This window comes from Leclercia sp. W17, assembly GCF_003336325.1.
Taxonomy (GTDB): Bacteria; Pseudomonadota; Gammaproteobacteria; order Enterobacterales; family Enterobacteriaceae; genus Enterobacter.
Window position 1 is genome coordinate 57,672 of record NZ_CP031101.1, and the last position, 230,686, is coordinate 288,357.

Genomic DNA, 230,686 nt, shown 5'->3' on the forward strand with positions numbered 1-230,686 from the left:
CTTTTGCGCGCGGCATTGAGCTTACCACTGGTGACCAACAGCCACTTGCGGTCCGGGAAGATCTCCGGCGCCAGAGCGGCAGGCGGAATGGGCAGGATGGTGATCCGATGGCCCTGGCCGGTGCGCGCCAGAGCTTCAAGCCAGATTTCACAGGGGTCGTTCAGGTGCCAGCCGCTGAGCAGAAGGTTGTCGCCCGGCGCTTTCTTGTCGCCCTCAAGGCAAAACGAGGTATAGGCGATGATAATGCCATCGAGGATCTCGCGCAGGGTCATGGCGGCGGGAACGTTCGCCGAGACCTGGCTGCGCAGGGGGCGTAACACCTTCGCGACCAGCTCTGGCCGAGGATACTCGCGGTCGGCATCGTAAATCATCTGGCGCAGGGATTCGATTTTGCCCGCCTGCAGACGGTCCAGCATGTTCTGTTGCAGCGTTTGCCAATTGTTGGTACGGCTCGCTGCAGGGCGCTCCAGGAGCGGCTTCACCTGGCCAATCGGAACGCCTTTTTTTACCCAGTCGAGGATTTTCAGCGCCTGTTGGACATCCTCTTCGCTGTACAGGCGATGGCCACCCTCCGTGCGCTGCGGCTTGAGTAAACCGTAGCGGCGCTGCCACGCCCGCAGGGTGGTGGCGGTGATCCCGCTGAGTCTGGCGAATTCGCCGATGGAGTAAGCCATGTCTGCGTCCGAAGGAAAGGATTAATCTCAATATACTACGAATATTTGCCTGCGGGATGAAGCACCAGAGCGGTGCACTACACTTTACATCCAGACGCGCAAATGAAAGGAGTTCTCATGAAACTATGGCCTGTTGTGACCGGTGTCGCCATTGCGCTGACCCTGGTTGCCTGTAAATCCCCTACGCCGCCGAAAGGTGTGCAGCCCATCACCAACTTTGACGCCAGCCGCTATCTCGGCAAGTGGTACGAAGTCGCCCGCCTGGAAAACCGCTTCGAACGCGGTCTGGAGCAGGTTACCGCCACCTACGGCAAGCGCAGCGACGGGCAGATCAGCGTTATCAACCGCGGATACGATCCGGTAAAACGCAAGTGGAACGAGAGCGAGGGCAGAGCCTCTTTCACCGGCGCGCCGACCACCGCCGCGCTGAAGGTCTCGTTCTTCGGTCCGTTCTACGGCGGGTATAACGTCATCAAGCTGGACGATAACTACCAGTACGCGCTGGTCAGCGGCCCGAACCGCGACTACCTGTGGCTCCTGTCGCGCACCCCGACCATTCCGGATGCTGTGAAAGAAGATTACCTCAATACCGCGCGCAGCCTGGGCTTCCGGGTCGATCAGCTGGTATGGGTGAAACAGTAAATATCGTGCTTTCTTCCTGGGGCGACGTGCGGGCAGACGAATAGACTTCCTTCATGGGCTCACGGGAGATGAACATATGCACTGGCAACCCTTTCGCGGCGCCGCGCCGTCCACCATGACCATTCACAGCGCGTCGTTTCCTGATGTCAGTGATAACTGGCCGATGAAAGACGAAGTGACACGCGAACTGAACGCGGTCGATCGGGCGTTAAAAGCGGACCCGCAGCTGATGCCGCCCATCGTTGAAAAGGATGCCAGCGGGGAGAAGAGCCTTAGATGCCAGCACCCCTGGTCAGAAAAGGCCTTCACCAACCGCCCCGCGGTCGTCGCCTGGCGTACCCGGCTGGTGCCCACGGCGCTGGCCCTGTACGCCATCCAGAATCCGCTGGACGAACATCTCCCCGACGGCACCCGAATGGACAGCAACAGCCGCCAGTGGTTTATCCATGCCAACGACGCCATCGGCATCCGCTCCCGGGCGAAGGTGATGGCGGTGCTGGCGGAACAGTACCTGCGTAACGACATCGACAATGTCTGGGTCAGCCTCGCCAGCGGTGCGTCCGTCCCGGTGCTGGAGGCGCTGCGCGGCGCGAACCTCGACGGGCAAAAAGTGCATTTAACGCTGGTGGATGTCGATCCCGTCTCCCTGAAATGGGCAGAGAAAATGACCGCAGCCGAAGGGCTGAGAGTCGGGGAGCAGGTGACGATATTGCAGCGCGATCTGAAAGCGTGCCTGATCCATAGCGACAAACTGGTGCAGGAGCTGGGAGAAGGCCGCGTCGAGCTGGTGGATGCGCTGGGGATCTTTGAATATTTCAACGACGCTGAAGCGGCGACCTTCCTGCAACACATCCTGCGGCTGGTGAAACCGGGCGGGGCGATCATCGTCTCGAACATGCTGACCAGCAGCCCGCAGATCGATTTCGCCCTGCGCTGTATCGGCTGGACGCCGATATTTCCCCGCACCCTGCAACAGCTTCAGGATATTCACCTGGCGGCGGGTATTCCGGCGGAAAACGTAACGGTCATTGTGCCGAAAGATGGGGTGTATGCGGTGATGGAAATCAGGAAGTAAGATTGCCATATTTATCGGGATACGACAGAGGGATGAAATTGCAGTTTTTATATCCACTTGATATTGTTTACGGCGCAGCGGGATATATCTGGATCAGAAAATTAATTTTTAATTTATCTAGTGAATAATATAAGGAAATATTAATGGACGATTTGAAGGACCTGATACACGCTCTGAAAAACAGTATCCCGGAATTAGATCCCGATCCACTTTATGCCTCAGTTCCCACCACCCTTGAGCCTGAAACTGTTCTGGATTGGTTATATGACAACCTCAGCGCGCAACATCTGATGGTATATGAAGAATGGACGGAATATACCGGTTATCTTCCGGCGTTAAAACCACTGGGTAGTGTTTCTCTTCCCGTTGATCCCTCTGAGTATCTTTTTACGCTCATTGAGGAAATTAACTGGTCAGAGGCGGAAATTGAGCCCTGGGATCTTCCCTATATGATGCCTTGGCTCGAACATATCAACCACTACCTGAGCCCACAAGGTATAAGGCTTGTTGATATTTTACCTTTTGAAAATGCCTATATTATCTGTTTGAAGAATGATGACGCATTAATCCAAAATCTCCACGCATGTTTGCAAAAGCTGGGAATGGGCATCAATATGCGATCGCCAACGAATCAACAACAGGTTGTCACGTACATTGAATCCACTCTTTCAGGAAACGTTCAATAATATAGCGAATTGATTGTCATATATCTTTCCGGGGCAGGCTGCGATGGATACATGTATAAGGAAAATTACAGCGTCTGCAAAAGTATTTAATGGCAGCAAAAAATAATGTCATATGGTCGTGCAGAAAGACGGGGTGGATACGGTGATGGGAGTATCTGTTTAAGCGCGGTCGATTCCCTCTCCTGTTAGGAGAGGGACAAAACTGGAATTTCCTAAATATGAAACGCCACGCGCTTCCCGGTCGGGAGTTCAACATCCAGGCTCAGTTTACCGCCCATTGCCTCAGCGACATGCTTTTGGGCAGCTTCAGCTCTTCTCGCATCATTTGCATACCCGTTTCCAGGATCATTTCGTCGGCCATTTCTTTGATGCGTTTTTGGCTTTCAGGGGAACGCGAAGCGATCGCTTCATTCAGGGTTCTCAATCTTTCGTCTCCATCACATGATGTCATCCTTGATAAGTTATTAATCGTATAAGCTACAGCTTATAAATACACCTGCTCAGGCTTGATGTAGATTCGTTTCCCGGCCATGATCGCGTTATGAAAATTGAACCCGCAGTTCCCTCAAAATTTGAACGACTTGTCGCGATCTGGGAGTCGTCCGTTCGCGCTACGCACCACTTTTTGCAGGAGAGCGATATTGCGGCATTGCGTCCGCTGTTGCTCAACGCCTATTTACCGAACTTAAAGGTTGTGATCGCCCGGGATGAAAGCGGCGTTATTCATGGCTTTTTGGGCGCGGATGAGAACCGCATTGAAATGCTGTTTGTGGATGATGCGAGCCGGGGGAAGGGCGTCGGCACGCTGCTGCTGAGACACGCTATTGACCATTTTGGTGCTAACGAGGTGGACGTCAACGAGCAAAACCCGCAGGGGGTTGGGTTTTATCAGCATATGGGGTTTGTGCAGGTTGGGCGATCGGAGCGGGACGGGCAGGGTAATCCGTTTCCGTTGTTGCATATGCGGTACAAGGGTTAATTGCCGCACATATTGGCCCCCAGGCCCTTGGGGGAGAGGGAGAAACAACCCTCCCTCTTCCCATTAGTTACTCGTAATCTGCCCGATAATTACGCCTCGTACTTTATCGCTATTGAAGTAATAAGAGAGGGTATTGCTTTGAGTGAATTCGCCCTGAGCAGGTGTCTCGTAATACAAAAGGAAGGCCTCCTTTTGTATTAACTCATGAGAACCGAGCGACTGAGCGATATCCTGACGAGTAGTATCAAGCAATGATATTTTTGCTATGGAAACGCGAATTGATTCTGGCGATGCCACGCACTCTTTATGATTGCCATCTTTAGCCATCGCGATAGCAGTGAGTAATCCCCTCCCCATTTCATTGCCGGAAATAAACCAATAATTTATGCCTTCTTGTGAATGCAGGCAGATCCAGCTAGCGGAGTCGTCTTTGTGAACAGCGGTATTTGCAATATCCGTCAGGTAAGACGTTTCCATAGAGATTGCTTTGTTGCCGATAGTGACAACAGGGAAAAGCGGAAGCGCTGATTCAACTTGCGGTAAGGAGGTATCCTCTTGATAATACTGCGTTGCAAAGCCAGTCATTTGCTCTGCGTAAACGTAGTGGCTGGTCGAAAGCATGGCAAGGAATAGAGTCGATAAGCGTTTCATTTGACTATTAGCTCCCTATCGTCGCTTTTCCAGATGCTCCTTCTGGCACTTAAGGGTGCAATAATACATCCTTCAGATGAGTCTTCCGGATGCTGACTACTTTTCCCATGAATTTTAAACGCATCTCTGCCACACATATCATTTGTTGAGTAAGGCGTCAGACTGAGCGTGTATTTTCCTGTATGGGCGGAATTATAAGGGGCACCAATAGTATACTTCCCTCGTGGCAGAGGTCCGCTGTTCTTAACGCACTCCTGGGTTGGATCGTTCTTATAGCCACTTGCCCCTGCGTAATCAGCATCAAACTGGTATGACCTGCTCCCCGTTGATTAGTACACCCCGATGTTAGTAATGTCTTCATAAGCCACATGAGGACATCCCCATGAAGAAGCGTTTTTCCGACGAACAGATCATCAGTATTCTCCGCGAAGCCGAAGCTGGGGTACCCGCCCGTGAACTCTGCCGCAAGCATGCCATTTCCGATGCCACGTTTTACACCTGGCGTAAGAAGTATGGCGGTATGGAGGTGCCTGAAGTTAAGCGCCTGAAGTCGCTTGAGGAAGAGAACGCCAGACTCAAGAAGCTGCTTGCCGAAGCCATGCTGGATAAAGAGGCGCTTCAGGTGGCTCTTGGGCGAAAGTACTGACGACAGACCAGAAGCGGGAAGCCGTGATGTTGATGTGTGATGCGACCGGTCTGTCGCAACGTCGTGCCTGCAGGCTTACAGGTTTATCCCTGTCGACCTGCCGCTATGAGGCTCACCGTCCGGCTGCTGATGCGCATTTATCAGGGCGCATCACTGAGCTGGCACTGGAGCGCAGGCGTTTTGGCTACCGTCGTATTTGGCAGTTGCTGCGCCGTGAAGGGCTTCATGTTAATCATAAGCGCGTGTACCGGCTTTATCACCTCAGTGGCCTGGGCGTAAAACGCAGAAGACGTCGTAAAGGGCTGGCAACAGAACGTCTGCCGCTGCTCCGTCCGGCGGCGCCCAATCTGACCTGGTCGATGGATTTCGTCATGGACGCACTTTCCACCGGTCGCAGGATCAAGTGTCTTACCTGCGTCGATGATTTCACAAAGGAATGCCTGACGGTCACTGTTGCCTTTGGGATTTCAGGCGTTCAGGTCACGCGTATTCTGGACAGCATTGCACTGTTTCGAGGCTATCCGGCGACGATAAGAACTGACCAGGGGCCGGAGTTCACTTGCCGTGCACTGGATCAATGGGCCTTTGAGCATGGTGTTGAGTTGCGCTTAATCCAGCCGGGCAAGCCAACGCAGAACGGATTTATTGAGAGCTTTAACGGACGATTTCGCGATGAATGTTTGAATGAGCACTGGTTCAGCGATATCGTTCATGCCAGGAAAATTATTAATGACTGGCGGCAGGATTATAACGAATGCCGCCCGCACTCCACGCTGAATTATCAGACACCGTCTGAATTTGCAGCGGGCTGGAGAAAGGGTCATTCTGAGAATGAAGATTCCGACGTTACTAACTGAGTGTTGTATCTAATCGTGGGGGCAGGTCAGGTAAACTCCATCGAGATAGAACTTGTGTTCTTTCACATCATACTCCCACGACATATCTCCTCCTTAGCCTCTTTCTTTCCATGTGTCCGAGTGAATGATGTTTCCATCAAGGTAATGCCACGTAATTTTTTCATATGTCAGGTCGATATATTCCTGGTGTGTATTAAGCGCATTTTGAGGATGTTTGATATCAAACATAATAGGCTCGATTTGAACGACCTTCGCGTTCTCTAAAGTTGTTTTGAAGTACGCTTCCTCAAGCCCGTTATAATTTATTCTGTAAAATATAAATTCTGCTTTTTTTAACGTTTGACCCGTGCTGAGAGCCTTGTATAACCAAGGGGATGATGAATCAATCTCTTTCATGAATGCATAAGAACTATATATGCGCTTGGATGTTATTTTTCCAGAAAATTTATCTATGGGTTGTTCGACTGAATGCATTAATTCAATAACTTCAATTGAACCCTCGCGATTTTTTATGTCAACTGAGCCTTTAATAGATCGGCCAGAATCATCTTCAAGCCACAAGTAAACGGGTATGGCCATTTTCACCTCCTTATGTAGATTCAAAATAAAATACATCTAGTTAAACGATTAGAATGTGATATGTACCTGAAAAGGGACGTTTAAATATTTTGATTTATAGAGGTGATAAAGAAATTTTATTATTTATATTTATGGGGATTATCTTTCGGATGTCAGGCAGGATTATTAAATAACGCCGGCTGGAGGCTTCGCCTTACCCGGCCTACAAAACCAAAACGGTAGGCCCGGTAAGCGTAGCGCTACCGGGCATCAGGCCGCTCCGCGTATTCATTCTGATTTCTGTCGTCCTGAGTATACCGGGGCGCTAAAGGGCGGCTTGCCAGCCTTTGTTTAGAGAGCTCCCATTTTTTGCTCGGGGTGGAGTTTTGAGGGATTTACAGGAGTAGGCAGTTGCTCGGTTTTATCGAACAACTGAATATCTGCCGAACCTGTAAGCCATGCTTACAGGTTGCGGAATAACTACTTGAAACTAACTGCTTAGGATACAGCTAGCGCGCTTTCAATGCCTTTCAGCTTATGCTGCGCCTGCTTTAATTCGTCCAGCAGCTTTTTCTCATGCGGGTTGTGCGCCATCACCACGATGCAGCCATCCATGACTTTCACTGTGACTTTATCCCCGGTATCAAACCCCGCCGCACGCAGCCATTTGCCAGAAAGGATGAGATTTGGCGTACTGCGATCAAGACCTTGCGGGCGATATCCCACAATTAATGTACGCTCAGTTCCGGTTGCGGCGGTGTCTGAGGTAGAATGCGAATCAGCCATAATCAACTCCTTGATAGTTGGTGAGGTTAGACGCCCTTTAGTGCTCGAACACTACCGGGCGTTGCTTGAAACCTGAATCCATGTGGTAGGTACCACGTGGTGATAAACTAACCGAAATGGTACCTACCATGCAAGAGAAAAAGAAGCCAAATTTTGACCGCAAGAAAAGCACGATGAAGAACATCCGGTTCGAGGACGAGCTTTTGGAACAGATTGAGAAAGCTGCGGGGAAAGGGAATTTTAGTACTTGGGTGAAAGAGGCGTGTAGAATAAGATTAAATAGCAACTATAAGAATGGCTAAGTTATTTAATAAATAAAATCTAAAAAAAATTATACTTTTATAAAAATTAGGCTGATCAGAGACTTTATCAGCCTAATAAGAATATTAATTAAGCCACCCGTCCTTTATTTTATCAATAAAGGCTATTATAGTAGTAAGCGCTGTTGCTATTTTAGCTGTATTTTCAACAGTGGTTGTACCTGATTCAATTGCCGATTGTGTTTTCTTCAAGAAACCATCAGTTTGGGTAACCGCTCTTTTAGCATCAAGTGTTGTATTAGCTTGCATTGCATCTTCAATTGACTTTACAAGTTCACTTATTTCTGCAGACTTATCATCAAGTAATAAAGAAAGTTCATTAAGTTGTTTCTTGATCTGTTCAAGGTCTTTTTCTGTTGCCATTGACTCAGATCTTGCAGAGTAAGAATCACATTCACAGACATTTTTCTTACAGACAGGGCACCCATCTAGGTAATAGTCTTTAAACGCATCACCTAAACTTCTTTTTTGACATTTAATTCCCCAAGCGGAGAAAATCCAAGCTGCAACATCTGCAATTTCTTCGGCCAAATTAGATACGTTCCCACTATTTTTTATAACTGCTGAGTATGCCTCTTGCGTTTCTCCCAACTCTTCAAAAATTCTTGAGAAATGGTAAAAGCTGCCAAATATTTTCCAGACTGCTCCATTTGAAGGATATATGTCATTAATATTTATGACTGCTTTATCTATAGCTCTTCTGCTTAATGTATTGTTATTTTGAAGAGAAAGGAATTTCTCATTTAACTCATGCCTTGCTGCGTATGCTGCTAAATTACCAGCTGGTTGTTTATGTGTTTGAACACATTCGCATGGGGATTTAAGGCAGTAAGGACAGGAGTCAGGAAATTTTTTGTAAAAAGCTTCATTTAAGTTTATGTCAAATTTTGAAGCTAATGTGAATAACCATGATAAACTTTGGATGAAACTTTTTTCATACTCTCCTTCTCTAAGGATGGCTCGAGAAAGGAAAGAAACTTTTCTTACAAGAAACGAGTAAATATAATCTGGGTTTTTATTTATATTAGATTCACCATACATTTCTTCTAAAAAATCTGATAATCGTTTATTGTGTGCAGCTTAGTAATTTCCATTTATTTTGCTCTTTAATAGAAAAAAGAAAGAATTTTTATACTACACATACTATTCTAATATTGCCTATATAATTTATGTTTTTATGAACATGATCTTGTTTACACAAGATAATTTTGAAAATTTTAAAAGATAAAGGCTAAAATAATGAAAGAAAAACAAATTTTGGCGGAAGATCACAGGAGTCGAACCTGCCCAGGACCGCTGGCGGCCCCAACTGGATTTGAAGTCCAGCCACCTCACCGGAGATGACGATCTTCCGCGCCTCGATTGCTACATGGAGGCGGGGCGCATTATAGCTACTTTCAATCATTTACCCCATCTTTTCCCTCACTTATTTCACCCCTTTTTTGACCTGCGTTATGCCCCCAGCGTAAACCCTAAGAAAATCCTCAGCTTACATTTTCCGCCTCTGCACTTTTACCGCGATCACAAAAAACAAGAAACGTAAAAAAGTAACCAGAAAACGCAATACCTGCCCGTGGGTGAATGGTTTACAAAAAATGTAACCGGTCTCAGCGCCCTACGCGTGAAGGAAAAACTATGAAAAGCGAAGTCTTATCCGTCAAAGAGAAAATTGGTTACGGCATGGGTGACGCCGCAAGTCACATCATCTTCGATAACGTCATGCTCTACATGATGTTTTTTTATACCGATATCTTCGGCATCCCCGCCGGGTTCGTCGGCACCATGTTCTTGCTGGCACGTGCGCTGGATGCTGTCTCCGACCCCTGCATGGGGCTGATAGCCGACCGCACCCGCAGCCGTTGGGGTAAGTTCCGCCCGTGGATACTGTTCGGGGCGATCCCGTTTGGTCTGGTCTGCGTGCTGGCCTACACCACGCCGGACCTCAGCCTGAACGGTAAAATGATCTACGCCGCTGTCACTTACACCCTGCTGACCGTGCTCTATACCGTGGTCAACATCCCGTACTGCGCCCTGGGCGGGGTGATCACCAACGACCCGACGCAGCGTATCTCCCTCCAGTCCTGGCGCTTTGTGCTGGCGACGGCGGGCGGCATGCTCTCCACGGTGCTGATGATGCCGCTGGTGAATATGATTGGTGGCGAGAATAAAGCGCTCGGCTTCCAGGGCGGTATCGCGGTGCTGTCGGTGGTAGCGTTCCTGATGCTGGCGTTCTGCTTCTTCACCACCAAAGAGCGCATCCAGGTACCCCCGAGCACTACCTCCATGCGCGAAGATCTGCGCGACATCTGGAAGAACGACCAGTGGCGCATCGTCGGGCTGCTTACCATCCTCAACATTCTGGCGGTCTGCGTGCGCGGCGGGGCGATGATGTATTACGTCACCTGGATCATGGGCTCGCCGGAGCTGTTCGTCGCCTTCCTTACCACCTACTGCGTCGGTAACCTGATTGGCTCCGCGCTGGCGAAACCGCTCACCGACTGGAAGTGCAAGGTCAGCGTCTTCTGGTGGACCAACGCCCTGCTGGCGGTGGCGAGCGTGGCGATGTTCTTCGTGCCGATGCAGGCCAGCATCACCATGTTCGGCTTTATCTTCGTGATTGGCGTGCTGCACCAGCTGGTGACGCCGATCCAGTGGGTAATGATGTCCGACACCGTCGATTACGGCGAGTGGACCAACGGCAAACGCCTCACCGGCATCAGCTTTGCGGGCACGCTGTTCGTGCTCAAGCTGGGCCTGGCGCTGGGCGGGGCGTTAATCGGCTGGATGCTGGCCGGCGGCGGCTACGATGCCGCAGCCAAAACCCAGAACAGCGCCACTATCAGCATTATCATCGCCCTGTTTACCCTGGTACCCGCCGCTTGCTACCTGCTGAGCGCGGTGATCGCCAAACGCTACTACAGCCTGAAGACGCCATTCCTGGTCAAAATCATGAACGATCTGGCGCAGGGCGCGCGACGTAACGAGCAGGAATTTAACATCCTGCCGGTCAGCAAAGAATTGCAGAACTAAGAGGACGAAAGCATGCAAATCAGTGATGGAAACTGGCTAATTCAACCGGGTCTGAACGTTACCTATCCGGTTCAGGTATTCGATGTGGAACAGCAGGGCAATGACCTGGTGGTCTATGTCGCCCCGCGCGACGTGCGCGAGCGCACCTGGCAGCTGGATACCCTGATGTTCACCGTGCGCCTGTTTGCGCCGCAGGAGGGGATTGTCGGGGTGCGTATCGAACACTTCCAGGGGGCGCTGAATAACGGCCCACACTATCCGCTCAACGTGCTGAAAGACGTTAACGTGCAGATTGAAAACAACGCGGAGTTTGCCGAGCTGAAAAGCGGCAATATCAGCGTACGCGTCACCAAAGGCGAGTTCTGGTCGCTGGATTTCTTCCGCGACGGGCAACGCATCACCGGCAGCCAGCTGAAAAATAACGGTTACGTGCAGGACGGCAATACCGATCGCAACTACATGTTTGAGCGTCTGGATCTGGGCGTGGGTGAAACCGTCTACGGCCTGGGCGAGCGCTTTACCGCCCTGGTGCGCAACGGCCAGACGGTCGAAACCTGGAACCGCGACGGCGGCACCAGCACCGAGCAGTCGTACAAAAATATCCCGTTCTACCTCACCAACCGCGGCTACGGCGTGCTGGTAAACCACCCGGAAAACGTCTCCTTTGAAATAGGCTCCGAGAAGGTGTCGAAGGTGCAGTTTAGCGTCGAGGGTGAATATCTGGAGTACTTCGTCATCGACGGCCCGACGCCGAAAGAGGTGCTCAACCGCTATACGCAATTCACCGGGCGTCCGGCGCTGCCGCCTGCGTGGTCGTTCGGGCTGTGGCTCACCACTTCATTCACCACCAACTACGACGAAGCGACGGTGAACAGCTTTATCGACGGCATGGCGGAGCGCGACCTGCCCCTGCACGTCTTCCACTTCGACTGCTTCTGGATGAAGGCCTTCCAGTGGTGCGACTTCGAGTGGGACCCGGTCACCTTCCCGGACCCGGAAGGGATGATCCGTCGCCTGAAGGAGAAAGGGCTCAAGGTCTGCGTATGGATCAACCCGTACATCGGGCAGAAATCACCCGTATTCAATGAGCTGAAAGAGAAGGGCTATCTGCTGAAACGTCCGGATGGCTCCCTGTGGCAGTGGGATAAATGGCAGCCGGGGCTGGCGATCTACGACTTCACCAATCCGGAGGCTTGTGCCTGGTACGCCGACAAGCTGAAAGGCCTGGTGGATATTGGCGTCGACTGCTTTAAAACCGACTTTGGCGAGCGCATCCCGACCGACGTTCAGTGGTTCGACGGTTCCGATCCGCAAAAAATGCACAACCATTATGCCTACATCTACAACGAACTGGTGTGGAACGTGCTGAAAGAGACGGTGGGCGAGGAAGAGGCGGTGCTGTTCGCTCGCTCGGCCTCCGTGGGGGCGCAACAGTTCCCGGTTCACTGGGGCGGCGACTGCTACGCCAACTACGAATCGATGGCCGAAAGCCTGCGCGGCGGGCTGTCGATTGGGCTCTCCGGATTCGGGTTCTGGAGCCACGATATCGGCGGATTCGAAAACACCGCCCCGGCGCATGTCTACAAACGCTGGTGCGCGTTCGGGCTGCTCTCCAGCCATAGCCGCCTGCACGGCAGCAAATCCTACCGGGTACCGTGGGCGTATGATGATGAGTCCTGCGATGTGGTGCGTCACTTCACCCAGCTGAAATGCCGGATGATGCCGTACCTCTATCGCCAGGCGGCGCTGGCCCGCGAGTTCGGCACGCCGATGCTGCGCGCGATGATGCTCGAGTTCCCGGACGATCCGGCCTGCGACTATCTCGATCGTCAGTATATGCTGGGTGATGCGGTGATGGTGGCGCCGGTATTCAGCGAGGCGGGCGACGTGCAGTTTTACCTGCCGGAAGGGCGTTGGACGCATCTGTGGCATAACGATGAGTTGCAGGGCAGCCGCTGGCACAAACAGCAACACGATTTCCAGAGCCTGCCGGTCTACGTGCGCGACAACACCCTGCTGGCGCTGGGTAACAACGACCAGAAACCGGACTACGCCTGGAACGAAGGTACCGCCTTCCAGCTGTTTAACCTGGCCGATGGCGCCACGGCGGTAAGCGAAGTCCCTGCGGCGAACGGTGCCGTGGCCTTTACCCTGACCGCGATGCGCAGCGGTGATACCATAACGTTAAAAGGGAGCGGCGAAGCGCGGAACTGGACGGTCTGCCTGCGCAATGTGCAGCGGATTAGCAGCGTGAAAGGCGCATCCAACATCGGCAGCGAGTGGGGCGTGGTGTTGAAAGCCGAAGGGGATGAGGTGGTAGTTCACCTCTGAGTCGTCTGGAAAAGCCCGGCGGCGCGTTGCTTGCCGGGCCTACGGATTGTGCATGCTGTGGGTTTTGTAGGCCGGGTAAGGCGAAGCCGCCACCCGGCAATCCAGCGCGCTCTGATGCCCGGCGGCGCTGCGCTTGCCGGGCCTACGGGTCGTGCATGCTGTGGGTTTTGTAGGCCGGGTAAGGCGAAGCCGCCACCCGGCAATGCAGTGCCCTCTGATGCCCGGCGGCGCTGCGCTTGCCGGGCCTACGGGTCGTGCATGCTGTGGGTTTTGTAGGCCGGGTAAGGCGAAGCCGCCACCCGGCAATGCCGTGCGGTCTGATGCCCGGCGGCGCTGCGCTTGCCGGGCCCACATTATGGTGCGGGTGGTGGTGCCACCGTATTCACCGCCCCGCCCGTCATCGTCTGGGTCACCTGTTGCTTATCCATATTTACCGCATTCAGCCTGCCGTTAACCGTCGGTTTTAACGGGGAATCTTTCTGCACGTTGCCGCTGGCGGTGAGCTGAAGATTGCCGTCGCCGGACACCGGCAGCGCTGGCCAGCCCCACTGCTGGATGATGTTCAACGGCACGCCGCGCCCGGTCAGATTAACGGTAGTCTGGCGCACCGGGGTCTGCGACACGCTGGCCTTCGCTTCCAGGATCCCTTTCTCGGTAAAGGCGCTCAGTTCATTGATGGCAATCGTCGAGGCGTTGGCGGTAAGCGACAGCGACGGACGACGCACGTCCACGCGATTAAAGGTGGCGGCCGCACCGTTCAGGGTGGCAGTGCCTGACCAGACCCCCCACTCGCGATCTTTCGCCAGTTGCAGGTTGGTGCCATAACCATCGAGCGCGGTGATCTGCCACGGGAAGGCGGCGTCGACATCGATCACCAGGTTCCGGCTCAGGCCAAATTTGCGCAGCGTGACGCTGTGCAGCCATTCCGGCAGGGTCGTGATCCACTGCGTTTTCCAGTTCTCCGGCAGAGTGTATTCCAGCCCGGCGACGGCGACATCATCCAGCACCAGCGCTTTACCACTGCGCAACCAGTTGCCGGAGGTGCGCACCATCCCACCTTCCCAGCGCGAAGTGAACTGGCGCAGGGCGATCCCCTGCGGGGAGAATTCGGCGTTCAGGATCGGATCGAATAGATGCAGTGAACCGTAGATAAATTCACTGGCGTTCATCGACAGGCGGCCATCCTCACTCTGCCAGTCGCCCTGGCTCAGGGTCAGGTTGCGCAAGTTTAAATCGAGATCGGTGACCGCCCAGTCCGGCCCCTGCAGGCGGGCGTCGGTCACGTCGAGGCGGCCAATCTGCAACGATGGCAGGGTAGTAATCGGGGCAAAAAAGTCGGACAGCGATTTATCGCTCTGCAGGCGGATCTCATTCAGGCGCATGTTGTCCACCTTCCAGCCGCCGTTGGCGTCGCGACGCGCGGTGCCGGTGAGCGAGCCCCGGGCCATGTCTGCGCCGATGGTGGTCAGCACCACCTCTTTACCGTTCAGTTCACCTTCAATCAGCACGTTGCTGGCCGGTACGCCGTTCAGCGTCAGCGACCCGGCGCTGATCTGAATCTGCGCTTTTTTACCGAGCACGTTGCCCGCTTCAGGGTCCCAGGGGCGCACGCCGCCGGTTACCTTCTGGGCGCTCAGATCCCATTCAGTGTTCGGGCTGTTAAACGCCATGTTGTTCAGCAGCAGGCGATCGGCCTGGAAGGGGAGCGGGGCAGTCTGGGGCGAGAGGTTCAGCGTGCCGTCAAACAGGGTGATGGTATCCATGTGCAGCGGATCGGTGAGCTGGCGGGTGCTCACGCCGATATCCACCATCTTCGCGACCAGCGTCGCGGGTTGGCCATCGCGCCCGAAGGTGACGTTTTTCAGCACCAGGTGCGTGGGCGACGAGAAACGGTGATCCATCAGGTCGAAATTGAGTTCGTAATCGGTGTTTACCGTGATCCAGCTGCTGACCTGCGCCGCTCCCCAGCGGGTTTGTACAAGGATATAGAGCGCGAGGCTCGCAATAAGCAGAACGGCCAGAATACCGACGAGAAGCTTTCCAATAAATTTCATGGTCTTCCATCACGTAAAACGAACATAAAGGAGTTATGCACGATTTATACGCAATGCTCAAGGCGGGAATAGTGTAATTACGTGTCACGGCAGCAGTTGCCTGCTGCCGTGAAAGGCGATCAGTTCTTTTCTGGTGGGAAAATCAGGTTCAGGACGATAGCGGTGATCCCACCGGCGGCGATGCCGGAAGAGAGCAGGTTCTTCACCCAGTCCGGGGCAAACTGCAGGATCAGCGGCTGCTGAGAGACACCCAGACCCACCGCCAGCGACAGGGCGATGATCATGATAGCGCGGCGGTTCAGCGGCTCGCGGGAGACGATACGCACCCCCGATGCCGCGATGGTGCCAAACATCACCAGCGTTGCGCCGCCGAGGACCGGCTCAGGAATGTGCTGCACAAAGCCGCTCACCGCCGGGAACAGGCCCAGTAAAACCAGCATCAGCGCCACGACAAAGCCCACGTAGCGGCTGGCAACGCCGGTCAACTGGATCACGCCGTTGTTCTGGCCGAAGCAAGAGTTCGGGAAGGTGTTGAACACGGCGGAGACAAACGAGTTCAGACCGTTGGCCAGGACGCCGCCTTTCAGGCGCTTCATGTACAGCGGGCCAGAGACCGGCTGTTCAGAGACGTCAGAGGTCGCGGTAATGTCGCCGATGGTTTCCAGCGAGGTGATCATAAACACCAGCATCAGCGGCAGCAGCAGGCTCCAGTCAATGCCCAGGCCATAGTAGAGCGGCGTCGGCACCATGATCAGCGGGCTGTCGGTCGGCGCAACAGACTGCGGCAGCATGCCCATCGCCCAGGCGGCCAGGTAGCCTGCCGCCATGGCGATCACCAGCGAGGCGACGCGCAGGTACGGGTTACGCTGACGGTTAAGCAGAATAATGATTGCCAGCACAATGCCCGCCAGCAGCAGGTTTTTCGGGGCGCCGAAGGTGTGGTCGTTCATCGCCGCGTAGCCGCCGCCGATGGAGGTCAGACCCACCTGAATCAGCGACAGGCCGATAATCATCACCACTACGCCGGAGACCAGCGGGGTAATAATGCGGCGCGCCAGATGCAGAACGCGGGAGATCACCATTTCAGTGCAACTTGCCAGCATCAGGGTGCCGAACAGCGCCGCCATCATGGTAGGCACATCCGCGCCGCCGGTTTTCAGCGCCGTACCGCCCATGATCAGCGGGGCAACAAAGTTAAAGCTGGTGCCCTGAATCGACAGCAGACCGGAGCCCACCGGCCCCCAGGCTTTAATCTGAATAATGGAGGCCACGCCCGAAGCAAACAGTGACATGCTGATAATGTGCTGGGTGTCCTGCGCCGGTAAACCGAGGGCCTGACAGATCAGCAGGGCTGGGGTAATAACGGCCACAAACATCGCCAGCAGATGCTGACAGGCGGCAAACAAGGTCTGCGCCAGCGGCGGACGGTCTTCAAGACGGTAAATCAGTTCACTGTTTTGCGGCTGCGCAATCGGTTGCGCATCCTGCTGTTCAATGGCGTTAACGGACATCTGCTGCGAACCCCTGGAGGAAAAGCGGGCATTTTAGCCGAGTGGATGAGAAAAGCAAACGATTGCCAACAAAAAACGTTGATAAATTCACCCGTCCAGGACGGCTTTTTCTGTCCTGATGCGGCAAAGTTCATTACACTCCTGCTCCCGATTGCGCTAATAACACGCAAACGTTACAGGAAAACGCGCATGTTGATGGAGCACGTGCCTTAAAAGGAGCCCACTATGATTCATCTCGATACGTTGTCGACCCTCGTTGCGGCAACTCTCGTTTTACTGCTTGGCCGTAAACTGGTTCACAGCGTTCCCTTCCTCAGAAAATACACCATCCCGGAGCCCGTTGCGGGCGGATTGCTGGCTGCCATCGCGCTGCTGGTGCTGAAAAAAAGCATGGGCTGGGAAATCAACTTTGATATGACCTTAAAAGACCCGCTGATGCTGGCCTTTTTCGCCACGATCGGCCTGAACGCCAACCTCTCCAGCCTGCGGGCGGGAGGCAAAGTGCTGGGCGTGTTCTTGATTGTGGTGGTCGGTCTGCTGGTGATGCAGAACGCCATCGGCATCGGCATGGCGTCGCTGCTGGGGCTGGACCCACTGATGGGCCTGCTGGCCGGTTCGATTACCCTGTCGGGCGGTCACGGTACCGGCGCGGCCTGGAGCAAACTGTTTGTTGAACGCTATGGCTTCCAGAATGCCACCGAAGTGGCAATGGCCTGCGCCACCTTTGGGCTGGTGTTAGGTGGCCTGATCGGCGGGCCGGTCGCGCGCTATCTGGTGAAGCGCTCCACCAACCCCAACGGCTGCCCGGACGATGAGTTGACGCCGTCGGCATTTGAGAAGCCGGACGTCGGACGTATGATCACCTCCCTGGTGATGATTGAAACCATCGCCCTGATCGCCATCTGCCTGACGGTGGGTAAAGTGATTGCGCAATTGCTGGCAGGCACCGCGCTGGAGTTGCCGGTCTTTGTCTGCGTGTTGTTTGTGGGGGTGATCCTCAGTAACGGCCTGGCCCTGATGGGCTTTTATCGCGTCTTTGAGCGGGCTGTGTCGGTGTTGGGCAACGTCTGCCTGTCGCTGTTCCTGGCGATGGCGCTGATGAGCCTCAAGCTGTGGGAGCTGGCCTCGCTGGCGCTGCCAATGCTGGCGATCCTCATCGTACAGGCCCTGTTTATGGCGCTGTATGCGATGTTCGTTACCTGGCGGATGATGGGTAAAAACTACGATGCGGCGGTGCTGGCGGCCGGCCATTGCGGCTTTGGTCTGGGGGCAACGCCGACGGCGATCGCCAACATGCAGGCCATTACCGAGCGTTTCGGTCCGTCGCATATGGCGTTTCTGGTGGTGCCGATGGTGGGGGCGTTCTTTATTGATATCGTCAATGCGATCGTGATTAAGCTCTATCTGATGCTGCCCATCTTCGGCTGATCAGGCGTTCGAGTAACGCCCGGTCTCTGGCATCCAGCGGTCGATTAACGCTGCCGCCTGTTCGGGGTAGCGTTCATGAATATGGCGTGCCAGACGCTGAACTTCGGGGATCATGCCCTGATCGCGCATCAAATCTGCTACTTTAAACTCGGCGTTACCGGTCTGACGGGTGCCGAGCAACTCTCCCGGCCCACGGATCTCCAGATCCTGTTGCGCAATCACAAAGCCGTCATTGCTGTCGCGTAACACCTGCAAACGTTTTTGCGCCGTTTTCGACAGCGGGGCTTTATAGAGCAATACGCAGTGCGAGGCCACCGCGCCACGTCCGACGCGGCCACGCAGCTGGTGCAGCTGCGCCAGACCCAGACGTTCCGGGTTTTCGATGATCATCAGGCTGGCGTTAGGCACATCCACCCCCACTTCAATCACCGTGGTGGCAATCAGCAGATGTAGTTCGCCCTGCTTGAAGGCCTGCATGACCGCCTGTTTTTCCGCAGGCTTCATGCGGCCATGTACCAGCCCGACGTTCAGCTCCGGCAGGGCCAGCTTTAACTCTTCCCAGGTGGCTTCTGCCGCCTGCGCTTCCAGCAGATCCGACTCTTCAATCAGGGTACAGACCCAGTAGGCCTGACGCCCTTCCTGCAGGCAGGCGTTGCGCACGCGATCGATGATGTCGCTGCGGCGTGTATCCGGGATGGCAACGGTGGTCACCGGTGTACGGCCCGGGGGCAGCTCGTCGATAACGGAGGTGTCGAGATCGGCATAGGCGGTCATCGCCAGGGTGCGAGGGATGGGCGTGGCGGTCATGATCAGCTGGTGCGGATGATAACCCTGCTGGAGACCTTTCTCCCACAGCGCCAGACGCTGATGCACGCCGAAGCGGTGCTGCTCATCAATGATCACCAGCGCCAGACCGTGGAACTGCACCTGCTCCTGGAAGATGGCATGGGTGCCGACAATCATCTGCACCTGACCGCTGGCAATCGCCTCCTGCTGCGCCTGTCGCGCTTTACCTTTTTGTTTACCGGCAAGCCAGCCCACCTCCACGCCCAGCGGCGCAAACCAGGCGCGGAAATTGTTGGCGTGCTGCTCGGCCAGCAGTTCGGTAGGCGCCATCAGGGCGACCTGTCTGCCGTGAGCAATGGCGCGCAGGGCAGCCAGAGCGGCCACCAGCGTTTTACCGGAGCCGACATCGCCCTGCACCAGACGCATCATCGGCACGTCCAGCGCCATATCATGCTCGATCTCGGCGGTAACGCGGGCCTGCGCCCCGGTAGGTTTAAACGGCAGCGAGGCCAGAAGCCTCTCTTTTAATTCATTACGGGCCGGGAGCGGCAGGGCGTGAAAACGCTGTGCTCCGGCGCGCAGCGCCAGCATGCTCAGGTTATGCGCCAGCAGCTCTTCGAGAATAAGACGTCGCTGCGCCGGGTGTTGCCCGCTCTCTAAATCGCTCAACAGCAGTGAGGGCGGCGGGCGATGGAGAGTACGCAACGCATCCGGCAGGCTCATCATCCCCTGCGCCAGCTCCGGCGGCAGAAGTTCGGCAATGGCGCAGGTGTCCAGCAGCTCCAGCGCCTGCTCGGTCAGCTTGCGCAGCGTCGCCTGCTTAACGCCTTCGGTGGTCGGGTAGACCGGCGTCAGCGTCTCCTGCATCTCCGGCGTGCTGAGATCGCCCTGCACGCGGTACTCCGGGTGGATCATCTCCGCGCCATATTTCCCGCGTTTGGCTTCGCCATAGGCCAGCACCCGTCGTCCGGTGGCGAGGCTGTTTTTCATTGCCGCATTGAAGTTAAAAAAGCGCATCGTCAGGATGCCGGAGCCGTCGCTAATCTGGCAGGTCATCATCCGGCGGCCGCCGAAGGTGATGTTGCAGTTCAGGACTTCGCCTTCAACGGTGGCGTAAATGCCAGGCAGGAGTTCACCAATCTGGTAAAGCTGAGTGCGGTCTTCGTAACGCAGGGGGAGGTGCACAAGGAGATCCTGCACAGTATGCAGGCCGATTTTCGCCAGTTTACTGCTCTGGGCCGCGCCAACGCCCGTCAGGGAATTGAGCGGCACAGCATCCAGCAGACGGCCTTGCATGATTTACTTCGCCGCCTGCATCGTCGCCCACCACGTCGCATCGGCTTCAATCTCGCCCTGCAGATTCACGTGGGGGTACGGTAATTTTTTCTGCTTCGCCACTCTGGCCAGCACCGGATAACCGCCTTCAAACAGCAGGCGCTGCTGCTCGTCGTCCGGCAGCATGCTGTTCTCGCGTTTGTACATCCCGGCATTTTGCCGCTGACGCTGCGCTTCATACAGAATGAGGGCGGAAGCTACGGAGACGTTCAGCGACTGTACCATGCCAATCATCGGAATGATAATGTCCTGATCCGCCAGATCTAAGGCTTCCTGGGTGATCCCCGTCTTCTCCTGACCCATCAGAATGCAGGTCGGGCGGGTGTAATCAATTTCACGGAAATCGACGGCTTTGTCGGAAAGGTGGGTCGCCAGAATCTGCATGCCGCGCCCTTTCAGATGCGAAATGGCTTCGCCAATAGTGTTGTGGGCTTTGACCTGAACCCAGCTGTTGCTGCCTGCGGCAGCCGAGGCCATAGGACGCATCCGCGTCCCCTTCCAGACGGCGTGCACTTCATGCACGCCGACGGCATCAGCGGTACGAACGATAGCAGCAACGTTATGAGGTTTATGCACCTGCTCCATGCACACCGTCAGATCGGGCTGACGCCTGGCGAGCATTTCGCAGATCCGGGCATAACGCGTTGAGTTCATAAAACTAGTTTCGGTTACGGGTGACTTTAATGACGTCAGCCATCACGCGGATTTTACGCATGATATTCGCCAGATGCACACGGTCCCGCGCGGTCAGACGAATAAAGGCGCTGTAGACACGGCCATCCTTCTCTTCGGTATTCAGGCTATGAATATTCGAAGAGGCGGTATTGATCGCCGCGGTCAGGTTCGCCAGCGCGCCCTGGTGGTTGAACATATCTACCTTGATCTCGGTGATAAATTCCTGCTCGGTCTCTTTATCCCACTCGACCGCCATAAACTTCTCTGGCTCTTTCTGATAGCCGCGGATGTTACGACAGGATTCGTGATGGATAACCAGGCCTTTACCCGGGCTGACGTGAGCGATAATCGGATCGCCAGGGATAGGGCGGCAGCACTTGGCAAAGGTGATCAGTACGCCGTCGGCGCCCTTGATCGGCAGGTGCCCGTGGCTGGTTGATGACGGCTGCGGCACAGAGGTTTCACCCTGCTGCAGGTTCTTCGCCACCACCACGCTCATCGCGTTACCCAGACCGATCTCTGCCAGCAGGTCATCAAGCGAGGCGAGCTTCATACGCTCCAGCTCGTGCTGAATGCTCTCTTTCGGGATCTCAGCCAGCTTGCGGCTACCCCCCAACGCATGGTTGAGCAGACGACGACCCAGGCTGACGGAGTCATCGCGTTTGAGGTTCTTCAGCAGCTGACGGATCTTGGCGCGCGCTTTCGAGCTCACGACAAAGTTGAGCCACGCCGCGTTCGGACGCGCGCCTGGGGCAGTAATGATTTCCACCGTCTGGCCACTGGTCAACGGCTGTGACAGCGGATACGGCTGCCTGTCAACACGTGCCCCCACGCAGGCAGGACCGATATCGGTATGCACGGCGTGGGCGAAGTCGACCGGTGTGGCACCAGCAGGCAGCTCGACAATGCGCCCTTCTGGTGTGAAAACGTAAATCTCATCCGGGAAGAGATCGGATTTAACGCTCTCGATAAATTCAAACGAGCTACCGGCGCTCTGCTGCAGCTCCAGCAGGCTCTGCATCCAGCGCTGGGCGCGAATTTGCGCGGTAGTGCTGGTTTCGCCGTGCTCTTTGTAGGCCCAGTGCGCGGCAACACCCATCTCCGCCATCTGATCCATATCTTCGGTACGAATTTGCACCTCAACCGGCACGCCGTGCGGGCCAATCATCGAGGTGTGCAGAGACTGATATCCGTTCGCTTTTGGAATGGCGATATAGTCTTTCATTCGGCCCGGACGCGGCTTGTACAGGCTGTGCATCTGACCGAGCACGCGATAACAGGTGTCGGCGTCATGAACGATCACGCGGAAGGCGTAGATATCCATGATCGAGTGAAAACGCTGCTCTTTGAGCACCATTTTACAGTAGATGGAGTACAAATGCTTTTCGCGACCGCTGACGCGGCAGGGGATTCCGGCTTCCTGCAAACGCCCTTCGATTTCCGAGAGGATCTTCTGAATCATCTCTTTACGGTTGCCACGCGCGGCTTTCACCACCTCTTTAATCACGCGGAAGCGGTTCGGGTACAACGCTTCAAAACCCAGCTCTTCCAGCTCGGTTTTAATGTGATGAATACCTAAACGGTGCGCCAGCGGGCTGTAGATTTCGAGGGTTTCACGGGCAATACGGCGACGTTTGTCCGGGCGAAGCGAGCCCAGCGTGCGCATATTGTGGGTACGGTCGGCGAGTTTGATCAGAATGACGCGGATATCCTGCACCATCGCCATGATCATCTTGCGAAAGTTTTCGGCCTGCGCCTCTTTCTTGTCGCGGAAATTCAGCTTATCAAGCTTAGAGACCCCTTCCACCAGTTCGGCAACGCTTTTGCCAAACAGCTGTTCCATATCCTGGTAGGTGGCAGGGGTATCTTCAATCACGTCATGCAGCAGGGCGGCCATCAGCGTTTCATAGTCGAGTTTCATCTCGGCCAGGATACAGGCCACCGCTACCGGGTGCGTGATATAGGGTTCACCGCTTGAACGTGTCTGACCCTCGTGAGCGTCACGTGCAACGAGATACGCCTGCTGGAGACGTTTAATCTGATCTACCGGCAGGTAGGTTTGAATCAGTTGATTCAGGCTTTCAAACAGATACAAGGGCGACCCGCAGGTTTAATTAACGACGACCTTCAGCAATGGCGGTAACGGCCTGCAGTTCTGCGGCTTCCTGCTCTTGCTGCTCCTGGCGCTCACGAACATCGAGGATCTGGCTGTTGATCAGACCTTCTTCGATTTCGCGCAGTGCGATAACGGTAGTTTTATCGTTTTCTTCCGGTACCAGTGGATCTTTACCGCCTGACTGCATCTGACGAGCGCGACGCGCGGCGACCAGCACCAGGTCAAAACGGTTACCAATTTTCTCTACAGCGTCCTGAACAGTTACGCGTGCCATACTTAAAATGCTCCACAGATGAAGAAATGACTGGGCATGATACTGAATGTGGGTTCAGTCTGCCAACAGTTTGGTGATTAATGCGTCATGTCGCTGCTTCTGGCGGCTCATACGCAGACGTTCGGCGCGAAGGATAGTTTTGAGATCGCTCAGGGCGGCGTCAAAATCATCATTCACAATCAGGTAATCATATTCGGCGTAATGGCTCATTTCCGCAACTGCCTGGGCCATACGTTTTGCGATAACCTCTTCGCTATCCTGACCGCGGCCACGGAGACGGCGATCCAGCTCATCTTTCGACGGCGGCAAAATAAAAATGCTGCGTGAATCAGGCATTTTCTGGCGAATCTGCTGCGCGCCCTGCCAGTCGATATCCAGGAATACGTTTACGCCGGTCGACAGCACTTGCTCGATGGTTTCACGCGAGGTGCCGTAATAGTTACCGAAGACCTCAGCGTGTTCAAGAAACGCATCTCTGCCAATCATCGTTCTGAATTCGTCGTGATCGACAAAGAAATAGTGTTCACCGTGTACTTCACCCGGACGCGGCGCGCGCGTGGTGTGAGAAACAGAAACCTGCGTATCGTACAACGGTTGGGTTTTTAACAGCGCCTGAATCAGGCTGGATTTACCCGCGCCACTTGGGGCAGAAACAATATAAAGCGTGCCTTGAGCCATGAGAGTCTTTGTATGTTGATAGCGTTGAAGTCCTACATACGGGCTTATTATACACGTCGCCGCTTCGTGACGTAGCCTTTGTCACACTTTTTCCGTATTCCGGTTGATTTTTGCGTACCTTTTTCCGGTTTTATGGGGTGTTTGCTGCAACAAAAATTCAATTCTGAGGTTGCCTCGTAAAGTCGTTTTTTGCTCCTCGCCTGCGGCTGCGCTTCGCGTTATACCCCCTGCAAAACAGGGAGGAGTGACGATGTGGCGATATTTTAGCGTGCTGTTAGCAATCTGGAGCAGTGCCGGTCAGGCGATATGCCCGGTCTGGTCGCCTACCCAGGCAGAGCAGGAGATAGCCAGGCTCAGCACGCAAATAGCACGCTGGGATAAGGCGTACTGGCAACAGGGCACCAGCGATGTCAACGACGAAGTCTATGACCAGCTGGCGGCAAGGCTAAAACAGTGGCGGCACTGCTTTGGCGATGAACAGGCGGCGGACGTACCGGTGGCTGCGGGTGGTTCGGTGAGGCACCCGGTCGGCCACACTGGGGTCGCGAAGATAGCCGATAAAACAGCGCTCCGGCAGTGGATGCAGTCGCGTCGCGATCTGTGGATCCAGCCAAAAGTGGATGGCGTGGCGGTCACGCTGGTCTACCGTCAGGGTCAACTGGTGCAGGCCACCAGCCGCGGGGACGGGCTGAAAGGCGAAGACTGGACGGAGAAAGTCAAACGCATCGCCTCGGTTCCCGGGCAGGTAAAAGGCCCGCTTGCCAATAGCGTGTTGCAGGGGGAGCTCTTTTTACTGCGCGATAACCATATCCAGAAGCAGATGGGTGGGATGAATGCGCGGGCAAAAGTCGCCGGGACGATGATGCGACACGATTCCGGCGCAGGGCTGGATAACATCGGTATTTTCATCTGGGCATGGCCTGACGGCCCCGCCTCGATGCCTGAACGGCTACAGGCCTTAACCCAGGCAGGCTTCACCCTGACCGGGTCATGGACGCATAAAGTCAGTTCGCTGGAGGCGGTAGAAAAAATACGCGAACGCTGGTTTACATCGCCCCTGCCGTTTGTGACCGATGGGGTCATCATCCGCTCGGCGCAGGAGCCTCCGGGTCACCGCTGGCTTCCCGGCGAGGGCAGTTGGGTCGTGGCGTGGAAATATGCGCCGGTCGCCCGGGTTGCCGAAGTTCGGGCCATCAATTTCACCGTGGGGCGTACCGGCAGGATCGCGGTGGTCGCCCTCCTGGTGCCCGTACAGCTTGATGATAAGCAGGTGCAGCGCGTAAACCTCGGGTCAGTGGGACGCTGGCAGGCGCTGGATATTGCGCCGGGGGATCAGATCCAAATTAGCCTGGCCGGGCAGGGGATCCCGCGCGTGGATAACGTTGTCTGGCGGGGGAGCGATCGCCGCAAACCTGTGCCGCCAGAAACGCGTTTCACCCCGCTCACCTGTTTTTATGCCACGCCGGAGTGCCACGGGCAGTTTATGGCCCGGCTGAAGTGGCTGAGTTCGTCGTCGGTGTTAAATATCGCCGGGCTGGGTGAGGCTGGCTGGCAGACGTTGCATCAGGCGCACCACTTTGAACATCTCTTTTCCTGGCTGGCGCTCAGTCAGGAGCAGTTGCAACACACACCCGGCATAACGTCAGAGCGGGGCCTGCGGCTCTGGCATCAATTCAATCTGGTTCGCCGTCAGCCTTTTACCCGCTGGCTGGATGCGCTTGGCGTTCCGTTGCCACGAAGGGCCCTGCGCGCGCTTAGCGATCGGCAATGGCAGCAGTTACTGGAGAGAGATGCGTTACGCTGGCATCAGGTGCCGGGCATCGGCCCGGAAAAGGCGCGCAGGCTGGTGGATTTTGTTCATCATCCCACCGTTAACGCCCTGGCTTCCTGGCTGGGTGAGCAGGGCGTACAGGGTTTTTAGTGGCTATCGTGGGTGTAATAAAAAACGGGTAATCCCAGTTTCAGACGCAGCGCCAGCATGCGGGCAGTAAAGCCAAATAAGAGCGTGGAGATGATCACCACATCCTGATTGCTCACGTAATGCTGCAGTGCGACATAGAGCACGGCGGACGCGAAAGAGACGCCAGCGTAGAGTTCTTTCTGAAAGACCAGCGGGATGCGTTTGCAGAACATATCGCGCAGCACGCCGCCAAAGACGCCAGTGATCACCGCCGCGATAGTGGCGATCACCGGGCCCTGGCCCATATCCAGCGCGACCTGGGCGCCAATAATGGAGAATACGATCAGGCCGAGGGCATCCAGCACCAGAAACAGACGGCGCAGATGGGGCATAACCGGGGCGGCAATGGTGGTCAACACGGCGGCGACGGCCACGATAATCACATATTCAGGATGTTCGACCCAGCCGAGCGGATAGTGGCCCAGCAGGATATCCCGGACGGAGCCGCCACCCAGCGCCGTGGCAGTGGCAATAATAATGACGCCGAAGGTGTCCATACGACGACGTCCGGCGGCGAGGGCGCCGGTCATGGCTTCAGCGGTGATACCGATCAGATACAGGATATGCAGCAGCATGTTACCCCCAGAAATAAGAGCGTCAGGGTAACGTTATGTGCTCTGGCTCACGATTTAGATTTTCTTGTGCGAGCGAATATGCCTTAGATTATCTAATGGCACTTTAGCTTAAAGAGGGCGATGTACTGTTTTTAGCATAGATATCGCATTAGATTAATTTGGCTTTTAACGCTGCTGAGAGCTAAAAATCTGCCGGAACATCGGCACCAGCATCTTATTCCCGGTTTCGCTGAGGTGGTTATCGTCGAAATACCACGGTTGTAAATTTTTACTGCCCATGCAGCGGCCCGTGGTACAGAGCCAGGCGGTGGGATCGAGCACCTGAACGCCACACTGTTTTGCCGCCCGCGCCTGCGCCTGCAAAATAACGGCGTTTTGTTTGGCGTAAGTCGCGACGGGTATGGATAAGTCGTGCGTGGTTTTGCCGGTCATCAGGCGATGAGATAACGTGCGGGGAACATTTTGCGCCATCTCGGGGATCGGATTCACCAGATAAACAGGACGCGTACTGTTGAGCGAGCATGCCATATCAACGATGGCATCAGAATACTGACGCAGGTAGTCCTGCTTGTTTTGCTGTCCGGCCCCGAAGGTGACAAGCTGCTTTTCGGCATAGTGCGTCAGACGGTTCACGATCACCACCGGTACGTCCGGCGCGTAATCCTTCAGCCTTGAAGGGAGAGAGCGGTTAAATTCCCCACATCGATTTCGCGCCCCCAGCTCGCCCCTCGCCAGCGTCGGACAGCCAGAGTAGGTGATCCCGACAACAGAGCCCTTACCTTGCGCTGCTTCTGCCAGCGCGGTTGCGGTGGCTTCCGCATGGCTGTCGCCAATGATGATGGCTGCAGGCTTACCTGTGCCATAAGCGCTCAGGTGCGTTTTAGGATTGGCTGCGTAGTTTTTGTTGGTGGCTTCCAGCGCGATTTTGTTGACGAGCGGGTCGGGCTGACTGACCACGATCTGGTTTTTCACCAGATAGCTGAACAGCCAGGCGACACCTACGCAGGCAAAGAGGATCAACCAGAAAGCGCGGGTTGAACGCTGGCTAAGGTAATTTTTGCCGGGTTGCTCAATCAGCACCCACGACAGCCAGCCGACGGCGAAAGAGAGCGCAATCGCGCTCATGACCCACAGCCCGTTATGCTGCTTTCCGCAGTAGAGCAGAACCACCGCCACAGGCCAGTGCCATAAGTAGACGGAGTACGAGCTCAGCCCCGCCCAGCGGAAATTACGGTCGAACAGGCTCACCAGCGGCTGGTAGTCGCTATAAATCACCAGCATCGCGCCCACGACGGGCAGTAAGGTCAGCGGTCCTGGCCAGGCATGCTCAGCGGTAATGAAAAAGAGAGAAAGCAGGATCAGCGCGTAACCCGCAATTGCCGCAACCGGGCGAAGCATCAACGGCATGACAAAGCGCTGCGAGGCATACCACACCAGCCCACCGCATAACATCTCCCAGGCGCGATAAGGCATCAGGTAGAAGCTGGTGGCCGCAGCGTTGGGCGTGTGGGTGACACTCACGATAAACGATGCAACGGTGAGTATGGCCAGGCATAAGCCAGTGTTCAGTTTTTTCCTGAGGGGATAGAGCCCCATCATAATGAAGGGTAATACCAGGTAAAATTGCCATTCGACGGACAATGACCAGGTATGTAAAAACCAGTTTTCATGGGAATCGGGAGCAAAATAGTCCCCGGACTCTTTGTTAAGTTTCAGATTGGAAATAAATAAGGCGGCATAGCCAATATAGTTTCCAAGTTTTTGATATTCATTTGTTGGCAACCAGAAAAAGGTCGTCGCGGCGACGATCAGACACATTGCCAGCAGCGCGGGAATTATTCTTTTACAGCGCGCGGCATAAAACTGAATAAGGTTGAAGCTATTTCGCTCAAGGCCTGTGGCGATGATTTTGGTCATCAAGAAGCCGGAGATAACGAAAAACACATCCACGCCAGCGAAACCGCCGGGCAGCAAAGTGGCGGTAAAGTGATAAAACACTACAGAAAGAATGGCTATTCCGCGCAGCAGGTTAATGTCCTGCCGGAAATCGCGGTCAACTGAGAGGCTGGAGGCTTCCTCTAAGGATAAGTTGATGTTTGCCATTATGTTTCCTGAGAGGAAAGATAAGAATATTGAGTGCGGCGTGCATTCTAACAAAAATAGGAAAGGAGTTCTTATATTCTGATGCGCAGGTGGGATTCAGGACATACTTAAAGCCGTTAATTGACAATGGTCCCTTAGCGGGACCATTAATAGCGAAAAACGCGCGCTAATGTTTATTCGATATTCTGAATCTGTTCGCGCATCTGCTCAATAAGCACCTTCAGTTCAATCGCAGAGTTAGTGACTTCGGCGTTGATAGACTTGGATGCCAGCGTGTTCGACTCGCGGTTGAATTCCTGCATCATAAAGTCGAGACGACGGCCCACGGCCTCTTTCTTCTTCAGGATGTTGTAGGTCTCTTTGACGTGCGCTTCCAGACGATCCAGCTCTTCCGCCACATCGATACGCTGCGCCATCAGCACCAGTTCCTGTTCGAGACGGTTGTTTTCCAGCTGAACTTCGGCATCTTCCAGTTTGGCGACCAGACGCTCACGCTGCCACTGTAGGATCTCTGGCATATGGGCGCGGACTTTCGCCACTTCGCCGCTTACGCCTTCCAGGCGTTGCTCTATCAGCGCTTTCAACGCCTGACCTTCGGTTTCACGGGCTAAAATGAAGTCGTCCAGCGTGCTGTCCAGCGCGGTAAGGAGCTCAGCGGTAATGGCGTCCAGATCCTGTTCGCCTGCCGCCATCACGCCAGGCCAGCGCAGAATATCCACCGGATTAATTTCGCCTTCGTCGCTCTGCATTTTGACCCAGTTAGCGGCGTTCACCAGCTGTTTAGCCAGTTTCTCGTTCAGGATCAGCTCACCTTGCGCGCTCGCATCGGGCTCAAAACGCAGGTTGCATTCAATCTTTCCGCGGGTCAGGCGAGCGCGGATACGCTCACGCACGACAGGCTCAAGGCTGCGGAACTGTTCTGGCATACGGAAATAGGTTTCAAGATAGCGTTGGTTTACCGAGCGCATTTCCCAGGTAGCGCTGCCCCAGCTACCCTTGATTTCACGGCGGGCGTAGGCGGTCATACTGCGGATCATAGACTTTTCCGTTTTCAGAGGAGAGATGGGGGGATTATAGCTTTCGGGGCTTTCTCAGGATAGGAATAAGCGCGTTTAATCCGTATAATGCGCAGCCACATTCGTTTCAAGCCGGAGATATCATCATGCGTCCATCAGGTCGTAGCGCCAACCAGGTGCGCCCCGTCACCCTGACCCGTAACTATACAAAACACGCTGAAGGTTCCGTGCTTGTTGAATTTGGTGACACCAAAGTCCTGTGCACCGCCTCTATCGAAGAGGGCGTGCCGCGCTTTCTGAAAGGCCAGGGACAGGGCTGGATCACTGCCGAATATGGCATGCTGCCACGCTCCACCCACACCCGTAACGCCCGCGAAGCGGCGAAGGGCAAGCAGGGCGGTCGCACCATGGAGATCCAGCGTCTGATCGCCCGTGCGCTGCGCGCCGCTGTTGATCTGAAAACCCTGGGCGAGTTCACCATCACCCTGGACTGCGACGTGATCCAGGCGGACGGCGGCACCCGTACTGCCTCTATTACCGGAGCCTGTGTGGCGCTGGCCGATGCCCTGAACAAACTGGTTGCGGCCGGTAAACTGAAAGCGAACCCGCTGAAAGGCATGGTGGCAGCGGTATCAGTAGGTATCGTCAATGGCGAAGCGCTGTGCGATCTGGAGTACGTTGAAGACTCCGCGGCAGAGACCGACATGAACGTGGTGATGACCGAAGATGGTCGCATCATCGAGGTACAGGGCACGGCAGAAGGCGAGCCGTTTACCCACGAAGAGTTGCTCTCTCTGCTGGCGTTGGCCCGAGAGGGGATCGAATCTATCGTAACGACGCAGAAGGCGGCGTTAGAAAATTGATTTTAAAGGCGACTGATGAGTCGCCTTTTTTTTGCCTGTAAGACAGAAAAGAGAAAGGAGCGAATCCATGAAACCGTATCAGCGCCAGTTTATTGAGTTTGCGCTTAGCAAGCAGGTACTTAAGTTTGGCGAATTTACGCTGAAATCCGGGCGCAAGAGCCCCTATTTCTTTAACGCCGGGCTGTTTAATACCGGGCGCGATCTGGCACTGTTAGGCCGCTTCTATGCCGAAGCGCTGGTGGACTCCGGGATCGAATTCGACCTGCTGTTTGGCCCGGCGTACAAAGGTATTCCGATTGCCACCACCACCGCCGTGGCGCTGGCGGAGCATCACGATCGCGACGTGCCGTACTGCTTTAACCGCAAAGAGGCCAAAACCCACGGCGAAGGCGGTAATCTGGTTGGTAGCGCGTTGCAGGGCCGGGTGATGCTGGTGGACGATGTGATCACCGCAGGCACCGCCATCCGTGAATCGATGGAGATTATCCAGGCGAATAATGCCACGCTTGCGGGCGTGCTGATCTCGCTGGACCGCCAGGAGCGTGGACGTGGCGATATCTCGGCCATTCAGGAAGTGGAGCGTGACTACAACTGCAAAGTGACCTCAATCATCACCCTGAAAGATCTGATTGCCTATCTGGAAGAGAAGCCGGAGATGGCAGAGAGCCTGGCGGCGGTGCGCGCCTATCGCGAAGCGTACGGCGTTTAATGTAAAAGCCCGGTGGCGCTTTGCTTACCGGGCCTACGTAAACCGTAGGCCGGATAAGGCGGCAACAGGGTTACTGCAACTGCGCGGCCACGAGCGGCCAGCGGGCATCAAAATCGTCCGTCGGACGATATTTGAATTCACTGCGCACAAAGCGGGAGAGCATCCCTTCACAGAAAGCCAGAACTTGCCCGGCAAGCAGCGATTCATCCATGGTGAAGCCTTCGCCTTCACGCATTTTCTTTTCGCGTAATACCTGGCGCAGCTGCGCCTCAATACGCTCGAAAAGCTGGTTAATACGCCCCTGCAATCTGTCCTGTTCAAACATCAGCGCGTGGCCGGTCAGGATACGGGTTAACCCCGGATTGCGCTCGCCGAAACCGAGGATCAGCAGAACAATCAGACGCAGCCGTGCGGTGGTGTCTTTTTCATCCTTAAGAATCAGGTTGATACGCGTGATCAGGCTATCTTCGATAAACTCGATCAGGCTGTCGAACATCCGCGTTTTGCTGGGAAAATGACGGTACAGCGCCGCTTCCGACACGCCCACAGAGGCGGCCAGTTTTGCGGTGGTGATGCGTTGACTGCCATCGCTGGATTCAAGCATCAGAGCCAGAGATTGAAGTATTTCTTCGCGACGATTCCTTTTCGCTGTTTGTTTTTCTGCCATGTTACAAAATACCCCTGAAAATAATCACTTGTCAGGCTGACGTCCACACAACGACCGCAAACGGCTGTTTGCGGTTTGTTATTACGTTATGCGTTGTGGGATGCGTATAGCCGGGTTTATTTGCGCCCGGAATGGCCGAAGCCGCCTTCGCCGCGATCGGTCGCGTCGAAATCTTCTACCAGATTAAATTCAGCCTGTACCACCGGGACGAACACCATCTGGGCGACACGCTCGCCGGGTTGAATGGTGAAGCTCTCCTGGCCACGGTTCCAGACAGAAACCATCAGTTGACCCTGATAGTCAGAATCGATAAGACCCACCAGATTGCCCAGCACGATACCATGCTTATGACCCAGGCCGGAACGCGGCAGGATCACCGCCGCCAGAGAGGCGTCGGCAATGTGGATCGCAAGGCCGGTCGGCAGCAGCGTGGTAGCGCCGGGTGCCAGTTCTACGGCGTCGTCGAGGCAGGCACGCAGGTCAAGACCGGCAGAGCCGGAAGTGGCATAGGTCGGCAGTGGAAATTGCTGACCAACACGCGGGTCCAGAATCTTAACGTCGATTTTTTTCATCATAACGGGTAACGATCTCGTCCAGTAATTGTTGGCCCAGGAGTTCCTTGCGCTCAAGCGGTAAGACTTTATCTCCATCCTGCCAGAAAAGGTGCAATGCGTTGCTGTCGCTGTTGAATCCTTGTGAGGCCAGCGATACGTCGTTCGCGCAAATCAAATCGAGGTTTTTGCGGGTACGTTTTTGCCGGGCATATTCTTCCACATTATTCGTTTCAGCGGCAAACCCAACGACATAAGGGCGGCGATCTTTTAATGCCGCGACCCCGGCTACGATATCGGGGTTTTTCACCATTTTTATCGTGATTTCATCGCCTTGCTTTTTGATTTTCTCATCGGCTATGGCGGCAGCACGGTAGTCCGCCACGGCAGCACAGCCGATAAAAATCTGCTGCTGCTGCGCATGGGTCTGAACCGCGGCGTCCATTTCCAGCGCGGTAGTGACGTCGATGCGCTGCACCCCAGGAGGCGTTGGCAGCGAAACCGGGCCGCTCACCAGCGTCACCTTTGCCCCCCGCGACGCGGCGGCGGCGGCAATCGCAAAGCCCATCTTGCCGGAGCTTTGGTTGGTGATATAGCGCACCGGATCCAGCGGTTCACGCGTCGGACCCGCGGTAATCATGATGTTGAGATGTTGCAGATCGTTGACAGGTGAAAAATGGCTCGCGGCCAGATCCACAATCGCCAGCGGATCCAGCATACGGCCCGGACCCACATCGCCACAGGCCTGGCTGCCGCTGTCCGGCCCCCAAATTAGCAGCCCGCGAGAGGCGAGAGTCGTCAGGTTATGCTGCGTTGCCGCGTTGCGGTACATCTGCTGGTTCATGGCCGGGACCACGGCGACGGGCGCTGGCGTGGCAAGGCAGATAGTGGTAACCAGGTCGTTAGCCATGCCGGCGGCCACGCGGGCGATGAGATCGGCGGTGGCGGGGGCGAGGATGACTAAATCGGCCCATTTACCCAGCTCGATATGGCCCATTGCGGCTTCTGCCGCCGGATCGAGCAGGCTGTCCGACACCGGGTAGCCTGAAACGGCCTGCAGGCTCAGCGGCGTAATGAACGCTTTGCCCCCTTCGGTTATTGCCACCCGCACGTCCGCTCCGCGATCGCGTAAACGGCGCACCAGTTCCGGCGTTTTATAGGCTGCAATGCCGCCGCTCACGCCAAGAACGATTTTTTTACCGGCCAGGCTCATCATGATTCTTTCCTGTTGGGTTCAGCTGAGAGGCGGGCATTTTATCACAATCCGAAAAGCATCGTGCTGTTGTCCATGCGCCACTTTGCGAGGCGTTACGCAATACGAAAAACAGAGCCTCGTGAGGCGTCAGGCGCTGTGGTAGCATAGCGTGGTGATGGAGAAGGAGAGGGTATGGAGACACTATCCCCGCTGCTGCCGCGGGAGAAAATGCTACGGGATGGCGCGACGTTACTGACGGACGAAGAGCTGCTGGCGCTGTTCCTGCGTACCGGGACGCGGAGTAAAAACGTGTTCGTGCTTGCCAGAGATCTGTTGCAGCATTTCGGCTCGCTGCATGGTTTGTTATCCGCAGAGATGAAGGATTTCAGGCTGGTCGAGGGAATTGGCCTGGCGACATTCGCCCAGCTGAAAGGGATTGCTGAGCTCGCCCGCCGCTACTACTGCTCGGGGATTCAGGGCATCAACCCGCTGAAAGATCCGCAGATGACCCAGGAGTTTGTGCGTAGCCAACTGGCGGAAGAGGAGCGCGAGATCTTTATGGTCATCTTCCTCGATAACCAAAACCGGGTGCTGAGCCACAGCCGGTTATTTTCGGGAACCCTGCGCCATGTTGAGGTGCATCCCCGGGAAATTGTGCGCGAAGCGATAAAAGTGAATGCCGCGGGCGTGATCCTCGCGCATAATCACCCCTCAGGGCGCGCCGAACCGAGCAAAGCCGACAGAGACGTGACCGCACGCATCATGAAATGCTGTCAATTCATGGACATTTGTGTTCTTGATCATCTGGTGATAGGCCGCGGAGAGTACGTTTCGTTTGCCGAACGTGGGTGGATTTAAGCCATTTCTCGCGATCCATCGGGATCTTTGTCTGTTCGGGACTTGAGCACATCCGCGAGTCAGCGTATACTACGCCACCTTTGAGAATCTCGGGTTTGGCATTTGGGCCTGGCAATCGATGGTTCACTTAGAATCGCGATGACCGGGCTGTAAAGCCTGACGAGGCGCCGATACCCCATACGAAGCTCGAGCTAATTTGATTTTTGGAGAATAGACATGTCCCGAGTCTGCCAAGTTACTGGCAAGCGTCCGGTGACCGGTAACAACCGTTCCCACGCACTGAACGCGACTAAACGCCGTTTCCTGCCGAACCTGCACTCTCACCGTTTCTGGGTTGAGAGCGAGAAGCGTTTTGTCACCCTGCGCGTATCTGCTAAAGGTATGCGTGTAATTGATAAGAAAGGCATCGATACAGTTCTGTCCGAACTGCGTGCCCGTGGCGAAAAGTACTAAGTACTTAAAGAGGAAATAAATCATGGCTAAAGGTATTCGCGAGAAAATCAAGCTGGTTTCTTCTGCTGGTACAGGTCACTTCTACACCACCACGAAGAACAAACGTACTAAGCCGGAAAAACTGGAACTGAAAAAGTTCGATCCAGTTGTACGCCAGCACGTAATGTACAAAGAAGCTAAAATCAAATAATTTTAGTTTTCTGGTACTGAAAAACCCCGCAACCGCGGGGTTTTTTGCATTCTGCATCTCAACGGAGGAACCATGCCTGAATTACCTGAGGTAGAGACCAGCCGCCGTGGCATTGAGCCCCATCTGGTCGGTGCGACCATTCTTCACGCTGTTGTCCGTAACGGTCGTCTTCGCTGGCCGGTCTCTGATGAGATCCATGCGCTGAGCGATAAACCGGTTCTCAGCGTACAGCGCCGCGCAAAGTACCTGCTGCTTGAGTTGCCTGACGGCTGGATCATCATTCACCTGGGGATGTCCGGGAGCCTGCGCATCCTTAGCGAAGAGCTACCCCCAGAAAAACACGACCACGTTGACCTGGTGATGAGCAACGGCAAAGTGCTGCGCTATACCGATCCGCGTCGTTTTGGCGCCTGGCTGTGGACCAAAGAGCTGGAAGGGCATAACGTGCTGGCGCACCTGGGGCCGGAGCCGCTCTCAGACGCGTTTAATGCGGCGTACCTGAAGGCGAAGTGCGCGAAGAAGAAAACCGCCATTAAACCCTGGCTGATGGATAACAAGCTGGTGGTCGGCGTGGGCAATATCTACGCCAGCGAATCGCTGTTTGCCGCCGGGATCCATCCCGATCGGTTAGCCTCATCGCTGTCGGCGCAGGAGTGTGAGCTGCTGGTGCGGGTGATCAAAGCCGTATTGCTGCGTTCGATTGAGCAGGGCGGAACCACCCTGAAAGACTTCCTGCAAAGCGACGGCAAGCCCGGCTACTTTGCTCAGGAGCTACAGGTCTATGGCCGTAAAGACGAGCCGTGTCGGGTCTGTGGCACACCGATTGTGGCAACGAAGCATGCCCAGCGGGCAACGTTCTATTGCCGTCAGTGCCAGAAATGATGTGGAGGCCCGGTAAGCGCAGCGCCACCGGGCAAAACACTTATTTCAGCTTGTCCATCAGCGCCTGATGCACGCTGGCGGGTAAGAAATGGGTGACGTCACCTGCATGGCGCGCCACCTCTTTCACCAGAGTAGAAGAGATAAACGACCACTCTTTGGATGGCATCAGAAAGACGCTCTCCAGCTCGGGCATCAGATGGCGGTTCATGTGCGCCAGCTGCATCTCATATTCAAAATCGGCCACCGCGCGCAGCCCACGAATTAAGATATTGGCCTGCTGAGCGCGGGCAAAATTCGCCATCAGATCGCTAAAGCCCACCACGTCAACATTGGGCAGATGCGCCGTTGCGGCTTTCGCCAGCGCAACCCGCTCATCAAGATCGAACAGGGGCTTTTTGCTGGGGCTGGCGGCAATCGCCAAAATCACCGTGTCAAACATGCTTGCGGCACGCGTGACGATATCGATATGGCCGTTGGTGACAGGATCAAAGGTACCCGGATAAATCGCTTTTGTGCTCATGGCTCACGCTTTCTCAGAGTAGCCGCGGCTCAGCGCCCACAGCTCGGTGTATTTATTAAATGTATACTGGGCGTTAACCACCGCCAGTAACCAGCCCTGCTTACCGTCCAGCACGCCACCACGTAGCACCAGCGTCTTCAGAAACGCGCCGACGGTGTGGCTGAAAATTCCTGCCAGCGAGGTTTTCTTGCCGCGCTGATGACGCTCCTGGGCCCATGCCGTGGCGTAATTAAGCTGTTTACGCTGAAAGCTGGCGAAATCACGGCAGGTCAGATGCAGGAGGTCACCGTCGAGGGCAGTTACCGGCGCACCGTCGCAGGCCAGCGCCTCATGAACCAGGTTATCGTTGTACTGATAGCGCGTCCGCGGATAAAGACGCATAACGCGATCGGGATACCAGCCGCTGTGACGCATAAAGCGGCCAAGGAAATAGTTTCGCCGGGCGATGCTGTAGACAACATCAGGCTGAGGGGCCGCCAGTACGCGCTGGATGGCCTGTTTAAGTTCTGGGGTCACACGCTCGTCGGTGTCGATCATCAGGATATAATCGCCGGTGGCGTACTGCTGCGCCCGCTGGCGCTGAATGCCATAACCCTGCCAGTCGGTATCGATATGGACCAGCACACCGGCGGCGCGGGCGATATTAACCGTGTCGTCGGTACTGCCGGAGTCGAGCAGGATCAGCTCATCAGCCCACGCCACAGAGGCGAGGCAATCCGGCAGCAGGTCGGCGGCGTTTTTGGCGATCATCACGACCGACAGACGCGCAGACATCAGTGGCTCCGCACGGGCAGGTAAGGTTGCAGCAGTTGCAGCAGACGGGTCAGTGCGCCCTGGTTCTGATGCAGCACTTCGACAGCGTGACGGCCATACCACAGACGATAATCTTCGTCGGTCAGCAGGTTTGAAACCTCTTTTTCGATGGCGTTCGCATCGGTGACGGTAATCAGCCCGTCCGCCTGCTGCAGTTTGGCGCAGATATCTTTGAAGTTAAAGGTATGTGGCCCCATCAGCACTGGGATGGCGTGCGCTGCGGGCTCCAGCGGGTTATGCCCGCCGCGCTCCACGAGGCTGCCGCCGACAAAGGCCAGGTCGGCAATACCGTACAGCAACATCAGCTCACCCATGGTATCGCCAATTACCACCTGGGTGCCGGAGGAGGGAATTTCACCGCTGCTGCGCATCGTGAAGCTGAATCCGCCCTTTTGCACCATCTCGCGGGCGTCTTTAAACCGCTCAGGATGACGTGGTACGAGGATCAGCAGCAGATCAGGGAAGCGTTCAAGCAGCTGGCGGTGCGCCTGCAGGATAATCTCTTCTTCACCGTCGTGGGTACTGGTAGCGATCCACACTTTGCGGCGCGGCGCCCACTGGCGACGCAGGGTGACCGCTCTCGCAGCCAGTTCAGGCGTGACAGAAATATCAAACTTCAAACTGCCGGTGACTGCCAGCTGATTGCGCTTCAGGCCCAGCGACAGGAATCGCGCGCCATCTTCTTCATTCTGGGCCGCAATCAAGGTGATCTTACTCAGCAGGCGGCGCATAAAGTTGCCCAGCTTGCCGTAGCCCTTCGCGGAGCGTTCTGACAGGCGGGCATTAGCCACCACCAGGGGAATTTTGCGGGCGTGCAGGGCAGAAATCATGTTCGGCCACAGTTCGGTTTCCATTACGATCACCAGCTTAGGGCGCACGGTGTTAAGGAAACGGTTCATGGCACAGGGTAAATCATACGGCAGATAGACATGATGCACATCTTTGCCAAAAGCGGACATGGCGCGTTCGGAACCGGTAGGCGTCATGGTGGTGACGGTGATCGGCAACGACGGATAGCGGTGGCGCAGAGCGCGGACCAGCGGAATAGCGGCCAGCGTTTCACCCACCGAAACGGAATGGAGCAGGATACCGTCCGGCGCAACTTTGTTGCGGCAATAACCATAGCGTTCAGCCCAGCGTTGACGGTAGGCAGGCGCTTTACGGCTACGCAGCAGCAGTCGTAGCCACACCAGTGGCTGAATAATATAGAGCAGAGCGGTATACAACAATTCCAAACGATTATCCGTTTTTTCAGTTTCGGCGGGCAAATTCTAAGCATTTAGGCCGTTTAAAGCTATCCCTTTGGCGCGTTTGCTCAGCCATTTGCCTGCGTTACGTGCGTTCACAGATAAAAAAACGGGCATCAGATGCCCGTTTAATGATTTCTGCTTAACGTTCCGCTTCTGGCAACGCGTTCAGGTGATAGGTGACGCGCTCCGACAGTCCCCGAATATCACCCCCGGTAATGAAGTAGCTGTCGTCTTTCTGGTTCGGGTTACTGACCGCGTATCCCAGCATCTTGTTGATCAGCGTCGCCACCTGGTAATGGTTGAGTGGCATCTGCGGGCTGATGGTGCTCATCGCATACGCCGGATCGTTACTGAAGTAGAGGAACGGCACCTGGGCAATCGGCATCTCGACAATCGAGTGGCCGAACAGACCGCCATCACCCACGCGTTCGCCGTGATCCGAGGTGATAAAGACCAGGACCGGCAGCTTTGATTTCGCCATGGCGGTACGGATCGCCGAAGCCAGCTCTCTGTCGTACAGGCGAACGGCATCATCGTACTCGTTTTTCTTCTGCGCCACGTCGTCATCGAGGCGTGGGGTAGAGAATTTGGCGAAGCCCTGCGGGATGTTGCGCTCGTAAGGGATGTGCGGCGCACGGCTGTTCAGCACCATCAGGAAAGGCTTGTTCCAGTCCAGCTTCGCCTGCTCAACGGAAGGGGTCAGTACCACGTCGGCACCCACGTCCGGGGCCGGGCGGATCTGGGTATCTTCCCACAGGTCGATGTCGTGGATGCCAATCCAGTTGCTCAGCCCTTCCAGGCCCTGGGCGGAGATAAACGCCGTCTGGTAGCCCTGTTTTTTGGCATTGGTGAAGATATTGGTCGACTTCGACTTATAGGCGCCGTAGTTGTCCGGCTCACGCAGGTTGTTCACCAGCATCGGGATCGCCACGCGGGTTGAAACCGCATTCGAAACGATCAAACGCCCGGTTCCCTGATATTGCTGCATCAGCGCTTTCAGTTCCGGGGTGGTGTCGCGTTCATAGCCCAGGGCGCTGACGTGGTGCGGGTTCAGGCTCTCACCAATCGCCAGGATGATGGAGTATTTCCCGGCCTGACTATCCTCAACCGGCGTGACCTTATAGGGCGCATAATGCGTGAGGCTCTGGTTTTCGCCGGAAATGGCTTCCGGGATCAGGCGAATGGCGCTGAAACTCATGGCCGACAGACCGTTACGCAGCAGAGAGTGGCGCAGATCCGGGTTGAATTTATACATCTGTCCGTCGATGGCTTTATAGAACTGGCCGACAAACATCACCACGATAGCCAGCAGGCACGGCATTGCCACCCACTTATGCCACTGCGGCGCCAGGCGGCGGGTAAAGACCAGCGCAAAGATCACCGCGACGGCCATGATGGCAAAGTAGATCCCAAGCGATCCGAGGCTGTCCGTAATACCGCTGGCGATATCTTTGGTTTCGACAAAGGCCAGCCACACTTCGCTCGGGCCGTAAAACTGACCATAGAACTGGTAATAGACCGCTTCCGATATCTGGACGATAAAGGTAACGGCCAGCAGTAGCCGGGTCAGGAAGAAGCGGGCGCTGATGGCCGCCAGCAGGGAGATAATCAGATACAGCGACATGTCGCTGGATTTCGGCTGATATACATGGTCTTTCAGCAGGATGATGATTTCACAGAGTGAAAACAGCACCAGGAAAACAAGGGTTAACACCACGGTGCGCAGGATATTGCGGCGCGGCGTGAGAGGCGATAGTAAGGATGCTTTAAACATGAACGGACTCAACGTAACTCAAAACTTTTTAGTCAGCGGGCGAATGGCTTTACCAAAACCAAAACGCAGGGCGCGGATCAGAGTAGGGCGTTTATGCAGTCCTTTACGCCAGATATCCTCAAACAGGCTGAACCAGCGTGCAGCGACCGCTTCGCGGGAGTAAACCTGCAGACGTTTGTCGCCCTGCTCACGCATCTGACGATAGAGTTCAGGGGTATTTTTCAGCCGCATAATGGCCTCGAAGGCTTCATCAGGCGTTTTGGCGATCAGATAATCAAGCTCGCTTTCGCGGATAGCACGGTACGAAGGTTCGTCATCGCAGATCATTACCGTTTTGCCGAGCCAGTTGTTAATCAGCTTGCTGGCAGGTTTACGCGTCAGCTTATGGTCATGTGATTTACGGAAGCTGATACAGACGTCGACATCCTGGTAGTTGGTCCAGTTATCGAAGGAGATACGCAGGTCGATGCCCTGTTCAGCAAGGCGCTGCTTAAATTCGTCGCTACGGAAGGCCTCCGGAAAGCTGTCAACGCGGCCAAAAAAGGCCACGGTTTTGACAGTTTCATCGGTACGTTCGCGCGGTTTCACGCCGGGTTGCGGCCAGTAGGGTACAAAGACGCCATTGCTGCGGTTGCCCGCTTCCGGGTTCTGATCCACCACCACGTCGGCGCCAATCACCGGTGGGCGATCGGCACGGGCGACGACGGTGACGCCACGCCAGGGTTTAACGCGCGATCCAAAATCATCGTTATGCATCAGGTTGATGGCATCCGGGCGACACTCTGAGCCAAAAGAACACTCAATATCGTCGCCGTAATAGTGCTTCAGCGCCAGGGTGGTCTGGAACGTCCAGCCGCCGCGCCCGCCGCAGTAAAAGCGCTCCGGGATGGTGTCCGGGTTCACGCGGTTATCCAGCAGCGTCTGGAAATCTGCGTAGTTTTTAGCGATGAAATCAGCGCGGGAGACTGCGTGTAATTTAAGTTTGCTCATAATATCCGTTAGCCGATGATTTTCTTAAGGCGGAAGTAACGACGTCCCAGACGCCAGCGCTGACGTAAGCCGCGCGCGTTTTGCCAGATCATCGACCAGATGCCGCGATCAAACAGTTCCTGGGTGATTTCGCGTTTCTTCGCGCTGTCTTCGATGTTGTTAATGCTGTGCAAAATACCCAAACCCTCTTTGGCGATTTGCCACTGACAGGCCGGGACACGCTTTACCTGCTCCGGGTAGCGCTTATTGATGGCGTCCAGCATTTCGAGGATCTTCATATAGTGACGTGATGAACGCATGCGTGTGTCGTCGGTGCCTGGCGTATGGGAGACCGATGCGGAGTGGATCAGATAGTCGTAATAGACTTCGTCAATGTACTGCACGCGTTTCGCGGTCAGCAGTACTTCCGTGGTCCAGGGGATATCCTGATGGCGCAGGCCATGTTCGAAGGTAAAACCCTGTGCCTTGATAAAGGCGTGGCGATAAATATTCAGCCAGGTGACATGCAGGAATTTGCGCGAGGCCAGCGCCATCTGCAACCATTCGGGGCCATCCAGTACGCCAGTGGAGGCCAGCTTGTCGGACGGGAAAATCTTTTTCGACGGACGGCCGTCGTCATAAATATAAGTGCCGTTGCAGGTCGCGACGTCCAGCTGGCCCGCAATGGCGATCTCCAGCAGGCGCGGGTACATGCCAGGGTAAATAACGTCATCAATATCCGGGAATGCAACGTATTCGCCGGTCGCCGCGGCCAGACCTGTGTTGCGCGCGGCTGATACGCCGCCATTAGCCTGGTCGATAACCTTAAAATGGGTAAATTCGTTGGCGTAGCGGGAAATAATTTCAGCTGAGCGATCCGTCGATCCGTCATTAACAATAATCAATTCCAGACTGGATAAATTCTGCTGTTTAATGCTGTCAAAAAAAGCGCTCAGGAATTTTTCGCCATTATAGACGGCAACGATGAGGCTTAATTGAGGCGTTTCAGACATGCTTTCTCCGTAAAAATACGCAGCAATAAAAGGGTATAACCATCACATGCAACGGCATTTCGACAGCCGGCAGGCTAAAGCGTTCCACGCCAGGGTGTTAAACACCGCTGGCGTGGCGCCTTCATCAGGATGTTAACTTCTCGGTCGGTGCAGGTCGTAGGGCGCACATACCAACCAGCAGGCCGGTCAGTAGCATATACTGCTCAAGATAGTGATCTTTAAGGTTGTGATCGACCATGGTTCGGCAGAAGAAGCCGACGGTATAAAGAAGCAGGAACATCCCCACCATCACGTTGCCGCGACGAAACTCCCGCCAGCCGATATACCAGCAGCCTACCAGCAGGATCAGCCAGCCGGCGATACCTATCACACCATTCTGAATACCAAACTCGATCAGGCCGTAGTGGCTATGGGGAATAGTGATGCGGTTATCCTGGGTATCCCGGCGTAGCACATAACGGAACGCCTCTTTTCTGGCTCCGATGCCAGCCGGATGTTCGGCAATCAGTTTCCAGCCCTGATGGAAGAAGCTGGCCCGACAACCGTTGGAATGGTTCATGGGTGCGCCCAATCCGTTGATCGGTATTGCACCATCATTTTGATTGTAACAATAGCTGGTAAACGGGGCATTCCACCCTGCAATGGCGTCACTTTCCAGGCTTTGCCAGCGTGGGTCAGATTTCCATGAAGCGTAACCCAGCAAGACTGAGGCGGTGACAATGCCGACTAAAATACCGCCAGTGACGACCACCCGGCTACGGCGCATGTTGTGCAGGCTCAGCAGGAAAAAGGTCGAAAACAGGCTACCGACCAAGCCGATAGTACCCCAGCGGGAATCGACCAGTGCGGTACACAGCAAATTACTTATCAGGATGGCTATCAGGAAAGGCGTTTTCAGGCGCAGGAAGCGTTGATGTAGCAGACCGCGCGCCAGTAATTCGGCCATCAGGAAGCCCGTGATCATGTTGACCTGGAAGCTCATGCGGGTGCGGTTATAAACAATCCGTGTTTCACCCCAGTAAATATAACCGGTGCGCCAGTATAACCAGGCAATATCAAGCAAGTGTATGAGAACCACGCCCCAGAAGAAGAGGATGACTAGCGTAAAGAAGCGGGCGGCGGTCATGGAAGGATAGGTTCGTTGGATCGCTGGTAATAATACCAGGCCAGCACAGAACAGTAATACCGGGCGTAGCCACTGGCCGCTCCAGGTAGAAACCATCTCTTTTATGTCTGGTGCGACAAAAAAACCATTAATCACAATAAAGAAAGTTAACGCCCATACCACAATAAGAACGAACTTAATTTTGCTTAAATCCAGCCGTTGTCTGGTTGCGCTATTGCTAAAAAAGAGACCAAGAGCGACCGCGACAATGGGATAAATCAAACCATTACGGTGAAACGGCAGCTGATCGTTAGGAATAGGCCAGACAAAACATAAAGCCAGTACAGCAAGGACTAACAGGCCTGTCAGAATGTTACGAGTATTTGTCATATTTTTTGGGCTGGTTAAGGATTTTTCGGTTCTTGACCGGCTGGTTAACAAGGCAGTGAGTGATTTCCACGGTTTTTTAGTGGGAAATAAAAAGTCAGAGAAAATTATCACAAATACCTGACCTACAGAAGGACAATGTTTGTAAGCAAGAATAATCCATAACGTGTTTTCCGGCGCCAGGCTTTATGTATTACCCGGACCGTAACGTATATAATTTGTTGTTATGCCAGCTAATGCACAATAACCAGGAAAAGTATGCATATTGTTCACACTGAAGCAGACGGGGGTAAGGGCGGCCAGCCATTACGCATTATTAATGAATCCCTTGGGATGATTCAGCGTGGTCATCAGGTGACCATACTTTGCCCGGAGAGTGCGCCGCTGCACGGCCTGGCGCGCGATGCCGGGTTAACGGTGGTCACCATGCCGCTTCGGCGCAAGAATCTTCAGAACCTGCAGCAGCTGCGTGGCTGGCTGAAAGAGAACCGTTCATCCATTGATGTCATAAATAGTCATAATTCCGCCGATACCTGGCTGGTGGCGCTGGCCAATCTTACCCTCTCAAACCCGGTGCCGCTGGTGCGTACCCGCCATGCCTCCGGCATGCCGCGTAACAACTGGACCACCCGCTGGCTGTTTCGTAAAGCCTGTTCGCATATCGTGACTACCGGCGAAGCGCTGCGCCAGCAGATGGCCGACATCGGCGTACCGATGGCCCAGAGCACCTCTGTGCCGAGCGGCGTGGATACGCAGCGTTTTCATCCGGCGGATAAACAACAGGCTCGCGCATACTGCGGCCTGTCGCAGACCGATTTCTGGCTGGGGATGGTGTCACATCTGCGGCCTAACAAAGGCCATAGCGTGTTGCTGCGCGCGTTAGCCGCTATTGATAACCCGCAGATCAAACTGGCGATAGTGGGTGAAGGGCCGCATAAAGCGACGCTGGAGCAGGAGATTATCGACCTGGGATTACAGGCGCGCGTAGTGATGGCGGGGCACCGGAGCGATCCTGAGCGCTGGTTCCCGGCCTTTGATGTTGCGCTCAGCCCGTCGCACGATATGGAAGGGGTTCCGCAGGGGGTACTGCAGTCGCTGGCCTCGCGTATTGCGACTATTGCTACCGACGCGGGCGGCACGGCTGATGCCGTGATCGACGGCAAGACCGGTATTTTGATCGCGCAGCGCGATGAAACGGCGCTGCGCGAGGCGATTGTGAAACTGTATGAGAATGCTTTACTGCGCGAAACGCTGGCGCAGCAGGGCTATGATTACTTGTGCAGCCATTTCACTCGTGAATGCATGCTCGAGTCGATGGAAAAGGTCTTTTCCAACGCGGCTCAACGCAGCAGTTCGCGATAGAGCGCCTGTAGCTCTTTCGCCATCCGTTCCAGGGTATAAGGCTCAGCAGTGGCGCGTGCCGCTGCTGAGTAATCCACGCCCCGTTCACGGCCATTCAGCCATTCGCCGATCGCCTGCTGATAGCCAGCGTCGTCGAGCGCGTCGCGCACCCAGCCGTTCACCCCTTCTTCAATCCACTCCGCCGCGCCGCAGCCATGGCTGGTGAGCAGCGGAAGGCCGCAGGCCAGCGCTTCGACACAGACATTCGGGAAGGGATCGTAAAGCGTCGGCAGGATAAGTGCGTCAGCGGTGCCGTAGACCTGGCGCACATCGGCGACCGGCCCCAGAAAACGCACCCGGGAAGCGACGCCGAGCGTCTGCGCCAGCTTTTCGAATTTGCGGGCGTGCTTGTCCCGCCCGGCAACCAGCAGCCAGACATCAGGATGAGGCACAATGGCGCGCAGCGCCGTCGCCACCCCTTTACGGCTGAAGCCGGAGCCGACATAGGCCAGAACCGGCGCATGCTGCGGGATACCCAGCGCATCCCTCTGGGAGAGCGAGCGCACATCAGGACTGAAGTGCGCGGTATCCACGCCGTTGTAGATCACCGTCAGCTTGTCCTCTGCCAGGCCAAAACGGCGGGCGATATCGTCCCGCACCATTTTCGAGTTGCAGATCACTTTGCGCAGCGCAGGATGGGTAAACATCTGCGCTTCCGCCCGCAAAATATAGCGATGGTAGCGGCTCAGGGACTGCGCCCAGCGCGCCAGCGGCGACTGGATGCGGTTGTACTGCTCAAGCCAGGTGGCGTGTACTCCATCACCGGCGCGGAAGATGGTCGCCCCGGGAATACGTTCGTGGCTTTGCACGATATCGAACTGCGTAAACTGCGCCGCCGCAGCGTCGGCAAAACCCGACTCGCGATCGAGACGGTTACGGAATGATGGATTAACCGTCAGCGTTTTCCAGCCGGCGGCATCTTCCCACTGGCGGGCAATCAGCGTCACATCCAGGGCCGTATCCTGCGCCAGCACCTTCAGCGCGCGGGAGACGAAGCGCTCCGCGCCGCCGTTGGGGTTATAGGTCTGTCGGACAATCGCGAGCTTCATGCCGGGTTTTCCAGCAGCAGGGTATCAATAGCGCTCAGCACCATTTGCGGGGTGATCGCCGTAATGCAGTCGGAGACGCCGCTGTCGCCGCAGCCCGCTTTACCGCACGGCTGGCAGGTAAAGCCAGCAACAATCACGCGGTAGTTTACCCCCCATGGCGCCCACTTAATCGCCCCGGTCGGGCCGAAGATGGCGACAGTCGGCGTGCCCACCGCGCTGGCGAGGTGCATCGGCATGGAGTCGACGCCAAAGTAGATCCGCGCGTGCTTCATCAGCGCGCCCAGCTCTTTCAGGTTTAGCTGGCCGCTTAAATCAAACACCGGCTGGGTGAGCGCCGCCCGCAGCGCATCCATATAGTCGGTCTCTTCTTTTGACGGCGCGGCAGAGAGGATAACCGGCAGGCCGCGGGCCGCCAGGTTATCAATGGTCGCCGCCAGCTTTTGGATATCCCAGGCCTTAAACATCCAGCGCGACGTGGGGTGGACCAGAATGTAAGAGCCGCTGCTCAGCCCAAAGCCGGCCAGTTTTTCGGCAATCGACGCTTCCGCCGCATCGCCCGGTACAAACAGGGTGTGCTTGTCTGCATCGGTCTGGGGATGGATGCCGATCCGCCGGAGTGCATCGAGATTCACCTCCACCATATGGCGGCTGTTATCCTGGATCGCCGGGTAGAGGGTAGTGAAGGATTTCACCCAGCGGCGACGCGCCAGTCCGCCGCGTTTATCGGGCTTAAAGCCGACGGAGACGCGCGGCTTCAGACGACGCGCCAGACGCGCGCCATGCCAGTGTTCGGTGAGGTTGATCAGCACGTCATACTGACGCGCTTTCAGGGTGTTCAGCAACGCACGATACAGACGGAACTGCGCGAACCAGCCCTTTTTACGCCAGTTACGCCCGATGGTATGCACCTGGTCGATAAACGGATGGCTGGTGAGCATCGCCTGGGTGTCGTCATACACCAGGGCATCCACTTCCACATCGGGATAGTTCGTTTTCAGTACCGTAAAGACCGGCGAGGTCAGCAGAACGTCGCCGTGGTGACGTAGCTTAACAATCAGCACGCGCTTCGGTGGGCGCTCCGCTGAGAAAAAATCAGACATAGGCTCTCTCTGCTGCCAGCAACGGCTCTAATTGCGCAAATACCGCAGCGGCGCTGAGGTCGCTCAGCTGCGATGAATGTTCCGGGCGGCAGATATATTGATTTTTGCCATAGCCGCCAATCAGACCCGGGTCCGTCGGGCCGTAAAGCGTAATATTAGGACGATCCAGCGCCGCCGTCAGGTGGCTGAGACCGGTATCCACCGACACCACCGCCGTCGCGCCCGCCAGCTGCTGCGCCACACCATCCAGCTTCATCCGGGGCAGCACGTCCACGTAATCAAAGCCTCCCGCCAGACGCTTCGCCCGCGCCTCTTCGTGCGGGGCGCCCCACGGCAGCCTGATGCGCAGGCCCGCATGGCTCAGCAGGCCGATAAGCTCGCGCCAGTGGGCTTCCGGCCAGTGTTTGTCATCCCGGGTGGTAGCGTGCAGGAAGATGAGATAAGGCGCGTGTGGCTTTGCATCGTGCAGGAAATGCTGCGAAATGGCGTAATCTCCCTGCAGTTGCGGTTTCGCATAGCCAAGGCTCTTTGCGAACAGCTCCCGGGTGCGCTCCACGGCATGCTGCTGCTTCGCGATCGCGTGGCGACGATTGTAGAACAGGCTCGCCAACGGCTCGCGGGCGCTTTGCCAGTCCATACCGTGCTTTACGCCATGGGCCAACCGGGTGACCAGAGCCGCGCTTTTTACCAGCCCCTGGGCGTCGATGATCGCATCGTAATGCCGGGCCTGCAGCGCGTCGCGAAAGGCCTTACGTTCGGCCTTAATCGGTGCGGAAAACCATGCTTTGCGCCAGCGGCGGATCGCCACTGGAATAACGCACTCTACGGCAGCATGCCAGGTGGGGATCTGGGCGAAGCCCTCTTCCACCACCCAGTCGAAACGGATACCCGGAATAGCCTGCATGGCATCAGTGAGCGAGGGCAGGGTATGCAGCACATCGCCCATTGAGGAGGTTTTAACGATCAATACCCGCATCCGTTATCCTTCTTCGCTCAACAGCAGTTCGTTAAGTTCGTCGAGGACACGCTGCGGAGTGATGTCGATCAGGCTCTGGTGATAGCCTTCAGCGGCGTCACCTTTACGGACTTTATGGTAGCCGGTGATCAGGCGGATCACGCGCGCTTTATGCGACAGCGGCGGGGTGAAGTCCGGGCTGCTCGGGCCGTACAGCGCCACCAGCGGGCGGTTCAGCGCTGCGGCAACGTGCATCAGGCCGGAGTCGTTCGTGACCACTGCCTTACAGGCTGCCAGCAGAACAACCGCCTGCTCCAGCTGGGTCTCCCCGGCCAGATTGCGGCACCAGGCCTGCTGCTCGACGCTCAGTGCGGCGAGGATTTCATTGCCCGCCTCGTGATCTTTCGCCGAGCCGAACAGCACAATCTGATAGCCTTCGTCGATCAGCTGCTTCGCCAGCTCAGCGTAGTGATAGTGCGGCCAGCGCTTCGCCGGGCCGAACTCCGCGCCGGGGCAGAAGCCGATGATCGGGCGTTCGGCCAACAGACCAAAGGTATTGCAGATCTGGGATTTCTCACCCTCGTTCACCTGAAGCTGCGGCCACAGCAGCGGCTGCGGCAGGTCCTTCGCGCTGCGCATCACCCCTTTGTCGTAGGCCAGCGCTACGTAGCGCTCTACCATCAGCGGCCACGCCTCTTTATCCAGCACCCGCGCGTCATTCAGCAGGCCGTAGCGCATCTCGCCGCGCCAGCCGGTGCGGTGCGGAACGCCCGCAAAGAAGGGAACCAGGGCAGATTTAAAGGAATTCGGCAGAACATAAGCGCGATCGTAGCGCTTGTCGCGCAGGCTATGGCCGAGCTTGCGGCGCTCGCCAATTTCCAGCGCCCCGTGGCCGAGCGGCATCGGGATCGCTTCATTCACTTCCGGCATCCGCGATAACAGCGGACGGCACCACGCGGGTGCCATCACGTCAATTATCGCCTGGGGATAGCGCGCCTTGAGCGTGCGATAGAGACTTTGCGACATCATCATGTCGCCCACCCATGACGGGCCTACCACCAAAATTTTCATACTTACGCGTCGCGGTTCAGCCAGGCCATATATTCCGTTACCCCTTCGGCAACGGTCTTGAACGGCTTGTCATAGCCAGCGGCACGCAGGTTGGTCAGATCCGCCTGGGTGAATGCCTGATAGCGGCCTTTCAGCTTGTCCGGGAACGGGATGTACTCAATGGTGCCTTTCTGGTGATACGCCAGCGCTGCGTCCGCCACCGCCTGGAAGGATTCCGCCCGGCCGGTGCCCAGGTTGAAGATGCCGGAGACGCCGTTTTCCCAGAACCACAGGTTCACCGCCGCCACATCGCCCACGTAAACGAAGTCACGCTTAAAGCCATCGCTGCCTTCAAACAGTTTCGGACTTTCGCCATTATTCAGCTGCGTGTTGAGGTGGAAGGCCACGCTCGCCATGCTGCCTTTGTGACCTTCGCGCGGTCCGTAGACGTTGAAGTAGCGGAAGCCGACAATCTGGGAGTTCGCTTCTGGCAGTACCTGGCGTACATATTCGTCAAACAGGAACTTGGAGTAGCCGTAGACGTTCAGCGGCTGCTCATACTCGCGGGACTCGATAAAGTCGGAGGTACGCCCGCCATAGGTCGCCGCGGAAGAGGCGTACAGGAACGGAATTTCGCGCTCCAGGCAGTAGTGCAGGATCTCTTTGGAGTACTGATAGTTGTTGTCCATCATGTACTTGCCGTCCCACTCGGTGGTGGAGGAGCAAGCACCTTCATGGAAGATTGCGTCGATATCGCCGAACTCTTCGCCCGCCATAATCTGGATCAGAAAATCTTCTTTATCCATGTAGTCGGCAATGTTCAGATCCACCAGGTTTACAAACTTGGTGCCGTCTTTCAGGTTATCCACCACCAAAATGTCGGTGATGCCTTTGTCATTGAGAGCTTTAACAATATTGCTGCCGATAAAGCCCGCGCCGCCGGTAACGATGATCATAACTGTAACCTTTGAAGTGTGGAGCCCGGGGACAATCCCGGGCACTGATATTCATATCATATCATTAGTATGACCACCCTTCAGCCATTCACCGACTTAGCGCAGGGGTACACGTGATTTATGCTGCAAAAACGATAACTGTTAAAGCGTCATCTCGTATAGAGGTATAGCTTTGGGTAATATGTGCCGAAATTTGCCGAGTCTGGAGAATTGCAATGCGTGGTGATTTTTACAAACAGTTAAACAGTGACCTGGAAACCGCGCGGGCGGAAGGGTTGTTCAAAGAAGAGCGAATCATTACCTCCGCTCAGCAGGCAGATATCACCGTTGCCGACGGCAGCCAGGTGATTAACTTCTGCGCCAACAACTACCTGGGTCTTGCGAATCACCCTGAGCTGATTGCCGCGGCGAAGGCGGGCATGGACACCCACGGTTTTGGCATGGCCTCCGTGCGTTTCATCTGCGGTACCCAGGACAGCCATAAGGCGCTGGAAAGCAAGCTGGCCGCCTTCCTCGGAATGGAAGATGCCATTCTGTACTCCTCCTGCTTCGATGCCAACGGCGGTCTGTTTGAGACCCTGCTCGGCGCGGAAGATGCCATTATCTCCGACGCCCTGAACCACGCTTCCATCATCGACGGCGTGCGTCTGTGCAAAGCGAAGCGTTTCCGCTACGCCAACAACGACATGGTTGAGCTGGAAGCCCGTCTGAAAGAGGCCCGCGAGGCTGGCGCGCGTCATGTGCTGATCGCTACCGACGGCGTCTTCTCGATGGACGGCGTGATCGCCAACCTGAAAGGCGTCTGCGACCTGGCGGACAAATACGATGCGCTGGTGATGGTAGATGACTCCCACGCCGTCGGTTTTGTCGGCGAAAACGGTCGCGGCTCCCACGAATACTGCGACGTGATGGGCCGCGTGGACATCATCACCGGTACGCTGGGTAAAGCGCTGGGTGGTGCCTCCGGCGGCTACACCGCCGCGCGTAAAGAGGTGGTGGAGTGGCTGCGTCAGCGTTCCCGTCCGTACCTGTTCTCCAACTCCCTGGCGCCGGCCATCGTTTCCGCCTCCATTAAAGTGCTGGAGATGGTGGAGTCCGGCGCCGATCTGCGCGACAAACTGTGGGCCAACGCCCGTCTGTTCCGCGAAAAAATGACCGCCGCAGGCTTTACCCTGGCCGGTGCCGATCACGCCATTATCCCGGTGATGTTGGGCGATGCCGTCGTGGCGCAGAACTTTGCCCGTGAGCTGCAGAAAGAGGGGATTTACGTCACCGGTTTCTTCTTCCCGGTGGTGCCAAAAGGTCAGGCGCGTATCCGCACCCAGATGTCTGCGGCGCATTCCCCTGAACAAATTGAGCGTGCGGTGGAAGCCTTTACCCGCATCGGCAAACAACTGGGCGTGTTTGCCTGAGGACGCATAATGAAAGCATTATCCAAACTGAAAGCGGAAGAAGGCATCTGGATGACCGACGTTCCAGAGCCGGAAGTCGGACATAACGATCTGCTGATTAAAATCCGTAAAACCGCTATCTGCGGTACCGACGTGCACATCTACAACTGGGACCAGTGGTCGCAGAAGACCATCCCGGTGCCGATGGTTGTAGGCCACGAATATGTTGGCGAAGTGGTAGGCATCGGTCAGGAAGTAAAAGGCTTCAAAATTGGCGATCGCGTCTCTGGCGAAGGCCATATCACCTGCGGCCACTGCCGTAACTGCCGCGGTGGCCGTACCCACCTGTGCCGCAACACCGTGGGCGTGGGCGTCAACCGTCCGGGCTGCTTCGCAGAATACCTGGTGATCCCGGCGTTCAACGCCTTCAAAATCCCGGACAATATCTCTGACGATCTCGCCTCCATCTTCGACCCGTTCGGTAATGCGGTACATACTGCGCTCTCCTTCGACCTGGTAGGCGAAGACGTGCTGGTGTCTGGTGCAGGCCCAATCGGCATCATGGCAGCAGCCGTGGCGAAGCACGTCGGTGCGCGTAACGTGGTGATCACCGACGTGAACGAATACCGTCTGTCGCTGGCGCGTAAAATGGGCGTTACCCGTGCGGTGGATGTCTCTAAAGAGAGCCTGAACGACGTGATGGAAGAGCTGGGTATGACCGAAGGCTTTGACGTCGGTCTGGAGATGTCCGGTGCGCCACCGGCGTTCCGCACCATGCTCGATACCATGAACCACGGTGGCCGTATCGCGATGCTGGGTATTCCGCCGTCGGATATGTCCATCGACTGGAACAAAGTGATCTTCAAGGGGCTGTTCATCAAGGGCATTTATGGCCGTGAGATGTTCGAAACTTGGTACAAGATGGCAGCGCTGATCCAGTCGGGTCTGGATCTCTCTCCGATTATTACCCATCGTTTCTCCATCGATGAGTTCCAGCAGGGCTTTGACGCGATGCGTTCAGGTCAGTCCGGGAAAGTTATCCTGAGCTGGGATTAAGTAAAAAAGCGCCTACGGGCGCTTTTTTTCGCTGGTCTCACGTTTTTACGTCCACAAACGGATTGATACTAACTTTTCTTCGCTTTTTTCGCCCTGCGCTTATAGAGTTGGCTAAGGTTTACTTAACTTTACAGCGCATATGTTCAAGCTCACCGTTTGTTTGTTGACCTGTAATTCCGCCCGGTTGCTGCGTGAAGTGCTGCCTCCGTTGATCGTCGTCTCCGATGAAATCATTGTTCTCGACTCAGGCAGTCACGACGCTACATTAGCGATTTGCCAGGAGTATGGCATCACCCCTCATCACCACCCCTATGCCATGCATGGCGTACAGATGAATCACGCCATCGATCTGGCGAGCAATGACTGGGTGTTATGCATGGATAGCGATGAAATTCTGGATGCGGAGACCGTGGATTTTATCCTGCGTCTGAAAGCAGGTGATGAACCCCACCCACAGCTGGCATGGCGTATCGCCCGCTACTGGCATGTGCTGGGGGAAGAGGTGCGCACCATTTACCCCGTCTCCTCGCCTGATTTCCCGGTGCGGCTGTTTAACCGGACTCAGGCGCGTTTTAATCAGCGTCCGGTGGATGACAAAGTGGAAGGGGTGATCCAGTCGGCGAAAATACCGGGCCGCGTTCGGCATGACACCTTCTATTCCCTGCATGAGGTGTTCAACAAGCTCAACAGCTACACCAGCCGGCTGGTGAAGTACCAGCCCGTAAGGCCGTCGATTGCCCGTGGCGTCATCAGTGCCATCGGCGCGTTCTTTAAGTGGTATCTGTTTAGCGGCGCGTGGCGTCAGGGGAGAGTGGGGGTGGTGACCGGTCTCTACGCCACCTTTTATAGCTTCCTGAAATATTTCAAAGCCTGGTACCAACACCAGGAGCAAAAAGCGTCCGCGGACAAAAAAAAACCTGCGGACTCTCGTGTCATTGAGTAGGCCATCCCGCCTGAGGCGGGATTAGCTTTTCTTACCCCAGCCCTGCCACTGCAGCTGAACATATTTCACCAGCGTACTCTGGCTGATGCTTTCGCCAATTACCGAGAAGTAGCGGGTGACGTAAACCGGCTCTGGCGGCTGCTTAGGCGCACAAAGCGTCACGCCACGGAAAGGGTTACGCGGTTTTGTGCCAGGCGCAGCGCCAGCGTGCGGCGTGCTGACCGGTCGGGAGGTATCTACCTGCGGCTCATTGAGCAGGCTGCTCGCCGGTACCAGGGTTATATCCGCAGGCAGGTTGGGCAGCATCTGCTGCAACACGCGAACGGTGGACGGGTGAGGGTGTCCGATGGCGATAGCTGAACCCGATCGGCGGGCCACCTGTACGGCACGGTTAAACTGGACGCGGATATCGGCTTCGTTTTGCGTGTCATCGAGAAACACTTTGCGCTTAATCACCTTCACGCCGGTGCCCTGCGCGGCGCGCATCGCCTGGCTGTTGCCAATGGTCATGCTGTCCAGAAAGTAGAGGTTATAGCGCGCCAGCGACTGCATCACTTTCTGCATGCCAAACAGGCTGGAGGTCATGGCGCTGCCCATATGGTTATTCAGCCCTACGGCGTAGGGGACTTTGCCATAGGCTTCGCGGATGATGCGCTCGATCTCGTCGCTGGTCATCTCCGGGCGCAGCGTATCTTTTTCCAAAGGCTGTTTACTGAGCGGCGCCATCGGCAGGTGGATCAGCACTTCATGCCCGCTGTTATGGGCTTTGGTGGCCATTTCATGCGCGTGAGGCGCGTTCGGCAGGACGGCGACAGAGATGGCGGAGGGCATCGCCAGGACCTGATTTTCTGTGTGTGGACGATAACCGAAGTCATCGATAACGATAGCGAGTTTACCTGCGTAAACCGGCATCGCCAGCGCCAGTGCGCTGACGAGGGGAAAAACCATACGACGAAATTGAAGCAAAACTTATCTTCCCAACCACGGCTGTGGATTGACCGCCTGACCCTGGCGACGAATCTCGAAATAGAGTGACGGGCGGCCCTGACCGCCACTGCTGCCCACAAGGGCGATAGCCTGACCGGCCCGCACCTGGGTACCAACGCTGACCAGCGCGCTCTGGTTGTAGCCGTAAAGACTCATGTCGCCTTTACCGTGCTCTACCACCACCACCAGGCCGTAGCCCTGTAGCCAGTCGGCGAGGATCACCCGGCCATCGGCGATAGCTTTGACTTCGCTGCCTTCCGATGCACCGATCACAATCCCCTTCCAACGTAGCTCACCCTGCAGCTGTTCGCCATAGCGATGCAGAATAGAACCGCGTACCGGCCAGTAGGCCTGGCCACGCGGTGAGCCTAAGCCGCCGGTGCGGGACATCAGCGAACGTTCGTTTTCGGTCGGTTTATAGGTGGTGCCTTTGCGGGAGGCTTCCTGTTGTTTGTCACGCACGGCCTGCGCTTCGCGGGCCTCTCTTTCGGCGCGCGCTTTCGCTGCCGCCTCTGCACGGGCGATGCTGTTGCGTAATTTCGATTCGTTAGCACGCATTTCGCTCAGCTGGCTCTGACCTTCCTGAATGGAGGATTCGAGACCGGCAAGGGTTTTCTTACGTTCGTTGCGCGCCTGCTCCAGCTTGGCTTGCTGCGCCTGCTGATCGTAGAGCAGGGTCTGCTGCTGGCTCTGTTTCTCTTCCAGCTCCGCTTTTTGCGTGGTGACCTCTTCGCGCGTCTGCTTCAGCTGGGCGATGGTCTCCTGGCGGGACTGGTTGAGGTAACCGAAATAGGCCTGCAGGCGCTGCCCGCGCTGGCTCTCTTCGCCGCTGAGGATCAGCTGAACGCCGGTGTGTTCACCCTGGCGAAAAGCTGCGTCTAACTGCGCCGCAAGGTTGCGCTCCTGAGCCGCGCGCTGGCGCTCAAGTTTGGCGATAGACGCATTCATCTCGTCTATTTGTTTATTGAGCTGGGCGAGGGTGTTCTGGGTTTCACGTAGCTGACGTGCGGCCGCGGAGATGGCCTCTTCCTGCTTTTTGAGTTGCGCAAGCAGCGACGAGCGTTGCTGCTGCTGTTGGCGTACCGCCCGCTCTTTAGCGGCGATATCCGCCTGAATGGTTTTGAGCTGATCGCGCTCGTCCGCCTGGGCGGATGCCGCGCACAACAATACGCCAGCGCTGAGTGCGCTGGCGTACAGTAAAGGCCTGACTGATAACCGTAACGGCTTCACGACCCATGTGAATGAAACAATCGCCTTTCCCCTCATGGGGAGGGATTATTCCACGATGAACAGCGGCTTGCCAGTCATCTCTTGCGGGATTTCCATGCCCATCAGGGTCAGCATGGTTGGGGCGATGTCCGAAAGCTTACCGCCATCAACGGATTTCACGTTTTTATCACCGACATAAATCAGTGGTACCGGCAGGTTAGTATGCGCGGTATGCGCCTGACCGGTGGCCGGATCGCGCATCTGCTCGGCGTTACCGTGGTCAGCGGTGATCAGCATCTGGCCGCCTGCGGCTTCCACCGCTTTGGTAACCTGTTCAATGCACAGATCCAGCGCTTCAATGGCTTTAATTGCCGCTTCCATTACGCCGGTATGGCCCACCATGTCGCCGTTCGGGTAGTTACAGATGATGGCGTCGTATTTGCCGCTTTCGATAGCAGCAACCAGCTTCTCGGTCAGCTCGGCGGAGCTCATCTCTGGCTGCAGGTCGTAGGTCGCCACTTTCGGGGAGTTGATCAGAATGCGGTCCTCGCCTTTGAAGGACTCTTCCACGCCGCCGTTAAAGAAGAAGGTAACGTGGGCATATTTTTCGGTTTCGGAGATGCGCAGCTGGGTCTTGTCGTGCTTCGCCATCCACTCGCCGAAGGTGTTCGCCAGAGATGACGGCGGATAGGCACATGGCGCTTTAATGTCGGCGGCATATTCGGTCAGCATCACGAAATCGCCGAGCTTAACCTCTTTTTTACGGGCGAAGCCGTCGAAATCGGCGTTGACGAAAGCACGGGTGATTTCGCGGGCACGGTCAGCACGGAAGTTCATGAAAATCAGCGCATCGCCATCTTCCATTGCGGCATCGGCCTGGCCTTCAGCACGGATCACGGTCGCTTTTACGAACTCGTCGTTTTCATCGCGGGCATATGCGGCTGCCAGCGCGGCAACAGCGGTATCTGCCTGGAACTCGCCTTTGGCTTCAACCAGCAGATTGTAGGCCTGCTCTACGCGATCCCAACGGTTGTCGCGGTCCATGGCGTAGTAGCGGCCAATGATAGAGGCTACGCGGCCTTTGCCCAGCGCGGCAAACTTCTCTTCAAAGGCTTTCAGGGAGGATTCAGCGCTGCGTGGTGGGGTATCGCGGCCATCCAGGAAAGCGTGCAGATAGATTTTGTCTGCTCCTTTCTCTGCTGCCAGCTCCACCATCGCCATGATGTGATCTTCATGGCTGTGAACACCGCCCGCGGAGAGCAGACCCATAATATGCACCGCTTTGCCTGCGGCGGCAGCTTTCTCAACCGCGCCGGTCAGCACCGGGTTTGCAAAGAAGGTACGTTCTTTAATTTCAACATCCAGACGGGTCAGGTCCTGATAAACAATGCGGCCTGCGCCCAGGTTGACGTGTCCAACTTCGGAGTTGCCCATCTGGCGATCGGGCAGACCCACTTCCAGGCCGGACGCATCAATCAGGGTGTGTGGACGTTTTGCCCACAGCGCATCCATGACCGGGGTTTTAGCGTTGAAAATGGCGTTATCCTGCTGATCTTCGCGATAGCCATAGCCGTCAAGAATCACCAGTACCATAGGTTTTTTAGAAACCGACATTGCGACAACCTCTTTGCTCAAAAGACAAAAAATTTGCGTAATTTTACTACAGCTGAATCGATCAAATAGCCGCAGAAGATCAAAGAAACCGCAGGGGTAGGGCTAAGGTTAGGCCATTTTTGGTCTTTTTTTTCGTGGCAGTACGCAGAAAATGGATTAGCTTATTGTCGCTGGCTGTATTTGCCACAACGCACAGGTATACTCCTGTCCTGGTTTTTTATTCACTCAGTCGGGAGTCGTTACCCCCCATGCAAGAAATTATGCAATTTGTCAGCCGCCACCCCATACTTTGTATCGCGTGGATTGGTCTACTGGCGGCAGTACTTTTCACCACGTTCAAAGGCCTCACCTCGAAAGTGAAGGTGATCAACCGCGGCGAAGCAACGCGTCTTATCAACAAAGAAGATGCAGTGGTTGTCGATCTGCGTCAGCGCGATGATTTCCGCAAAGGCCATATTGCAGGGGCGATTAACCTGCTGCCGACCGACATCAAAGCTAATAACCTTGGCGAACTGGAAAAGCATAAAGATAAACCGATTATCGTCGTTGACGGCACCGGTATGCAGGCTCAGGAGCCCGCAAACACGCTCGTCAAAGCTGGCTTTGAGAAAGTCACTGTCCTGAAGGACGGTATCTCTGGCTGGAGCGGCGAGAATCTGCCTCTGGTTCGCGGTAAGTAAACAGGAGTCTGAACATGGCCAATATCGAGATCTACACCAAAGCGACCTGTCCGTTCTGCCATCGTGCAAAAGCGCTGCTGGACAGCAAAGGCGTTACCTTCCAGGAACTGCCGATTGATGGCGACGCTGCAAAGCGTGAAGAGATGATTAAACGTAGTGGCCGTACGACGGTTCCGCAGATTTTTATCGATGCGCAGCACATTGGTGGCTGTGATGACTTGTATGCGCTTGACGCGCGTGGTGGACTCGATCCGCTGCTGCGCTAAGGCGTTTTAGGACAATTAAAAAGGGCTTTTCCATGTCAGAACAAAATAATACCGAGATGACTTTCCAGATCCAGCGCATCTACACCAAAGATGTCTCCTACGAAGCACCTAATGCGCCGCACGTTTTCCAGAAAGACTGGCAGCCAGAGGTTAAACTTGATCTGGATACCGCTTCCACCCAGCTGGCGGAAGATGTGTATGAAGTCGTGCTGCGTGTTACCGTAACCGCCTCTCTGGGCGAAGAGACTGCATTCCTGTGCGAAGTACAGCAGGGTGGCATCTTTTCCATCGGCGGCATCGAAGGTAATCAGATGGCGCATTGCCTGGGTGCATACTGCCCGAACATCCTGTTCCCGTATGCCCGTGAATGCATCACCAGCCTGGTTTCCCGTGGTACGTTCCCGCAACTGAACCTTGCGCCGGTGAACTTCGATGCGCTGTTCATGAACTATCTGCAGCAGCAAGCTGGCGAAGGTACTGAACAACATCAGGATGCCTGATGAGTACTGTCAATGCGTCAATGACTGTGATCGGTGCCGGCTCTTACGGCACCGCTCTTGCTATTACTCTGGCAAGAAATGGACACGAAGTGGTCCTCTGGGGCCACGATCCCAAACATATCGCGACGTTACAAGCCGATCGCTGCAACGTTGCGTTCCTCCCCGATGTGCCTTTCCCTGACTCACTGCATCTTGAAAGCGATCTGGCGACGGCGCTTGCCGCCAGCCGTAATATTCTGATCGTGGTGCCGAGCCACGTGTTTGGCCAGGTGCTGCGACAGATTAAACCGCTGATGCGTGACGATGCGCGCGTGGTCTGGGCGACTAAAGGGCTGGAAGCCGAAACCGGACGCCTGTTACAGGATGTCGCCCGCGAAGCGCTGGGCGATGCCATTCCGCTGGCGGTGATCTCCGGCCCGACCTTTGCGAAAGAGCTGGCGGCAGGGCTGCCGACGGCCATCTCGCTGGCCTCGACCGATGAGACCTTCGCTGACGATCTGCAGCAGCTGCTGCACTGCGGTAAGAGCTTCCGCGTTTACAGCAACCCCGATTTTATCGGCGTACAGCTGGGCGGCGCGGTGAAGAACGTTATCGCTATCGGTGCGGGCATGTCCGACGGCATCGGCTTTGGCGCCAACGCACGTACCGCTCTGATCACCCGTGGTTTAACTGAAATGTCCCGTCTTGGCGCGGCGCTCGGTGCCGATCCGGCCACCTTTATGGGGATGGCAGGGTTAGGCGATCTGGTGCTGACCTGTACCGACAACCAGTCCCGTAACCGGCGTTTTGGCATGATGCTCGGCCAGGGCATGGATGTGATCGGCGCGCAGGAGAAGATCGGCCAGGTGGTGGAAGGCTACCGCAATACCAAAGAAGTCCGCGAGCTGGCACACCGCTTTGGTGTCGAAATGCCAATAACCGAGGAAATTTATCAGGTATTGTATTGCGGAAAAAATGCGCGCGAGGCAGCATTGACCTTATTAGGTCGCGCACGCAAGGACGAGCGTAGCAGCCGTTAACCGCAGGAAAGCGTTATCACCTGAATGACCCGGCCAGCAAAGAACTGGCCGGTCATTATTATTACGTCTGGAGTAAGCAATGCCGTGTGAAGAACTGGATATCGTCTGGAACAATATTAAAGCCGAAGCCCGGGCTCTGGCTGACTGTGAGCCCATGCTGGCCAGTTTCTACCACGCGACGCTACTCAAGCACGAAAATCTCGGCAGCGCCCTGAGCTATATGCTCGCCAACAAACTGGCTTCACCGATCATGCCGGCTATCGCCATCCGTGAAGTGGTGGAAGAGGCCTATGCGGCCGACCCGGAGATGATCGCCTCCGCCGCCTGCGATATTCAGGCGGTACGCAACCGCGACCCGGCGGTGGATAAATACTCCACGCCATTGCTCTATCTGAAAGGTTTCCACGCCCTGCAGTCCTACCGTATCGGCCACTGGCTGTGGAACGAAGGTCGCCGCGCGCTGGCCATCTTCCTGCAAAATCAGGTCTCGGTGAGTTTCCAGGTGGATATTCACCCGGCGGCGAAGATTGGTCGTGGCATCATGCTCGACCACGCGACGGGTATTGTAGTGGGTGAAACGGCGGTGATTGAAAACGACGTCTCGATCCTGCAGTCCGTGACCCTGGGCGGTACCGGGAAAACCAGCGGCGACCGTCACCCGAAAATCCGTGAAGGGGTGATGATTGGCGCAGGCGCGAAGATCCTCGGCAATATCGAAGTCGGGCGCGGCGCGAAAATTGGCGCCGGTTCCGTAGTGCTGCAACCTGTGCCTCCGCATACCACCGCGGCTGGCGTTCCGGCGCGTATCGTCGGCAAGCCAGACAGCGACAAGCCAGCAATGGATATGGATCAGTTCTTCAACGGCATCCACCATACCTTTGAGTATGGCGACGGGATTTAACCTGTTGGCCCGGTAGCGCTGCGCTTACCGGGCATTACCGGATGGCGACGCAAGCCTCTTATCCGTCCTGGCGTAATATCGCGCCAGGGTATCCCAGCTGGCGCCAGGCCTCATACACCACGACCGACACCGCGTTCGACAGGTTCATGCTGCGGCTGTCCGGCATCATCGGAATACGAATTTTTTGTTCAGCAGGCAGGGCATCAAGAATGGTGGCCGGCAGGCCGCGCGTTTCCGGGCCAAACAGCAGATAATCCCCTTTCTGATAGCTCACGGCGCTGTGGGCAGGCGTGCCTTTCGTCGTCAGGGCAAAGATCCGCTCCGGCTTTTCCGCGTCCATAAATGCGGTCAGATCCTTATGGCGCACCACGGCGGTGAATTCGTGGTAATCCAGCCCGGCGCGGCGCAGGCGCTTGTCGTCCCACGTAAAGCCCATCGGCTCAATGATGTGCAGACGAAAACCGGTGTTAGCGCAAAGGCGGATGATGTTGCCGGTGTTGGGTGGAATTTCTGGTTCGAATAAAACGATGTTAAGCATGCTGCCCCCTTGAATAGCGGGGGCAGGATACCATCCCCTCTCCCCTTTGGGGAGAGGATGAGGGGTTAAGCCGCGTTCCCCTGCGCCAGCGGCGCCAGCCCGGCAGGGAGCTTACTCAACTCCTGCACCAGCATCTCCTTGCTGATTTCCGGGATGGTTTTCGCGCCGGTCAGCGTCATTGCCACCTTCATCTCTTTCTCGATCAGGTTGAGCAGATTGGCGACGCCTGCCTGGCCGTGGGTCGCCAGCGCGTACAGATAGGCGCGACCCAGCAGGACCGTATCGGCGCCGAGGGCAATCATACGCACCACGTCCAGACCGTTGCGGATCCCGGAGTCCGCCAGAATTGCGATATCGCCTTTTACCGCATCGGCAATGGCGGGCAGGGCGCGGGCCGAGGAGAGCACGCCGTCGAGCTGGCGGCCGCCGTGGTTCGACACTACGATACCGTCAGCACCAAAACGCACCGCATCCCGGGCATCTTCCGGATCAAGGATCCCTTTGATCACCATCGGGCCATCCCAGAACTCGCGGATCCACTCCAGGTCTTTCCACGAGATGGACGGATCGAAGTTATTCGCCAGCCAGCCTATATAATCTTCCAGCCCCGTCGGTTTACCCAGATAGGTAGAGATGTTCCCCAGATCGTGCGGGCGACCGTTGAGCCCCACATCCCACGCCCATTGCGGATGCGTTACCGCCTGCCAGTAGCGGCGCATCGCCGCATTGGCACCGCTCATCCCGGAATGGGCATCGCGATAGCGTGCGCCGGGGGTCGGCATGTCTACGGTAAAGACCAGGGTGGAACAGCCTGCCGCCTTCGCCCGCTCCAGCGCATTGCGCATAAAGCCGCGGTCGCGCAGGACGTACAGCTGGAACCACATCGGGCGCTTGATAGTCGGAGCCACCTCTTCAATCGGGCAGACCGAGACGGTTGAAAGCGTAAACGGAATACCTTTCGCATCCGCGGCGGCGGCGGCCTGCACTTCACCCCGGCGGGCGTACATGCCACACAGCCCGACCGGGGCGAGGGCGACCGGCATGGAGAGCGTTTCATTGAACAGCTTCGTCTCAAGGCTCAGGTCGGACATATTCTTCAGCACGCGCTGGCGCAGGGCCACTTCCGACAGGTCTTCCACGTTGCGACGCAGGGTGTACTCGGAATAGGCCCCTCCATCGATATAGTGAAACAGGAACGGTGGCAGGATGCGCTGGGCGGCGGCGCGATAGTCACTGGCTGCGGAAATGATCATCAGTTCTTCTCCCTGGAAATAACGGTATCGCCCGGCAGACGGGTGATACGCGCCTGCCGGGCCTGATCTTCATCAAATTGTTTAATGGTGGTATGGACGAAGCCCAGATGCGCCATCATCGCGGCGCGTGCGGCTTCGGCATCACCTGCCAGAATGGCGTTGAGGACCGCTTCGTGCTGCTCGGTCAGTCGGGCAAAAACCGGCGGCACCAGATACATGCGCTGGCGACTCTGCTTTACGGACGATTGCAGCAGGTCGAAGAAGCCGCGCATGGTCTGGAGCAACACGACGTTGTGTGAGGCCTCGGCAATGGCCAGATGAAACCGGACGTCCGCCTGCGAAGCGATATCCGGATCGCTGCTTTGCGTGGCCTCGAAGCAGGCTTTGAGCTTCTCTTTATCCGCTTCGGTTGCCCGCATAGCCGCATGCCAGGCGGTGCTGGTTTCTATGGCGTGGCGGGCTTCGAGGATGTCAAAGCTGTAGTCCGGGTCGTTCTCCATCAGAGTTTTCAATGGCTGAACAATGTTCTGCCCGGACCAGTCATCGTCCTGCCAGCGCACAAAGGTGCCGCCACCGCGACGGCTCACCAGCACTCCTTCGCTGACCAGGGTCGCCAGGGCTTCGCGCAGCGAGTTACGCGATACGCCAAGCCGGGCAGCAAGCTGGCGTTCGGCGGGCAACTTCATGCCCGCTTCCAACTGCATCTCTTCAATCAGCGCCCGCACGCGAGTAGCAATCTCGTCGGACAGGCGTCTGGGCATTACTATCATGGGATCATCCAGGTTAAGACATAGGCCTGCAGGGTGGTGATGACCCCGACCATGCAGGTAAATATCAGGCTGTGTTTAACGGTAAAGCGGAACAGGTCGGACTCTTTCCCCACCAGGCCTACCGCCGCACAGGCAATGGCGATGGACTGCGGAGAGATCATCTTGCCGGTGACGCCACCGGTGGTGTTGGCCGCCACCAGCAGAACATCCGACACGCCAATCTGCTGCGCGGCGGTCGCCTGCAGGGCCGCGAACAGGGCGTTCGATGAGGTATCTGACCCGGTCAGGAACACTCCCAGCCAGCCGAGGAACGGCGAGAAGAAGGTGAAGGCTGAACCGGTATGGGCCAGCGCCAGGGCCAGCGTGGACGACAGGCCGGAGTAGTTCGAGATAAAGGCGAATGCCAGCACCATGCCGATGGAGTAGATCGGCAGCATCAGCTCTTTAATGGTTGCGGCAAAAGTCTGCACCGCGGCGGCAGGCTTCATGCGCAGCCACACCACGGAAAGGAGGGCGGCAAACAGAATGGCGGTACCGGTGGCCGAGAACCAGTCGAACTTGAACACCGCCGCGTACGGCGTGGCGTCATGTACCACCGGCGGCATACGGGCAACCATCTTGTCGAGGAACGGCACGGAGATATTGACCACCATGTCATACAGCGCGCCGTTCGGAGCGAACAGGGCTTTAAAAGGTGGGATACTCCACAGCGTCACGGTCGCGGTCAGGAACAGGAATGGAGACCAGGCGCGGACGATTTGTCCTGCGGTATAGCCCGTGCGCGCCAGGGTCTGATCCACGTGCGAGGCGCCCATGTCGGCAAAGCGGAAGATTCGCACCGGCTGCCAGCGTTTCAGGAACAGCGTCAGGCAGACCAGCGAGACCAGGGAAGAGATAATGTCCGGCAGTTCCGGGCCAAGGAAGTTAGAGCTCAGGTACTGGGCGATGGCGAACGAGCCACCCGCGACCATTACCGCAGGCCAGGTCTCTTTAATGCCGCGCCAGCCATCCATAATCGCCATGATCCAGAACAGCACGATAATGGTCAGGAACGGCAGCTGGCGACCCACCATCTGGCCGATCTCGAAGCTGTCCAGCCCGGTTACCTGCCCGGCCACCAGAATTGGAATACCCATCGCACCAAAGGCCACCGGCGCGGTGTTGACGATCAGACACAGGCCAGCGGCATAGAGTGGATTAAAGCCCAGCCCGACCAGCAGGGCGGCGGTGATCGCCACCGGCGCACCGAATCCGGCTGCCCCTTCCAGGAACGCCCCAAAAGAGAAGCCGACGATCAGCATCTGCAGGCGCTGGTCCGGGGTGATGGAGAGAATCGACGAGCGGATAATGTCGAACTGCCCGGTTTTCACCGAGATTTTATAGACAAAGACCGCGGCAATGATGATCCAGGCAATGGGCCACAGGCCGTAGAAGAAGCCATACACCACCGAGGCCAGGGCGCGATCCACCGGCATTTTGTAGAAGAACAGCGCTACCAGCAGGGCAATGGCAACGGTGTACGTTGCGGCAAGATAGCCCTTCAGCTTGAGCTTAATCAGCGCGAAGAAGAAGAACAGGATAGGTAGCGAGGCGATCAGGCTTGATAGCCAGATATTTCCTGCCGGATCGTAGTTTTGTTGCCAGAGGCTCATTGCAGGTCTCCTGAGGACCACACCTTCTGCGAGGCGGTGAGTCTGTGCTCATCTCTGCGTCACATTACGTGTAAAAGTGGTCCTGCCGATAGTGTGATGTAGGGTTAATGACAACAAATGGTTAACCAAATGTTATTGGTCGGCAATGTGTTTGTGAGCAAAGATTATAGAAATGTGAACCGGGGAAGGATTGCTTAGTGAATTGGTAGGGCCAATATGGAGGGGGAGAAAGCGGTAGGCCGGGTCAGCATCGCGCCACCCGGCAAAAAATCAGAATTCGGACTTACTGAAACCGGTCATCTCTTTCAGACCCATTTCACGACCCAGCTCGGTCATCGGATGGACAACCACCAGGCCGCGCACGCTTTTCTTCAGCTTGCCCATATCGGCCTGCTCTTTCTTGGTGATCGCACGGCGGAACGGCAGCTTAGTGAGTTTTTGCGCCTCTTTGCTCAGCTTCTGGCTGTGCACGCTGCGCAGACGTTCGATCTCAGTTTCCAGCGTCGCTTTCTCTTTTTCCAGTTCGGCGTACTTCTCTGCGGCATCAACCAGAGAGAGGCTGGCCTGCTGGTGGCGGATCAGATCCAGACGATCGCTCAGACGTTTAATTTCACTCTTTTCGACTTCTTTCATAACAAATGGCTCTAAAAACAGGGGGAATTACCACAAAGGATACACGAATGTGCGCAGGCTTACTTCTGAAACGCTTTTTTTAAGCTGATTCGGGAAATCAGCTCGGTCAGGGAGAGTACCATGGTAGAGCGAACAATCTGCTGATAACGCTGTTTCTGCATGGCGTAAAGCTCAGGATCGCTGGTATCAAAATGCGGGGCCGGGGGCAGGGCGGTAACGCAATGCAGCTCGCCCAGCGGACCGAGGATCTCGTCGTCGGTAAACGAATAGTCGTTGCCGTCGTGATTGAGCTCCTCGCGCAACGCCATCAGCAGTTCCGCATCTTCATACTCGTGACGGCTGATGACGCCCAGGCCATAGATCAGTTTCAGACGTACAGATAAATCGCCCAAGGGGCCGTCACCGTCGAGCAACGGTTCAACTGCGTATTTCACTGCGTAGTCGTCTTTGCGAAACACCTGAAGCACCAGGATATTCACCGCCTCGGTTAATAACTCGACGGCGGATATCAGGAAACTTCGAACGGTTTTGCCAGCATTCAGACGCTCCAGCACACGGTTTTCAAAGGCCTGGGTTTGTTCCATTATTGCCTGCATATCTGACAAACTATATTCCGGGCGCAGGATGACCTGCGCCAGTTCCTGCATCATTTGGTTGCGTTATAGTCGTTCACCGCCTCCACAACCACGTCGCTGTTGGCATCCAGACCGGATACCTGCGCCAGCGCGGCCTGTGGACCTTTCTCAGCAATCAACTGCGCCAGCTCCTGCGCCTGCGGATCTTCTTCGCTGCGGTAGTGCATCGCGGCAGCAATGCCTTTGACCAGGTTGGCGTGCGGCAGACCATATTCCAGGGTGCCGAGCAGCGGCTTAATCAGGCGATCGCCCGCACTCAGTTTGCGCAGCGGCTGACGGCCAACGCGCTCAACGTCATCTTTCAGATACGGGTTTTCAAAACGACCGAGGATTTTCTGAATGTATGCCGCATGCTTATCGGCATCAAAACCGTAGCGTTTAATCAATACCGCGCCGCTCTCATCCATTGCACCTTTTACCACGGCGCGAACCTTCTCATCGAGAATGGCGTCACGAATGGTCTGATGACCGGCTAATTTACCGAGGTAGGCGGTTATAGCATGCCCGGTGTTCAGCGTGAAGAGCTTACGTTCGACAAATGCCATCAGGTTATCAGTTAATTCCATGCCAGCAATGTCAGGCAGTGGGCCTTTAAACTGGGTTTTATCGACAATCCATTCACTGAAGGTCTCGACGGTCACTTCCAGCGGATCGTGAGTGGCAGAGGCGGACGGTGGCACAATACGGTCTACGGCGGAATCAACAAAGCCAACGTGCTCTTCAACCCAGGCTTTGTCTTCATCGGCTACCGCGGCCATCACGTGGCCTTTCAGCTGGCTGGTACCGCGCACCATGTTTTCACAGGCGATGATGTTCAGCGGGGCGTCGTTACCCTGGGCCTTACGTTTGGCCAGACCTTTCGCCACCGCTGGCGCGATGCGCTCCAGTACCACCGGACCGACGGCGGTCGTCACCAGGTCAACCCCGGCAATCAGGTCGATAACGTCGTCGCCAATGCTACTGACCGCGTTGACGCCGGTCACGGTTTCAACCTGCTCGTTTTCGCCAACCACATGCACCTGATAGCTATGACGTGCATTCAGGGCATCAAGTACCGTCTGATTTACATCGGCGAATGTCAGCGTAATGCCCGCGTCTGCCAGCAGTTTGCCGATAAAGCCACGACCGATGTTACCTGCGCCAAAATGTAATGCTTTCATAGTATTAACCTTCATCAATGTTTTTACCCGAGAGGGCTGGGGTGAGGAACCACGCGAATTTCCCCTCACCCTAGCCCTCTCCCCAACGGGGAGAGGGAGGTTTGCTTAACTTACTTGTTCAGCAGCGCCAGAACTTCTTCTACGCTGGTGGTGTTAGCCAGACGTTCGATAACACTCTCATCGTCCAGGGCATTGGTCAGGCTGGTAATCACCTGAATGTGCTCGTTGTTACGGGCCGCGATACCAATTACCAGACGGGCGATGTCATCTTCTTCTTCACCGAAGCGCACGCCTGCCGGGTACTGACAGAACACCACGCCGGTTTTCAGAACGCGATCTTTCGCTTCAACCGTACCGTGCGGTACCGCAATGGATTCGCCCAGGTAGGTCGGGGTCAGTTTTTCACGTTCCAGCATCGCATCAACATATTCTGGCTGAACGTAGCCGCCTTTCACCAGCTGCTCACCGGCAAAGCGAATCGCTTCTTCTTTATTGCTCGCGGTACGGCCAAGGAAGATGTTCTCAGCACCCAGACGGAACAGGTGGCTGTTGCTCTCATCGAAGCTGTCCTGCAGGCTGGTACGCACTTTCACTTCGTTTTCTTCGTGACGCTGTGCCGCCACCAGGCGTTCGGTCAGGCTGGTGTACAGGCCGCTGTCGAGGAAGTTGGTCAGCGAAATGTGCTGCGCCTGCGGTACCTGGCGCATCGCACGCTCGGTCAGGTCGCGGTGGGTGATGACCAGGTCAACATCCGGCGGCAGGCTGTTAATGGCGCTGTTAGTAACGGAGATCTGAGACAGACCGGCATCCGCCACTTTCTTACGCAGTACGCCTGCACCCATGGCGCTGGAGCCCATACCGGCGTCGCAGGCAACGATGATTTTACGTACATGGCTCAGGTCGTTAGAAACATCGCCCGCAGCCAGCGGCGTTGCGCCTTTAGACTGGGCTTTCATGTCCTGCATACGACGGGTTGCCGCTTCGATATCGTCTTCTTCTTTCACTTTGCTGGTTTTCAGCAGGATAGACGCCACGATGAAGGAGACCGCCATTGCTGCAAAGATTGCCGCGAGGTTAGCGAAGTAAGCACCTTTCGGGGTCATCGCCAGTACTGCCAGGATAGAACCCGGAGAGGCTGGAGAAACCAGACCGCCACCCAGCACGCTCAGGGTGAACACACCGGTCATACCGCCGAGGATAACGGCGAGGATCAGACGTGGGTTCATCAGCACGTATGGGAAGTAAATTTCGTGGATACCGCCCAGGAAGTGGATGATTGCCGCACCGCCCGCAGACTGTTTCGCACTGCCACGACCGAAGAAGATGTACGCCAGCAGGATACCCATACCTGGACCCGGGTTCGCTTCAATCAGGAAGAAGATAGACTTGCCGAGGTCATGAGACTGCTGAATACCCAGCGGTGAGAAGATACCGTGGTTGATGGCGTTGTTAAGGAACAGGATTTTCGCCGGTTCAACAAAGATGGACGCCAGCGGCAGCATGTCGTGGGCAACCATGAAGTTAACGCCCGCCGCCAGCAGTTTGGAGAGCACTTCAACTGCCGGGCCAATGCCGAGGAACGCCAGAATCGCCAGGATCATACCGATGATGCCGGCAGAGAAGTTGTTCACCAGCATTTCGAAGCCGGATTTGATCTTGCCATCAACCCAGACGTCAAATTTCTTAATTGCCCAGCCACCCAGTGGACCGGCAATCATTGCGCCGAGGAACATCGGCATATCCGCACCGACAATAACACCCATGGTGGTGATAGCACCGACCACGCCGCCACGGTCACCGCCTACCAGACGACCACCGGTATAACCGATGAGCAGCGGCAGCAGATAGGTGATCATTGGGCCTACAAGTTTTGCCAGCGTTTCGTTAGGCAACCACCCTGTCGGAATAAATAACGCGGTGATAATACCCCACGCGATAAACGCGCCGATATTTGGCATCACCATGTTGCTGAGGAAACGACCAAAGCTTTGAACTTTGATCTTGAAATCGGATGACATAAAACACCCCTTCTTTTTGTTTACGCAGGCCTTCGGCCCGAGGTTTGTTGTGAATGCGGTGGCAGAGGTAGCCTGCACTGTTCTGATGTCGTGAAATCTGGCACTTAATTGTTTCACTGTCCAGATGGGTAAAATTTATGTGATCTAAGTCACGTAAATGTAGGGGGTGTGGTGAAGAATGACGTGATAGATATCACAAAATTGACGCGTAAAAAAAATACAATGGGCATGAAAGCGGCAATTTAGCCCCTTAAATGTGAAGCAAATCACATTTCGAAGTCGCGAGTTTGTTTCTGGAGTGTGATCAAAACCACAAAATATTTTTATGCGGATTTCTCTGGATGTGATCGCTGACAACTTCTGCTTTGGCGAACAGCGCCAGGATGTAAGTCAACAACACTTATAGCTAAAATTAAATGTTTGTAATGTGGTATGGCGAAAAGTTCTAAGCTAAAGTAAACAGGTACTGTAAATTTAAGTCTATTATTATTCAGGATATATTTTGTCACGCTTATAAACTTGCATGGAGATATAACAAAAAACCATACTCCCCGGCTCTGAAATATTAAGTTCACGATGGTGTGCTTAACAGTGAATTAATATGCTTGCTTACCATTTAATTATTTAAATGAGTTGTTGATTTATTTAGCGAGGCAAATATGTTTCTCAACTATTTTGCGCTGGGTGTGTTGATTTTCGTATTCCTGGTTCTTTTTTATGGAATCATCGCTATCCATGACATTCCATATAATATTGCCAAAAAACGCAACCATCCTCATGCCGATGCGATCCATACGGCGGGATGGATTAGCCTGTTTACGCTCCATGCCATCTGGCCGTTTCTGTGGATTTGGGCCACGCTCTACCAGCCAGAGCGCGGCTGGGGGATGCAGAACCACATTCAGCCGCCAGAACGTAGCCCCGACGTAGATGCGCTGGCGAAGCGCGTAGCCGAGCTGGAACAAAAACTGGCCGCCGTGCCGCCCGTTGCTGACAAGAATACGCCGGAGCAATAATCATGGATCTGTTGATCATATTGACCTATGTCGCGTTTGCATGGGCCATCTTTAAAATATTCCGTATCCCGGTAAACCAGTGGACGCTGGCGACCGCAACATTAGGCGGCGTATTTATCGTGGCCGGCCTTATTTTATTAATGAACTATAACCACCCCTATACGTTTACGGCGCAGAAAGCGGTAATCTCAATTCCGATTACGCCGCAGGTTACAGGGGTGGTAACTGAAGTGACCGATAAAAATAACCAGCTCATTAAAAAGGGCGAAGTGTTATTTAAAATCGATCCGGGCAGGTATAAAGCCCGCGTCGATCGTCTGCAGGCCGACCTGGTGACGGCGACACACAATATTGATGTCCTGAAAGCCCAGCTTGCGGAAGCACAATCGAATACCACCCGCGTCTCCGCCGAGCGTGACCGTCTGTTCAAAGACTATCAGCGTTATGTGAAAGGCAGCCAGGCAAAGGTAAATCCGTTCTCTGAAAGCGATATCGATAACGCGCGGCAAAACTACCTGGCGCAGGACGCCATGGTGAAAGCCTCCGTGGCGGAACAGGTGCAGATCCAGAGCCAGTTAGAGAGCATGTCTAACGGTGAGCAGTCGCAGATTGCCTCTCTGCGCGCCCAGTTGGCCGAAGCCACCTATAATCTGGACCAGACCATCATCCGGGCGCCGAGTAACGGCTACATCACCCAAGTGCTGATTCGTCCGGGAACCTATGCGGCTTCACTGCCGCTGCGTCCGGTGATGGTGTTTATCCCTGAACAGAAACGGCAGATTGTGGCGCAGTTCCGCCAGAACTCGTTGCTGCGTCTGAAACCGGGCGATGAAGCCGAAGTGGTATTCAACGCCCTGCCAGGCCAGGTCTTCTCTGGCAAGCTCACCAGCATCCTGCCGGTGGTGCCGGGCGGTTCTTACCAGGCGCAGGGCTCGCTGCAATCCCTGACGGTGGTGCCGGGTACTGACGGCGTGCTGGGCACCATTGAACTGGAGCCGAACGCCGACGTGGACGCTCTGCCTGACGGTATCTATGCCCAGGTGGCGGTTTACTCCGATCACTTCTCGCATGTTTCCGTGATGCGTAAGGTCCTGCTGCGTATGACCAGCTGGATGCACTACCTCTATCTCGACCATTAATCCCCTGAAAGGCAGGCATGCGCGACGCATCGCCTGCCTTTTTTCTTTGCCTGAGCCATACTTATGCTTTTGTTGGCGGATAAGGAGCAGGCAATGAAACTCATCGGCAGTTATACCAGTCCCTTTGTACGTAAAATCTCCATTCTTCTGCTGGAGAAAGGCATCACTTTTGAATTTGTTAATGAACAGCCCTATCAGGCTGAAAGCGGTGTCGCGCAGTACAATCCCCTGGGCAAAGTCCCGGCGCTGGTAACCGATGACGGTGAACACTGGTTCGATTCCCCCATCATTGCCAGCTATATCGAACTGCTGGATATCGCCCCGGCGATGATACCCCGTGAACCGAAAGCGGCGCTGGCTATCCGGCAAATCGAGGCGCTGGCGGACGGGATCATGGATGCGGCGTTAGCCTCCGTGCGTGAACAGGCCCGCCCGGCGGCGCAGCAATCCGAGACCGAGCTGCTGCGCCAGCGGGAGAAAATCACTCGCAGTCTCGATCATTGTGAGCAGCTGATCCGCGAGGGGAAAATTGCCACCGACAGCGTCAATCTGGCGACCATCGCCATTGCCTGCGCCATCGGCTACCTCAATTTCCGCCGGGTTTCACCGGGCTGGTGCGTTGATCGTCCGCTGCTGGTTAAGCTGGCGGAAACCCTCTTCCAGCGTGAAAGTTTCGCCCGTACCGAACCGCCAAAGGCTTGATGTCGTCGATAACACTTCCTTGCCGGACGCGGTACAATCGCCCTGACATTGACTCCCTCTCCCGTCGGGAGGGGGGAAAATACCTAACCGTCAGGCATATTCATGACTACTCAGCACGCTCTCTACAGCCAACTCCCCGCGACCGATCGTCTGCTTCGCGATGCCCGTCTTACTGCCATTATTGCCCGTTTTGGTCACAGCCGAACGGTGGAAACCTTGCGTCTGTTGCAGGACGAAGCCCGCGCCGGGATCCGCGCCGACAACCGCCTGCCAGCGTGGTGCGACGACTGGGCCCTGGAGACCGAAAAGCGGCTGACGCAGGATGACGAACAGGGGCTGCGGCAGGTGCTGAACCTGACGGGCACCGTGCTGCATACCAATCTGGGACGCGCGCTGCTGGCAGAGGAGGCGGTTGCCGCGGTCACCCAGGCGATGCAGGTGCCAGTAACCCTGGAGTACGATCTCGACGGTGCCGGACGCGGCCACCGCGACCGCGCGCTGGCGGCGCTGCTGTGCCAGCTCACCGGGGCGGAAGATGCCTGCATTGTGAATAACAACGCCGCCGCAGTGCTGCTGATGCTGGCCGCGACGGCGAGCGGCAAAGAGGTGGTGGTCTCCCGCGGTGAGCTGGTGGAGATTGGCGGCGCGTTTCGCATCCCGGATGTGATGACCCAGGCCGGGTGCCAGCTTCGCGAAGTGGGCACCACCAACCGTACCCACGATCGGGATTACGCCGCAGCCATCAATGAAAACACCGCTCTGCTGATGAAGGTGCATACCAGTAACTACCACATCGAAGGCTTTACCCATGCCGTCGACGAAGCCGAGCTGGTGCGCATCGGGCAGGAGAAAGAGGTACCGGTGGTCGTCGATCTGGGCAGCGGTTCGCTGGTGGATCTCAGCCGCTATGGTCTGCCGAAAGAGCCGATGCCCCAGGCGCTGATTGCCGCCGGTGTCAGCCTGGTGAGCTTCTCGGGGGATAAGCTGTTAGGCGGTCCGCAGGCGGGGATTATTGTCGGCAAGCGCGATCTGATTGCCAGATTGCAACAGCATCCACTGAAACGCGCCCTGCGGGCGGATAAAATGACCCTCGCCGCGCTGGAGGCGACCTTGCGACTCTATCTTCACCCGGAGACGCTGGCCGAACGGCTGCCGACGCTGCGCCTGTTGAGCCGCGATGCCGCCTCCATTCACCGTCAGGGAGAGCGGCTGCTGACAGACATTGCTGCACACTATCCTGACTTCGAGGTGCGGGTGGAAGATTGCCTGTCGCAGCCGGGCAGCGGGTCGCTGCCGGTGGATCGTCTGCCCGGCGCGGCACTGACCTTTACCCCGCGCGACGGGCGCGGCGGCCAGCTGGATGCGCTGGCATTGCGCTGGCGATCGCTGCCCGTGCCGGTGCTTGGACGGATCAAGGACGGGCGCCTGTGGCTGGATTTACGTTGCCTGGAAGATGAAGCACTGTTTCTGGAGATGTTGTTGAAATGATTATTGCCACCGCCGGTCATGTTGACCACGGCAAAACGACGTTGTTGCAGGCGATCACCGGCGTCAACGCCGACCGACTGCCGGAAGAGAAAAAGCGCGGCATGACCATCGATCTGGGTTATGCCTACTGGCCGCAGCCGGATGGCCGGGTGCTGGGGTTTATTGACGTGCCGGGGCACGAAAAGTTTTTATCCAACATGCTGGCAGGGGTGGGCGGTATCGATCACGCCCTGCTGGTGGTGGCCTGTGATGACGGGGTGATGGCGCAGACGCGCGAGCATCTGCAGATCCTCAGTCTGACCGGCAACCCGCAGCTGACGGTGGCCCTGACCAAAGCCGATCGCGTTGATGAGGAGCGGGTGGAGGCGGTGCGCGAGGAGGTGCTGGTGACCCTGCGCGATTATGGCTTCGCGGATGCCACGCTGTTTGTCACCGTCGCCACCGAAGGGCGGGGAATTGATGCCCTGCGTGAGCATCTGCAACAGCTCCCTGAGCGCGCCCATGCTGACCATCACCGTTTTCGGCTGGCTATCGACCGCGCCTTTACCGTGAAAGGGGCGGGGCTGGTGGTGACCGGCACGGCGCTGTCTGGCGAGGTGCGCGTGGGTGACAACCTGTGGCTGACCGGGGTCAACAAGCCGGTACGTATTCGCGGGTTGCACGCGCAGAATCAGCCTGTCGAACAGGCGCACGCCGGACAGCGTATTGCCCTGAACCTGGTGGGCGATACGGAAAAAGCTGAGCTGAACCGTGGCGACTGGCTGCTGGCCGAAGCGCCGCCGGAGCAGGCCACGCGGGTGATTGTCTCCCTGCAGAGCGATGTACCGCTCGCGCAGTGGCAGCCGCTGCATATTCACCATGCCGCCAGCCACGTGACGGGGCGTGTCTCGCTGCTGGAGGGGGCGCTGGCGGAGCTGGTTTTTGACACCCCTCTGTGGCTGGCCGACAACGATCGGCTGGTGCTGCGCGATATTTCTGCCCGCGTCACCCTGGCCGGGGCGCGGGTCGTGACGCTTAACCCCCCGCGTCGCGGAAAGCGTAAGCCGGAGTACCTGCACTGGCTGGCGACGCTTGAGACGGCGACGGATGACCGCAGCGCCCTGCTGGCGCACCTGGAGCGTGGGGCGGTGAATCTGGATGACTTTGGCTGGGCACGCCAGCTCAGCGGAGAAGGGCTGCGTCAGCTGATGCAACAGCCGACGTTCATCCAGGCCGGAAACAGCCTGTTAAACACCCCGGTTGCCGCCCGCTGGCAGCGTAAAATTCTCGATGTGCTGACAACCTATCATCAGCAGCATCAGGATGAACCTGGCCCCGGGCGCGAGCGCCTGCGCCGTATGGCGCTGCCGATGGAGGATGAAGCTCTGGTGCTGCTGCTGATCGAGCGGATGCGCGAGAGCGGGGAGCTACAGAGCTACCACGGCTGGCTGCATCTGCCGGATCATAAAGCGGGCTTTACCCCGGAGCAGCAGGCCGTCTGGCAAAAAGCGCAGGCGCTGTTCGGTGACGACCCCTGGTGGGTACGCGACCTGGCGCGCGAAACCGCCACTGAGGAACAGACCATGCGTCAGGTGCTGAAGCATGCGGCGCAGCAGGGGCTGATCACCGCCATCGTCAAAGACCGTTACTATCGCTACGATCGCATCGTCACCTTTGCGAATCTGATCCGGGCGCTGGATAGCGAGCGCGGCTCGACCTGCGCGGCGGATTTCCGCGATCGGCTCAACGTCGGGCGTAAACTGGCGATCCAGATCCTGGAGTATTTCAACCGCATTGGCTTTACCCGCCGCCGCGGTAACGATCATCTCCTGCGTGACGCGCAGCTCTTTACCGGCGAATCGCCGCAGCCTTAAGCCTCGCTTCTGGCAAGTTTCTGTTTTGCCAGCCATACGGCGCCCAGCCTGCCCGCCTGGTTACCCAACTGGCAGGGCAGGATAGGCACCTGCAACGCCTCCCACTCTTCAAAGGTCTGCAGGTGTCTGTCGAGCAGCTTATAAATTTTCTCCTGCTCGCTGATGCCGCCGCCAATCAGCACCACCTGCGGATCAAACATAGAGATGACGCTGTAGACCCCGCGGGCCAGAAACAGCGCCCACTCTTCGACGGCTTCGCGCAGGTGCAGGTCGTTCTCCATACGCTCAAACAGCTCTTCGCCTTTCGGCATCTCCTCTTCGGAGACCGCCAGCGCCCGGCGGCAGGTCTCCATCAGCCCTTTGGCCGAGGCGACTTCATGCATCCCTTCGCCGTTCTTACCCACCGGGATCACCCCGAACTCCCCGGCGCGGTGGTGCGAGCCGCGCCAGAGATCGCCCTCCACCACAATACCGCCGCCGATGCCGGTGCCGAGCGTAATGCAGACAAAATTTTCATATTCACGCCCCGCGCCGCGCCAGCGTTCGCCCAGTGCAGCACAGTTGGCGTCATTCTCGGCGATAACCGGCAGGTCCGTCAGCTCTGAGAAAAGCGCATACAGGTTGACGTTGTCCAGATAGTCGAGCGCGCCCGCCTTTGCGGCTTCGCCGGTATGGGTATTGATGTGGCCAGGAAAACTCACGCCGATAGCCGCGATCTCGTGTTCATTCTGGTAAGCCTCGACCACCTCGCGCCACTGTTGCTTAAAGCTCTCCTCATCCTCTGGGGTATCAAACTGATCGGTGGCGATTTCGTTGCCGTTCTCGTCGATCACGCCATGTTTAATGTGGGTTCCGCCCACGTCAAAGCCGATAAAAAGCCGCATTTATCCTTACCTCCGCCCGGGTTGTGCGCTTTAAGTATGGCTCAGCGCCGGAAACCAAACGTAAAGTAAGGTAATGCGTGAAGGGGCTCGCAAAGCAGGCGACGACTGGCGATATTTTCACCGCCGCGGTCTACCTTTGAAGGACACTACACACAAGGAGACAGTCATGACGAATAACCCTCCATCAGCACGTATCCTGCCTGGCGAATATGGTTTTCCTCTCAAACTTAAAGCCCGTTATGACAACTTTATCGGCGGCGACTGGGTTCCTCCGGCCGACGGCGACTATTATCAGAACCTCACCCCGGTGACCGGCCAGCCGCTGTGCGAGATCGCCAGCTCCGGGAAACGTGATATCGATCTGGCGCTGGATGCCGCCCATAAAGCGAAAGAGAAGTGGGCGCACACCTCGGTGCAGGATCGCGCGGCGATCCTGTTCAAAATCGCCGATCGCATGGAGCAGAATCTGGAGCTTTTAGCCACGGCGGAGACCTGGGACAACGGTAAACCGATCCGCGAAACCATGGCCGCCGACGTGCCGCTGGCGATCGACCATTTCCGCTATTTCGCCTCCTGTATTCGTGCGCAGGAAGGGGGGATCAGCGAGGTGGACAAAGATACCGTGGCCTATCACTTCCATGAGCCGCTGGGCGTGGTCGGACAGATCATTCCGTGGAACTTCCCGCTGCTGATGGCCGCCTGGAAAATGGCGCCCGCGCTGGCGGCAGGCAACTGTGTGGTGTTGAAACCGGCGCGCTTAACCCCGCTGTCGATCCTGCTGCTGATGGAAGTGGTGGGCGACCTGCTCCCGCCGGGTGTCGTGAATGTGGTCAACGGTGCGGGCGGGGAGATTGGCGAATATCTGGCGACCTCCAAACGGATCGCCAAGGTGGCCTTTACCGGCTCCACCGAAGTGGGCCAGCAGATCATGCAGTATGCCACCCAGAACATCATCCCGGTCACGCTGGAGCTGGGCGGAAAATCCCCGAACATCTTCTTCGCTGATGTGATGGACGAAGAGGACGCCTTCTTTGACAAGGCGCTGGAAGGGTTTGCGCTTTTTGCCTTCAACCAGGGTGAAGTCTGTACCTGTCCAAGCCGGGCGCTGGTGCAGGAGTCCATTTACGAACGCTTTATGGAGCGCGCCATCCGCCGCGTGGAGTCGATCCGCAGCGGCAACCCGCTGGACAACGGTACCCAGATGGGGGCTCAGGTTTCCCACGGGCAGCTGGAGACGATCCTCAACTACATTGATATCGGTAAGAAAGAGGGGGCGGATATCTTAACCGGCGGACGGCGCAAGATGCTGGACGGGGAGCTGAAAGAGGGTTACTACCTGGAGCCGACCATCCTGTCCGGTAAAAATAACATGCGCGTCTTCCAGGAGGAGATCTTTGGCCCGGTGTTGGCGGTGACCACCTTCAAAACCATGGAGGAGGCGCTGGAGCTGGCCAACGATACCCAGTATGGCCTGGGCGCAGGCGTCTGGAGCCGCAACGGCAATCTGGCCTATCAGATGGGACGCGGGATCCAGGCAGGACGCGTATGGACCAACTGCTATCACGCTTATCCGGCCCATGCCGCGTTTGGCGGATATAAACAGTCGGGTATTGGCCGCGAAACGCACAAGATGATGCTGGAACATTACCAGCAGACCAAGTGCCTGCTGGTGAGCTACTCCGACAAGCCGCTCGGGCTGTTCTAACCCTTCAGCGCAGGCCGCCGCTGGGTGGCCTGCGCAATCTGTTTACGCAGGGTATTCAGCACGCCGTCGAGCACATACTGCACCCGCCACGGTTGATAGTCACGTTTACGGAAGATAGCCACCAGATCCAGCCACCACTCCTCCTGATGCGCGAAGCAGGGCACCAGAACACCCTGTTCGATCTCTTTCTGCAGGCTCTGTTTGGGCGCAAAAACGGGTAATGCTGCCAACTTACTGATTTAGTGTATGATGGTGATTTTAAGGTGCTTGCGTGGCTTCCATTTCCATCAGATGTCCTTCCTGCTCCGCTACTGAAGGCGTGGTGCGTAACGGCAAAAGCACTGCCGGACATCAGCGCTATCTCTGCTCTCATTGCCGTAAAACATGGCAACTACAGTTCACTTACACCGCCTCTCAGCCCGGTACGCACCAGAAAATCATTGATATGGCCATGAATGGCGTCGGATGTCGCGCCAGTGCACGCATTATGGGCATTGGCCTCAACACGGTTTTACGTCACTTAAAAAACTCAGGCCGCAGTCGGTAACCTCGCGCATACAACCGGGCAGTGATGTGATTGTCTGCGCTGAAATGGACGAACAGTGGGGCTACGTCGGTGCTAAATCACGTCAGCGCTGGCTGTTTTACGCGTATGACAGGATACGGAGGACGGTTGTGGCGCACGTCTTCGGTGAACGCACTCTGGCCACACTGGAGCGTCTTCTGAGCCTGCTGTCGGCTTTTGAGGTCGTGGTATGGATGACGGATGGCTGGCCGCTGTACGAATCACGCCTGAAGGGAAAGCTGCACGTTATCAGCAAGCGTTACACTCAGCGCATTGAGCGACATAACCTGAATCTGAGACAACATCTGGCAAGGCTGGGACGGAAGTCACTGTCGTTCTCAAAATCGGTGGAGCTGCATGACAAGGTCATCGGGCATTATCTGAACATAAAACACTATCAGTAAGTTGGAGTCATTACCGAATCACCGTATAAAGGTTATAACGAGAATGTTTCCGCTGTTCCATTAATGCACTACGAAGGGGAACATTTTTACGTGCGTCAGGCTACCGGCGGCTGGATTATCTGGAAAGATGCCAAAACGAACTCAGCCTGACCGCCTCCTGGATGCCGCTGCATTTCGATCCGGACGATAACGACGACTCTGCGATGAAGCAGTTGGACGAGCGCAAAGCTTCCGCGATGCTGGGCGGGGCGTACTATCGCCACGAAAGCTGGGGTAGCCTGAAGTTGGCGATTGCCGCCGATGCGATGGATGAGAGCGGTGGGGTGGTGGGCGAAATGTCTTATTTCCGCCCGTTCCGCATGGCGCGCCTGACCCTGACGCCATCGGTGGGGGTCTTTTACTACGATGAAAGCTTCAACGATTACTACTACGGTGTGTCGCAGAAAGAGTCCCGTCGCAGCGGTTTAGAGCAGTACAACGCAGGCGAAACTGTGACCCCTTATGTGGGTGTGGCAGCTAAATACCCGCTGACACAAAATCTCTCTCTGAATGCCAGCGCCGTCTATACCGTGCTGCCTGACGATGTGAAAAACAGCCCGATGATCGACCGTGACGACAGCTTCGCGCTGATGACCGGTCTCTCCTGGAGGTTTTAAGGAAGTAACAATCAGCCCTCAGAGATGAGGGCTGATTCTGTTTTCCGGCTTTAGCGTGCGGCGTTCGCCTCATCCACCCAGATCCGCATCTCCCCTTCGCCCCGGTTAGCCCAGCTAAACCACGGAATAAAGGTCAGCGTCTGCGCCTGTTGCGTGGCGGGCGCACGATCGTACTGCCACAGCGGTTGGTGTTCAGCGTCCGCGGCATGGCGGGCATACCCTTGCGTCTGGATCAGTATCTTATGGGCAAAAATCCCTTTGCCTTCAACGAGCCTGAATTCGCTGTCGGCTGGCAGGGCAAGGTTGTGCAGCCCCGCACCGTTATCCGCCTCTTCAAGACAGTAGATCAGTGGCCCGCGCTGCAAAGCCACTTTTCCGGCCTGCTGGCGCACCTGTGGATTACCGTAAACCCGGCGGACCGGCATCGGCAGGGTTAACACCAGCTTATCGCCTTTCTGCCAGCGGCGGGTCAGGTAGATATAGCCCTGACGCATCTCACCCGTGATGGGTTTGCCATTCAGCGTGAGCTGTGGATTGTCACACCAGTCCGGCACACGTAAGGCCAGGGTATAGTCGACGTCCACCGAGGAGGCGATCTCAATGACGACCTGCTCCTGCCACGGGTAGTTGCCGCTGATCCGCAATTGCAACTCCTGCTCACCCACCGGGAAAGTCATGCTGTTGCCGATGTAGAGGTTGATAAACAGGGCATCGTCGCGAACGGTATAAATGTAGTGACCAATCGAGGCCAGAACGCGGGCGATGTTTGGCGGGCAGCAGGCGCAGCCGAACCAGCGCTGGCGAACCGGCTTCACGTGATCGTAGATATGGTTAAATTTCAGCGTCTTCGGATGTACTTCCAGCGGGTTGACGTAGAAGAAGTGTTTTCCGTCCAGCGCCATGCCGCCAAGCACGGTGTTGTACAGCGCCCGCTCCATGACGTCGGCGTACTGGCTGTTGGCTTCCATTTCCAGCATGCGACGGGCAAACATCATCAGGCCGATGGAGGCGCAGCTTTCAGCATAGACGGTGTCGTTCGGCAGATCGTAATCGCTGCTGAAGGCTTCGCCGCTGCTCTGGGAACCAATCCCGCCGGTGATATAAAGCTGGCGCTGGGCCATGTTGTTCCACAGGCGCAGGCAGTCCTGGCGTTTACTCTCGTCCTGACTTAAACGGGCCAGGTGCGCGACGCCGGTCATCAGATAGACGAAGCGCACCGCATGACCAATCGCCGTTTGCTGTTCCGCCAGCGGCTGATGCGCCTGGCTGTAGGCTTTATCCTGCACCATCCACGCCGGGCCGTAGGTGTTCCAGTACGAGGTTTTGCCCCGCTTTTCATATTCGATGTCGTAGTAGTGCGGCTGGGTGCCACGCGCTTCGACGAAATATTTCGCCAGCGCCAGGTAGCGCGGCTCCTGGGTGACATCAAACAGGCGCATCAGCGCCAGCTCGATCTCCGGGTGGCCGGGATAGCCATGTAGCTGCTGCTCGCCCGGACCAAAAACGCTGTCGATATGGTCGGCCAGCTTACAGACCACCTCCAGCAGACGGCGTTTGCCGGTGCCCTGAAACCAGGCCACGCCCGCTTCAATCATATGCCCGGCGCAGTAAAGCTCGTGGCACTCCGCCAGGTTTGTCCAGCGCTCCTCCGGCGCTTTTACCGTGAACCAGGTGTTGAGATAGCCATCGTCGCACTGCGCGGCGGCTACCAGCTCAATCACCTCATCGGCGGTTTTTTCCAGCTCCGCGTCGGGCTTCTGGCATAGCGACCAGGCGACCGCCTCGAGCCATTTCGCCACGTCGCTGTCCTGAAATACCATCCCGTAGAATTCACCATTTTGCTGACCCGCCGCGATGCGAAAGTTGGCGATCGCATGGCTCGGTTCAGCCTCCTCAATGCGATCGTTCAGGGCATCCCACTGATAGGGGATGACCACATCGCGCACCAGCTGTTGATACTGACCCAGAAACGGGTCGCTGATTTTCAGTTTATGCAGGTCGGGTTCCATTATGGACATCATGTTCTCCTCAGGCGTGAGCGTGACGCTGGCGCAGGTCGGTGGCAATGCGCGTCATCATCGGGTTATTGAGTCGGCACTTGCGGATCGCCAGCGCCAGCAGCAGATGGAAAAGGGCGGGCAGCAGGGTCTCCATAGCGGTAATGCCCTGTAATGAGGCGGGCGTCTGGTTGCCCGCGCCCGGCTGGTAGGCGACGAAAATAAACACCAGGCTGATGATCCCGGCGCTGGAAGCCCAGGCCAGCTTGATGAAAAAGAGATTAAAGGCGAAGTTCATGCCGGAGGAGCGTACGCGGGTTTTCCACTCGCCGTAGTCGTCGGCAAAGGCCATCAGCGCAAAGTGCAGCGGCAGGGTAAAGCCGAGGATCACGCCGTTCGCCAGAATGACCACCAGCCACAAGGTCTGGTAAGCCGGACCGCCGGGCAGGAACCACATCCCCACCGCCAGGGCTGCCAGCACCAGGTTGGTGTAGTAGTAAAGTTTGACGGTGTCGCTGCGGCGCGACAGCAGGTTAACGATCACCGCGCCCAGAATGGAGGCAAAGGTCACCATCGTGAAGAAGAGCGAGGTGTAGGCGGTGCTCCCTTTCAGCACGTAAGTGATGAAATACATGTAGCCGCCGCCACGAATGTTGAAGACGTTAATCAGCAGGAAAGACATCACCAGCATCAGCAGCAGCTGGTCGTTTTTACGCAACCCGGCGAGGTGCTCCTTAAGGGTAAATTTTCCCATCATCGCCAGCGGTACGCGCTCGCGAACCCAGAAGAAGCAGCACAGGAACATCACCACTGCAATGGCGCACAGCACACCTACGCCGAACTGATATCCCTGCGCCACGTTGCCCTGGCCGAGAAGTTCAACCAGCCAAGGCAGGCCAACGGAGACCAGAAAACCGGCCACGCCGCACAACACAAAACGCCATGACTGGCAGGAGATCACTTCGCTGTGGCGGGTGGTCATGGTGTTGATCAGCGCGCAATAGGGCACGTTGATGGCGGTATAGCCCACCGAGAGCAGCAGATAGGTGCCGAAGGCCCAGGCGATTTTGACTCCCATGCCCGCGTCCGGCACGGTGAAGGTCAGCACGCCGATAATGCCAATCGGCAGGGCGACCCACAGCTGCCAGGGGCGAAAGCGTCCCCAGCGGCTCTGGGTACGGTCGGCGATGATCCCCATCACCGGGTCGGATATGGCGTCGAAGATGCGCAGGGCGATAAACAGCGTGCCGACCAGCGCCGGGGTTAAACCAAAGACATCGGTATAGAAAAAAGTGAGAAAGTTCATGATCAAACAGGTGATCACCGTGCCGCCGGCATCACCCAGGCCGTAGCCTATTTTTTCTCGCACCGTCAGGCGATCGTTGATGGCCTGCTGGGCGATCTCTGTCTGTGTAATCGGGGTGGAAGTCATGAGGTAACTCCTCGGGTTATTGGATTTTTTATGTTGTTTTGCAGAGTACCTGACTAATTTTGCACTGTTCCCTGGGGGCAACAAGGGAAGGGAAAAGTATAAAAAGGTGAGGATTCCGACCTTGTTCGTAAAATGTGATTTTGATCGGGACGAATAACAAATAGCTGTTAATAATCAGTGATAAAGAGAAAGAATCTGCTCATAAATAGCGAGAAATTGAATAACCATGCTCGAATTATCCATAGCGCTTCCGATCAGGGTGCAGAATGGCGGCTATTTTATCTCCCGGGGTGTCGGGCGACATCCGGCGCGCAGGCTCGACTCCTGGGAGGTCATCTTTGTGGAAAAGGGGACATTAACGATCCAGGAGGATACGACGCTGTTTGAGGTCCATGCCGGAGAAAGTCTGCTCCTCTGGCCCCACCGCCGACACAAGGGGATTGAAGATTTTCCTGCCGATTTACGCTTTTACTGGCTGCATTTTGAAGTTCACGAGCAGGCCGCGCCGTCATCCCTGAGTACACTGCTGTCGGTGCAGCAGCACGGCAAAACCGGCGATCCGCAGGCGATGATTGCCCTGTTCCGGCAATTTCTGACCGAACAGGAGAAGCTCCAGCGCAGCCCGGCGCTGGAATTTATTCTGCTGCTGATTTTGCAACAGCTCTCAGTCATGCCCGGGCAGGAGCTCGCCCCGGATGAAGCGGGCGTCAGCCTGGCATGGAAGGCACGGCAGCTGATCAGCACGCAGTTTCACCGGCCACTCTCCACGTCGCAGCTTGCCCGGGAGCTGCACTGCAACGCCGATTATCTGGGGCGGGTGTTTCGTCGGGTCTTTCATCTGACGCTCACCGAGGCTATCCACCGTCAGCGCGTCCGGGCCGCGGAGAAGCTACTGCTTAATGATGCCGTGTCGCTGAAGGAGGTGGCGGTGCGCTGCGGGTTTAACGACACCGGATATTTCCGGCAAATTTTTCGTAAGCATACCGGGTTAACGCCCGGTGTCTGGAAGCGCCGCTACTGCAAGGAGCACATCAATTCCGCCTGAGCGCTGTGGCAAATGGCCAGTATTCGCGGCAGGACGCACAAAAGTGACTTTTTGCCCCGTCTGATCAAAGCGCGTGCCCTGAACACTCTGGCAACCTGACTTTTTCAACAAGGATGGAGCAGGCGATGAACCCGTTTATTGTTGCGGACCCGGCGAAATGTATTGGCTGTCGCACCTGCGAAGTGGCCTGCGTGGTCTCGCACCAGGAGAATCAGAATTGTGCCGCCGTGACGGCAAAGACCTTTACCTCCCGCATCCGGGTGGTGAAAGGCGGGACGTTCACTACGGCGGTCACCTGCCACCAGTGTGAAGATGCGCCCTGCGCTAACGTCTGCCCGACGCAGGCCATTCAGCGGCAGGCGGGGGTGTGGCGGGTGGATCAGGCGCGCTGTATCGGCTGTAAAAGCTGTATGGTCGCCTGTCCGTTTGGGGCGATGCAGGTGACGGGGAGTGCTGAGCAGGTTCAGGCCCTGAAGTGCGACCGCTGTGCGCACCGCGAAGCGGGACCGGCCTGCGTCGCGGCCTGTCCAACCCGTGCGTTAAGCTGCGTCGATCCCGCCAGATTACGCGCCGAACGGCTGCGTTATCTGGCGTAAACCGTTATGGGCGTTGTTCCTGCCAGGCGAGCTCGATCTCTTCTGCCAGGATTTTAACACCGGCTTCGATTTTTTCCGGGTCCGGCACGTAGTTCATGCGCATGCACTGGTGAGTGTGCGGCCAGGGTTTATCCAGCCCCGGGAAGAAGTAATCCCCCGGTACCATCAATACTCCGCGCTTTTTCAGACGCTGATAGAGCAGCTCGGTGGTGATCGGCAGATCCTTAAACCACAGCCAGAGGAAAATTGCCCCTTCGGGTTTGTGGATCAGACAGCGCTCTTCCGGGAGATAGCGGCGGATAGTCGCAATGGTCTCCTGGACGCGCTGATAATAGAAAGGCTTAATCACCTCGTTGGACAGGCGCAGCAGATCGTTGCGCTTAATCATCTCGCACATCATTGCCGGGCCGATCCCGCCAGGGGAGAGGCTGATGATGCCGTTCATGTTGGTGATAGCGGTGATAATTTTCTCATTGGCGATGATAATCCCGCAGCGGCTGCCCGGCAGGCCCAGCTTGGAGAGGCTCATGCACAGGACAATGTTCGGGTTCCACAGCGGACGCGCTTCGCTGAAGATAATGCCCGGGAAGGGCACCCCATAGGCGTTATCAATCACCAGCGGAATGTCATGCTGGTTCGCCAGCGTATCCAGCTTAATCAGCTCTTCATCGGTGATGACGTTGCCGGTCGGGTTGGTGGGGCGCGAGACGCAGATCATCCCGGTCTCTTCGCCAATATGCAGATGCTCAAAATCGACGTGATATTTGAACTGGCCTTCCGGCAGTAGCTCGATGTTCGGGCGCGCGGCGACGAAAAGATCGTCCTCAAGGCCGGAGTCGGCATAACCGATGTACTCCGGCGTCAGCGGGAAGAGCACTTTTTTGGTGGTGCCGTCGGCACGTCGTCCCGCGAAGAGGTTAAATAAGTAGAAAAACGCGCTCTGGCTGCCGTTTGTCAGAGCAATGTTCTGTGGATCAATCTCCCAGCCGAGGGTGTCGCGCAGCATCTCCGCGAGGGCAGCGAGCAGCTCGGTTTTGCCCTGCGGGCCGTCGTAATTGCACAGCGCATCTCTGGCTTTGCCATTTTCCAGCATGTCTGCGAGGAGCGTCTGAAAATAGGCGTTCATCTCGGGGATTTGTGCCGGGTTACCGCCGCCGAGCATGATGGCGCCCGGTGTGCGCAGCCCGTCGTTGAGATCCTCCATCAGGCGGGTGATGCCTGAATGGCGGGTGAATTTGTCGCCGAAAAGTGAAAAAGTCATAGCAGGTGATCTGTCGAGCGTGTTCTAAGTGTGGCTCACCATAACGCTACAACTGCGCAGGTGCAAATCAGCGTCGAAACGAAGATGTGTGACTTTATGTTGTTAGTTTGCCATCAGGCAGCAAGTTATCCTGCTTCCCTCTCCCGTGGGAGAGGGATTTTGCCCCTGCCGATCAGCGATTACCCGCCCACACCACCATCACCTTGTCGCCCTGATGCTCGCGTACAAAGCCGTAGCCCTGAGGCAAGGTTAACGTGGTTTGTGTCCCTTCGCCCACCGCCGGATGGCGGGCGCGGAACTGCCCGAGCCGCTGCCAGTGGGCGACGGTTGCAGCCTGCGCGCCGCTGATATCCTGCCAGTTCATGTCTGAGCGCGTGCCCTGTAAAGGATCGGAGCCCGTCGGGCCGAACGGTCTTGCTGATTCATCGCCATAAAAGATCTGTACGCTACCCGGCGCCAGCAACAGCAGCTCTGCCGCACGCTGATCACCCTCGCGGAACAGACGGGTATCGTGAGAGGAGAGATAGCTCAGGACGTTAAAGCTCTGCAGCTTTTCTGCCATCTGCTGCCAGGTCAGGTCGATGTCCGCCAGGCAATCTACCGCTTTGGCCGCCTGCTCCTGGTAATCAAAATTGATCATCGCATCGAAGCCGTGACGGTAGTAATCGCTCTGCATCACCCCGTGCCCCCAGGATTCACCGGTCATCCAGAACGGCGCATCGTCGAGTTTTTTCTCCGGGTTGGCCGCTTTCCATGCTTTAAGGGCATCGCTGGCCTGGTCTTTCAGCTGCTGCCAGCCCGCCAGCTCAACGTGCTTGGCGGTATCAACGCGGAAACCGTCGATACCGTATTCACGCACCCACTGACTCAGCCAGTGGGTGAGGTAATCCCGGGGCGTGTAACCGTCAATGGCCTTCGCCCGGGTGTCGGGCTTGTGGCGATAAAAATTCGGTAAGCCTGATGGGGTGGTCGATTCGGTTTTCAGGTCCGGCAGGAAGGCCAGCGACATGGTCAGATCGTCGAAACCGGGGTTGTCGTAGTCGCCAATGTCGGTGCGTATCCACTTCTTGCCCCACCAGTTTTCCCAGCCCGCTTTATCGCTGAAGTTGATGTAGTCATTAAAGCTGTGCCAGCTCTGTCCGGTGCCCGGTTTCCAGTCGGTCCAGCGTTCGCCCAGGGTTTTCTTCAGCTCTTCGCCCTGCAGATAGAGCGACCCGAACTGGTACTCCTGCATATCCGCCAGCGTCGCGTAACCGGTGTGGTTCATTACCACGTCAAAGAGGATGCGAATCCCCCGGCGATGGGCTTCATCCACCAGCTGACGTAAATCATCCACCGTACCCATGTTGGCATCGAGCCGGGTCCAGTCCTGAGTGTAATAACCGTGATAGGCGTAATGGGGGAAATCCCCCTTGGTGCCGCCGCCGACCCAGCCGTGGATCTGCTCCAGCGGGGAGCTGATCCATAGGGCGTTAACGCCGAGCTGTTGCAGATAATCCAGCTTGCTGGTGAGCCCTTTCAGGTCGCCGCCGTGGAAGGTGCCGATCTCCTGCATACCATCTTTATGGCGCCCGTAGCTGTTGTCGTTGCCCGGATCGCCATTCTCAAACCGGTCGGTGAGAACAAAATAGACGGTGGCGTTTTGCCAGCTGAACGGGGCGGGCTTGTACGTTTCTGCCCGCTCCAGTAACAGCAGGCCGTTGCTCCCCGGTGCGGGTTGCAGGGTAATTTTACCCTGCTGCACGGTGGCGGTCTGTTTGCTGTAAAAATCACGCACCACGCTCCCTTCCGGGAAAGTATTGCTGACATCGAGCGTCAACGGTTTGCCGTCCCATTTGGGGCACTGGCGCACTACCGATGCCACCGCCTTTTCGCTGGCGCTGGCAACGGTCAACATCAGCGTTGGCGTGCCGGAGCGGGTATCAATTCGTGCCTGATAATCCCCGTCGCGGAAGATGCGCCACTGCGCCGGATCGCCTTCGCACGGCTTCAGTGACATCATCTCGTTGAGTTTTATGGCGTTGGTGGGTTGCCAGCACGCCTTGTCAAAACTCAACGTGAGCGGGCGGGTACCCTTCGTCAGCTTTGCCTGTGCCGTGAAGACGCCCGATCCTTCAGCGGTAAAGGCCGGAAAGCCGGGGGCGGACCAGTCGGCGCTGGCCAGTGCAGGCAAGAACAGAAGAGCGAGAGCAGAACGTTTCATACCATTTTCCTGTCACAGCATTTTGCTCAGTTTGCCATCTATTTTAGTGGGCAAACTCATCCCCTGGCGCTATCGCGCAGGGAGGAGCAAAGAGGGTGAGTGATCTCACGCTAAGTACGCTATTTAACTGCGATATTGAGCACGTTTTCGCGAAAATGATGCTGAAACGCGCAGATTCCAGGTGACAGGGTTTCGGATTTGGACTATTTCTAAGGATGCTCTTCTCGTCTATTTTTGCTAGGATTTGAGATTCGCCTCTCAATTTTCGAAAAAAATAAGGTGTTGGAATGTTTCTATCCGACCAGGAGACCTAATGATATCGACTCCCATTCGACGATATGGGGCTGCGATACTCATGTTACTCACCACGGCATTTTCTGGTGGGGTGCTTGCAAAGACGCACACGGATACAACGAGTAAGAAAGCCCACGTCATAAAGACGACAACAAGTAGTAAGGTTAGCAGTAAACAAGAGTATTCTCGCAATAGTGCAAAGAGTAGTTCACTTCCTGATTTGCGAAAATACCCTTCCGGAACACCAAGGAAAAAAGCGTTTCTCCGGACGGTAATGCCTTACATTACAAGTCAAAATGCCGCGATTACGGCGGATCGTAACTGGCTTATTTCCAAGCAGTACGACAGCCGCTGGTCGCCGTCCGAGCGTGCGCGCCTGAAAGAGATAGCCAAAAACTATAAAGTGAGCTGGAACGGGAACACACGTCGTGTACCGTGGAACACCTTGCTTGAGCGTGTGGATATCATCCCAGGCAGCATGGTCGCAACGATGGCGGCAGCCGAAAGTGGCTGGGGCACCTCTAAGCTGGCCCGTAGCAATAACAACCTGTTCGGCATGAAATGTGCGAAAGGTCGTTGTACTAATGCGCCGGGCAAAGTGAAAGGTTACTCGCAGTTTGAATCGGTAAAAGATTCCGTGAATGCGTATGTTGTGAATCTGAACACGCATCCGGCCTATAAATCCTTCCGTAAGTCGCGTGCGCAGCTGCGTAAAGCAGACCAGGAAGTGACGGCGAGCAATATGATCCACAAGCTGAAAGGTTACTCAACCCAGGGCCAACGCTATAACAACTATCTGTTTGCGATGTACCAGGATAACCAGCGCTTAATTGCTGCTCATATGTAATCTTAAAAAAAGGCCTTCCATCCGGAAGGCCTTTTTTATTTATATCAGTACTTCACTGTAGCGATCGCGATACTCTTTCGGCGTGGTGTCATACTCTTTTTTAAAGACCGAATAGAAATACTGCAACGACGGATAACCGCACATCTGCGAAATCTCGTTAATGGAGAGCGAGGTCGAAATCAGCAGGCTGCGGGCTTTCTCCAGTTTCTCTGCATGGATAACCGCATGGATCGTCTCGCCCACCTCTTCTTTAAAGCGCTTCTCCAGATTTGAACGCGAAATCCCTACCGCATCCAGCACCTGATCCACTTTGATGCCTTTGCAGGCGTGGTTACGAATGTAGTGCATGGCCTGAATGACGGCCGGATCGTTCAGCGAGCGGTAATCCGTTGAGCGTCGCTCCACCACACGAACCGGTGGCACCAGCAGACGTTGCAGGGGAAGATTTTCGTTATCCAGCAGCCGGTGCAGCAGCTTGGCCGCCTGATAGCCCATCTGACGTGTTCCCTGCGCCACGGACGACAGCGCCACGCGTGACAGGTAGCGGGTGAGCTCTTCATTATCGATCCCGATGACGCACAGCTTTTCCGGCACCGGAATATGCAGATGTTCGCACACCTGCAGCACATGCCGGGCGCGGGCATCGGTCACGGCGATAATGCCGGTCTGCGGTGGCAGGGTTTGCAGCCAGTCGGCGAGACGGTTCTGCGCGTGCTGCCAGTTTTCCGGGGCCGTTTCCAGCCCCTGATAAACCACGCCGCGATACTTCTCCTTTGCGACCAGCTGACAGAAAGCGTATTCCCGTTCCGCCGCCCAACGTTTTCCGCTGGAGGTGGGCAGGCCATAAAAGGCGAAGCGGTGAACCCCTTTTTCTTTGAGATGTAGAAACGCGCTCTCTACCAGAGCGTGATTGTCGGTGGCGATATAGTGAACGGCAGGGTAGTGTTCCGGCTGGTGGTAAGAGCCGCCAACGCCGACGATGGGGACGTCGACATCGACCAGCAGTTGCTGGATAACGGCGTCGTCAAAATCCGCGATGACGCCGTCGCCCAGCCAGTCTTTGATATTTTCGATTCGCGTGCGGAAATCTTCTTCGATGAAAATATCCCACTCGGATTGCGACGCCTGCAAATATTCCCCAACGCCCTCGACGACCTGACGGTCATAAGCTTTGTTGGCATTGAATAACAACGTAATGCGGTGACGCTTCTCAAACATGGCGCTATTTTTCCAGTATCAGTGACAGATGAAAAGGCATCCTCAGGCGCGCCGTTTGGTAGCGGAATCCATCCATACCGCCAGCAACAAAATGGCACCCTTGACGATATACTGCCAGAATGTCGGGACGTCCATCATACTCATTCCGTTATCCAGCGACGCCATAATAAATGCCCCCATAACTGCCCCTGCGACGCTACCGACACCTCCGGCAAGACTGGTTCCGCCGATGACACAGGCGGCGATGGCATCGAGTTCGGCAATATTCCCGGCAGACGGCGAGCCCGCACCCAGACGTGAGCTTAAGATCAGGCCCGCTACGGCAACCATCAGGCCATTAATGGCAAAGACGGCAAGTTTGGTGCGTTCAACATTAATACCTGACAGACGTGCGGCCTCAAGGTTGCCGCCGATGGCATAAATACGCCGACCAAAGGCGGTGCGGGTCGCCATAAACATGCCTGCCAGTAATAACAGCACCAGTATCAGCACCGGCGTCGGCACGCCGCGATAGTCGTTCAGCAGCCAGATTGCCCCCAGCACGATCACCGCCGTCAGCGCCTGACGCCCGACGACAGAGGTGGAAGGCGTTGTGGCTAACCCTAACGTCTGACGGCGCATTCTGCCGCGCCATTGCCAGGCAACAAACGCCATCAGGCCAATCGCGCCGAGGGTAAAACCCACTCCGCCGGAGAGATAGCTCTGCCCAATCTGCGACATGGAGGCGCTGGTGGGGGAGACGGTGGTGCCGTTGGTGATGCCAATCAGAATACCGCGGAAGGCCAGCATTCCCGCCAGCGTGACGATAAACGACGGTACTTTGCGGTAGGCCACCCACCAGCCGTTCCAGGTGCCGAGCAGCAAGCCGAGCAGCAGGGTGACCACGATAGTGAGCGGCAGCGGCCAGCCCAGCCAGACGTCGAAAATCGCCGCCACGCCCCCCAGCAGGCCCATCATTGAGCCCACGGAGAGGTCGATTTCCGCGGAGATAATCACAAACACCATCCCCACCGCCAGAATGCCGGTAATGGCGGTCTGGCGCAGCAGGTTGGAGACGTTACGCGCGCTGAGATAGGAGCCGTCGGTCATCCAGGTGAAGAACAGCATGATCGCCACGATAGCGGCAATCATGACAAACACCTGCAGATTGAGCGCTTTTAGCCCGGAAAACAGACCCGGTGCGGGTGCCGTGACTTTTAACTCAGAGGGGTTGCTTTTCGACATGGCGTTCGCTCCTTAGTGCGGCTTCCATCACCTGTTCCTGCGTCAGGTTCTGGTTTATCAGGTTGGCTTTCAGTTTTCCTTCGTGCATCACCAGTACCCGGTCACTCAGACCCAGCACTTCAGGAAGCTCCGAGGAGATCACAATCACGGCGATACCCTGCTGGACCAGCTGGTTGATCAGCTTGTAGATTTCGTATTTCGCACCGATATCAATCCCGCGGGTGGGTTCATCGAGGATCAGGATGCGCGGGTTGAGCAACAGGCAGCGGGCGAGGATCGCCTTCTGCTGATTGCCCCCGCTCAGGCGGCCAATCGCCAGTTCCGGGGAGGAGGTTTTGACTTTCAGCTGCTGTAAAGAGTGAAGAATGCAGTGCTGTTCCGCGGCATCATCCAGACTGCTCAGCGTGCCGCTGAACTGATCTAATGCGGCAAGGGTGATATTTTTGCCCACCGCCATCACCGGTACGATGCCATCTTTTTTGCGATCTTCCGGCACCATCGCGATACCCTGGGCGATGGCCTGCTGACAGTTTTTGATCTCTACCTGCTGCCCATCAATAAAGATGCTGCCCTCCCAGCGACCAGGCCAGACGCCGAACAGACACTGCACAGCCTCGGTGCGCCCGGCGCCAACCAGCCCGGCCACCCCCAGGATCTCACCGCGATGCAGCGAGAAAGAGACATCATTGACCCGTTTAATATGGCGATTCACCGGATGCCAGGCGGTAAGGTGCTCCACGCGCAGCACCTCTTCCCCCAGGGTGTGGGGTTCGTTCGGGTAGAGTGCGGTGAGCTCACGGCCCACCATCATGGTAATAATGTCGTCCTCGCTCATCCCCTGCGCTTCCCGGGTGCCGATATGCTGCCCGTCGCGAATTACGCACACCGTGTCCGAAATCGCTTTCACTTCGTTGAGCTTGTGGGAGATATAAATGCAGGCAATCCCGTGGTTTTGCAGGTCACGAATGATGTCCAGCAATACCGCGGTTTCCTGTTCCGTCAGCGATGCTGTTGGTTCATCGAGGATCAGCAGACGCACCTGTTTGTTCAGGGCCTTGGCGATCTCCACGAGTTGCTGCTGTCCCAGACCTAAATCACCCACCCGGGTGTCGGGGGAGATCGTCAGACTGACCTGCGCCAGCAGCTTTTCGCAGCGCAAGGTCATGGTGTCGTAATCCAGGACGCCGTGGCGGGTTATCTCGGCGCCGAGGAAGATATTTTCCAGCACGGTCAGATGCTTCACCAGCGCCAGCTCCTGGTGAATGATGGCGATCCCTTTGCGCTCGGTGTCGCGGATGTGTGTGGCCTGCAGCGTTTCGCCGGAAAAGACAATTTCACCCTCGTAGCTGCCGTGAGGATAGATGCCGCACAGAACCTTCATTAAGGTGGATTTGCCCGAGCCATTTTCGCCGCATAACGACATGATCTCGCCGGGGTTTAAGCGCAGGCTGACGTTGTCGACGGCCTTCACCGCGCCAAACGCTTTGGTGATACTTTTCATTTCAAGTAAATAAGACATAACTGCTCCGCATGACCCGAAGGAAAACAGTACAAGTCGATGTGCCCCCGCAAGCCGGGGGCGATGATGGATTACAGTTCGCTCTTTTTATGGAAACCGTCTTTCACAACGGTGGCGTCAATGTTCTCTTTATTGACTTCGATAGGGATGAGCAGTCGGGAAGGCACATCTTTCAGGCCGTTGTTTAAGCTGGCATCCGCTTTAGGCTGTTGGCCATTGCCGAGCTCAACGGCAATTTCTGCGGCGGTGGTGGCAAGCTCGGTGATCGGCTTATATACCGTCATGGTCTGGGTACCTGCCACAATACGTTTCACCCCGGCAAGGTCCGCATCCTGCCCGGAGATCGCCACTTTTCCGGCCAGACCTTGGGCGCTGAGTGCCTGAATCGCGCCGCCTGCGGTCGCATCGTTAGAGGCCACCACGGCATCGATTTTGTTATTATTGGCGGTGAGGGCGTTTTCCATAATTTTTAACGCGTTTTCAGGTAACCAGCCGTCCGCCCACTGATCGCCAACGATCTTAATTTTGCCTTCATCAATATAGGGCTTCAGCACCTTCATCTGCCCGGCGCGGAAGAGTTTGGCGTTGTTGTCCACCGGGGAGCCGCCCATCAGGAAGTAATTGCCTTGTGGGACTTTGGCGACCAGGCTTTGCGCCTGTAATTCGCCGACTTTTTCATTGTCGAAGGAAATATAATAATCAATGTCCGCATTATTAATCATGCGGTCGTAGGCCAGCACTTTAATCCCTTCGCGCTTGGCTTCTTTTACCACGTTACTTAAAACCTGACCGTTATAAGGAATAATAACCAGCACGTCGACGCCGCGGTTTATCATATTTTCGATTTGCGACATTTGCGTTTCTTCATTGCCATTGGCAGACTGGACGAAAACTTTCGCACCTAATGCTTCTGCCTTATTGACAAAAATATCGCGATCTTTTTGCCAGCGCTCCAGACGGAGGTCATCAATCGCCATGCCGATTTTGACTTCTTTTGCATGACTCGCCGTACTCGCCAGCAGCAGCGATGCACAAAGAGTGAGGCACAGGTTCTTTATCTTCATAATTGTATTGCCTTTTGTAGGGTTAGGTTGCTGAGATAAAAGAAACAATCATTGCAAGAGACGTAGCAAATTCTTAACGGGGAATGGCAGGCTGGCAATTACAGATTTTTATCTTCTCGTTATGATATTTGGTTTATTTTCGAATTTATGACCGCGATCGAATTTTAAATTCTATAAGCTCTTAATTACACGTGATTATGGAATTTGTGCTGTGAAATTTGTTTGTCTGCAAATTGATTTTGCGAGCCAGCGCACGTTTGTGCATTCTCTCAATAGCAGTGTGAAATAACGTAATTGAGCAACCTGCGATCCCTATTCAGTATTACTCCAGTATCAACTCTTTGCTGTATCCCTGATTATGGAGCTCACTATGCAAGCTTATTTCGATCAACTCGATCGCGTTCGTTATGAAGGTCCGAAATCCTCAAATCCTTTAGCGTTTCGTCATTACAACCCGGACGAGCTGGTGCTGGGTAAGCGCATGGAAGATCACCTGCGTTTTGCTGCCTGCTACTGGCACACCTTCTGCTGGAACGGTGCCGATATGTTTGGCGTAGGCTCATTCGATCGTCCGTGGCAGCAGCCAGGCGAAGCGCTGGAGCTGGCAAAACGCAAAGCGGATGTCGCCTTTGAGTTCTTCCACAAGCTGAATGTCCCTTATTACTGCTTCCACGATGTGGACGTTTCACCGGAAGGCGCATCGCTGAAAGAGTATCTGAATAACTTTGCGCAGATGGTCGATGTGCTGGCCGAAAAACAGCAGCAGAGCGGCGTGAAGCTGCTGTGGGGCACCGCCAACTGCTTTACCCATCCGCGCTATGGCGCAGGCGCTGCCACCAACCCGGACCCGGAAGTCTTCAGCTGGGCGGCCACGCAGGTGGTGACGGCGATGAATGCTACCCATAAGCTGGGCGGTGAAAACTATGTGCTGTGGGGCGGGCGTGAAGGCTACGAAACGCTGCTCAATACTGATTTACGTCAGGAGCGCGAGCAGATTGGCCGCTTCATGCAGATGGTGGTCGAGCATAAACACAAAATCGGCTTCCAGGGTACGCTGCTGATTGAGCCAAAACCGCAGGAGCCGACCAAGCATCAGTACGACTACGACGTGGCGACGGTCTACGGCTTCCTGAAGCAGTTCGGGCTGGAAAAAGAGATCAAGGTGAATATCGAAGCCAACCACGCGACGCTGGCGGGTCACTCGTTCCATCACGAGATCGCCTCCGCTATCGCGCTGGGCATTTTCGGCTCCGTAGATGCCAACCGCGGCGATCCGCAGCTGGGCTGGGATACCGACCAGTTCCCGGTCAGCGTGGAAGAAAACGCGCTGGTGATGTACGAAATTATCAAAGCGGGTGGGTTCACCACCGGCGGCCTGAACTTTGACGCCAAAGTGCGCCGTCAGAGCACTGATAAATACGATCTCTTCTATGGCCATATCGGGGCGATGGATACCATGGCGATGTCATTGAAAGTGGCTGCCCGCATGATTGAAGACGGTGAGCTGGATAAGCGCGTGGCGAAACGTTATGGCGGCTGGAACAGTGAGCTGGGTCAGCAAATTTTGAAAGGCCAGTTATCACTGACCGAACTGGCGAAGTACGCTGAACAGCATAACCTGGCGCCGCAGCACCAGAGCGGTCATCAGGAACTGCTGGAGAATCTGGTGAATCATTATCTGTTTGATAAGTAACCGGGTATTGCCGGGCAGCGCGACGCTAGCCCGGCTTACGGTTAGCCCAGGCCCGGAACCGCTGCAAGCGTCCGGGCATTTCTGTTAAAGGAGTCACCGCAATGTATATCGGGATCGATCTTGGCACATCGGGTGTGAAAGCCATTCTGTTAAATGAACAGGGCGACGTGCTGGCAACGCAAACAGAAAAACTGCACGTTTCACGGCCACACCCGCTCTGGTCTGAACAGGATCCTGAAGCCTGGTGGCTGGCCACGGATCGCGCCCTGAAAGCGCTTGGCGAGCAACACTCTCTGCGCGAGGTAAAAGCGCTGGGCATTGCCGGACAGATGCATGGCGCCACGCTGCTGGATAAGGATAACCGCGTTTTGCGCCCGGCGATTTTATGGAACGATGGCCGCTGCGGTGAAGAGTGCGCCCTGCTCGAAGAGCGTGTCCCGGCCTCGCGGGAGATCACCGGCAACCTGATGATGCCGGGCTTTACCGCCCCGAAACTGCTGTGGGTGCAGCGCCATGAACCCGAAATTTTTAGCCAGGTGGCGAAGGTACTGCTGCCGAAAGATTATCTGCGGTTGCGCATGACCGGAGAGTACGCCAGCGATATGTCTGATGCCGCTGGCACTATGTGGCTCGACGTGGCAAAGCGTGACTGGAGCGAGACGATGCTCGAAGCCTGCCATCTCACCCGCGACCATATGCCTGCGCTGTTTGAAGGCTGTGAGCAGACGGGCACGCTGCTGCCGTCGGTGGCGCAGCAGTGGAATATGCCGGCTGTTCCGGTCGTGGCGGGGGGCGGGGATAACGCCGCCGGCGCGGTTGGCGTGGGCATGGCCGATGCCGGGCAGGCGATGCTGTCGCTGGGCACCTCTGGCGTTTACTTCGCCGTGAGCGACGGCTATCGCAGTAACCCTGACAGCGCAGTGCACAGCTTCTGCCATGCGCTGCCCGGTAAATGGCATCTGATGTCGGTAATGCTCAGTGCGGCATCCTGCCTGGACTGGGCGGCGAAACTGACCGGATTAGAGAGTGTGCCGGCCCTGCTCGATGCCGCGCAGCAGGCGGATGAAAACGCCGATACCGTCTGGTTCCTGCCCTATCTGTCCGGCGAGCGTACGCCGCATAACAACCCCCAGGCGAAAGGGGTGTTCTTTGGCTTAACCCATCAACACGGCCCGGCTGAACTGGCGCGAGCGGTGCTGGAAGGGGTGGGCTATGCGCTGGCCGATGGGATGGATGTGGTGCATGAGTGCGGACTCAAACCGACCAGCATTACGCTGATTGGCGGCGGGGCGCGTAGCCCTTACTGGCGCCAGATGCTGGCGGATATCAGCGGGCAACAGCTCGATTACCGTACCGGTGGGGATGTCGGGCCTGCGCTGGGTGCGGCGCGGCTGGCGCAAATTGCAATGAATCCGGGCAAGCCGCTGGCGTCGCTGTTGCCGCAGCTGGCGCTGGAACAGCAGCACACCCCGGACCCCGATCGTCATGCCCGCTATGCCGGGCGTCGCGAGGTGTTCCGCAAAATCTATCAGCAGCTTCTGCCACTGATGTCGTGAAACAGCGCCGGGTGGCGGCTTCGCCTAACCCGGCCTGCGATCGCTATATTTTAAATGATTGATTCTAAATAATTATTTATTTGTATGGTTTTTTTCCGAATTCATACTTCTCCGTGCCCTTCATTACAGTGGATCGCAAGACTTCATCCATAATGCCTCGTTTAGTTCCCTGGTGAGGTTTACGTGAAAATGGAAAGAGACGTGACAAATAGCTCCCCTGCTTTTAATGCCGTATCCTGGCTTGCCCTTCTTGGTGGGATCATTAGCTATCTGGTTGGTTTATGGAATGCGGATATGCAGCTCAATGAGAAAGGGTATTACTTTGCGGTCATTATCCTTGGCTTGTTTTCTGCCGCCTCTTATCAGAAAACCGTTCGTGACAAATACGAAGGGATCCCGACGACGTCGCTCTACTATATGACGTGCCTGACGGCATTTATTATCGCCGTCGCGCTTTTAGTGGTGGGTTTGTGGAATGCCACTCTGTTGCTGAGCGAGAAGGGCTTTTATGGTCTTGCGTTCTTCTTAAGCTTATTTGGTGCGGTGGCTGTGCAAAAAAACGTGCGGGACAGTGCGGCGCACACTTCGTCTGATACGATCGCAGAACAGAAAGAGATCGTCTGAAAAAGCGCCCGGTGGCGTTTCGTTTGCACAGCCTTGTAGGCCCGTGCAAGCGAAGCGCCGTCGGGCAAACAAGCCGCACACTCAGCTCACAAACCTGCGCGTATCAACGCGCTGTAACAGCATCGACAGTAGCAGGCTGACCGCCACCGTTATGGAGAAGATCCAGACGATATCCAGAAGCGGCCAGCTCTTTAACTCCACGCCACGGGTGCGCAGAGCGTGGATCACCAGCGCGTGAAAACCGTAGATCCCCAGCGAGTTCCGTGAAATTAACCCCAGCAGCGGCAGGGGGCGCGCATGGAGCGTGTTTTTCACCAGGGTAAATAACGAAACCGCGCAGATAAAGACCATCGGGCCACAGTAAAGATACCAGGTATCGGCGAAAGTGCCGCGCCACTGCAGCTCATGCAGCGTACCGCGAGAGATAATCGCCACCGCGGCAATAAACAGGGCGGCGCACAGGGCATTCAGCCAGCGTTTGCGGGTATCCATCATTCCCAGGGCGCGGCCCAGCATGCCGTACAGCACGTAATAGAAGGTGTCGCCGTTGATATAGAGATTGATGGGCAGCCACTCAAACCCGCCCATTTTTTGCGAAACCGTATTGGGGTTTGCCACAATACCAATCACGACCATCAGTGCCAGCAGCATTTTGCCGCTCGTGCTTTTCACCTGCACCAGCGGGGAGAGCAGATAAATCACGATAATGGCGAAGAAAAACCACAGGTGATAGAAGACCGGCTTTTGCAGCAGGTATTTCAGCGACAGCTCGCTGTTAATCGAGGTAAAGAGCACGATATAGAGGAACGCCACGGTGCTGTAAAACAGCAGGCACAGACCGATGCGTAAAAAGTGGCGCGGTTGCGCGCTGCGTTCGCCAAAAAAGAGATAGCCGGAGATCATGAAAAAGAGCGGCACGCTCACCCGCGATGCGGAGTTGAGCACGTTGGCGACATCCCAGTTTATAAGACTGACGGCGGGGGCGTTGGTGATATACCAGGTGGTGGTATGGATCATCACCACCATCAAACAGGCGATTCCCCGCAAATTATCAATCCAGTTAATTTTTTCCTGCATCCATCCCTCTGTTTACACATTAAAAAGAGTCTGACTGTGATATTGATTCAGACGCTCGTTGGAAAATTCTGAGTTTGCATCGTCCTGCTTGTGCCGGGGCAGTGAGATTCGCAGAATGCCGGACCATAATCTATAAAGTTTAGAGTTTAAAAATAACAGCCACAGCAGAGGGCGGTAATATAAATGATGATGCGTGCGATATGGCTTTTGCTACCCGCGCTACTGGCCAGCTGCGCGGCTCAGGAGACCTCCCCGGCGCAAAAAGCGCAAACCCAAAAGGTCAGCCCGGAGCGTTCCCTGGATATGGAACAGCTGTGTAAGAATCGGGCGGCCCAGCGCTACAATACCGGCGCGCAAAAAATCGACGTCACCGCCTTTGAGCAGTTTCAGGGCAGCTACGAGATGCAGGGCTTCACTGCCCGCAATGAGAGTTTCATCTGTTCTTTTGACGCAGATGGCCATTTTTTACACCTTTCGATGCGTTGAGATAGCCGCTTAATGCGCTGGCTGCGCCTGCAGGGTGCTGTCAGCTATGCTTATTTCCCAATTTTCCCTAAACAACCCCGTTTCGTACTGTATATCTTGCACTCAGCGGGTATACTGAACCCTTCCATTTAAAACCACACGTATCCAGCACGAAATACTATGCAAAAGTTTGATACTAAGACCTTCCAGGGCCTGATCCTGACCTTACAGGATTACTGGGCTCGCCAGGGCTGCACCATTGTTCAACCTTTGGACATGGAAGTGGGCGCCGGCACTTCACACCCGATGACCAGCCTGCGTGCACTGGGGCCAGAGCCGATGGCTACCGCCTATGTACAGCCATCCCGCCGCCCGACCGATGGTCGCTACGGTGAAAACCCGAACCGTTTACAGCATTACTATCAGTTCCAGGTGGTGATTAAGCCATCACCAGACAACATTCAGGAACTGTATCTCGGGTCGCTGAAAGAGCTGGGTATGGATCCGACCATTCATGACATTCGTTTCGTGGAAGATAACTGGGAAAACCCAACGCTGGGTGCCTGGGGTCTGGGTTGGGAAGTGTGGCTGAACGGAATGGAAGTGACGCAGTTCACCTACTTCCAGCAGGTTGGCGGTCTGGAATGTAAACCGATCACCGGTGAAATCACCTACGGTCTGGAACGTCTGGCCATGTATATTCAGGGCGTAGACAGCGTTTACGACCTGGTCTGGAGTGACGGCCCGCTGGGTAAAACCACCTACGGCGACGTGTTCCATCAGAACGAAGTGGAACAATCCACCTATAACTTTGAATACGCGGACGTGGACTTCCTGTTCACCTGCTTCGAGCAGTACGAGAAAGAAGCCCAGCAACTGCTGGCGCTGGAGACTCCGCTGCCGCTGCCTGCCTACGAGCGTATTCTGAAGGCCGCCCACAGCTTCAACCTGCTGGACGCCCGTAAAGCGATCTCCGTGACTGAACGTCAGCGCTACATTCTGCGTATTCGTACCCTGACCAAAGCCGTTGCAGAAGCTTACTATGCGTCCCGTGAAGCCCTTGGCTTCCCGATGTGCAACCGAAACAAATAAGAGGCGGCCATGTCTGAGAAAACTTTCCTGGTGGAAATTGGCACCGAAGAGCTGCCACCAAAAGCCCTGCGCAGCCTGGCGGAATCTTTCGCTGCGAACGTGACTGCTGAGCTGGATAACGCTGGTCTGGCGCACGGTAAAATTGAGTGGTTTGCTGCTCCGCGTCGTCTGGCACTGAAAGTGGCTAACCTGGCGGCGTCTCAGCCCGATCGCGAAGTTGAAAAGCGCGGCCCGGCGATTGCCCAGGCGTTCGACGCCGAAGGCAAACCGAGCAAAGCGGCAGAAGGCTGGGCGCGTGGTTGCGGCATCACCGTTGACCAGGCCGAGCGTCTGACCACCGACAAAGGCGAATGGCTGCTCTATCGTGCCCACGTGAAAGGCGAAAGCGCAGAAGCGCTGCTGCCAAACATGATTGCCACCTCGCTGGCGAAGCTGCCGATTCCAAAACTGATGCGCTGGGGCGCAAGCGACGTGCACTTCGTGCGTCCGGTTCACACCGTGACCCTGCTGCTGGGTGATACCGTGATTCCTGCCACCATTCTGGGTGTTGCGTCCGATCGCGTGATCCGCGGCCACCGCTTTATGGGCGAGCCGGAGTTCACCATCGACAACGCCGATCAGTACCCTGAAATCCTGCTGGAACGCGGTAAAGTCATTGCTGACTACGAACAGCGTAAAGCCAAAATTAAAGCCGATGCGGAAGAAGCGGCCCGCCAGATTGGCGGTAAAGCCGATCTGAGCGACAGCCTGCTGGAAGAAGTGACCTCCCTGGTAGAATGGCCGGTTGTGCTGACCGCGAAGTTCGAAGAGAAGTTCCTCGCGGTTCCGGCGGAAGCGCTGGTTCACACCATGAAAGGTGACCAGAAGTACTTCCCGGTCTATGCCAACGACGGCAAGCTGCTGCCAAACTTCATCTTCGTGGCGAACATCGAATCGAAAGATCCGGTGCAGATCATCTCCGGTAACGAAAAAGTGGTTCGCCCGCGTCTGGCGGATGCGGAGTTCTTCTTCAATACCGACCGTAAAAAGCGTCTGGAAGATCACCTCCCGCGCCTGCAAACCGTGCTGTTCCAGCAGCAGCTGGGTACGCTGCGCGACAAGACCGACCGTATCGCGGAGCTGGCCGGCTGGATCGCCCGTGAAATCGGCGCCGACGTTAACCACGCCACCCGCGCCGGTCTGCTCTCCAAGTGCGACCTGATGACCAACATGGTGTTTGAATTTACCGACACCCAGGGCGTGATGGGCATGCACTACGCGCGTCACGATGGCGAAGCGGAAGATGTAGCCGTCGCCCTGAACGAGCAGTATCAGCCGCGCTTTGCCGGTGACGATCTGCCGTCCAACCCGGTAGCCTGTGCCGTGGCGATTGCCGACAAGATGGACACCCTGGCGGGTATCTTTGGTATCGGTCAGCATCCGAAGGGGGATAAAGACCCGTTCGCACTGCGTCGTGCTGCGCTGGGCGTGCTGCGTATCATCGTTGAGAAGAACCTCAACCTCGATCTGCAGACCCTGACGGAAGAAGCGGTGCGTCTGTACGGCGACAAGCTGACCAACGCCAACGTGGTGGATGAGGTTATCGACTTTATGCTGGGCCGTTTCCGCGCCTGGTATCAGGACGAAGGCTACAGCGTGGACACTATTCAGGCGGTGCTGGCGCGTCGTCCGACCCGTCCGGCCGATTTCGATGCCCGTATGAAGGCGGTCTCCCACTTCCGTACCCTGGAAGCGGCATCGGCTCTGGCTGCGGCCAACAAGCGTGTCTCCAACATCCTGGCGAAGTCCGACGAAACGCTGAACGAGCGCGTGAATGCCGCGACGCTGAAAGAGCCGGAAGAGATCGCTCTTGCGATGCAGGTTGTGGTGCTGCGCGACAAGCTGGAGCCGGCCTTCGCTGAAGGTCGCTACCAGGAAGCGCTGGTGGAACTGGCTGAACTGCGCGACGTTATCGACGCCTTCTTCGAGAAAGTGATGGTGAACGTAGAGGATAAAGATCTGCGTATCAACCGCCTGACCATGCTCGAAAAACTGCGCGAGCTGTTCCTGCGCGTGGCGGATATTTCTCTGCTGCAGTAAGGGGCTTTTGCCCGGCGGCGCTACGCTTGCTAAAAAACCCGCTTCGGCGGGTTTTTTTATGGCGTGCCGTTGAAAATTTAACCTTGAAACCCTGAACAAAAACCGGCTATCCTTTCTCCGGTTACTTTTCTCCCTCTGGAGCGCCCCCCAAAAATGAACAAACACGACTGATGAATTTCGATCCTTGCTAAACGCCACCGCGTCGGCAGGGGATGTTTTGATTTCATTCAGGAGTGCTTATGGCTCATTTTGCGCAATCCCCTTCTTTTATTTTGCATCAGGTCACCTGTCAGTTTCCGACAGGCGATACCCTTTTTGGCCCGCTGAATCTCTCGCTGGAGCCCTCGCTGTGCGCACTGGTTGGCCGTAACGGCAGCGGCAAGACCCGTCTCCTGCGCCTGCTGGCCGGGCTGGACTTGCCTGCCAGCGGCCATATCGAGCGTTTCGGCACGCACTGCTATGTGGCGCAACAGCACGATATTTCTCCCCACGCCACGCTGGCCCAGCTGCTTGGCTATGAAAACCTTTTCGCAGCCCGCGAGCGTATCGACAGTGGTGATTATCTGCCTGAGGATCTGGAGCGTCTCGACGGTTACTGGGATTTAACGGAACGACTGAGCGAGACGTTTATCGGTGCCGGGCTTGCGCCGTTTGATCCCAACAGGCTGGCCGCTGAACTGAGCGGCGGCGAGCGGGTTCGCGCTCTGCTGTGCGGCGCGTTTACGGCGAATGCGGACTCTCTGCTACTGGACGAACCCACCAACCACCTCGACAGACAGGGGCGGGCGTGGTTTTACGAGCAACTTGCCCGACATGCCGGTTGCGTGCTGGTCGCTTCACACGATCGTGAGCTGCTGGCACAGGTGCCGCGCATTCTGGAACTCAGCGCGTCGGGGTTACACAGCTACGGTGGCAATTACGCGGACTATCAGCGCCAGCGGAATGCGGAGCAGCAGGCCGCCCGCGCGGCACTGGAGCATGCAACCACCGAGCGCAAACGCACCCGTGCCCGTCTGCAAAAGGAGCATGACGACAGCCTGCGCCGGTCGGCGAAAACCCTGCGCACGGTGGATAGTCTTAATATCGCCTCGTTTGAGCGCGTTAAGTATAAAGGGGCAGCAAAGGAGCGTCCGGGCGCGTGGCGCAAACAGCATCATGAGCAACAGGATGCGATGAACGCGGCGGTCAATCAGGCGCGGGAGCGGGTGGAAGAGGAAAACCCGGTGATGTTTACCCTGCCAGGCAGCCAGATTGCGGAGGGGAAACAGGTGCTGGTGCTGGAGGATCTGGTGCTGCCGCACGTCACGATGGCGCCGCTTAACTGGCGCATGGATGGGCCGATGCGGGTGGCGTTGCGGGGGCCGAATGGCTGTGGGAAATCCACCTTGCTGAAAGCCATCCTCGGCCAGTGCCTGCCTGTTTCGGGACATTGCCGGACGTCGGTCACGGTGGCGTATCTCGATCAGCACTTATCGCAGCTGGATTTGTCGCAATCCGTTATCTCCCACCTCAATTTGCATAACACGCCGCTGGAAGAGGGGGTACTGCGTAGCCGTCTGGCCCAGCTGCAGCTGGGCGCCGATCGGGTGATGCTCCCGCTTTCAGCGCTCAGCGGCGGCGAACGCTTAAAAGCGGCGCTGGCTTGTGTGCTGTGGCGGGAAGAGGCGACGCAGCTCTTGCTGCTCGATGAACCGACTAACCATCTGGATCTGGCTTCGACACGTGCTATCGAGGCGGCGCTGGCTGGCTTTACAGGCGCACTGCTGGTGGTATCGCATGACGACGCTTTTCTGGATGGTCTGAAGCTGACCCATGAACTGGCATGGCTGGACGGGGAGTGGCGCGGTGAAAGGCGGTAATAAAAACACAAACCCCCGCAAATGCGGGGGCTAAACATTACTACTCAGTCAACTGCTTGCGGAGTGCCGGGTTAGCCTGAATCAGGCTCATCAGCTTCAGCTCGGTCATGGAGGGCTTCACTCTTTTTGATTCCCACTCCTGAACCATCGCTACGCTGACACCCATTGCTCGTGCGAAATCATCGGTTTTCATCCCTGTCCCTTTGCGTAAGCGCTCAAATTCCGTAAAGGGGTTAGACTTTTGCGAACGGGTCACCGTCTGCGGTGCATCCTTAAAAACAATCTGTTCCAGACTGCTTAGCAGATCAAACATAGGATCTTTTAATTCCATTGAGAACTCCTCATAAATCACACTGCGGGATCGTGAACATTAGAGAGCAATTTAAGAATAGTCGCTAAAACTGAGAACAGATCGTAACGTGCGTGATTAATTGTTAGAGATACGTTTCGCTGGCTCGCTTTTCAAACCGACTGAGTATGCTAATGACTTGATTATTCAGTAGCGCCATAGCACCAGGTATTTTTTTGTAAATAGTAAGAATTTATATGGCAATAATCGTTTTACATGAAAAGGGTATCTTGCGGGCCTGACCTGGACTATTCTGTCACCGTTGGGCACGCGTGTGCCGGTGTGCGCTTTTTTGGGTGAAAGGAGTAATAACAATGGCGACAGGAAAGCCCTGCTCTCGCTGGTTTGCGCCGCTTGCGGCGTTGTTAATGATAGTTAGCCTGAGTGGGTGTTTCGATAAGGAAGGGGATCAGCGCAAAGCGTTTATCGACTTCCTGCAAAATACTGCGATGCGTAGTGGCGAGCGTTTGCCAACGCTGACTGCGGATCAGAAAAAACAGTTTGGTCCCTTCGTTTCTGACTATGCCATTTTGTATGGTTATTCACAGCAGGTGAATCAGGCGATGGACGCCGGACTGCGTCCGGTGGTGGATAGCGTAAATGCGATTCGCGTACCGCAGGATTACGTGACCCAGCGTGAACCGCTGAGCCAGTCAAACGGCGCACTGGGTGTGCTGGGCCAGCAGCTGCAGAACGCCAAAATGCAGGCCGATGGCGCGCGCTCTGCGCTGAAGCAGGGCGAAGATCTGAAGCCTGTGTTCGACAAAGTGTATGAAAAAGTGGTGACCAAACCTGCCGAAGCTCTGCAGCCGCTTATTCCAGCAGCCCAGATCTTTACACAGCAGCTGGTGCAGGTAGCGGATTATATTTCCCAGCAGGGCACCCAGGTGAGCTTTGTCTCCAACGGTATTCAGTTCCCGACCTCGCAGCAGGCCAGCCAGTACAATGCGTTGATTGGGCCGCTGGCCGCGCAGCATCAGGCGTTCAGCCAGGCGTGGAGCGCGGCGATGGCCGCAACGGAATAACGTCTGAAAGCGTACTCGCATTTTGCCGGGCAATGCTGTGTAAACCTGTAGGCCCGTGCAAGCGAAGCGCTGCCGGGCACATTCCAGAATAAAAAACCCCGCTGCAAAGCGGGGTTTTTTATCTTCTCAGAAAATAAAGCTTGTCTTTGATCCGCGAACTATGTCTTAATACACCTCGTCGGTTTGTTACACAGACCTAGAGCAGTTTAGTTAAGCAGTCCAGATGCGTTATCTTAGATACCCTTCGTAGTGACCCTTCCTTCATCGCTTAAAAATCTGTAACACATTCCATCATCGCGCCGGAAGGCAAAACAAATTTTTAAAAGGTAATATCTATGTCTGGTAAAATGACTGGTCTGGTAAAATGGTTCAACGCTGATAAAGGTTTCGGCTTCATCACTCCTGACGATGGCTCTAAAGACGTGTTCGTACACTTCTCTGCTATCCAGAACGATGGCTACAAATCTCTGGACGAAGGTCAGAAAGTTTCCTTCACCATCGAAAGCGGCGCTAAAGGCCCAGCAGCTGGTAACGTTGTAAGCCTGTAAGCTTCCAACTCAGCGAAAGAATTTAAAAACCCGCCTCTGGCGGGTTTTTTTCGTTTAAGGCTTAACTTGTGGATTGACGCAGTTTTTATCCACCTTGCCCTGCAGGGCGTCGATCAGGTTTTCCACCGCACAGGCCGCCATGTTATAGCGCGTTTCGTGGGTGGCGGAGCCAATATGCGGCAGCGCGACCACGTTTGGCATTTTCAGCAGTTCCGAGCTGACCGGTAGCGGCTCCTGCTCAAATACGTCCAGCCCAGCGGCGTGGATCTCACCGTTTTTCAACGCTGCAATCAGCGCCTGTTCATCCACCACCGGTCCGCGTCCTGCATTAATAAAGATGGCGGATTTCTTCATCTTCTCAAACTGCGCTTTGCCAAACATATGGTGGGTTTCATCGGTCAGCGGCAGGATCAGGCAGACGAAATCCGCTTCCTGCAACAGGGTATCCAGGTCACAGGGGCGGGCGTTAAAGCGTTCTTCAGCCTCTTTATGCTGGCGGCGCGCGTTATACAGAATCGGCATGTTGAAACCGAAGTGGGCGCGCTGGGCCAGCGCCATGCCGATGCGGCCCATCCCGACAATGCCCAGCGTTTTGCCATGCACATCGACACCAAACCAGTCCGGACCGATGCTTTTGGTCCACTCTCCGGCTTTAACGCGCTCGGCCACTTCCACCACGCGGCGCGCGCTGCTGAGCACCAGCGCCATCAGCGTATCCGCCACGGTTTCGGTGAGTACGGTTGGCGTGTGCATCAGCAGGATGTTGCGGGCATTCAGCGCATCGACGTCAAAGTTGTCATAGCCTACCGAGATGGTCGAGGTTGCACGCAGCGCAGGCATTTTTTCCAGCAGTGCGGCATCCACCTTTTCGCTGGAGCCCAGCAGCCCGACGGCACCGGCGAACGCCTCAGCATGCTGCTGCACCGTCTCCGGATTCAGGTTGTTAACCCGGGTAACGGTGAAATGATCTTCAAGGCGCTGCTGCAGGGCATCAGGCAGGGCTTTATACAAAATGACGGACGGCTTCATGCTAATCTCCGTTGATTTTAAAAGGGTTCAGGCGTGGCGTGCGCCGACGGGAAGGTTCTGATTATTAGCAGGCTTAACAATTAAAGTAAGCCACACCGAGGCAAAAAGCGCCACCCCCATAAAGATGTACGAGGCTGACGGGCCGCCGGTCACACCGTTCAGATAGCCCACGAACCATGAACCAAAGAACGAGCCCAGCGCACCCATGCTGTTGATCAGCGCCATCGCGCCGCCCGCCACGTTACGCGGCAGCATTTCCGGGATGATGGCAAAGAATGGACCATACGGGGCATACATCGCGGCACCGGCAATCACCAGCAGCGTATAGGAAACCCAGAAGTGGTTTGCGCCCACCGCCCACGAGCCGATAAAGGCGCAGGCGGCAATCAACAGCAGCGGCCAGACGAACAGCTTGCGATTTTGCAGTTTGTCCGACGCCCAGGAGACCACAATCATGGCGATGGTTGCTGCCAGATAAGGTACGGAGGAGAGCCAGCCCACTTCAACCATGCCGAGGTTATCGCCCGCGCTGCGGATGATAGACGGCAGCCACAGAACGAAACCGTAAACGCCGATACTCCAGGTGAAATATTGCATGCACAGCAGTACCACGTTGCGGGAGCGGAAGGCTTCGCCGTAGTTACGCACCGCTTTCAGTCCCTGCTGCTCTTTATCCAGCTGCGCCTGCAGGGCCGCTTTTTCATCTTCAGAGAGCCATTTGGCCTGGGCCGGTTTGTCTTTCACCAGCACCCACCAGCAGAAGGCCCAGATAATGGCCGGCACACCTTCAATAATGAACATCTCACGCCAGCCGAAGGACTGGATCAGATACCCGGAGACCACCGACATCCACAGTACCGTGACCGGGTTGCCGAGAATAAGGAAGGTATTGGCGCGCGAGCGTTCGGATTTGGTAAACCAGTTGCTGATGTAGATCAGCATCGCGGGCATGACCGCCGCTTCCACTACGCCGAGAATAAAACGAATGGCCGCCAGCGCCGGGATGTTATTCACCACCCCAGTGAGGGAGGCGCAGGCACCCCAGAGGATCAGGCAGATGAAGATCAGTTTGCGGACGCTGCGGCGTTCGGCATAGATGGCGCCAGGGATCTGGAAAAAGAAGTAACCGAGGAAGAAGAGGGCGCCCAGCAGCGAGGAGACGCCTTTGGTGATCCCCAGGTCTTCCGTAATGCCTGCGGCAGATGCGAAGCTAAAGTTCGCACGATCAAGGTACGCCAGGCTGTACGTGATAAACACGACTGGCATGATGTACCACCAGCGTTTTACTGCGTTTGTTGCATTGTTCATAGGCTTGCCTCTGTCGTTGAGGGGGTTACCGCCGTTGTCTGTAGGGTACACGGTGGTTTAATCGTTAGCCCACTCTCCCCTGTAGGGAGAGGGAATTTATGCGTCCAGTTGCGCCCGGGTGGGTAATCCTTCGCTGTCGCCCTGAACCTGGATCGCCAGCGAGCCGATAACATTGCCGCGCGTGACGGCCTGATGCAGCGTTTTGCCTTCCAGCAGGGCGCTGACCACACCAACAGCAAAGCCGTCTCCTGCGCCGACGGTATCGACGACGTTTTCGACCTTCACTGCCGCCACGGCACCCTGCTCGCCATCGGCGGTTTTATACCAGGCGCCGTCGGCACCGGTTTTCAGGATCACGGCCTTCACGCCCCGGTTCAGGTAAAAATCGGCGATCCCTTCCGGGGTGTTTTTCCCGGTCAGGATGAGGCCCTCTTTCAGGCCGGGTAATACCCAGTCGGCCTGGAAGGCGAGGTGGTTCAGCTTCTCCACCATCTCCGCTTCGCTTTTCCACAGCACCGGGCGCAGATTGGGATCGAACGAAATGGTTTTCCCCGCGGCTTTCATGGCACCCGCCGCGTGATCGAGCAGGGCGTAAGAGCTGGCGGACAGCGCTGCTGCCACGCCGCTCAGGTGCAGATGCCTTGCTGCGGTAAACCCGATCGGATTGAAATCTTCAACGGAGAGGTGGCTGGCCGCCGAGCCTTTGCGGAAATACTCCACAATGGGATCGGTTCCATCAGTGACTTTCGATTTGAGCTGGAAGCCCGTCGGATAACGGTCGTCTATGGTCACGCCTGCGGTCTCGATCCCCTCTTTTTTCAAGGTGTCGAGCACAAACTGGCCGAAGCTGTCATTGCCGACGCGGCTCACCCAGCCCACCTTCAGGCCAAGGCGTGCCAGCCCGGTGGCAACGTTCAGCTCGGCACCCGCGACGCGCTTCATAAAGTGATCGACTTCGCTTAAGTCACCGGTGTGGGTAGCCACAAACATAGCCATCGCTTCACCAATGGTGATGACATCCAGAGTATTCGGCATCGCTTACGCCTCCCGCAGTAAATTGACGTAATGACGGGTGACCGCCGTCAGATCGGGCCCTTCAAGCGGAAACTCGATCCCGCGTGGGACATCGCCGGGCAGTTGCTCCAGCAGGGCCTGCCAGCGGGTGCTGTCCTGGTCCGGCGGCACGGCGCGATACTGCTGCTGATGAGGAACGGCGGCCTTAACGTGGATATAGCTCACCGCGGGCGCCAGATGCTTCGCGGCTTCTTCCGGTGACTCACCCACCCACAGCCAGTTGCCCATATCAAATGTCAGCGTGACCGGCAGGCTCATTACCCGGCAGGCCGCCTTGAAGCGCTGCATCGGCGCCAGCTGGCCGCAACGCGTCTGGTCGTTTTCCACCACCAGCGTCATGCCGGTGTCATCGAGCAGGGCGCGCAGCGCATCGAGCTGCTGCTTATCGCTGAAGTTGCCGAGGGAGACCTTCAGCCACAGGGCGTTGAGCGTCGCGGCCTCGGCAAGGTAGCGGGGCAGCAGTGGGTTGAGGGTGCCATCCGCGCTAAACAGCGCATCGGGGGCGGAGTAACAGGCCAGAAGGCCGAGCAGTTCGATGGACTCGGCAAGGGTGGGTAAGGTTGCCAGTTCGGCATCGCTGAATAACTCCCGGCGGATCTCGACGCCATCGGCGCCTGCCCCGGCGATAACCGGCAGCATGGCACGCTGCCCACCCGCTTGCCGTACCTGGTCAGCGCCATACGCGGCGGTGACAACAATAATTTTTCTGCCCATCGGCGGACTCCATCACGTAGCTGATACTCTTTACGCTAGATGGAACCGGTTCCAAAGAAAAGTTCAGGATGCCGGATTTATGATCGCCATCACGAAGGGGGATTAACGCGCCGTGGAACCGCGCACGATCAGCTCCCCGGAGAAGACCTGCTCCCGGACCGCCTCATCGGCGCCGTTGATTCGGCGAACCACCTGCTCGACGGCGGCGAAGCCAATCTGCCAGGTGGGCTGTTTGAGGGTGGTGATGCCGACACCGGCCAGCTCGGCCCACTCCAGCTCGTCAAAGCCCAGCAGACCGATATCGCTGCCCCAGTGTAGGCCGATGCGCTTAAGCGATCGGGCGACCTGTAGCGTTAAGGCGCCGTTAGCGGAGATGACCGCCTTGCGCATGCCGCGATGACGGGTATGGAACTGGCGCAGGGCACTGTCCATCTGCCCGGCTTCATGAAGGGGGATTTCGACGTTCTCGGCGATCACGCCAGTATAACGGGCGAGGGTCGCGCGAAACGCGCTGAGGCGCTCGCGACGGGTGTTGACCATGCCCAGCGGTTCGCTCAGGAACAGAATCGCTTCAAACCCTTGTTCTATCAGGTGTTCCGTGGCGGTGGTGGCGGCCTGGGTGTTGTCCAGCCCTACCACATCACAGGCGAAATCCGGGATTTTGCGGTCAATCAGCACCATCGGCAGGGCGGACTGTTGCAGGCGGTTCAGCCCCTCTTCACGCATTCCCACAGCGTTAACCACAATGCCCTCTACCTGATAGCTGCGCAGCAGATCGAGGTAATGCAGCTCCTGGTCAAGTTCGTTGTTGGTGTTACACACCAGCGGGGTGAAGCCTTTTTCCCGACAGGCGGCTTCGATGCCGCTGAGGACGTTAACAGAGTAGGGGTTGGTGATGTCGGCGAGGATAAGCCCGATCAGGCGGGTTCGCCCGCGCTTCAGTCCCCGGGCCATCAGGCTGGGACGATAGTCGAGTTCGGCGATGGCCTGTTCAATGCGGGCTAACAGCGCGTCGGACAGCAGGTGTTTTTCGCCGTTGAGGTAACGGGAGATGCTGGTTTTACCGGTTTTTGCGGCTTTCGCCACATCGCTGATGGTGGGCCGTGTTGATTTGCTCATCGCTGGTTTCCTTGCCTTGGGTGAGCATACCTTAGCGCGAAAATGCCCGGTGGCGCTACGCTTACCGGGACGACTGGCCGGGCAGGGCGATGCCGCCACCCGGCACACCCCTTACTGAATCGGGCTTAAGGTGATCTCAACGCGACGGTTCTGGGCTTTGCCTTCCGCCGTGCTGTTGCTGGCGATCGGATTCGCCGGGCCCATACCGCTGGTGCGAATACGGGTCGCCGCTACGCCCTGGGTGATCAGCGAGCTGGCCACCGCGTCAGCACGTTGCTGGGAGAGACGCATATTTAGATCCTGGCTGCCGGTGCTGTCGGTATAGCCCAGCACGTTCACCGCGGTTTTTTCGTACTCCTTGAGCACCATCGCCACGCCGGTCAGGGTATTGGCACCCGCCGGTTTCAGCGTTGAGCTGTTGCTGTCGAAGGTGACGTTGTTTGGCATGTTCAGAATGATGTTATCGCCGCTGCGGGTTACGCTCACGCCGGTGCCCTGCATTTTGTCGCGCAGCTTCGCTTCCTGCACGTCCATGTAATAACCGACACCGCCGCCCAGGGCTGCGCCTGCTGCGGCGCCAATCAGCGCGCCTTTGCCGCGATCTTTTTTCGAGGAGGAGAGTGCGCCAACACCTGCGCCTACCAGGGAGCCGAGGCCTGCGCCAATGCCTGATTTACCCGCTTCGCGTTCGCCGGTGTAAGGGTTGGTGGTGCAGCCTGAAACAACCAGTGCGCCGCTCACCACGGCGGCAATCATAAGTGCGCTTTTTTTCATCTTCTTTCCTTAAGCTTTTTTATTCTTTGCCACGACGGGCGTGGCGGTTGATTATGACGTGCAGTTACGGAGAAAATTCCGGGGATAACTCTTAAATTTGTGTCTAATCATAAACAGCCTCAATGAAGGCTGAGAAAACCTGCAACAGGCAATCCAGGAGCACACGCTGTGACCACTTCAACGAAAACCATTCTGACTGCAGCCCACTGGGGGCCGATGCTGGTCGAGACCGACGGCGAGACGGTGCTGTCATCCCGCGGCGCGTTGCCGACAACGTATCCCAACTCCTTGCAGACCGCGGTGCGCGACCAGGTGCACAGCAAAACGCGCGTGCGTTGGCCGATGGTGCGTAAGGGGTTTCTCGCCTCGCCGGATAATCCGCAGGGGGTGCGCGGGCAGGATGAGTTTGTGCGCGTCAGCTGGGATGAGGCGCTGACGCTTATCGATGCGCAGCATAAACGTATTCGCCAGAGCTATGGCCCATCGTCCATTTTCGCCGGTTCGTACGGCTGGCGTTCCAATGGCGTGCTGCACAAAGCCGCTACCCTGCTCCAGCGCTATATGAGCCTGGCGGGCGGCTATACCGGCCATCTGGGGGACTACTCCACCGGTGCGGCGCAGGCCATCATGCCGTATGTGGTGGGCGGCAACGAAGTGTATCAGCAGCAGACCAGCTGGCCGCTGGTGCTGGAGCACAGCGAGGTGGTGGTGCTCTGGAGCGCCAACCCGCTCAACACCCTGAAAATTGCCTGGAACGCCAGCGACGAGCAGGGCATCCCCTATTTCGACGCGCTGCGTAAAAGCGGCAAGCGCCTGATCTGCATTGATCCGATGCGCTCCGAGACCATGGATTTCTTTGGCGAGCGCGCCGAGTGGATCGCCCCGCATATGGGCACCGATGTGGCCATGATGCTCGGCATCGCCCATACGCTGGTTGAGAACGGCTGGCAGGATGAAGCGTTTCTTGCCCGCTGTACCTCCGGGTATGAAAAGTTTGCCGATTACCTGCTCGGAACGACGGACGGTATCGCCAAAACCGCCGAGTGGGCTGCCGAAATTTGTGGCGTTCCGGCAGATAAAATTCGTGAACTGGCGGCGTTGTTCCACAATAACACCACCATGCTGATGGCGGGGTGGGGGATGCAGCGCCAGCAGTTTGGTGAGCAAAAACACTGGATGCTGGTCACCCTCGCGGCGATGCTCGGCCAGATTGGTACGCCGGGTGGCGGCTTTGGCCTGTCGTATCACTTTGCCAATGGCGGTAACCCGACCCGTCGTGCGGCGGTGCTGGCCTCAATGCAGGGCTCGGTCAAGGGCGGTACCGACGCGGTGGATAAGATCCCGGTCGCCCGCATTGTGGAAGCCCTGGAAAACCCCGGCGGTTTTTATCAGCACAACGGCCTGGATCGCCACTTCCCGGATATTCGCTTTGTCTGGTGGGCAGGTGGGGCCAACTTTACCCATCATCAGGACACCAACCGCCTGATCCGCGCCTGGCAGAAGCCGGAGCTGGTGGTGATCTCCGAATGTTTCTGGACGGCGGCGGCGAAGCATGCCGATATCGTGCTGCCGGCGACCACCTCGTTTGAACGTAACGACATGACCATGACCGGCGACTACAGCAACCAGCATATGGTGCCGATGAAGCGGGTCGTACCGCCGCGCGATGAAGCGCGTGACGATCTTGATGTGTTTGCCGAACTGAGCGAGCGCTGGGAGCAGGGCGGCGGCGAGCGTTTCACCGAAGGTAAAACCGATCTGGAGTGGCTGGAGACGTTTTATGAGATTGCCGGGCAGCGCGGCGCGGCACAGGGAGTGACCCTGGCACCCTTTGCCGAGTTCTGGGAAGCCAATGCTATCGTTGAAATGCCGGAATCTGAGGAGAACGCCAGGTTCGTGCGCTTCGCGGATTTCCGTCGCGATCCCGAGAGCCATCCGCTTAAAACCGAGAGCGGCAAAATCGTGATTTACTCAGAGCGCATCGCCAGCTTTGGCTATGCCGACTGTCCACCTCACCCGATGTGGCTGGCACCGGACGAGTGGCATGGCAATGCTGAGCCGGGGCAGTTACAAATTCTCTCTGCCCATCCGGCGCATCGTCTGCACAGCCAGTTGAACTACTCTGCCCTGCGCGAGCAGTATGCGGTGGCCGGACGCGAGCCGGTGACGCTGCATCCGGATGATGCGAAAGCGCGCGGCATTGCCGATGGCGACGTGGTCCGCGTCTGGAACCATCGCGGTCAGGTGCTGGCAGGCGCGGTGGTCAGCGAGGGCATTAAGCCGGGGGTGATCTGCATTCATCAGGGGGCATGGCCGGATCTGGATCCTGATAACGACGGGATTTGTAAGAACGGGGCGGTCAACGTGCTGACCAAAGATCTCCCCAGCTCGAAGCTGGGGAATGGCTGCGCGGGAAATACCGCGCTGGCGTGGCTGGAAAAATATCAGGGGCCAGCGCTTACGCTGACGGCGTTTGATCCGCCTGCCAGCTCATAAGCCAGGTTGGGTGTTGGGTATCTTCCTGCCAGGCGCTGTCTTCAATGCGAAAGCCCTGAGCGTGGTAGAAATTCACCGCCCGGCTGTTCTTCTGGTAAACCTCAAGACTTAAGGACGGGTAGCGCTGCTGAACATGTTTTATCAGCGCATGCCCGATCCCTTTGCCCGCAAAGGCCGGATCGACAAACAGCGCGCCGATAAACCGCGATTCCATCACGCTGATAAACCCGCGAAGCTGGCCTTTCTCTTCCCATACCCATGTCTCGGCCGACGGCAGGTAAACCTCTCGCACCACCGCTTTGCTCTCCAGCCAGTATTGCGCATCGATAAACGGATGGGCGACGGTGGTGCTCTCCAGCCAGAGTGCCAGCAGGGGCTCGACATCGTCATTGAGCCATTTGCGGATCATGTTGACCTCCGGGGTGACAGTGGCAGGCGGTGACGTGATCGTTGACCAGTCCGCAGGCCTGCATAAAGGAGTAACAGATGGTGGTGCCCACGAATTTAAAGCCGCGCTTTTTCAGTGCCTTCGACAGGGCATCTGAGGCTGGCGTAGAGGTGGGGATCTCTGCAAGCGTCGCCGCCTGGGTCACCTGCGGGGTGTTATCGACAAAAGACCAGACGAAATCGGAAAAGCGCTCGCCGTTCTCTTCCATCGCCAGATAGGCCCGGGCGTTGCCGATAATGGCTTCGATTTTGCCGCGATGGCGGATAATCCCCGCGTCCAGCACTAACCTGTCGACATCGGCAGAGGTCATCCCGGCGACAAGGACCGGATCAAACTGGTGAAAGGCCTGACGATAGTTTTCCCGTTTTTTAAGCACGGTGATCCAGGATAAACCGGCCTGCTGACCTTCGAGACAGATCATCTCGAATAAATGCTTCCCGTCAGTTTCCGGTACACCCCACTCTTGATCGTGATAGGCGATATAAAGCGGATCCTGGCTAACCCAGCCACAACGTTGCATCGTTTCTCTCCCTATTTGCTCCTGAAATTACAAAAATTTCAATCGACCCGGCTTGACGTGTCACCTAAAGAGACAATAGTTAATACAGGTTGATACGCAACATCCCTCATGTTGCAACCTGGCCTCAATTAAACAAACACAAATGTCGCCGAACTCGGCTCTTCTCTGGAGTCGCTTTGATGATGATAAAAAATATCAGTGGCCGCCATGCCGTGACAGGTATGGCGAGCTTGTTGGCCTGTCTGATTTCAGGCAACACAGCAAACGCCTGGCAACAGGAATATATCGTTTCGGATACAAAAAGTAATACCACCGAGCGTTATACATGGGACGACGATCACCAACCGCGTTATGAGGACATTCTCAAAGAGCGGATCCTCTCCTCGCAGAATACGCCCGGTTTAGCGCTGAATTTACCTGATTCCTCTCCTGTGGAGGCGACCAGCTCAATGAGTGTGGGCTGGAGTATTCCCGTGGCCCGCCGTTTCACGACCGGACCGGTTGCCGCCTGGCACTATGACGGCTCCACGCCCAATATGTACAACGAGTTTGGCGATAGCGTGAACACGCAGTCGTTGATCGACCCGCTGTGGCACGCCAGCGTAAGTACGCTCGGCTGGCGCGTGGACACGCGCGTCGGCGATGTGCGACCGTGGGCGCAAATCAGCTATAACCAGCAGTTCGGTGATAACCAGTGGAAAATGCAGTCCGGCCTGGGACGCCTGATGCCGTCCACCCAATACGGTAACTGGATGGATGTCACCGTCGGGGCCGATATGCTGATCAATCCTTATATGGCGGCCTATGCCTCGATGTCGCAGGCTGAAAATATGACCGCCGGCGAGGATTATCTTTATACCCTCGGCGTCAGCGCCAGATTCTGAATTAGGCACGTAAATCGCCTGTGCAGCACCGGAAGCGAGCCTTCTCCGGTGCGGTTCAGACAGTTGTCCAGGCCATTCATTCCTGATTTTCGGCATTTCATTCCGCGCCCTCTGCATTTCATGCCGTTTTACCCCTGGTAAGGTAAGGTTTTGGATATCGTTGTCAGCAGTGAATTTCCCTTTTTTCTGCTGCAGGACAACTGCCATGAACACTTCAACTTACAACCGCACCCGCTGGCTGACCCTCTTCGGTACTATCGTGACCCAGTTCGCTCTGGGGTCGGTCTATACCTGGAGCCTGTTTAACAGCGCCCTTTCCGACAAACTCAATGCCCCGATAAGCCAGGTGGCTTTCTCCTTTGGTTTGCTGAGCCTGGGCCTGGCGCTCTCTTCGTCCATCGCCGGTAAATTGCAGGAACGCTTCGGCGTGAAGCGCGTCACGATGGCTTCCGGTGTGTTGCTGGGGCTGGGCTTCTTCCTGACCGCATATTCCAACAATCTGATGATGCTGTGGCTGAGCGCTGGGGTGCTGGTCGGGTTGGCAGATGGCGCAGGTTATCTCTTAACCCTGTCGAACTGTGTGAAATGGTTCCCGGAGCGTAAAGGGCTGATCTCCGCCTTTGCCATCGGTTCTTATGGCCTTGGCAGCCTGGGCTTCAAATTTATCGACAGCCAGTTACTCGCCACCGTCGGCCTTGAAAAAACCTTTATGATCTGGGGCGCAATCGTGCTGGTGATGATCCTGTTTGGCGCTACCCTGATGAAAGATGCGCCGCAGCAGGAGGTGCAGACGGTCAATGGCGTAGTCGAGAATGACTTTACGCTGGCCCAGTCGATGCGTAAGCCGCAGTACTGGATGCTGGCTGTGATGTTCCTGACGGCCTGCATGAGCGGTCTGTATGTGATTGGCGTGGCGAAAGATATCGCCCAGGGGATGGTGAAACTGGATGCGGCAACAGCGGCCAACGCGGTAACCATTATCTCTATTGCCAACCTTTCTGGTCGCCTGGTACTGGGGATCCTCTCCGATAAAATTGCCCGTATCCGTGTCATTACCCTCGGCCAGGTGGTTTCACTGGTGGGAATGGCGGCTCTGCTTTTCGCCCCGCTCAACGAAGTGACCTTCTTTGCGGCTATCGCCTGCGTCGCGTTTAACTTCGGCGGCACCATCACCGTCTTCCCGTCGCTGGTCAGTGAGTTCTTCGGCCTGAATAATCTGGCGAAAAACTACGGCGTTATTTATTTAGGTTTTGGTATCGGCAGTATTTGCGGTTCGCTTATTGCTTCGCTGTTCGGCGGTTTTTATGTGACTTTCTGCGTAATATTCGCCTTACTTATCATTTCGCTGGCCCTGTCCACCACTATTCGTCAGCCGCAGCGTGAAGCATTGCAACAAGCGCATGCTTGATTGAAACTCCCTCTAAAGGCCGGATATTCCGGCCTTTTTTGTTTTTGTAGAGTGTAAAGAACAGGCCGTTGGTATGCCATCGGACTTGTTTTTTTGTAAATATTTGCAGGGATCACATTCTCTGCTGCCACTTTTTCTTTTCCCTGTGGTCTACTTACCGCGCTTAAAGACGTTTCTGACAACGTACTCCCAGGCAATGAAATAACCTGTTCACTTTTTGACCAAGAGTGAAGCGGCTCTACTTTACCTTTTTCCAGGTTGCATTAATGAAATATATCAAAGCGATGACGCAACAAAAGCTCAGCTTTTTACTTGCGTTGTACATCGGCCTGTTTATGAATGGCGCAGTTTTTTTCCGTCGGTTTGATGGTTATGCGCAAGACTTTACCGCCTGGAAAGGAATCGCTGCGGTCGTTGAACTGGTTGCCACTGTACTGGTTACCTTCTTTTTACTGCGTTTGCTGTCGCTGTTTGGCCGCCGTGTCTGGCGGGTACTCGCCACGCTGGTGGTGCTGTGCTCGGCGGGTGCCAGCTATTACATGACCTTTATGAACGTGGTGATCGGCTACGGCATTATTGCCTCGGTGATGACCACAGATATCGACCTCTCGAAAGAGGTGGTCGGTTTACACTTTATTCTCTGGCTGGTTTGCGTGAGCATCCTGCCGCTGCTGCTTATCTGGAACAACCGCTGCCGCTATACGTTGTTGCGCCAGCTGCGTACTCCCGGACAGCGCACCAGAAGCGCCGCGGTGGTGGTGCTGGCAGGCTTAATGGTCTGGGGACCTATCCGCCTGCTGGATTTACAGCAGAAGAATGTTGAGCGTACCTCCGGCGTGGATATGCCGAGCTATGGCGGCGTGGTGGCGAACTCTTATCTGCCATCCAACTGGATCTCCGCGCTGGGGTTATACGCCTGGGCGCAGGTGGATGAGTCTTCCGACAATAAATCGCTGATGAATCCGGCGAAGAAATTTACCTATCAGGCGCCTGCAGATCTTGATGACACCTACGTTGTCTTCATTATCGGTGAAACCACGCGCTGGGATCACATGGGTCTTCTGGGCTATGAGCGGGATACCACGCCGAAGCTGGCGCAGGAGAAAAACCTTGTCGCCTTCCGCGGTTACTCATGCGATACCGCGACCAAACTCTCGTTGCGCTGCATGTTCGTGCGTGAGGGTGGGGCGAGCGATAACCCACAGCGGACGCTGAAAGAGCAGAACGTCTTCTCAGTGCTGCGTCAGCTGGGCTTTACCTCCGACCTCTATGCGATGCAGAGCGAGATGTGGTTCTACAGCAACACCATGGCCAATAACATCGCCTACCGTGAGCAGATCGGCGCTGAGCCGCGTAACCGCGGTAAGAGCGTGGACGACATGCTGCTGATCGACGAGATGCAACGCTCGCTGGAGGGCAACCAGGACGGTAAGCATATGATCATCCTGCATACCAAAGGGTCGCACTTTAACTATACCCAGCGTTATCCACGCAGCTTTGCGAAATGGACGCCGGAGTGTAAAGGCGTGGATAAAGACTGCAGTAAACAGCAGTTGATCAACTCCTACGACAACTCGGTGACCTATGTGGATCACTTTATCGACAGCGTGATTGACCAGGTACGCGATAAGAAAGCCATTGTTTTCTATGCCGCCGACCACGGTGAGTCGATTAACGAGAAAGAGCACCTGCACGGTACGCCGCGCAAGATGGCCCCGCCGGAGCAGTTCCGCGTACCGATGATGGTGTGGATGTCTGATAAGTATCTGGAGAACCCGGAGAAAGCCAAAATGTTTGCGCATCTTAAAGCGCAGGCGGATATGAAAGTGGCGCGTCGTCATGTGGAGCTGTACGACACCATTCTGGGTTGCCTCGGTTATACCTCGCCGGACGGTGGAATTAACGAGAATAACAACTGGTGTAAAGTGCCGGACAGCACGGCGAAAGCCGCAAAGTAACAGGTCTGGCGACTTTATAGCCGATCGAAAGGCTTTTGCAAAATAAGGGATTGACGGAGGCAGAGCGTAGCAGTAAGATACGCTCCGCATTCGGCGAGTAGCGCAGCTTGGTAGCGCAACTGGTTTGGGACCAGTGGGTCGGAGGTTCGAATCCTCTCTCGCCGACCACATTCGAAAACCCCGCTCTTTGAGCGGGGTTTTTTGCTTTTACGGGTTACAGTAACACGCCCCATCAGAACGTTATTATTCAAAAGTAATTAAAATAGCGGTTACCGCGCTTTCCCCCTGCCTGTTAACGATTATGTGACATATTCCATTGTATTTTTTTATATATGGAATGATCTTTTTTCGCGTTGCTTATACATAACCTCAGCATTTTCCCCTGTGCGTTTTAACGTTCACGGCATTTAGTGCGCAGATAATCGCCATTCCGTAAGAAAATTTACCCCGGTTGAATAAATGTTAATCACTGGTTGTAGCAGAATGCATAGAGAGTTGTGCTGCATCATGGCGGGTAGCATAAATTTCCCTGCTGAAAATAGGCCCCGGTGGTTTTTTTAATCTTTGTTTGCCAATTCTCACACTTAGCGTAAATCCCCGTCACCTGTATTGACGTTTTCACATTCTGTTGACAGATTGTAGGGCACGAGGGGCATTTCAGGGAGGATCTGCGCTGCAACTCAGTCGCTCTTCTGAAAGGAATCTCCATCCCTTATCACGCCTTAGGGCAACACCGACCAGACCGGGTAAAAAAAAATTAAAGGTCAGGCGGAGTAACACAACAAAAACATCACATTGGAGCAGAATAACAATGAGTATTTCCTTGAAGAAGTCAGGGATGCTGAAGCTTGGTCTGAGCCTGGTAGCCATGACTGTCGCAGCAAGCGTACAGGCAAAAACCCTGGTCTACTGTTCTGAAGGCTCGCCGGAAGGCTTTAACCCACAGCTCTTTACCTCTGGTACAACGTACGACGCAAGCTCTGTACCTATCTATAACCGTCTGGTTGAATTCAAAACCGGTACTACGGAAGTTATTCCGGGTCTGGCAGAGAAGTGGGACATCAGCGAAGACGGCAAGACCTACACCTTCCACCTGCGCCCGGGCGTGAAGTGGCAGGACAGCAAAGAATTTAAACCTACGCGCGACTTTAACGCCGACGACGTGGTGTTCTCCTTTGACCGTCAGAAAAATGCCCAGAACCCGTACCACAAAGTATCCGGCGGCAGCTATGAATACTTTGAAGGGATGGGTCTGCCGGATCTGATCAGCGAAATCAAAAAAGTGGACGACAACACCGTTCAGTTCGTGCTTACCCGTCCGGAAGCGCCATTCCTGGCTGACCTGGCTATGGACTTCGCCTCTATTCTCTCTAAAGAGTATGCGGATAACATGCTGAAAGCTGGCACCCCGGAGAAAGTTGACCTGAACCCAATCGGTACCGGTCCGTTCCAGCTGCTGCAGTATCAGAAAGACTCCCGCATCCTGTACAAAGCGTTTGAAGGTTACTGGGGCACCAAGCCGCAGATCGACCGTCTGGTCTTCTCCATAACGCCTGACGCCTCCGTACGTTACGCCAAGCTGCAGAAGAACGAGTGCCAGGTTATGCCGTACCCGAACCCGGCTGACATCGCGCGCATGAAGCAGGATAAAAACATCAACCTGATGGAGCAGGCGGGTCTGAACGTTGGCTATCTCTCCTTCAACACCGAGAAGAAACCGTTTGATGACGTGAAAGTGCGTCAGGCGCTGACCTACGCGGTGAACAAAGAAGCGATCATCAAGGCCGTTTATCAGGGCGCTGGCGTTGCTGCCAAGAACCTGATCCCACCAACCATGTGGGGCTACAACGACGACGTTAAGGATTACACCTATGACGTTGAGAAAGCGAAAGCACTGCTGAAAGAAGCGGGCCAGGATAAAGGCTTTACCGTTGAGCTGTGGGCGATGCCAGTACAGCGTCCTTACAACCCGAACGCGCGCCGTATGGCCGAAATGGTTCAGGCTGACTGGGCTAAGATTGGCGTTCAGGCCAAGATCGTGACCTACGAGTGGGGCGAGTACCTGAAGCGTGCTAAAGCGGGTGAGCACCAGGCTGTGATGATGGGCTGGACCGGCGACAACGGGGATCCAGATAACTTCTTCGCGACCCTGTTCAGCTGCGCCGCGGCGAAAGATGGTTCTAACTACTCTCGCTGGTGCTACAAGCCGTTTGAAGATCTGATTCAGCCAGCGCGTGCTGCAGAAGATCACAACAAGCGTATCGAACTGTACAAACAGGCTCAGGTTGTCATGCATGAGCAGGCGCCAGCGCTGATCGTGGCTCACTCAACCGTGTACGAACCAGTGCGTAAAGAAGTTAAAGGCTATGTGGTTGATCCACTGGGCAAACACCACTTCGAAAACGTCTCTGTTGAATAATTAAAAGCGTAAGGGGTGCGACAGCACCCCATGCCCGGCGGCGCTGCGCTTGCGCGGGCCTACAAATGTAGGCCGGGTAAGCGCAGCGCCACCCGGCAGTAGTTTTGTGAGCAATACAGACGTCGCGCCTCCAGGCGTACGTCATTAGAGAGAATCCGGGTTATGTTGCAGTTCATCCTCCGACGTCTGGGACTTGTTATCCCCACGTTTATCGGTATCACCCTTCTCACCTTCGCTTTCGTCCATATGATCCCCGGTGACCCGGTAATGATTATGGCGGGCGAGCGTGGCATTTCTCCTGAACGTCATGCACAGCTGTTGGCCGAACTGGGGCTGGATAAGCCGATGTGGCAGCAGTATCTCCACTATATCTGGGGTGTGATGCATGGTGATTTGGGCATTTCGCTGAAAAGCCGTCTTCCGGTGTGGGAAGAGTTCGTACCACGTTTTAAAGCGACGCTGGAGCTCGGTGTCTGCGCCATGATTTTTGCCGTCGCCGTTGGTATTCCGGTGGGCGTGCTGGCTGCGGTGAAACGTGGCTCCATCTTTGATCATACTGCCGTTGGCCTGGCGCTGACCGGCTACTCCATGCCTATCTTCTGGTGGGGCATGATGCTGATTATGCTGGTTTCGGTGCAGCTGAACCTGACGCCTGTCTCAGGGCGCGTCAGCGATATGGTCTTCCTCGATGACACCAATCCGCTGACCGGCTTTATGCTGATCGACACGGCTATCTGGGGTGAAGAGGGCAACTTTATTGATGCGCTGGCGCACATGATCCTGCCTGCGATGGTGCTCGGGACAATCCCGCTGGCGGTCATCGTGCGTATGACCCGTTCGTCGATGCTGGAAGTGCTGGGCGAGGACTATATCCGTACTGCCCGCGCCAAAGGACTGACCCGTATGCGGGTGATCATTATTCATGCCCTGCGCAACGCCATGCTGCCGGTGGTCACGGTTATCGGCCTGCAGGTGGGAACGCTGCTGGCAGGGGCGATTCTGACCGAAACCATCTTCTCCTGGCCGGGTCTGGGTCGCTGGTTGATTGACGCGCTGCAGCGCCGTGACTATCCGGTGGTGCAGGGCGGTGTGTTGCTGGTGGCGACGATGATTATCCTCGTCAACCTGCTGGTCGATTTGCTGTACGGCGTGGTGAACCCGCGTATTCGTCATAAGAAGTAAGGGGCCATCATGTCACAAGTTACTGTAAATAAAGCTGCACCGGTGCCAATGACGCCGATGCAGGAGTTCTGGCACTACTTCAAACGCAACAAAGGCGCGGTGGTAGGGCTGGTATACGTTTCCATCATGATCCTGATTGCCGTGTTTGCGAACGTGCTTGCGCCGCATAACCCGGCGGAGCAGTTCCGTGATGCGCTGCTTGCACCCCCGGTATGGCAGGACGGCGGCACCCTGACGCATCTGCTGGGTACCGATGACGTGGGCCGTGATGTGCTTTCCCGTCTGATGTACGGCGCACGTCTGTCGCTGCTGGTTGGCTGTCTGGTGGTGGTGCTGTCGTTGATCCTCGGCGTGGTGCTGGGCCTGATCGCCGGTTACTTTGGCGGCCTGATTGATAACACCATCATGCGTATCGTCGACATCATGCTGGCTCTGCCAAGCCTGCTGCTGGCGCTGGTGCTGGTGGCGATCTTCGGCCCGTCAATCGGCAACGCCGCGCTGGCTCTGACCTTTGTTGCCCTTCCTCACTACGTGCGATTAACCCGCGCGGCGGTGCTGGTGGAAGTGAACCGCGACTACGTTACCGCCTCTCGCGTGGCGGGCGCTGGCGCGATGCGTCAGATGTTCATCAACATTCTTCCAAACTGCCTTGCGCCGCTGATTGTTCAGGCGTCGCTCGGTTTCTCTAACGCCATTCTCGATATGGCCGCTCTTGGCTTCCTTGGCATGGGTGCGCAGCCGCCAACACCGGAGTGGGGCACCATGCTCTCCGACGTGTTGCAGTTCGCGCAAAGCGCCTGGTGGGTCGTGACCTTCCCGGGTCTGGCGATCCTGCTGACGGTGCTGGCATTTAACCTGATGGGTGATGGTCTGCGTGATGCACTTGATCCCAAACTGAAGCAGTAAGAGGCACGAGATGGCGTTATTAAATGTAGATAAATTATCGGTGCACTTCGGTGACGTAGGCTCCGAGTTTCGCGCCGTAGATCGGGTCAGCTACAGCGTAAATCAGGGTGAAGTGGTCGGCATTGTGGGTGAGTCCGGTTCCGGTAAATCGGTAAGCTCCCTGGCAATCATGGGACTGATTGATTTTCCAGGCCGCGTGATGGCGGAAAACCTGGAATTTAACGGGCAGGATCTGAAGCGCATTTCCGAAAAAGAGCGCCGCAACCTGGTCGGTGCCGAAGTGGCGATGATCTTCCAGGATCCGATGACCAGCCTTAACCCGTGCTACACCGTGGGCTTCCAGATTATGGAAGCTATTAAGGTGCACCAGGGCGGGAACAAGAAAACCCGCCGTCAGCGGGCAATCGACCTGCTGACCCAGGTGGGCATTCCTGATCCGGCCTCGCGTCTGGATGTCTATCCGCACCAGCTCTCCGGTGGGATGAGCCAGCGCGTGATGATCGCCATGGCGATTGCCTGTCGGCCAAAACTGCTGATTGCCGATGAACCGACAACCGCGCTGGACGTGACCATTCAGGCACAGATCATCGAGCTGCTGCTGGAGTTACAGCAGAAAGAGAACATGGCGCTGATCCTGATCACCCATGACCTGGCGTTAGTGGCCGAAGCCGCGCATAAAATCATCGTGATGTACGCCGGGCAGGTGGTTGAAACCGGCAATTCGCACGATATCTTCCGTGCACCGCGTCACCCCTATACTCAGGCCCTGCTGCGCGCACTGCCGGAATTTGCCCAGGATAAGGCGCGCCTGGCGTCACTGCCGGGCGTGGTGCCGGGTAAATATGACCGCCCGACCGGTTGTCTGCTGAACCCGCGCTGCCCGTATGCCACGGAGAAATGTCGCGTTGATGAGCCGGCGCTGAACACCGTGGACGGCGGCCGCCAGTCTAAATGTCACTACCCACTTGATGACGCCGGGAGGCCGAACTATGAGTACGCATGAGGCCACCATGAAACAGCCGCTGCTGCATGCTATCGATCTGAAAAAACACTACCCGGTGAAGAAGGGGCTGTTTGCCCCGGAACGTCTGGTTAAAGCACTGGATGGCGTCTCCTTTACCCTCGAGCGCGGTAAGACATTAGCGGTGGTGGGTGAGTCCGGCTGCGGGAAATCCACGCTGGGTCGCCTGCTGACCATGATTGAAACCCCGACCGGGGGCGAGCTGTACTATCAAGGGCAGGATCTGCTGAAGCACGATCCCGACGCGCAGAAGCTGCGTCGCCAGAAAATCCAGATTGTCTTCCAGAACCCTTATGGTTCGTTGAACCCGCGTAAAAAAGTGGGGCAGATTCTGGAGGAGCCATTGCAGATCAACTCCACGCTGAGTAAAGAGCAACGTCGCGAGAAGGCGCTGGCGATGATGGCGAAAGTGGGGCTCAAGACCGAGCACTATGATCGCTATCCGCATATGTTCTCCGGCGGTCAGCGTCAGCGTATCGCTATCGCCCGTGGTCTGATGCTCGACCCGGATGTGGTGATCGCCGATGAACCGGTCTCCGCGCTGGACGTTTCCGTCCGTGCGCAGGTGCTGAACCTGATGATGGATCTGCAGCAGGATTTAGGCCTGTCGTACGTCTTCATCTCGCACGATCTGTCGGTGGTGGAACATATCGCGGATGAAGTGATGGTGATGTATCTGGGCCGCTGTGTGGAGAAGGGGACGAAAGATCAGATCTTTAATAACCCGCGCCATCCGTATACCCAGGCGTTGCTCTCTGCGACCCCGCGTCTGAACCCGGATGACCGCCGGGAGCGTATTAAGCTGACCGGCGAACTGCCAAGCCCACTCAATCCGCCGCCGGGGTGTGCATTCAACGCCCGCTGCCGCCGCCGTTTTGGGCCGTGCACCCAGCTGCAACCGCAGTTGAAAGACTACGGCGGACAACTGGTGGCCTGCTTTGCGGTGGACCAGGACGAAAATGGTGAGAAGCCTCACGCATAAGTGAAAAAAAACCGGCGAATTCGCCGGTTTTTTATTGGTTTGCGGGACGCTATTTCCGTAAACGGATTTGATCGACAGCATGCTTTTCGCTCTTGGTGAGGATCAGGCTGGCCCGCTCGCGCGTTGGCAGAATGTTCTCTTTCAGGTTCACATAGTTGATCTCATTCCACAGTGCGGTCGCCACGTTGACCGCCTCCTCTTTCGAGAGCTGGGCGTAGTTGTGGAAGTAGGAGTCAGGATCGGTAAACGCCCCTTCGCGGAACTTCAGGAAGCGGTTGATGTACCAGCTTTGCAGTAAATCTTCCGGGGCATCGACATAAATAGAGAAGTCGACAAAGTCGGAGACAAAGACATGATGCGGGTCATGAGGATAGTCCATCCCGCTTTGCAGAACGTTTAACCCTTCCAGAATCAGAATGTCCGGCTGAACCACGGTTTTGTCCCCGTCAGGGATACGGTCATAAATCAGGTGCGAATAGACCGGGGCCGTGACGTTCGGCACGCCGGATTTCAGATCCGAAACGAATTTCACCAGACGGTGCATATCATAAGAGAGCGGGAAGCCTTTCTTCTTCATCAGACCGCGCTCTTTTAACACCTCGTTAGGGTGCAGGAAGCCGTCGGTGGTGATCAGCTCAACGCTACGATGCTCTGGCCAGCGGCTCAGCAGCGCCTGCAGTACGCGCGCGGTGGTGCTTTTACCCACGGCCACGCTGCCGGCAATACTGATGATATAAGGAATGCGCTGCCCGTTAGTCCCGAGGAACTGTTCCAGCACGGCCTGTCGACGAAGGTTGGAGCTGATATAGAAATTCAGCAAACGTGACAGAGGCAAATAAATTTCAGCCACTTCTTCAAGCGACAGGTCTTCGTTTATCCCTTTTAACCGTGCGATTTCGCCTTCCGTTAAGGTCATCGGGACGGAGTCACGCAGAGCAGCCCACTGGCTGCGGCTAAACTGGAGATAAGGCGTCATTAACGTTTGCTCTTTTTTGCTCATAAGCATGCTTGAGTGAGCCATCGCATCCCACAACAGAGGCTGGGTAGGGGGGAGTGGCACATCATTGATTAGTTAATTTTGGACAATGGGCAGGAGGTTAACACCAGATGAGCCGAATAATAAGAAAAAAAGTGGCCCCGTGTTGCGTTAAGCGGGAATCGTCACAGACCGGGTTTGAGCCCATTACGGGACAGCATATGGTGAATATTTGCACGCGTCTGCCTGAAAATACAGCGTTATTCACTCTTCTAGCACAAAATGTGAGCGAAAGAACAATTTATGCAAATTTTTAGTTGCATGACCGCCCATGTCTCCATAGAATGCGCGCTACTTGATGCCGACTTAGCTCAGTAGGTAGAGCAACTGACTTGTAATCAGTAGGTCACCAGTTCGATTCCGGTAGTCGGCACCATCAAGTCCGGTGGGGTTCCCGAGCGGCCAAAGGGAGCAGACTGTAAATCTGCCGTCACAGACTTCGAAGGTTCGAATCCTTCCCCCACCACCACTTTCTGGCAGCGTTAACGCCGCCGGAGTTGGTTGAAAAAATTAACCAGCTCGAACTTAAAAAGAGAGAAATCTCTTTTTTTGTTACAGAAAGAACTGGGTAGCCGAGTTTCAGGATGCGGGCATCGTATAATGGCTATTACCTCAGCCTTCCAAGCTGATGATGCGGGTTCGATTCCCGCTGCCCGCTCCAATACGTGCTGATATGGCTCAGTTGGTAGAGCGCACCCTTGGTAAGGGTGAGGTCCCCAGTTCGACTCTGGGTATCAGCACCACTTCACTTCTCCCTCCCATTTCTCTCTGTTTCAATTTAAATGTATTCAACAGTTCAGGCATTTCGCCTGGTTGATGTGGTGATATCACCGATTTATCCGTGTCTTAGAGGGACAATCGATGTCTAAAGAAAAGTTTGAACGTACAAAACCGCACGTTAACGTCGGTACTATCGGCCACGTTGACCATGGTAAAACAACGCTGACCGCTGCAATCACTACCGTTCTGGCAAAAACCTACGGTGGTTCTGCTCGCGCATTCGACCAGATCGATAACGCACCAGAAGAAAAAGCTCGTGGTATCACCATCAACACTTCTCACGTTGAATACGACACCCCGACTCGCCACTACGCACACGTAGACTGCCCAGGCCACGCCGACTATGTTAAAAACATGATCACCGGTGCTGCGCAGATGGACGGCGCGATCCTGGTTGTTGCTGCGACTGACGGCCCAATGCCTCAGACCCGTGAGCACATCCTGCTGGGTCGTCAGGTAGGCGTTCCTTTCATCATCGTGTTCCTGAACAAATGCGACATGGTTGATGACGAAGAGCTGCTGGAACTGGTAGAAATGGAAGTTCGTGAACTGCTGTCTCAGTACGATTTCCCAGGCGACGATACCCCAATCGTTCGTGGTTCTGCTCTGAAAGCGCTGGAAGGCGAAGCTGAGTGGGAAGAGAAAATCATCGAACTGGCTGGCTACCTGGATTCTTACATCCCGGAACCAGAGCGTGCTATCGACAAGCCGTTCCTGCTGCCAATCGAAGACGTATTCTCCATCTCCGGTCGTGGTACCGTTGTTACCGGTCGTGTAGAGCGCGGTATCATCAAAGTTGGTGAAGAAGTTGAAATCGTTGGTATCAAAGATACTGCGAAATCTACCTGTACTGGCGTTGAAATGTTCCGCAAACTGCTGGACGAAGGCCGTGCTGGTGAGAACGTTGGTGTTCTGCTGCGTGGTATCAAACGTGAAGAAATCGAACGTGGTCAGGTTCTGGCGAAGCCAGGCTCAATCAAGCCACACACCAAGTTCGAATCTGAAGTGTACATCCTGTCCAAAGACGAAGGCGGCCGTCATACTCCGTTCTTCAAAGGCTACCGTCCACAGTTCTACTTCCGTACTACTGACGTGACCGGTACCATCGAACTGCCAGAAGGCGTTGAGATGGTAATGCCAGGCGACAACATCAAAATGGTTGTTACCCTGATCCACCCAATCGCAATGGACGATGGTCTGCGTTTCGCAATCCGCGAAGGCGGCCGTACCGTTGGCGCGGGCGTGGTTGCTAAAGTTCTCGGCTAATTGCTGATAACATTTGACGCAATGCGCATGAAAAGGGCATCATTTGATGCCCTTTTTGCACGCTTTCACATCAGAACCTGGCTCATCAGTGATTATTTTTGTCATAATCATTGCTGAGACAGGCTCTGCAGAGAGCGTATAATCCGAAAAGCGAATTAGCATTTCGATTTGGTTTGCCTCGCGCTCGCGGGGTGAAAATGTTTGTAGAATACTTCTGACAGGTTGGTTTATGAGTGCGAATACCGAAGCTCAAGGGAGCGGGCGCGGCCTGGAAGCGATGAAATGGGTAGTAGTAGCCGTATTGTTGATCGTAGCAATCGTGGGCAACTACCTTTATCGTGACATGATGCTGCCGCTACGCGCGCTGGCAGTGGTAATTCTGATTGCTGCAGCGGGTGGTGTCGCGCTGTTGACGACCAAAGGTAAAGCGACCGTTGCTTTTGCCCGCGAAGCGAGAACGGAAGTCCGTAAGGTCATTTGGCCGACTCGCCAGGAAACATTGCACACCACGCTGATTGTAGCTGCGGTTACCGCTGTAATGTCACTGATCCTGTGGGGACTGGATGGTATTCTGGTTCGCCTGGTATCCTTTATCACTGGCCTGAGGTTCTGAGATGTCTGAAGCCCCTAAAAAGCGCTGGTACGTCGTTCAGGCGTTTTCCGGTTTTGAAGGCCGCGTAGCAACGTCGCTGCGTGAGCATATCAAATTACACAACATGGAAGAGTTGTTTGGTGAAGTTATGGTTCCGACCGAAGAAGTGGTCGAGATCCGTGGCGGCCAGCGTCGCAAAAGCGAGCGCAAATTCTTCCCGGGTTACGTGCTTGTTCAGATGGTGATGAACGACGCAAGCTGGCACTTAGTGCGCAGCGTACCGCGCGTAATGGGCTTTATCGGCGGCACGTCTGACCGTCCGGCGCCAATCAGCGATAAAGAAGTTGATGCGATTATGAACCGCCTGCAGCAGGTTGGTGATAAGCCGCGTCCGAAAACGCTGTTTGAACCGGGTGAAATGGTACGTGTTAATGACGGTCCGTTTGCTGACTTTAACGGTGTGGTTGAAGAAGTGGACTACGAGAAGTCCCGCCTGAAAGTTTCTGTTTCTATCTTCGGTCGTGCGACCCCGGTAGAGCTGGACTTCGCTCAGGTAGAAAAAGCCTAAGCAGCGATCAAAAAAGCGACGATTTAAACGTTGCACAGGGCGCGAGATTGGAATACAATTTCGCGCCTTTTGTTTTTATGGATGCAATCCGTAAAACGAATTTTATCACGGGGAGCCTCCTTGAGGCGCTATAACCCAATCAGAGGATTTTAGAATGGCTAAGAAAGTACAAGCCTACGTCAAGCTGCAGGTTGCAGCTGGTATGGCGAACCCAAGTCCACCAGTTGGTCCAGCTCTGGGTCAGCAGGGTGTGAACATCATGGAATTCTGTAAAGCGTTCAACGCAAAAACCGAATCCCTGGAAAAAGGTCTGCCAATCCCAGTCGTAATCACTGTTTACGCTGACCGTTCTTTCACTTTCGTTACCAAGACCCCGCCGGCAGCAGTTCTGCTGAAAAAAGCGGCTGGTATCAAGTCTGGTTCCGGCAAGCCGAACAAAGACAAAGTAGGTAAAATTTCCCGCGCTCAGCTGCAGGAAATCGCGCAGACCAAAGCTGCCGACATGACTGGTTCCGACATTGAAGCGATGACTCGCTCCATCGAAGGTACTGCACGTTCCATGGGCCTGGTAGTGGAGGACTAAGAAATGGCTAAACTGACCAAGCGCATGTCCGTGATCCGTGACAAAGTTGATGCGACCAAACAGTACGAAATCAACGAAGCTATCGCTCTGCTGAAAGAACTGGCTACCGCTAAGTTCGTTGAAAGCGTTGACGTTGCTGTAAACCTCGGTATCGACGCTCGTAAATCTGATCAGAACGTACGTGGTGCAACTGTACTGCCACACGGTACTGGCCGTTCCGTTCGCGTAGCCGTATTTGCCCAAGGCGCAAACGCTGAAGCTGCTAAAGCTGCAGGCGCTGAGCTGGTAGGTATGGAAGATCTGGCTGACCAGATCAAGAAAGGCGAAATGAACTTTGACGTTGTTATCGCATCTCCAGATGCAATGCGCGTTGTTGGCCAGCTGGGCCAGGTTCTGGGCCCACGCGGCCTGATGCCAAACCCGAAAGTGGGTACTGTAACTCCTAACGTTGCTGAAGCGGTTAAGAACGCTAAAGCAGGTCAGGTTCGTTATCGTAACGACAAAAACGGCATCATCCACACCACCATCGGTAAAGTGGACTTTGAAGCTGACAAACTGAAAGAAAACCTGGAAGCTCTGCTGGTTGCGCTGAAAAAAGCAAAACCAACTCAGGCGAAAGGCGTGTACATCAAGAAAGTTAGCATCTCCACCACCATGGGTGCAGGTGTTGCAGTTGACCAGGCTGGCCTGAGCGCTGCTGCAAACTAATACCTTTACGTGGGCGGCGAATTTGTCTACAATCTTCGCCCACGTTTGCTAACTCAGGTTAGCGGGTAACCGAATTGTTCGTTGGAGCCTGGCCTATCCAGGCCTCCGTCGAAGACCGCAGGTGTTTCGTAAGAGACTTAATCCCCTGCGTAGACGGTGACAGAACGCTAAGATTATTTTTTGATACTCTGGCTTGTTTCTGCTCACCGTATTTAGACGCTCTTCCCGTTGGGAAGAGTGAAGTGAGTTCCAGGGCATGAGCCCTGGCAAACATCCAGGAGCAAAGCTAATGGCTTTAAATCTTCAAGACAAACAAGCGATTGTTGCTGAAGTCAGCGAAGTAGCCAAAGGCGCGCTGTCTGCAGTAGTTGCGGATTCCCGTGGCGTTACTGTAGATAAAATGACTGAACTGCGTAAAGCAGGTCGTGAAGCTGGCGTTTACATGCGTGTTGTTCGTAACACCCTGCTGCGCCGCGTAGTTGAAGGTACTCCTTTCGAGTGCCTGAAAGACACGTTTGTTGGTCCAACCTTGATTGCATACTCTATGGAACACCCGGGCGCTGCTGCTCGTCTGTTCAAAGAGTTCGCGAAAGCGAATGCAAAATTCGAGGTTAAAGCTGCAGCCTTTGAAGGTGAGTTGATCCCGGCATCGCAAATCGATCGCCTGGCAACCCTGCCGACCTACGAAGAAGCAATTGCACGCCTGATGGCAACCATGAAAGAAGCTTCGGCTGGCAAACTGGTTCGCACTCTGGCTGCTGTTCGCGATGCGAAAGAAGCTGCTTAATAGCAGTCCTCTTTATCAAGTATTCGCTTACGTATAAACTTATTCTGATTTTCAGGAACAATTTAAATGTCTATCACTAAAGATCAAATCATTGAAGCAGTATCCGCTATGTCCGTAATGGACGTTGTAGAACTGATCTCTGCAATGGAAGAAAAATTCGGTGTTTCCGCTGCTGCTGCTGTAGCTGTAGCTGCTGGCCCGGTTGAAGCTGCTGAAGAAAAAACTGAATTCGACGTAGTTCTGAAAGCTGCTGGCGCGAACAAAGTTGCTGTAATCAAAGCAGTACGTGCTGCAACTGGCCTGGGTCTGAAAGAAGCTAAAGACCTGGTAGAATCTGCTCCAGCTGCGCTGAAAGAAGGCGTGAGCAAAGACGACGCAGAAGCACTGAAAAAATCTCTGGAAGAAGCTGGCGCTGAAGTTGAAGTTAAATAAGCCAACCCTTCCGGTTGCAGCCTGAGAAATTAGGCTGATGGCTGGTGACTTTTTGGTCACCAGCCTTTTTGCGCTGTAAGGCGCCAGTAGCGTTTCACACTGTTTGACTGCTGGTTGTCCTGACAATGCTTGTTTCTATCGACGACTTAATATACTGCGACAGGGTGCTCGCTCTGGGTAAATCGCAATGAAATGGTTTAAGCGTGATAGCAACAGGCATTGCGGAAAGTGTTCGATTTTCCGATCAACAAAATGGTGTTGCACAAACTGTCCGCCAATGGACAGATGGGTCGACTTGTCAGCGAGCTGAGGAACCCTATGGTTTACTCCTATACCGAGAAAAAACGTATTCGTAAGGATTTTGGTAAACGTCCACAAGTTCTGGACATTCCATATCTCCTTTCTATCCAGCTTGACTCGTTCCAGAAGTTTATCGAGCAAGATCCTGAAGGGCAGTACGGCCTGGAAGCAGCCTTCCGTTCCGTATTCCCGATTAAGAGCTACAGCGGTAACTCCGAGCTGCAATACGTCAGCTACCGCCTTGGCGAACCGGTATTTGACGTTCAGGAATGTCAGATCCGTGGCGTGACCTACTCGGCACCGCTGCGCGTTAAACTGCGTCTGGTGATCTACGAGCGCGAAGCGCCGGAAGGCACCGTTAAAGACATCAAAGAACAAGAAGTCTACATGGGCGAAATTCCGCTCATGACCGACAACGGTACTTTCGTTATCAACGGTACTGAGCGTGTTATCGTTTCCCAGCTGCACCGTAGCCCGGGCGTCTTCTTCGACAGCGATAAAGGTAAAACGCACTCTTCCGGTAAAGTACTGTATAACGCGCGTATCATTCCTTACCGTGGTTCCTGGCTGGACTTCGAGTTCGATCCGAAAGACAACCTGTTTGTCCGTATCGACCGTCGTCGTAAACTGCCTGCGACCATCATTCTGCGTGCGCTGAACTACACCACTGAGCAGATTCTGGATCTGTTCTTTGAGAAAGTTGTCTTTGAAATTCGCGACAACAAGCTGCAAATGGAACTAGTGCCAGAGCGTCTGCGTGGTGATACCGCGTCGTTCGACATCGAAGCCAACGGCAAAGTGTATGTGGAAAAAGGCCGCCGTATTACTGCGCGCCACATCCGTCAGCTGGAAAAAGATGAAATCAAACACATCGAAGTTCCGGTTGAGTACATTGCTGGCAAAGTTGCAGCAAAAGACTACGTTGATGCATCTACTGGCGAGCTGATCTGCCCAGCGAACATGGAGCTGAGCCTGGATCTGCTGGCTAAGCTGAGCCAGTCTGGCCACAAGCGTATCGAAACGCTGTTCACCAACGATCTGGACCACGGTCCGTACATGTCCGAAACCGTACGTGTCGACCCAACCACCGATCGTCTGAGCGCGCTGGTAGAAATCTACCGCATGATGCGCCCTGGTGAGCCACCAACTCGCGAAGCGGCTGAAAGCCTGTTCGAGAACCTGTTCTTCTCCGAAGACCGCTACGATCTCTCCGCGGTTGGTCGTATGAAGTTCAACCGTTCTCTGCTGCGTGACACGATCGAAGGTTCCGGTATCCTGAGCAAAGAAGACATCATCGAAGTGATGAAGAAGCTCATCGATATCCGTAACGGTAAAGGCGAAGTGGACGATATCGACCACCTCGGCAACCGTCGTATCCGTTCCGTAGGCGAAATGGCGGAAAACCAGTTCCGCGTTGGCCTGGTACGTGTAGAGCGTGCGGTGAAAGAGCGTCTGTCTCTGGGCGATCTGGATACCCTGATGCCTCAGGATATGATCAACGCCAAGCCGATCTCCGCAGCAGTGAAAGAGTTCTTTGGTTCCAGCCAGCTGTCTCAGTTTATGGACCAGAACAACCCGCTGTCTGAGATCACGCACAAGCGTCGTATCTCTGCACTCGGCCCAGGCGGTCTGACCCGTGAGCGCGCAGGCTTCGAAGTTCGAGACGTACACCCGACCCACTACGGTCGCGTATGTCCAATCGAAACGCCTGAAGGTCCAAACATCGGTCTGATCAACTCCCTGTCCGTGTACGCACAGACGAACGAATACGGTTTCCTCGAGACCCCGTATCGTAAAGTGACTGACGGTGTTGTAACCGACGAAATTCACTACCTGTCTGCTATCGAAGAAGGTAACTACGTTATCGCCCAGGCGAACACCAACCTGGACGAAGAAGGTCGCTTTGTTGATGACCTCGTTACCTGCCGTAGCAAAGGTGAATCCAGCTTGTTCAGCAACGACCAGGTTGACTACATGGACGTTTCCACCCAGCAGGTGGTTTCCGTCGGTGCGTCCCTGATCCCGTTCCTGGAACACGATGACGCCAACCGTGCATTGATGGGTGCGAACATGCAACGTCAGGCGGTTCCGACTCTGCGCGCTGATAAGCCGCTGGTTGGTACCGGTATGGAACGTGCTGTTGCCGTTGACTCCGGTGTAACTGCAGTTGCTAAACGTGGCGGTACCGTTCAGTACGTGGATGCATCCCGTATCGTTATCAAAGTTAACGAAGACGAGATGTACCCAGGCGAAGCGGGTATCGACATCTACAACCTGACCAAATACACCCGTTCTAACCAGAACACCTGTATCAACCAGATGCCTTGCGTATCTTTGGGTGAGCCAGTTGAGCGCGGCGACGTGCTGGCAGACGGTCCGTCCACCGACCTCGGTGAACTGGCGCTCGGTCAGAACATGCGCGTAGCGTTCATGCCGTGGAACGGTTACAACTTCGAAGACTCCATCCTCGTCTCCGAGCGTGTGGTTCAGGAAGATCGTTTCACCACTATTCACATCCAGGAACTGGCCTGTGTGTCCCGTGACACCAAGCTGGGGCCAGAAGAGATCACCGCTGACATCCCTAACGTGGGTGAAGCTGCGCTCTCCAAACTGGATGAATCCGGTATCGTTTACATCGGTGCGGAAGTGACCGGCGGCGACATTCTGGTTGGTAAGGTAACGCCGAAAGGTGAAACCCAGCTGACGCCAGAAGAGAAACTGCTGCGCGCGATCTTCGGTGAGAAAGCGTCTGACGTTAAAGACTCTTCTCTGCGCGTACCGAACGGTGTTTCCGGTACGGTTATCGACGTACAGGTCTTTACTCGCGATGGCGTAGAAAAAGACAAACGTGCGCTGGAAATCGAAGAGATGCAGCTGAAGCAGGCTAAGAAAGACCTGTCTGAAGAGCTGCAGATCCTTGAAGCTGGCCTGTTTGGTCGTATCTACGCGGTGCTGGTTTCCGGTGGTGTTGAAGCTGAGAAGCTCGACAAGCTGCCGCGTGACCGCTGGCTGGAACTGGGCCTGGCCGACGAAGAGAAACAAAATCAGCTGGAACAGCTGGCTGAGCAGTATGACGAACTGAAACACGAGTTCGAGAAGAAACTCGAAGCGAAACGCCGCAAAATCACTCAGGGCGACGATCTGGCACCAGGCGTGCTGAAGATTGTTAAGGTTTATCTGGCCGTTAAACGTCAGATCCAGCCTGGTGATAAGATGGCGGGTCGTCACGGTAACAAGGGTGTTATCTCTAAGATCAACCCGATCGAAGATATGCCTTACGATGAAAACGGCACGCCGGTAGACATCGTACTGAACCCACTGGGCGTACCGTCTCGTATGAACATCGGTCAGATCCTCGAAACCCACCTGGGTATGGCTGCGAAAGGTATCGGCGACAAGATTAACGCCATGCTGAAACAGCAGCAGGAAGTCGCGAAACTGCGCGAATTCATCCAGCGTGCGTACGATCTGGGTACCGACGTTTGCCAGAAAGTCGACCTGAACACCTTCAGCGATGAAGAAGTGATGCGTCTGGCTGAAAACCTGCGTAAGGGTATGCCAATCGCAACGCCAGTCTTCGATGGTGCGAAAGAGTCTGAAATCAAGGAACTGTTACAGCTGGGTGGCCTGCCAAGTTCTGGCCAGATCACTCTGTTCGACGGTCGTACCGGTGAGCAGTTCGAGCGCCAGGTAACCGTTGGCTACATGTACATGCTGAAACTGAACCACCTGGTTGATGACAAGATGCACGCGCGTTCTACCGGTTCTTACAGCCTGGTTACTCAGCAGCCGCTGGGTGGTAAGGCACAGTTCGGTGGTCAGCGCTTCGGGGAGATGGAAGTGTGGGCGCTTGAAGCATACGGCGCAGCATACACCCTGCAGGAAATGCTCACCGTTAAGTCTGATGACGTGAACGGTCGTACCAAGATGTATAAAAACATCGTGGACGGCAACCATCAGATGGAACCGGGCATGCCAGAGTCCTTCAACGTACTGTTGAAAGAGATTCGTTCGCTGGGTATCAACATCGAACTGGAAGACGAGTAACTCTCGCTCAAACAGGTCACTGGTGTCGGGGTAACTCCCGACACCAGATTGTGCTAACTCCGACGGGAGCAAATCCGTGAAAGACTTATTAAAGTTTCTGAAAGCGCAAACTAAAACCGAAGAGTTTGATGCGATCAAAATTGCTCTGGCCTCGCCAGACATGATCCGTTCATGGTCTTTCGGTGAAGTTAAAAAGCCGGAAACCATCAACTACCGTACGTTCAAACCTGAGCGTGACGGCCTTTTCTGTGCGCGTATTTTCGGGCCAGTAAAAGATTACGAGTGCCTGTGCGGTAAGTACAAGCGCCTGAAACACCGTGGTGTGATCTGTGAGAAGTGCGGCGTTGAAGTGACCCAGACTAAAGTGCGTCGTGAGCGCATGGGCCACATCGAGCTGGCGTCTCCGACTGCTCACATCTGGTTCCTGAAATCTCTGCCGTCCCGTATCGGCCTGCTGCTGGATATGCCGCTGCGCGATATCGAACGTGTTCTTTACTTCGAATCCTATGTGGTTATCGAAGGCGGTATGACCAATCTGGAACGTAACCAGATCCTGACCGAAGAGCAGTATCTGGACGCGCTGGAAGAGTTCGGTGACGAATTCGACGCGAAGATGGGTGCGGAAGCGATCCAGGCCCTGCTGAAGAGCATGGATCTGGAGCAAGAGTGCGAGCAGCTGCGTGAAGAGCTGAACGAAACCAACTCCGAAACCAAGCGTAAAAAGCTGACCAAGCGTATCAAACTGCTGGAAGCGTTCGTTCAGTCTGGTAACAAACCAGAGTGGATGATCCTGACCGTTCTGCCGGTTCTGCCGCCAGATCTGCGTCCGCTGGTTCCGCTGGATGGTGGTCGTTTCGCGACGTCTGACCTGAACGATCTCTATCGTCGCGTCATTAACCGTAACAACCGTCTGAAACGTCTGCTGGATCTGGCTGCGCCGGACATCATCGTACGCAACGAAAAACGTATGCTGCAGGAAGCGGTAGATGCCCTGCTGGATAACGGTCGTCGCGGTCGTGCGATCACTGGTTCTAACAAACGTCCTCTGAAATCTTTGGCCGACATGATCAAAGGTAAGCAGGGTCGTTTCCGTCAGAACCTGCTCGGTAAGCGTGTTGACTATTCCGGTCGTTCTGTAATCACCGTAGGTCCATACCTGCGTCTGCATCAGTGCGGTCTGCCGAAGAAAATGGCACTGGAGCTGTTCAAACCGTTCATCTACGGCAAGCTGGAACTGCGTGGCCTCGCCACCACCATCAAAGCCGCTAAGAAAATGGTTGAGCGTGAAGAAGCTGTCGTTTGGGATATCCTGGACGAAGTGATCCGCGAACACCCGGTACTGCTGAACCGTGCACCAACCCTGCACCGTCTGGGTATCCAGGCATTTGAGCCAGTACTGATCGAAGGTAAAGCTATCCAGCTGCACCCGCTGGTTTGTGCGGCCTATAACGCCGACTTCGATGGTGACCAGATGGCTGTTCACGTACCGCTGACGCTGGAAGCCCAGCTCGAAGCGCGTGCGCTGATGATGTCTACTAACAACATCCTGTCTCCAGCGAACGGTGAACCAATCATCGTTCCTTCTCAGGACGTTGTACTGGGTCTGTACTACATGACCCGTGACTGTGTTAACGCCAAAGGCGAAGGCATGGTGCTGACTGGCCCGAAAGAAGCTGAGCGTATTTATCGCGCTGGCCTGGCCTCTCTGCATGCGCGCGTTAAAGTGCGTATCACTGAATACGAAAAAGATGAAAACGGCGAATTCGTTGCGAAAACCAGCCTGAAAGACACGACCATTGGCCGTGCCATTCTGTGGATGATCGTACCGAAAGGTCTGCCTTTCTCCATCGTCAACCAGGCGCTGGGTAAGAAAGCGATCTCCAAAATGCTGAACACCTGTTACCGCATTCTGGGTCTGAAGCCGACTGTTATCTTCGCTGACCAGACAATGTACACCGGCTTTGCATATGCAGCGCGTTCAGGTGCATCTGTTGGTATCGATGACATGGTCATCCCAGAGAAGAAACATGAGATCATCTCTGAAGCGGAAGCTGAAGTTGCTGAGATCCAGGAGCAGTTCCAGTCTGGTCTGGTAACCGCAGGCGAACGCTATAACAAAGTTATCGATATCTGGGCAGCGGCGAACGATCGTGTATCCAAAGCGATGATGGATAACCTGCAGACCGAAACGGTAATCAACCGTGAAGGTAAAGAAGAGCAGCAGGTCTCCTTCAACAGCATCTACATGATGGCCGACTCCGGTGCGCGTGGTTCTGCAGCACAGATTCGTCAGCTGGCAGGTATGCGTGGTCTGATGGCGAAGCCAGATGGCTCCATCATCGAAACGCCAATCACCGCGAACTTCCGTGAAGGTCTGAACGTACTCCAGTACTTCATCTCCACGCACGGTGCGCGTAAAGGTCTGGCGGATACCGCACTGAAAACAGCTAACTCCGGTTATCTGACGCGTCGTCTGGTAGACGTTGCGCAGGACCTGGTTGTTACCGAAGACGATTGTGGCACCCTCGAAGGTATCACCATGACCCCGGTTATCGAGGGTGGTGATGTTAAAGAGCCGCTGCGCGATCGCGTACTGGGTCGTGTGACCGCTGAAGACGTTCTGAAGCCGGGCACTGCAGACATTCTGGTTCCGCGTAATACCCTGCTGAACGAGCAGTGGTGTGATCTGCTGGAAGTGAACTCTGTTGACTCCGTGAAAGTACGTTCCGTTGTATCCTGTGACACCGACTTTGGTGTTTGTGCGCACTGCTATGGTCGTGACCTGGCGCGTGGCCACATCATCAACAAAGGTGAAGCAATCGGTGTTATCGCGGCACAGTCCATCGGTGAACCGGGTACACAGCTGACGATGCGTACGTTCCACATCGGTGGTGCGGCATCTCGTGCGGCTGCTGAATCCAGCATCCAGGTGAAAAACAAAGGTAGCATCAAGCTCAGCAACGCGAAGTCGGTTGTGAACTCCAGCGGTAAACTGGTTATCACTTCCCGTAACACCGAGCTGAAGCTGATCGACGAATTCGGTCGTACCAAAGAGAGCTATAAAGTGCCTTACGGTGCTGTGATGGCGAAAGGCGACGGCGAGCAGGTTGCAGGCGGCGAAACCGTAGCAAACTGGGATCCGCACACCATGCCGGTTATCACCGAAGTGGCGGGCTTCATTCGCTTCACCGATATGATCGACGGCCAGACGATTACTCGTCAGACCGACGAACTGACCGGTCTCTCTTCCCTGGTGGTTCTGGACTCTGCAGAACGTACCTCGGGTGGTAAAGATCTGCGCCCGGCCCTGAAAATCGTTGATGCTAACGGCAACGACGTTCTGATCCCAGGCACCGATATGCCGGCTCAGTACTTCCTGCCAGGTAAAGCGATTGTTCAGCTGGAAGATGGCGTACAGATCAGCTCTGGTGACACCCTGGCGCGTATTCCTCAGGAATCCGGCGGTACCAAGGATATTACCGGTGGTCTGCCACGCGTTGCGGACCTGTTCGAAGCACGTCGTCCGAAAGAGCCGGCAATCCTGGCTGAAATCAGCGGTATCATCTCCTTCGGTAAAGAGACCAAAGGGAAGCGCCGTCTGGTGATCACGCCGCTGGATGGCAGCGATCCGTACGAAGAGATGATTCCAAAATGGCGTCAGCTCAACGTGTTTGAAGGTGAACGTGTAGAACGTGGTGACGTGGTTTCCGACGGTCCGGAAGCGCCGCACGACATTCTGCGTCTTCGTGGCGTACACGCAGTAACGCGTTACATCACCAACGAAGTACAGGACGTTTACCGTCTGCAGGGCGTTAAGATCAACGATAAGCACATCGAAGTTATCGTTCGTCAGATGCTGCGTAAAGCCACCATCGTGAATGCCGGTAGCTCCGACTTCCTCGAAGGTGAGCAGGTTGAATACTCTCGCGTTAAGATTGCTAACCGCGATCTGGAAGCGAATGGCAAAATCGGTGCGTCCTTCGCGCGCGATCTGCTGGGTATCACCAAAGCGTCTCTGGCAACCGAGTCCTTCATCTCCGCGGCATCGTTCCAGGAGACCACTCGTGTGCTTACCGAAGCAGCCGTTGCGGGCAAACGCGACGAACTGCGCGGTCTGAAAGAGAACGTTATCGTGGGTCGTCTGATCCCGGCTGGTACCGGTTATGCCTACCACCAGGATCGTATGCGCCGTCGCGCAGCGGGTGAAATCCCTGCTGCACCGCAGGTAACTGCTGAAGATGCCTCTGCCAGCCTGGCAGAGCTGCTGAATGCAGGCCTGGGCGGTTCTGACAACGAGTAATCGTTAAGTCAGCCCATTAAAAAACCCGCTTCGGCGGGTTTTTTTTTGTCTGATGTACGGCGAGTCTGGTGCGATTGTTGCCGGGTGGCGCTACGCTTACCCGGTCTACGGTTCGGTGTTAGTTCACCAGCGGCAAACGGCGATACAGCTCGATCATATCCCCGGCCAGATCCTGAATTACCATCGCGTTCATCAGGTGATCCTGCGAGTGAACGGTGATCAGATTTACCGGTAGCTTGCCGGTGCCTTCATCAAGACCAATCAATTTAGTCTGGATAGAATGCGCCTGTTTGACGAACTCCCGTGACTCTTCCATCGCTTTTTCAGCCTCGGCAAAATCACCTTTACGCGCCATCTGCAGCGCGGTTAATGCTGAGCTACGGGCTGCACCGGCATTCACCAGCAATTCCATAATGATCGTTTCTAAATCTTCCATGGTTCACTCCAGCAGTTTAAGGGCTTTTTCCAGTACGGCATCACCTTTCATCATGCCGTAATCCATCATGTCGATAACCGCGACCTTCTTACCCAGCGGTTCCGCCTGGGCCTGAAGATTATTCAGTTCGTATTTGACCTGCGGGCCAAGCAAAATAATGTCGGCTGCGGCGATTTCATCTTTAAACTCAGCAACCGGTACGGCTTTAATGGTTACGTCGACCCCTTTTTTCTGCGCGGCGTCTTTCATGCGTTGAACCAGCATGCTGGTGGACATTCCCGCTGCACAGCATAAAACGATGTTCTTCATAGTCAGCCCCAATGTACATGTGTTTATTGATAATTATCCCGCACTGTCCGTTACGACAACCGCGTTACCGCGATTGTGTGTGAAGCATCACAAAGAAACCTGCATTTTCTGAAACCGGTTACAACTGTTACAGAATGGGGAGGGCAGGGCGAAACGAGGAAGAAGCTTTCCGCCCTGGTCAGCATCCTCTGCTGACGAAACAAGCGTAAAAAATCCGGGCGCGTTACAGCAACGGCCCGTTAATGAGGTTACGTGACGCCTCGTAATAACTTCATCGGATTACCGTTTTTTTCAGCCTGATTGCGAGGCGCGTCCCAGCCAGCTGTCCCAGTCTTTCCAGACGGGTTGTAATCCCTGCAGGCTGAGCGCCTCGGCGACAGCTTCCGGGCGACGGTTGTCGTGCGGCGCAAACTGCTCCAGCTCGGGATGATCATCGGCATAGCCGCCGGGCTGGGTTTTTGAAAAGGCGCTGACGTTATTGATCGCCAGGGGAATAACGCGATCGCGAAACGCGGGAGATTCCCGGGTGGAGAGCGACAGCTCCACCTCCGGCGCCAGCAGACGAAACGCGCAGATGGTCTGCACCAGCTGGCGTTCATCCATGATCGATGCGGGCTGGATCCCGCCGGCGCAGGGTCGCAGCCGGGGAAAAGAGATTGAATACCGGCTCTGCCAGTAGTGCTGCTGCAGCCACAGCAGATGTTCCGCCACCATAAAGTTGTCAACGCGCCAGCTGTCGGAAAGCCCGGTTAGCGCCCCGAGGCCGATCTTGTCGATCCCGGCGCGGCCCAGTCGATCCGGGGTCTCCAGCCGCCAGAAGAAATCCTGCTTTTTACCTTTCAGATGGTGCTGGGCGTATACCGTTTCATGGTAGGTCTCCTGATAGACCAACACGCCATCCAGCCCCAGCGTTTTCAGTTCGCCATATTCGGTCTCTGACAGCGGTTGAACCTCCATCTGCAACGAGGCGAACTGGCGGCGAATGGCCGGTATATGGCGGCGAAAATAGTCCATCCCGACCTTGGTCTGGTGTTCGCCGGTGACCAGGAGCAGATGCTCAAACCCCATCTCGCGGATCGCGGCACACTCCCGGGCAATTTCGTTTTCATCCAGCGTTTTGCGCTTGATGTGGTTGCTCATGGAGAAGCCGCAGTAGGTGCAGTCGTTCGCGCAGAGGTTGGAGAGATAGAGCGGAACATAAAAGCTCACCGTGTTGCCAAAGCGCTGACGGGTCAGCCGCTGGGCTCGCTGCGCCATCGGCTCCAGATAGCCACTGGCGGCGGGGGAGAGCAGGGCCATCATATCTTCGCGGGTAAGCTGGCGGGCGTTTAATGCCCGCTCCACATCTGCAGGGGTTTTACTGTTGATACGCAGGCGAATATCGTCCCAGTCGAGCTGGCGCCAGCGATCGGTAAAGGTTTTCATGATAACGCCTCCAGAAAGCCGGTTAACGGGCTGGTGGCGTGGGCTTCAACGCTCCGGGCGCCGGGGCCAGACTGGCGTGCCAGCACGCCAGCCTCCACCGCCAGACGAAACGCCCGCGCCATCGTGACGGGATCGTCCGCGACCGCAATGGCGGTGTTGACCAGTACGGCGTCGGCACCCATCTCCAGCGCCTGCGCGGCGTGGCTGGGTACGCCGATCCCGGCATCGACGATCACCGGCACGGTTGCCTGCTGAATAATAATCTCCAGCATCGCGCGGGTTTCTAGCCCCTGATTGGAGCCTATCGGCGCCCCGAGCGGCATCACCGCCGCACAGCCTGCCTCTTCGAGCCGTTTGCACAGCACCGGATCGGCGCCGCAGTAGGGCAGCACGGTGAATCCCTCTTTCACCAGCATCTCTGCCGCTTTCAGCGTCTCGATGGGATCGGGCAGCAGCCAGCGAGCGTCGGGATGGATCTCCAGTTTGAGCCAGTGCGTTCCCAGCGCCTCACGCGCCAGCCGGGCCGCAAATAGCGCCTCTTCCGCGGTTTTGGCGCCGGAGGTATTGGGCAGCAGGCTGACGCCCGCCTCCAGCAGCGGCGCCAGAATGGCGTCGTTGTGATTACGCAGATCGACCCGCTTCATGGCCAGCGTCACCAGCTGGCTGCCGCTCTCCCGGATCGCGTCCACCATCAGCTGCGGTGAGGCGAATTTTCCCGTGCCGGTAAACAGATGTGAATCAAAGGTTTTATCAGCAATACGTAACATCTCAGCCTCCGGCAATCACCTGAAAAAGCAGGATCTGATCGCCTTCGCGCACCTGCTGTTTTTCCCACTGCTCGCGCGGCAGGATCTGTTGATTCAGGGCCAGCGCGACCCCGGGTTTTAACTGGCATAGCTGGGAGAGCAGGGTGGCGACGGTTAATCCCTCCACGCACTGCATCGGTTCGTCGTTAAACAGGATCCGCATGCCGCCCTCCACACACCTGGCATCCGCTGGCGCGCTGTAAAGCCAGCTGCCGCCAGCTTCCCGCCCGGGCATCGAACAGGCGTAGCGTATTGCGCGTGGTCTCAATGCCGCTGAGCAGTTTGATCGCCTCCAGCGCCTGCAGGGTTCCCATCACGCCAACCACCGGCCCGACAATACCCGCGGTGCGGCAGTTACGCTGCGGCTCTTCATCATCCGGCCACAGGCAGCGGTAGCAGCCCTGGGTCCAGGGGGGCGTCAGCACCATCATCTGTCCACCAAAGCCCACGGCGCTGGCGGTGATAAGTGGCGTATTGAGCATCACACAGGCGGCATTGATCGCCTGACGGGTAGCCATGTTATCGGTGCAGTCCAGCACCACGTCGGCGCGGGCAATCTCTTCCTCCAGCGCGCTGCCTTCCAGGCGGGTCTGCAGGGCGATCAGCCGGATGTCGGGATTGAGCTGCTGCAGGCGACGCTCTGTCACCTGCGCTTTTGGCTGGGCGATATCGTCGGTGGTAAAGAGGATTTGGCGCTGCAAATTACTCAGATGAACCTCGTCATTGTCGGCCAAAACCAGAGTGCCGATCCCGGCGCCGGCCAGGTAGAGCGCCGCCGGAGCGCCTAATCCGCCCAGACCGACCACCAGCACTCGGCTGGCGAGCAGCTTTTGCTGCCCGTCGATGGCGATATCTTCCAGCAGGATCTGGCGGCTGTAGCGCATAAAGTCACGGTCATTCATCGCCCGCCCCCGCCAGTTGCAATAGCTGTGTTGTCGCCGCCTGCCAGTCGTCGGCCTGGGTAATGGCGCTCACCATCGCGATACTCCCTACACCGGTCGCCAGAACCGCGGGCGCGCGTTCGAGACTGATACCGCCGATGGCGACGGTGGGGTAATCCCCGAGCCGTTCGATATGGCGGGCCAGCTGTTCCAGCCCCTGCGGGGCCGATGGCATCTGCTTGGTTTGGGTCGGGAAAACGTGCCCCAGCGCGATGTAGGAGGGACGCGCCGCCAGCGCCACGTCGATCTCCATATCGTCATGGGTCGACACGCCGAGACGTAACCCGGCGGCACGAATGGCCTCAATATCGGTGGTCTCCAGATCCTCCTGACCGAGATGCACACCGTACGCCTGATGCTTAATTGCCAGGCGCCAGTAGTCATTGATAAACAGGCGGGCATCGTAGCGACGCCCCAGAGCAATGGCCGCGACAACGTCGGCTTCTACCTCATCGTCCTGTTTATCTTTGATGCGCAGCTGGATCGTTTTTACACCCGCAGCGAGCAGGCGTTCGATCCAGGCCACGCTGTCGACCACCGGATAGAGCCCCAGATGAAAGGGCACTGGCGGAAAGTTGGGTTGATACATTACGCCTCCTCTTTTTTGAGGTAGATTTCGCCGCCCCGGGCGCGGAAGGTTTCCGACATGTCGGCCATGCCCACTTCGATGGTCTGCGCCGCGGCGTAATCACGCACCTCCTGGCTGATTTTCATCGAGCAGAATTTTGGCCCGCACATGGAGCAGAAGTGCGCCACTTTGCCGGACTCCTGCGGCAGGGTTTCGTCGTGGTAGGCGCGGGCAGTGAACGGGTCGAGGGCGAGGTTGAACTGATCTTCCCAGCGGAACTCGAAGCGGGCTTTCGACATGGCGTTATCGCGGATCTGTGCCCCCGGATGGCCCTTCGCCAGGTCGGCAGCGTGGGCGGCAATTTTGTAGGTGATCAGCCCCTGCTTCACATCCTCTTTGTTCGGCAGGCCGAGGTGCTCTTTCGGCGTGACGTAGCAGAGCATGGCGCAGCCGAACCAGCCGATCATCGCCGCGCCAATCCCGGAGGTGAAGTGGTCATAACCCGGTGCGATGTCGGTGGTCAACGGCCCCAGGGTATAGAACGGCGCTTCGTGGCAGTGCTCCAGCTCTTCGGTCATGTTGCGGCGGATCATCTGCATTGGCACGTGGCCCGGGCCTTCAATCATCACCTGCACGTCATACTCCCAGGCAATTTTGGTCAGCTCGCCCAGGGTGTGCAGCTCGGCAAACTGCGCCTCGTCGTTGGCATCGCGAATGGAGCCCGGACGCAGGCCATCGCCCAGCGACAGCGACACGTCGTACGCGGCGCAGATCTCGCAGATTTCGCGGAAGTGTTCATAGAGGAAGTTTTCCCGATGGTGGGAGAGGCACCATTTCGCCATGATTGAACCGCCGCGGGAGACGATACCGGTCAGGCGCTTAGCGGTCATCGGCACGTAGCGCAACAGCACGCCGGCGTGGATGGTGAAGTAATCGACGCCTTGCTCGGCCTGCTCCAGCAGGGTATCCCGGAAGGCTTCCCAGGTGAGATCTTCGGCGATGCCGTTCACCTTCTCCAGTGCCTGGTAGATGGGCACCGTACCAATGGGCACCGGGCTGTTACGCAGGATCCACTCGCGAGTTTCGTGAATATAGCGCCCGGTAGAGAGGTCCATCACCGTGTCCGCGCCCCAGCGGGTCGACCAGACCAGTTTCTCCACCTCTTCTTCGATAGACGAGGTGACCGCTGAGTTACCGATGTTGGCATTCACTTTCACCAGGAAGTTACGACCGATAATCATCGGCTCCGACTCCGGGTGATTAATGTTGGCCGGGATAATGGCGCGTCCGGCGGCGACTTCGTCACGGACAAACTCCGGGGTGATGTTCTCCGGCAGGCGGGCACCAAACCCTTCGCCCGGATGCTGGTGGCGCAGCACGTCGGTACGGATGCGCTCGCGGCCCATGTTTTCGCGAATGGCGATAAATTCCATCTCCGGGGTCACGATCCCCTGGCGGGCGTAGTGCAACTGGGTGACGCATTTGCCCGCCCTGGCACGTTTCGGCGTGAGAAGACCCGTGAAGCGCAGCTCGTCCAGACCATCATCGGCCAGGCGTTCCCGGGTGTAAGCTGAGCTTTGTTCGGTTAGCGCTTCGCAGTCGTTACGTGCGTCAATCCACGGTTGGCGCAGTTTCGCCAGCCCCTGCTGCACGTTGATGGTTATCGCCGGATCGCCGTACGGGCCGGACGTGTCGTAGACCGGCACTGCTTCGTTCTCTTCAAACTGGGGATTCTCTTTGCTGCCGCCGACGAGCGTCGGGCTGAGCTGGATCTCGCGCATGGGCACGCGAATGTCCTCCCGGGAGCCGGTCAGATAGATGCGTTTTGAGTTAGGGAAAGCGGTGCCTTCCAGAGTGTCGATAAAATGTTGGGCTTGTGCGCGCTGTTCGCGGCGGGTCAATTTTGTGGCAGACATAGCTCGTTCCAGAAAGTGAGGAAGTGGCTTGTCAGACGACGGATGAAGCAAGAGAGGATCGCCCGGTGGCGATACATGACAGATTGACTCTTGTTCCCTTCGCAGGTTTTAACCTGATCAGGTTCCGCGGATCCCGAATTAACGGTCTCAGCCCGGCTTTCGCACTGGGCACTCCGACAAGAATGTGCTCCCCTACAGCGGGAGCAGTAAATGTAAATTACGCGTTAACGATAAATAACTCAAGCCGGTCGGGCGACGTTATCTTCGTTACTCGCTTTCAAATTGTGATCCAGCGCAAGGGCGATCAGGTTATCTTCCAGCGTGAATCGCTGCTCCAGCGCCTCGCCGATATCAGAGAGCGCCTGCTGAAATTCCAGATAATTATCCTGATCGATGGCATTCTCAAGCGTGGAGTCGTAATAATCCATGATTTGCTGGGTATTGGCTTCCAGCAGGGGATAGAGTTTGGTGGCCGCTAAAAACGGGCTGTTACCTTCCATTTCACCGATAATGCGCTCATAAATATTGAAATGGCCGTTAGAAAGGTAGTCGACCAGGCTCTGACAGAAATCGTCCAGCGCTTTTTCATTCAGACGCATATAGGACTCTTTGCCCGGCTTAATGCCAACGAGGTTGTAGTAGGCAACAAGCAGATGTTTGCGCACGTGCAGCCAGCGATCGACCAGGTTGTTACATCCGCCAACGCGCTCTGTCAGGTTTTCTAGCTGGTTTAGCATGTTTGACTCCGCAAGGTTAAGATTAAAAGCTGCCCACCCAAAATGTAATAGTATTGTTACCAACATGCCTGTGAAGCAAAGGTAGTGCAATAGATATGGATCGTATAATTGAAAAATCGGATCGTGGCTGGTGGTTCGTCAGCCATGAACAGAAATTATGGTTGCCCGGTGGTGAATTACCACATGGCGAGGCCGGAAATTTCGATCTTGCGGGTCAACCCGCACTCAATATCGGGGAGTGGCAGGGAGATCCTGTGTGGTTGATCCAACAAAATCGTCGTCACGATATGGGATCGGTACGCCAGGTGCTCGATCTCGATGTGGGTCTGTTCCAGCTGGCCGGGCGTGCTGTGCAGTTGGCCGAGTTTTATCGCTCGCATAAATACTGCGGCTACTGTGGTCACACCATGCACCCAAGCAAAACCGAGTGGGCCATGCTCTGCAGCCACTGCCGCGAACGCTACTACCCGCAAATCGCGCCGTGCATCATCGTCGCCATTCGTCGTGAAGAGACCATCCTGCTGGCGCAGCACACGCGTCATCGTAACGGGGTGCATACCGTGTTGGCCGGGTTTGTCGAAGTGGGCGAAACCCTGGAGCAGGCTGTCGCCCGGGAAGTGATGGAAGAGAGCGGCATCAAGGTGAAGAACCTGCGCTATGTCACCTCCCAGCCGTGGCCGTTCCCACAGTCGCTGATGACCGCTTTTATGGCCGAATATGACAGCGGCGAGATCGTCATCGACCCGAAAGAGCTGCTGTCAGCCGACTGGTATCGCTACGACGATTTACCGCTGCTCCCGCCGCCAGGCACCGTGGCGCGTCGCCTGATAGAAGATACCGTGGCAATGTGTCGGGCCGACTATGAATGACGTGATACACTGGGGACAAGACGCTTAAGGAACTGCAAAAATGACCGAACTGAAGAACGATCGTTATCTGCGTGCGCTGCTGCGCCAACCCGTTGATGTCACCCCGGTATGGATGATGCGCCAGGCGGGTCGCTATTTACCGGAATATAAAGCCACCCGGGCGCAGGCAGGCGATTTCATGTCCCTGTGCAAAAACGCGGAGCTGGCCTGTGAAGTCACGCTTCAGCCGCTGCGCCGCTACCCGCTGGACGCGGCGATCCTCTTCTCTGACATTCTGACCATCCCGGACGCGATGGGGCTTGGCCTGTACTTCGAAACCGGCGAAGGCCCGCGCTTTAGCTCGCCGATTAAGAGCAAAGCGGACATCGACAACCTGCCGATCCCGGATCCAGAACAGGAACTCGGTTATGTGATGAATGCGGTGCGCACCATTCGCCGCGAACTGAAAGGCGAAGTGCCGCTGATCGGTTTCTCCGGCAGCCCGTGGACCCTGGCAACCTACATGGTCGAAGGGGGCAGCAGCAAAGCCTTTACCGTGATCAAAAAGATGATGTACGCCGATCCGCTGGCGCTCCATGCCCTGCTGGATAAGCTGGCGAAAAGCGTCACCCTCTATCTGAATGCCCAGATCAAAGCGGGCGCCCAGTCGGTGATGATCTTCGATACCTGGGGTGGGGTACTGACCGGCCGCGATTATCAACAGTTCTCGCTCTATTACATGCATAAAATCGTTGATGGCCTGCTGCGTGAAAACGAAGGCCTTCGCGTGCCGGTAACGCTGTTCACCAAAGGCGGAGGCCAGTGGCTGGAGGCGATGGCAGAAACCGGCTGTGATGCGCTGGGCCTCGACTGGACCATCGATATCGCCGATGCGCGCCGCCGCGTGGGTGACAAAGTCGCCCTGCAAGGCAACATGGATCCGTCTATGCTGTATGCTCCGGCCGCCCGAATTGAAGAAGAAGTCGCGACCATTTTGGCGGGCTTCGGTCAGGGCGAGGGCCATGTCTTTAACCTGGGGCACGGTATTCATCAGGATGTACCGCCAGAGCATGCAGGCGTGTTTGTGGAGGCGGTGCACCGACTTTCTGCCCAGTATCACCTGTAAGGAGTCGTTATGGATCTTGCGTCACTTCGCGCTCAACAACTTAAACTCGCTGCGTCTGTATCCCGTGAGGATCGTCTGGATAAAGACCCACCCGCGCTGATTGCGGGGGCCGATGTGGGGTTTGAGCAGGGGGGAGAGGTGACGCGGGCGGCGATAGTGCTGCTGACGTACCCCGAGCTGGAACTGGTTGAGTACCAGGTGGCGCGCATCGCCACCACCATGCCTTACATCCCCGGCTTCCTCTCTTTTCGTGAATATCCCGCGCTGCTGGCGGCGTGGGATCAGCTTTCGCAAAGACCCGATCTGCTGTTCGTTGACGGGCATGGCATCTCTCACCCGCGCCGTCTCGGCGTTGCCAGCCATTTTGGCCTGCTGGTGGATGTTCCGACCATCGGCGTGGCGAAAAAACGCCTCTGCGGTAAGTTTGATCCCCTGCCGCCCGAACCCGGCGCGCTGGCACCCTTAATGGATAAAGGCGAACAGCTGGCGTGGGTCTGGCGCAGCAAAGCCCGGTGTAATCCGCTGTTCATCGCCACCGGCCATCGCGTCAGTACCGACACCGCGCTGGCGTGGGTGCAGCGCTGTATGCGGGGCTACCGACTACCGGAGCCGAGCCGCTGGGCCGATGCGGTAGCGTCCGGGCGTCCGGCGTTTGTTCGTTGGCAGGAAATTCAGCGCTGAATCAGGTAAACTGCGGCCAATTTTCGATTCGAGACATCATCATGTTACAAAACCCGATTCACCTGCGCCTTGAGAAGCTGGAAAGCTGGCAGCACGTCACTTTTATGGCCTGTCTGTGCGAACGTATGTATCCAAACTATGCCATGTTCTGCAAGCAGACCGAATTTGGTGATGGTCAACTCTATCGTCGTATTCTCGATCTGGTGTGGGAAACGCTGACGGTTAAAGATGCGAAGGTGAACTTCGACACCCAGCTCGATAAGCTGGAAGAGGCGATCCCGGTTGCCGATGACTATGATGTCTATGGCGTCTACCCGGCGATTGATGCCTGTGTAGCGCTAAGTGAACTGATTCACTCGCGTCTGAGTGGTGAAACTCTGGAACATGCCATCGAAGTCAGTAAGGCCTCTATTACTACCGTAGCGATGCTGGAGATGACCCAGGAAGGGCGCGAAATGACCGATGAAGAGCTCCGTCTGAACCCGGCCATTGAGCAGGAATGGGACATTCAGTGGGAAATTTTCCGTTTGCTGGCGGAGTGCGAAGAACGCGATATCGAACTGATTAAAGGTCTGCGTGCAGACTTGCGTGAGGCAGGCGAGAGTAACATTGGTATAAATCTTAACCAGTGAGACAACAAAACGTGATTTAACGCCTGTTTTGTCATGCCTCTACTCTTCCCTTCTGCCCCCCGTCTGGTCTACATTTGGGGGGCGAAAAAAAGTGGCTATCGGTGCGTGTATGCAGGAGAGTGCTTTTTTGGCATTTTCGTCGCACTCGATGCTTAGCAAGCGATAAACACATTGAAAGGATAACTTATGAACAAGACTCAACTGATTGATGTAATTGCGGACAAAGCTGACCTGTCTAAAGTACAGGCTAAAGCTGCTCTGGAATCCACCCTGGCTGCAATTACTGAGTCTCTGAAAGAAGGCGATGCTGTACAACTGGTAGGTTTCGGTACCTTCAAAGTGAACCACCGCGCTGAGCGTACTGGCCGCAACCCGCAGACCGGTAACGAAATCAAAATCGCTGCAGCCAACGTGCCAGCATTTGTTTCTGGCAAAGCACTGAAAGACGCAGTTAAGTAAGCCGCGTAGCAGTGAACAGTTTTATCGAGGGGGCGGTTTCGCCCCTTTTGTCTGTCTGGCGCCAGGTGACGGTGCTGGCGGGCATATTTGTATTAACCGCCTGTAGCCATGACTCCTCCCTGCCGCCTTTTACCGCCAGCGGCTACGCTGACGATCAGGGCGCGGTACGCGTCTGGCGTAAAGATTCAGATGACGAAGTGCATCTCCTCTCCGCGTTTAGTCCCTGGCACAGCGGCAGTACCACCACCAGTGAGTATCGCTGGCAGGGCGATACGCTCGTCTGGATTGACATAAACATCTACAGTAAAGTCCCCGAGCATGTGCGGGTACGCTTTGACGACCACGGTGAGCTGAGCTTTATGCAGCACGAAACCGGAGGCCTTAAACAGCAACTCTCTACCGATCAAATCGAGCTTTACCGCTACCGCGCCGCGCAGATTCGCCAGACCAGCGACGCGTTGCGACAGGGAAGGGTGGTGCTACATCAGGGGCGCTGGCATGTTGACGGCTCCGTGACAACGTGTGAAGGCCAGACCCTGAAGCCGGATCTCGATAGCTGGGCAACGGAACACATTGCACGCCGGCAAAGTCACTCCTCCATGGCAGTGAGCGTGGCGTGGCTGGAAGCGCCTGAAGGATCACAGCTGCTGCTGGTGGCGAACGAAGATTTTTGTACCTGGCAGCCGACAGAAAAGAGTTTCTGAAAATCCCCCTCCCTTGCGGGAGAGGGACTGGTGAAGGGGGTAATTACTTCCCTTGCTCGCGCGCAATGGCGCGGTAACCAATATCGTTACGGCTGAAGCTCCCGTTCCAGTGAATATCCGCCATCAGGGCATAGGCGCGTTGCTGCGCTTCTGCGACGGTATTGCCCAGCGCCGTGGCGCACAGGACTCGGCCACCGTTAGTCAGCACGCGTTCGTCATCGGAGAGCTTAGTCCCCGCATGGAATACCTTCGCGCCTTCGATGGCTTCCAGCGGCAGGCCGTGGATCTCATCCCCGGTGTTGTAGTTGCCCGGATAACCGCCCGCCGCAATTACCACGCCCAGAGAAGCACGCTCATCCCACTCAGAGCTTTTTTCGTCCAGCTTGCCTTCGCAGGCCGCCAGGCACAGCTCTACCAGATCGGATTTCATGCGCAGCATGATTGGCTGCGTTTCTGGGTCGCCGAAGCGGCAGTTGAACTCAATAACCTTCGGGTTGCCCTGTTTGTCGATCATCAGGCCCGCGTAAAGGAAACCAGTGTAGGTGTTGCCTTCCGCCGCCATTCCTTTCACGGTTGGCCAGATGATGCGGTCCATGGTCCGCTGGTGAACTTCATCTGTCACCACAGGGGCAGGGGAGTAAGCCCCCATCCCGCCGGTATTCGGGCCGGTATCGGCATCGCCAACGCGCTTATGATCCTGGCTGGTGGCCATCGGCAGCACGTGCTCGCCGTCGACCATGACGATAAAGCTCGCCTCTTCGCCATCAAGAAACTCTTCGATAACGATGCGGTGGCCCGCGTCACCAAAGGCGTTGCCTGCCAGCATATCCTGAACGGCGGCTTCTGCTTCTTCGAGCGTCATCGCCACGATAACGCCTTTACCCGCTGCCAGACCGTCGGCTTTGATCACAATCGGCGCGCCTTTTTCACGTAAGTAGGCCAGCGCGGGCTCCACTTCGGTGAAGTTCTGATATTCCGCCGTCGGGATGTTATGACGTGCGAGGAAGTCTTTGGTGAAGGCTTTAGAGCCTTCCAGCTGGGCGGCGCCTTCGGTTGGGCCGAAGATGGTCAGGCCCGCGGCACGGAATGCGTCTACCACGCCAATGACCAGCGGCGCTTCCGGGCCCACGATGGTCAGGTCAATCTTCTCATTCTGGGCAAAGCTCAGCAGCGCCGGGATATCGGTTACGCCGATAGCGACGTTCTGCAGGGTGGGCTCCAGGGCGGTACCGGCGTTACCCGGCGCCACAAAGACGGTTTCAACCTGCGCAGACTGCGCCGCTTTCCACGCCAGGGCGTGCTCGCGCCCGCCGTTACCAATCACTAATACTTTCATTCTCTGCTCCGGGAATTAATGGCGGAAATGACGCATGTCGGTGAAGATCATCGCGATGCCATGTTCATCGGCGGCGGCAATGACTTCGTCGTCGCGGATAGAGCCGCCAGGCTGGATCACGCAGGTGATGCCCACTGCCGCAGCTGCATCGATACCGTCACGGAACGGGAAGAACGCGTCGGACGCCATGGCGGAGCCTTTAACTTCCAGACCTTCGTCGCCCGCTTTAATCCCGGCGATTTTCGCAGAGTAAACGCGGCTCATCTGGCCCGCGCCTATACCGATGGTCATGTTCTCTTTCGCATAGACGATGGCGTTGGATTTCACGAACTTCGCCACTTTCCAGCAGAACAGCGCGTCACGCAGCTCCTGCTCAGTAGGCTGACGTTTGGTGACGACACGCAGATCTTTCTCGCTGACCATGCCCAGGTCACGATCCTGAACCAGCAGGCCACCGTTCACACGCTTGAAGTCGAGGCCCGGAACGCGTTCTGCCCACTGACCGCAGACCAGCACGCGCACGTTCTGTTTTGCCGCGGTGATTTTCAGGGCGTCTTCGGTGGCCGAAGGGGCGATGATCACCTCCACAAACTGGCGGGAGATAATCGCCTGGGCGGTTTCGGCATCCAGCTCGCGGTTAAACGCGATAATGCCGCCAAACGCTGAGGTCGGGTCAGTTTTGTACGCACGATCGTATGCATCCAGAATAGAGGTGCTGACCGCCACGCCGCATGGGTTCGCGTGCTTCACGATAACGCAGGCGGGCTCGCTGAACTCTTTCACGCACTCCAGCGCCGCGTCGGTATCCGCAATGTTGTTATAGGAGAGCGCTTTACCCTGCACCTGCTGCGCAGTAGCAACGGAGGCTTCTTTAACCTCTTCCTCTATATAGAAGGCAGCCTGCTGGTGGCTGTTTTCGCCGTAGCGCATATCCTGCTTCTTAATGAAGTTCAGGTTTAAGGTGCGAGAGAAGCGGCCGGAAGGTTCATTGCTTTCACCATGATAGGAAGGCACCAGGCTACCGAAGTAGTTGGCGATCATGCTGTCGTAGGCGGCGGTATGTTCGAACGCTTTAATGGCCAGATCAAAACGGGTCTCGAGATTCAGTGAGCCTTCGTTGGCATCCATCTCTTTAATAATGGCGTCGTAGTCGCTGCTCTTCACCACGATGGCCACATCTTTATGGTTCTTGGCGGCGGAGCGCACCATGGTCGGGCCGCCGATATCGATATTTTCCACCGCATCTTCCAGCGAGCAGCCTTCACGGGCAACGGTCTGGGCGAATGGGTAAAGGTTAACAACCACCATGTCGATTGGCGCAATCCCGTGCTGATCCATAATGCCGTCATCCTGACCGCGACGACCCAGAATGCCGCCGTGGACTTTCGGGTGCAGGGTTTTGACGCGTCCATCCATCATTTCCGGGAAACCGGTGTAATCGGACACTTCGGTTACCGGCAGGCCTTTCTCTGCTAACAGGCGAGCGGTACCGCCAGTGGACAGCAGCTCCACACCACGTGCAGAAAGTGCCTGAGCGAATTCAACGATACCGGCTTTATCAGAAACACTGAGCAGAGCGCGGCGGACTGGACGACGTTGTTGCATGGTAAATCCCCTGGATTTGACGATTACAGAGAGCGTTAGGTGAATTTTCCCGATAAAAACTCAACTAACACACCTGGCGGGGCGCTTTATTTAGCGCGAGCATTTTAACGAAAACGTTTGCGCAACGCTCGCACATTTTCACTTTTTCGTCACGTTGTGGATAAGTCTGTGTGTAATCAGGTATAAGGCGGGCTTTTGCTGGGGAATGCAGCAGTCAGTCATTTTTATGACATTTAAGGGTTGCGGGCGCCGGAGAACTCCCTATAATGCGCCTCCATCGACACGGCAGATGTGAATCACTTCACACTAACAGCCGGGCCGGTTGAAGAGAAAAGCGAAAATAATCGCTTGACTCTGAAAGAGGAAAGCGTAATATACGCCACCTCGCAACGGTGAGCGAAAGCCGCGTTGCACTGCTCTTTAACAATTTATCAGACAATCTGTGTGGGCACTCAAAGTGACATGGATTCTTAATGTCCTCGGACAATAAATGAATACCAAGTCTCTGAGTGAACACGTAATTCATTACGAAGTTTAATTCACGAGCATCAAACTTAAATTGAAGAGTTTGATCATGGCTCAGATTGAACGCTGGCGGCAGGCCTAACACATGCAAGTCGAACGGTAGCACAGAGAGCTTGCTCTCGGGTGACGAGTGGCGGACGGGTGAGTAATGTCTGGGAAACTGCCTGATGGAGGGGGATAACTACTGGAAACGGTAGCTAATACCGCATAACGTCGCAAGACCAAAGAGGGGGACCTTCGGGCCTCTTGCCATCGGATGTGCCCAGATGGGATTAGCTAGTAGGTGGGGTAATGGCTCACCTAGGCGACGATCCCTAGCTGGTCTGAGAGGATGACCAGCCACACTGGAACTGAGACACGGTCCAGACTCCTACGGGAGGCAGCAGTGGGGAATATTGCACAATGGGCGCAAGCCTGATGCAGCCATGCCGCGTGTATGAAGAAGGCCTTCGGGTTGTAAAGTACTTTCAGCGAGGAGGAAGGCATTGTGGTTAATAACCACAGTGATTGACGTTACTCGCAGAAGAAGCACCGGCTAACTCCGTGCCAGCAGCCGCGGTAATACGGAGGGTGCAAGCGTTAATCGGAATTACTGGGCGTAAAGCGCACGCAGGCGGTCTGTTAAGTCAGATGTGAAATCCCCGGGCTCAACCTGGGAACTGCATTTGAAACTGGCAGGCTTGAGTCTTGTAGAGGGGGTAGAATTCCAGGTGTAGCGGTGAAATGCGTAGAGATCTGGAGGAATACCGGTGGCGAAGGCGGCCCCCTGGACAAAGACTGACGCTCAGGTGCGAAAGCGTGGGGAGCAAACAGGATTAGATACCCTGGTAGTCCACGCCGTAAACGATGTCGACTTGGAGGTTGTGCCCTTGAGGCGTGGCTTCCGGAGCTAACGCGTTAAGTCGACCGCCTGGGGAGTACGGCCGCAAGGTTAAAACTCAAATGAATTGACGGGGGCCCGCACAAGCGGTGGAGCATGTGGTTTAATTCGATGCAACGCGAAGAACCTTACCTACTCTTGACATCCAGAGAACTTGCCAGAGATGGCTTGGTGCCTTCGGAACTCTGAGACAGGTGCTGCATGGCTGTCGTCAGCTCGTGTTGTGAAATGTTGGGTTAAGTCCCGCAACGAGCGCAACCCTTATCCTTTGTTGCCAGCGGTTAGGCCGGGAACTCAAAGGAGACTGCCAGTGATAAACTGGAGGAAGGTGGGGATGACGTCAAGTCATCATGGCCCTTACGAGTAGGGCTACACACGTGCTACAATGGCGCATACAAAGAGAAGCGACCTCGCGAGAGCAAGCGGACCTCATAAAGTGCGTCGTAGTCCGGATTGGAGTCTGCAACTCGACTCCATGAAGTCGGAATCGCTAGTAATCGTAGATCAGAATGCTACGGTGAATACGTTCCCGGGCCTTGTACACACCGCCCGTCACACCATGGGAGTGGGTTGCAAAAGAAGTAGGTAGCTTAACCTTCGGGAGGGCGCTTACCACTTTGTGATTCATGACTGGGGTGAAGTCGTAACAAGGTAACCGTAGGGGAACCTGCGGTTGGATCACCTCCTTACCTTAAAGAACCTGCCTTTGTAGTGCTCACACAGATTGTCTGATGAATGATGAACTTCTGAATGTACTTTTGAGTGCATTAAGAAGTTTTGCTCTTTAAAAATCTGGATCAAGCTGAAAATTGAAACGACACACGTTAAGTGTGTTCGGGTCTCTCAAATTTTCACAACGCGAAGTGAAACAGCTTCGGGTTGTGAGGTTAAGCGACTAAGCGTACACGGTGGATGCCCTGGCAGTCAGAGGCGATGAAGGACGTGCTAATCTGCGAAAAGCGCCGGCGAGGTGATATGAACCCTTGACCCGGCGATGTCCGAATGGGGAAACCCAGTGTGATTCGTCACACTATCGTTAGCTGAATACATAGGTTAACGAGGCGAACCGGGGGAACTGAAACATCTAAGTACCCCGAGGAAAAGAAATCAACCGAGATTCCCCCAGTAGCGGCGAGCGAACGGGGAGCAGCCCGGAGTCTGAATCAGCTTGTGTGTTAGTGGAAGCGTCTGGAAAGTCGCAGGGTACAGGGTGATACTCCCGTACACGAAAGCACACTTGCTGTGAACTCGAAGAGTAGGGCGGGACACGTGGTATCCTGTCTGAATATGGGGGGACCATCCTCCAAGGCTAAATACTCCTGACTGACCGATAGTGAACCAGTACCGTGAGGGAAAGGCGAAAAGAACCCCGGCGAGGGGAGTGAAAAAGAACCTGAAACCGTGTACGTACAAGCAGTGGGAGCACCTTCGGGTGTGACTGCGTACCTTTTGTATAATGGGTCAGCGACTTATATTCTGTAGCAAGGTTAACCGTATAGGGGAGCCGAAGGGAAACCGAGTCTTAACTGGGCGTTAAGTTGCAGGGTATAGACCCGAAACCCGGTGATCTAGCCATGGGCAGGTTGAAGGTTGGGTAACACTAACTGGAGGACCGAACCGACTAATGTTGAAAAATTAGCGGATGACCTGTGGCTGGGGGTGAAAGGCCAATCAAACCGGGAGATAGCTGGTTCTCCCGAAAGCTATTTAGGTAGCGCCTCGTGAATTCATCTCCGGGGGTAGAGCACTGTTTCGGCTAGGGGGCCATCCCGGCTTACCAACCCGATGCAAACTGCGAATACCGGAGAATGTTATCACGGGAGACACACGGCGGGTGCTAACGTCCGTCGTGAAGAGGGAAACAACCCAGACCGCCAGCTAAGGTCCCAAAGTCATGGTTAAGTGGGAAACGATGTGGGAAGGCACAGACAGCCAGGATGTTGGCTTAGAAGCAGCCATCATTTAAAGAAAGCGTAATAGCTCACTGGTCGAGTCGGCCTGCGCGGAAGATGTAACGGGGCTAAACCATGCACCGAAGCTGCGGCAGCGACACTATGTGTTGTTGGGTAGGGGAGCGTTCTGTAAGCCTGCGAAGGTGTGCCGTGAGGCATGCTGGAGGTATCAGAAGTGCGAATGCTGACATAAGTAACGATAAAGCGGGTGAAAAGCCCGCTCGCCGGAAGACCAAGGGTTCCTGTCCAACGTTAATCGGGGCAGGGTGAGTCGACCCCTAAGGCGAGGCCGAAAGGCGTAGTCGATGGGAAACAGGTTAATATTCCTGTACTCGGTGTTACTGCGAAGGGGGACGGAGAAGGCTATGTTGGCCGGGCGACGGTTGTCCCGGTTTAAGCATGTAGGCGGAGGTTCCAGGTAAATCCGGTACCTTTTAACGCTGAGGTGTGATGACGAGGCACTACGGTGCTGAAGCAACAAATGCCCTGCTTCCAGGAAAAGCCTCTAAGCATCAGGTAACATCAAATCGTACCCCAAACCGACACAGGTGGTCAGGTAGAGAATACCAAGGCGCTTGAGAGAACTCGGGTGAAGGAACTAGGCAAAATGGTGCCGTAACTTCGGGAGAAGGCACGCTGATATGTAGGTGAAGCCCCTGCGGGTGGAGCTGAAATCAGTCGAAGATACCAGCTGGCTGCAACTGTTTATTAAAAACACAGCACTGTGCAAACACGAAAGTGGACGTATACGGTGTGACGCCTGCCCGGTGCCGGAAGGTTAATTGATGGGGTTAGCGGCAACGCGAAGCTCTTGATCGAAGCCCCGGTAAACGGCGGCCGTAACTATAACGGTCCTAAGGTAGCGAAATTCCTTGTCGGGTAAGTTCCGACCTGCACGAATGGCGTAATGATGGCCAGGCTGTCTCCACCCGAGACTCAGTGAAATTGAAATCGCTGTGAAGATGCAGTGTACCCGCGGCAAGACGGAAAGACCCGTGAACCTTTACTATAGCTTGACACTGAACACTGGTCCTTGATGTGTAGGATAGGTGGGAGGCTTTGAAGTGTGGACGCCAGTCTGCATGGAGCCGTCCTTGAAATACCACCCTTTAATGGCTGGTGTTCTAACGTGGACCCGTAATCCGGGTTGCGGACAGTGTCTGGTGGGTAGTTTGACTGGGGCGGTCTCCTCCTAAAGAGTAACGGAGGAGCACGAAGGTCAGCTAATCCTGGTCGGACATCAGGAGGTTAGTGCAATGGCATAAGCTGGCTTGACTGCGAGAGTGACGGCTCGAGCAGGTGCGAAAGCAGGTCATAGTGATCCGGTGGTTCTGAATGGAAGGGCCATCGCTCAACGGATAAAAGGTACTCCGGGGATAACAGGCTGATACCGCCCAAGAGTTCATATCGACGGCGGTGTTTGGCACCTCGATGTCGGCTCATCACATCCTGGGGCTGAAGTAGGTCCCAAGGGTATGGCTGTTCGCCATTTAAAGTGGTACGCGAGCTGGGTTTAGAACGTCGTGAGACAGTTCGGTCCCTATCTGCCGTGGGCGCTGGAGAATTGAGGGGGCTGCTCCTAGTACGAGAGGACCGGAGTGGACGCATCACTGGTGTTCGGGTTGTCATGCCAATGGCACTGCCCGGTAGCTAAATGCGGAAGAGATAAGTGCTGAAAGCATCTAAGCACGAAACTTGCCCCGAGATGAGTTCTCCCTGACTCCTTGAGAGTCCTGAAGGAACGTTGAAGACGACGACGTTGATAGGCCGGGTGTGTAAGCGCAGCGATGCGTTGAGCTAACCGGTACTAATGAACCGTGAGGCTTAACCTTACAACGCCGAAGCTGTTTCGGTGGGTTTGAGAGATTTTCAGCTGATACAGATTACAGAATTTGCCTGGCGGCTGTAGCGCGGTGGTCCCACCTGACCCCATGCCGAACTCAGAAGTGAAACGCCGTAGCGCCGATGGTAGTGTGGGGCCTCCCCATGCGAGAGTAGGGAACTGCCAGGCATCAAACAAGCCGAAAGCCCATCCTCACGGATGGGCTTTTTGCGTTTTTGAGCATTCTATCCCGTCTTTAAAGTTATCCCCCTAACCGATTCCATATACGGTAAACTATCCCGGTTTTTGCATCTGGATAGCGTCTATGAATCACTCCCTTAAGCCCTGGAATACCTTCGGTATTGACCGAAATGCCCGTCAGATCGTACGGGCCGACGATGCGCAGCAACTGCTGGCCGCATGGAATCATGCCACGCAACACTACCTCCCTGTTCTTATTCTGGGCGAAGGCAGTAACGTTCTCTTTCTGGAAGACTTTTCTGGTACGGTGATCGTTAACCGCATCAGCGGGATTAAAGTTGAAGAGGCGCAGGATTGCTGGCGTTTGCATGTGGGAGCCGGGGAAAACTGGCATCGCCTGGTGCAGTTTACCCTTGAAAATAATATGCCGGGGCTGGAAAACCTGGCGCTAATCCCTGGCTGCGCGGGTTCATCCCCTATTCAGAACATCGGTGCCTATGGCATCGAACTCAAACATGTTTGTGATTATGTCGACTGTATCGAGCTGGCAACGGGCAACCCGCTGCGTTTGAGTGCGGAACAGTGCCGCTTTGGCTACCGCGACAGCATTTTCAAACATGAGTATCAGGATAAATATGTCATCGTTGCGGTTGGACTGCGCCTGACCAAAAACTGGCAGCCTGTCCTCACCTACGGCGATCTCACTCGTCTGGATCCTGCTACGGTCACTGCAAAAGAGATTTTCGACGCGGTTTGCCATATGCGAATGAGTAAATTGCCCGATCCGAAAGTGAACGGTAACGCCGGAAGTTTCTTCAAAAACCCGGTTATCTCCGGCGAAAAAGCCGAAACCTTACTCGCCGAGTGGCCGCTGGCGCCGCACTATCCGCAGGCAGATGGCAGCGTTAAACTGGCTGCGGGCTGGCTGATCGATCAGTGTCAGCTTAAAGGCACAACCTGTGGCGGCGCAGCGGTACATCGTCAGCAGGCCCTGGTGCTTATCAACGAAAACAATGCGACCAGCAGTGATGTCGTGCAGCTGGCCCATCAGGTGCGCCAGCGCGTGGGTGAGAAATTTGATGTCTGGCTGGAGCCGGAGGTGCGCTTTATCGGCCATCACGGTGAAGTTAATGCGGTGGAGGCCATTGCATGAAAGATCATACCGTTCCCCTGAAGCTGATCTCTGTTCTGGCTGATGGCGATTTCCATTCCGGTGAACAGCTGGGGGAACAGCTGGGAATGAGCCGCGCCGCCATTAATAAACATATTCAGACCCTGCGTGACTGGGGAGTGGATGTCTTTACCGTGCCGGGCAAAGGCTACAGCCTGCCGGAGCCGGTTCAGCTCCTGGACGAAGCCTTTATCAGCAGTCAGATCACCGACAACAGTGTTGCCGTTCTGCCGGTGATTGATTCTACCAACCAGTATCTGCTCGACAGGCTTAATACGCTGCACTCCGGTGACTGCTGTGTAGCAGAATACCAACAGGCGGGTCGTGGCCGCCGGGGACGTAAATGGTTCTCGCCTTTTGGCGCCAATCTTTATCTCTCCATGTACTGGCGTCTGGAACAAGGTCCTGCCGCCGCCATCGGCCTCAGTCTGGTGATTGGCATTGTGCTGGCAGAAGTGTTGCAGTCGCTGGGCGCTGACAAAGTGCGCGTGAAGTGGCCAAACGATCTTTATCTGAACGATCGCAAACTGGCCGGGATTCTGGTAGAACTGACCGGGAAAACCGGTGATGCCGCGCAGATCGTAATGGGTGCCGGGATAAACCTGGTGATGCGCAATGTACAGGCCGAAGATATTAATCAGGGCTGGATCAACCTGCAGGAAGCAGGGATCGTCATCGATCGCAATGTCCTTGCCGTGCAGGTGATTAACGAGCTACGCCACTCGCTGAAAATCTTCGAACAGGAAGGTTTAGCCCCGTTCCTGCCTCGCTGGGAAAAGCTGGATAACTTTGCTCACCGTGCAGTGAAGCTGATCATCGGCGACAAAGAGATCTACGGCACGTCGCGGGGTATCAACGAGCAGGGCGCGCTGTTGCTGGAGCAGGATGGCGTGATTAAACCGTGGGTCGGCGGTGAGATTTCACTGCGCAGCGCCGAATAAATTGCGGGGAGCCGCGGGCTCCCCGGTTCTTCAGCTATACTGCCGCCAGACCCCGTGCGAAGCGGCAACCAGAATAATCCCTAAACGCTTGGTTACACTCTCTTAAACAGTTCCCGATAAGGTATACTCTGAAAGCAGCAGGGTAACAGTTGATTAACCTGCCTTTCGCGTTTCTGGAGATCCATTTTGCGTGTCAGCCGCTCTTTAACTATCAAACAAATGGCGATGGTCACTGCCGTCACCATGGTGTTTGTTTTCGTCTTTTGCGTCATTTTGCTGTTTCATGCCATTCAGCAGAATCGCTACAACACGGCTACGCAACTCGAGAGCATTGCCCGCTCAATCCGTGAGCCCCTCTCTGCCGCCATTCTGAAGGGTGATATTCCTCAGGCGGAGTCCATTATTAAAAGCATTAAGCCAGCAGGGGTTGTCAGCCAGGCGGATGTCGTGCTGCCGAATCAGTTTCAGGCGTTACGCATGAACTTTATCCCGGAGCATCCGGTACCGGTGATGATGAAACGCTTGTTTGAAATGCCGGTGCAGATCTCCCTTCCGGTCTATTCGTTGCAGCGTCCGGCAAACCCGCAGCCGCTGGCCTATCTGGTGCTCCAGTCTGACTCCTGGCGAATGTACAAATTTGTCATCAGTTGGATCTCAACGTTGGTAACCACTTACTTATTGTTGACGCTGATGCTTACCGTGGCGCTGACCTGGTGCATTAACCGTCTCATCGTTCATCCGCTGCGTCGCATTGCCCGGGAGCTTGATACTCTCTCGCCGCAGCAACAGGTGGGGCACCAGCTTGCTCTGCCGCGTCTGCATCACGACGACGAAATTGGCATGCTGGTCCGCAGCTACAACCTCAACCAGCAGCGCATGATGCGCCAGCACGATGAGCTCAACCACAATGCCACCCGTTTCCCGGTGTCGGAACTGCCGAACAAGGCGTTTCTGATGGTGATGCTGGAGCAGGCCGTGAAGCGGCAGCAGACCATGGCGCTGATGGTAGTGGCCTGTGAAACGTTACAGGATACCGCTGGCGTGCTGAAAGAGAGTCAGCGAGAGATGGTCTTACTGACGCTGGTCGAAAAGCTGAAATCCGTGCTTGCACCACGGATGGTACTGACGCAGGTGAGCGGCTACGACTTTGTGATTATCGCCAATGGCGTTAAAGAGCCGTGGCATGCCATCACATTAGGTCAGCAAGTGCTTACTGTTATCAATGAGCGGTTGCCGGTTCAGGGGATCCAGCTGCGCCCGAGCGCCAGCATCGGTATCGCCATGTTTTACGGCAACCTGACCGCAGAACAGCTCTATCGCCGGGCATTTTCCGCCGCGTTTACCGCCCGCCAGAAGGGTAAGAATCAGATTCAGTTCTTCGAACCCGAGCAGATGGAGAAAGCGCAGCAGCGGCTCTCAGAAGAGAACGACATCCTGACCGCGCTAGACAGCAACGATTTCGCCATCTGGCTGCAGCCGCAGGTCAATCTGCGTACCGGTAAGGTCCATAGCGCCGAAGCGCTGTTGCGGATGCGTCAGCCCGACGGCGGCTGGGAGCTTCCGGAAGGGCTGATTGACCGTATTGAAAATTGCGGCCTGATTGTGACGGTGGGTCACTGGGTGCTGGAAGAGTCCTGCCGTTTGCTGTCAGCCTGGCAGTCGCGCGGGGTGATGATGCCGCTGTCGGTTAACTTATCGGCCTTGCAGCTGATGCATCCCAACATGGTTCCGGATCTGCTGGCGTTGATTCACCGCTACCAGATCAAGCCGGACACCCTGATGCTGGAAGTGACCGAGAGCCGCCGGATTGACGATCCTAACGAAGCGGTGGCGATACTTCGCCCGCTGCGTAACGCCGGGGTCCGTATCGCGCTGGACGACTTTGGCATGGGATACGCTGGCCTGCGTCAATTGCAACATATGAAAACCCTGCCGGTAGATGTGCTGAAGATTGATAAGGCCTTTGTGGAGGGGCTACCGGAAGACAGCAGCATGGTCGAGGCAATTATCCAGCTGGCGCGCAGCCTGAAGCTGGAAATTATCGCTGAAGGTGTCGAAACCGAAGCTCAGCGCCAATGGCTGGCCGATGCCGGGGTGGAATGCGGCCAGGGATATCTTTTCGACAAAGCCGTTCCGGGTGATATTTTTGAGAGCCGTTATTTTAAACGCGCTAATGCTGATGACTGAAATGTTGCTGAATTGTGCGAGTCAGCTCAAAGTTCTTAACATTTGTGTTTCAAATTCAGCCTGATCTTCTATCTGTCCTGATTTATGGGTGATATTTTAAGGCCGCAGGTGAGCAGTAACCCTACTCCGCCTGTGGCTTTTCTTCCCAAGGACATCTTATGAAAACCTCTCTCTTCAAAAGTCTTTACTTTCAGGTCTTAACCGCCATTGCTATCGGTATCCTGCTTGGTCATTACTATCCTGAATTAGGCGCCCAGATGAAACCGCTTGGCGATGCCTTCGTTAAGCTGATTAAGATGGTGATCGCGCCGGTTATTTTCTGCACCGTCGTGACCGGTATCGCAGGCATGGAAAGCATGAAAGCCGTTGGCCGTACGGGTGCGGTGGCACTGCTCTATTTCGAAGTCGTCAGCACCCTTGCGCTGATCATTGGTCTGGTGATTGTTAACGTCGTGCAGCCCGGCGCGGGCATGAACGTTGACCCCTCTACGCTGGATGCGAAAGCGGTGGCGGTCTACGCCGAGCAGGCGAAAGATCAGGGCGTGGTCGCCTTCCTGCTGGATGTGATCCCCGGTAGTGTGATTGGCGCCTTCGCCAGCGGGAATATCCTGCAGGTGCTGCTGTTCGCCGTGATGTTTGGTTTTGCCCTGCATCGCCTCGGCAGCAAAGGCCAGCTGATTTTCAACGTTATTGAAAGTTTCTCGCAGGTGATTTTCGGCATCATCAACATGATTATGCGTCTGGCACCTATTGGCGCCTTCGGGGCAATGGCCTTCACTATCGGTAAATATGGTGTCGGTACCCTCGTACAGCTGGGCCAGCTGATCGTCTGCTTCTATATCACCTGTATTCTGTTCGTGGTGGTGGTGCTGGGCAGCATTGCCCGTGCGACTGGCTTTAGCATCTTCAAATTCATTCGCTACATCCGTGAAGAGTTGCTGATTGTGCTGGGCACCTCCTCGTCTGAATCGGCGCTGCCGCGCATGCTCGATAAGATGGAGAAGCTGGGCTGCCGTAAATCGGTCGTCGGGCTGGTGATCCCCACCGGCTACTCCTTTAACCTGGATGGGACGTCGATCTACCTGACGATGGCGGCGGTGTTTATCGCCCAGGCCACCAACAGCCATATGGATATCTTCCATCAAATTACGCTGCTGGTGGTGTTGCTGCTCTCTTCAAAAGGGGCGGCTGGGGTCACGGGCAGCGGATTTATCGTCCTGGCGGCAACCATCTCTGCCGTGGGACATTTGCCGGTGGCGGGCCTGGCGCTGATCCTCGGTATCGACCGCTTTATGTCCGAAGCGCGTGCCCTGACTAATCTGGTGGGTAACGGCGTGGCGACGATCGTGGTGGCAAAGTGGGTGAAAGAGCTGGACCACAAAAAGCTCGACGATACGCTGAATAATCGTGCGCCAGACGGCAAAACACACGGTTTGTCCTCCTAAAATCTTCCCTCAGGCCCGCATTCCCTTGTCGGGGTGCGGGCTCCTGCGCATAATGGCCCGGCATACTTGTCATAATTCGATAAGATTTATTTCGGGTAAATTTCACTTCATGCCGTGACGTTTCGTTTCATGCGCGGTCTAATCGGAGTGTTTTGTACATCATATTTAGAGTGCGACAGGGCGTGTGGCACTCTTTGTAACCAGGAATGTTGATCAGGGGTTCACATGCAGGGCACAAAAATTCGACTCTTAACCGGCGGTTTGCTCATGATGGCAGCAGCCAGTTACGTGCAGGCTGACGCGCTCCAGCCGGACCCGGCCTGGCAACAGGGAACGCTGTCTAACGGTTTTCAGTGGCAAGTTTTAGCCACCCCACAGCGCCCCAGCGACCGCATTGAAATCCGCCTTTCCGTCAATACCGGCTCCCTGACCGAGAGTACGCAGCAGAGCGGTTTCAGCCATTTTATTCCTCGTCTGGCGCTGACCCAAAGCGGTAGCCTTCAGGCTGTACAGGCCCGTTCTCTGTGGCAACAGGGTATCGATCCGAAACGCCCGCTGCCGCCTGCCATCGTCTCCTACGACTACACCATGTTTAACCTCAGCCTGCCAAACAACCGCAACGATCTGCTTAAAGAGGCGCTGACCTGGCTGTCAGATACCGCCGGTAGCGTCTCCATTACCCCTGAAACGGTGAATTACGCCCTGAGCAACAGCGACATGGTGGCGACCTGGCCTGCGGATACCAAAGAGGGCTGGTGGCGCTATCGTCTGAAAGGTTCGGCGCTGCTGGGCCACGATCCGGCAGAGCCGTTAAAGCAACCGGTTGATATTGAACAGGTGAAGTCGTTCTACCAGACCTGGTACACCCCGGATGCTATGACCCTGATTGTGGTCGGCAACATTGATAGCCGCGCGGTGATCGAGCAGATTGGCAAAACCTTCGGTGAGCTGAAAGGCAAACGTAACACGCCAGCGCCGGTACCAACGCTTTCACCGCTGCGCGCAGAGCCGGTGAGCATCATGACCGATTCCGTGCGCCAGGATCGTCTCTCCATCATGTGGGACAGCCCGTGGCAGCCGATTCGTGAGTCTGCCGCGCTGCTGCGCTACTGGCGCGCCGATTTAGCCCGTGAAGCGCTGTTCTGGCATGTTCAACAAACCCTGAGTAAGAACAACGCTAAAGATATCGGTCTGGGCTTTGATTGCCGGGTGCTGTTCCAGCGCGCCCAGTGCGCCATTAATGTTGAGTCGCCGGGCGACAAGCTGAACGCCAATATGGCGATAGTGGCAAAAGAGCTGGCGAAAGTGCGTGATAACGGCCTGAGTGAAGAGGAGTTCAACGCGCTGGTGGCGCAGAAAAATATTGAGCTGCAAAAACTGTTCGCTACCTATGCCCGTACCGATACCGATATCCTGATCAGCCAGCGTATTCGCTCCCTGCAAAATCAGGTGGTGGATATCGCGCCGGAACAGTATCAGAAGCTGCGCCAGGACTTTCTTAACAGCCTGACTGCGGATATGTTGAGCCAGGATCTGCGTCAGCAGCTTTCCCAGGATATGTCGCTAATTTTAATGCAGCCGAAAGGTGAACCTGAATATGATATGAAGGAGCTGCAGGCGACGTGGAACGACATTATGGCGCCCGCGCAGTAAAAGGAAAAAGGCAACGTAAGTTGCCTTTTTTAATGGATACAGCCCTTAAGCAGGCATCGCTTCGCGTGGAATAATGGCGCCGCGATACTGGATCACCGTGCTGGCGGTCAGGTGGCCGCGCTGCGCTGCCGCTTCCGGCGTACCGCCGGTCAGACGCACCGCCAGATAGCCAGCGCTGAAGGAGTCACCCGCCGCGGTCGTATCAATCACTTTCTCTTTCGCCAGCTTCACCGCAGGCACTTCGATAACCGCTTCTCCGGCGATCGCCACCAGGCAGGAATCTGCCCCGCGCTTAATCACCACTTCGCTGACACCGGCGGCCTGCGTACGCGCAATCACCTCATCAACCGGCTTCTCGCCCCACAGCGCATCTTCGTCGTCGAGGGTTAAGAAAGCGATATCGGTGCATTCCAGCATCTGGCTATAAACCTGCTGCGTCTCTTCGCGGCTGGCCCACAGGCGTGGACGGTAGTTGTTGTCGAAAATCACCTTCCCGCCGTTGGCGCGGCATTCGCGCAGCAGGGAGAGCAGTTTTTCACGGCTGCTCTGGCTGAGGATCGCAAGGCTGATGCCGCTTAGATAGAGATAGTCAAAATGGGCCAGCGTTTCGCAGATCTGCGCCGCGCTATCGCTCTCCAGCCAGAATTTGGCGGCGGCTTCGTTACGCCAGTAATAGAACGTACGCTCGCCGGTGCTGTCGGTCTCGATGTAATAGAGGCCCGGCAGGCGGTTTTCCATCCGCTGGGTCAGGGAGGTGTCGACATTTTCACTCTGCCATGCGTCCAGCATCTGCTGGCTGAAATTGTCGGTGCCCAGCGCAGTAACATAATTTACCGCCAGCGCATCAGCATCGACCTGACGAGCAATATATACGGAGGTATTTAAGGTATCGCCACCGAAGCCGCGGCTAACTTCCGCACCTTTCTGGGAGAGTTCGATCATACATTCGCCGATCACGGCAATTTTTTTGGACATAGTCGTGAACCTGGATAATTAAACTGCGGTTAGTTTGCGCTGGAGGCCGGAAGCGGTCAACTGTATTAAAACGACGTTCCATTATTTTTTTGAACCTGGACAAGTTCCTGACAGGTTTGATATCTCAGATTTTCATTTTCGTCCGCAACCGAACATAAAGTTCTCTTACCTGGAGCCGATAATCCTTTGACCAGTCCCGACAGGCTCTTTCCCATTCAACAGGACATCTGAAATGAAGTTAAGGCAGGACATCCAGCTGCTGAGCATCCCTGAAGCGAGTATTGAGAACTTACAGGAACACCGCTACTGGCTGCAATGTGAGCGCGCTTATACTTATCAGCCGATCTACCGCACCGACGGTAAGCTGATGGCGATTGAGATCCTGACCGTCGTAACCCATCCTTCAAACCCGGCACAGCGGATTGCACCCGATCGCTACTTCGCGGAAGTGCCCGTGCGCCATCGTCTGGATATCCTTGAAGAGCAGCTCGCCATGCTGATGGCCAGGCAGGCCTTTTTTGCTGATAACAATATTCTGGCTTCGGTTAATGTCGATGGTCCAACTCTACTGGCGGTGCGGCAGGATGAGAGCCTGCAGAAGCTAATCCACCAGCTGCCGTGGCTGCGCTTTGAGCTGGTGGAGCACGTTCGTCTGCCGCAAGACTCCTCGTTTGCCACCATGTGTGAGTTTGGCCCCCTGTGGCTGGACGATTTTGGCACCGGCATGGCGAACTTCTCCGCCCTGAGCGAAGTGCGTTACGATTACATCAAAGTGGCGCGCGACCTGTTCATTATGCTGCGCCAGACCCCGGAAGGGCGCAATCTGTTCACGCTTCTGCTGCAGCTGATGAACCGCTACTGTCAGGGCGTTATCGTCGAAGGCGTCGAGACGCTGGAAGAGTGGCGCGATGTACAGAACTCACCTGCCGCCGCCGCCCAGGGCTATTTCCTCTCCCGCCCGGTATCGATGGAGACGCTCGATAACGTAATCATCACCCTGTAAAACCCTGCAGCTTCCTGTAATAGTGCGTGGTTAACGCGTTATTACCGGACGCTGCCGCCCCCTTTCCGCATGCCTGGACTATATTCATGAAAGGCAAGTGATTACTGAAAGGGAGTATGGGATGACAAAAACAGCGAAGATTATCACCTGGACAGGGGGAGTCTTCTTGTTGCTGATTGTGGTGCTGATTGTCGTGATCGCGACATTTGACTGGAACCGCCTCAAACCGACCATCAACCAGAAAGTCTCGACCGAACTTAACCGCCCTTTCGCTATTCGCGGCGATCTGGGCGTGGTATGGGAGCGGCAGAAGGGCGAAACGGGCTGGCGCAGCTGGATACCCTGGCCGCACGTTCACGCTAACGACGTTATTCTCGGCAACCCGCCGGACATTCCTGCAATCACCATGGTGCATCTCCCGCGCGTCGAGGCCACCCTTGCGCCGCTGGCGCTGCTCACCAAAACGGTCTATCTGCCGTGGATCAAACTGCAACAGCCTGATGCCCGGCTGATCCGCCTGTCGGAGAAGACCAACAACTGGACCTTCGATCTGGCGGGTGATGATAAAGAAAAAGATCCTGATGCCCAGCCTTCGTCCTGGTCTTTCCGCCTCGATAATATTCTGTTCGATCGCGGGCGGATCGACGTAAACGACGCGGTCAGCAAAGCACAGATGGAGATCTTCGTCGATCCGCTGGGCAAGCCGGTACCCTTCAGCGAAGTGACCGGCGATAAAGGCAAAAAGGATAAGGTCGGCGATTACGTCTTTGGCCTGAAGGCTGAAGGGCGCTACAACGACCAGCCGCTGCGCGGCACCGGTAAAATTGGCGGTATGCTGGCACTGCGTAGCGAAGGCACCCCCTTCCCGGTGCAGGCTGACTTCCGCTCCGGCAATACCCGGGTAGCTTTTGTCGGTACGGTGAACGACCCAATGAAGATGGGCGGTGTCGATCTGAAGCTGAAATTCGCCGGGGATTCGCTGGGTGAACTCTATGAGCTGACCGGCGTATTGCTGCCGGATACGCCACCGTTTGAAACCGACGGTCGGTTGGTGGCGAAAATCAATTCGGAAGAGGCCTCGGTCTACGATTACCGCAACTTTAATGGCCGGATCGGTGACAGCGATATCCATGGCTCGCTGACCTACACCACCGGCAAACCGCGACCGAAGCTGGAAGGGGATGTGGAGTCGCGTCAGCTCCGGCTGGCGGACCTCGGGCCGCTGATTGGCGTCGACTCCGGTAAAGGCACCAAGGCGGAGGAGGTGCGCAAGCAGGCGCCCCCTTCCGGTAAAGTGCTGCCCAATGACCGTTTCGAAACCGATAAGTGGGACGTAATGGATGCGGACGTGCGCTTCAAGGGGCGGCGAATCGAGCATGGCAGCAGTCTGCCTATCAGTAATCTTTCTACTCACATCCTCCTGAAAAATGCCGACCTGCGTCTGGAGCCGCTGAAGTTCGGTCTGGCGGGCGGCACTATCTCCTCAAATATCCATCTCGAAGGCGATAAAAATCCGATGCGGGGCCAGGCCGATATTCAGGCGCGACGGCTGAAGCTGAAGGAGCTGATGCCGGACGTGGAGCTGATGCAGAAAACCCTGGGTGAGATGAATGGCGATGCCAAAATTCGCGGTACCGGCAACTCGGTAGCAGCCCTGCTGGGTAACGGCAACGGCAATCTGAAGCTGCTGATGAACGACGGGCTGGTGAGCCGAAACCTGATGGAGATTCTGGGTCTGAACGTCGGTAACTTTATTGTCGGCCAGATCTTCGGCGACGATGAGGTGCGGGTAAACTGCGCGGCGGCCAATATCGACCTGGTCAACGGCGTTGCCCGACCACAAATCTTCGCCTTCGATACCGAAAATGCGGTGATCAACGTCACCGGCACCGCCAGTATGGCCTCGGAACAGCTGGATCTCACCATCAACCCGGAGAGTAAAGGGATTCGCATCGTGACGCTGCGCTCGCCGCTGTACGTGCGCGGTAGCTTTAAAGATCCGGATGCGGGGGTGAAGGCGGGGCCGTTAATTGCTCGTGGTGCGGTGGCCGCTGCGCTGGCGACCCTGGTTACCCCTGCCGCAGCGCTGTTGGCGCTCATCTCGCCGTCTGAAGAGCAGGCTAATCAGTGCCAGACCATTCTGTCGCAGATGAAGAAATAGTGGGGGATTTGCCCGGCCTACAGGAGAATGCAGGCCGGGTAAGCGCAGTAAGGATCACAATGACTGATGGCGAGTCTCGTGGGTCAGCAGCAGCGCAATCAGCGTCAGTGCCGCCATCGCCGCCAGGTAGATCCCTACGTATTGCAGACCATAATTCGCCTGTAACCAGGTGGCAATATACGGCGCCACAGACGCACCCAGAATCGAAGAGACGTTATAGGAGAAGGAGGCCCCGGTATAACGCACTTCGGTTGGGAACAGCTCTGGCAGCAGCGCGCCCATCGGACCGAACGTCAGCCCCATCAGGCTCAGGCCAATCAGCAGATACGCCATCACCAGCGACGGATTACCGGAACCGAGCAGCGGCGGGAAGACGAACAGCGCAAACAGAATAATCAGCGAGGTGATCACAATCATGCTCGGGCGACGGCCAAAGCGGTCGGCCAGCACGCCGGCAATCGGCACCATCACACCAAAACCGATAACAGCCATCATCAGCATCCACAGCACTTCGTTACGCGGCAGGCCCAGGCCCACCGGCGCAGGCGTGGTGCTGAAGGTCATGGAATAGACGGTCATGATATAGAACAGCGTATAGGTCGCCAGCATGATGAAGGTGCCGAGCACGGTTACGCGAACGTGTTTGGTCAGCAGCGTGCCCAGCGGGATTTTTACCTGTTTCTTCGCGGCGGCCACTTTGGCAAAGACCGGCGTCTCATGCAGGGAGACGCGCACATACAGACCGATCAGCACCAGCACCGCCGAGAAGATAAACGGAATACGCCAGCCCCAAGTCATGAACTGCTCGTCAGTCAGCAGCCATGAGAGCAGCAGGAAGGTGCCGTTGGCAAAGAAGAAGCCAATCGGTGCGCCCAACTGTGGGAAGGAGCCATAGAGCGCACGCTTGCGCGGTGGGGCATTCTCGGTCGCCAGCAGCGCTGCGCCGCCCCACTCACCGCCCAGACCCAGACCCTGACCAAAACGGGCCAGCGCCAGCAGCAGCGGGGCCAGAATCCCGATGGTTTCATAGGTTGGCAGCAGGCCGATGGCGACGGTGGAGATCCCCATGGTCAGCAGCGAGGCGACCAGGGTCACCTTACGTCCGACGCGATCGCCGAAATGACCGAACAGGGCCGAGCCGATAGGACGCGCGACAAAGGCGATGGCGAAGGTTGCCAACGACTGTAGCGTGGCCGCCGTCGGGTCGCCCTGCGGGAAGAAGATATGCGGGAAAACGATAACCGCAGCGGTGGCGTAAATATAGAAGTCGAAGAATTCGATGGCGGTGCCAATCAGTGACGCGACGACGACTTTATTGCGCGAGTTAACCGGGACGTTTTCCTGCTCTGAATTGAGTGTTGTGGCTGTGGCTTGCATAAACTTTTCTTATTTTTGGCGAACGAAAGGCCATATTACGCACAGCAAAAGCGATATTTCAATCTGTAACAAACGCAGCGAGGGGTGAAAAAGAGAGCAAAAAGCGGATAATTTTCGGACCAGAAGAATCACATCCATGAAATGCTTCACAGAAATTAAAAGATAGAATATAAAACTGGTTTTCGGTTAAATAAAAGTTACAGGCTGGATTTATATGCTGAAATGATGAATCGGGCTGATATATTTCATTCTTATTCAGCCCGATAGCGGTGTTAATGGTGACTTTTACCGGGCATTCGCCGGTCATCCGGGTACTCGGCAGTGGCGATCCAGGCCGCGCAGAAGAGGGTCAGTCTGGCAAAGAAGTAGAAGAAGGCCAGCAACCCCAGCACGGAGCCGAATGCCGCCCCGGACGGGGAAGTGACCAGCGACGGCAGGGTGTAGGTCATCACGATTTTGATCACCTCAAAGCCGATAGCGGCAATGAAGGTGCCGCGGATCAGCGCCTTCCGCCGTGGGCGGTGGCGCGGCAGACGCCAGAAGATCCAGAAGAAGAGCAGGTAGTTCGCCAGCATCGAGATCCCTAATCCCACCAGATGCCAGACCGGCTTCAGCCACTCAATCGTGTCGAGATAGAGCGCGGAGATGATCATCTGCTGCGCCGAGCCTGCCGCGGAGGTGATGGAGAGGGTGATAACCAGCGCCACCAGCAGGCCAATCAGCGAGATAAAGTCGCGCAAATATTTGATCCAGAACTTCTCCTGGTCCTGCGGCTTACGCTCCCAGACGTCACGCGACTGGGCGCGGATCGCCTCCCGCAGGTTGCCCATCCAGTTAATACCAGAGTAGAGCGCCACTAACAGCCCGACAATCCCGACGGTAGTGCGTTGCTGGACGGCGGTGCTGATGGTGCTTTTCAGGGTGGCGGCCAGCGTCGGATCGCTGACGTTCTGCAGAATTTTAGCGAAGATATCCTGCAGCAGGGTCGGGTGCGAGATCAGGACGAAACCCGCCGCGGCGAAGGAGAGCATCAGGATGGGGATCATCGATAAAAATGAGAAGTAGGTGATCGCCGCGCCAAACTGGTTGCCCAACCGATCGTTAAATCGCTCGGTGGCGCGCAGCAGGTGGGCAATCATTGGCTGCTGCTGAATCAGCTGGAAGGCGTCCTTCGCCTTGTCCAGCAGGCTCCCCGTTTTACGTATGGAGGTGATTTTAGGTTCTTCCGGCGCCTGAGGCGGACGGGTTTCCAGTTTTTTAATCGGCTCGAAGTCCAGATCATGGGTGGGGCGTTGCTCACTATTTTCCGGCGTCACGCGCACTTTCCTTATTGTTTAGCGGGAGGTCCTTAAAATTATAGCCTGCGCTCAGTCAACGTAGGTTTTCATGATGTCCGTGAGCCAGGCCATAAACAGATGTACCCGGCGGGAGAGGTTGCGGCGGTGGGGATAGATGAGCGATACCGGCATCGGCCGGGCGCGATATTGCGGGAGGATCTCCTGCAGCTTTTTGGCCCGCAGCGCGTCACGCACGCCTACACGCGGCACCTGAATAATCCCCAGTCCGGCGAGGGCCGAGGCATGGTAAGTCTCGGTGCTGTTGACCGTCAGGACACCGCCGGTCTTAACCCAGTGGGTCGCCTCACCATCGTAATATTCGAACCCCTGAGGCCGGGTGCCGAGATGCGTTGCGTAATGCACCATCGCATGGGAGGTTAAATCATCCAGCCCGTCGGGATAGCCAAAACGCGACAGGTAATCGGGGCTGGCGCAGTTGATCACCGACAGCTTGCCGAGCGGGCGGGCAATTAAGCCGGAATCTTTCAGGGTGCCGACGCGCACCACGCAATCAAATCCTTCCCGAATCACATCCACCAGCCGGTCGCTGCTGCTCAGCTCCAGTTCAATGCCGGGGTACTGTTGCAGGAAGAGTGGCAGTTTGGGGATGACTAAATTTCGCGCAACGTTGGCCGGCATATCGACGCGTATTCTTCCACTGACGCTGGCAGGGTCGTGCAAAAAAAGACCATCCAGTTCTTCCATATTGGTCAGCAGATCTTTGGCCCGCTCGTAGTAGACCATGCCGTCCTGCGTCAGGCTGACGCGCCGCGTGGTGCGGTGCAGCAGCTGGGTGCCAAGCCCGTTCTCCAGCGCCTGAATCTGGCGCGATACGCTACCTTTAGGCAGGCCCATTGAGTCTGCGGAGCGGGAAAAACTCTCCAGTTCAGCGACGCGAATAAATAACTGCATTGCGTGAATTTTATCCATAGGAAGCGCTCATTGTTGTTGATTTTGAAACAGTGAAGCGTTGCAGAGCGTATTTATTGATTTTCTATCACCTAATAAGCTCTTTCTCAATCACCACAACAGCCGAAACGAGGTTTCTCATGACTGAACGTATTGCAATAGTGACCGGCGGCAGCCGCGGGCTCGGTAAAAACGCGGCGCTGAAGCTGGCAGCAAAAGGTGTCGGCATCCTGCTGACCTACAACCGGAGCGAGCAGGAAGCGCTAGAAGTTGTGCGCGAAATTGAGCAAAAAGGGTTAAAAGCAGCGGCATTGCAGCTGAACGTCGGCGATATTGCCAGCTTTGAACAGTTCGTTACCAAGGTGAGTGAAAAACTGCATTCGGTCTGGCAGCGCAACACCTTCGATTATTTGTTGAACAACGCAGGCGTGGGTTTATACGCCCCCTATATGGAGACCACGGAAGCGCAGTTTGATGAAGTGATGAACATCCATTTCAAAGGACCGTTCTTTCTGACTCAGGGGCTATTGCCGCTGATGGAAAACGGCGGGCGGATCCTGAACGTCTCATCTGGCCTGGCCCGTTTTGCGCTACCGGGATCCAGCACCTATGCGGCGATGAAAGGTGCTATGGAAGTGCTCACCCGCTACCAGGCTAAGGAGCTGGGCGCGCGCGGGATCACCGCCAACATTATCGCCCCGGGGGCGATCGAAACTGATTTTGGCGGCGGTCGTGTACGCGATAACAAAGCGATCAATCAGCAGATCGCCTCCCAGACGGCGCTGGGCCGCGTTGGGTTACCGGACGATATCGGCGATGCGATTGCGGCGCTGCTCAGCGACGAACTCGGCTGGATGAATGCGCAGCGCATTGAGGTCTCCGGAGGGATGTTCCTGTAATCAGGTGCCGGGGAGGGAACCCCGCGGCACGCTTAGCAGTACTCTTTTCTTAACAGCCCAAACAGCCAGTCGTTATGCCACTCACCTGCCAGCCAGTAGCTTTCACGCAGTTCACCTTCCAGCACAAAACCCACTTTTTCCAGCAGGCGTTTAGAGGCGATATTGCCCGCCGTCACCGTGGCGGTTAAACGGCGGATGCCTCCCTGCATAAAGGCGTAATCGCACACCGCCTGTAAAGATTCAAAGCCGTAGCCTTTACCCTGCGCCTGCGGGGCGAACAGGAACCCCACTTCGGCGCAATCATCATCGCGATGAATATAGCCCGTGACCCCGAGCGGTGTCTGATTGTGATCGCGCACCACCAGGCTCAGCCAGTGGTCACTGCCCGGCGACCACGCGGGCAGGCGAGTGGTAAACGTTTCGCGAATGGCCTCTTCCGGGCGGGCTTCGGCCACGTAGCGCATCACGTCGGGGTGTTGTTGCAGGGAGAGAAAAAAGGGCCAGTCCTCTTCCTGCAGTGGGGAACAGGTTAAACGCGGGGTGTGCAGCACAGGCATGCCAGGTCTCCGGGAGCTTTTGTAAATGATATTAACATTATCACTGAAATAGTGGCGGTTATCGGGTATGTTTAATCTGGTATAACCACTTAAAAAACAACCGCTCTCCGTTCGCTGCGCCTGAATCCTTGCGCGGCATTTAAAGGAAAATGATGACCCTCAGTAAATCGCACGTGATCCGCGAGCAGTTTGAACGCTGTCTGGGAATTATTCGTCAGGCCTCTGTGGAGATCCTGCTCCTGTTAAAGGTGCATGTTGCCGAAGGCAAAGATCCCCGTTGGTTCCTTGAGCAACTGGATTCCGCCAGGCTGGCGCTGGGGGGCTGGGCGAGCGTGGCAAAACGCCTGAACCTCAACGATGCGGAGCTCTCACAATTCACCCTGCAATTACGGCTTTTGCAGCAGCGGGTGCCGCAGTATGAGAGCGGGCAGGATGTGAGCGACAACCAGCTGATTGCCGCGACGCGCTTTGTAACGGCGCTGGAACACCTGCGTTTGCAGCAGCCGCTGCTGACCTACAGTACCGAAATGAGCCCCGGCGATGAGCTTCAGCAACAGCATGCCCGGAAACAGGTGCGTGCGCTGGAATTGATGATTAAAGGGTTGATTATGCAGGCCTGGCCGGATCCAACGCGCCTGAACAACCACCTTAAAACGCTATTTGGCGCCGATCGGGTCCGCCGCTGGCTGCAGCAGGGCGAACGCAACGATGCCCTCGGCGGCATGATGTTTAGCGAGCTGGCACTGATGCTGGTGGACAAGAAAGAGTACTCCCGCTCTTATTCAGCGCTGTTCAGCGATCCCGCTCTGCTGACGCTGATGGTGGAACCACGTAAAACACTCCACTCCTTTCTTGATGATATCCGCCTGCTCCGCAACAACATCATTGCCCAGCAGCCGCTGACCTCTGCGCAAATCCTGCTGCTGGATAACTATTACGCCCAGATTGCCGGCCCCGTTCAGCGTGCCTTTAACGAGGGCCGTACCGCGGTGAACCCGGCGGGGTTGATGGCAGAAGGCAACCACGAGCTGGAGCTCTTCTGGGAAAATGCGCGAGAAAAATGCCGGGCCACTGGCGATGACATTTTTGAGGTGCGTGACACCATCGACAAACCGAACCGTCGGCCCGCGCGTACGCCGGAGCAGCGCGATCACCTGATCTCGGTGGGGCTGTGGGGTGCGGTGGGGGTAATGGTGATGGGAATGCTGGTGGCGGGCACCTGGCTGTTAATGGAAAGCAGCACGCCGACCCAGGCGGCCAGTAGCGCCTCGCCTCCTGTGCAGACCGCGGCGGAAGAGATGCGTGAATTACCTTCCTCCCGCGAAGCGCTGACGCGCATGGGCGTCACCTGGGATGAGAATAACTTCCGCGCGGCGATCGACAGGAACGATACCCGCGTGGCGCTGCTGTTCCTGAAGGCGGGAATGGAGTGGAAGCTCTCCTGGACGGAGCATGCCCTGTCGGTGGGGCATCGGGAGGTGCTGGATATCCTGATGCGCTATCGCCTGCAGATGGGGCAGGCCAAGCCCTGCAGACAGTTTATCAACACCCTCGCACACGCGATGTCAGCGGGCGAACCGCTGACGGATCTGCGCAAAGAGTATCTCCAGGCATTTTGTACCGTTCCGGCGGTGGTCGAACGCCAGCGACGCGAGATGGATCAGGCAAAGCGGCGGGCTCAGGCCCAACCGGACGCCAGTACCAAAAAATGGCAGACGATCCAGACAGCCATTTATGAGGTGATCCGCTGAGAATGCGGGGGAGTTATGGCTCCCCGTACAGGCCAATAAGTCTGCGCACCACGCCGTTAGTCCAGCCAAACCCATCCTGCAGGGGATACTCACCCCCGCCCCCTTCCCGGGGCTGGCTGCTGGCGATGTGGTACTTCTCGATCAGCTTGTGATTCATTTTGTAGAAATGGTTTACCGTGTGCAGCCAGCTCCACGCGATCTCATCCCCCAGAGAATCATTGCCGTATTGTTTGAATCCCTGAATCGCCATCCACTGTAATGGCGCCCAGCCGTTAGGTTTATCCCACTGCTCCCCGGTTTCATACTCGGTGGCAAGGATACCGCCCGGCGTCAGGAGGCGCGCTTTTACCGCGTCGGATAAACGTTCGGCCTGCTCATGGGTACACATACCGACATACAGCGGTACGATGCTGGCCGCGGAAAAGAGCGCCAGTTGCTCCCGGCGCCAGTCGTAATCACGATAGCAGCCATTCTCCTCATCCCAGAGATAGCGGTTAACCGCCTCGCGACGATCGTTCGCCTTCTGGCGGAAGCGCTCCGCGGTCTCTTTATCCCCTTTTGAGGCTGAAATATTGGCGATGGCGCTCTCCAGCTTGAACAGGAAAGCGTTGAGATCGATAGGGATAAACTGCGTGGTGCGGATACTCGCCAGCCGACTCGGATCCCGCAGCCAGCGGGAGGAGTAGTCCCAGCCGGAAGCGGCCCCGGCACGCAGATCGCGATAGACCTCGTTAGGTGGACGCCCGGAGTGGCGGGCGGTCTCGACGTCCTCTATCCAGGATTCGTCCCTTGGGGTGTCACGGTCATCCCAGTAACGGTTGAGCAGAGAGCCGTCCGGCATACGTACCGCGCTGCGGTAAGCCTGGTTGAGCAGCAGGGACTCTGCGCCGTCCATCCAGAAGGCATACTCCATTTTCAGATGGTCCAGATAGCGCTTAGCACCGCGCACGCCATCCTCTTCAAACAGCTCTACCATCAGGGCAAACACCGGCGGCTGCGAGCGGCTCAGATAGTAGGTGCGGTTGCCGTTGGGAATATGACCGTATTTTTCAATCATCCACGCAAAGTTATCCGCCATGCACTTGAGCATGTCGTGGCGGCCGCTTTCGGCCAGCCCCAGCATGGTAAAATAGGAGTCCCAGTAGTAGGTCTCGCTGAATCGCCCGCCGGGGACGATGTAGGCCTGTGGCAGCGCCAGCAATGACGACCACGGAATATGATCCTGCGGCTCCCGGGTCAGCACCGGCCACAGGTTATCGATATGGTCTTTGAGCGAGAAAGAGGGATCGGAGACATATTCGCTCGACAGCACTTCCGGCAGCCAGAAGTGATTTTCCACAAACTGGCGCAGGTCAAAGTCCCGGTGTCGTCTCACCTTGCGATAGCGGATAAGAATATCCAGCGGATCCATCTTCGGCGCACAGTCAGGAAAGGTTTTGCTGTCTTCAAACAGTCGCGACGACTGAACATGCTCGAAGAGTTCAAGGTAGCGATCGGCAGGGGTGAGCGCATCGGATGCGGGCAGCCCTTCAATCATTTCAGGTTCCGGCTCCGCCTCGAGCATTTCATCCAGTTTTAACTCGCAGGGATCGATTTCGTAGAGAAGTTCTTGTTCTATGTCGAACTCTACGGTCTCTACAGTGCGTATTTTCTGGTTGAACATGGTGGTCAGGACCTCCGGTTAGCGTTATCTCGGGTCTGGTTTTATCCGGTTGCTTACTAATCTTAGACATTCGCTTCGGTCTGTGGTGAGGGAAATGTGCGGTAGATCACGCTTTGCTACGAAGCAAAAAAGTGAGCGGTTGGCGCCATGTCGATGTTTTTCAGGCAGTAAACAGGACAATCCACAGTAAAGAGAGCAAATAAAATTCGGATCATTCGCTATGCCGTTAAGAGGGCATCAGGCGACAGCATCCGCCTTGCCGCTAAAGCGATACGCTTTTGCGCGTGCAAAAATTCCCCGAATGCAGACGTAGGCGAAATTCTCTGCTTGCGTAAAATGACCTGTTGTTATTGATTAATAACACAATCTATGTGTATTTATATTTTATTGGCCCGCATAGCGGCAAGGTTACGTGCGTTAACGTGTACAAGGGCCTAAACGTAAGTTTAACGAGGGTAATCGAAAGCTAATCCCCTTGGGAAGAGCGGTACAACCTTTTTTAGAAAAAATAATATTGTGTAATGATCTTGTACTCTTGAGTTTTTCTAAGAAAAGTCCTGCCGAACCGAAAGCGGTAAACAGGTATTTGGTGAGCTTGATCTTGACCCGCCATCTCCGGACAGCTTTTGTATCTTAAGTTAACGATGTCCGCTGCCGCCGATATTCCCTCGGGGAGTGATATCCCAGCGCGCTGTGCGGGTGGTTTTCATTGTAATGTGTGAACGCTGCTGCAAGGTTTCGCAGGGCTGTTCTCACATCTGGTTTTGGCATGAACGCGATATAGTCTTCCTTCATCGTCTTCACGAACCGTTCGGCCATGCCATTGCTCTGCGGGCTGCTCACCGCTGTTGTACACGGCTCCAGATTCAGCTCTCTGGCGAACCTCCGCGTTTCATGCGCGGTATATGCTGAACCGTTATCCGTCAGCCATTGAACCGGTGTGGTCGGCAGCCCGTCGCCGAAGCGCTTTTCCACCGACCTCAGCATCACATCCTGCACCGTCGAACTGTCGTAGCCTCCTGTGCTCGCTGCCCAGTCTATGGCTTCTCTGTCGCAGCAGTCCAGCGCGAACGTGACCCGCAGCTTCTCACCGTTGTCGCAGCCGAACTCGAAGCCATCTGAACACCAGCGCATATCGCTTTCTGCCACCGCGATTTTGCCCTTATGTTCACGCTTCGACCGCTCTGGTTTGTCATGCAGTAACAGCAGATTATGCTCGCTCATAAGCCGGTAAAGCCGTTTGGCGTTCACGGGGGCAGTCCCTCTGTACGACGTTGCGTACGCAGGATGCCCCACACACGGCGATAGCCGTAACTGGGCATATCGCTGATGATATCGAGGATCTCTGACAGTATTTCAGCGTCTGCTTCGTCATCACGCCGGTTACAGCGCCTGTCCTGCCAGTCGGCAGAACGGTTAATTCGCAGTGACAGCTGCGCACGCGACACGCCCATGGTGCGGCTGACCAGGGCTATTCCCCGTCCTTTGGCAACAAGGGCGCGTGCGCTATCCATTTTCGCGACTGAGCGTACTCCACGGCTTCTTTCAGGATCTCAACTTCCATCGTCTTCTTGCCCAGCAGGCGCTGAAGCTCCCGGACCTGCTTCAGAGCAGCAGTAAGCTCAGAAGCTGGAACAACTTCTTCCCCGGCCGCAACGGCGGTGAGGCTGCCTTCCTGATATTGCTTCTTCCACTTAAACAGCAGGCTGGGCTGGATGCCATGCAGGCGGGCGACATGGGAGACATTCATGCCCGGCTCCATCGTCTGCTGGATAATGGCGATCTTCTCCTGAGGAGTTTTACGTTTACGGACTTCTTGCCCTAACAGGATCCCGGTCATCTCAAAATTGGCGTTAGTGTTAGACATATATTCAAGCCTATCTCTTATCTGGAGATACAGCTACTGTCTGGAGTTTCGGGGGGCTACATCAGGTATTTGGTGAGCTTTTTTTTATTTTAGCGTTTAATAATACGACTTTTTATGGGAAAAATCCTGTCAGCCAAATGACGCTCTCTTTAATGAGGTACGTTTCAGGCTGTTTGGGGCATATTGCTCAAAGAAAAAAGCATCGCTACAATGCGTAAATCCGAAATAACAACGCTTAACGTTTTACGTTAAGCGTTGTTATTTCGGTGTAAAAAGGAATGGGTCTTCTGTAATGTATTATTCTGCTGTAAATATATCAGACGCACTTTGTTCAAAATGAAATACTCATAAATAAGGATATATTAAAATGAAAAAGATCAACATGACTGAAGCAAGCGCAATTATTGGCGGTACTTGCGAAACTTGTGTAAACACTTATGAATTAATGACAGTTAATGGTTCTAGCGTATGTGCGGATGTAAAGACCTGCACTGACAAAAACGGTGCTGTAACCAGAACTTATAAAATTTCAGACAAGGCTAACTGTCCAGATGCCGGCTAAGAAACATCTGTCTCTTAGTTAAATGGAATAATTGCTGATTATTCTGAAGGGCGTTGTATGATTTTTTACGACGCCCCCTTTGAGCTTCTCCTACTTTTATTTTCAGGATGAAAAGCCTCCCATGAAAAAAAGAATTCTTCTTATTCTGGCTTACACCATTTTTATCGCCGTCATTTCATCGTTGATTACGACTGCCTGGTTCCATTATTTCGTATTCAATAACGCCGATAATAGCGGACAGCAAGCATTGGTCTCACTATCAGCTGATAAAGTAGCGAAAAGCCCAATCGCTGACGGAGAGGATATTATTGAAATTTTTTCATATGGTTGCCATTTCTGTGCAGTAAATGAAAAAAATGTGGCTGAGTTGGAAAAACGCCTGCCCGCAGGGAAGAAACTGGTACGTCTTCATTTCAATCTCGATAAGCAAGGTGGGCTAGCGCGCTTTGCGTCGGTGTTCGCCACCCTACAGGTGATGGGGCTCGAAGAAGCGCACCGTGAAAGCGCCTATCAGGCGGTGATCAAGGATAAGGTTGATTTAGGCGATCCAGCGCAACGCACTGCATGGCTGGAAAAGAATAATATTAACGTGGATAAATATAATACTGTCAGCCAGTCCGCTGAAGTAAAAGCGCGTATGGATTATATGGTTCGCGTTACTCAGCATTATAATATCAATGCAACGCCGTCATTTATTATTAATAAAAAATGGGTCGCGCTTCAGGAAGGTGATTTCTCATCTTTTGCGGACAAATTAATCACGCTATTAGAAACCAATCGCGCGGCGGAGTAATAATGAAATTTTTTGCCCTGTGGTGTGCGCTGGTGTGGAAAAACCTCGCCGTCAAATATCAGCTGGCATTACATAAGCTCGGGCTGATCAGCTACAGGGCGCATTGCTTATTATTCCGGCGCATGCACTATCGCGTCATCTTCGCTTTCTCGCATGTAATCCGCTTCCTGGGGCTGACACGGCGAGATGTAAAATTGCGGGCCGTCGTCGCGCAATCTAACCGTCAGTGCCTGCTTCATGATAACAAGGCATTTGACTATATCTGGCTGACGCAGCGGCGTGAGTTACTGGTCCAGGCCGTCACTTACGGGCAAAATCGTTGGGCCTTGCAGGAGCTTGCAGCCTGTACGGCACAACTCAATGCTGTCGTCGAACCGTTGCAGCGCGCAGGCCAGTCGGTGATCCTCGCCCCGTTACATATGGTCTCGGACATACTCAGCACCATGATCGGCAGCACGGTGTACCCTGGCAAGGCGACGGTGATTACGTCACGCAGTGCCGATGTCTATTCCGCAGCCGAACGGCAAATGGGGGGGCTGGATCTTACGTATTGTTCTATACACGAGGATAATAAAAACATTGCGGGAACGCTGATGACCTCGGTAATGGATGCCGCGAGTAACCAGCGGAATATTATTTTATTCCCGGATATTACGCCTGACTTTACGCAATTTGCCAGTAAAGACAAAGCCGGGAAATTAAAATGCCGGTTGTTCGGCCGCCCGGCTACGTTACACAGCGGCATTATCCGGCTCGCAAGAATGATGTCAGCGAAGGTGGTTTTTTATCATCTTTATTACGATAACGGACTGAAAATTCGCATTCATGATCCGGTTCCGGCAAAAAAATTGAAAGATGAAATGCCGGGAATTATTGAGCAGAGTATTCGCGAGTATTCCACCGACTGGATGCTATGGCATTCACACTCTTTATTCTTCATTAATGATTGAAAATGAATAATTTTACAGCGCGGCGCTAGTGATATTACAGATGAGAACAGGACGTTCAAAGGTGTCAATTATGGAACATATCATTCCCGAAATGGTTTATCAGGCAGAAACAAACGAATGCGCGCTGGCCTGTATTTCCATGCTGGCGGAAACACAGGGCATCGATGCGCCTCTTGATGAGTTACGCGAGCGCTTTCCGGCGTCTGCCCACGGCACCGCGCTCTCAACCATGTGCGATATCCTGACCGAACTGGCGATCCCCGTTTATCCGGTCGCCTTCGATTTGAATGAACTCGCAGAACTCCCGTTACCTGCCATTTTGCATTACGGTGCGAGCCACTATGTGCTGCTGGCCTACCGCCAGGGAAGTTATGTTTGCGTGATGAATCCGGCGATTGGCGAGCAGCTCTTACCCATCGCCGCGCTGAAATCTGAAATCAGCGGTTATGCCCTGGTTCTTGACCAGGAAGCGGAAAGTGCCGCACCGTCGGTAGAGAAACACAAACGCACGCGACGCTTTCGCGCTCTGGAGTGCATGAGTTTAAAACAGACTGCGGCGATCCCCGGCATTTATCGACTGATGCTGCTGGCGTTTTTGATTTCACTGACCTTGTTCATCATGCCGGTGATGGTCAGCTCTGCTATCAACAACGTTTTCTCCTCGGGCGGTAGAACTGAATTTCCATACTTCTATTATCTGCTGGCCTTTGTCGTCTCAACTCTACTGGCTTTTTTTGTGCGCAGCGTGACCGAGCGTTTTATCAAACGTTTTGTGGTGATGCAGAGCGTCAGCGGTTTTGCCCATCTTCTGACGAACTCGCTCGCCTTCTTCGAAAAACGCAGCCCAGGGGAAATCTTCAGCCGCTTCTCCAACTGGCAAATGGCGGCAGCCCAAAAAATCGAGCTGGATAACGGCCTGCGAATAGACTGGGTGGTGGGAGTCATTGCGCTGGGGGTCATGTGCTACATCAGCCCACTGTTGGCCGCCATTTCTGCCGCTGGCGTAACGCTGATGGGGCTGGTCAGCGTTTGGGCTATTTTCCGGGACCGCTATTTTACGCAACAGATGCAGGTGAAGAGCGCGGAGCAAAGCGATTTTCTGCTGGAGACTATTCAGGGATTTGCGACGCTGAAATCGGCTGGCTTGACCAGCCAGCGTCAGGCCGCATTCGCGAATTATGTTATCTCCCTGTTTGACTGTCGGCAGAAACAGAAAATATATGAGCAGGTAAAGGGCAGCCTGTATCAGCTGATTGGCAGTCTTGAGATGGTCTTTTTTATGCTGCTGGCGTTGCCGCTGCTGAAAAATAACAGCATCTCGCTGGGTGAGTTTTTTGCCTATAGCTTTGTGCGCCAGATTTTTACCGCCTATATCACCCAGATTTTCTTCTCTGTTCTGCGCAAAAACCAGCTGCACGTGATCGATACCCGAGCCGCCGATCTGTTCCCGAAGGTGAAAGAAGAGCGTCACGACGCACTACTGCCGCCGGTGGCGTTTAATCATCAGCTTCACTATCGCGAGTTGCAGTATGCGTACGATCCGGGCAAGCCGGTGCTCGATAATGTGTCGATAGTGCTGCGTCGGGGTGAATCACTGGCGATTATCGGCGAGTCTGGCGCGGGAAAAAGTACGTTGCTCAAAGTCATTACCGGGCTTATTGAACCTCAGTCCGGGGAGATCCTCGCCGACGGGCAGCCGGTAAACAGTCGTCAGGCGCAGAAACTGTTCTTCCTGCAAAGCCAGGAAGACATCCTTTTCAACACCAGCGTATTGCAGAACATCACGCTGTTTGATCGCGAGTACGACGCCAAAAAACAGGCGCGTATCAATAAATCCCTGCACGGCCTGAACCTGACCGACGTGATTGATCGTCTCCCGGGAAAACAGAACGCCCTTATTCGCGAGAGCCATCCTGCACTGTCGCTTGGGCAACGTCAGCGTCTGATGCTGGCCCGTGCAATGTACAGCGATCGGCCGGTGATGGTGCTGGATGAGCCGACCGCCAATCTTGACGAACAGACCGCTCACCAGGTGATGCAAACCCTTATCGATCATTGCCGTGAATATGAAAAAACGCTGATCGTCGTAACGCACAGTGAAACGACGCTACACCTGTTCGACCGCCTCTGTGCAATGAGAAAAGGCCATATAGAAGCGGTGGGAAACACCTCTGTGTCCACCATCCTCCCTGAAGGAGAGCTGGCGTGAGAGTTGCGATCAAACGACTACTCGTTATGGCGGGCAGAAACCGCAAGACCTTTTATGCCCTGGGCGTGTTGGCCGTGGCGCTGGTGATTGTCGGTGTGCTGGCTGTGCAACGTATGTGGTCCGGGACCGAGGTGCCGGTCGTTACGCAGGTAATTGAACGCGGTGATATTCAGAAGACCGTCCTGGCGACCGGCATCCTCAAACCTTCTGTACAGGTGAATGTCGGTGCGCAGGTCAATGGTCAGTTAAAAAAACTGCACGTTCGTGCCGGCGATCGCGTCACTAAAGGTCAACTGCTGGCTGAAATTGACCCGGCGTTGCAACAAAGCGAGCTGCGTAAATCTGAGGCGGCGCTGGATATTGCCATCGCCCAGAAAGAGGCCGCCCAGGTCACGCTCAAACAGTATGATCTTGAGCTTAAACGCCAGTTGCGGATGGATCGCGACGGATCCGGCACGAAGAGCAATCTCGAGGAGGCGCAGGCCAGGTTCGATACGCAGAAGGCGCAGTTGTTAGTTAATGAAGCGCAGATCGTACAGGCGTGGATGGCGCTGGAAACGGCAAAAGCCAATCTGGGCTATACGCAGATTATGGCGCCGGTGGACGGACAGGTGTTGGGTATCGTTACCCGGGAAGGACAGACCGTTGTCTCCTCGCAGACCGCGCCGACCATTCTGGTGCTGGCCGACGTTGATACCATGACGGTGCACACGCGTATTTCAGAAACAGACATTCTGAAAGTCCGTCCCGGCCAGCCGCTGTGGTTTTCCGTTGTGGCCGATCCTAAGCGTCGATACCAAAGTGTGATGGGCACGCTTCAGGATGCGCCGAGTGACGCTTTACAGGATGACAGTGCCCGTCCCCAGGGGCAACAAGCCTCCGCCGTCTATTACGATGGTGTATTCAGCGTACCGAACCCCGACCATCTGCTACGTACCTCCATGACGGCACAGGTGTTCATCATCACCGCTCAGGTTAAAAATGTGCTGCGCCTGCCGCTGATGGCACTGGGTCAGCCGCAGGGGAAAGATCGCTATCAGGTGCAGGTAATGAAGGGCGATAAGATCGAATTGCGGCAGGTGCGAGTGGGCATCAACGACCGTCAGTTCGTTGAGGTGAAAGAGGGCCTGAGCGAAGGCGAGCACGTTGTGATTGTGCAAAATGAGACCGGGGCTGCGCATGGCTAACGCGCCGGTAATCGAACTTTCACATATCTCCCGCCATTTTGGCTCGGGCAGCGCTGCGGTAACTGTGCTGAAGGATATCTCCCTGCGCGTTGAGGCGGGGGAGATGGTCGCCATTATCGGTGCATCGGGTTCCGGGAAATCCACGCTGATGAATATCATTGGCTGCCTGGATAAACCGTCGGAAGGCGAAATGCGCATTATGGATATCCCTGCGCAGGTGGCCAGCAGCGAACAACTCGCAGAGCTGCGCAGCCAGTATCTGGGCTTTATCTTTCAGCGCTATCACCTGATGCCCTATCTGACGGCCATCGAAAACGTCACCATTCCGGCACTGTATACCGATATGCCTGCCCCTGAACGTCGGACACGGGCTGAGTATCTGTTGACTCGCCTGGGTCTTGGTGAGCGCATGAATTACCGGCCTGCACAGCTCTCCGGCGGACAGCAGCAACGCGTCAGTATCGCCCGAGCCCTGATGAACGGCGCGCCGGTGATTCTGGCGGATGAGCCCACGGGGGCGCTCGACAGTACCAGTGGCCAGGAGCTGATGGCCATTTTGCATGGACTTCATCAGGCCGGGCATACGCTTATTATCGTCACCCATGACCGGCGTATCGCCGAACAGTGCCAGCGCATTGTCGAAATCCACGACGGCCAGATTGTGGCTGACCGGGTCAATCCGGTTATGCCGAAGGTGACATCCCATGACCTTCCAGCCATAGCCGCCACCGGGCGAACGCCTGTCTGGCAGAGCATCAAGGAAGCGGTGCGCATGGCGTGGCGCTCCCTGCTTGGGCATCGGATCCGCGCCTTCCTTTCCATGCTGGGCATCATCATCGGCATCTCTTCTGTTGTCTCTTCTATGGCAGTCGGTGAAGGGGCAAGGCAGAGCATTCTCAGCCAGATAAGCCAGCTGGGAAGCAGCTCGGTCGAAATTCGCCCCGGTCTCGGCTGGGACAAACTGCGGCCCGATTTTGAACGGGCATTGACGCTGGACGATGTGGATTTGCTCGGCAAACAGCCATACATCGACAGCCTGTCGCCGATAGTGAATAAAACCGCTATGGCGGTCCGGGGCGGTAAGCAAGTTGTTGTTTCGTTGTCGGGCGTCAGTAACGGTTTCTTTCGTGTGCAGGGGCTGAACTTTGTTAATGGGAACCGTTTCACGGCACGCGATCTGGATGAACGTGAGCCGGTGGTCATCATCGATCCGAACGTGCGCAGCACGCTATTCCCTGGCGGGCAGGATCCGCTGGGCGAAATTATTCAACTTTCCGGCGTGCCTTACCGGGTGATCGGCGTAGCGGAGAAAAAAGGGCCGAAGTATTTCGGCGAGCAACTCGGCGCATGGATCCCCTATACCTCGCTGCTGGAGCGGATGTCGGGTGATACGCCGTTGCAGTCGATTACCCTGCGTATCGCCGACGATTATCCAATCGATGCTGCTCAGCGAGATGTCGAGCAACTGCTGGATTCGGTGCACGGCAGACGGGATTTCTTCACCATGACCAACGATCAGATGACGAAGACGATTCGTAAAACGTCGGAGTCGATGACCCTGCTGATCACCGCGATTGCCGGAATTTCTCTGCTGGTAGGTGGCGTCGGGGTGATGAACATCATGCTGGTGTCGGTAACGGAAAGGCCCCATGAGATTGGCATTCGCCTCTCGGTCGGTGCCCGGCCTGCGGACATCATGCGTCAGTTTCTGATTGAGGCGATGGTGATTTGTTCCCTCGGCGGCCTGATTGGCATTATCGGCTCGGGTCTGGCGGGGCTGATTTTTTCTTTGGTTACGCAGGAATTCACCATGATTTTCACCTGGCCGCCCATCCTTTTGGCCTGTGGCTTCTCCGCGCTGATCGGGCTTGGCTTTGGCTTTTTCCCGGCGCGCAATGCGGCCCGCCTGCATCCCACGGAGGCGCTAGCCCGCGAATGAAACTGAACCCATTCATCATTGCCGCCATGACGCTGACGCTGTTTGGCTGTGGTCAGGCGCTGAAAAGCGACTATCAAAGACCCATGCTGTCAGTACCTGACGCCTGGCGTGTGAAGGATACTGGCGAGGGCGTAGCGAAATTTTCCCCGCACTGGTGGGATAATTTTGGCGATCCGCAGCTGTCACGCCTGATCGTTTCCGTGTTGCAGAGCAATAACGATCTGGCGCTGGCAGGGATCAAGCTTCGCCAGGCGCGACTGGCGGCTGGGATATCGGATCTTAATCTGACGCCTGACGTCACCGCAGGCGGAATAGCCAGTAATACTAAGTCTCTGCATCACGACACTACGCCGACAGAAAGCTACAGCAACGCTCTTTCAGCGTCATACGAGCTGGATCTCTGGGGAAAACTGGCGCGTATCCGGGAGCAGTCCGACTGGCTGGCAAAAGCATCGGAGCAGGATTTACAGGCTACTGCGCTGTCGCTTATTGGCACAACGTCTCAGCTTTACTGGCAGATTGCCAGCCTGAATCAGCAGATCGGCAATGTCCGGCAGAGTCTGGAGATTGCCAGAGAAACTCTGCGCATGGTGACCTCCCGCTGGAAGGCGGGTGATCTGGGCCAGCTCGATTATTTGCAGGCGCAGCAGACGGTGTTGAGCCGTGAAATTAGTCTGCGTGATTTACTCCAGCAGCGCGATGAAAGCCGTAATGCATTGGCGATTCTACTCAGCCGCCCGCCTGGACAGTACCCTGCCGAACGTCAGACGCTGGATCTCCATCAGCGTGTACCGGTAGCGCAGAGCCTGCCACTGGAAACCATCGCCAAAAGGCCGGACGTGCAGTCCGCCGAACTGAAACTGCGTGCCGCGCTGGCGGGTTCAGACGTTGCGCGATTGAGTTTTTATCCCTCGCTGTCGCTCAGTGCCTCATTGAATGCCGGTGCTGCTGTGTTTCAGCAATGGTTCAGCAACCCGGCCCGAACGCTGGGATCAGCGGTCGATCTGCCTTTCATCCAGTGGAACAAAGTGCAACTGACCGTCGACCAGTCCGGTCTGGATGTCCAGAGTGCGGCGATTCAGTTTCGTCACGCCTCCTACAGTGCGCTGCAGGATATCGATAACGCGATGTCGCAGCGCCTGACCTGGCAGCAGGAAAAACAGCATTTATTGAACGATTTGGCGCTGAGCCAACAGCGGCTGGTGCTGGTGGAAAGCCAGTATCACCACGGTTCGGTGAGTTATCAGGCGTTACTTGATGCGCAGAATGCGCTGCTGGTCAGCGAAAACGCGCTGGTAACAAACCAGTACAACTACCTGTATTCCACGATGAAACTCTGGTTGGCGCTAGGGGGCGGGGAAGACAATACGATGAATAAACAAGGATAAGCCATGACAATGGACACTTTACAGACGATGGACGCGCCGCGTCGGGTAGTGGTTACGGGTTATGGGGCAGTAACACCGCTGGGGATGAATGCCGCTGAAAGCTGGGCAGCCATCATGGATTACAAACTCGGCTACCGTTATTGCGACAAATCTGCCGCCGGGATCAAATCCCGTTTTTATGGCCTGATCGATGAGGAGCCTTCACTCAAAGGCGTACCTGCCGCCATCCGACGCCGCTTGCCACGTTATGCACGGCTTACGCTGGCCGCTGCGCGAGAGGCCATGCAGATGTCGTTTGGCGATGAAAAGCCTGAGCACTATTACGATCTGCGCGATTGCGGCGCCATCATGGGCACCGGCTGGGCAGGTCAGGACGAAACCCAGGTTTATTACGAAGATTATATGCGCACCGGGGTGGGCTCCCCTTTTGGCTGCTTTTTCTCGATGCCCAGCTCGGCCACGGCGGCAGTCAGCCTGCTGTGGGGGCTCCGTGGCTATCAAAATACACCGATAGCAGCCTGCGCGACGGGGACCATCGCGATAGGCGATGCGTTTGAACTTATCCGACATGGTCGTGCAAACATGATGCTGGCGGGGGCCGGAGAATCGCTGCGTTCTGATTCAGCGGTATGGAATATTGACGTGCTTGGCGCGCTGGCCAGCGAGCAGGAAGAGATCACGCGCGCCTGTTGTCCGTTCAGCCTGCATCGTAATGGCTTTGTGCTAAGCGAAGGGGCGGCGGTGCTGTGTCTCGAAGAGCGTGAATCTGCTATTGCACGTGGTGCGACTATTCTTGGCGAAATTCTCGGGTACGGTAATTTCTCCGATGCCAGTGATTTTACCGCGCCGGCCGAAGACAAAATTGCGCGGGTGCAAACCATCCGCCATGCCCTTAAGCAGGCTGGCGTTACCGCCCAGGATCTGGATTATATCAACGCCCACGGCACGTCTACGCCGCTCAACGACCTTAATGAAACCGAGGCGATGAAGATTGCGCTGGGCGAGGCGGCTTACACCACGCCTTGCTCAAGTACGAAATCCTATACTGGCCATCTGATTGCTGCCGCTGGCAGCTTTGAATCGATCGTTTGTTTGCAGGCCCTTGAGCATCAGGTGATGCCTGCGACCTGTCATCTCGCTACGCCCGATCCGGCATGCGATCTGGATTATGTACCCAATACCCATCGCCCGGCAGTGCTGAACACAACCCTCAACCTCAGCTTCGGGTTTGGCGGCGCGAACGCGGCGCTGGTGATCGGCAGGGGGAAATGATGTCGCTAAGCTACAGCCTGGAACATGCCGAACGCTGGGCGGCCTTTTCGGGTGACTATAATCCCATTCATTTTGACGTTAACGAGGCGAAGCGTCTGGGGATGGACGGATTATGCGTACACGGCATGCGCGCGCTGCTGGATGTAAAATCTGCGCTCAGTGCTGCCGTGGAAAAACATGCATCGTCGCTGGAAGGTCTGGTATTCAGCAGTCGTCTTCGCGAGCCGGTGATGTGTGAAATACCCTATGAGCTGCCTGTAAAAGAAGTGGTGCGTCGTGAGCAGATGCAGGTGAGTGGAAATTTGGTGAATTTTCAGACACAGAAGACCAGCATCAGTAGTAAAATCACTGGCGCTAACTCATTGACGTTATCACCTGCCGCTCAGGTGAATACGCTTGAAGGGGAAGAGCTGGCGGTGCTGTATACCCAGTTTCTGACTCATGTCGGACATGTTGCTCCGCTGTGGATTTTCCTTGATGCAATATTGTTCCGCCAGTTAGTCAATGCACCGGCAACGCTCGAGACGGTGCATAGCATTATCCCTGAGCATAAGGCCAATAGCCTGCGCGATGTTTTCAGCCTGGTGCAGGTTGTTCAGACGCACCATGACACGCATTTTTCACCCCGGTTGTTACGGCAAAATGAGAGTGGTCAGCGTTTTGACGCTATCGATTATGCGATCCTGCCGACGCTGGTAATGGGCAATAAACATGCTGGACTGGTTTTAGTGGCGGGCATTCAGGCGTGGCGTGTCAATGAGCCGTTGATGTCTGTCACGGTTACATTGAAAACCGGCTCGCTGGCTGGCTGACAGGTGATTGCTGATAAAAAAGAGCAATTAACCCTAAATAACATTCAACAGTCTGAATTAAAGGAATAAATCATGACACCTTTTGATGAAGTTTATAGCAAAGTTTGTGAGATGTTGTGCGATGCAAAAGACATGGAAATGGAAGATCTGGATCCGGACATGCCTCTGTATCAGCTAAAGCTCGATAGCCTGGATTATGTGGAACTTATGGTGCTGGCAAAGAAAGAATTTGGCGTCACCATTGAAGCTGAACTGTTCACAAATAATGTGAACATTACGCTTCGCGAGTTATGTCAGTATCTCAGCGAAAAAAGTCTTTAACTATGCAGAGGAAATGGATATTAGTCACCGGCGGAAGCCGTGGGATCGGACGTGCTACGGTGCTGCGTCTGGCGAAAGAATATAATGTGATATTTACCTGGAATCAGGGTGAAAGCGCGGCTCGGGAGGTTGAACAGGCCTGCGCAACGCTGCCGGGTAAGGTTGAAAGCTATCAATGTGACGGAAGTGATGAGCAGGCTGTGGCGCGTGTCGCCACTGATTTACTGACGCGTTACGGTGCGCCCCACGGCGTAGTGCACAATGCCGGTATCACGCTTGATGAATTACACATTCACCAAAACCCGGATAACTGGCGTAAGGTGATGGATACGAACTTAAATGCTGTCTTCTATTTTAACCAGCATCTGCTTAAGCCGATGTTGATAGAAGGTGGCGGTTCTATAGTAATGATGTCGTCAGTTACCGGCGTGAAGGGCAATAGTGGGCAAAGTGCCTATGCAGCGAGTAAAGCGGCCATGATTGGCCTTGCACGGACGCTATCAGTGGAGTTAGGGCGTTTTAACGTCAGGGTCAATTGCTTGCTACCCGGCTATATCGACACCGATATTCTGGCCAATATCCCTAAAGAAAAACTGACTGCGCTGCACAAAACCATTCCGATGAAACGCTTCGGTACAGTAAACGAAGTCGCTGGTGCGGTGGCATGGCTGGTGAGTGACGACAGCACTTATATGACCGGACAAACTCTTATTCTGGATGGTGGCCTTTCCGCCTGATCAGAATGACAACATTCTATTCACTTCAAACAGGACGCAAGGCGTCCTGTCTTTTTATTCACAAAAAACAGTCTCCTGCCAAGTTTATTTTACTGAGCATTAGGTCTGGAATCGTATAAATTTGAGATATTTCTCACTATTCTAAAAAATAGCGTCTTTTTCATCACAAAAAGTACGCAAAAAATCTAAGAAATAACCTATGGTGCTGACCGCTGACAGCAGGATAAAATCATTTTGTAAGCGCATAGTTCCAGCCGTAGAAAACAATAATTATTCTTTTAAAGTATGATTTAAGTGTGGCTGTATCTTATCGGATGTCGTTTTCTATAGATAAAGAATATAAATCATTAGCTCGCCATTTAAATAAATTATCTTTTTCCGTATCGATTTGCGAACTGAATTACTTCAGAGAAACTTATTTGAGGCCGTCAGGATGACAATGAATGTAGCGTCTCAAGTGTTAAAGTGCGGGTCTGCTTTAGCAAAGTTTTCCCAGGGAAACGATACGCGATTCATCAAAAATCAGTCAGGATTCCGTACTATTCAGGATGCAGTTTTGTTGTGTACTACGGGTAATACTGGAAGTTTTAAATAAATTTTGTGAACTTGGTGTGAAAAAATATTTAAAAGAAATGGTGTTAAACTAAGATGGCTTTTTTTGGTTCTTAAAACTAATATATCGCCATGCCGCAGCGTTAAATGTCGTGAAATGAGAGGCACTAAATTTTAGCGTCATTCATTTTTCTGTTGTTTATTTAGAGCCCCTGTAAGAAGTTTCATGAATACAAGAAAAAACCGATCCCGATAAATAGGATAAAAACAACGGTTTAGAGCGTAACGTACTGAAATAGAAAGTTAAACATAAATGGAAGCCGAGTAAGGGAATCAGTATTGACATGAAATTACCATCTCATTAAATTGTGCTCCAATTTAGTTCGACATGAATCGTTGGGATTTAGGGGGAACCCATCCAACGTTTTATTTACTGCGGTGGAGACTTCAGGAACTAAATAAAGGAAATGACATAGCGTTGTCGTGTAACATATTTAATAGGGACAAATTAATGAAAAAAAATCTTCTGGCAGTTGCTCTGATGGCTACCTCCGTTTTCGCTACTTCAGCAATCGCTGCTGATGGCGCAGTTAACTTCACCGGTACTATTACCGATGCAGCTTGTACTGTTGATGCAGATTCTCTGAATCAGTCAGTGATTCTGGGTAACATTAGCCGCAATGCATTCAAAGCTGCTGGCGATATCTCTGGTACTAAAGGGTTCAAACTGGTACTGAAAGATTGCCCGGATACTGTAAAAGGTGCAGTTGTTCGTTTCGACGGTGAGCAGGCAGCTGGTGACAATGGCATTCTGGCGCTGACCGCAGGTGAAAAGACCGCTAAAGAAGTCGGTATTCAGATTACTGACGCTCAGAATAAAGTCGTTCCACTGTATACCGACTCATCTGTTTACAGCCTGACCAGCACTGGTCCTAACACCCTGAGCTTCCGCGCAGGTTATATCGCCCTGTCTGATAAAGTCACTGTGGGTGAGGCAAACGCTGTTACTCAGTTCACTATCGTATATCAGTAATTTTCACTGATCTAAATCAGACTGGAGGCAAGGTATGCCTCTGGTCTTTTTGAACATTCGAGACAGGCAGGGATAGCATGAATAGATGGCGCGCTACAGGGGTGGCTGCATTATTAATGACCTTAGTCACGACGGCGCAGGCGGGCGTGGTGGTAGGAGGTACACGGGTAATTTATGACGGCGCAAAAAAAGAAAGTTCCATTAATGTCAGTAACCCTGACAACAATGTCTATCTTATTCAATCATGGGTAGATGGCGCAGGAAAAACTGATAAAGCACCGTTTATTGTTACTCCTCCTTTATTCCGACTGGACAGCAATCAGCAAAACATTTTGCGTATCGTGCGTGCGGGCGGCAATCTGCCACAGAATAAAGAGTCGATGTTCTGGCTCAATATTAAATCGATTCCTTCTGCTAATAAATCGCAAGAAAATACGCTACAGATTGCAGTGAAAACGCGTATTAAGCTCATTTTCCGTCCCGCTGGTGTTAATAATTCCCTTGAAGAGTCCGCCAAAAGCCTGACCTGGAAACGAATGGGTAATCAGTTGAAGGTCACTAACCCATCCCCAAATTATATTAATTTTTTCAAAGTTAATATCAATGGGATTGAAGTAAAAAACGCCACTATGGTTGCGCCGCAATCAGAGGCCAGCTTCGATTTGCCGGGCAACGTTTCAGGGAATTCGCTGAACTGGCAGTTTATTAACGATTATGGCGGCACAAGCAAAATTCTCACTGTTGGTATTTGAACTCAATCACCAGAGTGTCGCTGCGTTGATTGAGCATGGAAGTGAAGAACGTTAGTCATCAATTTTATTATCAAATGACTGCGTTTGTATATGGGAAAATAATATGAATAAAATTACGAAGAGCCATACTTCGAACCATTTTTCACGTACTCGTCTTGCCTGCTTGTTAACATTTTTAATGGGCGGGGCTGCCCTTACGCACGCAGCGGAATATTTTAATCCTGCGTTACTCGAAATCGATAATCCAGGCCAGGGAAAAGCGGATTTATCTATTTTCGAAGATGGCGACTTACAGGCACCAGGCACCTATCGTGTTGATATCTATCTTAACGGATCAGAAGTAGTTACCCGTGACATTAAATTTTCCCTTGTTGTTGATGCTGCCGGTAATCAGAGCCTTTATCCCTGTTTGAGTGGAGAGCTATTGCAGGAAATAGGCGTGAAAATTGGTATGTTCCCCGGTATTAAGGTCACAGATGAATGCGCCAACTTTACCGGTGCGATAGCGCAATCTTCGGCAAAATTTCGATTCGATCAACAACGCCTTGAATTGAGCATGCCGCAGATAGCGCTTAATGCCGAGGCTCGTGGTTACGTTTCTCCGGATAAGTGGGATCAGGGCATTCCGGCATTACTCGTAAATTATAGCTTCAGCGGCGCAAATACCGAGGCGCGAAATGGCGACAGTAGAAACTCAGATAACTATTACCTGAACTTGCGTTCTGGAGCGAATCTGGGGGCCTGGCGTCTACGTAACTATTCGACCTGGAACCGCGACAGTGATGGAAACGAGCGCTGGGAATCTATCAGCACTTATCTGCAACGCGACATTCATATTCTAAGAAGTCAGCTCACCCTGGGCGACAGCACCTCACCCAGTGAAATCTTCGATTCCGTACCGTTTCGCGGTATACAGTTGGCTTCCGATGAAGACATGCTGCCGGACAGCCTGAAAGGCTATTCTCCGGTGGTACGCGGTATTGCAAGCAGCAATGCGCAGGTAACGATATACCAGAATGGTTACGTCATTTACCAGAGCTATGTACCAGCTGGTCCGTTCGCCATCACTGACCTCTATCCGACGGCGGGTAGTGGCGATTTGAACGTGATCATTAAAGAAGCTGACGGTACCGAGCGAACAATGATTGTACCTTTTGCTTCCGTACCTGTGCTCCAGCGTGAAGGCCGCCTGAAGTATAGCGTCACCAGTGGTCAGTACCGCTCATATAACGACGACGTTGATAAGACGTTATTCTCGCAGCTCACTGCCATGTACGGATTACCGTTCGGCGCGACGCTGTATGGCGGCATGCAGGCGGCGAGCAAATATCAGTCGCTGGCTGTGGGGATCGGGCAAAACCTGGGCCGCTTCGGGGCGCTTTCTGCAGACGTTATGCAGGCATGGACCAAGCTGGAACACGCAGAGAAAGACAGCGGCCAGTCGTACCGTCTGCGCTACGGTAAAAGTTTCGCTGAAACCGGCACCAACTTCAGCCTTGCCAGCTACCGCTATTCCACTGCGGGTTTTTACACGCTGCAGGAGGCGCTGGATAGCTACACCGGAAATAATGGTCAGTTTAACGATCATAAGAAAAGCCGTGCCGAGCTGGTTTTGAGTCAAAACCTGGGGGACAAAGCCGGTGCGTTCTCTCTTAATCTGGTAAGAGAAGATTACTGGAATAACAACCGTTCTACCGAATCGGTTGGTGTTGGGTATAACAACTCCTGGAAAGGGATCTCCTACGGGATCAACTACACCTATAGCCGCAATGGTCAGGATCAGCACAAAAAGCGGACGTACTATACCGATCAGATCGTGGCCGTGAACGTCAGTGTTCCATTGAGTCAGTGGCTACCGAACAGCTACGCAACCTACAACCTTAACAGCAGTAAAAATGGTACTACCTCAAATAACGTTGGTCTCAACGGTACGGCGCTTGCTGATAACAACCTGAGTTACAGCCTCTCCCAGGGTTATACCTCTCAGGGAGAAGGGGCGAACGGCTACGCCAGCGCGGATTACAGAGGTGGATACGGGGAAATTAACGCGGGTTATGGTTACGATAAAAGCCAGCGCCGTCTGGATTATGGCTTGCAAGGCGGCATTGTCTTGCATGAAAACGGCTTAACGCTTTCACAGCCGCTCAATGAAACCGTGGTGCTGGTAAAAGCGCCGGGCGCGGACGGTGTAACCATCTCGAACAACACCGGTGTGACAACCGACTGGCGCGGCTATGCGGTGGTGCCTTACGCCACGGCATACCGACGTAACCAGATTTATCTTGATACCTTAACCTTGCCTGAAGATGTGGATATGACGCTGACCAGTGCGTCAGTCATTCCTACCCGCGGTGCCGTCGTGCGCGCAGACTTTAACCCGAGTGTCGGACAACGTGTGCTAATGACGCTGCTCCGTGCCAATGGCGAACCGGTGCCTTTCGGTGCAACGGTGAGCAAGGAGGATGGCGCAAAAGACGATGGCAGCATTGTCGGCGATGGCGGTCAGGTTTATCTGTCGGGTATGGCCGATGCCGGAACGCTTGTGGCGAAATGGGGTAACGCAGAGGCGCAGACCTGTCGGGTGAGTTATACGTTACCTTCGCAATCGGCCACGGCGGGGATTCAAATTATTAATGGAGACTGCCGGTAAGGCGGGATATGGACATGACCGAACGCACGATGACATTTGTCGCAGATAAGACTTCACGCCACATTCCATGGCGTCGTATCGCCGGTAAAAAAAGCAGCGCATTATTCGGCCTGGCATTGGCGGGCTGGATGTTGAGCACCTCCGTACAGGCGGCCGCATGCAGATCAGACAGCGGGACGCAACGCTATGACTTTCTGATGGATTACACGTTAAAAGATCCTTCCGAGAACGTTGCCGGAAGGACGATTAACGGTGCCTATCAATGGAGCCTTGGCAGCACCTATCTCGTGAGCTGTGACTGCACCAAACCTTACGGACCCGCCTGGATTACCGCAAAAGTACCTGAAAGAGAGCTGGTACATACCGACGGTAAGCTGAAATTTTACGCCATCAATGACTATCTGGCAGTGGCCAGCGAGGTATGGATCGCTGGAGAAAGAAGAGAGATGGTCGCGACGCCTTTTAGCGGCGAGATCAATAAAAACCCAGAGGTCCGGTGCAAAAGCTTTCTCTATAGTACCGGCTCGAAAGGTAATATTTCCCTCTATTTCCGGCGGCCCTTTGTGGGTGAGCAAATAATTCCGGTAACTAAGGTTACCGATGTGTATATCGCTACTGATAAAATGACTCAGTCCAGCGAGCCGGTGTCAACGGTTTGGATGAGCGGAAAAGTTACAGTACCGCAATCATGCGTGATTAATGGCGGGGGCACTATCGATGTGCCTTTCGGCGATATTATGGCTGGCGATATTACGACGAAAGGCGAAATGGCTAAAAACTTCACGCCGCACAACGTCAATTTGAATGTGAAATGCTCCAATATTTCCGAAGGGGTGAAGGTCAGCCTCTCTTTCTCTGGAACGCCGGATATGAATGATCCGACTGCCTTATCGACAACCAATAAAGATGTGGGTGTCAGAATGAAGGATTCAAAGGGAGATAACCTCGATCCGAATGGTGGAGAATTGCCGTTAAATATGGATTATACCAGCCAGATAGCAACATCGTCGATTACCTTATTTCCATTTAATACCACCGGTAAAATGCCTGAAACGGGTGACTTTACCGCAACAGCCACCATTCGTGCTGAAATACAATAATTCCGGACGCTACCGGTAAGGGAAAATAATGAAGGATTCAATTTTTTCAATACATCAAAAGAGAAAAGCCCCTGCGTTGCTGCTGTGTCTGGCTGCGGGCATGCTGTCCTATTCTGCAAATGCTGATACGGTACTGAACATCACCGGTACCATCAAGGCCTCGCCGTGCAAAATCGATGTGCCTGCAGGCGGGGTGAATGTGGATTTGGGGCAGAATATCATGGCGGGGGATCTGTCTGAGGCTAAATCGGCAACTGAATGGAAACCTATTGCCATTGCGGTGAGCGAATGCCCTTCCACCACGTCTAAAGTTACCATGGCGCTGAGCGGCACGGCGGATACGGACGAGCCTGATATGTACAAGAACAACGGAACAGCAGAACAAGTGCAAATCCAACTGCAAAACACAGCCTCAGGTCAGGCGCTGGGTAATGCCTCAACTCTGGTTCAGGACGTAGAATCTACCAGCAAGGGCACGACCTTCAATATGCAGGCGCGGGCGTACAGCTCTAAGGGTAACGCAACACCGGGGTCGATCCTTGGCGTAGTGCAGCTTACCTTTACTTATCAGTAACCAGTAATAACCGCGGCTTCAGGAAGAATCTGCGAGTAAATAAAAACGTCTGACTCAGTAACGTTCCCGGCAGGGGGCGTTACTGAGAATACAAGGAAGGTAGATGAATAAAATCAATAATCCTGTGCCTCATGTCCCATTAAGCCCTTCTCCCGCCGTCTCCGTGGGCGAAGGCGTGTTGATTATGGACGCCAGCCCGGTTACTGCTCTGGGCATTAAGCGCGTATTAACGGAGACGTGCGGGATCGTCGAACCCATCGGTGCCGTACAAAACCTTGCCTCTATTCCCTCTGCTATTGCCAGTACATTGCCAGCGCTGCTTATCATGGACATTTGCGGTGAAAATGAATTGATGCTTGATGGGCTGCGGTTGTTGGCGCATCTGCACGAATCTCATCCGTCAATGAAGGTTATAATATGCACTGATTTTAGCGATCATCGTATTCTTGAGCTGCTAGTGTCATCGCATGCCAACGGTATCTTACTTAAACACGAGCCAGTGCTGGCATTAACACAGTGTGTTTCCGCCGTCATGTCAGGGGAGCGGCAGTGGGTAAGTCCTAAAGCGAAACGGTTGCTCTCTAAGAGTGGCCCTTCAAGCACTCCGCTAACCGCCCGCGAGCTGGATGTGCTTGCATATCTGTTCTCAGGCTTGAGTGTTTCCCGGATAGCGAAGACTCTCTATCGCAACGTCCGTACCGTGAGTACGCATAAGCGTAATGCGATGATAAAACTGGGCTATCACAATGACAGTGAACTTTATGCTCAATGTACGTGGATGGCAAAAACAGGCCCTGCCGCCCGTTTATAAGATACCAAGGATGGGATTGCATAAAGATAAGTACCGGGGCGCAATTCCCAGACAGCATGGAACAGCAGCGCTATGAACTTAATCTCTCTCTGGCCTCAAACAGCCGCATTGATGGACAGCCATCCTCTGGCACTTTTTGGTCTGTCGACACTCATTCAATCCATCGCACCAACATGTAATATTCTGATTAAAGAGACGAGTCTGAGTAAAATTTCAGAAGCATTGATGTATCAGTCGGTCGATATTCTCATTACCGACCTGTAAAGCGTAGAGGAAAGTCTGCAGGAAGGGGTGGATACTTTATTACACCTGGGTTCGCAATTTCCCAACCTGAATATGGTTGTGTATACCTTTTGTCATGACAGTAAAGAATTATGGAAATTATTTAATCAGCAAAATATCAGCTTGATCGCACGTGGAGAGTCGATGGCAGACACTGAGAATTACTTCAAAAAAGCGTTTGCTCAGAGGCGGGTGTTAAGTCCAAAAATCTACACTGCTCTCTCTCATATCAATGATAAAACTGACAGAATGATATCCAGTCTGACGCGAAGTGAAATGGATGTATTAAAGCATTTACTCAATGGTATGGATTTACAACACATTGCGAAAATGAAGGCGCTAAGTATTAAAACCGTTAGCGCGCATAAATGTAATGCGATGCGAAAACTCGGCGTAGAAACTGACGCAGAATTATTTGTACTGCTAAATGATGTTTTCCATCAAAAATAGTACGCATATGATTCATCTTTCTGATGTCATATAAAAGCTGAAAAACTGGCGCTGTATTGCCAGTTTTTCAGAGAGGTTTAAAGCGAGTATTTACATGCATTAACGCATGGTCACGAACTCTTCTGCCGCCGTTGGGTGAATAGCCACGGTATTATCGAAATCTTTCTTGGTCGCACCCATTTTCAGCGCGACCGCAAAGCCCTGGAGGATCTCATCCATACCAAAGCCGATACCGTGAATGCCGACAATCTTCTCATCCGGGCCGACGCACACTAACTTCATGCGGCACGGCTGACGGTGAGACGTTACCGCGGTATACATGGCGGTGAAGGCGGATTTATACACTTTCACCTGGTCGTCGCCATAGTGCGCGCGCGCCTGAGGTTCGGTTAAACCAACGGTACCGATTGGCGGGTGGCTGAAGACTACGGTCGGGATGTTGTTGTAGTCCAGGTGCTCGTCCGGTTTGTTGTTAAACAGACGCTCGGAAAGACGACGACCCGCGGCGACAGCCACCGGGGTCAGTTCAACCGCACCGGTATTATCGCCCACGGCATAGATGCCCGGTACGCTGGTGTTCTGGAACTTATCAACAACGATATAGCCTTTCTCATTGGTTTTGACACCCGTGACGGCCAGGTTGAAGTTGTCGTTTGCGGGTTCACGGCCAATGGCCCAGATCAGGCAATCCACGGTCTGGCTGCGGCCATCTTCCAGCTCCAGGGTCAGGCTGCCGTCAGCGTTTTTCACAACCGCTTTCGGAATGGCTTCCGTATGCAGATGCGGACCTTCGGCATTCATCACTTCCACCAGCGTATCGACGATCAGCGGGTCGAAGTTGCGCAGCGGGGCATGTTTACGCACAAACAGGTGCGCTTCGGCGCCGAGGCCGTTAATCACGCCCGCCAGCTCCACGGCGATGTAACCCGCGCCAACGATGGCAACGCGTTTCGGCAGAGCAGGCAGCTCAAAGAAACCGTCGGAGTCGATACCATATTCCGCACCCGGAATAGCCGGATGGCTCGGGCGGCCACCGGTGGCGATCAGGATATGATCGGCAGTGATCGTTTCACCGTTGACTTCGATCGTCTTCGCATCGACAAAGCGGGCAAAACCGCGGATCACATCGACGTTGTTCTTACCCAGTACGTTATCGTAGGAGGTATGAATGCGGTCGATGTAGGCGGTGCGGCTGGCGATCAGGCGATCCCAGTCGAAATTGTTAATGGTGGTATCAAAACCATAGTCCGGGCCATACAGGTGGATGGCCTCGCGGATCTGCGCCGCATGCCACATCACCTTTTTCGGTACACAACCGACGTTAACGCAGGTGCCGCCGAGATCTTTTGCTTCAATCAGCGCGCACTTCTGGCCATACATGGCCGCACGGTTAATCGAGGCGATACCGCCGCTGCCGCCGCCGATAGCGATGTAGTCATAATGCTTAGTCATGGTCTTATCCTTAATCGTTAATTGCCGCGATTGTATACCTGAAATCAATAGTTTCCATCGATGACTGCAATTACTCTGGCACGATCCAGCTAACGGTAGTATGGCCAGTACCGGCCGGGACCAGCTTTTTGTGCAGCCAAGGCAGGACGTTATTCATCTGCGCTTCAAGCTTCCAGGGCGGGTTAATGACAATCATGCCGGAGGCGGTCATACCGCGTCGATCGCTGTCCGGGAGAACCGCCAGCTCAATTTGCAGGATCTTACGGATGCCGGTCGCTTCCAGATCCTTGATCATGCGCTTGATCTGGGAACGCAGCACTACCGGATACCACAGCGCATAGGTGCCAGTGGCAAAGCGTTTGTAGCCCTCGTTGATGCCGGTAACCACCGCCTGGTAATCGCTTTTGATTTCGTACGGCGGGTCGATCAGCACCAGGCCGCGACGGGACACCGGCGGCAGCTTCGCTTTCAGCTGCTGGTAGCCGTCCGATTTTTCCACGCGCGCGCGGCTGTCTTTCTGGAATTCAGAGCGCAGCAGCGGATAGTCGCTCGGGTGCAGTTCGGTCAGCTGAATGCTGTCCTGCTCGCGCAGCAGCTGGCGGGCAATAAGCGGCGAGCCCGGGTAGTAGCGTAACTGGCCGCTGCGGTTAAAATGGTTGATCACGCCGATATACGGCTCAAGCTCCGCCGGCAGGTCATCCTGCTGCCAGATGCGGGCGATGCCTTCGAGGTACTCCCCGGTGCGCTCGGCATGCTCGCCGCTCAGCTGATAGCGGCCCGCGCCAGCATGGGTGTCCAGATAGAGAAAAGACTTATCTTTCTCTTTTAGCGCTTCGATAATCAGGCTCTGAACGGTGTGTTTAAGGACGTCGGCGTGGTTGCCCGCGTGAAAGCTGTGGCGATAACTGAGCATGGGTAGATGAATTCCACTGAGTAAACGATTTTCCACAGTTTACCGCAGAACGACACAGAATACCCGCAGGCCCGGAAAGCGCCGTCGGGCCCACGCTTTTTCTGTCACCGCAGCCATTGAAATTCACTACACTTAACCCCATCCTGGAAACAATATGCTCGCGCAGGATGTGCGCTTCATTCACTCATTTAACAGGACAGTGCTTATGACCAACCCATTACTGACGCCTTTTTCGTTGCCACCGTTCTCCTCCATTCGGCCTGAACATGTTGTCCCTGCGGTCACTAAAGCGCTGGACGATTGCCGTAGTGCAGTGGAGAGCGTGGTGGCGAACGGCGCTCCCTACACCTGGGAAAACCTGTGTCAGCCGCTGGCGGAAGTGGATGATGTGCTTGGCCGCATCTTCTCCCCGGTCAGCCACCTCAACTCGGTGAAAAACAGCCCGGAACTGCGTGAAGCCTACGAACAAACTCTGCCGCTGCTGTCGGAATACAGCACCTGGGTCGGGCAGCACGAAGGGCTCTACAAAGCGTACCGCGACCTGCGCGATGGCGATCACTATGCGACGCTGAATATCGCGCAGAAAAAGGCTGTTGATAACGCGCTGCGCGATTTTGAGCTGTCGGGCATCGGTCTGGCAAAAGAGAAGCAGCAGCGCTACGGCGAAATCGCGACGCGCCTGTCTGAGCTGGGCAACCAGTACAGCAACAACGTGCTGGATGCCACCATGGGCTGGACGAAGCTGATTACCGACGAAGCGGAGCTGGCTGGCATGCCGGAAAGCGCGCTGGCGGCAGCAAAAGCGCAAGCCGAAGCGAAAGAGCAGGAAGGTTATCTGTTGACGCTGGATATTCCGAGCTATCTGCCGGTCATGACCTACTGCGACAACCAGGCCCTGCGTGAAGAGATGTATCGCGCCTACAGCACCCGCGCATCCGATCAGGGCCCGAACGCCGGTAAGTGGGATAACACCCCGGTGATGGCGGAAATCCTTGCCTTGCGTCACGAGCTGGCGCAGCTGCTGGGCTTTGACAGCTACGCAGATAAATCGCTTGCTACCAAAATGGCCGAGAACCCGCAGCAGGTACTCGATTTCTTAACCGATCTGGCCAAACGCGCCCGTCCTCAGGGCGAGAAAGAGCTGGCCCAGCTGCGCGCCTTTGCGAAAGCGGAGTTCGGCGTCGATGAGCTGCAGCCGTGGGATATCGCCTATTACAGCGAGAAACAGAAGCAGCATCTTTACAGCATCAGCGATGAGCAACTGCGTCCGTACTTCCCGGAAAACAAAGCCGTTAACGGCCTGTTCGAAGTGGTGAAACGCATTTACGGCATCACTGCTAAAGAGCGCAACGATGTGGAAGTGTGGCACGACGACGTGCGTTTCTTCGAACTGTACGATGACCAGAACGAACTGCGCGGCAGCTTCTATCTCGACCTCTACGCCCGCGAAAATAAACGCGGCGGCGCCTGGATGGATGACTGCGTAGGGCAGATGCGTAAAGCCGACGGCTCGCTGCAAAAGCCGGTTGCGTATCTGACCTGTAACTTCAACCGTCCGGTTAACGGCAAACCTGCGTTGTTCACCCATGACGAAGTGATTACCCTGTTCCACGAGTTCGGCCATGGTCTGCACCACATGCTGACCCGCATTGAAGCGGCAGGCGTTGCCGGTATCAGCGGTGTACCGTGGGATGCGGTGGAGCTGCCGAGCCAGTTTATGGAAAACTGGTGCTGGGAGCCGGACGCGCTGGCGTTTATCTCCGGCCACTACGAGACCGGCGAGCCGTTGCCAAAAGCGCTGCTGGATAAGATGCTGGAAGCGAAAAACTACCAGGCGGCGATGTTCATCCTGCGTCAGCTGGAGTTCGGCCTGTTCGATTTCCGTCTGCATGCGGAGTTCAGCCCGGAGCAGGGGGCGAAGGTGCTCGAAACCTTGGCGGAGATCAAGAAGCAGGTTGCCCTTATTCCAGGTCCGGCCTGGGGACGCTTCCCGCACGCGTTCAGCCATATCTTTGCGGGCGGTTATGCGGCGGGTTACTACAGCTACCTGTGGGCCGACGTGCTGGCGGCAGACGCTTACTCCCGCTTCGAGGAAGAGGGAATTTTCAACCGTGAAACCGGCCAGTCTTTCCTGGATAACATCCTGACCCGTGGTGGCTCTGAAGAACCAATGGAGCTGTTCAAACGCTTCCGTGGCCGCGAGCCTCAGCTGGACGCGATGCTTGAGCATTACGGCATCAAGGGTTAGTTGATTCGTGAAGATTCACTTAGTTGATGAAACAGGCGCCGGAGACGGCGCCTTATCTGTTCTTGCCGCCCGCTGGGGGCTGGAACACGATGAAGAAAACCTGATGGCGCTGGTGATGACCCCGGACCATCTGGAGCTGCGTAAGCGCGACGAGCCCAAACTCGGCGGCATTTTCGTCGATTTTGTCGGTGGGGCGATGGCGCACCGGCGCAAGTTCGGCGGCGGACGCGGCGAAGCGGTGGCCAAAGCGGTCGGGATTAAGGGCAGCTACCTGCCGGACGTGGTGGATGCCACAGCGGGGCTCGGGCGCGATGCTTTTGTGCTGGCCTCGGTGGGCTGTCGGGTGCGGATGCTGGAGCGCAATCCGGTGGTGGCCGCGCTGCTGGATGACGGCCTGGCCCGCGGCTATGCCGACCCGGAAATTGGTTCGTGGTTGCAGGAGAGGTTACAGCTGATCCACGCCTCAAGCCTGACGGCGCTGACCGATATCACCCCACGCCCGCAGGTGGTTTATCTCGACCCGATGTTCCCGCATAAGCAGAAAAGCGCGCTGGTGAAGAAAGAGATGCGGGTATTTCAGTCGCTGGTGGGGCCGGATCTGGATGCGGATGGCCTGCTGGCGCCTGCGCGTCTGCTGGCTACGAAGCGGGTGGTGGTGAAACGTCCTGACTATGCGCCGCCGCTGGCGGGCGTTGCCACGACCAATGCGGTGACCACCAAAGGGCATCGGTTTGATATCTATTCCGGCACGCCGGAATAAAAAAAAGCCGGGTGGCGGCTTCGCCTTACCCGGCCTACGTTCAGGCAGTCCCGCCTTACTCGTCGTCTTCGTCGCGCAGCGGCACAATCAGCATATCCACGTGCACGGTGTTAATCAGCTGGCGCGCTGATGACATCAGCTTGCTCCAGAAGTCCTGATGATGGCCGCAGACCACCAGATCCATATCGTATTTCTTAATCGCATCGACCAGAACCTGGCCCAGGTCGCCGCTGCCGCTCAGGGTTTCGGTGATCGGATAGCCCGCATTCGTGGAAAGTTCGGTCAGCGCATGGTGAGTCTCTTCGGAGATACGCTTCTGCATGTCCCCCAGATTCACATCGATCAGGCCGGTATAGAGATCGGAGTAGTTAACGTCCACATGAATTAAGGAAACTTTCGCATTGTACGGACGCGCCATGGATACCGCTTTATCTACCAGCACTTTGCTCTCCGGGGAGAGGTCAACAGCGATCAGAATATGTTTATAAGCCATAGTGTTACTCCTTCCTTAAGTTATCGATGACCAATGCGTGTAGCAGTCGTCTACCTGCTTTCATTACGGCCCAGTTAAACAAAATTTTCAAGCATTGGTGTTGATAACGATTAACCTTGTGGCAAAAAAATTAACGGATCTCCTACACTATTGAATAAGCCGTTCGGATAATAAAATGTGAAGCCGATCGGCTTTTGAGTCTCTCTATCACTGAACCGTCTGTCAGGGCATTGGGGTGCGGTAGTCCCGAAGCGTTGCTTCGAGGGCGGACGCCGGGGAGGAAGTATGATTAGCACCGTCGCATTGTTTTGGGCGTTATGTGTGGTTTGCATTGTGAATATGGCGCGTTATTTCTCATCCTTGCGCGCGCTATTAGTGGTACTGCGTGGCTGCGATCCGTTGCTTTATCAATATGTGGACGGCGGGGGATTCTTTACCTCGCACGGGCAGCCCAGCAAACAGATGCGCCTGGTGTGGTATATCTACGCCCAGCGTTATCGCGATCATCATGATGATGAGTTTATCCGTCGCTGTGAGCGCCTGCGTCGTCAGTTCATCCTGACCAGCGCACTGTGCGGCCTGGTGGTGGTGAGCATGATTGCTCTCCTCATCTGGCATTGAGCGCAAAAAAAAGCGGGCCAGTTACCTGACCCGCTCTTCGCGTAACCTGCCTGCAATTACAGGAATTGCAGGGAGATCCAGTACAGACCGCCAGACAGCAGAATCGATGCCGGCAGGGTAAATACCCAGGCCATCAGAATGCTGGTCACGGTTTTGCGTTGCAGACCACCGCCATCAACCAGCATGGTACCCGCCACGGACGAAGAGAGAACGTGGGTAGTGGATACCGGCATACCGGTGTAGCTGGCCAGACCGATAGAGACTGCCGCCGTCATCTGAGCGGACATCCCCTGGGCATAGGTCATGCCTTTCTTACCAATCTTCTCGCCAATGGTTGTTGCTACGCGACGCCAGCCAATCATCGTACCGAGACCCAGAGCCAGCGCGACCGCCATGATGATCCAGATCGGTGCGTACTCAATGGTGTTCAGCATGTCGACTTTCAGCTTCTTCAGCAGACGTTTGTCGTCGGCAGAGACTTCAGGCAGCTTAGCCACTTTGTCGGTGACGTCGGAGATGCACAGCATGATGCGGCGCATCTGGCCACGCTGCTCTACGGAGAGCTTGTCGTAGCTTTCAACGTCCGTCAGCATGCCTTTTGCGCGCTCCAGGGCGCTGATCGCATTAGCCGGATGGCAATGGAACTCCGCCGGTTTGGTAGCGCCCGCTTCCGGAGAAGGGATCAGCTGGTCAACGCCGGTCGCTTTTTTCAGCAGGTCAGGACGCTGCTGGAAATAGGTTTCAACGTTGTTGATGGCATCACGGGTACGGGTAATTTCGTAACCGGACGCATTCATATTCACTACGAAGCCCGCCGGGGCCACGCCGATCAGCACCAGCATCACCAGACCAATGCCTTTCTGACCGTCATTTGCGCCGTGCGAGAAAGCCACGCCGATAGCAGAGATGATCAGAGCGATACGCGTCCAGAATGGCGGCTTCTTCTTGCCGTCTTTCTTTTCACGCTCGGCTGGCGTCAGGTGGATACGGGCACGTTTTTTGGTACCGCTCCAGTAACGACGCAGCAGGAAGATCAAACCACCCGCCACAACCAGACCGACAATCGGGGAAATAATCAGTGAACCGAAAATACCCAGAACTTTAGGGATGTTCAGTGCGTCCACCACAGACGTACCGGTCATCAGCGCATTGGTTAAACCAATACCGATGATAGCGCCGATCAGCGTATGGGAACTGGATGCTGGCAGGCCGAAATACCAGGTACCGAGGTTCCAGATAATTGCAGCAAACAGCAGGGAGAAGACCATAGCAAGGCCATGACCAGAGCTGACGTTCAACAGCAGATCCGTTGGCAGCATATGCACAATGGCGTAGGCTACGCTCAGACCTCCCAGAAGAACACCAAAGAAGTTAAACACTGCAGCCATCACCACCGCAACTTGCGATCGTAATGCCCGGGTGTAGATAACCGTTGCCACTGCGTTTGCAGTATCGTGGAAGCCGTTAATCGCTTCGTAGAACAATACAAAGGCCAGAGCAAGCAAAAGTAAAAGCCCGGTATGGAAATCCAGGCCAGCAAACAAATGTAGCATAGGACGTTACGCCATTTTGAGGACATGAACGCGGCGCATTATCCAGGACAAATGCGCAACGGGCAAAGTGAAATATAGCCTTTTTTTGATTTGCTTACTGACATAAGCGTAGCAGCAAAAGAATTACTTTTTAAATTTCAAAGAAATGCATGAAATTACAGATTTTTACGCTGGTGCGTTTCTTGAGGAAACTTTACAATTCGCGCCCTGAAAACCAGGAGGATCGAGACGTGGAAAAGTACGATGCCATCATTATTGGCGCAGGTGCGGCGGGTTTATTCTGTGCGGCGATGGCCGGACAGGCAGGACGCCGGGTTCTGCTGCTCGATAACGGCAAAAAACCAGGTCGTAAAATCCTGATGTCTGGTGGGGGTCGCTGCAACTTTACTAACCTTTATATCGAACCTGCGGCCTATCTGAGCCAGAACCGACATTTTTGCAAATCTGCGTTAGCGCGCTACACCCAGTGGGACTTCATCGACCTCGTGGGTAAACATGGAATAGCCTGGCATGAAAAAACGCTGGGGCAATTATTTTGCGACGATTCCGCGCAACAAATCGTCGATATGCTGGTGGCGGAGTGTGAAAAAGGCCAGGTTACCCTGCGACTTCGCAGCGAAGTGCTGGATGTAGCGCGTGACGACGCAGGGTACACGCTGCAGCTTAATGGCGAAACCGTGAGCGCAGAAAAACTGGTGATTGCCAGCGGCGGGCTCTCAATGCCGGGGCTGGGTGCCACGCCGTTTGGCTATAAAATTGCCGAGCAGTTTGGCCTGAAGGTACTCCCGACCCGTGCCGGCCTGGTGCCATTTACCCTGCATAAGCCGCTGCTGGAGCAGTTGCAAACGCTCTCCGGCGTCTCGGTGCCGTCGGTGATTACCGCCGAAGACGGTACGGTGTTTCGTGAGAATCTGCTGTTCACCCATCGCGGCCTCTCCGGTCCGGCGGTACTGCAAATCTCCAGCTACTGGCAGCCGGGCGAGTTCGTCACCATCAATTTAGTGCCGGATTGCGATCTGGAGAGCTTCCTCAATGAGCAGCGGGCGGCGCACCCTAACCAGAGCCTGAAAAACACCCTGGCAATGCAGCTGCCGAAGCGGCTGGTGGAGTGCCTGCAGCTGCTGGGGCAAATTCCCGATGTGTCGTTGAAGCAGCTCAACAGCCGTGACCAACAGACGCTGGTGGAGACCTTAAGCGCCTGGCGCGTCCAGCCCAACGGCACCGAAGGGTATCGCACCGCGGAAGTGACGCTGGGGGGCGTGGACACCAACGAACTCTCTTCGCGCACCATGGAGGCCCGCAACGTGCCGGGACTCTATTTTATCGGCGAGGTCATGGACGTCACCGGCTGGCTGGGTGGCTATAACTTCCAGTGGGCGTGGGCCAGCGCCTGGGCCTGCGCAGAGGCGCTGGCAGGAAGGTAGTGCTCCGGCGCAACGATAGCGCCCTTGTCTCGCCCCCATCCGCTACACTGCATCTCAAACGTTCCGCTATTTTACGCCCTGTTCAGCTGAGCAGGGCGTATTGCGTTACCTTTCAGAGAGTGTGATATGCAGCTTGTGAGCATTATTATTTTGATCAACCTGACGGTGATCATTCATTCCACATGGATGTTTATTATCCTGAAGTTCATCAACCTGAATGTGGAATCGGTGATCCGCGTTGTGTTCCGCAATATCGTTATCATCATGACTGCCCTGTTTGCCCATCTGCTTGAAGCCAGCCTGTTTGCCGTTTTCTATCGCTTCGTCGGCGCATTTACTGACTGGAACACCAGCTTCTATTTCTCGCTGGTCAGCTACGCTACAGTGGGATACGGCGATGTCACGTTGCCGGAGCACTGGCGACTGATTGGCGGGGTGGAAGGGCTGGTTGGCGCACTGATGGTTGGCTGGTCAGTGGCGGTGCTGGTGGCCGTCCTGCAGCGGCTGCGCGGCATGAGCCAGTAAAGCGCCGATGGCAGAACCTCCGCATTGTGAGGTAAAGTACACTCCCTCACGCAGGGTTATGCGTTTTAAGAGGAGAGCCGGTAAACGGTCCCTCTTTTTCTTTACTGGCTTCGCCAGTCTGCATGGTGTGTATTTTGTCTTCAAAAAGGGTTGTCTATGTCCTCTGCTCATCTCGGTTTCCCGACGGAAACCGTTGTTGTTTTTGTGGTTATGGCTGTCGGGGCGATGTTTATCGACCTCTTCATGCATCGCCATGACAAACCAATTTCACTGAAAAGCGCCTCACTCTGGTCCCTCTTCTGGGTGATGATGGCGATGGCGTTCGCCGGGTTCCTCTACGTGCATCACGGTGCCGAAGTGGCGAGCCTGTTCCTCACCGGTTACGCCCTGGAAGAGGTGCTCTCCGTTGATAACCTCTTCGTGATGATGGCAATCTTCGCCTGGTTTGGCGTGCCGGATCAGTATCGTCACCGGGTGCTCTATTGGGGGGTGATTGGCGCGATTGTCTTCCGCGGGATCTTCGTCGCTATCGGCACCAGCCTGCTGAGCCTGGGGCCATACGTTGAAGTGGTCTTCGCCCTGATTGTGGCCTGGACGGCGGTAATGATGCTTAAACGCGGCGAAGAGCAGGACGAGATTGAGGATTACTCCCAGCATCTGGCTTACCGCGCGGTAAAACGCTTCTATCCGATCTGGCCAAAAATCACCGGTAACGCGTTTCTTCTCAGCCAGAAAGAGGTGGATGCCGAGCTGGCTAAGCCTGAAAACCAGGATGTGATGGTCGGGCGGGTGAAGAAGGCGAAGCGCTATGCCACGCCGCTGCTGCTCTGTGTGGCGGTGGTGGAGCTGTCAGACGTGATGTTCGCCTTTGACTCGGTGCCCGCGATCATTGCGGTCAGCCGCGAGCCGCTGATTATCTACAGCGCCATGATGTTCGCCATCCTCGGCCTGCGTACCCTCTACTTCGTGCTGGAGGCGCTGAAGCAGTATCTGGTGCATCTGGAGAAAGCGGTGATCGCGCTGCTCTTCTTCGTCGCCTTTAAGCTTGGTCTGAACGCGACGGATCACTTCTGGCACCATGGCTACGGTATCGGCGCTACGGCGAGTCTGTTGGTGGTGTTGGGCGTGCTGGCGGCGGGGATTCTGGCGAGCCTGCTGTTCCCGGGGAAACGGGAAGCCTGACGGATTTTGCCCGGCGGCGCTGTGCTTGCCGGGCCTACAAGCCCTGTAGGCCGGGTAAGGCGAAGCCGCCACCCGGCAGGGTTTACAGTTTGATCGGTGAGTTGCGGCGCGCGCGCGGCGGATGGAAATGACGCCAGTGCGGATCCTGCGCCGCCGCCAGCAGCTCGTGGTCGCCACGGGTGTCGCCCCAGGCGCGCACGTGGTAGTTGGTCAGGCTGCCGTACACGCTCTCCAGCCGGGCCACCTTCTGCGCACAACGACAGTTATGGCCGGTGATCCGCCCGGTCAGCTTGCCCTCTTTGACTTCAAGCTGGGTGCCGATAAGCTTAATGCCGAGTTTGTCGGCCCACGGCTGCAACACCAGCGCCGGGGAGGCAGAGCAGATGGTCACTTCCGCGCCGGAGTTGACTTCCGCCGCCACCGCCAGCACCCCCTGCGGGCGCATCAGTTTGTCCCAGTACTTTTCGCAGAACCGCTCTGCCTGCTCACGCAGCCAGTGCTCATCCACGCCAGTCAGGAAGGTTTTGATCAGCACCTCTTTCAGTTCATCACGGGTCAGCTTGCGGCGTACGCAGTGAAGGGTGGGCAAGGCCATCCGCACCAGGCGACCGGCAAAGTAGCGCTTACCGAACGCAAAGCGTAAGAAGGGGATAAAGCTGTCGTGATGGGTCAGCGTGCCATCAAAGTCGAACACGGAGAGGACGCTGGATTTTGCCATCGCCTCATCGGCAATCATATTGGTCATAACAGAGTCTTAGCGTAAATTCACATTCTGTCCTCAGTTTACCTGCTTTAGCGTCAGATGCCACCCGCCAGCGGACAGGCGGCCATCGGCAGCGCTAGATAATATCGTCCACCACGCCGCCATCCACGCGCAGCGCCGCGCCGGAGGTAGCAGATGCCTGCTGGGAACAGACGTAAACCACCATGTTCGCCACCTCGTCTACCGTGGCGGCCCGCTGGATCACCGAGCTTGGGCGGTTTGCCATCACGAACTCTTTCGCCAGCGTCTCCAGGGATTTGCCAGTTTTCTCTATTTCGTCTTTCATCATTTCAGCAAAGCCGTCCGACATCGTCGGCCCAGGCAGGACGCTGTTCACGGTGACACCACTCCCGGCGACAAATTTTGCCAGACCGCGCGCCAGAGAGAGCTGAGCGGTTTTGGTGACTCCATAGTGGATCATGTCCGCCGGAATATTGCAGGCTGACTCCGAGGAGATAAACACCACCCGGCCCCAGCCTTTTTGCACCATGCCGGGCAGCAGGGCACGTGACAGTCGCACACCGGACATCACGTTGGTTTGCCAGTAGTGATTCCAGGTCTCGTCGTCGGTGGCGTAAAAATCCTGGGGGCCGTAGATCCCGGCGTTATTGACGAGGATATCGACACCCGAAGCGACCCGGAGCAGAGCATCCACCCCTTCCTGCGTACTGAGGTCGGCAATGGCGGCCCGCACCTGAACGCCCGGTATCTGCTGCTGCAGCTGCTGGATGCCCCGGTTAACCGAGTCGACGCTGCGTCCGTTAACAATCACCTCGGCGCCGCTCTCTGCCAGCCCTCTGGCAATGGCGAAACCAATACCGCCTGTGGAGGCGGTCACTAACGCCACTTTTCCCGTAAGATCGATTTTCACGGTCTGCTCCTTGTCATATTTGAAGTTCAGACCATTAAGCGTAGCAGTTCACCTTTGCGACGGCTGGCTGAAGAGGTGCAGTAAGGTTTCCACCTGTTCGTCGAGCGGGGCAAGCGTGCGTTTTACAATCAGATGCAGCGGTGTAGCACGGCGCGTACCGTGGTTCAGGGGCACCGTTTTCAGCACACCGGTTTCCAGCTGTTGCTGAATTCGCTCTTCCGGCAGCCAGCCATACCCCACCTGATACATCACCGCATCGATAGCGGCATCGATGGTGGAGAAGGTCCAGGCTTCGCCGCCGGGAGGCGCGGCGTAGTTCTGCCCGGCGATCTGGATGAGTGGCCAGGAGCGTAGCATTTCATCAGTGAGCGGCGTATCGAGTTCAAACAGCGGATGCTCCCGATGCGCCACGGCGACGAAGTCGATATTCATCAGCCACTCGCCGCGCCCGGTCACATCATGGCGGCGGGTTAGCACCATCACGTCGGCTTCGCTCTGGGCCAGCGCCTCGCCGGCGTTCTCAAGTATTTCGGTCAGATTCACCTCGGTTTGCGGATAGCGCTGTTGAAACTGGCGCAGAATGGCAAACAGGTGACGGCGAGGGAAAATGCTGTCCACCACCACATCCAGTCGGGTACGCATCCCGTTGCGTAGCGTCGTGGCGCGCGTCTCTAACAGGGTAAAGGCGTTTAGCAGCGGTTTGACCTGATTTAACAGTAGCTCCCCTTCCGGGGTCAGCACCGCCTTACGTCCCGCCTGAACCAGCAGCGCCACGCCCAGCCGCTCCTGCAACAACGCCAGGTTATAACTGACGGAAGATTGGCTGCGATGCGTCTCCTCTGCGGCGCGGGCAAAGCTGCCCAACTCAACGACGCGTTCCAGCAGCGACCATTGCTCAAGGGTAGTTTTGTGCATAACTCATCTAATTTTTGAATGAATTTGATTAAATCATAGCGTTATTCATCCAATTTTTGCAGGCGTAAGATGGGCTCATTGAAACAGAGGAGACAGTATATGAGCCAGTTTGATAAACATGATTTGAGCGGTTTCGTCGGCAAACATTTGGTCTACACCTACGATAACGGCTGGAACTACGAGATTTATGTCAAAAACGAGCAGACGCTCGACTACCGTATTCATAGCGGGATCGTGGCAAACCGTTGGGTAAAAGATCAGCAGGCTTATATCGTTCGCGTGGGCGAGAGTATTTATAAAATCTCGTGGACTGAACCGACCGGTACCGATGTGAGCCTGATTGTGAATCTCGGCGACAAGCTGTTCCACGGCACTATCTTCTTCCCGCGTTGGGTGATGAATAACCCGGAAAAAACCGTCTGCTTCCAGAACGATCATATTCCGCTGATGGTCTCTTATCGCGAGGCGGGCCCGGCCTACCCAACCGAAGTCATCGATGAGTTCGCCACCATTACCTTTGTGCGCGACTGCGGTGCCAATAACGATGCTGTCATTGACTGTGCTGCCAGCGAGTTGCCGGCAGACTTTCCGAATAATTTGAAATAAGCGGGTTACAGAACCTGAAGTGCATCGTTATGGAGGGGGAAGGGCGTTGGCGTACAGACCGCGAGGCTGAGTTCGCCGCGCTGAAAGTGGCTGACGCAGAGCGCCGACCTTAAGGTGCTGTCGATACTGACAATCTGCCAGGGGCTGCCGCCGCGCTGTTTGACGATCGCCTCTTTACGTGTCCAGATGCGCCAGAAGGCCGACAGTTTTGCCTCCGGCGCCTCCCGCTCCAGCTCGTCATGTTCGGCGAGGCTAAAGACGGCGTTAGCCAGCGCCTGCCAGTTATCCCGCGGACGGATCACTTCGATATCGCAGCCCACTTCGCCTTCGTCGCTTAACAGCAGGGCGATATCATCCCCGCTGTGGCTCAGGTTAAACCAGTAGGGTCTGGCATCGACGAAGGCCGGTTTGCCCTGTTCACCGAAGACAATTTCCGGTACCGGGGCGGGCGATAACGCCCGGGCGAGCAGCGCCCGGCCAGCCAGCCAGGGAAGTCGGCGCGCGCCCTGCGGCGCCTGCTCAGAAAGCGCTGACGCCAGAGGGTCAGCGCTGAGGGTAGAAATTTTTCCCAGTAAGAACTGGTACATAGTCACGCCCAGCGTTTAATGATTATGGAAGTATTAATGCCGCCGAACGCGAAGGTGTTGCTTTGAAGATATTCGCAGTCAATATGACGGGCTTCACCCATAATATAATCTAACGCGCCGCATTGCTCATCCGGTTGTCTTAAATTGATGGGCGGCGCGAACCAGCCCTCACGCCGCCAGCGCATACATCTCTTATCCCGGCAGCCTGCTTTTTGGTCTGCCTGGGCCAAGCAGGATCGCCAGTTTGCTGCCGCCCCGGGTGGTCTCCATCCAGATCTTACAGACGCTGGTGAGCGGCACGGAAAGTAACATCCCCACCGGGCCGAGCAACCAGCCCCAGATCAATAACGACAGGAATACCACCAGGGTGGACATCCCCAGCCGGTGACCCATCATTCGCGGCTCCACGATATTGCCCAGCACCATGTGGACGATAAGGAACAGCGCCCCCACCATCATGCATTCGTAAAAACCGTTGAACAGGAAGGCCTGGATCATCGGCGGTACGGCGGAGATCACCGCGCCGATATTAGGCACATAGTTCAGCAGGAAGGCCAGCACGCCCCACATCAGGGCAAACTGCACGCCCAGCAACGTCAGCCCCAGCCAGACAATGGCCCCGGTCCACAAACTCAGCAGCGTTTTCAGCGCCAGATAGTGCGACACACCTTTTAGCGCGCGGTGTAAACCGGCGATGTGGATCTGCGGATTATTGAGGGCAAAACGCATCTTGTACGGCACGTGGCGCACTTCAAACAGCATAAAGACCACGGTCATCACCAGCAGCAGGACGCTGGCCATCGCCCCGGAAAGCTGGGTCATCAGCGCAGTGGCAAAGGTCATTACTTTCTCTGAATCCATCCGTCTCAGCATGCGCTCCGGGGAGAAGTGCAGGTTGAGGAACGGGAACATTTGCTGCAGACCGACAATTTTGCGCGTCAGCTCTTTGTTGTATTTCGGCAGCATAGCGGCAAATTCATTGAGCGAGGCCGCCAGCACCCCAAACAGCGCCGTCAGCCCAATCAGCATCACCACCACCACAATGGTGATGGCAACAGGGCGGCTCACCCCCCGGCGCAAAAACCAGGTGACGAGTGGGTTAAGGACGATGGCGAAAAAGAGCGCCAGCAATAGCTGAACGAGAATATCTGCTGCGGCATGAATACCTGCCAGGATCACCACCAGACAGGCCAGCTTCATTAAAATATGGAGACCCGCTTTATCAGCGGGTGGAAGACCCGTTTTATCGGGCGGCGTGATTATCATGATTATTCCTCTTATATGATGCTCCTAAGTGTAGTGCGCCCGCAGCGCTTCGGCTGACGCCGTTAATCTTAAAGTCGCTGCTGCATTTCTCTTCCTGGCGTGGTAATAGTGAAACACTGTTGTAAAAATTCTGGTGAACCTGATGCCCGAACCTGCCGCCGAACCGGCACTGAGTGGATTGCGCCTCAACCTGCGTATTGTTTCCGTCGTGATTTTCAACTTTGCCAGCTACCTGACCATCGGCCTGCCGCTGGCCGTCCTGCCGGGCTATGTGCATGATATTATGGGATTTAGCGCCTTCTGGGCGGGTCTGGTCATCAGCCTGCAATACTTCGCCACCCTGTTAAGCCGCCCCTATGCCGGGCGCTATGCCGATCTGTTCGGGCCAAAGAGCATTGTGGTGCTGGGGCTGTGCGGCTGCTTCCTGAGCGGGGTGAGCTATTTCCTGGCCGGGCTGACCAGCGCCTGGCCGGTGGTCAGCCTGGCGCTGCTCTGTTTTGGCCGGGTGATCTTAGGCATCGGACAAAGCCTCGCCGGAACGGGCTCAACGCTGTGGGGCGTGGGGGTAGTGGGAGCTTCGCACATCGGGCGGGTGATCTCCTGGAACGGCATCGTCACCTATGGCGCAATGGCGATGGGCGCGCCCCTTGGCGTGCTCTGCTATCGCTACACCGGCCTGAGCGGGCTGGCGTTGACCATTATGGGGGTGGCGCTGCTGGCGATCCTCTTCGCCCTGCCACGTCCGAAAGTGAAGGCCAGCAAAGGCAAGCCGATGCCGTTTCGCACGGTACTGGGGCGCGTCTGGCCGTACGGCATGGCGCTGGCGCTCGGTTCGGCGGGTTTTGGGGTCATCGCCACCTTCATTACGCTGTTTTACGCCGATAAAGGCTGGGACGGCGCGGCCTTCGCGCTGACGCTCTTTAGCTGCGCCTTCGTCGGCACCCGCCTGCTGTTCCCGAATGGCATCAACCGGCTGGGCGGGCTGAACGTGGCGATGATCTGCTTTAGCGTTGAGATCCTCGGCCTGCTGCTGACCGGCATCGCTGAGGCGCCCTGGATGGCGCGGATCGGAGTGTTCCTCGCGGGGGCGGGCTTCTCGCTGGTCTTCCCGGCGCTGGGGGTAGTGGCGGTCAAGGCGGTACCGCAGCAGAATCAGGGCGCGGCGCTGGCGACCTATACGGTGTTTATGGATATGTCGCTGGGGGTGACCGGGCCGCTGGCCGGGCTGGTGATGGCCTGGGCCGGGGTGCCGGTTATCTATCTGGCGGCGGCGGGGCTGGTGGCGGTGGCGTTACTGCTGACGTGGCGGCTAAAAAAATGGCCTCCGGAGGAGGCCATTTCATCGTGATAACTTACTGAATCACGAGGGTATTGATGATGTTCTCTGCGGCAGTTTGCGCTTTCTGCTGATCGTCAGCAGGCAGCGTGATCTGCAGGGTCAGCAGCTTGTTGTCCACTTTGCCCAGCACCACGGAGGAGTAAGCGGTCTGGCCTTTGGCAGAGATAATGCTGTCCAGCTGTTGCAGATTGTGGCCTTTCAGATCGATGGATTTGTTGGTGACCACCTGCAGCTGCGGGTCGCGGCTGCGCTGCTGATCTTCCAGACGTTTCGCCAGCACGCCCAGGTCTTCATTGGTGTCGTCGCCGACGATCACAATCACCGCTTTCTGCCCGGTGGCATCGGAATAGACGTGCATATTGTTCGCCTGCGTGCCCAGCTTGCCGCTCTGATCGGTCATATCCGCTGGCAGTGAGAAACTGAGTTTGCCATCCATCAGGCTGACCGGCTGACCCGTGGCGTTGCTTTCCGCAGACGCAGCCTGAGCTGGCGTTTTCGTGTCGCTGTTATCACAAGCGGCCAGCCCCATCACCAGCAGGCCAATCCCGACATATTTAACCAGATTGCGCATTACATTCTTCCTTTCGATAAACGGCCATAACGGCGCATCAATCCATCTTATCACAACTGTTCAGGGGAACCTTTAACCTGCCCGTAATGCTGAAATTTCAGATTTATCCTCGAATCTTTTCAGCAACATATTCAGCAGTACGCCGTACATCGGCAGGAAGAAGACCAGGCTGATAAGCACCTTGAAGGCGTAATCCACGAGGGCAATTTCCATCCAGTGTTCGGCCATAAACGCATCCGGGCTGCGCCAGAAGGCGATAAAGAAAAAGGCCAGCGTATCGCTGACGTTGCCAAACAGCGTGGATGCGGTCGGCGCCATCCACCAGAGATGGTTCTGGCGCAGGCGATTAAAGACATGCACGTCGAGGATCTGCCCCAGTGCATAGGCCATAAAGCTGGCGGCGGCGATACGGGCGACAAACAGGTTGAAGTGCGTCAGCGCCTCAAAGCCCTGCCAGCTTCCCATATAGAATAGCGAGGAGATCGCGTACGACACAAACAGCGCCGGAAGCATGACGGCAAAAATAATGCGTCGGGCCAGCGGGGCGCCAAAGATACGAACGGTAAGATCGGTCGCAAGGAAGATAAACGGGAAACTGAATGCGCCCCAGGTGGTATGAAAACCAAAAATGGAGATCGGCAGCTGTACCAGGTAGTTACTGGAGGTGATTACCAGCAGATGGAAAAGCGAAAGCCAGAACAACGCTTTTACGCGCTGCGATTGAGAGAACTGCGTCATATTGTGACCTTTTTAAGAGTTGGGGTGAGGGAACCCAATAAACCGGCCGCATCATACTGCTTTCATTGCGCTTTGCAACGGCTAATTTTTACGCAATCGTTAACCTGGTTTGCTTTGCCCAGCCTGGGGCGTAAACTACTGCCGTTTTTTATCTGAACGAGACGACGATGACCGATCTGTTTTCCAGCCCAGACCATACTCTTGACGCCCAGGGCCTGCGCTGCCCGGAACCCGTTATGATGGTGCGCAAAACCGTGCGCACGATGCAAACCGGCGAGACGCTGTTAATCATTGCCGACGATCCGGCTACCACCCGTGATATCCCCGGCTTTTGCACCTTTATGGAACACGAACTGCTGGCACAGGATACCGCCTCGCTGCCGTATCGTTATCTGATCCGCAAAGGCTGATAAACCCTTTGAATCTGTAGGCCGGGTAGGGCGACGCCACCACCCGGCATGCCCCCCTGCTCGGGCCTGAAAGGCCATTTCGTTTGAACTCCATCACCAATTTGAACCATTGTTTCAAATTTTAGCGCTTTTTTGTGAGGCGCTTCACCCTCGTTTTCCAGGCCTTAGGCTAGTTTTGAAGCTGAAAACTAAAACGCCGTTCCAACGCTTACCTCATACCCTGGAGTTGACTCAATGAAAACGACCATCAAGCCGTTGCTGGCCGCTCTGTGTCTGTCTGCTTTTGCTGCCTCTGTCTCTGCTCAAACCATTAAAGCTGCTGATGTGCATCCTGAAGGCTACCCGAACGTGGTGGCGGTGGAGCATATGGGTGAAAAACTTAAACAACAAACCGACGGCAAGCTGGAGATCAAAGTCTTTCCGGGCGGCGTACTGGGTGATGAAAAGCAGATGATTGAGCAGGCGCAGATGGGCGCTATCGATATGATCCGCGTCTCCATGGCGCCGGTTGCGGCCATCCTGCCGGATATCGAAGTCTTTACCCTGCCGTATGTTTTCCGTGATGAAGACCACATGCACAAGGTGATCGACGGCGACATTGGTAAGCAGATCGGCGACAAACTGACGGCGAACCCGAAATCGAAGCTGGTCTTCCTCGGCTGGATGGACTCCGGCACCCGTAACCTGATCACCAAAGATCCGATTGTTAAACCGGAAGATTTGAAAGGTAAGAAAATCCGCGTTCAGGGCAGCCCGGTGGCGCTGGCCACGTTGAAAGATATGGGCGCCAACTCAGTGGCGATGGGGGTAAGCGAGGTCTACAGCGGCATGCAGACCGGCGTTATCGACGGCGCAGAGAATAACCCACCCACCTTTATCGCCCACAACTACATGCCGGTGGCCAAAAACTACACCCTGAGCGGCCACTTTATCACCCCGGAAATGCTGCTCTACTCCAAAGTGAAGTGGGACAAGCTGAGCGCCGACGAGCAGGAAAAAATTAAGACCCTGGCCCGTGAAGCGCAGATGGAGCAGCGTAAGCTGTGGCAGGCCTACAATGACGAAGCGCTGGCGAAGATGAAGGCGGGCGGCGTGCAGTTCCACGACATCGACAAGGCGGTGTTCGTTAAAGCGACCGAGCCGGTGCGCGCCCAGTATGGTGAAAAACATCAGGATCTGATGAAAGCCATCGCTGACGTTAAGTAAGCCGGAGTATTTATGTCCGAACTCTATCTGAAATGGATGGACCGTCTCTACCTGCTGGCGATGGCCGTTGCCGGGCTGTCGCTGCTGGTGATGACCATCGTTATCCCGATTGGCATCTTTTCGCGCTACGTACTCAACCGCGGTGAGTCGTGGCCGGAGCCGGTTGCCATTATCTGCATGGTGACCTTCACCTTTGTCGGCGCGGCGGTGAGCTACCGCGCCGGATCGCACATTGCGGTGAATATGCTTACCGACAGACTACCAGACTCACTGAAGACGATCTGTGCACGGGTGGTGGATCTGCTGATGCTGGTCATCTCCGGCATCATGTTCTGGTACAGCTACCTGCTGTGCATTGAGCTCTGGGACCAGCCGGTCGCAGAGTTTCCGATTATGACCTCCGGCGAAAGTTATCTGCCGCTGCCGGTCGGGTCGGCGATTTTGATCCTGTTTGTGCTTGAGCGCCTGCTGTTTGGCTCTCAGGAAAACCGCCCGGTCGTACTGATCGGCAACCACAGTTAAGGGGTGAACAATGGATGCATTTGTTTTGTTATTCACCCTCGCCATTTTGCTGGCGCTGGGGATGCCGGTGGCCTTTGCCGTCGGCTTAAGCGCCGTGGCTGGCGCGCTGTGGATTGACCTGCCGCTAGAAGCATTAATGATCCAAATTACCAGCGGGGTGAACAAGTTTACCCTGCTGGCGATCCCGTTCTTTATCCTCGCGGGGGCGATCATGGCGGAAGGGGGCATTGCCCGGCGGCTGGTTAACTTCGCCTATATCTTTGTCGGCTTTATTCGCGGCGGGCTGTCGCTGGTGAATATCGTCGCCTCCACCTTCTTCGGCGCCATTTCCGGCTCCTCGGTGGCGGATACCGCCTCCATCGGGACCGTAATGATCCCGGAGATGGAGAAGAAGGGCTATCCACGCGAATATGCGGCGGCGGTCACCGCCAGCGGCTCTGTGCAGGCGATTCTGATCCCACCCAGCCATAACTCGGTGATCTACTCCCTGGCGGCAGGCGGCACGGTCTCTATCGCCACGCTGTTTATCGCGGGCGTACTGCCGGGTCTGCTGCTGGGCATGGGGCTGATGGCGCTCTGTTTATGCTTCGCGCGCAAGCGCGGCTACCCGAAAGGGGAGCGCATTCCGTTCAAGCAGGCGTTAAAAACCATGCTGGATGCGCTGTGGGGCCTGATGACGGTGGTGATTATTCTCGGCGGGATCCTGTCGGGTATCTTTACCGCAACGGAGTCTGCGGCGGTCGCCTGCCTGTGGGCCTTCTTCGTCACCATGTTTATCTATCGCGACTACAAGTGGAACGAGCTGCCGAAGCTGATGTGCCGCACGGTCAAAACGGTTACCATCGTGATGATCCTGATTGGCTTTGCCGCGGCCTTTGGTGCGGTGATGACCTACATGCAGCTGCCGATGCGCATCACCGAGTTCTTCACCTCGCTCTCGGATAACAAGTACGTCATTCTGATGTACCTCAACATCATGCTGCTGCTGATTGGCACCCTGATGGACATGGCGCCGATCATCCTGATCCTGACGCCGGTTCTGCTGCCGGTGACTAACGCCCTGGGTATCGATCCGGTGCATTTCGGCATGATCATGATGGTTAACCTCGGGATCGGCCTGATTACCCCGCCGGTAGGATCGGTGCTGTTCGTCGCCAGCGCGGTGAGCAAGCAGAAGATCGAAGCCGTAGTGAAGGAGATGCTGCCGTTCTACGCCATGCTGCTGCTGGTGCTCGGAATGGTGACCTACATTCCGGCGATTTCGCTGTGGTTGCCACACATGTTGGGTATGCAATAGCTGTTGTGCCGGGCGGCGCTACGCTTGCCCGGCCAGGAAAATCGCAGGCCCGGTAAGGCGCAGCCGCCACCGGGCTTTTTTTATCGACGACGCAATAACCGTAGCGCGTTGGCCGTCACCAGCACCGTCGCCCCGGTATCCGCCAGCACCGCCAGCCATAATCCCGTCATGCCCAGCAGGGTGGTCACCAGGAAAATTCCCTTCAACCCCAGCGCGATAGTAATGTTCTGCCGGATATTGGCGTGGGTAGCGCGCGCGAGGCTTATCATCTGCGCCAGACCGGTCAGGCGGTTGTGGGTGAGGGCCGCGTCGGCGGTCTCCAGCGCCACATCGGTGCCGCTGCCCATTGCAATGCCAAGGGTTGCCGCCTTCATCGCCGGGGCGTCGTTAATCCCGTCGCCGACCATCGCCAGCGGCGTTTCTGCGTTTAAAACCGACACCGCCTGCACTTTATCCGCCGGCAGCAGCCCCGCCCGGAAATCCAGCCCCAGTTCGCTAGCAATGGCCGCGGCGGCGCGCGGGTTATCCCCGGTGAGAATCACACCTTTGATCCCCAGCTGATGCAGGGCCTGCACGGCCTCTTTCGCATCATCCCGCAGGGTGTCGCGCAGCGTAATAAGCCCCTTGGCCGCACCGTCCTGGATCACCATCACCACCGTCTGTCCGGCCTGCTCCAGGGTAGTGATTTGCGCCGCCAGGTGCGGGGCAGGGAATTTATCCGCGGCGCAAATCAGCACTTTACTGCCCGCGACCTCGGCTTCAATCCCGGAGCCCATCAGCGCCCGCTGCGCGGTCGCCGCCGCAATCGTCAGCCCGCGGGCTTTTGCTTCACGCACAATCGCCTGTGCCAGCGGGTGGGTGGAACCCTGCTCCACCGCCGCCGCCAGCGCCAGCAGGTCGTTTTCGCCGCTGTCGAGCGGATAGATGCCCGTCACCTGAGGTTTGCCGACCGTCAGGGTACCGGTTTTATCGAAGGCCACCTGCTGCACCTGCGCCAGCTGCTCCAGCGCTGCCCCACCCTTAATCAACGCGCCACGTCGCGCCGCGGCTGCCAGCCCGGAGGTGATCGCCGCAGGCGTCGAGATCACCAGCGCGCACGGACAGCCAATCAGCAGCAGGGTCAGCCCCTTGTAGATCCAACCCTCCCAGGGCGCGCTGAACAGCAGCGGTGGCACTACGGCAACCAGCAGGGCGATGAGCATTATCGCCGGGGTATAGAGGCGGCTGAAGCGGTCGATAAAGCGCTCCACCGGGGCGCGGCGCGCTTCCGCCTCTTCGATCAGCTTCAGGATGCGGTCGATGGCGCTCTCGCCCGGCTCCGACAGCACCGTCAGCTCGACCAGACGATCGACGCTGGTGGCTCCCGCCGGCACTTTTTCGCCCGCGGTGCGATCGACCGGGATGGACTCGCCGGTGAGGGCGCTTTCGTCAAAGCTGGCGGCGGCGGTGAGCAGCGTCCCGTCGGCAGGTAGACGGCCCCCGGCGGCGACTTCGATCACATCCCCCGGGCGCAGCCCGGCAATGGGCACGGTTTTGCGCTCGCCGTTGATTATCTGCGTGGCGGTTTCCGGTTTCAGCGCCATCAGCGCGCTCACCCCTTTGCGCGCCCGGCTCGCCGCCCAGCCCTCCAGCCGTTCGCCGATTAAAAACAGCAGCAGCACCATCGCCGCTTCCGCCGTGGCACCGATAAACAGCGCCCCGATGGCGGCCACGCTCATCAGCGTCTCAATGGCGAACCAGCTGCCGCTTTTCATCAGACGCAGCGCCTGACGGGCCACCGGCCAGAGCCCGACCAGCGTGGTGGCGATAAAGGCGATATTGCCGAGGGGAGAGTTAAAGTGCGCCAGACCCCAGCTCAGGGCCATCAACACCGTCAGCGTGAGGAGCGGGAGGTTATCGCGCAGCATGGAGGATTTTTCGACCGGCGCGTTTTCATTGCGCAGCGTGTAGCCTGCCTTCACTACCGCGGCCTCGACCTGGCCGCTGACGTCGCTTGTGGCATCAACCAGCAGCTTTTGCGTGGCAAACAGCACCTGGACATGGTTCACTCCCTCCACCTGGCGAACGGCGTTTTCCACTTTGCGCGCGCAGGCGGCGCAGTCCATGCCGTTGACCACCCAGCTGTAACGCTCGCCCTCGACAGGCAGCACGGTTTCGGCCTGCGGTGGAGCGTGATTCGCGCTACAGCAGGCCTCTTTTGCGGGAAGGGGGGCGAGTTTAAGCGCCGCGAACTGCGGCACTTTTTTCGGTGTTTCTGGAGTCGACATGGCACTCTCCGGCAATGATAATTTTCTCATTAACCGCAGCATACACTCTGGAGTCGACTCCAGAGTCAAGCGTTAAATATAGAGCGAACGCACGATCAGGAAGTGCCCGGCAAAATAGCAGGCGGCGGCAATGGCATTATCGGCGCGGAAACGGCGACGGTAATGGCTACCCAGCCAGACAATATTGCTCAGCAGCAGGAGCGTGGCCCCCACGAAAGCCGACAGCGCCGGGGCCGTCGGACGGAAGAACCACAGCTCGCCCGCCAGCCACACCATCACCAGCGTCATGGCGATAAACGTACAGATTGGCCAGCGCATCTCCTCCAGACGCGTCCAGACCACCGCTATCAGCACCGCGCCAACGACCAGCAGCGCCAGCGGCAGTGGCCAGAAGAAGGAGAGCGTCATCTGGCTGGCAAAATAGATGGTATAGAGCAGATGCGATAAGAAGAACGCCCCCACGGCATAGAGCAAGCGCTGGCGCGGCAGCAGGGTCAGGGCATCGCCCACCAGCGACGCGCAGAGCCCGGCGAGCACCAGGTAGCTGACGGCGTTAAACATTGGCGCCTGCCAGGCCAGCAACAGGAGCAGCAGTAAGGTGACGGGTTTAAACAGCCAGCGCTGCCAGGCAGGGCCGCGGTAGGACGCATCGACATATAGCCATGCGGAGAAACAGACAGCGATAAATGACCAAAGCATATTAAGTCCCTGTATCTGTTATTGTTGAATAAACAGTTTCACTTCAGTGTAGTGGTGCAGACGGGCCAATAGCAATGCACAGCGTGGCACGCTATCCTGATTTCAGCCTGGTCTTAAGGATTGTCTAATGAGCAAGATGCCGCTCTTTTTTATTATCGTTCTGGCAATTATCGTCGTTGCAGCGTCATTTCGCTTTGTGCAGCAGCGTCGGGAAAAGGCCGATAACGACGCCGCGCCGCTGCTGCAAAAGCGGGTGGTGGTGAGCAATAAACGGGAAAAAGCCCTCAACGACCGGCGCTCGCGTCAGCAGCAGGTTACGCCTGCCGGCACCAGCATGCGCTATGAAGCGAGCTTTAAGCCGGAAAGCGGCGGTCTGGAGATGACCTTTCGCCTCGACGAGAAGCAGTACCATCAGCTGACGGTGGGGGATAAAGGAACGTTGCGTTACAAGGGGTCACGGTTTGAGGGGTTTGATCCG

At 55.6% G+C, this 230,686-nt stretch carries 199 protein-coding genes, 6 tRNA genes, 3 rRNA genes, 7 pseudogenes and 1 riboswitch (2 of these 216 only partly in view); of the genes and pseudogenes, 118 read left to right on the top strand and 97 right to left on the bottom strand.

Going from position 1 to position 230,686, the window contains the following annotated elements; translation table 11 throughout:
* On the bottom strand, nt 1–674 hold the 5' portion of the coding sequence (locus DVA44_RS00290; RefSeq protein WP_114385496.1) for a MerR family transcriptional regulator. It extends 55 nt beyond the left edge of the window; the window shows 674 of its 729 coding nt (coding positions 1–674); its start codon is at nt 672–674; its stop codon lies off the left edge, out of view.
* 117 nt (nt 675–791) lie between these two features.
* Here DVA44_RS00290 and DVA44_RS00295 point away from each other — a divergent pair, with 117 nt between their 5' ends.
* The 3 genes from DVA44_RS00295 to DVA44_RS00305 all read left to right on the top strand — a co-directional run bounded on the left by DVA44_RS00295 (nt 792) and on the right by DVA44_RS00305 (nt 3,077).
* Nucleotides 792–1,316 carry a lipocalin family protein gene (locus DVA44_RS00295; RefSeq protein WP_103177683.1) on the top strand — a complete coding sequence of 175 codons (525 nt, stop codon included), beginning with the start codon at nt 792–794 and terminating at the stop codon, nt 1,314–1,316.
* 76 nt (nt 1,317–1,392) lie between these two features.
* Complete coding sequence (locus DVA44_RS00300) at nt 1,393–2,391, top strand: cyclopropane-fatty-acyl-phospholipid synthase family protein (RefSeq protein ID WP_114385497.1); 999 nt, start codon at nt 1,393–1,395, stop codon at nt 2,389–2,391.
* 143 nt (nt 2,392–2,534) lie between these two features.
* The gene (locus DVA44_RS00305) at nt 2,535–3,077 is read left to right on the top strand and encodes a hypothetical protein (protein WP_114316286.1); all 543 of its coding nucleotides are present in this window, start codon (nt 2,535–2,537) and stop codon (nt 3,075–3,077) included.
* Nucleotides 3,078–3,289: 212 nt separating this feature from the next.
* Here DVA44_RS00305 and DVA44_RS00310 read toward each other — a convergent pair.
* Nucleotides 3,290–3,501: pseudogene (locus tag DVA44_RS00310) on the bottom strand (transcriptional regulator).
* Between the two features lie 117 nt (nt 3,502–3,618).
* On the opposite strand from DVA44_RS00310, the gene DVA44_RS00315 reads away from it, so the two are divergent.
* Nucleotides 3,619–4,056 carry an acetyltransferase gene (locus DVA44_RS00315; protein WP_114316285.1) on the top strand — a complete coding sequence of 146 codons (438 nt, stop codon included), beginning with the start codon at nt 3,619–3,621 and terminating at the stop codon, nt 4,054–4,056.
* 63 nt (nt 4,057–4,119) lie between these two features.
* On the opposite strand, the gene DVA44_RS00320 is transcribed toward DVA44_RS00315, so the two are convergent.
* Both DVA44_RS00320 and DVA44_RS00325 read right to left on the bottom strand, forming a co-directional pair.
* Nucleotides 4,120–4,707: a hypothetical protein gene (locus tag DVA44_RS00320; protein ID WP_246842245.1), complete on the bottom strand. Its 588-nt coding sequence runs from the start codon at nt 4,705–4,707 to the stop codon at nt 4,120–4,122.
* Nucleotides 4,704–4,940: pseudogene (locus DVA44_RS00325) on the bottom strand (DUF2778 domain-containing protein); the annotation flags it as partial. The gene DVA44_RS00320 and the pseudogene DVA44_RS00325, both read right to left, overlap by 4 nt.
* Nucleotides 4,941–5,089: 149 nt before the next feature.
* On the opposite strand from DVA44_RS00325, the gene DVA44_RS00330 reads away from it, so the two are divergent.
* Nucleotides 5,090–6,210 (top strand): IS3-like element ISSen4 family transposase gene (locus DVA44_RS00330; RefSeq protein ID WP_087451024.1). Its coding sequence is split into 2 segments (ribosomal slippage): nt 5,090–5,348 and nt 5,348–6,210, totalling 1,122 coding nucleotides; the frame shifts between segments, so codons are not numbered across the junction.
* 93 nt (nt 6,211–6,303) lie between these two features.
* Here the strand turns inward: DVA44_RS00330 and tssD are convergent.
* Nucleotides 6,304–6,789, bottom strand: a complete 486-nt coding sequence (tssD, locus tag DVA44_RS00335) for a type VI secretion system tube protein TssD (RefSeq protein WP_114316283.1) — start codon at nt 6,787–6,789, stop codon at nt 6,304–6,306.
* A 477-nt stretch (nt 6,790–7,266) separates the two neighbouring features.
* On the bottom strand, nt 7,267–7,554 hold the full coding sequence (locus tag DVA44_RS00340) for a SymE family type I addiction module toxin (RefSeq protein WP_114316282.1): 288 nt from the start codon (nt 7,552–7,554) through the stop codon (nt 7,267–7,269).
* Nucleotides 7,555–7,682: 128 nt separating this feature from the next.
* Between DVA44_RS00340 and DVA44_RS00345 the strand changes: the two genes are divergently transcribed.
* Nucleotides 7,683–7,856 (top strand): YlcI/YnfO family protein, encoded by a 174-nt coding sequence (locus DVA44_RS00345; protein ID WP_114316252.1) that lies wholly within the window; start codon nt 7,683–7,685, stop codon nt 7,854–7,856.
* An 84-nt stretch (nt 7,857–7,940) separates the two neighbouring features.
* On the opposite strand, the gene DVA44_RS25480 is transcribed toward DVA44_RS00345, so the two are convergent.
* Nucleotides 7,941–8,915 (bottom strand): hypothetical protein, encoded by a 975-nt coding sequence (locus DVA44_RS25480; protein ID WP_139157072.1) that lies wholly within the window; start codon nt 8,913–8,915, stop codon nt 7,941–7,943.
* Nucleotides 8,916–9,132: 217 nt separating this feature from the next.
* Nucleotides 9,133–9,227 (bottom strand) — tRNA-Sec (locus DVA44_RS00355).
* A 282-nt stretch (nt 9,228–9,509) separates the two neighbouring features.
* Here DVA44_RS00355 and DVA44_RS00360 point away from each other — a divergent pair.
* On the top strand, nt 9,510–10,904 hold the full coding sequence (locus tag DVA44_RS00360; protein WP_103177689.1) for a glycoside-pentoside-hexuronide family transporter: 1,395 nt from the start codon (nt 9,510–9,512) through the stop codon (nt 10,902–10,904).
* Between the two features lie 12 nt (nt 10,905–10,916).
* Nucleotides 10,917–13,235: an alpha-xylosidase gene (gene yicI / locus DVA44_RS00365; protein WP_114385498.1), complete on the top strand. Its 2,319-nt coding sequence runs from the start codon at nt 10,917–10,919 to the stop codon at nt 13,233–13,235.
* Nucleotides 13,236–13,588: 353 nt separating this feature from the next.
* Here the strand turns inward: yicI and DVA44_RS00370 are convergent, their stop codons facing one another.
* Together DVA44_RS00370 and DVA44_RS00375 are read right to left on the bottom strand one after the other, a co-directional pair.
* A complete protein-coding gene (locus tag DVA44_RS00370) occupies nt 13,589–15,289 on the bottom strand; it encodes an AsmA family protein (protein WP_114385499.1) in 1,701 nt (566 codons plus the stop codon).
* Between the two features lie 119 nt (nt 15,290–15,408).
* A complete protein-coding gene (locus tag DVA44_RS00375; protein ID WP_114385500.1) occupies nt 15,409–16,800 on the bottom strand; it encodes an NCS2 family protein in 1,392 nt (463 codons plus the stop codon).
* A 225-nt stretch (nt 16,801–17,025) separates the two neighbouring features.
* Between DVA44_RS00375 and gltS the strand changes: the two genes are divergently transcribed.
* Entirely contained in the window at nt 17,026–18,228 is a 1,203-nt protein-coding gene (gene gltS / locus DVA44_RS00385) for a sodium/glutamate symporter (RefSeq protein WP_114385502.1), read from the top strand.
* Here gltS and recG read toward each other — a convergent pair whose 3' ends face one another.
* The 5 genes from recG to gmk are packed head-to-tail and all read right to left on the bottom strand — an operon-like array spanning nt 18,229 to nt 24,092.
* Nucleotides 18,229–20,310: an ATP-dependent DNA helicase RecG gene (gene recG, locus DVA44_RS00390; protein ID WP_114385503.1), complete on the bottom strand. Its 2,082-nt coding sequence runs from the start codon at nt 20,308–20,310 to the stop codon at nt 18,229–18,231.
* Between the two features lie 3 nt (nt 20,311–20,313).
* A complete protein-coding gene (gene trmH / locus DVA44_RS00395; protein ID WP_103177695.1) occupies nt 20,314–21,003 on the bottom strand; it encodes a tRNA (guanosine(18)-2'-O)-methyltransferase TrmH in 690 nt (229 codons plus the stop codon).
* A gap of 4 nt (nt 21,004–21,007) precedes the next feature.
* Nucleotides 21,008–23,119, bottom strand: coding sequence for a bifunctional GTP diphosphokinase/guanosine-3',5'-bis pyrophosphate 3'-pyrophosphohydrolase (gene spoT / locus DVA44_RS00400; RefSeq protein ID WP_114385504.1), 2,112 nt, complete (start codon nt 23,117–23,119; stop codon nt 21,008–21,010).
* Between the two features lie 19 nt (nt 23,120–23,138).
* Nucleotides 23,139–23,414 (bottom strand): DNA-directed RNA polymerase subunit omega, encoded by a 276-nt coding sequence (gene rpoZ / locus DVA44_RS00405; RefSeq protein WP_039030179.1) that lies wholly within the window; start codon nt 23,412–23,414, stop codon nt 23,139–23,141.
* A 54-nt stretch (nt 23,415–23,468) separates the two neighbouring features.
* Entirely contained in the window at nt 23,469–24,092 is a 624-nt protein-coding gene (gmk, locus tag DVA44_RS00410; RefSeq protein WP_103177697.1) for a guanylate kinase, read from the bottom strand.
* A gap of 250 nt (nt 24,093–24,342) precedes the next feature.
* Between gmk and ligB the strand changes: the two genes are divergently transcribed.
* Nucleotides 24,343–26,013 (top strand): NAD-dependent DNA ligase LigB, encoded by a 1,671-nt coding sequence (gene ligB / locus DVA44_RS00415; protein WP_114385505.1) that lies wholly within the window; start codon nt 24,343–24,345, stop codon nt 26,011–26,013.
* Here the strand turns inward: ligB and DVA44_RS00420 are convergent.
* The 3 genes from DVA44_RS00420 to DVA44_RS00430 form a co-directional block, all read right to left on the bottom strand.
* A complete protein-coding gene (locus DVA44_RS00420) occupies nt 26,010–26,627 on the bottom strand; it encodes a trimeric intracellular cation channel family protein (protein WP_114385506.1) in 618 nt (205 codons plus the stop codon). The two genes, ligB and DVA44_RS00420, sit on opposite strands and share 4 nt — an antisense overlap.
* Before the next feature lie 165 nt (nt 26,628–26,792).
* Nucleotides 26,793–28,730, bottom strand: coding sequence for an acyltransferase family protein (locus DVA44_RS00425; protein ID WP_114385507.1), 1,938 nt, complete (start codon nt 28,728–28,730; stop codon nt 26,793–26,795).
* Nucleotides 28,731–28,903: 173 nt separating this feature from the next.
* Nucleotides 28,904–29,767 (bottom strand): YicC/YloC family endoribonuclease, encoded by an 864-nt coding sequence (locus DVA44_RS00430; RefSeq protein WP_114316238.1) that lies wholly within the window; start codon nt 29,765–29,767, stop codon nt 28,904–28,906.
* Nucleotides 29,768–29,892: 125 nt separating this feature from the next.
* Between DVA44_RS00430 and rph the strand changes: the two genes are divergently transcribed.
* Both rph and pyrE read left to right on the top strand, forming a co-directional pair.
* Nucleotides 29,893–30,609 carry a ribonuclease PH gene (gene rph / locus DVA44_RS00435; RefSeq protein WP_103177714.1) on the top strand — a complete coding sequence of 239 codons (717 nt, stop codon included), beginning with the start codon at nt 29,893–29,895 and terminating at the stop codon, nt 30,607–30,609.
* Nucleotides 30,610–30,676: 67 nt separating this feature from the next.
* On the top strand, nt 30,677–31,318 hold the full coding sequence (pyrE, locus tag DVA44_RS00440) for an orotate phosphoribosyltransferase (RefSeq protein ID WP_103824306.1): 642 nt from the start codon (nt 30,677–30,679) through the stop codon (nt 31,316–31,318).
* A gap of 70 nt (nt 31,319–31,388) precedes the next feature.
* On the opposite strand, the gene slmA is transcribed toward pyrE, so the two are convergent.
* The 3 genes from slmA to coaBC all read right to left on the bottom strand — a co-directional run bounded on the left by slmA (nt 31,389) and on the right by coaBC (nt 33,749).
* Complete coding sequence (slmA, locus tag DVA44_RS00445; protein WP_103824307.1) at nt 31,389–31,985, bottom strand: nucleoid occlusion factor SlmA; 597 nt, start codon at nt 31,983–31,985, stop codon at nt 31,389–31,391.
* 116 nt (nt 31,986–32,101) lie between these two features.
* Complete coding sequence (gene dut / locus DVA44_RS00450) at nt 32,102–32,560, bottom strand: dUTP diphosphatase (RefSeq protein ID WP_168191994.1); 459 nt, start codon at nt 32,558–32,560, stop codon at nt 32,102–32,104.
* Nucleotides 32,538–33,749, bottom strand: a complete 1,212-nt coding sequence (gene coaBC, locus DVA44_RS00455) for a bifunctional phosphopantothenoylcysteine decarboxylase/phosphopantothenate--cysteine ligase CoaBC (protein ID WP_114317158.1) — start codon at nt 33,747–33,749, stop codon at nt 32,538–32,540. The genes dut and coaBC overlap by 23 nt, the downstream gene beginning before the upstream one ends.
* 174 nt (nt 33,750–33,923) lie before the next feature.
* Here coaBC and radC point away from each other — a divergent pair, with 174 nt between their 5' ends.
* The 4 genes from radC (at nt 33,924) to mutM (ending at nt 36,114) form a co-directional block, all read left to right on the top strand.
* Nucleotides 33,924–34,589, top strand: coding sequence for a DNA repair protein RadC (gene radC / locus DVA44_RS00460; RefSeq protein WP_114316236.1), 666 nt, complete (start codon nt 33,924–33,926; stop codon nt 34,587–34,589).
* A gap of 216 nt (nt 34,590–34,805) precedes the next feature.
* Nucleotides 34,806–35,042 (top strand): 50S ribosomal protein L28, encoded by a 237-nt coding sequence (gene rpmB / locus DVA44_RS00465; protein WP_002436699.1) that lies wholly within the window; start codon nt 34,806–34,808, stop codon nt 35,040–35,042.
* A gap of 22 nt (nt 35,043–35,064) precedes the next feature.
* A complete protein-coding gene (gene rpmG / locus DVA44_RS00470; protein ID WP_013094893.1) occupies nt 35,065–35,232 on the top strand; it encodes a 50S ribosomal protein L33 in 168 nt (55 codons plus the stop codon).
* 72 nt (nt 35,233–35,304) lie between these two features.
* Nucleotides 35,305–36,114, top strand: coding sequence for a bifunctional DNA-formamidopyrimidine glycosylase/DNA-(apurinic or apyrimidinic site) lyase (mutM, locus tag DVA44_RS00475; RefSeq protein ID WP_114316235.1), 810 nt, complete (start codon nt 35,305–35,307; stop codon nt 36,112–36,114).
* Between the two features lie 40 nt (nt 36,115–36,154).
* Here the strand turns inward: mutM and coaD are convergent, their stop codons facing one another.
* The 7 genes from coaD to DVA44_RS00510 all read right to left on the bottom strand — a co-directional run bounded on the left by coaD (nt 36,155) and on the right by DVA44_RS00510 (nt 43,948).
* Nucleotides 36,155–36,634 (bottom strand): pantetheine-phosphate adenylyltransferase, encoded by a 480-nt coding sequence (gene coaD, locus DVA44_RS00480; RefSeq protein WP_114316234.1) that lies wholly within the window; start codon nt 36,632–36,634, stop codon nt 36,155–36,157.
* 3 nt (nt 36,635–36,637) lie between these two features.
* The gene (locus DVA44_RS00485) at nt 36,638–37,408 is read right to left on the bottom strand and encodes a glycosyltransferase family 2 protein (protein WP_114385508.1); all 771 of its coding nucleotides are present in this window, start codon (nt 37,406–37,408) and stop codon (nt 36,638–36,640) included.
* Nucleotides 37,408–38,682 (bottom strand): lipid IV(A) 3-deoxy-D-manno-octulosonic acid transferase, encoded by a 1,275-nt coding sequence (gene waaA, locus DVA44_RS00490; RefSeq protein WP_114317157.1) that lies wholly within the window; start codon nt 38,680–38,682, stop codon nt 37,408–37,410. The genes DVA44_RS00485 and waaA overlap by 1 nt, the downstream gene beginning before the upstream one ends.
* A 154-nt stretch (nt 38,683–38,836) precedes the next feature.
* Nucleotides 38,837–40,471: a sulfatase-like hydrolase/transferase gene (locus tag DVA44_RS00495; RefSeq protein WP_114385509.1), complete on the bottom strand. Its 1,635-nt coding sequence runs from the start codon at nt 40,469–40,471 to the stop codon at nt 38,837–38,839.
* A gap of 18 nt (nt 40,472–40,489) precedes the next feature.
* On the bottom strand, nt 40,490–41,461 hold the full coding sequence (locus tag DVA44_RS00500) for a glycosyltransferase (RefSeq protein WP_114316231.1): 972 nt from the start codon (nt 41,459–41,461) through the stop codon (nt 40,490–40,492).
* A gap of 8 nt (nt 41,462–41,469) precedes the next feature.
* The gene (locus DVA44_RS00505) at nt 41,470–42,453 is read right to left on the bottom strand and encodes a glycosyltransferase (RefSeq protein ID WP_114385510.1); all 984 of its coding nucleotides are present in this window, start codon (nt 42,451–42,453) and stop codon (nt 41,470–41,472) included.
* 124 nt (nt 42,454–42,577) lie between these two features.
* Nucleotides 42,578–43,948, bottom strand: a complete 1,371-nt coding sequence (locus DVA44_RS00510; protein WP_114316229.1) for an O-antigen ligase — start codon at nt 43,946–43,948, stop codon at nt 42,578–42,580.
* Nucleotides 43,949–44,203: 255 nt separating this feature from the next.
* On the opposite strand from DVA44_RS00510, the gene DVA44_RS00515 reads away from it, so the two are divergent.
* Entirely contained in the window at nt 44,204–45,307 is a 1,104-nt protein-coding gene (locus tag DVA44_RS00515) for a glycosyltransferase family 4 protein (protein ID WP_114385511.1), read from the top strand.
* On the opposite strand, the gene DVA44_RS00520 is transcribed toward DVA44_RS00515, so the two are convergent.
* Genes DVA44_RS00520 through rfaD form a run of 5 tightly spaced genes read right to left on the bottom strand, consistent with a single transcriptional unit; the run spans nt 45,286 to nt 50,456 of the window.
* The gene (locus tag DVA44_RS00520) at nt 45,286–46,395 is read right to left on the bottom strand and encodes a glycosyltransferase family 4 protein (RefSeq protein ID WP_114385512.1); all 1,110 of its coding nucleotides are present in this window, start codon (nt 46,393–46,395) and stop codon (nt 45,286–45,288) included. The two genes, DVA44_RS00515 and DVA44_RS00520, sit on opposite strands and share 22 nt — an antisense overlap.
* Nucleotides 46,392–47,495, bottom strand: a complete 1,104-nt coding sequence (gene rfaQ, locus DVA44_RS00525; RefSeq protein ID WP_114385513.1) for a putative lipopolysaccharide heptosyltransferase III — start codon at nt 47,493–47,495, stop codon at nt 46,392–46,394. Before rfaQ ends, DVA44_RS00520 begins: the two co-directional genes overlap by 4 nt.
* Entirely contained in the window at nt 47,488–48,471 is a 984-nt protein-coding gene (gene rfaC, locus DVA44_RS00530; RefSeq protein WP_114385514.1) for a lipopolysaccharide heptosyltransferase RfaC, read from the bottom strand. Before rfaC ends, rfaQ begins: the two co-directional genes overlap by 8 nt.
* 3 nt (nt 48,472–48,474) lie before the next feature.
* Complete coding sequence (gene rfaF / locus DVA44_RS00535; RefSeq protein ID WP_114385515.1) at nt 48,475–49,521, bottom strand: ADP-heptose--LPS heptosyltransferase RfaF; 1,047 nt, start codon at nt 49,519–49,521, stop codon at nt 48,475–48,477.
* 2 nt (nt 49,522–49,523) lie between these two features.
* The gene (gene rfaD, locus DVA44_RS00540) at nt 49,524–50,456 is read right to left on the bottom strand and encodes an ADP-glyceromanno-heptose 6-epimerase (protein ID WP_103177730.1); all 933 of its coding nucleotides are present in this window, start codon (nt 50,454–50,456) and stop codon (nt 49,524–49,526) included.
* A 215-nt stretch (nt 50,457–50,671) separates the two neighbouring features.
* Here rfaD and kbl point away from each other — a divergent pair, with 215 nt between their 5' ends.
* The 3 genes from kbl (at nt 50,672) to DVA44_RS00555 (ending at nt 53,846) form a co-directional block, all read left to right on the top strand.
* Entirely contained in the window at nt 50,672–51,868 is a 1,197-nt protein-coding gene (kbl, locus tag DVA44_RS00545) for a glycine C-acetyltransferase (protein ID WP_114385516.1), read from the top strand.
* A 9-nt stretch (nt 51,869–51,877) separates the two neighbouring features.
* Nucleotides 51,878–52,903, top strand: a complete 1,026-nt coding sequence (gene tdh / locus DVA44_RS00550; protein WP_103177732.1) for an L-threonine 3-dehydrogenase — start codon at nt 51,878–51,880, stop codon at nt 52,901–52,903.
* 139 nt (nt 52,904–53,042) lie between these two features.
* Nucleotides 53,043–53,846, top strand: a complete 804-nt coding sequence (locus tag DVA44_RS00555) for a glycosyltransferase family 2 protein (protein ID WP_114385517.1) — start codon at nt 53,043–53,045, stop codon at nt 53,844–53,846.
* A 21-nt stretch (nt 53,847–53,867) separates the two neighbouring features.
* On the opposite strand, the gene DVA44_RS00560 is transcribed toward DVA44_RS00555, so the two are convergent.
* From DVA44_RS00560 to gpmM, 3 genes are read right to left on the bottom strand one after another with little or no spacing between them, the layout of a single operon-like run.
* Entirely contained in the window at nt 53,868–54,812 is a 945-nt protein-coding gene (locus DVA44_RS00560; protein WP_114385518.1) for a divergent polysaccharide deacetylase family protein, read from the bottom strand.
* 3 nt (nt 54,813–54,815) lie between these two features.
* On the bottom strand, nt 54,816–56,099 hold the full coding sequence (envC, locus tag DVA44_RS00565; protein ID WP_114385519.1) for a murein hydrolase activator EnvC: 1,284 nt from the start codon (nt 56,097–56,099) through the stop codon (nt 54,816–54,818).
* Between the two features lie 9 nt (nt 56,100–56,108).
* Nucleotides 56,109–57,656, bottom strand: coding sequence for a 2,3-bisphosphoglycerate-independent phosphoglycerate mutase (gene gpmM, locus DVA44_RS00570; protein WP_114385520.1), 1,548 nt, complete (start codon nt 57,654–57,656; stop codon nt 56,109–56,111).
* Nucleotides 57,657–57,904: 248 nt separating this feature from the next.
* Here gpmM and DVA44_RS00575 point away from each other — a divergent pair, with 248 nt between their 5' ends.
* The 5 genes from DVA44_RS00575 (at nt 57,905) to cysE (ending at nt 61,022) form a co-directional block, all read left to right on the top strand.
* Complete coding sequence (locus DVA44_RS00575) at nt 57,905–58,336, top strand: rhodanese-like domain-containing protein (protein WP_103177737.1); 432 nt, start codon at nt 57,905–57,907, stop codon at nt 58,334–58,336.
* 14 nt (nt 58,337–58,350) lie between these two features.
* Nucleotides 58,351–58,602, top strand: coding sequence for a glutaredoxin 3 (grxC, locus tag DVA44_RS00580; protein WP_103177738.1), 252 nt, complete (start codon nt 58,351–58,353; stop codon nt 58,600–58,602).
* 32 nt (nt 58,603–58,634) lie between these two features.
* Nucleotides 58,635–59,102, top strand: coding sequence for a protein-export chaperone SecB (secB, locus tag DVA44_RS00585; RefSeq protein ID WP_032615746.1), 468 nt, complete (start codon nt 58,635–58,637; stop codon nt 59,100–59,102).
* A complete protein-coding gene (gpsA, locus tag DVA44_RS00590) occupies nt 59,102–60,121 on the top strand; it encodes an NAD(P)H-dependent glycerol-3-phosphate dehydrogenase (protein WP_103177739.1) in 1,020 nt (339 codons plus the stop codon). The genes secB and gpsA overlap by 1 nt, the downstream gene beginning before the upstream one ends.
* Nucleotides 60,122–60,200: 79 nt before the next feature.
* Entirely contained in the window at nt 60,201–61,022 is an 822-nt protein-coding gene (gene cysE / locus DVA44_RS00595) for a serine O-acetyltransferase (RefSeq protein WP_103177740.1), read from the top strand.
* Nucleotides 61,023–61,080: 58 nt separating this feature from the next.
* On the opposite strand, the gene trmL is transcribed toward cysE, so the two are convergent.
* The 8 genes from trmL to DVA44_RS00635 all read right to left on the bottom strand — a co-directional run bounded on the left by trmL (nt 61,081) and on the right by DVA44_RS00635 (nt 69,681).
* Nucleotides 61,081–61,560: a tRNA (uridine(34)/cytosine(34)/5-carboxymethylaminomethyluridine(34)-2'-O)-methyltransferase TrmL gene (gene trmL / locus DVA44_RS00600; RefSeq protein WP_114385521.1), complete on the bottom strand. Its 480-nt coding sequence runs from the start codon at nt 61,558–61,560 to the stop codon at nt 61,081–61,083.
* 65 nt (nt 61,561–61,625) lie between these two features.
* The gene (lldD, locus tag DVA44_RS00605) at nt 61,626–62,813 is read right to left on the bottom strand and encodes an FMN-dependent L-lactate dehydrogenase LldD (RefSeq protein ID WP_103177742.1); all 1,188 of its coding nucleotides are present in this window, start codon (nt 62,811–62,813) and stop codon (nt 61,626–61,628) included.
* Nucleotides 62,813–63,583, bottom strand: a complete 771-nt coding sequence (gene lldR / locus DVA44_RS00610) for a transcriptional regulator LldR (protein WP_114316219.1) — start codon at nt 63,581–63,583, stop codon at nt 62,813–62,815. The genes lldD and lldR overlap by 1 nt, the downstream gene beginning before the upstream one ends.
* Nucleotides 63,580–65,235, bottom strand: coding sequence for an L-lactate permease (gene lldP, locus DVA44_RS00615; RefSeq protein ID WP_114316218.1), 1,656 nt, complete (start codon nt 65,233–65,235; stop codon nt 63,580–63,582). The genes lldR and lldP overlap by 4 nt, the downstream gene beginning before the upstream one ends.
* 270 nt (nt 65,236–65,505) lie before the next feature.
* Complete coding sequence (locus DVA44_RS00620) at nt 65,506–65,868, bottom strand: YibL family ribosome-associated protein (protein WP_114385522.1); 363 nt, start codon at nt 65,866–65,868, stop codon at nt 65,506–65,508.
* Between the two features lie 59 nt (nt 65,869–65,927).
* Nucleotides 65,928–66,518 (bottom strand): mannitol operon repressor MtlR, encoded by a 591-nt coding sequence (gene mtlR, locus DVA44_RS00625; RefSeq protein WP_114316217.1) that lies wholly within the window; start codon nt 66,516–66,518, stop codon nt 65,928–65,930.
* Nucleotides 66,515–67,663, bottom strand: a complete 1,149-nt coding sequence (mtlD, locus tag DVA44_RS00630; protein ID WP_103177747.1) for a mannitol-1-phosphate 5-dehydrogenase — start codon at nt 67,661–67,663, stop codon at nt 66,515–66,517. The genes mtlR and mtlD overlap by 4 nt, the downstream gene beginning before the upstream one ends.
* Nucleotides 67,664–67,773: 110 nt before the next feature.
* Nucleotides 67,774–69,681, bottom strand: coding sequence for a PTS mannitol transporter subunit IICBA (locus tag DVA44_RS00635; RefSeq protein WP_114316215.1), 1,908 nt, complete (start codon nt 69,679–69,681; stop codon nt 67,774–67,776).
* A gap of 659 nt (nt 69,682–70,340) precedes the next feature.
* Between DVA44_RS00635 and DVA44_RS00640 the strand changes: the two genes are divergently transcribed.
* The 5 genes from DVA44_RS00640 (at nt 70,341) to selB (ending at nt 75,879) form a co-directional block, all read left to right on the top strand.
* Nucleotides 70,341–70,697: a DUF3302 domain-containing protein gene (locus tag DVA44_RS00640; RefSeq protein ID WP_114316214.1), complete on the top strand. Its 357-nt coding sequence runs from the start codon at nt 70,341–70,343 to the stop codon at nt 70,695–70,697.
* Nucleotides 70,698–70,699: 2 nt separating this feature from the next.
* Nucleotides 70,700–71,836, top strand: a complete 1,137-nt coding sequence (locus DVA44_RS00645) for an HlyD family secretion protein (RefSeq protein ID WP_114316213.1) — start codon at nt 70,700–70,702, stop codon at nt 71,834–71,836.
* 93 nt (nt 71,837–71,929) lie between these two features.
* A complete protein-coding gene (locus tag DVA44_RS00650; protein WP_114385523.1) occupies nt 71,930–72,538 on the top strand; it encodes a glutathione S-transferase in 609 nt (202 codons plus the stop codon).
* Nucleotides 72,539–72,640: 102 nt separating this feature from the next.
* Complete coding sequence (gene selA / locus DVA44_RS00655) at nt 72,641–74,026, top strand: L-seryl-tRNA(Sec) selenium transferase (protein WP_114385524.1); 1,386 nt, start codon at nt 72,641–72,643, stop codon at nt 74,024–74,026.
* Nucleotides 74,023–75,879, top strand: a complete 1,857-nt coding sequence (selB, locus tag DVA44_RS00660) for a selenocysteine-specific translation elongation factor (RefSeq protein WP_114385525.1) — start codon at nt 74,023–74,025, stop codon at nt 75,877–75,879. The genes selA and selB overlap by 4 nt, the downstream gene beginning before the upstream one ends.
* Here selB and DVA44_RS00665 read toward each other — a convergent pair.
* Nucleotides 75,876–76,763, bottom strand: coding sequence for an ROK family protein (locus DVA44_RS00665; RefSeq protein ID WP_114385526.1), 888 nt, complete (start codon nt 76,761–76,763; stop codon nt 75,876–75,878). The two genes, selB and DVA44_RS00665, sit on opposite strands and share 4 nt — an antisense overlap.
* 166 nt (nt 76,764–76,929) lie before the next feature.
* On the opposite strand from DVA44_RS00665, the gene aldB reads away from it, so the two are divergent.
* Entirely contained in the window at nt 76,930–78,468 is a 1,539-nt protein-coding gene (gene aldB / locus DVA44_RS00670; RefSeq protein ID WP_103177755.1) for an aldehyde dehydrogenase AldB, read from the top strand.
* Here the strand turns inward: aldB and DVA44_RS00675 are convergent.
* Nucleotides 78,465–78,683, bottom strand: a pseudogene (locus DVA44_RS00675) (LysR family transcriptional regulator); the annotation flags it as partial. The gene aldB and the pseudogene DVA44_RS00675 sit on opposite strands and share 4 nt — an antisense overlap.
* 56 nt (nt 78,684–78,739) lie before the next feature.
* Between DVA44_RS00675 and DVA44_RS00680 the strand changes: the two are divergent.
* Nucleotides 78,740–79,437 (top strand): IS1 family transposase gene (locus DVA44_RS00680; RefSeq protein WP_225321516.1). Its coding sequence is split into 2 segments (ribosomal slippage): nt 78,740–78,989 and nt 78,989–79,437, totalling 699 coding nucleotides; the frame shifts between segments, so codons are not numbered across the junction.
* A gap of 6 nt (nt 79,438–79,443) precedes the next feature.
* Nucleotides 79,444–80,093, top strand: a pseudogene (locus DVA44_RS00685) (MipA/OmpV family protein); the annotation flags it as partial.
* A gap of 50 nt (nt 80,094–80,143) precedes the next feature.
* On the opposite strand, the gene DVA44_RS00690 reads toward DVA44_RS00685, so the two are convergent.
* Together DVA44_RS00690 and DVA44_RS00695 are read right to left on the bottom strand one after the other, a co-directional pair.
* Entirely contained in the window at nt 80,144–82,111 is a 1,968-nt protein-coding gene (locus tag DVA44_RS00690) for a glycoside hydrolase family 127 protein (protein ID WP_114385527.1), read from the bottom strand.
* Between the two features lie 10 nt (nt 82,112–82,121).
* Entirely contained in the window at nt 82,122–83,522 is a 1,401-nt protein-coding gene (locus DVA44_RS00695) for an MFS transporter (RefSeq protein WP_114385528.1), read from the bottom strand.
* 226 nt (nt 83,523–83,748) lie between these two features.
* Here DVA44_RS00695 and DVA44_RS00700 point away from each other — a divergent pair, with 226 nt between their 5' ends.
* Nucleotides 83,749–84,567, top strand: coding sequence for a helix-turn-helix domain-containing protein (locus DVA44_RS00700; RefSeq protein ID WP_103177760.1), 819 nt, complete (start codon nt 83,749–83,751; stop codon nt 84,565–84,567).
* Between the two features lie 125 nt (nt 84,568–84,692).
* The gene (locus DVA44_RS00705) at nt 84,693–85,163 is read left to right on the top strand and encodes a 4Fe-4S binding protein (RefSeq protein WP_114385529.1); all 471 of its coding nucleotides are present in this window, start codon (nt 84,693–84,695) and stop codon (nt 85,161–85,163) included.
* Nucleotides 85,164–85,167: 4 nt separating this feature from the next.
* Here DVA44_RS00705 and avtA read toward each other — a convergent pair whose 3' ends face one another.
* Both avtA and DVA44_RS00715 read right to left on the bottom strand, forming a co-directional pair.
* Entirely contained in the window at nt 85,168–86,424 is a 1,257-nt protein-coding gene (gene avtA / locus DVA44_RS00710) for a valine--pyruvate transaminase (RefSeq protein ID WP_114385530.1), read from the bottom strand.
* A 172-nt stretch (nt 86,425–86,596) separates the two neighbouring features.
* Nucleotides 86,597–88,627 (bottom strand): alpha-amylase, encoded by a 2,031-nt coding sequence (locus DVA44_RS00715; RefSeq protein WP_114385531.1) that lies wholly within the window; start codon nt 88,625–88,627, stop codon nt 86,597–86,599.
* Between the two features lie 313 nt (nt 88,628–88,940).
* Here DVA44_RS00715 and DVA44_RS00725 point away from each other — a divergent pair, with 313 nt between their 5' ends.
* Nucleotides 88,941–89,768 carry a protein bax gene (locus tag DVA44_RS00725; RefSeq protein WP_103824347.1) on the top strand — a complete coding sequence of 276 codons (828 nt, stop codon included), beginning with the start codon at nt 88,941–88,943 and terminating at the stop codon, nt 89,766–89,768.
* Between the two features lie 39 nt (nt 89,769–89,807).
* Here DVA44_RS00725 and xylR read toward each other — a convergent pair whose 3' ends face one another.
* The 4 genes from xylR to xylF form a co-directional block, all read right to left on the bottom strand.
* On the bottom strand, nt 89,808–90,986 hold the full coding sequence (gene xylR / locus DVA44_RS00730) for a D-xylose utilization transcriptional activator XylR (protein ID WP_103177765.1): 1,179 nt from the start codon (nt 90,984–90,986) through the stop codon (nt 89,808–89,810).
* 42 nt (nt 90,987–91,028) lie between these two features.
* On the bottom strand, nt 91,029–92,210 hold the full coding sequence (xylH, locus tag DVA44_RS00735) for a xylose ABC transporter permease XylH (protein WP_114385532.1): 1,182 nt from the start codon (nt 92,208–92,210) through the stop codon (nt 91,029–91,031).
* On the bottom strand, nt 92,188–93,729 hold the full coding sequence (locus DVA44_RS00740) for a xylose ABC transporter ATP-binding protein (protein WP_114385533.1): 1,542 nt from the start codon (nt 93,727–93,729) through the stop codon (nt 92,188–92,190). The genes xylH and DVA44_RS00740 overlap by 23 nt, the downstream gene beginning before the upstream one ends.
* Before the next feature lie 71 nt (nt 93,730–93,800).
* Complete coding sequence (gene xylF, locus DVA44_RS00745; RefSeq protein ID WP_114385534.1) at nt 93,801–94,793, bottom strand: D-xylose ABC transporter substrate-binding protein; 993 nt, start codon at nt 94,791–94,793, stop codon at nt 93,801–93,803.
* A gap of 370 nt (nt 94,794–95,163) precedes the next feature.
* Here xylF and xylA point away from each other — a divergent pair, with 370 nt between their 5' ends.
* The 3 genes from xylA (at nt 95,164) to yiaA (ending at nt 98,666) form a co-directional block, all read left to right on the top strand.
* On the top strand, nt 95,164–96,486 hold the full coding sequence (xylA, locus tag DVA44_RS00755) for a xylose isomerase (RefSeq protein ID WP_114385535.1): 1,323 nt from the start codon (nt 95,164–95,166) through the stop codon (nt 96,484–96,486).
* A 101-nt stretch (nt 96,487–96,587) separates the two neighbouring features.
* Nucleotides 96,588–98,042, top strand: coding sequence for a xylulokinase (xylB, locus tag DVA44_RS00760; RefSeq protein ID WP_114385536.1), 1,455 nt, complete (start codon nt 96,588–96,590; stop codon nt 98,040–98,042).
* Nucleotides 98,043–98,231: 189 nt separating this feature from the next.
* Nucleotides 98,232–98,666, top strand: a complete 435-nt coding sequence (gene yiaA, locus DVA44_RS00765; RefSeq protein WP_103824353.1) for an inner membrane protein YiaA — start codon at nt 98,232–98,234, stop codon at nt 98,664–98,666.
* 81 nt (nt 98,667–98,747) lie between these two features.
* Here the strand turns inward: yiaA and DVA44_RS00770 are convergent, their stop codons facing one another.
* Nucleotides 98,748–99,743 carry an acyltransferase gene (locus DVA44_RS00770; RefSeq protein WP_114385537.1) on the bottom strand — a complete coding sequence of 332 codons (996 nt, stop codon included), beginning with the start codon at nt 99,741–99,743 and terminating at the stop codon, nt 98,748–98,750.
* Between the two features lie 183 nt (nt 99,744–99,926).
* Between DVA44_RS00770 and DVA44_RS00775 the strand changes: the two genes are divergently transcribed.
* The 4 genes from DVA44_RS00775 to DVA44_RS00790 all read left to right on the top strand — a co-directional run bounded on the left by DVA44_RS00775 (nt 99,927) and on the right by DVA44_RS00790 (nt 105,238).
* Nucleotides 99,927–100,229 (top strand): YsaB family lipoprotein, encoded by a 303-nt coding sequence (locus DVA44_RS00775; protein ID WP_114385538.1) that lies wholly within the window; start codon nt 99,927–99,929, stop codon nt 100,227–100,229.
* 159 nt (nt 100,230–100,388) lie between these two features.
* Complete coding sequence (gene glyQ, locus DVA44_RS00780) at nt 100,389–101,300, top strand: glycine--tRNA ligase subunit alpha (RefSeq protein WP_003860141.1); 912 nt, start codon at nt 100,389–100,391, stop codon at nt 101,298–101,300.
* A 9-nt stretch (nt 101,301–101,309) separates the two neighbouring features.
* The gene (gene glyS, locus DVA44_RS00785; RefSeq protein WP_103824356.1) at nt 101,310–103,379 is read left to right on the top strand and encodes a glycine--tRNA ligase subunit beta; all 2,070 of its coding nucleotides are present in this window, start codon (nt 101,310–101,312) and stop codon (nt 103,377–103,379) included.
* Between the two features lie 239 nt (nt 103,380–103,618).
* Nucleotides 103,619–105,238 (top strand): ABC-F family ATP-binding cassette domain-containing protein, encoded by a 1,620-nt coding sequence (locus tag DVA44_RS00790; RefSeq protein ID WP_114385539.1) that lies wholly within the window; start codon nt 103,619–103,621, stop codon nt 105,236–105,238.
* Nucleotides 105,239–105,278: 40 nt separating this feature from the next.
* Here the strand turns inward: DVA44_RS00790 and DVA44_RS00795 are convergent, their stop codons facing one another.
* The gene (locus tag DVA44_RS00795; protein WP_103177777.1) at nt 105,279–105,569 is read right to left on the bottom strand and encodes an HTH-type transcriptional regulator; all 291 of its coding nucleotides are present in this window, start codon (nt 105,567–105,569) and stop codon (nt 105,279–105,281) included.
* Between the two features lie 332 nt (nt 105,570–105,901).
* Here DVA44_RS00795 and DVA44_RS00800 point away from each other — a divergent pair, with 332 nt between their 5' ends.
* Complete coding sequence (locus DVA44_RS00800; RefSeq protein WP_103177778.1) at nt 105,902–106,612, top strand: DUF3053 domain-containing protein; 711 nt, start codon at nt 105,902–105,904, stop codon at nt 106,610–106,612.
* Between the two features lie 335 nt (nt 106,613–106,947).
* Entirely contained in the window at nt 106,948–107,160 is a 213-nt protein-coding gene (cspA, locus tag DVA44_RS00805; RefSeq protein ID WP_032615822.1) for an RNA chaperone/antiterminator CspA, read from the top strand.
* 54 nt (nt 107,161–107,214) lie between these two features.
* On the opposite strand, the gene ghrB is transcribed toward cspA, so the two are convergent.
* The 6 genes from ghrB to DVA44_RS00835 form a co-directional block, all read right to left on the bottom strand.
* On the bottom strand, nt 107,215–108,189 hold the full coding sequence (gene ghrB, locus DVA44_RS00810; RefSeq protein ID WP_114385540.1) for a glyoxylate/hydroxypyruvate reductase GhrB: 975 nt from the start codon (nt 108,187–108,189) through the stop codon (nt 107,215–107,217).
* A gap of 27 nt (nt 108,190–108,216) precedes the next feature.
* Nucleotides 108,217–109,497, bottom strand: coding sequence for an MFS transporter (locus tag DVA44_RS00815; RefSeq protein WP_103824359.1), 1,281 nt, complete (start codon nt 109,495–109,497; stop codon nt 108,217–108,219).
* Between the two features lie 96 nt (nt 109,498–109,593).
* Complete coding sequence (locus DVA44_RS00820) at nt 109,594–110,532, bottom strand: sugar kinase (protein WP_114385541.1); 939 nt, start codon at nt 110,530–110,532, stop codon at nt 109,594–109,596.
* Between the two features lie 3 nt (nt 110,533–110,535).
* Nucleotides 110,536–111,285: a sugar phosphate isomerase/epimerase gene (locus DVA44_RS00825; RefSeq protein WP_114385542.1), complete on the bottom strand. Its 750-nt coding sequence runs from the start codon at nt 111,283–111,285 to the stop codon at nt 110,536–110,538.
* 102 nt (nt 111,286–111,387) lie between these two features.
* Nucleotides 111,388–112,404 (bottom strand): LacI family DNA-binding transcriptional regulator, encoded by a 1,017-nt coding sequence (locus DVA44_RS00830; protein ID WP_114385543.1) that lies wholly within the window; start codon nt 112,402–112,404, stop codon nt 111,388–111,390.
* Between the two features lie 111 nt (nt 112,405–112,515).
* Nucleotides 112,516–113,178 (bottom strand): OmpA family lipoprotein, encoded by a 663-nt coding sequence (locus DVA44_RS00835; protein ID WP_103177784.1) that lies wholly within the window; start codon nt 113,176–113,178, stop codon nt 112,516–112,518.
* Nucleotides 113,179–113,394: 216 nt separating this feature from the next.
* Between DVA44_RS00835 and DVA44_RS00840 the strand changes: the two genes are divergently transcribed.
* The gene (locus tag DVA44_RS00840) at nt 113,395–115,674 is read left to right on the top strand and encodes a molybdopterin guanine dinucleotide-containing S/N-oxide reductase (protein ID WP_246843646.1); all 2,280 of its coding nucleotides are present in this window, start codon (nt 113,395–113,397) and stop codon (nt 115,672–115,674) included.
* Here DVA44_RS00840 and DVA44_RS00845 read toward each other — a convergent pair.
* Complete coding sequence (locus DVA44_RS00845; RefSeq protein ID WP_114385545.1) at nt 115,637–116,083, bottom strand: N-acetyltransferase; 447 nt, start codon at nt 116,081–116,083, stop codon at nt 115,637–115,639. The genes DVA44_RS00840 and DVA44_RS00845 overlap by 38 nt on opposite strands.
* Nucleotides 116,061–116,642, bottom strand: coding sequence for a DNA-3-methyladenine glycosylase I (gene tag, locus DVA44_RS00850; RefSeq protein ID WP_114385546.1), 582 nt, complete (start codon nt 116,640–116,642; stop codon nt 116,061–116,063). Before tag ends, DVA44_RS00845 begins: the two co-directional genes overlap by 23 nt.
* Nucleotides 116,643–116,821: 179 nt before the next feature.
* Here tag and DVA44_RS00855 point away from each other — a divergent pair, with 179 nt between their 5' ends.
* The 9 genes from DVA44_RS00855 (at nt 116,822) to dppF (ending at nt 127,402) form a co-directional block, all read left to right on the top strand.
* A complete protein-coding gene (locus DVA44_RS00855) occupies nt 116,822–117,526 on the top strand; it encodes an autotransporter domain-containing protein (protein ID WP_103824367.1) in 705 nt (234 codons plus the stop codon).
* A 205-nt stretch (nt 117,527–117,731) separates the two neighbouring features.
* Nucleotides 117,732–118,934, top strand: a complete 1,203-nt coding sequence (locus tag DVA44_RS00860) for an MFS transporter (RefSeq protein ID WP_103824368.1) — start codon at nt 117,732–117,734, stop codon at nt 118,932–118,934.
* Between the two features lie 266 nt (nt 118,935–119,200).
* Entirely contained in the window at nt 119,201–120,892 is a 1,692-nt protein-coding gene (gene eptB, locus DVA44_RS00865) for a kdo(2)-lipid A phosphoethanolamine 7''-transferase (protein ID WP_103824369.1), read from the top strand.
* Between the two features lie 91 nt (nt 120,893–120,983).
* Nucleotides 120,984–121,060: transfer RNA gene (locus DVA44_RS00870), tRNA-Pro, on the top strand.
* A 643-nt stretch (nt 121,061–121,703) separates the two neighbouring features.
* Complete coding sequence (gene dppA / locus DVA44_RS00880) at nt 121,704–123,311, top strand: dipeptide ABC transporter periplasmic-binding protein DppA (RefSeq protein ID WP_103177792.1); 1,608 nt, start codon at nt 121,704–121,706, stop codon at nt 123,309–123,311.
* A 162-nt stretch (nt 123,312–123,473) separates the two neighbouring features.
* Nucleotides 123,474–124,493, top strand: coding sequence for a dipeptide ABC transporter permease DppB (gene dppB, locus DVA44_RS00885; RefSeq protein ID WP_103177793.1), 1,020 nt, complete (start codon nt 123,474–123,476; stop codon nt 124,491–124,493).
* Nucleotides 124,494–124,502: 9 nt separating this feature from the next.
* Complete coding sequence (gene dppC / locus DVA44_RS00890; RefSeq protein WP_103177794.1) at nt 124,503–125,399, top strand: dipeptide ABC transporter permease DppC; 897 nt, start codon at nt 124,503–124,505, stop codon at nt 125,397–125,399.
* 10 nt (nt 125,400–125,409) lie between these two features.
* Nucleotides 125,410–126,402, top strand: coding sequence for a dipeptide ABC transporter ATP-binding protein (gene dppD, locus DVA44_RS00895; protein WP_114385547.1), 993 nt, complete (start codon nt 125,410–125,412; stop codon nt 126,400–126,402).
* Complete coding sequence (gene dppF, locus DVA44_RS00900; protein ID WP_114385548.1) at nt 126,389–127,402, top strand: dipeptide ABC transporter ATP-binding subunit DppF; 1,014 nt, start codon at nt 126,389–126,391, stop codon at nt 127,400–127,402. The genes dppD and dppF overlap by 14 nt, the downstream gene beginning before the upstream one ends.
* A gap of 49 nt (nt 127,403–127,451) precedes the next feature.
* On the opposite strand, the gene coaA is transcribed toward dppF, so the two are convergent.
* Nucleotides 127,452–128,402, bottom strand: a complete 951-nt coding sequence (gene coaA / locus DVA44_RS00905) for a type I pantothenate kinase (RefSeq protein ID WP_103177797.1) — start codon at nt 128,400–128,402, stop codon at nt 127,452–127,454.
* A 336-nt stretch (nt 128,403–128,738) separates the two neighbouring features.
* Here coaA and DVA44_RS00910 point away from each other — a divergent pair.
* From DVA44_RS00910 to rpoC, 13 genes are all read left to right on the top strand, one after another.
* Nucleotides 128,739–128,814: transfer RNA gene (locus DVA44_RS00910), tRNA-Thr, on the top strand.
* 8 nt (nt 128,815–128,822) lie between these two features.
* Nucleotides 128,823–128,907, top strand: a tRNA-Tyr gene (locus DVA44_RS00915).
* Between the two features lie 117 nt (nt 128,908–129,024).
* Nucleotides 129,025–129,099 (top strand) — tRNA-Gly (locus DVA44_RS00920).
* A 6-nt stretch (nt 129,100–129,105) separates the two neighbouring features.
* Nucleotides 129,106–129,181 (top strand) — tRNA-Thr (locus tag DVA44_RS00925).
* Between the two features lie 118 nt (nt 129,182–129,299).
* Entirely contained in the window at nt 129,300–130,484 is a 1,185-nt protein-coding gene (tuf, locus tag DVA44_RS00930) for an elongation factor Tu (protein WP_059307073.1), read from the top strand.
* Between the two features lie 229 nt (nt 130,485–130,713).
* Nucleotides 130,714–131,097, top strand: a complete 384-nt coding sequence (gene secE, locus DVA44_RS00935; protein ID WP_003862342.1) for a preprotein translocase subunit SecE — start codon at nt 130,714–130,716, stop codon at nt 131,095–131,097.
* A 1-nt stretch (nt 131,098) separates the two neighbouring features.
* The gene (gene nusG / locus DVA44_RS00940) at nt 131,099–131,644 is read left to right on the top strand and encodes a transcription termination/antitermination protein NusG (RefSeq protein WP_003862341.1); all 546 of its coding nucleotides are present in this window, start codon (nt 131,099–131,101) and stop codon (nt 131,642–131,644) included.
* Nucleotides 131,645–131,798: 154 nt separating this feature from the next.
* On the top strand, nt 131,799–132,227 hold the full coding sequence (rplK, locus tag DVA44_RS00945) for a 50S ribosomal protein L11 (protein ID WP_004097640.1): 429 nt from the start codon (nt 131,799–131,801) through the stop codon (nt 132,225–132,227).
* A gap of 3 nt (nt 132,228–132,230) precedes the next feature.
* Nucleotides 132,231–132,935, top strand: coding sequence for a 50S ribosomal protein L1 (rplA, locus tag DVA44_RS00950; protein ID WP_114385549.1), 705 nt, complete (start codon nt 132,231–132,233; stop codon nt 132,933–132,935).
* A 289-nt stretch (nt 132,936–133,224) separates the two neighbouring features.
* Nucleotides 133,225–133,722 carry a 50S ribosomal protein L10 gene (gene rplJ / locus DVA44_RS00960; protein WP_004097644.1) on the top strand — a complete coding sequence of 166 codons (498 nt, stop codon included), beginning with the start codon at nt 133,225–133,227 and terminating at the stop codon, nt 133,720–133,722.
* 66 nt (nt 133,723–133,788) lie between these two features.
* Nucleotides 133,789–134,154, top strand: coding sequence for a 50S ribosomal protein L7/L12 (rplL, locus tag DVA44_RS00965; RefSeq protein WP_103177800.1), 366 nt, complete (start codon nt 133,789–133,791; stop codon nt 134,152–134,154).
* 318 nt (nt 134,155–134,472) lie between these two features.
* A complete protein-coding gene (rpoB, locus tag DVA44_RS00970) occupies nt 134,473–138,501 on the top strand; it encodes a DNA-directed RNA polymerase subunit beta (RefSeq protein ID WP_103177801.1) in 4,029 nt (1,342 codons plus the stop codon).
* A gap of 76 nt (nt 138,502–138,577) precedes the next feature.
* Nucleotides 138,578–142,801, top strand: a complete 4,224-nt coding sequence (rpoC, locus tag DVA44_RS00975; protein ID WP_103825466.1) for a DNA-directed RNA polymerase subunit beta' — start codon at nt 138,578–138,580, stop codon at nt 142,799–142,801.
* 118 nt (nt 142,802–142,919) lie between these two features.
* Here the strand turns inward: rpoC and DVA44_RS00980 are convergent, their stop codons facing one another.
* The 9 genes from DVA44_RS00980 to rsd all read right to left on the bottom strand — a co-directional run bounded on the left by DVA44_RS00980 (nt 142,920) and on the right by rsd (nt 149,939).
* Nucleotides 142,920–143,237: a PTS lactose/cellobiose transporter subunit IIA gene (locus tag DVA44_RS00980; protein WP_039028884.1), complete on the bottom strand. Its 318-nt coding sequence runs from the start codon at nt 143,235–143,237 to the stop codon at nt 142,920–142,922.
* Between the two features lie 3 nt (nt 143,238–143,240).
* Nucleotides 143,241–143,546: a PTS sugar transporter subunit IIB gene (locus DVA44_RS00985; protein ID WP_103825467.1), complete on the bottom strand. Its 306-nt coding sequence runs from the start codon at nt 143,544–143,546 to the stop codon at nt 143,241–143,243.
* Between the two features lie 291 nt (nt 143,547–143,837).
* Nucleotides 143,838–144,971 carry a 2-iminoacetate synthase ThiH gene (gene thiH / locus DVA44_RS00990; protein WP_114316182.1) on the bottom strand — a complete coding sequence of 378 codons (1,134 nt, stop codon included), beginning with the start codon at nt 144,969–144,971 and terminating at the stop codon, nt 143,838–143,840.
* Nucleotides 144,968–145,738, bottom strand: a complete 771-nt coding sequence (thiG, locus tag DVA44_RS00995; RefSeq protein ID WP_103825469.1) for a thiazole synthase — start codon at nt 145,736–145,738, stop codon at nt 144,968–144,970. The genes thiH and thiG overlap by 4 nt, the downstream gene beginning before the upstream one ends.
* A gap of 1 nt (nt 145,739) precedes the next feature.
* Nucleotides 145,740–145,940 carry a sulfur carrier protein ThiS gene (gene thiS / locus DVA44_RS01000; RefSeq protein WP_103177806.1) on the bottom strand — a complete coding sequence of 67 codons (201 nt, stop codon included), beginning with the start codon at nt 145,938–145,940 and terminating at the stop codon, nt 145,740–145,742.
* Entirely contained in the window at nt 145,924–146,679 is a 756-nt protein-coding gene (gene thiF, locus DVA44_RS01005; RefSeq protein ID WP_114385550.1) for a thiazole biosynthesis adenylyltransferase ThiF, read from the bottom strand. The genes thiS and thiF overlap by 17 nt, the downstream gene beginning before the upstream one ends.
* Nucleotides 146,672–147,307, bottom strand: a complete 636-nt coding sequence (thiE, locus tag DVA44_RS01010) for a thiamine phosphate synthase (RefSeq protein WP_114385551.1) — start codon at nt 147,305–147,307, stop codon at nt 146,672–146,674. Before thiE ends, thiF begins: the two co-directional genes overlap by 8 nt.
* A complete protein-coding gene (gene thiC, locus DVA44_RS01015) occupies nt 147,307–149,202 on the bottom strand; it encodes a phosphomethylpyrimidine synthase ThiC (RefSeq protein WP_114385552.1) in 1,896 nt (631 codons plus the stop codon). The genes thiE and thiC overlap by 1 nt, the downstream gene beginning before the upstream one ends.
* Nucleotides 149,203–149,279: 77 nt before the next feature.
* Nucleotides 149,280–149,388: riboswitch (TPP riboswitch) on the bottom strand.
* A 53-nt stretch (nt 149,389–149,441) separates the two neighbouring features.
* Nucleotides 149,442–149,939, bottom strand: coding sequence for a sigma D regulator (rsd, locus tag DVA44_RS01020; protein WP_103825473.1), 498 nt, complete (start codon nt 149,937–149,939; stop codon nt 149,442–149,444).
* A gap of 95 nt (nt 149,940–150,034) precedes the next feature.
* Between rsd and nudC the strand changes: the two genes are divergently transcribed.
* The 6 genes from nudC (at nt 150,035) to DVA44_RS01050 (ending at nt 154,389) form a co-directional block, all read left to right on the top strand.
* Complete coding sequence (gene nudC / locus DVA44_RS01025; protein WP_114385553.1) at nt 150,035–150,808, top strand: NAD(+) diphosphatase; 774 nt, start codon at nt 150,035–150,037, stop codon at nt 150,806–150,808.
* Nucleotides 150,809–150,848: 40 nt separating this feature from the next.
* A complete protein-coding gene (hemE, locus tag DVA44_RS01030) occupies nt 150,849–151,913 on the top strand; it encodes a uroporphyrinogen decarboxylase (RefSeq protein ID WP_114385554.1) in 1,065 nt (354 codons plus the stop codon).
* 9 nt (nt 151,914–151,922) lie between these two features.
* The gene (nfi, locus tag DVA44_RS01035; protein WP_114385555.1) at nt 151,923–152,594 is read left to right on the top strand and encodes a deoxyribonuclease V; all 672 of its coding nucleotides are present in this window, start codon (nt 151,923–151,925) and stop codon (nt 152,592–152,594) included.
* A 41-nt stretch (nt 152,595–152,635) separates the two neighbouring features.
* Entirely contained in the window at nt 152,636–153,226 is a 591-nt protein-coding gene (locus tag DVA44_RS01040; protein WP_103825477.1) for a YjaG family protein, read from the top strand.
* Nucleotides 153,227–153,412: 186 nt separating this feature from the next.
* Nucleotides 153,413–153,685 (top strand): nucleoid-associated protein HU-alpha, encoded by a 273-nt coding sequence (gene hupA, locus DVA44_RS01045; protein ID WP_032615913.1) that lies wholly within the window; start codon nt 153,413–153,415, stop codon nt 153,683–153,685.
* Nucleotides 153,686–153,696: 11 nt separating this feature from the next.
* The gene (locus tag DVA44_RS01050; RefSeq protein ID WP_114385556.1) at nt 153,697–154,389 is read left to right on the top strand and encodes a DUF1481 domain-containing protein; all 693 of its coding nucleotides are present in this window, start codon (nt 153,697–153,699) and stop codon (nt 154,387–154,389) included.
* A gap of 43 nt (nt 154,390–154,432) precedes the next feature.
* Here the strand turns inward: DVA44_RS01050 and purD are convergent, their stop codons facing one another.
* Both purD and purH read right to left on the bottom strand, forming a co-directional pair.
* Complete coding sequence (gene purD / locus DVA44_RS01055) at nt 154,433–155,725, bottom strand: phosphoribosylamine--glycine ligase (RefSeq protein ID WP_114316172.1); 1,293 nt, start codon at nt 155,723–155,725, stop codon at nt 154,433–154,435.
* A 15-nt stretch (nt 155,726–155,740) separates the two neighbouring features.
* Nucleotides 155,741–157,330 carry a bifunctional phosphoribosylaminoimidazolecarboxamide formyltransferase/IMP cyclohydrolase gene (gene purH, locus DVA44_RS01060; protein ID WP_114385557.1) on the bottom strand — a complete coding sequence of 530 codons (1,590 nt, stop codon included), beginning with the start codon at nt 157,328–157,330 and terminating at the stop codon, nt 155,741–155,743.
* A gap of 556 nt (nt 157,331–157,886) precedes the next feature.
* On the opposite strand from purH, the gene DVA44_RS01070 reads away from it, so the two are divergent.
* The 8 genes from DVA44_RS01070 (at nt 157,887) to DVA44_RS01105 (ending at nt 170,107) form a co-directional block, all read left to right on the top strand.
* Nucleotides 157,887–159,424 (top strand): 16S ribosomal RNA (locus DVA44_RS01070).
* A 196-nt stretch (nt 159,425–159,620) separates the two neighbouring features.
* Nucleotides 159,621–162,519: ribosomal RNA gene (locus DVA44_RS01075) — 23S ribosomal RNA — on the top strand.
* A gap of 63 nt (nt 162,520–162,582) precedes the next feature.
* A 5S ribosomal RNA gene (gene rrf, locus DVA44_RS01080) occupies nt 162,583–162,698 on the top strand.
* The 16S, 23S and 5S rRNA genes sit together here, the layout of an rRNA operon.
* Nucleotides 162,699–162,834: 136 nt before the next feature.
* On the top strand, nt 162,835–163,863 hold the full coding sequence (murB, locus tag DVA44_RS01085; protein ID WP_114385558.1) for a UDP-N-acetylmuramate dehydrogenase: 1,029 nt from the start codon (nt 162,835–162,837) through the stop codon (nt 163,861–163,863).
* Nucleotides 163,860–164,822, top strand: a complete 963-nt coding sequence (gene birA / locus DVA44_RS01090; protein ID WP_114385559.1) for a bifunctional biotin--[acetyl-CoA-carboxylase] ligase/biotin operon repressor BirA — start codon at nt 163,860–163,862, stop codon at nt 164,820–164,822. The genes murB and birA overlap by 4 nt, the downstream gene beginning before the upstream one ends.
* Before the next feature lie 186 nt (nt 164,823–165,008).
* Nucleotides 165,009–167,009 carry a biofilm formation regulator HmsP gene (gene hmsP / locus DVA44_RS01095; RefSeq protein WP_210405525.1) on the top strand — a complete coding sequence of 667 codons (2,001 nt, stop codon included), beginning with the start codon at nt 165,009–165,011 and terminating at the stop codon, nt 167,007–167,009.
* A gap of 158 nt (nt 167,010–167,167) precedes the next feature.
* Nucleotides 167,168–168,454, top strand: coding sequence for a C4-dicarboxylate transporter DctC (gene dctA, locus DVA44_RS01100; RefSeq protein WP_103824713.1), 1,287 nt, complete (start codon nt 167,168–167,170; stop codon nt 168,452–168,454).
* A 225-nt stretch (nt 168,455–168,679) separates the two neighbouring features.
* Nucleotides 168,680–170,107, top strand: coding sequence for a pitrilysin family protein (locus DVA44_RS01105; RefSeq protein ID WP_114385561.1), 1,428 nt, complete (start codon nt 168,680–168,682; stop codon nt 170,105–170,107).
* Nucleotides 170,108–170,152: 45 nt separating this feature from the next.
* Here the strand turns inward: DVA44_RS01105 and DVA44_RS01110 are convergent, their stop codons facing one another.
* Complete coding sequence (locus tag DVA44_RS01110; protein WP_103824715.1) at nt 170,153–171,082, bottom strand: sugar kinase; 930 nt, start codon at nt 171,080–171,082, stop codon at nt 170,153–170,155.
* 232 nt (nt 171,083–171,314) lie between these two features.
* On the opposite strand from DVA44_RS01110, the gene pdeH reads away from it, so the two are divergent.
* Nucleotides 171,315–172,085, top strand: a complete 771-nt coding sequence (gene pdeH, locus DVA44_RS01115; RefSeq protein ID WP_114316453.1) for a cyclic-guanylate-specific phosphodiesterase — start codon at nt 171,315–171,317, stop codon at nt 172,083–172,085.
* A gap of 121 nt (nt 172,086–172,206) precedes the next feature.
* Nucleotides 172,207–174,246, top strand: a complete 2,040-nt coding sequence (locus tag DVA44_RS01120) for an AsmA family protein (protein WP_114385562.1) — start codon at nt 172,207–172,209, stop codon at nt 174,244–174,246.
* A gap of 54 nt (nt 174,247–174,300) precedes the next feature.
* Here the strand turns inward: DVA44_RS01120 and DVA44_RS01125 are convergent, their stop codons facing one another.
* The 3 genes from DVA44_RS01125 to DVA44_RS01135 all read right to left on the bottom strand — a co-directional run bounded on the left by DVA44_RS01125 (nt 174,301) and on the right by DVA44_RS01135 (nt 177,890).
* Nucleotides 174,301–175,623, bottom strand: a complete 1,323-nt coding sequence (locus DVA44_RS01125) for an MFS transporter (RefSeq protein ID WP_103824718.1) — start codon at nt 175,621–175,623, stop codon at nt 174,301–174,303.
* Between the two features lie 272 nt (nt 175,624–175,895).
* Nucleotides 175,896–176,939, bottom strand: coding sequence for an inner membrane protein YhjD (yhjD, locus tag DVA44_RS01130; RefSeq protein ID WP_114385563.1), 1,044 nt, complete (start codon nt 176,937–176,939; stop codon nt 175,896–175,898).
* A gap of 51 nt (nt 176,940–176,990) precedes the next feature.
* Complete coding sequence (locus DVA44_RS01135) at nt 176,991–177,890, bottom strand: LysR family transcriptional regulator (RefSeq protein WP_114385564.1); 900 nt, start codon at nt 177,888–177,890, stop codon at nt 176,991–176,993.
* A gap of 119 nt (nt 177,891–178,009) precedes the next feature.
* On the opposite strand from DVA44_RS01135, the gene DVA44_RS01140 reads away from it, so the two are divergent.
* The gene (locus tag DVA44_RS01140) at nt 178,010–178,768 is read left to right on the top strand and encodes an SDR family NAD(P)-dependent oxidoreductase (RefSeq protein WP_114385565.1); all 759 of its coding nucleotides are present in this window, start codon (nt 178,010–178,012) and stop codon (nt 178,766–178,768) included.
* Between the two features lie 32 nt (nt 178,769–178,800).
* Here the strand turns inward: DVA44_RS01140 and DVA44_RS01145 are convergent, their stop codons facing one another.
* The gene (locus DVA44_RS01145; protein WP_114385566.1) at nt 178,801–179,325 is read right to left on the bottom strand and encodes a GNAT family N-acetyltransferase; all 525 of its coding nucleotides are present in this window, start codon (nt 179,323–179,325) and stop codon (nt 178,801–178,803) included.
* 152 nt (nt 179,326–179,477) lie between these two features.
* On the opposite strand from DVA44_RS01145, the gene DVA44_RS01150 reads away from it, so the two are divergent.
* Entirely contained in the window at nt 179,478–181,076 is a 1,599-nt protein-coding gene (locus tag DVA44_RS01150) for an STY4199 family HEPN domain-containing protein (protein ID WP_114385567.1), read from the top strand.
* Between the two features lie 13 nt (nt 181,077–181,089).
* Here DVA44_RS01150 and DVA44_RS01155 read toward each other — a convergent pair whose 3' ends face one another.
* Together DVA44_RS01155 and DVA44_RS01160 are read right to left on the bottom strand one after the other, a co-directional pair.
* Nucleotides 181,090–182,739, bottom strand: a complete 1,650-nt coding sequence (locus DVA44_RS01155; protein ID WP_114385568.1) for an alpha,alpha-trehalase — start codon at nt 182,737–182,739, stop codon at nt 181,090–181,092.
* Between the two features lie 633 nt (nt 182,740–183,372).
* Nucleotides 183,373–184,579: pseudogene (locus DVA44_RS01160) on the bottom strand (IS3 family transposase).
* A gap of 394 nt (nt 184,580–184,973) precedes the next feature.
* On the opposite strand from DVA44_RS01160, the gene DVA44_RS01165 reads away from it, so the two are divergent.
* From DVA44_RS01165 to DVA44_RS01255, 19 genes are all read left to right on the top strand, one after another.
* Nucleotides 184,974–185,168 carry a DUF4762 family protein gene (locus tag DVA44_RS01165; RefSeq protein ID WP_114316459.1) on the top strand — a complete coding sequence of 65 codons (195 nt, stop codon included), beginning with the start codon at nt 184,974–184,976 and terminating at the stop codon, nt 185,166–185,168.
* A 121-nt stretch (nt 185,169–185,289) separates the two neighbouring features.
* Nucleotides 185,290–185,961 carry a DsbA family protein gene (locus tag DVA44_RS01170; RefSeq protein WP_114385569.1) on the top strand — a complete coding sequence of 224 codons (672 nt, stop codon included), beginning with the start codon at nt 185,290–185,292 and terminating at the stop codon, nt 185,959–185,961.
* A gap of 2 nt (nt 185,962–185,963) precedes the next feature.
* The gene (locus DVA44_RS01175) at nt 185,964–186,911 is read left to right on the top strand and encodes an ABC transporter (RefSeq protein WP_114385570.1); all 948 of its coding nucleotides are present in this window, start codon (nt 185,964–185,966) and stop codon (nt 186,909–186,911) included.
* Between the two features lie 70 nt (nt 186,912–186,981).
* On the top strand, nt 186,982–189,120 hold the full coding sequence (locus tag DVA44_RS01180; RefSeq protein WP_114385571.1) for a peptidase domain-containing ABC transporter: 2,139 nt from the start codon (nt 186,982–186,984) through the stop codon (nt 189,118–189,120).
* Nucleotides 189,121–189,146: 26 nt separating this feature from the next.
* Nucleotides 189,147–190,307, top strand: a complete 1,161-nt coding sequence (locus DVA44_RS01185) for an efflux RND transporter periplasmic adaptor subunit (protein WP_114385572.1) — start codon at nt 189,147–189,149, stop codon at nt 190,305–190,307.
* The gene (locus DVA44_RS01190; protein ID WP_114385573.1) at nt 190,300–192,246 is read left to right on the top strand and encodes an ABC transporter permease; all 1,947 of its coding nucleotides are present in this window, start codon (nt 190,300–190,302) and stop codon (nt 192,244–192,246) included. The genes DVA44_RS01185 and DVA44_RS01190 overlap by 8 nt, the downstream gene beginning before the upstream one ends.
* On the top strand, nt 192,243–193,634 hold the full coding sequence (locus tag DVA44_RS01195) for a TolC family protein (RefSeq protein WP_168194443.1): 1,392 nt from the start codon (nt 192,243–192,245) through the stop codon (nt 193,632–193,634). Before DVA44_RS01190 ends, DVA44_RS01195 begins: the two co-directional genes overlap by 4 nt.
* Nucleotides 193,635–193,643: 9 nt before the next feature.
* Nucleotides 193,644–194,906, top strand: a complete 1,263-nt coding sequence (locus DVA44_RS01200) for a beta-ketoacyl synthase (protein WP_168194503.1) — start codon at nt 193,644–193,646, stop codon at nt 194,904–194,906.
* Nucleotides 194,906–195,718, top strand: a complete 813-nt coding sequence (locus DVA44_RS01205; RefSeq protein WP_158250572.1) for a MaoC/PaaZ C-terminal domain-containing protein — start codon at nt 194,906–194,908, stop codon at nt 195,716–195,718. The genes DVA44_RS01200 and DVA44_RS01205 overlap by 1 nt, the downstream gene beginning before the upstream one ends.
* Nucleotides 195,719–195,790: 72 nt before the next feature.
* Nucleotides 195,791–196,039, top strand: coding sequence for an acyl carrier protein (locus DVA44_RS01210; protein ID WP_103824732.1), 249 nt, complete (start codon nt 195,791–195,793; stop codon nt 196,037–196,039).
* 2 nt (nt 196,040–196,041) lie between these two features.
* Nucleotides 196,042–196,776, top strand: a complete 735-nt coding sequence (locus DVA44_RS01215; RefSeq protein ID WP_114316466.1) for an SDR family NAD(P)-dependent oxidoreductase — start codon at nt 196,042–196,044, stop codon at nt 196,774–196,776.
* A 1,063-nt stretch (nt 196,777–197,839) separates the two neighbouring features.
* Nucleotides 197,840–198,361 carry a fimbrial protein gene (locus DVA44_RS01220; protein ID WP_103824734.1) on the top strand — a complete coding sequence of 174 codons (522 nt, stop codon included), beginning with the start codon at nt 197,840–197,842 and terminating at the stop codon, nt 198,359–198,361.
* 77 nt (nt 198,362–198,438) lie between these two features.
* Complete coding sequence (locus DVA44_RS01225; RefSeq protein ID WP_114316467.1) at nt 198,439–199,113, top strand: molecular chaperone; 675 nt, start codon at nt 198,439–198,441, stop codon at nt 199,111–199,113.
* A 103-nt stretch (nt 199,114–199,216) separates the two neighbouring features.
* Nucleotides 199,217–201,763, top strand: coding sequence for a fimbria/pilus outer membrane usher protein (locus tag DVA44_RS01230; protein WP_114385574.1), 2,547 nt, complete (start codon nt 199,217–199,219; stop codon nt 201,761–201,763).
* A 14-nt stretch (nt 201,764–201,777) separates the two neighbouring features.
* Complete coding sequence (locus tag DVA44_RS01235) at nt 201,778–202,863, top strand: fimbrial protein (protein WP_168194444.1); 1,086 nt, start codon at nt 201,778–201,780, stop codon at nt 202,861–202,863.
* Nucleotides 202,864–202,891: 28 nt separating this feature from the next.
* Nucleotides 202,892–203,437 (top strand): fimbrial protein, encoded by a 546-nt coding sequence (locus DVA44_RS01240; protein ID WP_114316470.1) that lies wholly within the window; start codon nt 202,892–202,894, stop codon nt 203,435–203,437.
* 103 nt (nt 203,438–203,540) lie between these two features.
* Complete coding sequence (locus DVA44_RS01245) at nt 203,541–204,248, top strand: response regulator transcription factor (protein ID WP_246843593.1); 708 nt, start codon at nt 203,541–203,543, stop codon at nt 204,246–204,248.
* A gap of 72 nt (nt 204,249–204,320) precedes the next feature.
* Nucleotides 204,321–204,512 (top strand): hypothetical protein, encoded by a 192-nt coding sequence (locus DVA44_RS01250; RefSeq protein WP_114385576.1) that lies wholly within the window; start codon nt 204,321–204,323, stop codon nt 204,510–204,512.
* Nucleotides 204,513–204,539: 27 nt separating this feature from the next.
* A complete protein-coding gene (locus DVA44_RS01255; protein ID WP_114385577.1) occupies nt 204,540–204,980 on the top strand; it encodes a LuxR C-terminal-related transcriptional regulator in 441 nt (146 codons plus the stop codon).
* 99 nt (nt 204,981–205,079) lie between these two features.
* On the opposite strand, the gene gorA is transcribed toward DVA44_RS01255, so the two are convergent.
* Together gorA and DVA44_RS01265 are read right to left on the bottom strand one after the other, a co-directional pair.
* The gene (gene gorA, locus DVA44_RS01260; RefSeq protein ID WP_103824740.1) at nt 205,080–206,432 is read right to left on the bottom strand and encodes a glutathione-disulfide reductase; all 1,353 of its coding nucleotides are present in this window, start codon (nt 206,430–206,432) and stop codon (nt 205,080–205,082) included.
* A gap of 70 nt (nt 206,433–206,502) precedes the next feature.
* A complete protein-coding gene (locus DVA44_RS01265; protein WP_114385578.1) occupies nt 206,503–207,345 on the bottom strand; it encodes a 23S rRNA (adenine(2030)-N(6))-methyltransferase RlmJ in 843 nt (280 codons plus the stop codon).
* A 205-nt stretch (nt 207,346–207,550) separates the two neighbouring features.
* Between DVA44_RS01265 and prlC the strand changes: the two genes are divergently transcribed.
* Nucleotides 207,551–209,593, top strand: a complete 2,043-nt coding sequence (gene prlC, locus DVA44_RS01270) for an oligopeptidase A (protein WP_114388358.1) — start codon at nt 207,551–207,553, stop codon at nt 209,591–209,593.
* A 7-nt stretch (nt 209,594–209,600) separates the two neighbouring features.
* Nucleotides 209,601–210,353 (top strand): 16S rRNA (guanine(1516)-N(2))-methyltransferase RsmJ, encoded by a 753-nt coding sequence (gene rsmJ / locus DVA44_RS01275; RefSeq protein ID WP_114385579.1) that lies wholly within the window; start codon nt 209,601–209,603, stop codon nt 210,351–210,353.
* 55 nt (nt 210,354–210,408) lie between these two features.
* Here rsmJ and uspA read toward each other — a convergent pair whose 3' ends face one another.
* Complete coding sequence (uspA, locus tag DVA44_RS01280) at nt 210,409–210,846, bottom strand: universal stress protein UspA (protein WP_103177386.1); 438 nt, start codon at nt 210,844–210,846, stop codon at nt 210,409–210,411.
* Between the two features lie 285 nt (nt 210,847–211,131).
* Between uspA and uspB the strand changes: the two genes are divergently transcribed.
* Nucleotides 211,132–211,467 carry a universal stress protein UspB gene (uspB, locus tag DVA44_RS01285; protein WP_032615027.1) on the top strand — a complete coding sequence of 112 codons (336 nt, stop codon included), beginning with the start codon at nt 211,132–211,134 and terminating at the stop codon, nt 211,465–211,467.
* Between the two features lie 56 nt (nt 211,468–211,523).
* Here uspB and pitA read toward each other — a convergent pair whose 3' ends face one another.
* Nucleotides 211,524–213,020, bottom strand: a complete 1,497-nt coding sequence (gene pitA / locus DVA44_RS01290) for an inorganic phosphate transporter PitA (RefSeq protein ID WP_114316474.1) — start codon at nt 213,018–213,020, stop codon at nt 211,524–211,526.
* A gap of 230 nt (nt 213,021–213,250) precedes the next feature.
* Between pitA and DVA44_RS01295 the strand changes: the two genes are divergently transcribed.
* From DVA44_RS01295 to DVA44_RS01305, 3 genes are all read left to right on the top strand, one after another.
* A complete protein-coding gene (locus tag DVA44_RS01295; RefSeq protein WP_114388359.1) occupies nt 213,251–214,444 on the top strand; it encodes an NAD(P)/FAD-dependent oxidoreductase in 1,194 nt (397 codons plus the stop codon).
* Nucleotides 214,445–214,570: 126 nt separating this feature from the next.
* Nucleotides 214,571–214,969 carry an ion channel gene (locus DVA44_RS01300; RefSeq protein WP_114385580.1) on the top strand — a complete coding sequence of 133 codons (399 nt, stop codon included), beginning with the start codon at nt 214,571–214,573 and terminating at the stop codon, nt 214,967–214,969.
* Nucleotides 214,970–215,125: 156 nt separating this feature from the next.
* Nucleotides 215,126–216,151 (top strand): TerC/Alx family metal homeostasis membrane protein, encoded by a 1,026-nt coding sequence (locus tag DVA44_RS01305; RefSeq protein ID WP_103177383.1) that lies wholly within the window; start codon nt 215,126–215,128, stop codon nt 216,149–216,151.
* A gap of 82 nt (nt 216,152–216,233) precedes the next feature.
* Here DVA44_RS01305 and DVA44_RS01310 read toward each other — a convergent pair whose 3' ends face one another.
* The 3 genes from DVA44_RS01310 to DVA44_RS01320 all read right to left on the bottom strand — a co-directional run bounded on the left by DVA44_RS01310 (nt 216,234) and on the right by DVA44_RS01320 (nt 218,700).
* Nucleotides 216,234–216,896 carry an HAD family hydrolase gene (locus DVA44_RS01310; protein WP_103824746.1) on the bottom strand — a complete coding sequence of 221 codons (663 nt, stop codon included), beginning with the start codon at nt 216,894–216,896 and terminating at the stop codon, nt 216,234–216,236.
* Nucleotides 216,897–216,990: 94 nt separating this feature from the next.
* Complete coding sequence (locus DVA44_RS01315) at nt 216,991–217,785, bottom strand: SDR family NAD(P)-dependent oxidoreductase (protein WP_114385581.1); 795 nt, start codon at nt 217,783–217,785, stop codon at nt 216,991–216,993.
* A gap of 48 nt (nt 217,786–217,833) precedes the next feature.
* The gene (locus DVA44_RS01320) at nt 217,834–218,700 is read right to left on the bottom strand and encodes a LysR family transcriptional regulator (protein ID WP_114385582.1); all 867 of its coding nucleotides are present in this window, start codon (nt 218,698–218,700) and stop codon (nt 217,834–217,836) included.
* A 99-nt stretch (nt 218,701–218,799) separates the two neighbouring features.
* On the opposite strand from DVA44_RS01320, the gene DVA44_RS01325 reads away from it, so the two are divergent.
* Nucleotides 218,800–219,306, top strand: a complete 507-nt coding sequence (locus DVA44_RS01325) for a phenolic acid decarboxylase (protein ID WP_103177379.1) — start codon at nt 218,800–218,802, stop codon at nt 219,304–219,306.
* A 5-nt stretch (nt 219,307–219,311) separates the two neighbouring features.
* On the opposite strand, the gene acpT is transcribed toward DVA44_RS01325, so the two are convergent.
* The 3 genes and pseudogenes from acpT to DVA44_RS01340 all read right to left on the bottom strand — a co-directional run bounded on the left by acpT (nt 219,312) and on the right by DVA44_RS01340 (nt 221,159).
* Complete coding sequence (gene acpT, locus DVA44_RS01330; protein WP_114385583.1) at nt 219,312–219,893, bottom strand: 4'-phosphopantetheinyl transferase AcpT; 582 nt, start codon at nt 219,891–219,893, stop codon at nt 219,312–219,314.
* 2 nt (nt 219,894–219,895) lie between these two features.
* Nucleotides 219,896–220,078 (bottom strand): annotated as a pseudogene (locus DVA44_RS01335) (beta-ketoacyl-ACP synthase); the annotation flags it as partial.
* Between the two features lie 7 nt (nt 220,079–220,085).
* A complete protein-coding gene (locus DVA44_RS01340) occupies nt 220,086–221,159 on the bottom strand; it encodes an AI-2E family transporter (RefSeq protein ID WP_114316479.1) in 1,074 nt (357 codons plus the stop codon).
* 108 nt (nt 221,160–221,267) lie between these two features.
* Here DVA44_RS01340 and DVA44_RS01345 point away from each other — a divergent pair.
* Nucleotides 221,268–222,507: pseudogene (locus DVA44_RS01345) on the top strand (MFS transporter).
* A 4-nt stretch (nt 222,508–222,511) separates the two neighbouring features.
* Here DVA44_RS01345 and DVA44_RS01350 read toward each other — a convergent pair.
* Together DVA44_RS01350 and DVA44_RS01355 are read right to left on the bottom strand one after the other, a co-directional pair.
* Nucleotides 222,512–223,069, bottom strand: coding sequence for a DcrB family lipoprotein (locus DVA44_RS01350; protein WP_114385584.1), 558 nt, complete (start codon nt 223,067–223,069; stop codon nt 222,512–222,514).
* A 72-nt stretch (nt 223,070–223,141) separates the two neighbouring features.
* The gene (locus DVA44_RS01355) at nt 223,142–223,807 is read right to left on the bottom strand and encodes a 7-cyano-7-deazaguanine/7-aminomethyl-7-deazaguanine transporter (RefSeq protein ID WP_114385585.1); all 666 of its coding nucleotides are present in this window, start codon (nt 223,805–223,807) and stop codon (nt 223,142–223,144) included.
* Nucleotides 223,808–223,974: 167 nt separating this feature from the next.
* On the opposite strand from DVA44_RS01355, the gene tusA reads away from it, so the two are divergent.
* From tusA to DVA44_RS01375, 4 genes are all read left to right on the top strand, one after another.
* Complete coding sequence (gene tusA, locus DVA44_RS01360) at nt 223,975–224,217, top strand: sulfurtransferase TusA (protein WP_114316481.1); 243 nt, start codon at nt 223,975–223,977, stop codon at nt 224,215–224,217.
* A gap of 234 nt (nt 224,218–224,451) precedes the next feature.
* Entirely contained in the window at nt 224,452–225,423 is a 972-nt protein-coding gene (locus DVA44_RS01365; protein WP_114385586.1) for a TRAP transporter substrate-binding protein, read from the top strand.
* Nucleotides 225,424–225,435: 12 nt separating this feature from the next.
* On the top strand, nt 225,436–225,945 hold the full coding sequence (locus DVA44_RS01370; RefSeq protein WP_103824757.1) for a TRAP transporter small permease: 510 nt from the start codon (nt 225,436–225,438) through the stop codon (nt 225,943–225,945).
* Between the two features lie 10 nt (nt 225,946–225,955).
* Nucleotides 225,956–227,242, top strand: coding sequence for a TRAP transporter large permease (locus tag DVA44_RS01375; protein ID WP_114385587.1), 1,287 nt, complete (start codon nt 225,956–225,958; stop codon nt 227,240–227,242).
* 80 nt (nt 227,243–227,322) lie between these two features.
* Here DVA44_RS01375 and zntA read toward each other — a convergent pair whose 3' ends face one another.
* Both zntA and DVA44_RS01385 read right to left on the bottom strand, forming a co-directional pair.
* Nucleotides 227,323–229,509, bottom strand: coding sequence for a Zn(II)/Cd(II)/Pb(II) translocating P-type ATPase ZntA (gene zntA / locus DVA44_RS01380; protein ID WP_114385588.1), 2,187 nt, complete (start codon nt 229,507–229,509; stop codon nt 227,323–227,325).
* 72 nt (nt 229,510–229,581) lie between these two features.
* On the bottom strand, nt 229,582–230,208 hold the full coding sequence (locus DVA44_RS01385) for a lysoplasmalogenase (protein ID WP_114316485.1): 627 nt from the start codon (nt 230,206–230,208) through the stop codon (nt 229,582–229,584).
* A gap of 127 nt (nt 230,209–230,335) precedes the next feature.
* On the opposite strand from DVA44_RS01385, the gene DVA44_RS01390 reads away from it, so the two are divergent.
* A protein-coding gene (locus tag DVA44_RS01390; RefSeq protein ID WP_103177367.1) for a DUF2500 domain-containing protein crosses the window boundary here: on the top strand, nt 230,336–230,686 show its 5' portion. The gene runs 9 nt beyond the window's last position; the window shows 351 of its 360 coding nt (coding positions 1–351); it begins with the start codon at nt 230,336–230,338; its stop codon lies off the right edge, out of view.

Bases quoted from the DNA above. Each gene is read 5' to 3' on its own strand.
- DVA44_RS00295 (WP_103177683.1), top strand. From the start codon at position 792: ATGAAACTATGGCCTGTTGTGACCGGTGTCGCCATTGCGCTGACCCTG.
- DVA44_RS00300 (WP_114385497.1), top strand. From the start codon at position 1,393: ATGCACTGGCAACCCTTTCGCGGCGCCGCGCCGTCCACCATGACCATT.
- DVA44_RS00305 (WP_114316286.1), top strand. From the start codon at position 2,535: ATGGACGATTTGAAGGACCTGATACACGCTCTGAAAAACAGTATCCCG.
- DVA44_RS00315 (WP_114316285.1), top strand. From the start codon at position 3,619: ATGAAAATTGAACCCGCAGTTCCCTCAAAATTTGAACGACTTGTCGCG.
- DVA44_RS00320 (WP_246842245.1), bottom strand. From the start codon at position 4,707: ATGAAACGCTTATCGACTCTATTCCTTGCCATGCTTTCGACCAGCCAC.
- tssD (WP_114316283.1), bottom strand. From the start codon at position 6,789: ATGGCCATACCCGTTTACTTGTGGCTTGAAGATGATTCTGGCCGATCT.
- DVA44_RS00340 (WP_114316282.1), bottom strand. From the start codon at position 7,554: ATGGCTGATTCGCATTCTACCTCAGACACCGCCGCAACCGGAACTGAG.
- DVA44_RS00345 (WP_114316252.1), top strand. From the start codon at position 7,683: ATGCAAGAGAAAAAGAAGCCAAATTTTGACCGCAAGAAAAGCACGATG.
- DVA44_RS25480 (WP_139157072.1), bottom strand. From the start codon at position 8,915: ATGTATGGTGAATCTAATATAAATAAAAACCCAGATTATATTTACTCG.
- DVA44_RS00360 (WP_103177689.1), top strand. From the start codon at position 9,510: ATGAAAAGCGAAGTCTTATCCGTCAAAGAGAAAATTGGTTACGGCATG.
- yicI (WP_114385498.1), top strand. From the start codon at position 10,917: ATGCAAATCAGTGATGGAAACTGGCTAATTCAACCGGGTCTGAACGTT.
- DVA44_RS00370 (WP_114385499.1), bottom strand. From the start codon at position 15,289: ATGAAATTTATTGGAAAGCTTCTCGTCGGTATTCTGGCCGTTCTGCTT.
- DVA44_RS00375 (WP_114385500.1), bottom strand. From the start codon at position 16,800: ATGTCCGTTAACGCCATTGAACAGCAGGATGCGCAACCGATTGCGCAG.
- gltS (WP_114385502.1), top strand. From the start codon at position 17,026: ATGATTCATCTCGATACGTTGTCGACCCTCGTTGCGGCAACTCTCGTT.
- recG (WP_114385503.1), bottom strand. From the start codon at position 20,310: ATGCAAGGCCGTCTGCTGGATGCTGTGCCGCTCAATTCCCTGACGGGC.
- trmH (WP_103177695.1), bottom strand. From the start codon at position 21,003: ATGAACTCAACGCGTTATGCCCGGATCTGCGAAATGCTCGCCAGGCGT.
- rpoZ (WP_039030179.1), bottom strand. From the start codon at position 23,414: ATGGCACGCGTAACTGTTCAGGACGCTGTAGAGAAAATTGGTAACCGT.
- gmk (WP_103177697.1), bottom strand. From the start codon at position 24,092: ATGGCTCAAGGCACGCTTTATATTGTTTCTGCCCCAAGTGGCGCGGGT.
- ligB (WP_114385505.1), top strand. From the start codon at position 24,343: ATGTGGCGATATTTTAGCGTGCTGTTAGCAATCTGGAGCAGTGCCGGT.
- DVA44_RS00420 (WP_114385506.1), bottom strand. From the start codon at position 26,627: ATGCTGCTGCATATCCTGTATCTGATCGGTATCACCGCTGAAGCCATG.
- DVA44_RS00425 (WP_114385507.1), bottom strand. From the start codon at position 28,730: ATGGCAAACATCAACTTATCCTTAGAGGAAGCCTCCAGCCTCTCAGTT.
- DVA44_RS00430 (WP_114316238.1), bottom strand. From the start codon at position 29,767: ATGATCCGCAGTATGACCGCCTACGCCCGCCGTGAAATCAAGGGTAGC.
- rph (WP_103177714.1), top strand. From the start codon at position 29,893: ATGCGTCCATCAGGTCGTAGCGCCAACCAGGTGCGCCCCGTCACCCTG.
- pyrE (WP_103824306.1), top strand. From the start codon at position 30,677: ATGAAACCGTATCAGCGCCAGTTTATTGAGTTTGCGCTTAGCAAGCAG.
- slmA (WP_103824307.1), bottom strand. From the start codon at position 31,985: ATGGCAGAAAAACAAACAGCGAAAAGGAATCGTCGCGAAGAAATACTT.
- dut (WP_168191994.1), bottom strand. From the start codon at position 32,560: ATGATGAAAAAAATCGACGTTAAGATTCTGGACCCGCGTGTTGGTCAG.
- coaBC (WP_114317158.1), bottom strand. From the start codon at position 33,749: ATGAGCCTGGCCGGTAAAAAAATCGTTCTTGGCGTGAGCGGCGGCATT.
- radC (WP_114316236.1), top strand. From the start codon at position 33,924: ATGGAGACACTATCCCCGCTGCTGCCGCGGGAGAAAATGCTACGGGAT.
- rpmB (WP_002436699.1), top strand. From the start codon at position 34,806: ATGTCCCGAGTCTGCCAAGTTACTGGCAAGCGTCCGGTGACCGGTAAC.
- rpmG (WP_013094893.1), top strand. From the start codon at position 35,065: ATGGCTAAAGGTATTCGCGAGAAAATCAAGCTGGTTTCTTCTGCTGGT.
- mutM (WP_114316235.1), top strand. From the start codon at position 35,305: ATGCCTGAATTACCTGAGGTAGAGACCAGCCGCCGTGGCATTGAGCCC.
- coaD (WP_114316234.1), bottom strand. From the start codon at position 36,634: ATGAGCACAAAAGCGATTTATCCGGGTACCTTTGATCCTGTCACCAAC.
- DVA44_RS00485 (WP_114385508.1), bottom strand. From the start codon at position 37,408: ATGTCTGCGCGTCTGTCGGTCGTGATGATCGCCAAAAACGCCGCCGAC.
- DVA44_RS00495 (WP_114385509.1), bottom strand. From the start codon at position 40,471: ATGTTTAAAGCATCCTTACTATCGCCTCTCACGCCGCGCCGCAATATC.
- DVA44_RS00500 (WP_114316231.1), bottom strand. From the start codon at position 41,461: ATGAGCAAACTTAAATTACACGCAGTCTCCCGCGCTGATTTCATCGCT.
- DVA44_RS00505 (WP_114385510.1), bottom strand. From the start codon at position 42,453: ATGTCTGAAACGCCTCAATTAAGCCTCATCGTTGCCGTCTATAATGGC.
- DVA44_RS00510 (WP_114316229.1), bottom strand. From the start codon at position 43,948: ATGACAAATACTCGTAACATTCTGACAGGCCTGTTAGTCCTTGCTGTA.
- DVA44_RS00515 (WP_114385511.1), top strand. From the start codon at position 44,204: ATGCATATTGTTCACACTGAAGCAGACGGGGGTAAGGGCGGCCAGCCA.
- DVA44_RS00520 (WP_114385512.1), bottom strand. From the start codon at position 46,395: ATGAAGCTCGCGATTGTCCGACAGACCTATAACCCCAACGGCGGCGCG.
- rfaQ (WP_114385513.1), bottom strand. From the start codon at position 47,495: ATGTCTGATTTTTTCTCAGCGGAGCGCCCACCGAAGCGCGTGCTGATT.
- rfaC (WP_114385514.1), bottom strand. From the start codon at position 48,471: ATGCGGGTATTGATCGTTAAAACCTCCTCAATGGGCGATGTGCTGCAT.
- rfaF (WP_114385515.1), bottom strand. From the start codon at position 49,521: ATGAAAATTTTGGTGGTAGGCCCGTCATGGGTGGGCGACATGATGATG.
- rfaD (WP_103177730.1), bottom strand. From the start codon at position 50,456: ATGATCATCGTTACCGGCGGCGCGGGCTTTATCGGCAGCAATATTGTT.
- kbl (WP_114385516.1), top strand. From the start codon at position 50,672: ATGCGTGGTGATTTTTACAAACAGTTAAACAGTGACCTGGAAACCGCG.
- tdh (WP_103177732.1), top strand. From the start codon at position 51,878: ATGAAAGCATTATCCAAACTGAAAGCGGAAGAAGGCATCTGGATGACC.
- DVA44_RS00555 (WP_114385517.1), top strand. From the start codon at position 53,043: ATGTTCAAGCTCACCGTTTGTTTGTTGACCTGTAATTCCGCCCGGTTG.
- envC (WP_114385519.1), bottom strand. From the start codon at position 56,099: ATGAGGGGAAAGGCGATTGTTTCATTCACATGGGTCGTGAAGCCGTTA.
- gpmM (WP_114385520.1), bottom strand. From the start codon at position 57,656: ATGTCGGTTTCTAAAAAACCTATGGTACTGGTGATTCTTGACGGCTAT.
- DVA44_RS00575 (WP_103177737.1), top strand. From the start codon at position 57,905: ATGCAAGAAATTATGCAATTTGTCAGCCGCCACCCCATACTTTGTATC.
- grxC (WP_103177738.1), top strand. From the start codon at position 58,351: ATGGCCAATATCGAGATCTACACCAAAGCGACCTGTCCGTTCTGCCAT.
- secB (WP_032615746.1), top strand. From the start codon at position 58,635: ATGTCAGAACAAAATAATACCGAGATGACTTTCCAGATCCAGCGCATC.
- gpsA (WP_103177739.1), top strand. From the start codon at position 59,102: ATGAGTACTGTCAATGCGTCAATGACTGTGATCGGTGCCGGCTCTTAC.
- cysE (WP_103177740.1), top strand. From the start codon at position 60,201: ATGCCGTGTGAAGAACTGGATATCGTCTGGAACAATATTAAAGCCGAA.
- trmL (WP_114385521.1), bottom strand. From the start codon at position 61,560: ATGCTTAACATCGTTTTATTCGAACCAGAAATTCCACCCAACACCGGC.
- lldD (WP_103177742.1), bottom strand. From the start codon at position 62,813: ATGATCATTTCCGCAGCCAGTGACTATCGCGCCGCCGCCCAGCGCATC.
- lldR (WP_114316219.1), bottom strand. From the start codon at position 63,583: ATGATAGTAATGCCCAGACGCCTGTCCGACGAGATTGCTACTCGCGTG.
- lldP (WP_114316218.1), bottom strand. From the start codon at position 65,235: ATGAGCCTCTGGCAACAAAACTACGATCCGGCAGGAAATATCTGGCTA.
- DVA44_RS00620 (WP_114385522.1), bottom strand. From the start codon at position 65,868: ATGAAAGAAGTCGAAAAGAGTGAAATTAAACGTCTGAGCGATCGTCTG.
- mtlR (WP_114316217.1), bottom strand. From the start codon at position 66,518: ATGATGCAGGAACTGGCGCAGGTCATCCTGCGCCCGGAATATAGTTTG.
- mtlD (WP_103177747.1), bottom strand. From the start codon at position 67,663: ATGAAAGCATTACATTTTGGCGCAGGTAACATCGGTCGTGGCTTTATC.
- DVA44_RS00635 (WP_114316215.1), bottom strand. From the start codon at position 69,681: ATGTCATCCGATTTCAAGATCAAAGTTCAAAGCTTTGGTCGTTTCCTC.
- DVA44_RS00640 (WP_114316214.1), top strand. From the start codon at position 70,341: ATGTTTCTCAACTATTTTGCGCTGGGTGTGTTGATTTTCGTATTCCTG.
- DVA44_RS00645 (WP_114316213.1), top strand. From the start codon at position 70,700: ATGGATCTGTTGATCATATTGACCTATGTCGCGTTTGCATGGGCCATC.
- DVA44_RS00650 (WP_114385523.1), top strand. From the start codon at position 71,930: ATGAAACTCATCGGCAGTTATACCAGTCCCTTTGTACGTAAAATCTCC.
- selA (WP_114385524.1), top strand. From the start codon at position 72,641: ATGACTACTCAGCACGCTCTCTACAGCCAACTCCCCGCGACCGATCGT.
- selB (WP_114385525.1), top strand. From the start codon at position 74,023: ATGATTATTGCCACCGCCGGTCATGTTGACCACGGCAAAACGACGTTG.
- DVA44_RS00665 (WP_114385526.1), bottom strand. From the start codon at position 76,763: ATGCGGCTTTTTATCGGCTTTGACGTGGGCGGAACCCACATTAAACAT.
- aldB (WP_103177755.1), top strand. From the start codon at position 76,930: ATGACGAATAACCCTCCATCAGCACGTATCCTGCCTGGCGAATATGGT.
- DVA44_RS00690 (WP_114385527.1), bottom strand. From the start codon at position 82,111: ATGTCCATAATGGAACCCGACCTGCATAAACTGAAAATCAGCGACCCG.
- DVA44_RS00695 (WP_114385528.1), bottom strand. From the start codon at position 83,522: ATGACTTCCACCCCGATTACACAGACAGAGATCGCCCAGCAGGCCATC.
- DVA44_RS00700 (WP_103177760.1), top strand. From the start codon at position 83,749: ATGCTCGAATTATCCATAGCGCTTCCGATCAGGGTGCAGAATGGCGGC.
- DVA44_RS00705 (WP_114385529.1), top strand. From the start codon at position 84,693: ATGAACCCGTTTATTGTTGCGGACCCGGCGAAATGTATTGGCTGTCGC.
- avtA (WP_114385530.1), bottom strand. From the start codon at position 86,424: ATGACTTTTTCACTTTTCGGCGACAAATTCACCCGCCATTCAGGCATC.
- DVA44_RS00715 (WP_114385531.1), bottom strand. From the start codon at position 88,627: ATGAAACGTTCTGCTCTCGCTCTTCTGTTCTTGCCTGCACTGGCCAGC.
- DVA44_RS00725 (WP_103824347.1), top strand. From the start codon at position 88,941: ATGATATCGACTCCCATTCGACGATATGGGGCTGCGATACTCATGTTA.
- xylR (WP_103177765.1), bottom strand. From the start codon at position 90,986: ATGTTTGAGAAGCGTCACCGCATTACGTTGTTATTCAATGCCAACAAA.
- xylH (WP_114385532.1), bottom strand. From the start codon at position 92,210: ATGTCGAAAAGCAACCCCTCTGAGTTAAAAGTCACGGCACCCGCACCG.
- DVA44_RS00740 (WP_114385533.1), bottom strand. From the start codon at position 93,729: ATGTCTTATTTACTTGAAATGAAAAGTATCACCAAAGCGTTTGGCGCG.
- xylF (WP_114385534.1), bottom strand. From the start codon at position 94,793: ATGAAGATAAAGAACCTGTGCCTCACTCTTTGTGCATCGCTGCTGCTG.
- xylA (WP_114385535.1), top strand. From the start codon at position 95,164: ATGCAAGCTTATTTCGATCAACTCGATCGCGTTCGTTATGAAGGTCCG.
- xylB (WP_114385536.1), top strand. From the start codon at position 96,588: ATGTATATCGGGATCGATCTTGGCACATCGGGTGTGAAAGCCATTCTG.
- yiaA (WP_103824353.1), top strand. From the start codon at position 98,232: ATGGAAAGAGACGTGACAAATAGCTCCCCTGCTTTTAATGCCGTATCC.
- DVA44_RS00770 (WP_114385537.1), bottom strand. From the start codon at position 99,743: ATGCAGGAAAAAATTAACTGGATTGATAATTTGCGGGGAATCGCCTGT.
- DVA44_RS00775 (WP_114385538.1), top strand. From the start codon at position 99,927: ATGATGATGCGTGCGATATGGCTTTTGCTACCCGCGCTACTGGCCAGC.
- glyQ (WP_003860141.1), top strand. From the start codon at position 100,389: ATGCAAAAGTTTGATACTAAGACCTTCCAGGGCCTGATCCTGACCTTA.
- glyS (WP_103824356.1), top strand. From the start codon at position 101,310: ATGTCTGAGAAAACTTTCCTGGTGGAAATTGGCACCGAAGAGCTGCCA.
- DVA44_RS00790 (WP_114385539.1), top strand. From the start codon at position 103,619: ATGGCTCATTTTGCGCAATCCCCTTCTTTTATTTTGCATCAGGTCACC.
- DVA44_RS00795 (WP_103177777.1), bottom strand. From the start codon at position 105,569: ATGGAATTAAAAGATCCTATGTTTGATCTGCTAAGCAGTCTGGAACAG.
- DVA44_RS00800 (WP_103177778.1), top strand. From the start codon at position 105,902: ATGGCGACAGGAAAGCCCTGCTCTCGCTGGTTTGCGCCGCTTGCGGCG.
- cspA (WP_032615822.1), top strand. From the start codon at position 106,948: ATGTCTGGTAAAATGACTGGTCTGGTAAAATGGTTCAACGCTGATAAA.
- ghrB (WP_114385540.1), bottom strand. From the start codon at position 108,189: ATGAAGCCGTCCGTCATTTTGTATAAAGCCCTGCCTGATGCCCTGCAG.
- DVA44_RS00815 (WP_103824359.1), bottom strand. From the start codon at position 109,497: ATGAACAATGCAACAAACGCAGTAAAACGCTGGTGGTACATCATGCCA.
- DVA44_RS00820 (WP_114385541.1), bottom strand. From the start codon at position 110,532: ATGCCGAATACTCTGGATGTCATCACCATTGGTGAAGCGATGGCTATG.
- DVA44_RS00825 (WP_114385542.1), bottom strand. From the start codon at position 111,285: ATGGGCAGAAAAATTATTGTTGTCACCGCCGCGTATGGCGCTGACCAG.
- DVA44_RS00830 (WP_114385543.1), bottom strand. From the start codon at position 112,404: ATGAGCAAATCAACACGGCCCACCATCAGCGATGTGGCGAAAGCCGCA.
- DVA44_RS00835 (WP_103177784.1), bottom strand. From the start codon at position 113,178: ATGAAAAAAAGCGCACTTATGATTGCCGCCGTGGTGAGCGGCGCACTG.
- DVA44_RS00840 (WP_246843646.1), top strand. From the start codon at position 113,395: ATGCTGGTCGAGACCGACGGCGAGACGGTGCTGTCATCCCGCGGCGCG.
- DVA44_RS00845 (WP_114385545.1), bottom strand. From the start codon at position 116,083: ATGATCCGCAAATGGCTCAATGACGATGTCGAGCCCCTGCTGGCACTC.
- tag (WP_114385546.1), bottom strand. From the start codon at position 116,642: ATGCAACGTTGTGGCTGGGTTAGCCAGGATCCGCTTTATATCGCCTAT.
- DVA44_RS00855 (WP_103824367.1), top strand. From the start codon at position 116,822: ATGATGATAAAAAATATCAGTGGCCGCCATGCCGTGACAGGTATGGCG.
- DVA44_RS00860 (WP_103824368.1), top strand. From the start codon at position 117,732: ATGAACACTTCAACTTACAACCGCACCCGCTGGCTGACCCTCTTCGGT.
- eptB (WP_103824369.1), top strand. From the start codon at position 119,201: ATGAAATATATCAAAGCGATGACGCAACAAAAGCTCAGCTTTTTACTT.
- dppA (WP_103177792.1), top strand. From the start codon at position 121,704: ATGAGTATTTCCTTGAAGAAGTCAGGGATGCTGAAGCTTGGTCTGAGC.
- dppB (WP_103177793.1), top strand. From the start codon at position 123,474: ATGTTGCAGTTCATCCTCCGACGTCTGGGACTTGTTATCCCCACGTTT.
- dppC (WP_103177794.1), top strand. From the start codon at position 124,503: ATGTCACAAGTTACTGTAAATAAAGCTGCACCGGTGCCAATGACGCCG.
- dppD (WP_114385547.1), top strand. From the start codon at position 125,410: ATGGCGTTATTAAATGTAGATAAATTATCGGTGCACTTCGGTGACGTA.
- dppF (WP_114385548.1), top strand. From the start codon at position 126,389: ATGAGTACGCATGAGGCCACCATGAAACAGCCGCTGCTGCATGCTATC.
- coaA (WP_103177797.1), bottom strand. From the start codon at position 128,402: ATGAGCAAAAAAGAGCAAACGTTAATGACGCCTTATCTCCAGTTTAGC.
- tuf (WP_059307073.1), top strand. From the start codon at position 129,300: ATGTCTAAAGAAAAGTTTGAACGTACAAAACCGCACGTTAACGTCGGT.
- secE (WP_003862342.1), top strand. From the start codon at position 130,714: ATGAGTGCGAATACCGAAGCTCAAGGGAGCGGGCGCGGCCTGGAAGCG.
- nusG (WP_003862341.1), top strand. From the start codon at position 131,099: ATGTCTGAAGCCCCTAAAAAGCGCTGGTACGTCGTTCAGGCGTTTTCC.
- rplK (WP_004097640.1), top strand. From the start codon at position 131,799: ATGGCTAAGAAAGTACAAGCCTACGTCAAGCTGCAGGTTGCAGCTGGT.
- rplA (WP_114385549.1), top strand. From the start codon at position 132,231: ATGGCTAAACTGACCAAGCGCATGTCCGTGATCCGTGACAAAGTTGAT.
- rplJ (WP_004097644.1), top strand. From the start codon at position 133,225: ATGGCTTTAAATCTTCAAGACAAACAAGCGATTGTTGCTGAAGTCAGC.
- rplL (WP_103177800.1), top strand. From the start codon at position 133,789: ATGTCTATCACTAAAGATCAAATCATTGAAGCAGTATCCGCTATGTCC.
- rpoB (WP_103177801.1), top strand. From the start codon at position 134,473: ATGGTTTACTCCTATACCGAGAAAAAACGTATTCGTAAGGATTTTGGT.
- DVA44_RS00980 (WP_039028884.1), bottom strand. From the start codon at position 143,237: ATGGAAGATTTAGAAACGATCATTATGGAATTGCTGGTGAATGCCGGT.
- DVA44_RS00985 (WP_103825467.1), bottom strand. From the start codon at position 143,546: ATGAAGAACATCGTTTTATGCTGTGCAGCGGGAATGTCCACCAGCATG.
- thiH (WP_114316182.1), bottom strand. From the start codon at position 144,971: ATGAAAACCTTTACCGATCGCTGGCGCCAGCTCGACTGGGACGATATT.
- thiG (WP_103825469.1), bottom strand. From the start codon at position 145,738: ATGTTACGTATTGCTGATAAAACCTTTGATTCACATCTGTTTACCGGC.
- thiS (WP_103177806.1), bottom strand. From the start codon at position 145,940: ATGCGGATCCTGTTTAACGACGAACCGATGCAGTGCGTGGAGGGATTA.
- thiF (WP_114385550.1), bottom strand. From the start codon at position 146,679: ATGAATGACCGTGACTTTATGCGCTACAGCCGCCAGATCCTGCTGGAA.
- thiE (WP_114385551.1), bottom strand. From the start codon at position 147,307: ATGTATCAACCCAACTTTCCGCCAGTGCCCTTTCATCTGGGGCTCTAT.
- thiC (WP_114385552.1), bottom strand. From the start codon at position 149,202: ATGTCTGCCACAAAATTGACCCGCCGCGAACAGCGCGCACAAGCCCAA.
- rsd (WP_103825473.1), bottom strand. From the start codon at position 149,939: ATGCTAAACCAGCTAGAAAACCTGACAGAGCGCGTTGGCGGATGTAAC.
- nudC (WP_114385553.1), top strand. From the start codon at position 150,035: ATGGATCGTATAATTGAAAAATCGGATCGTGGCTGGTGGTTCGTCAGC.
- hemE (WP_114385554.1), top strand. From the start codon at position 150,849: ATGACCGAACTGAAGAACGATCGTTATCTGCGTGCGCTGCTGCGCCAA.
- nfi (WP_114385555.1), top strand. From the start codon at position 151,923: ATGGATCTTGCGTCACTTCGCGCTCAACAACTTAAACTCGCTGCGTCT.
- DVA44_RS01040 (WP_103825477.1), top strand. From the start codon at position 152,636: ATGTTACAAAACCCGATTCACCTGCGCCTTGAGAAGCTGGAAAGCTGG.
- hupA (WP_032615913.1), top strand. From the start codon at position 153,413: ATGAACAAGACTCAACTGATTGATGTAATTGCGGACAAAGCTGACCTG.
- purD (WP_114316172.1), bottom strand. From the start codon at position 155,725: ATGAAAGTATTAGTGATTGGTAACGGCGGGCGCGAGCACGCCCTGGCG.
- purH (WP_114385557.1), bottom strand. From the start codon at position 157,330: ATGCAACAACGTCGTCCAGTCCGCCGCGCTCTGCTCAGTGTTTCTGAT.
- murB (WP_114385558.1), top strand. From the start codon at position 162,835: ATGAATCACTCCCTTAAGCCCTGGAATACCTTCGGTATTGACCGAAAT.
- birA (WP_114385559.1), top strand. From the start codon at position 163,860: ATGAAAGATCATACCGTTCCCCTGAAGCTGATCTCTGTTCTGGCTGAT.
- dctA (WP_103824713.1), top strand. From the start codon at position 167,168: ATGAAAACCTCTCTCTTCAAAAGTCTTTACTTTCAGGTCTTAACCGCC.
- DVA44_RS01105 (WP_114385561.1), top strand. From the start codon at position 168,680: ATGCAGGGCACAAAAATTCGACTCTTAACCGGCGGTTTGCTCATGATG.
- DVA44_RS01110 (WP_103824715.1), bottom strand. From the start codon at position 171,082: ATGTCCAAAAAAATTGCCGTGATCGGCGAATGTATGATCGAACTCTCC.
- pdeH (WP_114316453.1), top strand. From the start codon at position 171,315: ATGAAGTTAAGGCAGGACATCCAGCTGCTGAGCATCCCTGAAGCGAGT.
- DVA44_RS01120 (WP_114385562.1), top strand. From the start codon at position 172,207: ATGACAAAAACAGCGAAGATTATCACCTGGACAGGGGGAGTCTTCTTG.
- DVA44_RS01125 (WP_103824718.1), bottom strand. From the start codon at position 175,623: ATGCAAGCCACAGCCACAACACTCAATTCAGAGCAGGAAAACGTCCCG.
- DVA44_RS01135 (WP_114385564.1), bottom strand. From the start codon at position 177,890: ATGGATAAAATTCACGCAATGCAGTTATTTATTCGCGTCGCTGAACTG.
- DVA44_RS01140 (WP_114385565.1), top strand. From the start codon at position 178,010: ATGACTGAACGTATTGCAATAGTGACCGGCGGCAGCCGCGGGCTCGGT.
- DVA44_RS01145 (WP_114385566.1), bottom strand. From the start codon at position 179,325: ATGCCTGTGCTGCACACCCCGCGTTTAACCTGTTCCCCACTGCAGGAA.
- DVA44_RS01150 (WP_114385567.1), top strand. From the start codon at position 179,478: ATGACCCTCAGTAAATCGCACGTGATCCGCGAGCAGTTTGAACGCTGT.
- DVA44_RS01155 (WP_114385568.1), bottom strand. From the start codon at position 182,739: ATGTTCAACCAGAAAATACGCACTGTAGAGACCGTAGAGTTCGACATA.
- DVA44_RS01165 (WP_114316459.1), top strand. From the start codon at position 184,974: ATGAAAAAGATCAACATGACTGAAGCAAGCGCAATTATTGGCGGTACT.
- DVA44_RS01170 (WP_114385569.1), top strand. From the start codon at position 185,290: ATGAAAAAAAGAATTCTTCTTATTCTGGCTTACACCATTTTTATCGCC.
- DVA44_RS01175 (WP_114385570.1), top strand. From the start codon at position 185,964: ATGAAATTTTTTGCCCTGTGGTGTGCGCTGGTGTGGAAAAACCTCGCC.
- DVA44_RS01180 (WP_114385571.1), top strand. From the start codon at position 186,982: ATGGAACATATCATTCCCGAAATGGTTTATCAGGCAGAAACAAACGAA.
- DVA44_RS01185 (WP_114385572.1), top strand. From the start codon at position 189,147: ATGGCGGGCAGAAACCGCAAGACCTTTTATGCCCTGGGCGTGTTGGCC.
- DVA44_RS01190 (WP_114385573.1), top strand. From the start codon at position 190,300: ATGGCTAACGCGCCGGTAATCGAACTTTCACATATCTCCCGCCATTTT.
- DVA44_RS01195 (WP_168194443.1), top strand. From the start codon at position 192,243: ATGAAACTGAACCCATTCATCATTGCCGCCATGACGCTGACGCTGTTT.
- DVA44_RS01200 (WP_168194503.1), top strand. From the start codon at position 193,644: ATGGACACTTTACAGACGATGGACGCGCCGCGTCGGGTAGTGGTTACG.
- DVA44_RS01205 (WP_158250572.1), top strand. From the start codon at position 194,906: ATGTCGCTAAGCTACAGCCTGGAACATGCCGAACGCTGGGCGGCCTTT.
- DVA44_RS01210 (WP_103824732.1), top strand. From the start codon at position 195,791: ATGACACCTTTTGATGAAGTTTATAGCAAAGTTTGTGAGATGTTGTGC.
- DVA44_RS01215 (WP_114316466.1), top strand. From the start codon at position 196,042: ATGCAGAGGAAATGGATATTAGTCACCGGCGGAAGCCGTGGGATCGGA.
- DVA44_RS01220 (WP_103824734.1), top strand. From the start codon at position 197,840: ATGAAAAAAAATCTTCTGGCAGTTGCTCTGATGGCTACCTCCGTTTTC.
- DVA44_RS01225 (WP_114316467.1), top strand. From the start codon at position 198,439: ATGAATAGATGGCGCGCTACAGGGGTGGCTGCATTATTAATGACCTTA.
- DVA44_RS01230 (WP_114385574.1), top strand. From the start codon at position 199,217: ATGAATAAAATTACGAAGAGCCATACTTCGAACCATTTTTCACGTACT.
- DVA44_RS01235 (WP_168194444.1), top strand. From the start codon at position 201,778: ATGACCGAACGCACGATGACATTTGTCGCAGATAAGACTTCACGCCAC.
- DVA44_RS01240 (WP_114316470.1), top strand. From the start codon at position 202,892: ATGAAGGATTCAATTTTTTCAATACATCAAAAGAGAAAAGCCCCTGCG.
- DVA44_RS01245 (WP_246843593.1), top strand. From the start codon at position 203,541: ATGAATAAAATCAATAATCCTGTGCCTCATGTCCCATTAAGCCCTTCT.
- DVA44_RS01250 (WP_114385576.1), top strand. From the start codon at position 204,321: ATGAACTTAATCTCTCTCTGGCCTCAAACAGCCGCATTGATGGACAGC.
- gorA (WP_103824740.1), bottom strand. From the start codon at position 206,432: ATGACTAAGCATTATGACTACATCGCTATCGGCGGCGGCAGCGGCGGT.
- DVA44_RS01265 (WP_114385578.1), bottom strand. From the start codon at position 207,345: ATGCTCAGTTATCGCCACAGCTTTCACGCGGGCAACCACGCCGACGTC.
- prlC (WP_114388358.1), top strand. From the start codon at position 207,551: ATGACCAACCCATTACTGACGCCTTTTTCGTTGCCACCGTTCTCCTCC.
- uspA (WP_103177386.1), bottom strand. From the start codon at position 210,846: ATGGCTTATAAACATATTCTGATCGCTGTTGACCTCTCCCCGGAGAGC.
- uspB (WP_032615027.1), top strand. From the start codon at position 211,132: ATGATTAGCACCGTCGCATTGTTTTGGGCGTTATGTGTGGTTTGCATT.
- pitA (WP_114316474.1), bottom strand. From the start codon at position 213,020: ATGCTACATTTGTTTGCTGGCCTGGATTTCCATACCGGGCTTTTACTT.
- DVA44_RS01300 (WP_114385580.1), top strand. From the start codon at position 214,571: ATGCAGCTTGTGAGCATTATTATTTTGATCAACCTGACGGTGATCATT.
- DVA44_RS01305 (WP_103177383.1), top strand. From the start codon at position 215,126: ATGTCCTCTGCTCATCTCGGTTTCCCGACGGAAACCGTTGTTGTTTTT.
- DVA44_RS01310 (WP_103824746.1), bottom strand. From the start codon at position 216,896: ATGACCAATATGATTGCCGATGAGGCGATGGCAAAATCCAGCGTCCTC.
- DVA44_RS01320 (WP_114385582.1), bottom strand. From the start codon at position 218,700: ATGCACAAAACTACCCTTGAGCAATGGTCGCTGCTGGAACGCGTCGTT.
- DVA44_RS01325 (WP_103177379.1), top strand. From the start codon at position 218,800: ATGAGCCAGTTTGATAAACATGATTTGAGCGGTTTCGTCGGCAAACAT.
- acpT (WP_114385583.1), bottom strand. From the start codon at position 219,893: ATGTACCAGTTCTTACTGGGAAAAATTTCTACCCTCAGCGCTGACCCT.
- DVA44_RS01340 (WP_114316479.1), bottom strand. From the start codon at position 221,159: ATGATAATCACGCCGCCCGATAAAACGGGTCTTCCACCCGCTGATAAA.
- DVA44_RS01350 (WP_114385584.1), bottom strand. From the start codon at position 223,069: ATGCGCAATCTGGTTAAATATGTCGGGATTGGCCTGCTGGTGATGGGG.
- DVA44_RS01355 (WP_114385585.1), bottom strand. From the start codon at position 223,807: ATGACGCAGTTCTCTCAATCGCAGCGCGTAAAAGCGTTGTTCTGGCTT.
- tusA (WP_114316481.1), top strand. From the start codon at position 223,975: ATGACCGATCTGTTTTCCAGCCCAGACCATACTCTTGACGCCCAGGGC.
- DVA44_RS01365 (WP_114385586.1), top strand. From the start codon at position 224,452: ATGAAAACGACCATCAAGCCGTTGCTGGCCGCTCTGTGTCTGTCTGCT.
- DVA44_RS01370 (WP_103824757.1), top strand. From the start codon at position 225,436: ATGTCCGAACTCTATCTGAAATGGATGGACCGTCTCTACCTGCTGGCG.
- DVA44_RS01375 (WP_114385587.1), top strand. From the start codon at position 225,956: ATGGATGCATTTGTTTTGTTATTCACCCTCGCCATTTTGCTGGCGCTG.
- zntA (WP_114385588.1), bottom strand. From the start codon at position 229,509: ATGTCGACTCCAGAAACACCGAAAAAAGTGCCGCAGTTCGCGGCGCTT.
- DVA44_RS01385 (WP_114316485.1), bottom strand. From the start codon at position 230,208: ATGCTTTGGTCATTTATCGCTGTCTGTTTCTCCGCATGGCTATATGTC.